The 230,686-nt window shown below is 38.7% G+C and carries 199 protein-coding genes (1 of these 199 cut by a window edge); 74 read left to right on the forward strand and 125 right to left on the reverse strand.

Annotation, left to right across the window (positions count from 1 at the left end):
- Positions 1 to 670: 670 nt before the first annotated feature.
- Positions 671 to 1,627 carry a lipid A deacylase LpxR family protein gene (locus tag LQ227_RS05300; RefSeq protein ID WP_230148577.1) on the forward strand — a complete coding sequence of 319 codons (957 nt, stop codon included), beginning with the start codon at positions 671 to 673 and terminating at the stop codon, positions 1,625 to 1,627.
- Positions 1,627 to 2,736 carry an acyloxyacyl hydrolase gene (locus LQ227_RS05305; protein WP_230148579.1) on the forward strand — a complete coding sequence of 370 codons (1,110 nt, stop codon included), beginning with the start codon at positions 1,627 to 1,629 and terminating at the stop codon, positions 2,734 to 2,736. The genes LQ227_RS05300 and LQ227_RS05305 overlap by 1 nt, the downstream gene beginning before the upstream one ends.
- On the opposite strand, the gene LQ227_RS05310 is transcribed toward LQ227_RS05305, so the two are convergent.
- From LQ227_RS05310 to LQ227_RS05320, 3 genes are read right to left on the reverse strand one after another with little or no spacing between them, the layout of a single operon-like run.
- Positions 2,733 to 3,092 carry a CoA-binding protein gene (locus tag LQ227_RS05310; RefSeq protein ID WP_230148581.1) on the reverse strand — a complete coding sequence of 120 codons (360 nt, stop codon included), beginning with the start codon at positions 3,090 to 3,092 and terminating at the stop codon, positions 2,733 to 2,735. The genes LQ227_RS05305 and LQ227_RS05310 overlap by 4 nt on opposite strands.
- Before the next feature lie 46 nt (positions 3,093 to 3,138).
- A complete protein-coding gene (locus LQ227_RS05315; RefSeq protein WP_230148583.1) occupies positions 3,139 to 3,606 on the reverse strand; it encodes a DinB family protein in 468 nt (155 codons plus the stop codon).
- 33 nt (positions 3,607 to 3,639) lie between these two features.
- Positions 3,640 to 5,181, reverse strand: coding sequence for an NAD(P)/FAD-dependent oxidoreductase (locus LQ227_RS05320; RefSeq protein WP_230148585.1), 1,542 nt, complete (start codon positions 5,179 to 5,181; stop codon positions 3,640 to 3,642).
- A 488-nt stretch (positions 5,182 to 5,669) separates the two neighbouring features.
- On the opposite strand from LQ227_RS05320, the gene LQ227_RS05325 reads away from it, so the two are divergent.
- From LQ227_RS05325 to LQ227_RS05345, 5 genes are all read left to right on the forward strand, one after another.
- Positions 5,670 to 6,251 carry a LemA family protein gene (locus LQ227_RS05325; protein ID WP_039480897.1) on the forward strand — a complete coding sequence of 194 codons (582 nt, stop codon included), beginning with the start codon at positions 5,670 to 5,672 and terminating at the stop codon, positions 6,249 to 6,251.
- A gap of 83 nt (positions 6,252 to 6,334) precedes the next feature.
- Complete coding sequence (locus LQ227_RS05330) at positions 6,335 to 6,778, forward strand: TPM domain-containing protein (protein ID WP_029275650.1); 444 nt, start codon at positions 6,335 to 6,337, stop codon at positions 6,776 to 6,778.
- Positions 6,779 to 6,781: 3 nt separating this feature from the next.
- Positions 6,782 to 7,561 (forward strand): YgcG family protein, encoded by a 780-nt coding sequence (locus LQ227_RS05335; RefSeq protein WP_230145982.1) that lies wholly within the window; start codon positions 6,782 to 6,784, stop codon positions 7,559 to 7,561.
- Positions 7,562 to 7,665: 104 nt separating this feature from the next.
- Complete coding sequence (locus LQ227_RS05340; protein ID WP_230145981.1) at positions 7,666 to 8,055, forward strand: hypothetical protein; 390 nt, start codon at positions 7,666 to 7,668, stop codon at positions 8,053 to 8,055.
- A 39-nt stretch (positions 8,056 to 8,094) separates the two neighbouring features.
- Complete coding sequence (locus LQ227_RS05345) at positions 8,095 to 8,643, forward strand: NUDIX hydrolase (RefSeq protein ID WP_230145980.1); 549 nt, start codon at positions 8,095 to 8,097, stop codon at positions 8,641 to 8,643.
- 132 nt (positions 8,644 to 8,775) lie between these two features.
- On the opposite strand, the gene dnaA is transcribed toward LQ227_RS05345, so the two are convergent.
- The 3 genes from dnaA to LQ227_RS05360 form a co-directional block, all read right to left on the reverse strand.
- Positions 8,776 to 10,206, reverse strand: a complete 1,431-nt coding sequence (gene dnaA / locus LQ227_RS05350; RefSeq protein WP_029275646.1) for a chromosomal replication initiator protein DnaA — start codon at positions 10,204 to 10,206, stop codon at positions 8,776 to 8,778.
- Positions 10,207 to 10,759: 553 nt separating this feature from the next.
- Positions 10,760 to 12,307 carry a methylmalonyl-CoA mutase gene (locus LQ227_RS05355; protein WP_230145979.1) on the reverse strand — a complete coding sequence of 516 codons (1,548 nt, stop codon included), beginning with the start codon at positions 12,305 to 12,307 and terminating at the stop codon, positions 10,760 to 10,762.
- 131 nt (positions 12,308 to 12,438) lie between these two features.
- Positions 12,439 to 12,969, reverse strand: coding sequence for a hypothetical protein (locus tag LQ227_RS05360; RefSeq protein ID WP_230145978.1), 531 nt, complete (start codon positions 12,967 to 12,969; stop codon positions 12,439 to 12,441).
- Between the two features lie 92 nt (positions 12,970 to 13,061).
- On the opposite strand from LQ227_RS05360, the gene LQ227_RS05365 reads away from it, so the two are divergent.
- Together LQ227_RS05365 and LQ227_RS05370 are read left to right on the forward strand one after the other, a co-directional pair.
- Positions 13,062 to 13,415, forward strand: coding sequence for an iron-sulfur cluster assembly accessory protein (locus tag LQ227_RS05365; protein WP_230148587.1), 354 nt, complete (start codon positions 13,062 to 13,064; stop codon positions 13,413 to 13,415).
- A gap of 101 nt (positions 13,416 to 13,516) precedes the next feature.
- Positions 13,517 to 14,746 (forward strand): ABC transporter permease, encoded by a 1,230-nt coding sequence (locus LQ227_RS05370; protein WP_230148589.1) that lies wholly within the window; start codon positions 13,517 to 13,519, stop codon positions 14,744 to 14,746.
- A 233-nt stretch (positions 14,747 to 14,979) separates the two neighbouring features.
- Here the strand turns inward: LQ227_RS05370 and LQ227_RS05375 are convergent, their stop codons facing one another.
- Genes LQ227_RS05375 through LQ227_RS05395 form a run of 5 tightly spaced genes read right to left on the reverse strand, consistent with a single transcriptional unit; the run spans position 14,980 to position 19,618 of the window.
- The gene (locus tag LQ227_RS05375) at positions 14,980 to 15,717 is read right to left on the reverse strand and encodes a tyrosine-protein phosphatase (RefSeq protein WP_230145976.1); all 738 of its coding nucleotides are present in this window, start codon (positions 15,715 to 15,717) and stop codon (positions 14,980 to 14,982) included.
- Between the two features lie 17 nt (positions 15,718 to 15,734).
- Positions 15,735 to 16,292: a hypothetical protein gene (locus tag LQ227_RS05380; protein ID WP_029275640.1), complete on the reverse strand. Its 558-nt coding sequence runs from the start codon at positions 16,290 to 16,292 to the stop codon at positions 15,735 to 15,737.
- The gene (galE, locus tag LQ227_RS05385; RefSeq protein WP_230145975.1) at positions 16,293 to 17,315 is read right to left on the reverse strand and encodes a UDP-glucose 4-epimerase GalE; all 1,023 of its coding nucleotides are present in this window, start codon (positions 17,313 to 17,315) and stop codon (positions 16,293 to 16,295) included.
- A 1-nt stretch (position 17,316) separates the two neighbouring features.
- A complete protein-coding gene (locus LQ227_RS05390; RefSeq protein WP_230145974.1) occupies positions 17,317 to 18,306 on the reverse strand; it encodes a UDP-glucuronic acid decarboxylase family protein in 990 nt (329 codons plus the stop codon).
- 1 nt (position 18,307) lies between these two features.
- Positions 18,308 to 19,618, reverse strand: coding sequence for a UDP-glucose/GDP-mannose dehydrogenase family protein (locus LQ227_RS05395; protein WP_230145973.1), 1,311 nt, complete (start codon positions 19,616 to 19,618; stop codon positions 18,308 to 18,310).
- Between the two features lie 180 nt (positions 19,619 to 19,798).
- Here LQ227_RS05395 and LQ227_RS05400 point away from each other — a divergent pair, with 180 nt between their 5' ends.
- Positions 19,799 to 21,058, forward strand: coding sequence for a 3-deoxy-D-manno-octulosonic acid transferase (locus tag LQ227_RS05400; RefSeq protein ID WP_371823065.1), 1,260 nt, complete (start codon positions 19,799 to 19,801; stop codon positions 21,056 to 21,058).
- Here the strand turns inward: LQ227_RS05400 and LQ227_RS05405 are convergent.
- The 7 genes from LQ227_RS05405 to LQ227_RS05435 form a co-directional block, all read right to left on the reverse strand.
- Positions 21,036 to 21,542 carry a gluconokinase gene (locus tag LQ227_RS05405; RefSeq protein ID WP_230145971.1) on the reverse strand — a complete coding sequence of 169 codons (507 nt, stop codon included), beginning with the start codon at positions 21,540 to 21,542 and terminating at the stop codon, positions 21,036 to 21,038. The two genes, LQ227_RS05400 and LQ227_RS05405, sit on opposite strands and share 23 nt — an antisense overlap.
- A gap of 7 nt (positions 21,543 to 21,549) precedes the next feature.
- Positions 21,550 to 22,560 (reverse strand): ferrochelatase, encoded by a 1,011-nt coding sequence (hemH, locus tag LQ227_RS05410; protein ID WP_230145970.1) that lies wholly within the window; start codon positions 22,558 to 22,560, stop codon positions 21,550 to 21,552.
- Between the two features lie 244 nt (positions 22,561 to 22,804).
- Positions 22,805 to 23,479 carry a fatty acid desaturase gene (locus LQ227_RS05415; protein ID WP_230148591.1) on the reverse strand — a complete coding sequence of 225 codons (675 nt, stop codon included), beginning with the start codon at positions 23,477 to 23,479 and terminating at the stop codon, positions 22,805 to 22,807.
- A 158-nt stretch (positions 23,480 to 23,637) separates the two neighbouring features.
- A complete protein-coding gene (locus LQ227_RS05420; protein WP_230148592.1) occupies positions 23,638 to 24,486 on the reverse strand; it encodes a 4-hydroxy-3-methylbut-2-enyl diphosphate reductase in 849 nt (282 codons plus the stop codon).
- A gap of 12 nt (positions 24,487 to 24,498) precedes the next feature.
- A complete protein-coding gene (locus LQ227_RS05425) occupies positions 24,499 to 25,173 on the reverse strand; it encodes a carotenoid biosynthesis protein (RefSeq protein WP_230148594.1) in 675 nt (224 codons plus the stop codon).
- The gene (locus LQ227_RS05430; protein ID WP_230148596.1) at positions 25,143 to 26,240 is read right to left on the reverse strand and encodes a glycosyltransferase family 2 protein; all 1,098 of its coding nucleotides are present in this window, start codon (positions 26,238 to 26,240) and stop codon (positions 25,143 to 25,145) included. Before LQ227_RS05430 ends, LQ227_RS05425 begins: the two co-directional genes overlap by 31 nt.
- Positions 26,237 to 26,908 carry a 1-acyl-sn-glycerol-3-phosphate acyltransferase gene (locus LQ227_RS05435; protein ID WP_230148598.1) on the reverse strand — a complete coding sequence of 224 codons (672 nt, stop codon included), beginning with the start codon at positions 26,906 to 26,908 and terminating at the stop codon, positions 26,237 to 26,239. Before LQ227_RS05435 ends, LQ227_RS05430 begins: the two co-directional genes overlap by 4 nt.
- Positions 26,909 to 27,352: 444 nt before the next feature.
- Here LQ227_RS05435 and LQ227_RS05440 point away from each other — a divergent pair, with 444 nt between their 5' ends.
- On the forward strand, positions 27,353 to 27,679 hold the full coding sequence (locus LQ227_RS05440; protein ID WP_230145964.1) for a hypothetical protein: 327 nt from the start codon (positions 27,353 to 27,355) through the stop codon (positions 27,677 to 27,679).
- 132 nt (positions 27,680 to 27,811) lie between these two features.
- On the opposite strand, the gene LQ227_RS05445 is transcribed toward LQ227_RS05440, so the two are convergent.
- Positions 27,812 to 28,318 (reverse strand): phosphoribosyltransferase family protein, encoded by a 507-nt coding sequence (locus LQ227_RS05445; RefSeq protein WP_029275623.1) that lies wholly within the window; start codon positions 28,316 to 28,318, stop codon positions 27,812 to 27,814.
- Between the two features lie 157 nt (positions 28,319 to 28,475).
- Here LQ227_RS05445 and LQ227_RS05450 point away from each other — a divergent pair, with 157 nt between their 5' ends.
- A complete protein-coding gene (locus tag LQ227_RS05450; protein ID WP_230148601.1) occupies positions 28,476 to 29,216 on the forward strand; it encodes a head GIN domain-containing protein in 741 nt (246 codons plus the stop codon).
- Positions 29,217 to 29,356: 140 nt separating this feature from the next.
- Here the strand turns inward: LQ227_RS05450 and LQ227_RS05455 are convergent, their stop codons facing one another.
- The 3 genes from LQ227_RS05455 to LQ227_RS05465 form a co-directional block, all read right to left on the reverse strand.
- Positions 29,357 to 29,764, reverse strand: a complete 408-nt coding sequence (locus LQ227_RS05455; protein WP_230145962.1) for a hypothetical protein — start codon at positions 29,762 to 29,764, stop codon at positions 29,357 to 29,359.
- Between the two features lie 100 nt (positions 29,765 to 29,864).
- Positions 29,865 to 31,274 carry a 23S rRNA (uracil(1939)-C(5))-methyltransferase RlmD gene (gene rlmD / locus LQ227_RS05460; RefSeq protein ID WP_230145961.1) on the reverse strand — a complete coding sequence of 470 codons (1,410 nt, stop codon included), beginning with the start codon at positions 31,272 to 31,274 and terminating at the stop codon, positions 29,865 to 29,867.
- A 216-nt stretch (positions 31,275 to 31,490) separates the two neighbouring features.
- On the reverse strand, positions 31,491 to 31,601 hold the full coding sequence (locus LQ227_RS05465) for a hypothetical protein (protein WP_029275619.1): 111 nt from the start codon (positions 31,599 to 31,601) through the stop codon (positions 31,491 to 31,493).
- Positions 31,602 to 31,814: 213 nt separating this feature from the next.
- Here LQ227_RS05465 and LQ227_RS05470 point away from each other — a divergent pair, with 213 nt between their 5' ends.
- The 3 genes from LQ227_RS05470 to crtD are packed head-to-tail and all read left to right on the forward strand — an operon-like array spanning position 31,815 to position 35,513.
- Positions 31,815 to 32,273 (forward strand): DoxX family protein, encoded by a 459-nt coding sequence (locus LQ227_RS05470; RefSeq protein ID WP_057931136.1) that lies wholly within the window; start codon positions 31,815 to 31,817, stop codon positions 32,271 to 32,273.
- Positions 32,274 to 32,317: 44 nt separating this feature from the next.
- Complete coding sequence (locus tag LQ227_RS05475) at positions 32,318 to 34,021, forward strand: M28 family peptidase (RefSeq protein ID WP_230148603.1); 1,704 nt, start codon at positions 32,318 to 32,320, stop codon at positions 34,019 to 34,021.
- A gap of 4 nt (positions 34,022 to 34,025) precedes the next feature.
- Entirely contained in the window at positions 34,026 to 35,513 is a 1,488-nt protein-coding gene (gene crtD / locus LQ227_RS05480) for a 1-hydroxycarotenoid 3,4-desaturase CrtD (RefSeq protein WP_230148605.1), read from the forward strand.
- A gap of 145 nt (positions 35,514 to 35,658) precedes the next feature.
- Here crtD and LQ227_RS05485 read toward each other — a convergent pair whose 3' ends face one another.
- From LQ227_RS05485 to LQ227_RS05505, 5 genes are read right to left on the reverse strand one after another with little or no spacing between them, the layout of a single operon-like run.
- A complete protein-coding gene (locus tag LQ227_RS05485) occupies positions 35,659 to 36,162 on the reverse strand; it encodes a shikimate kinase (protein WP_230145958.1) in 504 nt (167 codons plus the stop codon).
- A 25-nt stretch (positions 36,163 to 36,187) separates the two neighbouring features.
- The gene (locus LQ227_RS05490; RefSeq protein ID WP_230148607.1) at positions 36,188 to 36,634 is read right to left on the reverse strand and encodes a DinB family protein; all 447 of its coding nucleotides are present in this window, start codon (positions 36,632 to 36,634) and stop codon (positions 36,188 to 36,190) included.
- A 3-nt stretch (positions 36,635 to 36,637) separates the two neighbouring features.
- The gene (locus LQ227_RS05495; RefSeq protein WP_230148609.1) at positions 36,638 to 37,693 is read right to left on the reverse strand and encodes an ABC transporter permease; all 1,056 of its coding nucleotides are present in this window, start codon (positions 37,691 to 37,693) and stop codon (positions 36,638 to 36,640) included.
- A gap of 2 nt (positions 37,694 to 37,695) precedes the next feature.
- Complete coding sequence (locus LQ227_RS05500) at positions 37,696 to 38,847, reverse strand: BT_3928 family protein (RefSeq protein WP_230148611.1); 1,152 nt, start codon at positions 38,845 to 38,847, stop codon at positions 37,696 to 37,698.
- Between the two features lie 36 nt (positions 38,848 to 38,883).
- Positions 38,884 to 39,429 (reverse strand): DUF1599 domain-containing protein, encoded by a 546-nt coding sequence (locus LQ227_RS05505; protein ID WP_131032057.1) that lies wholly within the window; start codon positions 39,427 to 39,429, stop codon positions 38,884 to 38,886.
- 99 nt (positions 39,430 to 39,528) lie between these two features.
- On the opposite strand from LQ227_RS05505, the gene folP reads away from it, so the two are divergent.
- Both folP and cdaA read left to right on the forward strand, forming a co-directional pair.
- The gene (folP, locus tag LQ227_RS05510) at positions 39,529 to 40,380 is read left to right on the forward strand and encodes a dihydropteroate synthase (protein WP_230148612.1); all 852 of its coding nucleotides are present in this window, start codon (positions 39,529 to 39,531) and stop codon (positions 40,378 to 40,380) included.
- A gap of 113 nt (positions 40,381 to 40,493) precedes the next feature.
- Positions 40,494 to 41,285 carry a diadenylate cyclase CdaA gene (cdaA, locus tag LQ227_RS05515; RefSeq protein WP_230145952.1) on the forward strand — a complete coding sequence of 264 codons (792 nt, stop codon included), beginning with the start codon at positions 40,494 to 40,496 and terminating at the stop codon, positions 41,283 to 41,285.
- 312 nt (positions 41,286 to 41,597) lie between these two features.
- Here the strand turns inward: cdaA and LQ227_RS05520 are convergent, their stop codons facing one another.
- From LQ227_RS05520 to LQ227_RS05560, 10 genes are all read right to left on the reverse strand, one after another.
- Positions 41,598 to 42,008 carry a BrxA/BrxB family bacilliredoxin gene (locus tag LQ227_RS05520; RefSeq protein WP_029275606.1) on the reverse strand — a complete coding sequence of 137 codons (411 nt, stop codon included), beginning with the start codon at positions 42,006 to 42,008 and terminating at the stop codon, positions 41,598 to 41,600.
- A gap of 101 nt (positions 42,009 to 42,109) precedes the next feature.
- Entirely contained in the window at positions 42,110 to 42,598 is a 489-nt protein-coding gene (locus LQ227_RS05525; RefSeq protein WP_230145951.1) for a CCC motif membrane protein, read from the reverse strand.
- Between the two features lie 8 nt (positions 42,599 to 42,606).
- A complete protein-coding gene (locus tag LQ227_RS25620) occupies positions 42,607 to 42,927 on the reverse strand; it encodes a DUF2752 domain-containing protein (RefSeq protein WP_371824738.1) in 321 nt (106 codons plus the stop codon).
- Positions 42,908 to 43,342, reverse strand: coding sequence for a YkvA family protein (locus LQ227_RS05530; RefSeq protein ID WP_230145949.1), 435 nt, complete (start codon positions 43,340 to 43,342; stop codon positions 42,908 to 42,910). Before LQ227_RS05530 ends, LQ227_RS25620 begins: the two co-directional genes overlap by 20 nt.
- 18 nt (positions 43,343 to 43,360) lie before the next feature.
- On the reverse strand, positions 43,361 to 44,245 hold the full coding sequence (locus LQ227_RS05535; RefSeq protein WP_230148614.1) for a YARHG domain-containing protein: 885 nt from the start codon (positions 44,243 to 44,245) through the stop codon (positions 43,361 to 43,363).
- 20 nt (positions 44,246 to 44,265) lie between these two features.
- Positions 44,266 to 44,892 carry a DUF2306 domain-containing protein gene (locus LQ227_RS05540; RefSeq protein WP_230145947.1) on the reverse strand — a complete coding sequence of 209 codons (627 nt, stop codon included), beginning with the start codon at positions 44,890 to 44,892 and terminating at the stop codon, positions 44,266 to 44,268.
- Positions 44,893 to 45,063: 171 nt separating this feature from the next.
- Positions 45,064 to 46,581: a GH3 auxin-responsive promoter family protein gene (locus LQ227_RS05545; RefSeq protein WP_230145946.1), complete on the reverse strand. Its 1,518-nt coding sequence runs from the start codon at positions 46,579 to 46,581 to the stop codon at positions 45,064 to 45,066.
- Between the two features lie 158 nt (positions 46,582 to 46,739).
- A complete protein-coding gene (gene lptB / locus LQ227_RS05550; protein ID WP_057931148.1) occupies positions 46,740 to 47,480 on the reverse strand; it encodes an LPS export ABC transporter ATP-binding protein in 741 nt (246 codons plus the stop codon).
- Between the two features lie 89 nt (positions 47,481 to 47,569).
- The gene (gene recJ / locus LQ227_RS05555; RefSeq protein ID WP_230145945.1) at positions 47,570 to 49,270 is read right to left on the reverse strand and encodes a single-stranded-DNA-specific exonuclease RecJ; all 1,701 of its coding nucleotides are present in this window, start codon (positions 49,268 to 49,270) and stop codon (positions 47,570 to 47,572) included.
- A 102-nt stretch (positions 49,271 to 49,372) separates the two neighbouring features.
- The gene (locus LQ227_RS05560) at positions 49,373 to 50,698 is read right to left on the reverse strand and encodes a sulfatase-like hydrolase/transferase (RefSeq protein WP_230148616.1); all 1,326 of its coding nucleotides are present in this window, start codon (positions 50,696 to 50,698) and stop codon (positions 49,373 to 49,375) included.
- 112 nt (positions 50,699 to 50,810) lie between these two features.
- On the opposite strand from LQ227_RS05560, the gene LQ227_RS05565 reads away from it, so the two are divergent.
- Positions 50,811 to 51,578, forward strand: coding sequence for an MBL fold metallo-hydrolase (locus LQ227_RS05565; protein ID WP_230145943.1), 768 nt, complete (start codon positions 50,811 to 50,813; stop codon positions 51,576 to 51,578).
- A gap of 617 nt (positions 51,579 to 52,195) precedes the next feature.
- On the opposite strand, the gene LQ227_RS05570 is transcribed toward LQ227_RS05565, so the two are convergent.
- The gene (locus tag LQ227_RS05570; protein WP_230145942.1) at positions 52,196 to 52,783 is read right to left on the reverse strand and encodes a YceI family protein; all 588 of its coding nucleotides are present in this window, start codon (positions 52,781 to 52,783) and stop codon (positions 52,196 to 52,198) included.
- Between the two features lie 149 nt (positions 52,784 to 52,932).
- Positions 52,933 to 53,904, reverse strand: a complete 972-nt coding sequence (locus LQ227_RS05575) for a serine hydrolase (protein WP_230148618.1) — start codon at positions 53,902 to 53,904, stop codon at positions 52,933 to 52,935.
- 293 nt (positions 53,905 to 54,197) lie between these two features.
- On the opposite strand from LQ227_RS05575, the gene LQ227_RS05580 reads away from it, so the two are divergent.
- Entirely contained in the window at positions 54,198 to 54,335 is a 138-nt protein-coding gene (locus LQ227_RS05580; RefSeq protein ID WP_230145939.1) for a hypothetical protein, read from the forward strand.
- On the forward strand, positions 54,313 to 54,513 hold the full coding sequence (locus LQ227_RS05585; RefSeq protein WP_230148620.1) for a hypothetical protein: 201 nt from the start codon (positions 54,313 to 54,315) through the stop codon (positions 54,511 to 54,513). The genes LQ227_RS05580 and LQ227_RS05585 overlap by 23 nt, the downstream gene beginning before the upstream one ends.
- A gap of 554 nt (positions 54,514 to 55,067) precedes the next feature.
- Here the strand turns inward: LQ227_RS05585 and gcvP are convergent.
- Complete coding sequence (gene gcvP, locus LQ227_RS05590) at positions 55,068 to 57,944, reverse strand: aminomethyl-transferring glycine dehydrogenase (protein WP_230148622.1); 2,877 nt, start codon at positions 57,942 to 57,944, stop codon at positions 55,068 to 55,070.
- 342 nt (positions 57,945 to 58,286) lie between these two features.
- On the opposite strand from gcvP, the gene LQ227_RS05595 reads away from it, so the two are divergent.
- The gene (locus LQ227_RS05595) at positions 58,287 to 59,135 is read left to right on the forward strand and encodes a hypothetical protein (RefSeq protein ID WP_230148624.1); all 849 of its coding nucleotides are present in this window, start codon (positions 58,287 to 58,289) and stop codon (positions 59,133 to 59,135) included.
- Between the two features lie 236 nt (positions 59,136 to 59,371).
- Here the strand turns inward: LQ227_RS05595 and LQ227_RS05600 are convergent, their stop codons facing one another.
- The 3 genes from LQ227_RS05600 to LQ227_RS05610 all read right to left on the reverse strand — a co-directional run bounded on the left by LQ227_RS05600 (position 59,372) and on the right by LQ227_RS05610 (position 61,762).
- On the reverse strand, positions 59,372 to 59,935 hold the full coding sequence (locus LQ227_RS05600) for a hypothetical protein (protein WP_230148626.1): 564 nt from the start codon (positions 59,933 to 59,935) through the stop codon (positions 59,372 to 59,374).
- A gap of 116 nt (positions 59,936 to 60,051) precedes the next feature.
- Positions 60,052 to 60,948: a DMT family transporter gene (locus LQ227_RS05605; protein WP_230148628.1), complete on the reverse strand. Its 897-nt coding sequence runs from the start codon at positions 60,946 to 60,948 to the stop codon at positions 60,052 to 60,054.
- Between the two features lie 97 nt (positions 60,949 to 61,045).
- Positions 61,046 to 61,762 (reverse strand): pyridoxine 5'-phosphate synthase, encoded by a 717-nt coding sequence (locus tag LQ227_RS05610; RefSeq protein WP_230145929.1) that lies wholly within the window; start codon positions 61,760 to 61,762, stop codon positions 61,046 to 61,048.
- 83 nt (positions 61,763 to 61,845) lie between these two features.
- Between LQ227_RS05610 and LQ227_RS05615 the strand changes: the two genes are divergently transcribed.
- The 3 genes from LQ227_RS05615 (at position 61,846) to LQ227_RS05625 (ending at position 65,164) form a co-directional block, all read left to right on the forward strand.
- The gene (locus tag LQ227_RS05615; RefSeq protein ID WP_230148630.1) at positions 61,846 to 63,486 is read left to right on the forward strand and encodes a glycosyltransferase family 39 protein; all 1,641 of its coding nucleotides are present in this window, start codon (positions 61,846 to 61,848) and stop codon (positions 63,484 to 63,486) included.
- Between the two features lies 1 nt (position 63,487).
- Positions 63,488 to 63,868, forward strand: coding sequence for a GtrA family protein (locus LQ227_RS05620; RefSeq protein WP_029277767.1), 381 nt, complete (start codon positions 63,488 to 63,490; stop codon positions 63,866 to 63,868).
- 315 nt (positions 63,869 to 64,183) lie between these two features.
- Positions 64,184 to 65,164, forward strand: a complete 981-nt coding sequence (locus LQ227_RS05625) for a polysaccharide deacetylase (protein ID WP_230148632.1) — start codon at positions 64,184 to 64,186, stop codon at positions 65,162 to 65,164.
- A 268-nt stretch (positions 65,165 to 65,432) separates the two neighbouring features.
- On the opposite strand, the gene LQ227_RS05630 is transcribed toward LQ227_RS05625, so the two are convergent.
- Positions 65,433 to 65,774 (reverse strand): DUF6370 family protein, encoded by a 342-nt coding sequence (locus LQ227_RS05630; protein ID WP_230145923.1) that lies wholly within the window; start codon positions 65,772 to 65,774, stop codon positions 65,433 to 65,435.
- Positions 65,775 to 66,100: 326 nt separating this feature from the next.
- The gene (ahcY, locus tag LQ227_RS05635; protein ID WP_230145922.1) at positions 66,101 to 67,417 is read right to left on the reverse strand and encodes an adenosylhomocysteinase; all 1,317 of its coding nucleotides are present in this window, start codon (positions 67,415 to 67,417) and stop codon (positions 66,101 to 66,103) included.
- A 347-nt stretch (positions 67,418 to 67,764) separates the two neighbouring features.
- Between ahcY and LQ227_RS05640 the strand changes: the two genes are divergently transcribed.
- Positions 67,765 to 68,193 (forward strand): CBS domain-containing protein, encoded by a 429-nt coding sequence (locus LQ227_RS05640; protein ID WP_230145920.1) that lies wholly within the window; start codon positions 67,765 to 67,767, stop codon positions 68,191 to 68,193.
- 50 nt (positions 68,194 to 68,243) lie between these two features.
- On the opposite strand, the gene LQ227_RS05645 is transcribed toward LQ227_RS05640, so the two are convergent.
- From LQ227_RS05645 to LQ227_RS05665, 5 genes are all read right to left on the reverse strand, one after another.
- A complete protein-coding gene (locus LQ227_RS05645) occupies positions 68,244 to 68,633 on the reverse strand; it encodes a polymer-forming cytoskeletal protein (RefSeq protein ID WP_230148634.1) in 390 nt (129 codons plus the stop codon).
- Positions 68,634 to 68,638: 5 nt separating this feature from the next.
- On the reverse strand, positions 68,639 to 69,475 hold the full coding sequence (locus LQ227_RS05650; RefSeq protein ID WP_230148636.1) for a M23 family metallopeptidase: 837 nt from the start codon (positions 69,473 to 69,475) through the stop codon (positions 68,639 to 68,641).
- Between the two features lie 374 nt (positions 69,476 to 69,849).
- A complete protein-coding gene (locus LQ227_RS05655; protein WP_230148638.1) occupies positions 69,850 to 71,298 on the reverse strand; it encodes a M20/M25/M40 family metallo-hydrolase in 1,449 nt (482 codons plus the stop codon).
- 476 nt (positions 71,299 to 71,774) lie between these two features.
- Positions 71,775 to 72,830 (reverse strand): TerC family protein, encoded by a 1,056-nt coding sequence (locus LQ227_RS05660; protein WP_230148640.1) that lies wholly within the window; start codon positions 72,828 to 72,830, stop codon positions 71,775 to 71,777.
- Entirely contained in the window at positions 72,830 to 73,801 is a 972-nt protein-coding gene (locus LQ227_RS05665; RefSeq protein ID WP_230148643.1) for a polyprenyl synthetase family protein, read from the reverse strand. Before LQ227_RS05665 ends, LQ227_RS05660 begins: the two co-directional genes overlap by 1 nt.
- Positions 73,802 to 74,094: 293 nt before the next feature.
- Here LQ227_RS05665 and LQ227_RS05670 point away from each other — a divergent pair, with 293 nt between their 5' ends.
- On the forward strand, positions 74,095 to 75,087 hold the full coding sequence (locus LQ227_RS05670) for a carboxylesterase (RefSeq protein WP_230145909.1): 993 nt from the start codon (positions 74,095 to 74,097) through the stop codon (positions 75,085 to 75,087).
- 129 nt (positions 75,088 to 75,216) lie between these two features.
- The gene (locus LQ227_RS05675; protein WP_230145908.1) at positions 75,217 to 75,738 is read left to right on the forward strand and encodes a hypothetical protein; all 522 of its coding nucleotides are present in this window, start codon (positions 75,217 to 75,219) and stop codon (positions 75,736 to 75,738) included.
- A 96-nt stretch (positions 75,739 to 75,834) separates the two neighbouring features.
- Here LQ227_RS05675 and LQ227_RS05680 read toward each other — a convergent pair whose 3' ends face one another.
- The 5 genes from LQ227_RS05680 to uvrA form a co-directional block, all read right to left on the reverse strand.
- On the reverse strand, positions 75,835 to 76,803 hold the full coding sequence (locus tag LQ227_RS05680) for a YpdA family putative bacillithiol disulfide reductase (protein WP_230148645.1): 969 nt from the start codon (positions 76,801 to 76,803) through the stop codon (positions 75,835 to 75,837).
- Between the two features lie 160 nt (positions 76,804 to 76,963).
- Complete coding sequence (locus LQ227_RS05685) at positions 76,964 to 78,376, reverse strand: rhodanese-like domain-containing protein (protein WP_230148647.1); 1,413 nt, start codon at positions 78,374 to 78,376, stop codon at positions 76,964 to 76,966.
- 625 nt (positions 78,377 to 79,001) lie between these two features.
- Positions 79,002 to 80,021 carry an asparaginase gene (locus LQ227_RS05690; protein WP_230145903.1) on the reverse strand — a complete coding sequence of 340 codons (1,020 nt, stop codon included), beginning with the start codon at positions 80,019 to 80,021 and terminating at the stop codon, positions 79,002 to 79,004.
- A gap of 287 nt (positions 80,022 to 80,308) precedes the next feature.
- Entirely contained in the window at positions 80,309 to 81,076 is a 768-nt protein-coding gene (locus LQ227_RS05695; RefSeq protein ID WP_230145901.1) for a TatD family hydrolase, read from the reverse strand.
- Positions 81,077 to 81,312: 236 nt separating this feature from the next.
- Positions 81,313 to 84,210: an excinuclease ABC subunit UvrA gene (gene uvrA, locus LQ227_RS05700; RefSeq protein WP_230145900.1), complete on the reverse strand. Its 2,898-nt coding sequence runs from the start codon at positions 84,208 to 84,210 to the stop codon at positions 81,313 to 81,315.
- 265 nt (positions 84,211 to 84,475) lie between these two features.
- Here uvrA and LQ227_RS05705 point away from each other — a divergent pair, with 265 nt between their 5' ends.
- Positions 84,476 to 85,147, forward strand: coding sequence for a DUF1361 domain-containing protein (locus LQ227_RS05705; protein WP_230148649.1), 672 nt, complete (start codon positions 84,476 to 84,478; stop codon positions 85,145 to 85,147).
- Between the two features lie 158 nt (positions 85,148 to 85,305).
- Here the strand turns inward: LQ227_RS05705 and LQ227_RS05710 are convergent, their stop codons facing one another.
- A complete protein-coding gene (locus LQ227_RS05710; protein ID WP_230148651.1) occupies positions 85,306 to 86,352 on the reverse strand; it encodes a ferredoxin--NADP reductase in 1,047 nt (348 codons plus the stop codon).
- Positions 86,353 to 86,841: 489 nt separating this feature from the next.
- Positions 86,842 to 87,624, reverse strand: coding sequence for a lytic transglycosylase domain-containing protein (locus tag LQ227_RS05715; protein ID WP_230145895.1), 783 nt, complete (start codon positions 87,622 to 87,624; stop codon positions 86,842 to 86,844).
- Positions 87,625 to 87,887: 263 nt separating this feature from the next.
- Between LQ227_RS05715 and LQ227_RS05720 the strand changes: the two genes are divergently transcribed.
- From LQ227_RS05720 to LQ227_RS05735, 4 genes are all read left to right on the forward strand, one after another.
- On the forward strand, positions 87,888 to 89,477 hold the full coding sequence (locus LQ227_RS05720) for a pseudouridine synthase (RefSeq protein ID WP_230145893.1): 1,590 nt from the start codon (positions 87,888 to 87,890) through the stop codon (positions 89,475 to 89,477).
- 499 nt (positions 89,478 to 89,976) lie between these two features.
- A complete protein-coding gene (locus LQ227_RS05725; protein ID WP_230145891.1) occupies positions 89,977 to 91,086 on the forward strand; it encodes a lactonase family protein in 1,110 nt (369 codons plus the stop codon).
- 18 nt (positions 91,087 to 91,104) lie between these two features.
- Positions 91,105 to 91,599: an SRPBCC domain-containing protein gene (locus LQ227_RS05730; protein WP_230145889.1), complete on the forward strand. Its 495-nt coding sequence runs from the start codon at positions 91,105 to 91,107 to the stop codon at positions 91,597 to 91,599.
- A 4-nt stretch (positions 91,600 to 91,603) separates the two neighbouring features.
- Positions 91,604 to 92,335, forward strand: coding sequence for a phytanoyl-CoA dioxygenase family protein (locus LQ227_RS05735; RefSeq protein WP_230148654.1), 732 nt, complete (start codon positions 91,604 to 91,606; stop codon positions 92,333 to 92,335).
- A 339-nt stretch (positions 92,336 to 92,674) separates the two neighbouring features.
- Here the strand turns inward: LQ227_RS05735 and LQ227_RS05740 are convergent, their stop codons facing one another.
- From LQ227_RS05740 to tilS, 4 genes are all read right to left on the reverse strand, one after another.
- Entirely contained in the window at positions 92,675 to 93,121 is a 447-nt protein-coding gene (locus tag LQ227_RS05740) for a KTSC domain-containing protein (protein WP_029279950.1), read from the reverse strand.
- A 257-nt stretch (positions 93,122 to 93,378) separates the two neighbouring features.
- Positions 93,379 to 94,521, reverse strand: coding sequence for an N-acetyl-alpha-D-glucosaminyl L-malate synthase BshA (gene bshA, locus LQ227_RS05745; protein ID WP_131027844.1), 1,143 nt, complete (start codon positions 94,519 to 94,521; stop codon positions 93,379 to 93,381).
- A 132-nt stretch (positions 94,522 to 94,653) separates the two neighbouring features.
- Positions 94,654 to 95,145, reverse strand: a complete 492-nt coding sequence (locus LQ227_RS05750) for a hypothetical protein (protein WP_230145886.1) — start codon at positions 95,143 to 95,145, stop codon at positions 94,654 to 94,656.
- Positions 95,146 to 96,477 (reverse strand): tRNA lysidine(34) synthetase TilS, encoded by a 1,332-nt coding sequence (tilS, locus tag LQ227_RS05755; RefSeq protein ID WP_230148656.1) that lies wholly within the window; start codon positions 96,475 to 96,477, stop codon positions 95,146 to 95,148.
- Positions 96,478 to 96,542: 65 nt separating this feature from the next.
- On the opposite strand from tilS, the gene LQ227_RS05760 reads away from it, so the two are divergent.
- From LQ227_RS05760 to LQ227_RS05770, 3 genes are read left to right on the forward strand one after another with little or no spacing between them, the layout of a single operon-like run.
- Entirely contained in the window at positions 96,543 to 98,960 is a 2,418-nt protein-coding gene (locus LQ227_RS05760; protein WP_230148658.1) for an OstA-like protein, read from the forward strand.
- 38 nt (positions 98,961 to 98,998) lie between these two features.
- Complete coding sequence (locus tag LQ227_RS05765; protein ID WP_230145882.1) at positions 98,999 to 99,220, forward strand: hypothetical protein; 222 nt, start codon at positions 98,999 to 99,001, stop codon at positions 99,218 to 99,220.
- Positions 99,220 to 99,522: a type II toxin-antitoxin system RelE/ParE family toxin gene (locus LQ227_RS05770; protein ID WP_230145880.1), complete on the forward strand. Its 303-nt coding sequence runs from the start codon at positions 99,220 to 99,222 to the stop codon at positions 99,520 to 99,522. Before LQ227_RS05765 ends, LQ227_RS05770 begins: the two co-directional genes overlap by 1 nt.
- Here LQ227_RS05770 and LQ227_RS05775 read toward each other — a convergent pair.
- Both LQ227_RS05775 and LQ227_RS05780 read right to left on the reverse strand, forming a co-directional pair.
- On the reverse strand, positions 99,517 to 100,098 hold the full coding sequence (locus LQ227_RS05775; RefSeq protein ID WP_230148659.1) for a non-canonical purine NTP diphosphatase: 582 nt from the start codon (positions 100,096 to 100,098) through the stop codon (positions 99,517 to 99,519). The two genes, LQ227_RS05770 and LQ227_RS05775, sit on opposite strands and share 6 nt — an antisense overlap.
- A gap of 115 nt (positions 100,099 to 100,213) precedes the next feature.
- Positions 100,214 to 100,867 (reverse strand): hypothetical protein, encoded by a 654-nt coding sequence (locus LQ227_RS05780; protein WP_230148660.1) that lies wholly within the window; start codon positions 100,865 to 100,867, stop codon positions 100,214 to 100,216.
- Positions 100,868 to 100,971: 104 nt separating this feature from the next.
- Here LQ227_RS05780 and LQ227_RS05785 point away from each other — a divergent pair, with 104 nt between their 5' ends.
- From LQ227_RS05785 to LQ227_RS05830, 10 genes are all read left to right on the forward strand, one after another.
- Positions 100,972 to 101,559 carry a hypothetical protein gene (locus LQ227_RS05785; protein WP_230145877.1) on the forward strand — a complete coding sequence of 196 codons (588 nt, stop codon included), beginning with the start codon at positions 100,972 to 100,974 and terminating at the stop codon, positions 101,557 to 101,559.
- Between the two features lie 54 nt (positions 101,560 to 101,613).
- Positions 101,614 to 102,972: a peptidylprolyl isomerase gene (locus tag LQ227_RS05790; RefSeq protein WP_230145876.1), complete on the forward strand. Its 1,359-nt coding sequence runs from the start codon at positions 101,614 to 101,616 to the stop codon at positions 102,970 to 102,972.
- A 5-nt stretch (positions 102,973 to 102,977) separates the two neighbouring features.
- Positions 102,978 to 103,940, forward strand: a complete 963-nt coding sequence (locus tag LQ227_RS05795; protein WP_029279992.1) for a MoxR family ATPase — start codon at positions 102,978 to 102,980, stop codon at positions 103,938 to 103,940.
- A 142-nt stretch (positions 103,941 to 104,082) separates the two neighbouring features.
- Positions 104,083 to 104,700, forward strand: coding sequence for a hypothetical protein (locus LQ227_RS05800; RefSeq protein ID WP_230145875.1), 618 nt, complete (start codon positions 104,083 to 104,085; stop codon positions 104,698 to 104,700).
- A 121-nt stretch (positions 104,701 to 104,821) separates the two neighbouring features.
- Positions 104,822 to 105,211: an RDD family protein gene (locus LQ227_RS05805; protein ID WP_230148661.1), complete on the forward strand. Its 390-nt coding sequence runs from the start codon at positions 104,822 to 104,824 to the stop codon at positions 105,209 to 105,211.
- Between the two features lie 454 nt (positions 105,212 to 105,665).
- A complete protein-coding gene (locus LQ227_RS05810; protein ID WP_230145871.1) occupies positions 105,666 to 106,154 on the forward strand; it encodes a DinB family protein in 489 nt (162 codons plus the stop codon).
- 10 nt (positions 106,155 to 106,164) lie between these two features.
- A complete protein-coding gene (locus LQ227_RS05815) occupies positions 106,165 to 106,752 on the forward strand; it encodes a class I SAM-dependent methyltransferase (RefSeq protein ID WP_230145870.1) in 588 nt (195 codons plus the stop codon).
- The gene (locus tag LQ227_RS05820) at positions 106,749 to 107,252 is read left to right on the forward strand and encodes a hypothetical protein (protein ID WP_230145869.1); all 504 of its coding nucleotides are present in this window, start codon (positions 106,749 to 106,751) and stop codon (positions 107,250 to 107,252) included. The genes LQ227_RS05815 and LQ227_RS05820 overlap by 4 nt, the downstream gene beginning before the upstream one ends.
- A 260-nt stretch (positions 107,253 to 107,512) precedes the next feature.
- Entirely contained in the window at positions 107,513 to 108,034 is a 522-nt protein-coding gene (locus tag LQ227_RS05825; RefSeq protein ID WP_230145868.1) for a hypothetical protein, read from the forward strand.
- 140 nt (positions 108,035 to 108,174) lie between these two features.
- Positions 108,175 to 108,363, forward strand: a complete 189-nt coding sequence (locus LQ227_RS05830; protein ID WP_029280597.1) for a hypothetical protein — start codon at positions 108,175 to 108,177, stop codon at positions 108,361 to 108,363.
- Between the two features lie 226 nt (positions 108,364 to 108,589).
- On the opposite strand, the gene LQ227_RS05835 is transcribed toward LQ227_RS05830, so the two are convergent.
- From LQ227_RS05835 to cysS, 6 genes are all read right to left on the reverse strand, one after another.
- Entirely contained in the window at positions 108,590 to 109,474 is an 885-nt protein-coding gene (locus tag LQ227_RS05835; protein WP_230145867.1) for a glycerophosphodiester phosphodiesterase family protein, read from the reverse strand.
- A 191-nt stretch (positions 109,475 to 109,665) separates the two neighbouring features.
- Positions 109,666 to 110,523, reverse strand: a complete 858-nt coding sequence (locus LQ227_RS05840) for a nuclear transport factor 2 family protein (RefSeq protein WP_230145866.1) — start codon at positions 110,521 to 110,523, stop codon at positions 109,666 to 109,668.
- Between the two features lie 89 nt (positions 110,524 to 110,612).
- On the reverse strand, positions 110,613 to 111,596 hold the full coding sequence (locus LQ227_RS05845; protein WP_230148662.1) for a M28 family peptidase: 984 nt from the start codon (positions 111,594 to 111,596) through the stop codon (positions 110,613 to 110,615).
- A gap of 178 nt (positions 111,597 to 111,774) precedes the next feature.
- Complete coding sequence (locus tag LQ227_RS05850) at positions 111,775 to 112,164, reverse strand: endonuclease domain-containing protein (RefSeq protein ID WP_230145863.1); 390 nt, start codon at positions 112,162 to 112,164, stop codon at positions 111,775 to 111,777.
- A gap of 432 nt (positions 112,165 to 112,596) precedes the next feature.
- A complete protein-coding gene (locus tag LQ227_RS05855) occupies positions 112,597 to 113,277 on the reverse strand; it encodes an aspartate/glutamate racemase family protein (RefSeq protein WP_230145861.1) in 681 nt (226 codons plus the stop codon).
- A 44-nt stretch (positions 113,278 to 113,321) separates the two neighbouring features.
- Complete coding sequence (gene cysS / locus LQ227_RS05860) at positions 113,322 to 114,782, reverse strand: cysteine--tRNA ligase (RefSeq protein ID WP_029278504.1); 1,461 nt, start codon at positions 114,780 to 114,782, stop codon at positions 113,322 to 113,324.
- A gap of 441 nt (positions 114,783 to 115,223) precedes the next feature.
- Here cysS and LQ227_RS05865 point away from each other — a divergent pair, with 441 nt between their 5' ends.
- From LQ227_RS05865 to LQ227_RS05880, 4 genes are all read left to right on the forward strand, one after another.
- The gene (locus LQ227_RS05865) at positions 115,224 to 115,655 is read left to right on the forward strand and encodes a GNAT family N-acetyltransferase (RefSeq protein ID WP_230145860.1); all 432 of its coding nucleotides are present in this window, start codon (positions 115,224 to 115,226) and stop codon (positions 115,653 to 115,655) included.
- A gap of 194 nt (positions 115,656 to 115,849) precedes the next feature.
- Positions 115,850 to 116,743, forward strand: a complete 894-nt coding sequence (gene lipA / locus LQ227_RS05870; protein ID WP_230145858.1) for a lipoyl synthase — start codon at positions 115,850 to 115,852, stop codon at positions 116,741 to 116,743.
- 114 nt (positions 116,744 to 116,857) lie between these two features.
- Complete coding sequence (locus tag LQ227_RS05875) at positions 116,858 to 117,409, forward strand: RNA polymerase sigma factor (protein ID WP_131027860.1); 552 nt, start codon at positions 116,858 to 116,860, stop codon at positions 117,407 to 117,409.
- 2 nt (positions 117,410 to 117,411) lie between these two features.
- Complete coding sequence (locus tag LQ227_RS05880; protein WP_230145857.1) at positions 117,412 to 118,269, forward strand: anti-sigma factor domain-containing protein; 858 nt, start codon at positions 117,412 to 117,414, stop codon at positions 118,267 to 118,269.
- Positions 118,270 to 118,830: 561 nt separating this feature from the next.
- On the opposite strand, the gene LQ227_RS05885 is transcribed toward LQ227_RS05880, so the two are convergent.
- Positions 118,831 to 119,532 carry an AIM24 family protein gene (locus LQ227_RS05885; protein ID WP_230145856.1) on the reverse strand — a complete coding sequence of 234 codons (702 nt, stop codon included), beginning with the start codon at positions 119,530 to 119,532 and terminating at the stop codon, positions 118,831 to 118,833.
- Between the two features lie 130 nt (positions 119,533 to 119,662).
- The gene (locus LQ227_RS05890; protein WP_230148663.1) at positions 119,663 to 121,159 is read right to left on the reverse strand and encodes an NAD(P)H-hydrate dehydratase; all 1,497 of its coding nucleotides are present in this window, start codon (positions 121,157 to 121,159) and stop codon (positions 119,663 to 119,665) included.
- Positions 121,160 to 121,327: 168 nt separating this feature from the next.
- Here LQ227_RS05890 and yiaA point away from each other — a divergent pair, with 168 nt between their 5' ends.
- From yiaA to LQ227_RS05950, 12 genes are all read left to right on the forward strand, one after another.
- Positions 121,328 to 121,735, forward strand: coding sequence for an inner membrane protein YiaA (yiaA, locus tag LQ227_RS05895; RefSeq protein ID WP_116252319.1), 408 nt, complete (start codon positions 121,328 to 121,330; stop codon positions 121,733 to 121,735).
- Positions 121,736 to 121,928: 193 nt separating this feature from the next.
- Complete coding sequence (eat, locus tag LQ227_RS05900; protein ID WP_230145854.1) at positions 121,929 to 123,242, forward strand: ethanolamine permease; 1,314 nt, start codon at positions 121,929 to 121,931, stop codon at positions 123,240 to 123,242.
- Complete coding sequence (locus tag LQ227_RS05905) at positions 123,242 to 124,603, forward strand: glutamine synthetase family protein (protein ID WP_230145853.1); 1,362 nt, start codon at positions 123,242 to 123,244, stop codon at positions 124,601 to 124,603. Before eat ends, LQ227_RS05905 begins: the two co-directional genes overlap by 1 nt.
- Before the next feature lie 455 nt (positions 124,604 to 125,058).
- A complete protein-coding gene (locus LQ227_RS05910; protein WP_230145851.1) occupies positions 125,059 to 126,207 on the forward strand; it encodes an iron-containing alcohol dehydrogenase in 1,149 nt (382 codons plus the stop codon).
- Between the two features lie 143 nt (positions 126,208 to 126,350).
- The gene (locus LQ227_RS05915) at positions 126,351 to 127,064 is read left to right on the forward strand and encodes a gamma-glutamyl-gamma-aminobutyrate hydrolase family protein (protein ID WP_230145849.1); all 714 of its coding nucleotides are present in this window, start codon (positions 126,351 to 126,353) and stop codon (positions 127,062 to 127,064) included.
- 111 nt (positions 127,065 to 127,175) lie between these two features.
- Positions 127,176 to 128,540, forward strand: a complete 1,365-nt coding sequence (locus tag LQ227_RS05920; protein WP_230148665.1) for an aldehyde dehydrogenase family protein — start codon at positions 127,176 to 127,178, stop codon at positions 128,538 to 128,540.
- 3 nt (positions 128,541 to 128,543) lie between these two features.
- The gene (locus LQ227_RS05925; protein WP_230145846.1) at positions 128,544 to 128,933 is read left to right on the forward strand and encodes an STAS/SEC14 domain-containing protein; all 390 of its coding nucleotides are present in this window, start codon (positions 128,544 to 128,546) and stop codon (positions 128,931 to 128,933) included.
- Between the two features lie 363 nt (positions 128,934 to 129,296).
- Positions 129,297 to 131,246 carry a beta-N-acetylhexosaminidase gene (locus LQ227_RS05930; protein ID WP_230148667.1) on the forward strand — a complete coding sequence of 650 codons (1,950 nt, stop codon included), beginning with the start codon at positions 129,297 to 129,299 and terminating at the stop codon, positions 131,244 to 131,246.
- Between the two features lies 1 nt (position 131,247).
- Positions 131,248 to 131,640, forward strand: a complete 393-nt coding sequence (locus tag LQ227_RS05935; protein WP_256450259.1) for an ACT domain-containing protein — start codon at positions 131,248 to 131,250, stop codon at positions 131,638 to 131,640.
- Entirely contained in the window at positions 131,640 to 132,110 is a 471-nt protein-coding gene (locus tag LQ227_RS05940) for a CYTH domain-containing protein (RefSeq protein WP_230148671.1), read from the forward strand. The genes LQ227_RS05935 and LQ227_RS05940 overlap by 1 nt, the downstream gene beginning before the upstream one ends.
- Positions 132,111 to 132,317: 207 nt before the next feature.
- The gene (locus tag LQ227_RS05945) at positions 132,318 to 132,782 is read left to right on the forward strand and encodes a BON domain-containing protein (protein ID WP_230148674.1); all 465 of its coding nucleotides are present in this window, start codon (positions 132,318 to 132,320) and stop codon (positions 132,780 to 132,782) included.
- Between the two features lie 7 nt (positions 132,783 to 132,789).
- On the forward strand, positions 132,790 to 133,212 hold the full coding sequence (locus LQ227_RS05950) for an SH3 domain-containing protein (protein ID WP_230148676.1): 423 nt from the start codon (positions 132,790 to 132,792) through the stop codon (positions 133,210 to 133,212).
- Positions 133,213 to 133,263: 51 nt separating this feature from the next.
- Here LQ227_RS05950 and LQ227_RS05955 read toward each other — a convergent pair whose 3' ends face one another.
- The 4 genes from LQ227_RS05955 to LQ227_RS05970 form a co-directional block, all read right to left on the reverse strand.
- Positions 133,264 to 133,899 carry a response regulator transcription factor gene (locus tag LQ227_RS05955; protein ID WP_230148678.1) on the reverse strand — a complete coding sequence of 212 codons (636 nt, stop codon included), beginning with the start codon at positions 133,897 to 133,899 and terminating at the stop codon, positions 133,264 to 133,266.
- A 518-nt stretch (positions 133,900 to 134,417) separates the two neighbouring features.
- Positions 134,418 to 135,386 (reverse strand): FKBP-type peptidyl-prolyl cis-trans isomerase, encoded by a 969-nt coding sequence (locus tag LQ227_RS05960; protein WP_230145838.1) that lies wholly within the window; start codon positions 135,384 to 135,386, stop codon positions 134,418 to 134,420.
- Between the two features lie 199 nt (positions 135,387 to 135,585).
- Positions 135,586 to 136,581, reverse strand: a complete 996-nt coding sequence (locus tag LQ227_RS05965; protein WP_215125285.1) for an FKBP-type peptidyl-prolyl cis-trans isomerase — start codon at positions 136,579 to 136,581, stop codon at positions 135,586 to 135,588.
- 45 nt (positions 136,582 to 136,626) lie between these two features.
- Positions 136,627 to 137,637, reverse strand: a complete 1,011-nt coding sequence (locus LQ227_RS05970; protein WP_131027875.1) for a bifunctional oligoribonuclease/PAP phosphatase NrnA — start codon at positions 137,635 to 137,637, stop codon at positions 136,627 to 136,629.
- A 242-nt stretch (positions 137,638 to 137,879) separates the two neighbouring features.
- Between LQ227_RS05970 and LQ227_RS05975 the strand changes: the two genes are divergently transcribed.
- The 3 genes from LQ227_RS05975 (at position 137,880) to LQ227_RS05985 (ending at position 139,692) form a co-directional block, all read left to right on the forward strand.
- Positions 137,880 to 138,299, forward strand: a complete 420-nt coding sequence (locus tag LQ227_RS05975) for a nucleoside-diphosphate kinase (RefSeq protein WP_025144153.1) — start codon at positions 137,880 to 137,882, stop codon at positions 138,297 to 138,299.
- A gap of 135 nt (positions 138,300 to 138,434) precedes the next feature.
- Positions 138,435 to 139,208 (forward strand): FKBP-type peptidyl-prolyl cis-trans isomerase, encoded by a 774-nt coding sequence (locus tag LQ227_RS05980; protein ID WP_230148680.1) that lies wholly within the window; start codon positions 138,435 to 138,437, stop codon positions 139,206 to 139,208.
- A 310-nt stretch (positions 139,209 to 139,518) separates the two neighbouring features.
- Positions 139,519 to 139,692 carry a hypothetical protein gene (locus LQ227_RS05985; RefSeq protein WP_230145836.1) on the forward strand — a complete coding sequence of 58 codons (174 nt, stop codon included), beginning with the start codon at positions 139,519 to 139,521 and terminating at the stop codon, positions 139,690 to 139,692.
- Positions 139,693 to 139,795: 103 nt separating this feature from the next.
- Here LQ227_RS05985 and LQ227_RS05990 read toward each other — a convergent pair whose 3' ends face one another.
- Positions 139,796 to 140,086, reverse strand: a complete 291-nt coding sequence (locus tag LQ227_RS05990) for a DUF721 domain-containing protein (protein ID WP_230145835.1) — start codon at positions 140,084 to 140,086, stop codon at positions 139,796 to 139,798.
- Positions 140,079 to 141,182 (reverse strand): DNA replication/repair protein RecF, encoded by a 1,104-nt coding sequence (locus LQ227_RS05995; RefSeq protein WP_230148682.1) that lies wholly within the window; start codon positions 141,180 to 141,182, stop codon positions 140,079 to 140,081. The genes LQ227_RS05990 and LQ227_RS05995 overlap by 8 nt, the downstream gene beginning before the upstream one ends.
- 105 nt (positions 141,183 to 141,287) lie before the next feature.
- Here LQ227_RS05995 and LQ227_RS06000 point away from each other — a divergent pair, with 105 nt between their 5' ends.
- Together LQ227_RS06000 and LQ227_RS06005 are read left to right on the forward strand one after the other, a co-directional pair.
- Entirely contained in the window at positions 141,288 to 141,695 is a 408-nt protein-coding gene (locus LQ227_RS06000) for a hypothetical protein (RefSeq protein ID WP_230145833.1), read from the forward strand.
- A gap of 123 nt (positions 141,696 to 141,818) precedes the next feature.
- A complete protein-coding gene (locus LQ227_RS06005; RefSeq protein WP_230145832.1) occupies positions 141,819 to 142,484 on the forward strand; it encodes a tetratricopeptide repeat protein in 666 nt (221 codons plus the stop codon).
- An 868-nt stretch (positions 142,485 to 143,352) separates the two neighbouring features.
- On the opposite strand, the gene pth is transcribed toward LQ227_RS06005, so the two are convergent.
- From pth to LQ227_RS06020, 3 genes are all read right to left on the reverse strand, one after another.
- Complete coding sequence (pth, locus tag LQ227_RS06010) at positions 143,353 to 143,913, reverse strand: aminoacyl-tRNA hydrolase (RefSeq protein ID WP_230148685.1); 561 nt, start codon at positions 143,911 to 143,913, stop codon at positions 143,353 to 143,355.
- 225 nt (positions 143,914 to 144,138) lie between these two features.
- The gene (locus tag LQ227_RS06015) at positions 144,139 to 144,723 is read right to left on the reverse strand and encodes a 50S ribosomal protein L25/general stress protein Ctc (RefSeq protein WP_131027883.1); all 585 of its coding nucleotides are present in this window, start codon (positions 144,721 to 144,723) and stop codon (positions 144,139 to 144,141) included.
- A gap of 157 nt (positions 144,724 to 144,880) precedes the next feature.
- Positions 144,881 to 145,822, reverse strand: coding sequence for a ribose-phosphate pyrophosphokinase (locus LQ227_RS06020; protein ID WP_029278327.1), 942 nt, complete (start codon positions 145,820 to 145,822; stop codon positions 144,881 to 144,883).
- A gap of 370 nt (positions 145,823 to 146,192) precedes the next feature.
- Between LQ227_RS06020 and LQ227_RS06025 the strand changes: the two genes are divergently transcribed.
- The 3 genes from LQ227_RS06025 (at position 146,193) to LQ227_RS06035 (ending at position 153,402) form a co-directional block, all read left to right on the forward strand.
- Positions 146,193 to 149,219: a DUF2723 domain-containing protein gene (locus tag LQ227_RS06025; protein WP_230145831.1), complete on the forward strand. Its 3,027-nt coding sequence runs from the start codon at positions 146,193 to 146,195 to the stop codon at positions 149,217 to 149,219.
- Positions 149,220 to 149,435: 216 nt separating this feature from the next.
- Entirely contained in the window at positions 149,436 to 152,477 is a 3,042-nt protein-coding gene (locus tag LQ227_RS06030; RefSeq protein ID WP_230145830.1) for a DUF2723 domain-containing protein, read from the forward strand.
- A 370-nt stretch (positions 152,478 to 152,847) separates the two neighbouring features.
- Positions 152,848 to 153,402, forward strand: a complete 555-nt coding sequence (locus tag LQ227_RS06035) for a transposase (RefSeq protein ID WP_230148687.1) — start codon at positions 152,848 to 152,850, stop codon at positions 153,400 to 153,402.
- Between the two features lie 200 nt (positions 153,403 to 153,602).
- On the opposite strand, the gene LQ227_RS06040 is transcribed toward LQ227_RS06035, so the two are convergent.
- The 18 genes from LQ227_RS06040 to LQ227_RS06125 form a co-directional block, all read right to left on the reverse strand.
- Positions 153,603 to 154,565: an acetyl-CoA carboxylase carboxyltransferase subunit alpha gene (locus LQ227_RS06040; RefSeq protein ID WP_230148689.1), complete on the reverse strand. Its 963-nt coding sequence runs from the start codon at positions 154,563 to 154,565 to the stop codon at positions 153,603 to 153,605.
- 605 nt (positions 154,566 to 155,170) lie between these two features.
- Entirely contained in the window at positions 155,171 to 156,730 is a 1,560-nt protein-coding gene (locus LQ227_RS06045; protein ID WP_230145828.1) for a S10 family peptidase, read from the reverse strand.
- A gap of 157 nt (positions 156,731 to 156,887) precedes the next feature.
- On the reverse strand, positions 156,888 to 157,289 hold the full coding sequence (locus tag LQ227_RS06050) for a hypothetical protein (protein WP_230145827.1): 402 nt from the start codon (positions 157,287 to 157,289) through the stop codon (positions 156,888 to 156,890).
- Positions 157,290 to 157,724: 435 nt separating this feature from the next.
- The gene (locus tag LQ227_RS06055; protein WP_230148691.1) at positions 157,725 to 160,064 is read right to left on the reverse strand and encodes a family 20 glycosylhydrolase; all 2,340 of its coding nucleotides are present in this window, start codon (positions 160,062 to 160,064) and stop codon (positions 157,725 to 157,727) included.
- A 228-nt stretch (positions 160,065 to 160,292) separates the two neighbouring features.
- Positions 160,293 to 161,873 (reverse strand): SusD/RagB family nutrient-binding outer membrane lipoprotein, encoded by a 1,581-nt coding sequence (locus tag LQ227_RS06060; protein WP_230148694.1) that lies wholly within the window; start codon positions 161,871 to 161,873, stop codon positions 160,293 to 160,295.
- Positions 161,874 to 161,892: 19 nt separating this feature from the next.
- The gene (locus tag LQ227_RS06065) at positions 161,893 to 165,168 is read right to left on the reverse strand and encodes a SusC/RagA family TonB-linked outer membrane protein (RefSeq protein ID WP_230146695.1); all 3,276 of its coding nucleotides are present in this window, start codon (positions 165,166 to 165,168) and stop codon (positions 161,893 to 161,895) included.
- A 185-nt stretch (positions 165,169 to 165,353) separates the two neighbouring features.
- A complete protein-coding gene (locus LQ227_RS06070) occupies positions 165,354 to 166,421 on the reverse strand; it encodes a FecR family protein (RefSeq protein ID WP_230145823.1) in 1,068 nt (355 codons plus the stop codon).
- A gap of 816 nt (positions 166,422 to 167,237) precedes the next feature.
- The gene (locus LQ227_RS06075) at positions 167,238 to 167,792 is read right to left on the reverse strand and encodes an RNA polymerase sigma factor (protein WP_230145822.1); all 555 of its coding nucleotides are present in this window, start codon (positions 167,790 to 167,792) and stop codon (positions 167,238 to 167,240) included.
- Between the two features lie 207 nt (positions 167,793 to 167,999).
- A complete protein-coding gene (locus LQ227_RS06080; protein WP_230148697.1) occupies positions 168,000 to 169,934 on the reverse strand; it encodes an alpha-amylase family glycosyl hydrolase in 1,935 nt (644 codons plus the stop codon).
- Positions 169,935 to 170,108: 174 nt separating this feature from the next.
- On the reverse strand, positions 170,109 to 171,485 hold the full coding sequence (locus LQ227_RS06085) for an MFS transporter (protein ID WP_230145820.1): 1,377 nt from the start codon (positions 171,483 to 171,485) through the stop codon (positions 170,109 to 170,111).
- Positions 171,486 to 171,589: 104 nt separating this feature from the next.
- Positions 171,590 to 173,458, reverse strand: a complete 1,869-nt coding sequence (locus LQ227_RS06090; protein WP_230145819.1) for an alpha-amylase family protein — start codon at positions 173,456 to 173,458, stop codon at positions 171,590 to 171,592.
- On the reverse strand, positions 173,455 to 175,773 hold the full coding sequence (locus LQ227_RS06095; protein WP_230145818.1) for a glycoside hydrolase family 65 protein: 2,319 nt from the start codon (positions 175,771 to 175,773) through the stop codon (positions 173,455 to 173,457). Before LQ227_RS06095 ends, LQ227_RS06090 begins: the two co-directional genes overlap by 4 nt.
- A gap of 102 nt (positions 175,774 to 175,875) precedes the next feature.
- Positions 175,876 to 176,562: a beta-phosphoglucomutase gene (gene pgmB / locus LQ227_RS06100; RefSeq protein WP_230145817.1), complete on the reverse strand. Its 687-nt coding sequence runs from the start codon at positions 176,560 to 176,562 to the stop codon at positions 175,876 to 175,878.
- Positions 176,563 to 176,600: 38 nt separating this feature from the next.
- Positions 176,601 to 178,517: a glycoside hydrolase family 13 protein gene (locus LQ227_RS06105; protein ID WP_230145816.1), complete on the reverse strand. Its 1,917-nt coding sequence runs from the start codon at positions 178,515 to 178,517 to the stop codon at positions 176,601 to 176,603.
- A 63-nt stretch (positions 178,518 to 178,580) separates the two neighbouring features.
- A complete protein-coding gene (locus LQ227_RS06110; RefSeq protein WP_230145815.1) occupies positions 178,581 to 179,597 on the reverse strand; it encodes a SusE domain-containing protein in 1,017 nt (338 codons plus the stop codon).
- A gap of 20 nt (positions 179,598 to 179,617) precedes the next feature.
- Positions 179,618 to 181,207 carry a RagB/SusD family nutrient uptake outer membrane protein gene (locus LQ227_RS06115; RefSeq protein WP_230145814.1) on the reverse strand — a complete coding sequence of 530 codons (1,590 nt, stop codon included), beginning with the start codon at positions 181,205 to 181,207 and terminating at the stop codon, positions 179,618 to 179,620.
- A gap of 14 nt (positions 181,208 to 181,221) precedes the next feature.
- On the reverse strand, positions 181,222 to 184,197 hold the full coding sequence (locus tag LQ227_RS06120; RefSeq protein ID WP_230145813.1) for a TonB-dependent receptor: 2,976 nt from the start codon (positions 184,195 to 184,197) through the stop codon (positions 181,222 to 181,224).
- 434 nt (positions 184,198 to 184,631) lie between these two features.
- Positions 184,632 to 185,645 carry a LacI family DNA-binding transcriptional regulator gene (locus tag LQ227_RS06125; protein WP_230145812.1) on the reverse strand — a complete coding sequence of 338 codons (1,014 nt, stop codon included), beginning with the start codon at positions 185,643 to 185,645 and terminating at the stop codon, positions 184,632 to 184,634.
- Positions 185,646 to 185,938: 293 nt separating this feature from the next.
- Between LQ227_RS06125 and LQ227_RS06130 the strand changes: the two genes are divergently transcribed.
- Positions 185,939 to 186,298, forward strand: coding sequence for a PleD family two-component system response regulator (locus tag LQ227_RS06130; RefSeq protein WP_230145811.1), 360 nt, complete (start codon positions 185,939 to 185,941; stop codon positions 186,296 to 186,298).
- Between the two features lie 237 nt (positions 186,299 to 186,535).
- On the opposite strand, the gene LQ227_RS06135 is transcribed toward LQ227_RS06130, so the two are convergent.
- Positions 186,536 to 186,889, reverse strand: coding sequence for a DUF6717 family protein (locus LQ227_RS06135; RefSeq protein ID WP_230148699.1), 354 nt, complete (start codon positions 186,887 to 186,889; stop codon positions 186,536 to 186,538).
- Positions 186,890 to 186,954: 65 nt separating this feature from the next.
- On the opposite strand from LQ227_RS06135, the gene dinB reads away from it, so the two are divergent.
- A complete protein-coding gene (gene dinB, locus LQ227_RS06140; RefSeq protein WP_230145809.1) occupies positions 186,955 to 188,055 on the forward strand; it encodes a DNA polymerase IV in 1,101 nt (366 codons plus the stop codon).
- A 655-nt stretch (positions 188,056 to 188,710) separates the two neighbouring features.
- Here dinB and LQ227_RS06145 read toward each other — a convergent pair.
- From LQ227_RS06145 to LQ227_RS06210, 14 genes are all read right to left on the reverse strand, one after another.
- Positions 188,711 to 191,185, reverse strand: a complete 2,475-nt coding sequence (locus LQ227_RS06145; RefSeq protein WP_230148701.1) for a glutaminase family protein — start codon at positions 191,183 to 191,185, stop codon at positions 188,711 to 188,713.
- A 206-nt stretch (positions 191,186 to 191,391) separates the two neighbouring features.
- On the reverse strand, positions 191,392 to 192,219 hold the full coding sequence (locus tag LQ227_RS06150; protein ID WP_230148703.1) for a PKD domain-containing protein: 828 nt from the start codon (positions 192,217 to 192,219) through the stop codon (positions 191,392 to 191,394).
- Positions 192,220 to 192,243: 24 nt separating this feature from the next.
- Positions 192,244 to 193,686, reverse strand: coding sequence for a PA14 domain-containing protein (locus tag LQ227_RS06155; RefSeq protein WP_230148705.1), 1,443 nt, complete (start codon positions 193,684 to 193,686; stop codon positions 192,244 to 192,246).
- Between the two features lie 30 nt (positions 193,687 to 193,716).
- Positions 193,717 to 195,414: an alkaline phosphatase family protein gene (locus tag LQ227_RS06160; RefSeq protein ID WP_230148707.1), complete on the reverse strand. Its 1,698-nt coding sequence runs from the start codon at positions 195,412 to 195,414 to the stop codon at positions 193,717 to 193,719.
- A gap of 39 nt (positions 195,415 to 195,453) precedes the next feature.
- Positions 195,454 to 197,073 (reverse strand): DUF5008 domain-containing protein, encoded by a 1,620-nt coding sequence (locus LQ227_RS06165; RefSeq protein WP_230145804.1) that lies wholly within the window; start codon positions 197,071 to 197,073, stop codon positions 195,454 to 195,456.
- 31 nt (positions 197,074 to 197,104) lie between these two features.
- Positions 197,105 to 197,854: a hypothetical protein gene (locus LQ227_RS06170; protein WP_230148709.1), complete on the reverse strand. Its 750-nt coding sequence runs from the start codon at positions 197,852 to 197,854 to the stop codon at positions 197,105 to 197,107.
- 24 nt (positions 197,855 to 197,878) lie between these two features.
- Complete coding sequence (locus tag LQ227_RS06175) at positions 197,879 to 199,402, reverse strand: RagB/SusD family nutrient uptake outer membrane protein (protein WP_230145802.1); 1,524 nt, start codon at positions 199,400 to 199,402, stop codon at positions 197,879 to 197,881.
- An 11-nt stretch (positions 199,403 to 199,413) separates the two neighbouring features.
- Positions 199,414 to 202,563 (reverse strand): SusC/RagA family TonB-linked outer membrane protein, encoded by a 3,150-nt coding sequence (locus tag LQ227_RS06180; protein ID WP_230148711.1) that lies wholly within the window; start codon positions 202,561 to 202,563, stop codon positions 199,414 to 199,416.
- 21 nt (positions 202,564 to 202,584) lie between these two features.
- Positions 202,585 to 203,673 (reverse strand): DUF5007 domain-containing protein, encoded by a 1,089-nt coding sequence (locus LQ227_RS06185; protein ID WP_230148713.1) that lies wholly within the window; start codon positions 203,671 to 203,673, stop codon positions 202,585 to 202,587.
- A gap of 37 nt (positions 203,674 to 203,710) precedes the next feature.
- Positions 203,711 to 204,820 (reverse strand): fasciclin domain-containing protein, encoded by a 1,110-nt coding sequence (locus tag LQ227_RS06190; RefSeq protein ID WP_230148715.1) that lies wholly within the window; start codon positions 204,818 to 204,820, stop codon positions 203,711 to 203,713.
- 11 nt (positions 204,821 to 204,831) lie between these two features.
- Positions 204,832 to 206,346 carry a RagB/SusD family nutrient uptake outer membrane protein gene (locus LQ227_RS06195; RefSeq protein ID WP_230145798.1) on the reverse strand — a complete coding sequence of 505 codons (1,515 nt, stop codon included), beginning with the start codon at positions 206,344 to 206,346 and terminating at the stop codon, positions 204,832 to 204,834.
- 34 nt (positions 206,347 to 206,380) lie between these two features.
- Positions 206,381 to 209,254: a SusC/RagA family TonB-linked outer membrane protein gene (locus LQ227_RS06200; RefSeq protein ID WP_230148717.1), complete on the reverse strand. Its 2,874-nt coding sequence runs from the start codon at positions 209,252 to 209,254 to the stop codon at positions 206,381 to 206,383.
- 682 nt (positions 209,255 to 209,936) lie between these two features.
- A complete protein-coding gene (locus LQ227_RS06205) occupies positions 209,937 to 211,472 on the reverse strand; it encodes a SulP family inorganic anion transporter (protein ID WP_230149235.1) in 1,536 nt (511 codons plus the stop codon).
- A gap of 60 nt (positions 211,473 to 211,532) precedes the next feature.
- Positions 211,533 to 211,946, reverse strand: coding sequence for a helix-turn-helix domain-containing protein (locus LQ227_RS06210; protein WP_230148719.1), 414 nt, complete (start codon positions 211,944 to 211,946; stop codon positions 211,533 to 211,535).
- A 132-nt stretch (positions 211,947 to 212,078) separates the two neighbouring features.
- Here LQ227_RS06210 and LQ227_RS06215 point away from each other — a divergent pair, with 132 nt between their 5' ends.
- Positions 212,079 to 212,834, forward strand: a complete 756-nt coding sequence (locus LQ227_RS06215) for an SDR family oxidoreductase (protein ID WP_230148721.1) — start codon at positions 212,079 to 212,081, stop codon at positions 212,832 to 212,834.
- Positions 212,835 to 213,093: 259 nt separating this feature from the next.
- Here LQ227_RS06215 and LQ227_RS06220 read toward each other — a convergent pair whose 3' ends face one another.
- The 5 genes from LQ227_RS06220 to LQ227_RS06240 all read right to left on the reverse strand — a co-directional run bounded on the left by LQ227_RS06220 (position 213,094) and on the right by LQ227_RS06240 (position 218,794).
- On the reverse strand, positions 213,094 to 214,851 hold the full coding sequence (locus tag LQ227_RS06220) for a CocE/NonD family hydrolase (RefSeq protein ID WP_230148723.1): 1,758 nt from the start codon (positions 214,849 to 214,851) through the stop codon (positions 213,094 to 213,096).
- 17 nt (positions 214,852 to 214,868) lie between these two features.
- The gene (locus tag LQ227_RS06225) at positions 214,869 to 215,561 is read right to left on the reverse strand and encodes a LytTR family DNA-binding domain-containing protein (RefSeq protein ID WP_230148725.1); all 693 of its coding nucleotides are present in this window, start codon (positions 215,559 to 215,561) and stop codon (positions 214,869 to 214,871) included.
- Positions 215,558 to 216,619: a sensor histidine kinase gene (locus LQ227_RS06230; protein WP_230148727.1), complete on the reverse strand. Its 1,062-nt coding sequence runs from the start codon at positions 216,617 to 216,619 to the stop codon at positions 215,558 to 215,560. The genes LQ227_RS06225 and LQ227_RS06230 overlap by 4 nt, the downstream gene beginning before the upstream one ends.
- Before the next feature lie 390 nt (positions 216,620 to 217,009).
- Entirely contained in the window at positions 217,010 to 217,900 is an 891-nt protein-coding gene (locus tag LQ227_RS06235; RefSeq protein ID WP_230148728.1) for an AraC family transcriptional regulator, read from the reverse strand.
- Between the two features lie 75 nt (positions 217,901 to 217,975).
- Entirely contained in the window at positions 217,976 to 218,794 is an 819-nt protein-coding gene (locus LQ227_RS06240; protein WP_230148730.1) for an SDR family NAD(P)-dependent oxidoreductase, read from the reverse strand.
- A 209-nt stretch (positions 218,795 to 219,003) separates the two neighbouring features.
- Here LQ227_RS06240 and LQ227_RS06245 point away from each other — a divergent pair, with 209 nt between their 5' ends.
- Entirely contained in the window at positions 219,004 to 219,618 is a 615-nt protein-coding gene (locus tag LQ227_RS06245) for a hypothetical protein (protein ID WP_230148732.1), read from the forward strand.
- Positions 219,619 to 219,815: 197 nt separating this feature from the next.
- On the opposite strand, the gene LQ227_RS06250 is transcribed toward LQ227_RS06245, so the two are convergent.
- Both LQ227_RS06250 and LQ227_RS06255 read right to left on the reverse strand, forming a co-directional pair.
- Positions 219,816 to 220,154 carry an L-rhamnose mutarotase gene (locus LQ227_RS06250; protein ID WP_230145788.1) on the reverse strand — a complete coding sequence of 113 codons (339 nt, stop codon included), beginning with the start codon at positions 220,152 to 220,154 and terminating at the stop codon, positions 219,816 to 219,818.
- Between the two features lie 29 nt (positions 220,155 to 220,183).
- A complete protein-coding gene (locus LQ227_RS06255) occupies positions 220,184 to 221,701 on the reverse strand; it encodes an alpha-L-fucosidase (protein WP_230145787.1) in 1,518 nt (505 codons plus the stop codon).
- Between the two features lie 295 nt (positions 221,702 to 221,996).
- Between LQ227_RS06255 and LQ227_RS06260 the strand changes: the two genes are divergently transcribed.
- The gene (locus tag LQ227_RS06260; protein WP_215125234.1) at positions 221,997 to 222,410 is read left to right on the forward strand and encodes a VOC family protein; all 414 of its coding nucleotides are present in this window, start codon (positions 221,997 to 221,999) and stop codon (positions 222,408 to 222,410) included.
- Between the two features lie 231 nt (positions 222,411 to 222,641).
- Here the strand turns inward: LQ227_RS06260 and LQ227_RS06265 are convergent, their stop codons facing one another.
- The 5 genes from LQ227_RS06265 to LQ227_RS06285 all read right to left on the reverse strand — a co-directional run.
- A complete protein-coding gene (locus LQ227_RS06265; protein WP_230146692.1) occupies positions 222,642 to 222,959 on the reverse strand; it encodes an energy transducer TonB in 318 nt (105 codons plus the stop codon).
- Positions 222,960 to 223,126: 167 nt separating this feature from the next.
- Positions 223,127 to 223,507, reverse strand: a complete 381-nt coding sequence (locus LQ227_RS06270) for an energy transducer TonB (RefSeq protein ID WP_230145784.1) — start codon at positions 223,505 to 223,507, stop codon at positions 223,127 to 223,129.
- Positions 223,508 to 223,795: 288 nt separating this feature from the next.
- Positions 223,796 to 224,212 carry an energy transducer TonB gene (locus LQ227_RS06275; protein WP_230145782.1) on the reverse strand — a complete coding sequence of 139 codons (417 nt, stop codon included), beginning with the start codon at positions 224,210 to 224,212 and terminating at the stop codon, positions 223,796 to 223,798.
- 3 nt (positions 224,213 to 224,215) lie between these two features.
- Entirely contained in the window at positions 224,216 to 227,788 is a 3,573-nt protein-coding gene (locus LQ227_RS06280) for a DUF6443 domain-containing protein (protein ID WP_230148734.1), read from the reverse strand.
- A 65-nt stretch (positions 227,789 to 227,853) separates the two neighbouring features.
- Positions 227,854 to 230,686, reverse strand: the 3' portion of a protein-coding gene (locus LQ227_RS06285) for a DUF5977 domain-containing protein (protein ID WP_230145779.1). Its footprint extends 1,259 nt past the window's final position; only the last 2,833 of its 4,092 coding nucleotides appear in the window; its start codon lies beyond the right edge, outside the window; it ends in the stop codon at positions 227,854 to 227,856.

Raw genomic sequence — 230,686 nt, forward strand, 5'->3', positions numbered from 1 at the left:
ATCCGGGCTGCAAAGGTAGCAATCTTTTCCGCTCCCGCAATATTTATTTTAAAATAAATCATGCCCTCCATCTCGCTCTGCCATCTTTTCAATCAAACCCTTCCTCCGAAGCGGGATGCAAAAGTAGGAATTTTAATCGTAAGGGCAAATAAAATATACAGATTAGTGCACGGGCTAATGTAAGCATATGGTTTTCAACACGAAAAAGTTTTCCGCAAGGGCAAAACTTTTTACAGGAACAGCTGTTTCTACCACCCGCCCCAACAAACCTGTCAGGTTTTTAAACCCTGATAGGTTTAAATATGAAGCGCCCATTGCCTGAAACTTCCGAAGTTTTCCCTGCGCCCGGCCGTTTAAAACTTAGGAAACCCCTGCCAGCTAAACCCGACAGCAGCGGCAGCTCCCGATTCTTCATCGGGACTATAGCGTATGGCGGGAACAAACCTATATAGTAGCACAGAACCTGCTTTGCTAAAAAAAACAAAGGCACTCTTATACATAGTGTAGTAATAAAACCAGCGTGACCTGAATAAACTTCCGAAGTTATCCAACACCCATGCCTATTGAAACTTCGGAAGACTCGTGCGCAATTGGCAAGCATCGTATCGAATTTTTAAACAATAATTAATACTTTTATGGCTTTATTAAATCATCCATATAAATGAAGTTGATGCTCAAACTATACTTTTCTCTGCTATTTATCGGCATAGCGGAAATCAGTTATGCGCAAAATTATAAAAATGAGCTTGTTATTATCTCTGAGAACGATGCTTACATTGATATTACCAGCGACCGTTATTATACAAACGGTGCTTTTATTAAATATAGGCATGCCCTGAATGGGAAGAACCTAAAGGCAGGGAGAAGTAAAGAAATTATTGGGTTTGAGCTTGGCCAAAAAATATACAACCCTTATTACAGCTTTGTACCAAACCCCGCCCAACACGACCGCCCTTTTTCCGCATACCTGTATGGCGAGGCAAATTATAGTCGGTTTTACGCAAATAAACAGATGCTTAAGGTTTCTGCGCAGATTGGACTTACCGGGAAAGATGCTTTGGGAGAAGAATTTCAGAAAGCGTTTCATAAACTGGTTGGTCAAAATCAGATTGAAGGATGGGAATATGGTTTAAACAGCGAACCAACATTAAACTTAGGTGTAGAATACAACAAGTTTTTAATGAGCACAAATGATAAAATATTCGATATTACGGGAACAACTTCAGCAGCAGTTGGTAATGTGATTACAAAAGCAAATCTCGGCGCAATGTTCCGCCTGGGCAGATTTAACGATATGGATGCTTCATCGGCTTTTAATAGCTTGGTGAGCAATAACCATCCGAACAAAGCGCAGCGCAAATACGAACTTTTCCTTTCTGTTAGTCCGCAGTTACATGCTATTGCTTTCGATTCGAGTTTGCAGGGAGGCTTATTTTTGAATGATAAAGGGCCGATCACTTTTAAGCCTAAGCCAATTGTTTTTACCACACAGGTAGGTTTAACCTTCGCCATTGCACGTTGGACAGCCAATTATACCGCTACTTTTACTTCCAACGAAGTTAAAAACAGTGCCACTGGCTACCGTTATGCCTTTTATAGTCTTGCTTACCGTTTTAGTAAAAGCTAATGAAAAAACAACTACTCTCGTTTATTTGCGTTATTACGGGCTGCGCATTTGCTAAGGCTCAAATTGCTCCCGAAAATCATTCGATTATTATCAAGCCCATATTTGGCACACATATAAATAACGATCAGGGGCATCTGTTTCAGGACCAGATTGCGGGATTTGATGCAGCATATTTTAAAGACATCAGCCAGAACAGCGATAAATGGATTGGATTTGGTGGTGCCAAATCTTACGGGATCGGATTTGTTTTTAGAGACATAAGCAAGCTGAAAGGTACAAAGGATACTTCGGCCAATGCTTTTGGCCAGATATATGGCTTAGTGGCACAAATGGATTTTCAGCTATTCAAAATCGGAAAAGCTAAATTTAATTTTACACCAGGCGTTGGCTTGGGCTACACGAACAAGTATTACTTTAATAATACCAAAAACCGATTTTTGGGAAGTCCGATTAATGAAACCATTAAAGCAGATTTAGGAATGGAGCTGCCAATGAGTAAATATGCGGATCTGTTAGTGGGTTTCGGTTTTTTACACGTATCGAATGGTGGAGCTACCGTACCCAATGGGGGTTTGAACACCGGAAATGTTTACATCGGACTTAAATTAAACAATCCGAAAACATTAACCGCTGAGCGGAAAAGCACCTACACCACTTTACAACGTAATTCGATTGAGCTAAGTGCGGGTTTAGGAGCAAGAGGGGTATTTGGCGATAGAACAAAAAGTTTATACAAAAGCGGATTATATGCGGGTTATAATTTTTACCTAAATGATGTGATGTCGCTTAAGGCCGGTGCGGATGCCGTTTATTATTTTACCGTATTTGACCCGGATAATTATGGAGCAACCTTTCAGAACTATGGCACTTCGTATGATAAATGGCGTACCGGGATCAGTATTGGTGCTGATATCAACTTATGGCGCATAACCGTTGCGGCACAGATTGGGAAATACATTCACTACAATAGGTTGATGGATAAAGCGACCTGGTATTGGACATTCGGACCAACTTTTAATATTACGCCGCACATTGGCTTACAGGCAAAAACCTATATGCACTTTGCGCAGGCAGATTATGTAAACTGGGGCGTGGTATATAGATTTTAATACTGCCCTGTGCTTAACAATACCAAGGTACAGGCTTCAACTGGTTCGATATTGTGCTGATCCAATAATTTTTCCAGCTCATAATTTTCGGTTCCTGGGTTGAAAATTACCCGCTTGGGTTTTGTTGCCAGGATGTAATCGTGATATTGCGCCTGCAGAGCTGGGCCAATATATAAAGTTATGGTATCTATATCGGTGTGGATCTGATCCGGTTTTTCAATTTCTACGCCTCCAACCTCTCCTTTCTTTATGCCCACGTTAACAATTTCGTGATTGAAGCGCTTGAGCATATTGGCTGCCTTATAAGCATATCTGGATGGGTTTGGCGACGCGCCGATAATAAGTGTCTTCTTCATAAAGGTGATTCCAAAGGTTTATTGATTACACAGCTTAATTAAGCTATTAAAACTTAGAAAGCAAAGCAATTTGGCCAGAATGGTAGGCATGGTGCTGTGCTAAACCACTTAAAAGCTCTGCATTGGTTACGCCTGTTCCCAACGCCGGGTTCCGCTCACTCTTTACTTCATCATCCCATTGGTTATTTTTCATGCTTTCGCACAAGCGGATGAGTTCTTCATTAGCAATTTTAAAATTAAAGATAATGCGCTCCCAGGCCTTAGGCGTTCTACTTTCGGGCACTGGCCAATCGCCCATTGCGGGTTCTGCAGCAGGTTTTCCACTCAATCTTGAGGTAACTTCTTCTGTCCATGCAGTTAAGTGTAGGGCTATTTCGGCAATAGAATGCGCCCCCGGCACAAAATGGCTAAACGCACTTTCAGGATTAACATTATTTAAGGTTTGCATTACATGGTTACCATGCCAGGCATCGCCATTAAATGCCTTTTTAATTTCATTAGTAATATTAAACATACCCAAACAACAATTGGGGCAATATAAAGTTTGTTAAGATGCGTTTAATATTGCATTTGCACAGTTAATACCGTCTATTGCCGCAGATACAATTCCACCGGCATAACCCGCGCCTTCTGCGCAAGGATATAAACCTTTTACCTGAGGGTGCTGGTAAGTCTCTTTATCTCTCGGAATTCTAACCGGTGATGATGTTCTACTCTCTACCCCTACCAAAATGGCTTCATTTGTATAATAACCCTTAATCTTTTTCCCAAACAAGGGTAATGCTACTCGTAAGCTATCTGATACGAAATCGGGTAAAATATTGTCGAGCATCGAACTTTTGGTACCGGGAAGATAGGAGTTCTTTGGTAGATCAATCGATAATTTATTGTTCACAAAATCAACCATGCGCTGGGCCGGAGCAACCAGGTTTCCACCACCGGCCTCAAAAGCCATTTTCTCAATCTCCGATTGGAAATGCAACATTCTAAGCGGATCGTACCCCTGAACATCGTTTAAGGTAACCTGTACCACCGTTCCAGAATTGGCATAAGGATTATTCCGTTTAGACGGCGACCAGCCATTTACCACGATTTCATTTTCGCCTGTAGAACAAGGTGCAATAATGCCTCCAGGGCACATGCAAAAAGAAAACACCCCACGGGCACCAACCTGCTCCACCAAACTGTAGTACGCGGGAGGTAAAAACTCCGATCTAATATCGCAATGATACTGGGCTGAATCGATAATTTCCTGAGGATGCTCAATCCGTACGCCTAAAGCAAAGGGTTTAGCCTCAATCAGAATATTTTTACTGTTTAACAATTCGTACACGTCTCTTGCAGAATGACCAGTTGCCAAGATAATATCATCAGCGAACAACTTTTCTTCAAAATTTATCTCAATTCCTTTTACTTTTCCGAATTCGATCAAAATATCAGTCATACGACTATCGAACATCACCTCGCCCCCAGCATTCAGGATCGTATCTTTTATGGAAGTAATAATATGCGGAAGTTTGTTGGTACCTATATGTGGACGGGCATCGATAGCAATATCAGCTTCTGCCCCATGGTTTACAAAAACCTGGAGCACTTTATTAATATCGCCCCGTTTATTGGAACGGGTATACAGTTTACCATCCGAATAAGTTCCTGCCCCACCTTCACCATAACAATAATTAGATTCTGTATTCACCAAACCCTGCTTGTTTATGGCAGCTAAATCTCTCCGGCGCTGTTTTACATCCTTACCACGTTCGATAATAATGGGTTTTAATCCATTCTCAATACACTGCAAAGCTGCAAACAAGCCAGCCGGGCCAGCCCCGATAATAATCACAGGCTTCGCGTGGCTTACGTTTTTATAATTAATGGTGTATACTTCGGGAGTGGCTTCCTCATCTACAAAAACCTTTACCTGAAGTCTGAATATCACTTTTCGCGAGCGGGCATCTATCGATCTTTTCAGGATTTCATAGCCTTTAATTCTTGATCCAGGTAATTTTAGCGCTTCAGCCAGTTTCTGGTTAATCACCTCTGTTTGCTCTACCTCGTGCGGGAGCAGCGTAATTTCGATGTCTTTTTGCATATCATGTCAGGTTTTTATCCCGAACGCTACAAAGATAGGCAACTGATCGCATATTTGATGATTTCAGAATATGACTAAAAATTATCCGCAGACTAAAGTAATGCTTTTATGTTTTTTTTGGAAAGCCACCGCAGTATTCCATAGGCCACTTTCTTCCCGCTCTACCTCTTGCCCCGATGAAAAATCGGGGGCATCCGTTCGATCGGGTTTAGATGGCGGCTTTGTTGCGACTATGTAGGTTTTCCGTGCCACAACCCAAAGTTTTTAGCCCCGATCGGAGCGGACACGAAGTAGAGCGAAGAGCGGGAGCAAACATTAAAAAAAGCGAATGACCTTGCGCTTCAAAACAAAAACATCATTTTAAACATTACCCTAAGCTTGCCAACCTGGCAGATAATTATTGAAAGTGTAACAAAGGCATGCAATTTGATATCTAATTCGTAAATTGACCATAAATCAATTCTATTAAAAAGACAAAAACCATAAAAATGAAAAGATTAATATTTGGAATTTTAGCTGCAGTTATTGCAGTGAGCACTTTAAGTTCATGCGGATATAACAGCATGGTTAAACTTGATGAGAACGTTAAATCGAAATGGGGAACGGTGCAAACCCAATATCAAAGAAGAGCAGATTTAATTCCGAACCTGGTAGCTACTGTAAAGGGAGCGGCTAAATTTGAACAGGGTACTTTAACTGCCGTAACAGAAGCGCGTGCAAAAGCAACACAGATGACAGTTAAGGCTGATGAATTGACACCAGAAAACATCCAGAAATACCAGGCTGCTCAGGGGCAATTGAGCCAGGCTTTGGGTAAATTATTATCGATTACCGAAAATTACCCTGAACTAAGGGCTACACAGCAATTCAGTGATTTATCGGCGCAGTTAGAAAGCACCGAAAATAGGATTACCGTTGCCCGTAAAGATTTTAACGATGCTGTGCAAGAGTATAATGGCAAAATCAGATCGTTCCCAACCAATTTAACAGCTGGCATGTTCGGCTTTAAACCTAAAGGGTATTTCGAGGCCGATGCTACTGCAAAAGATGCACCTAAAGTAGAATTTTAATATTCCCAACACAATATATAAGGGTAGTGAATGTTTATTAACTAAACATTTATTACCCTTTTTACTTCATACAAAATAAGCACATGTCGTTATTTTCAGATATTGAACAAGAAAAAATAGCAAACGCGATCTCCGATGCAGAAAGAGCAACATCTGGAGAAATTAGGATTGCTATTGACAAACACTGCGCAGGTGATCCATACGAAAAAGCTATCGAGTATTTTACCAAGCTGGATATGGACAAAACAGCCAAAAGAAATGGTGTACTGATTTACCTGGCGCATGCCGATCATAAATTTGCCATTATTGGCGATGTAGGTATTAACCAGGTAGTGCCAGAAAATTTTTGGGAAACAGCCAAAATAGCGATGACTGCACACTTTGCAAAAGGCAATTTAGCTGATGGTATTATTGCGGGAGTAGCATTGGCCGGAGAAAAACTAGCCTTGTTCTTTCCGCCTCAAAAAGGCGACATTAATGAATTGCCGAATGATATCGTTTTTATGGACAATCTAGAGCAGAAATAAGCGATGAAGAAAATATTCCTTTTCTCGTTACTGAGTTTATTATTCACTTTCGGCTTTGCACAGGATTTTCCAGAGAAACCCAATACTTTGGTTAATGATTACGCTAATGTGTTATCAGCCGATCAAAAGCAGCAACTTGAAACTAAATTAGTGGCTTTTAATGATTCGTCATCAACACAGATTGCCATAGCGATATTAAAATCGGTAGGCGATTATGATATTAACGAATACGCCGTTGAGCTGGGCCGGAAATGGGGAGTTGGCCAAAGTGGCAAAAACAACGGTATTATGATCGTTGTGGCTGTTGGCGATCGAAAAATTTCTATCCAAACAGGTTATGGCCTGGAAGGCGCATTGCCCGATATTTATGCCAAGCGTATTATTGATAATGACATTAAACCCAATTTTAGAGCCGGAAATTATTACGCCGGCTTAGATGAAGGTACGACTTCGATTATAAAATATACCAAAGGCGAATATAAAAATGATAGTCCTAAAACTTCTTCAAAGAAAGGTGGCGGAGGTGGCAGTATTGTGATTATTATCATTATTGTAATCGTCATCATCATCATCATGAGAAAAGGTGGCGGGGGCGGTAGCGAAGTAATTGGCGGTCGGGGTGCATCTAACGCTTTGTTCTGGGCAATGCTTTTTGGAAGCGGTGGCGGTGGCGGCCGAAGCAGCGGTGGCTGGGGAGGCGGTTCTTCTGGTGGAGGCGGCGGTGGATTCGGTGGTTTTGGCGGAGGAAGCTTTGGCGGTGGTGGAAGCAGCGGAAGCTGGTAGTCCATAGTCCATAGTCCATAGTCCATAGTCCATAGTCCATAAGTGAGAATCTGTTCCTTTTTGAACGTTACAACTTTCCAACAGATTAAAACATTACAATAATAATGTACAGAAGAGATTTAATCACTGCAGAAATACAGAAACTTGCACAGGTTTTGGCCCGTATTATGGGCTTAAAGTTAGAAGGCAAGTTGGCCGAGGCCAATCAGCTTTTTGACGAAACCATAGAAGGCGGCTTTCAATTGCCAAAAGAAATTCTTGAAAATGAAGATCTTTCGGTTTTTGAAAATTGGTTAGCGGAGGGCAACCACCCGCCTGAAAAACTCGACTCCCTGAGCGAATTCTTATATTACGAATTAGGTACAAGTTCTGATAGAAACCAAATGATTGCGCCAAAGCTGAATTTAGTCTATCAATACCTGTCAGATCGGCACAAGATCGTACATTTGGTAAACTTGCACCGTCAAAAAACGATACAACAGTATTTGCGCTAAACGCCACGCGCATGGCACTAAACAAAACAATGTAAATAGATGATTATAGAAAAGTGGCAGAAAATTGCCTCTAGATATTTAGTAAGAGAAAAGTGGGCTACCTTAAGGGTAGACGAGGTTAAACTTCCTGATGGTATTATAAAAGACGACTACTATGTTTTAGAGTATCCAAACTGGGCAAATGCAATTGCATTAACAGAAGCAGGAAAAATAATCATGGTGCGCCAGTACCGCCATGCAGCCGATATTGTTTCACTCGAGGTTCCAGGTGGTGTAATTGATGGCGATGAAGCACCTGAGTTTGCAGTTAAACGTGAACTTTTAGAAGAAACAGGTTACAGTTTTAAAACCTGCAAACTTATCGCCGAGCTTTATCCTAATCCGGCAACATCAAACAACAGAACCTTCACCTACTTCTTAACAGGCGGTATTAAAACGCATGAACAGCATTTAGATGAACATGAAATATTAAATGTTGAAGAATATACTGTTGAGGAAGTAAAACAACTGATAAAAGACAATAAAATAGCCCAGGCATTGCATGTTGCGGCCTTATTATATGGCTTAGCTGAAGTGGAAAAACTTTAATTTTTTTCTTAAAAAACACATCAAAACAAAGGCCCGATAAAATATCGGGCCTTTGTTTTTTTTGCATAAACTTTTGAACATGAACGAAAGATTTTATTTAAACCCTTCTACCTTTCAGTTCCTGAACTTAGTTTAGCTCATTTTTAATTTCTTTTGGATATCGTGTACGTAAGCTTTAAACTTTTTATCGGTATCGATTAAATCTTCTACCGTTTGGCAAGCATAAATTACGGTACTGTGATCGCGGCCACCGAAGAAAGCACCAATCGTTTTTAACGATGATTTAGTATGGCTTTTAGAAAGGTACATCGAAATCTGACGCGCCTGAACAATTTCGCGTTTACGTGTTTGCGATTTAACCATATCAACCGGAACCTCGAAATACTCGCAAACCAATTTCTGGATGTATTCCATTGAAATTTCTTTAGAAGTATTTTTAATGAAGTTCTTCAGCATTTGCTTAGCAAGCGCTAAATCGATTTCTTTTTTATTCAATGTAGCCTGTGCCAAAAGAGATACCATAGCGCCCTCTAACTCACGCACATTGTTATCAATGTTGTGTGCCACATATTCTACCACCTCGCCTGGTAATTCAATACCATCAGCATACATTTTCTTTCTTAAAATGGCAATACGTGTTTCCAGATCAGGAATCTGTAGATCTGCAGATAAACCCCATTTAAAACGGCTTAACAAACGCTCTTCCAAACCAGCTAAATCTTTCGGTGCTTTATCAGATGTTAAGATTACCTGTTTGCCCGATTGGTGTAGGTGATTGAAAATATGGAAGAAGATATCCTGGGTTTTTTCTTTACCTGCAAAGTTGTGTACATCATCCATAATGATCACATCCATTGCCTGATAAAAGTTAACGAAATCGTTAATGGTGTTGTTTTTTAATGAATCTACAAACTGCTGGCAGAATTTCTCACAGCTTACATAGATCACCAACTTATCTGGCATGCTGCGCTTAATCTCGTTACCGATCGCTTGTGCCAGGTGTGTTTTACCCAAACCTACTCCTCCGTAAATCATTAGCGGGTTAAAAGATGTACCTCCTGGTTTAGCAGCTACAGCGTAACCTGCAGAACGCGCCAAGCGGTTGCAATCTCCCTCAATATAATTTTCGAAAGTATAGTTAGAGTTTAATTGTGGATCAACATTTAATTTTTTTAATCCAGGGATAATAAATGGGTTTTTAATATCCTTATTAATGGAAACCGGAATCGGCATCGATTGTACCTTTGCCTCCGCTCCATTTCCATTTGAGGGCATATTGGTAGTATAAGGATTACCGCTGTTTGATGATTTATCTACAACGATGTTATATTCCAACCTGCCATCCTCTCCAAGTTGTTTTTTTACAGTCTTGCGCAGCAAGCCTACATAATGTTCTTCAAGCCATTCGTAAAAGAACAAACTTGGCACCTGTATAGTTAAAACCTTACCTTCCAATTTAAGGGCTGTTATTGGCTCGAACCAAGTTTTGAAACTTTGGCTCGGAATGTTATCCTTAATAATTTGAAGACAGTTCTTCCATACTTCTGTACAAGTTTTTTCCATTGCGATTTCTATAATTTATTGGTTTACAGTGCCTATTCGAATTAAAGGGATGGTCCGTTTAGGGACTACGAATATTGAGAAAATTATCAACATTTTAAACAAAAATTTCAAATAAATCGTAACGTACTGATAAGGAATATAGTAGCCCGCTTAACCTCAATTTTTTATGTTGATAACTATTTATTAACACTGGTTATTCACATTAACCATAATTTAACATCAATACATCCCCATCACTTCGAATAGCTGTTGAAAAAGCAAAATCTAAGCCATTTTAGGCACTAGTTAAGCGTTTTAGCCTTTTTTAATCCCGAATAAACTGAGAATCAAAGCCATAAGATAAATAAATTAATATTAATTTAAGCAGATCGTTTAAATTAATATTAATTTATTTCATTTCGCCTCATTGTTGTATGAATTTTACGACAGCTTAACTCAATATTTTAGGATCAATGAACAAAATATTCGTTCATTTTATCAAGGTTTATTAAAAAGCAAAGTCCCTTTAATTTTATCCTGAAATAAAGCGCAAAAACTACGAACGTTAAGTTAATTAATAAACGCCAAAAGTCCGTCTAAACACATCTGCAATTTCGCCGAGTGTAGCATATTTTTCAACGGCATCTATAATCAACGGCATCAAATTTTTCTCGCCTTTAGCAGCTTCATCCAACTCTTGCAATGCTTTTTCTACAGCATCTCCATCGCGGGTTGCTTTTAAATATGCTAATTTTTCAGATTGCAGTTTGCGGATTGAATCATCAATATTAAAAACCTCTGTCAGGCCTTCTTCTTCTTGGGTAAATTTATTTACACCTACAGAGATCCTTTCGCCATTTTCGATTTCTTTTTGATACTGGTAAGATGCGTCAGCAATCTCATTTTGCATATAGTTGCTTTCAATGGCATTAACCGAGCCGCCCATTGCATCTATCCGATCGATATAAGCCCAGGCCGCAGCCTCAACTTCATCAGTTAAGCTCTCCACAAAGAACGATCCAGCCAGTGGATCTACGGTATCGGTAACGCCGCTCTCGAAGGCAATGATCTGTTGGGTACGTAAAGCAATTTTTGCAGCCGATTCGGTCGGAAGTGAAAGTGCTTCATCATAACCATTGGTATGTAAGGATTGGGTTCCGCCAAGAACTGCAGCCATAGCCTGATTGCTTACCCTGATTACATTATTTAATGGTTGCTGCGCCGTTAAGGTTGAGCCCCCGGTTTGGGTATGAAATCTTAACATCTGCGCTTTTTCATCTGTGGCACTCAAATCTTTGGTAATTTTCGCCCACATCCGCCTTGCGGCCCTAAATTTCGCTATTTCTTCAAAGAAATTATTGTGGCAATTGAAAAAGAACGATAACCGTTTCGCAAATACATTAATATCTAAACCTTTATCTAAAGCGGCTTTTAGATAGGTTTTGCCATTAGCCAGTGTAAAAGCAAGTTCTTGTACAGCGGTTGATCCAGCTTCACGAATGTGGTAGCCAGATATAGAAATGGTATTCCACTTTGGCACTTCTTTGCTACAGAACTCAAAAATATCGGTAATTAAACGCATCGATTGCTTTGGCGGATAGATATATGTGCCTCTTGCAGCATATTCTTTTAAGATGTCGTTCTGTATCGTCCCTGAAATCTGTTTTAAATCTGCACCTTGTTTTTTAGCCAGCGCAATATACATGGCCAATAAAATTGAAGCAGTAGCATTGATCGTCATCGAAGTTGTGATGTTTTTCAGCTCGATACCATCAAATAAAATTTCAATATCCTTTAACGAATCGATAGCCACCCCCACCTTGCCAACCTCTCCATCGGCCATTTCATGATCAGAGTCGTAACCGATTTGTGTTGGAAGATCAAAAGCAACAGATAAGCCCGTTGTTCCCTGAGCCAATAAATAATGATAACGTTTGTTTGATTCTTCAGCAGTTGAAAAACCAGCATACTGCCTCATCGTCCACAAGCGGCCGCGGTACATATCCTTCTGGATTCCCCTGGTAAAAGGAAATTCTCCAGGCAGCTCTTCCATTGGCTTCGCTTCGGTATACAGCGCTTTTATTTCAATACCTGAAGTGGTGGTGTACTTTTTTTCGCTCATAATTGGTTAGTTCATTAGTTCAATGGTCATTGATTTTAGTCCAGCAAAGCTGCATAACTGCTGAAACTGGTTAATTGGTTAACCCTGCGTATTTCGGTTAACTAATTTAAACGATTAACCAATTAACCTCATCAAAAAAGTTGGTGAATATCCTTTTTGATCAGTTCGATGGTTAAATCGTAAGGATTTTCATCAATACTGGCCATGTGCTGCAAAATTGCTTTACTCAACTCAATTCCATTTGCGTCAGCAGGCAAGCCTTGTACTGCATTGTTAATCATGGCAATGGTATCGTCTTTTAATTTACGAACGACACGCCAAGTTACACTATCTACATACAACTGCTGGGTAATATTATGTTGGTACTCCGAACGGATTTCATTTAAAATGCCAGCTTGTAAAGTTGCAATGGCAATTCCTTGCTGATGCAGGCGAACAAGTAAATTTGCAGGGTTAATACGATCGATAAATAGGATTAAACGCTCGTGAGCCTGTAAGCGCAAAGGCAAAATATGCGCCCGGCTTTCTTTGTTCAGCTCGATGGTTTTTAAGTTAAAGAAACGCTGGATATCGTTCTTTAAAATATAATAAACAGCCATTAATGCAATGAAAATGCCTGCAAATAAGATCACTATGTCAACTAAAATTTGTTGGGTATTCATAAGTATTGTTTAATTACGGTAATATTAACGGACCGTTAAAAGCAAAAATGTGCATTATTATTTATATTTGTAACAGATAAAATTTAAATAACATGAGCACAACAGTTGATACAGCATTTGCACCAGTTACTTTTTCTGAAGGAGCAGCTAAAGAGTTATATAAATTAAAGGATCAGCAGGAGATCAGTGAAGATTATGGTTTACGTATTGGCGTAGAAGGTGGCGGCTGTGCTGGCATGAATTACATTTTAGGTTTCGATCAGAGAAAAGAAGGCGATCAAGAGTATTTTATTGATGGTATTAAGGTTTTTATGAACAAAGCACATCAGATGTACTTAATGGGCATGATGATCGATTGGCAGGATGGATTAAATTCGCGTGGTTTCACCTTCGTTAATCCTAACGCAACCAGCACCTGCGGTTGTGGTACGAGTTTCTCGGCATAAATAAAATATTATTGTAACATATAGTACGGTCCCCTTGTCTAAACATCGGGACTTTTTTATTTTTACAAGCTTTGCCCGCCAAACGCTTATCGCAATACTAAATGAATTACAGAGAAAACATCAGACTGGCATTAGAATCTATTAAAGCGAACCGCTTGCGTACTATGCTTACCGCCTTAATTATTGCCATTGGTTTAATGGCTTTGGTTGGGATTTTAACCACTCTTGATGCTGTAAAGAAAAGTATGACCGATGCTTTTAGTAGCATGGGGGCCAACTCTTTTACCATCAGAAACCGCGGTACAGGAATTAGAATTGGAAATGGCAAACGCCCAAAACCTTTTAAGGCCATCCGCTACGAAGATGCCGTTAAATTTAAAGATAGCCTGAATACCCCTGCAACTGTTGCCGTAAGTGTTTTTGCCAGCGGTGGTTCTACTGTAAAATACGGGAGTTTAAAAACCAATCCCAACATCAATGTTCAGGGTATAGATGAAAATGGCTTAGCCTCTCAAGGATTAAATTTATCACAAGGAAGAAATTTTAGTGTTTCTGAAATACAGCTCGGAAGCAACGTTTGCATTGTTGGTGGCGAAGTGGTTGAAAAATTATTTAAAGACTCTGATCCGTTAGATAAACTGATCAATGTAGGTAATAACCGTTTTAAAATTGTTGGCATATTGGAGAAAAAAGGATCGAGTATGGGCTTTAGCGGTGATAGGGCTGTTTATGTGCCTTTGCTAAAAGCCAAACAGATTAATGCCAATGCCAATCCATCTTACACCATAACAGTAATGGTACCCAGTAATGAGATGCAGGAAAACATTATTGGTGAATCTACTGCGCTATTCAGAAATATTCGCAAGGTAAAGGTGAACGAAACCAATAATTTCGAGATTACCAAGAGTGATGCCATTGCTCAAACTTTATTCGAAAATCTGGCTTTTGTGGCTATTGGTGGTGTTGCCATTGGAGTTATTACCCTAATTGGAGCTTCAATCGGTTTAATGAATATCATGCTCGTTTCGGTTACTGAACGTACACGCGAAATTGGTATCCGTAAAGCCATCGGCGCAAACCCTAAGGTAATTCGGCGCCAGTTCTTGATCGAGGCCGTAGTAATCTGTTTAATGGGTGGTGCTTTAGGTATTTTTCTGGGAATAGTTTTAGGGAATCTCATCTCACTGGCCATGGGTGGCGCATTCTTAATCCCCTGGCTGTTTATTATTGGCGGTTTTATATTATGTGTACTTGTAGGAATCCTATCTGGATATTATCCTGCTAAAAAGGCATCGAAACTAGATCCTGTAGAAGCCTTGAGGTACGAATAGAGTTGGTTCACTGGTCATTGGTTCATTAGTCAATGGTTCATTAGTACATAGTTAATCGCTTGCTGGTTAATACATCTAATTGGTGATTTTTTTAAAATCGGTTAACTAGAAAGTTTAGCGGTTAGTCTATCTGGATTTACTCCGCTATAGATCTTAAACAAGTTCAGGATGACGAGACTTACAATTGGCTGCTTGCAAAACCAATGAACGAATGACAAATGAGCTAATGAACCTTAAAGCAATGCGTTATTCAATTGAGACTGGGTAAGCAGTTGTTGCATTAAGGGCGTACCAAGACTATCTTCGAGCGCCGCAGCATGTTTTAAATGGTGCATATCGCTGCCTACAAAATCGACCATGTGGTTTTCGACCATTTCTCCTGCTACTTTTTTTGCACCAGCGCCATAATAACCCGCTAAAGCAATACCGTTTACCTGCAACAGGCAGCCGGTTTCTCTGATCTGATGATAGCTTTCGAAAGAATTGTAGTAGTAAGGATAACGCTCAGGATGCGCCAGCACAGGTTTGTATCCGGCATCCTGCATCATTTTTATAAAATCGATCAGGTTTTGAGGGGCGTTTATATATGATAATTCAAACAAAAGATAATTATTACCAAAAGTTAAAACCTCTTTCTGTCTGATTTTTTTCTCTAAGGTTTCATCCAGATAATATTCGGCAGCGGCATCAACCTCCAGATCGAGTTCGATTTCCTGTAAACCTTTTCTTAACGTGTCCAATCCATGGTTAATGGTATCGGGCGTATTCCGAAAATAATCGGCCATGATGTGCGGAGTGGCGATTAGCTTCTTATAACCCAAATCTTTAAATTTTTTAGCCAAAAGAAGAGAATCTTTTAACGTTTGTGCGCCATCATCAATCCCTGGAATAATGTGCGAGTGCATATCTGTGCCGATACCAGAGAAATTAAATTCGGGTGCTATTTTTTTCTTTTTAAATAATCCGAACATACTGATAGATCATAGCTTTAACTTATCTCCTTTGGCAAATTACTTGCCTCTGCTGCACCAGCTAATTTAGAGGAATAGATTTTATCGAGCAAATTATTTAAGTCTTCACTTAAATCAAACTGCAAGTCTTCGTGCAGTTTTTTGAATTTGTTTATGGTTACCGCGACAGTTTTTAAGTAAAATATACTGAAAAGCATCATAAAATCGCGATAACCAAAAATTGATTTCTTATAATCAAAAGGGATGGCATTGAGGATAAATAGTTTCAATTCTACCTCCCCAACAGGATCTTTTGTCACTTTATAAAAATGATTAACCGAGGTGATCATCTTCCGAACCTTTACCAATGCCTCTTTGGCATTTAGTTTTTTCAGTTCCAGAACCTGTTCTTCTACATCGGCTTTAATCCTCTCCTTCCGATCTTCCAAATCGGTTTCATCTTCTAATAATTTATAATGAAGATGCTCTGTAAGCACTTTATCTTTGGCCACCAAACGCAGCAATAGCTTGTCTTTTTCTTTGACAGGCAATTCTGTTATAGCAGTTTTTAGATCTTTGTGCTCCGATAACTTCATTTAAAAAGGGTTAGCCTTGATATATTTTTCCCACTCCCATGCAGAGCGCATCATCTCATTGATATCAAGATTGGCTTTCCAGCCCAGTTCTTTATTCGATTTTTGAACGTCGCCATAAATCTGAACAATATCACCTGCCCTTCTTGGACCGATTTTATACTCAAGTTTCTCTCCGTTCACTTTTTCGAAAGCTGCAATAATTTCTAAAACTGAAGAGCCTTTACCGGTACCGATATTGAAAACATCGTAATTACCGTTAGGATTTCCTTCTTCCAGTTTCTTAATCGCTGCAACGTGTGCCTTTGCCAGATCAACCACATGAATATAATCGCGGATGGCAGAACCATCAGGCGTATTGTAATCGTCGCCATAAACAGTAATCGGACCACGTTTGCCAATAGCCGATTGCGTAATGAAAGGGACAAGATTGGCAGGAACACCATTTGGTAGTTCACCGATCAAAGCAGTTTCGTGTGCACCAACCGGGTTAAAATAACGTAAAGCAATTACATTTAAATCAGGTGTTACTGCAGCTGTTTCTGCTAATATTTCCTCGGCAATCTGCTTGGTATTTCCGTAAGGAGATTCAGCTTTCTGTACTGGTGCAGCCTCAGTTACGGGTAAAGTTTCTGGCTGACCATAAACGGTACAAGATGAAGAAAACACAAAATTAATCTTCCTGTTAAACGAAGTTAACAGGTTAATTAAACCGTAAAAATTGTTTTTATAATACTTTAAGGGTTGTTCTACCGATTCGCCAACAGCTTTTGATGCTGCGAAATGGATAATTCCATCAATATCGGTATGGTTTTCTGCAAATTCCTGAACTGCTCTATCATCCTGTAGATCGATTTCATGAAAATCGAACCATTTGCCAGTGATGGCATGAAGCTGGGTTAAAATTTTAATGTTCGAATTAGAAAGGTTATCTACAATTACGACTTCGTATCCTGCGTTGTGTAACTCTACTGCTGTGTGCGAACCTATGTATCCTGTTCCACCAGTAACTAGTATTTTTGCCATTTTAACGGTTAAATGTGGTAAAATCTTTATGATCTATCTTCTCCAAAGCCTCTGCAGGCAATGATTTAAAATATTCGTATGTAATCTTCAATCCTTCAGCACGGCCTACTTTTGGCTCCCATCCCAATATATCTCTCGCTTTGGTAATATCGGGTCTGCGCTGTTTAGGATCATCCTGCGGAAGTTCTTTATAAACAATTTTCTGCGTGGTGCCGGTAAGTTTGATAATTTCCTCACAGAACTGCTTGATGGTGATTTCATCCGGATTACCAATGTTTACCGGCTGCGCATAATCACTCATCAATAAACGATAAATTCCTTCAATCAGGTCATCAACATAACAGAAAGAACGTGTCTGACTTCCGTCGCCAAAGATAGTTAAATCTTCGCCTCTTAAAGCTTGCCCGATAAAAGCAGGTAAAACACGGCCATCATTCAGGCGCATTCTGGGCCCATAAGTGTTAAAGATCCTTACAATTCTGGTTTCTACACCATGAAAAGTATGGTAGGCCATGGTTATGGCTTCCTGAAAACGTTTGGCTTCATCGTAAACGCCACGTGGACCAACCGGATTTACGTTACCCCAATATTCCTCTGGCTGAGGATTCACATTTGGATCGCCATATACTTCTGAAGTTGATGCAATCAGCATCCTTGCATTTTTATTTCTGGCAAGACCTAAAAGATTATGGGTACCCAAAGAACCTACTTTAAGTGTCTGGATCGGGATTTTAAGATAATCGATCGGACTTGCAGGTGAAGCAAAGTGTAAAATGTAGTGAAGTTTACCTGGAATATGTACAAATTTGGAAACATCGTGGTTATAAAATTCGAAATTCTCCAGCTTGAACAGATGTTCGATATTTGCCATATCGCCTGTAATCAGGTTATCCATTCCGATAACGTGATAACCCTCTTTCACAAAACGATCACAAAGATGCGAACCTAAAAATCCGGCTGCACCTGTAATCAATATTCTCTTCTGACCCATTTTAATCTATTAGTTTTCTACCTATGCTGTTATAATAATAGCCAAGATCGATCATTTTTTGCAAATCGTACAAATTCCTGCCATCGAAAACCACTTTATTTTTTAAGATATTATCAATTTTTTCAAAATCAGGGTTACGGAAAACCGACCATTCTGTTGCAATCAACAGTGCGTCAGCACCTTCTAAAGCTTCGTATTGGTTTTTAGCATAGTTTACCTGATCGCCAATAATGTTTTTAACATTTGTCATTGCCTCTGGATCGAACACGGTAACGGTTGCGCCGTTCTTAACCAGCGCATCAATAATATATAAGGCCGGTGCCTCGCGGATATCGTCGGTTTCTGGTTTAAAAGCAAGGCCCCAAAGTGCAAAATGTTTGCCCTTTATGTCACCTTTATAATATTTAATCACTTTGTCAACCAGGATTGTTTTTTGTCTTTCATTAACCTCCATTACCGATTTCAGGATCTGAAAATCGTAGGCATAATCATCAGATGATTTTACCAGTGCCTGAACATCTTTAGGGAAACATGAACCGCCGTAACCTACTCCTGGAAAAAGGAAACGTTTACCGATACGGTCATCAGAACCTATGCCCCTTCTTACCGAATCAACATCAGCACCTACAAGTTCGCAAAGGTTGGCGACCTCGTTCATGAAGGTAATTTTGGTGGCAAGGAAAGAGTTTGCCGCATATTTAGTCAATTCAGAAGAACGCTCGTCCATAAAAAGAATTGGATTCCCCTGACGTACATAAGGACCGTATAATTCAGCCATCAGCTTTTTCGCTCTTTCGCTTTTAGTTCCTAAAACCACGCGGTCAGGTTTCATAAAATCATCAACTGCTACACCCTCCCTTAAAAACTCAGGATTGGATACCACATCTACTTCAATCGAAGTATTTTCGGCAAAAACAGCCTTTACCTTATCGGCCGTCCCAACCGGAACCGTTGATTTATTTACGATGACCTTATACTCGGTAATCAGTTTTGAAATATCCTTTGCAGCGCCTAAAATATAAGAAAGATCAGCAGCACCATCTCCACCCGGAGGCGTTGGCAAAGCCATAAAAATAATCTGCGCATCTTTTACAGCATCTGCAAGATTTGTTGTAAAAGTCAACCTTTCCTGTTCTATATTTCTATGGAACAAAAGATCTAAACCAGGCTCGTAAATCGGTACTTCGCCAGCCTGCATCTGCTTTACTTTCGCTTCATTAATGTCAACACATATTACATCATTTCCTGTTTCTGCTAAACAGGTTCCGGTAACTAAACCTACGTATCCGGTACCAATAACGGCTATCTTCATCTGTTATAATTTATTAAACAATATTAAATTGTTTCTTAACGGTTTTAATGAGCTCGTAAGCTCGGTTACTTTTCGCAACTTATGGAGTAATCACGACCTGTCTATTTATAGTATTGAACGATAGGCCAAATTGCGACGACTCCATATATTTTTAAGCTTTTTAAATATATTCGTTTTATCTTGGCACGAAGATATGAAATTACACTAATGCTTTTGCTTTACATAATCGGAATTCGGCTTTACACTTTGCTTATCAGGACATTTTCATTATTCGATCCTAAGGCTAAACTGTTTATAAATGGCCGTAAAAATAGCTATACAAAAATTGCTCAGAAAATTAATCCGAGCGAAAAACACATATGGTTTCATTTTGCTTCTTTAGGAGAATTTGAACAGGGCCGACCGGTTTTAGAAAAACTAAAATCGCTTTATCCAGCTAAAAAAATCGTAGTTACTTTTTTCTCCCCTTCGGGATACGAAATCCGGAAAAATTATGCCCTTGCAGATGTATTTTATCTTCCTATTGATACCGCAGCCAACGCCAAACGTTTTATAGCAAGCATTAATCCCGAAATGGCCATTTTTACCAAATACGAATTTTGGCATTTTTATTTTAAAGAATTAAAAGACCGCGAAATTCCTTTATATGTGATTTCTGGTATTTTTAGAGAAAGCCAGGCATTTTTTAAATGGTATGGTGGCTTTTACCGCAATATTTTAAAATCTGTTACTTACTTTTTTGTGCAAAACGAAGAAAGTAAAAATCTTTTAAAATCGATCGGATTAAATAATGTCACGATAAATGGCGATACCCGTTTCGACCGTGTTTACGAAAATGCGCAATCGCCCAAACAGCTTAGCCAAATCGAAAGTTTTATTGGCAACTCCCCCACATTGATTTGCGGAAGTACCTGGCCTGAAGATGAAAAAATATTATCGGCTTTACCTGAAAAATATCCCAGCTGGAAGTTTATTATCGCGCCACACGAGATCCACGAAAGCCATATTGAAAGTATCGAGAAACAGTTTTCAGTTGGCAGTGTGCGGTTTTCAATTTTCAACTCGTCTAATCAAACGCCAAACGCCGAACACCAAACGCTCATTATAGACAACATCGGCATGCTTTCTTCTCTCTATCAATACGGAAATGTAGCTTATATTGGTGGCGGTTTTGGAACAGGAATACACAACACTTTAGAAGCCGCAGCGTTTGGTTTGCCTGTAATTTTCGGCCCGAAATATGATAAATTTCAGGAAGCCAAAGATCTAATTGCTATAGGTGCAGCCAAAAGCATTTCTACTGTTGAGAAATTAATCGGTGCTTTTGAGGATTTTGCCAAAAATGAAGATGCCGCAGCGCAGGCCAAAAGATATGTTACAGATAAAAAAGGGGCAACCGATCAGATTATTTCGATGATTACGAAATCAGATCAGCCTTAGCAATTTCTTCCACAATCTGGGGAATATCCTGATCAATTGAAACCGTTATCACATCCTGTTCATCAGCCTGAGGCTCTTCCAATGTTTCAAACTGGCTTTTTAATAAACTAGAAGGCATGTACTGATGAGATCGCTTAGCAATCCGATCGTGGATTAAATCGAAATTTCCTTTCAAATAAACAAAGCGGATTGATGTATTATCTGTTCTTAGCAAATCGCGGTAAGATTTTTTCAATGCAGAACAGGCAATAATGCATGTCGATCCATGAGCAACATGTTCGCGACCAACCTTCGCAATCAATTGCAGCCAATCTAAACGATCAGCATCTGTTAACGGAATTCCGGCAGCCATTTTATCTACATTACGTTGCGAATGCAGGTTATCGCCATCTATAAATTCAGCATTTATTCTCGGGGCCAAAGCTTTACCAACTACTGTTTTACCACTTCCCGAAACACCCATTAAAATAATAAAGCTCGCCATATTTAAACTATTTAACCATTCCAGCCAAAGCCTCGATAAACACCGGACTATCGTTTAAACTTTCTACCAATTGAACATGTTCACCACCTAAAGCTTTAAATTCTTCGTGATATTCTACCGTGATTTCGTAAAGCGTTTCTAAACAATCTGCCACAAAAGCAGGGCTAAAAACCAAAAGACGTTTTTTGCCTTCGCCGGCTAATTTCTTCAGCACATCGGTAGTATAGGGTTGTACCCATGGCTCTTTTCCTAAGCGCGATTGGAAACAAACGGTATATTGATCTTTTGACAGATTTAATTCTTTGGCAATTAATCTGGCCGTATCATGTCCTTGTGCAGAATAACAGAATTTATTGGTATCGTTTAATGTCTGGCAGCAATCGGCGCTTTTCAAACAGTAACTTCCAGTATGATCGCATTTTAACAATTGACGTTCAGGTAAGCCATGGAAGCTGAACAATACGTGATCGTAGCTTTCTACATGATGTTTTTTGGCATTTTCTGCAAAAACTTTAATCATCAATTCGTTATCATGGAATGAATTAACAAATGATATTGGTGGAACCGTTGGCCATTTGCTCACCAGCTCCATTACCAGTTGCATTACCGACCCTGTGCTTGCAGAGGCATATTGAGGAAACATCGGAATAACCTGGATGCTCTCTACTAAACCTGCTTTTAAATTGGCTAACGCCGATGCAACAGATGGGCTTTGGTAGCGCATGGCCAGCTCTACATGATAATCGTCTCCCAATCTTTCCTGCAGCATTTCAGCCTGTAACCGGCTGTAATACAATAGCGGTGAACCATTTTCGTTCCAGATTTCTTTATACAATTTTGCTGTTTTAGGACTACGGAAAGGAACAATAATACCTTTTACCAATAATGTCCTGTTTAACTTAGGGATATCGATTACCCGCTCGTCCATTAAAAATTGATCTAAGTACTTTTTAACATCTGCCGTTGCCGGACTATCAGGTGTTCCTAAATTTACCAGTAAAATCCCCTTTTTGCTCATCTATAAAGAATATGTTTCGTGGCGCAAATATCGCCTTTTTATTGTTTTTTCCCTATGCTTAAAATGTGATTGCAAACATTTTTTAGTCAAAAAGTGTTATTTCATACTTCCACAAGCTATCGAGCAATAGCCTGTAAATTCATCAGTATGCTGTTTGATGTTACTATCTGGCAATTCGAACAAGTAAAATATTATTTGGATATTAATTAGTGTCGGATGGTAACATCTGACACCACGACCTCGACTATCGCTTCATTTTATGCAGTTGCCACCAAGGCATGCTTGGTTTTTGGTGATGTTCTAAATGATAGCCAAAAAAGTAACAGGTAATAAAGGCAACAAAATGATTTTTCTGTAAGGTAGAAGAATGATATTCATTATCGTGCTCCCCCTTATGCGGCAAATAGGTTCCGAAATAAAATAACTGAAAAGTGCTTAATAAGGATGGCAGTACCCAAAACAACAGCAGGTTTTTTTCATCAATCCAGATTTTCAACACATTATAAGTTATGGCCATAATTACCAATTGAATTATCGTGACATAATTTAGCATGAAACGGAAATACCATTTCCAAAAGCCATGCGGCGCAAAATCCGGATCGTTTTCGGTATGCACATGACGGTGGTGCTGGTGATGTTTCGAATACAAACGGTTATAAAAAAAACCTGCGTAGAGAAAAACAGAAATATAGCCAATAAAATTATTTGTTTTTTGGTTTGGCGATATCGTTCCGTGCATCGCATCGTGGGCGGTAATAAACAAACCTGTGTACAAATGCATCTGAACAACAATCATCAGATAAACAAAGGGATTGCTCCAGGCAAAATTCCATGTAAGCAAGAAATAAAGAGAAACAAACCAACAGACAATTACGGTTAACGCAACCAGGATTCCGATATGTAGGTTTATCTTTTTCAATTTATATTATATTAATAGATATGACCGTCATCTCGAGCGAAGTGTAACGAAGTCGAGATCTATCTAAGCAGATCTCTCCATTCCACTGCGTTCCCAGTCGAGATGACGATTCTACTATATAAATCCATCATTAATACCTATTCAGATCTTCTTACAAGCTAATACCGCTCTAACGCAGCCTTTACCTTTTCCATCAACCACATTGGTGTAGACGTAGCACCGCATATGCCAACTTTATCGTTTTCGTTAAACCAAGTTTGATCTAACTCTTCAACATTCGAAATGAAATAAGAATTATCGTTGTGTTTTTTACAAACATCGTACAGCACTTTTCCGTTAGAAGATTTCTTGCCTGATACGAAAACGATTTTATCATAATGGCTTACAAAATCTTCCAGTTCTTCGTAACGGTTAGATACTTGCCTGCAAATGGTATCGTTAGCCTTAACTTCATAACCACGGCTCAATAACTCATCTTTAATGTGATAGAATTTATCGGTGCTTTTAGTGGTTTGGCTATATAGCGTAAATTTAGCAGGCAATTCTACATTATCCAGTTCGGCTAGATCCTGAAAAACAATTGCCTTACCATCTGTTTGACCTTGTAATCCGATTACCTCGGCGTGCCCGTGCTTACCAAAAATAAGTACTTGCTCATCGTCATCATGTGAATTTTTAATCCTGTTCTGTAATTTCAGCACAACAGGACATGAAGCATCTATTAAAGTAAGGTTATTTTCTAAGGCCAGTTGATAGGTTGATGGCGCCTCGCCATGAGCCCTGATTAAAACCTTTTCGTCCCTTAAGTTTTTTAATACTTCGTGATCGATGATTTTTAATCCGCGATTGGTTAAACGCTCTACTTCTTCATCATTATGCACAATATCGCCAAGGCAATATAAATAACCTTCATTATCCAGAATATCTTCGGCCATTTCTATGGCATATACTACGCCAAAGCAAAAGCCTGATGATTTATCGATGTTGACCTGTAAGTTGTAACCCATTGCGATACAAAATTAAGCAAAAATATTTGTTCCGGTTGTCATGTATAAGACAACAAAAAAGATTAGCTGTGAAACGAACATTACAGTACCAATATATTTTTGTTGCTTTAAGCCCAAAGCATAGTAAAACTTTAACAATATTACCGAAACAATAAACCACGCTACATAATTCTGAACAGGGATTTCATGCCAGTCCCACTGCCAGTAGTTAAATTTCATGGCCACAGGTTCCAAAAAGAAATCGAAACCTACCAGTATAAAAGCGCCGAGAACTGAAGCCAGAATACTATGCCTGATTTTCATACTTTTCATCATTTGCCCAACACTGAAAATAAGGATTACCCAATTTACACCCATTAGTAATGGAACCGCAGCAACTTTGTAGCCCAATGTATCGCCGTAATAATAGCTGCCAAATATCTTTCCGGTATGAACGCCTAGTACCTCGACTAAAAAGCCACAGAGAAATACACCCGAAACCAGTAACAATAAACGTTTCACATCGGCATTGTACGAAAAAACAATTACGGCAAACATCAGCAACAAATGAAAGGGAACCAGTTTGATAAAATAAGGCTGGGCAACAGGAATTAAGAAGCCAAGCAAGCCAACCATATGAAAAACGACAATTATTGCAACTGCAATCCTTTTAACCTTTAAATCGTTTTGATCGTTCTGCCCTTCCATGTGCTCGTTTTAAAAATATGTTTTTTTATAGAAATGAATGAAATTATTAAGAAGAATAACATCTGTAAAGGATGTAAAATCAGATTTATCAAAACATTTTGCCCCGATAAATAGGAGATCATCATTCTAGTTAATACTATTAAAGTTAATGGTAATACAAGTAAAGCAATATTAAAGTTTAAGATTAAAATTACTGGTCCTACAGTTACCAAAAGCTGGTAAAGTAATAATATTATGATGTTATTACCAAAACCCGTCAGTAAATTTTTACTAAAACCGTTTAAGCTTTCGCCTAAATTTTTGTACATCCTACAATAGATCAGTCCGTTGGCTAAAAGGGCCTCTGCATTAAATTTTTCTTGTTTTACCAACTTCATAATCTCCACATCTTCCACAACCTGGTGTTTAACCCGCTCATGCCAATGGTTTTCTTTGTAATTATTGGCATTAAAAAACATGCACTGTCCACTTGCTGCTGAAAATGCTGGATTTTTCGAAAGTTTAACCAATCGCAAAGGCAATAAATTTAGCAGTATAAAATGCATTAAGGGCACTGTTAACCACTCGCCTATCGATTTTATAGTTTGGTTGGTAAAAACACTTAACAAAGCCAGCCCTCCGATTTCCATCCGGTTGATCAGGCTATTGATCAATCCTCTTTTTACTGATTCGTCTGCATCGATAAACAAAAGATATTTCCCTGTAGCCAATTCGCTAAGCTGGTGGCAGGCATAATTTTTCCCAAGCCAGTTTTGAGGTAACGCTTTACCGCTTACCACTTTAAATTGCGGGTTCGTAAGACAAAAATTTTCGACTACACCGAAAGTATTGTCATCGCTGTTATCATCCAAAACAATAACTTCATAATTGGTGTAGTCCTGGTTTTTTATCGAAACGAGCAATTCTAAAATATCCGCTGCTTCATTTCGTGCAGGAATTAAGATCGAAACCTTATCATGATAGTGTTTAACCACTCTCGGCAACTTAGGATTAGAAAGGAAATTGAAAACAGTAACCGAAAACCGGATCACCAGGAAAATTAAAACGGCGTAAATAAAAATTGTCATTCAATTAGCTGAGTTTGTTTAACAACAGACTGATCGTAATGTTTATTATAAGCGCTTTTTAGTAATTGTAAACTTACATATTCTTCATTCTCCCAATGCTGCAAGTAAGTATAAGCTGAGGGCTTTCTTTTGGAAAAATAATCAATAAAGGTGGCGGCAAAAATAATATTAATCTTTTTCTGACTGGCATTGATCATCTGCATCACTCCTTTTTCGAAACTGATATTTTTAAGATGGTTCGAATATAATTTGCCCTGGGGGAATACAAGTACCAAATTTGCGGGGTTATCTAACAGTTTGCCTGCATAATTAAGCGTTTCTAAAACATCTTTACCTTTATTTTCGGCCGCAAAAGCACCAAGATACCTTAGAAAACCAACTTTAGTATAGTTTTCGGCATTCACTAAAACATGAAATTGTTTCTTAAATACTTTTTTGTTGATGTAAAAGAGGAAAAAACCATCCCACCAGCTAAAATGATTGGCCAAAACCAAGATAGCCGCATCTTGTTTAATCTCCACCTCACCATACTTAAAAGCTGAAAAATCTTTTTTGATGATAAACTGGATGTACCAGGAGAAAAAGCTGAAGATCAAATTATTTTTTCTAGGCTGATACATTTCGGGAAATTGCAAAAAATTGAGGTTAATTGCAAATGTATTGTACATACACTCGTTATAGTCCTCGTTTGTAACGAGGATTAGCGAGGTCCACATTTGTAATGTGGCGTAATAGCTTAAACCGATTTAAGTATTAGCGATATAATCGCTATTCTCATTCATCCTCTCCACAAACGCGTACGATTAGCGCATTTATGTATAAAATAACTATATTCACTATAAATCTCCCAGATATTCTCTTTACTGAGAATATAATTTAATTAAAGATTTAATCTTATTTTATTATGGGAGGAAGCAGATATATAATTACTGATCAAAATCAGACTTATTTTATAACATGTACAATAGTTGGTTGGATAGACTTATAGAATATAAAAACATAATTGTCGATTCGTTAAACCACTGTATCGAGAATAAAGGATTAATATTAAATGGTTGGGTTCTGATGACGAATCACATTCATTTTATTGGAAGTGTAAAGAGCCAAATAAAATGTCTGATTTTTTGAGAGATTTTAAAAAATTCACTTCGAAGCAATTGGCTGTTACCATTAAAGAGATACCTGAAAGTAGGAAAGATTGGCTTTTAGACAAGTTTAGTTTCGAAACTAGAAAGACCAATCGGGCAGAAAGTCACAAAATCTGGCAAGACGACAATCACCCTATCGATTTACAAGAAATCGATGCTTTTCAAAAACTACATTATATCCATGATAATCCTGTTAAAGCTTGTATTGTTGAATTTCCCGAGCAATACATTTACAGTAGCGCTAAAGATTATGCTGGAATTAAAGGTTTGGTGAAAATTGAATTGATTTAAAAAAAGCGATAAAATCGCTATTCTCGTGCATCCTCGTTACAAACGAGGACGATAGCACAGATGAATTATAGTCCTCATTTGTAACGAGGATTCTTAAGATGCACATTTGGAATATGCCATTATCTCTATAACTTAGCTCAAATAAACCCGATCTTCTTCACCTTCCACATCCATTACTACATCTACATGTTCTTTTAAGATGGTAGCCAGTTCAAGCCCAACAAAATCGGTGGCAATAGGGAAAATTTTATGGCTTCGATCAACCAAAACTACTGTACGGATTTTTTTATGTGGCGTATTTAAGAAAACACCTAAACCATAAGCAAGGGTTTTACCGCTGTTCAATACATCATCAACAATAATGATCACCTTGTTTTTCCAATGGCTTTCATCCAGATCTGTCGAAGCAACCAATTTGCTACTTTCTTTCTGCAGGTCGATACGCAGTAAGGTTAGTTTAAAGCCCGAAATCTTTTTAAGCACTTTTTCTAATCTTAGCGCTAGTTTGTAGCCACGGTCCCAAATACCGGCAAGCACCACTTCTTTCTCATTCAGGTTATCTTCTAAAATCTGATAAGCGATACGATCTATTTTCTGCTGAATTTGTTTCTTGTTGAGAATAAGTAATTGCGATGCCATTGTATAAAAAGGATTGAATACAAAAAGAACGATTTTAAGGATGAAATTCAAACTATTTGAAAAATAATTTCGATTGTTTGCAACGTTTTCATCAGAGATGCGTCTAATCTATAACCAAAACACAAAATCGAAGCCATCGTTGCCTAAATGCTGCGTAATGATAGCTTCAGAATCATTTAACGAAAAAACGATTATGAAAACCCTTATCAAATCATCCGCCATTTTATTTATCGTGGTAACCAGCTACATGGCTAAAGCGCAGGATACTAAAAGCTTCACCGTTAAAAACTTTAATAGCATTGGAGTAAGCAGTGGCATAGATTTATACCTCACCCAGGGCGGTAGTGAAAGTGTGAGTATAAAATCTGATTCGGAAACATTAAAAGATATTGTTGTTGAGCAGAGCGGCAGTAATGTTACCATAAAGTTTAAAGATGGTATCAATTGGAGCGGTATGTTTAAAAACCGTACCATTAAAGCTTATGTAAGTTTTAAAACCCTAAATGCAATTGCAGCATCGGGAGGATCCGATGTTTTTACACAAAACCAAATTAAAACAGAAAAACTTGCTATTCGCTCTTCAGGAGGATCGGATTTAAAATTAACGGTTGTTTGCAACGATCTATCTATTCAATCAAGCGGTGGCAGTGATCTCGATTTAAAAGGCAAAGCAGAAAACATGACCATTCAATCTAGTGGAGGTAGCGATATCGATGCTTATGAATTAATTACAGATTATGCAAAGGTACAGGCTTCTGGGGGTTCTGATGTAAATCTTTATGTAAATAAAGGCTTAGAGGCCAGTGCAAGTGGTGGTGGCGATGTAAGTTATAAGGGAAATGCTTCACTCAAGAAAACATCAAGCTCAAAAAGTGGAGATGTACACCACGTAAATTAAAAGTTTAGTTTAGTTAATAATAACGCGCTGCTTTGTGGATACAAAGCGGCGTTTTTTATTCGGTAATTGCACAGATTAATAGATTACACAGATTCTGATCATTAAAGGCTTAGGGAGGGAATCATCAACCTTTCTATCCTCTACCTTTTTTTGTACGGATAGTAAATAAAGTTGGCGCCTTCAGGAACAATTACGAATACGCACATAAAATCTTCCGGTTTTTTATATACTTTTAAGAAGGGCTCTTTTTTTTCCTTGCTGATGATTCCTTTTTCTACAAATTCTTCTAACGTAGAGGCTTGTATGGTCCAATCGGTATTAAGTTCTTCTTTATTTAAGATAAGTTCGCCAATGTTCACCTCATGCTGATGTGCAATAAAAATTGGATGGGCAGAAATGCCTTCCACCATAATCTCGATTGCTACTTCTTTAATCGCATCAGCGTAAAATTCTAAGTCTTTTTCTAAACTTACCAGCGGACTTTCCTGCTTTTTTTGTGGTGTTCCGTTCTCTTCGGGCGTTGCGCCTAATAATTCTTCTCTATCCATACCTTAACTAATGATTGAATTTTGAATGAGTGAATAGTTGAATGTTAAAGGCAAATTGCCCCATTCTTTCATTCAATTTTTCTCTCATTCAATCATTTTATTACTTTAACCTTAACAATACTACATTTTCTACGTGTTGCGTGTGCGGAAACATATCTACAGGTTTAATGCGCACCACATCGTATTTTTCTTTCAATAATTCTAAATCTCTTGCCTGTGTGGCTGCATTACAGCTTACATAGACAATTTTTTCAGACTCCATTTCAAGCAATCTCTGTACTACATCTGTATGCATACCAGCCCGTGGCGGATCAGTAATGACCACATCTGGTTTACCATGTGCCAGGATAAATTCTGAAGTAAGAATATCTTTCATATCTCCGGCATAGAAAATTGTATTATCGATGCCATTTAGCGCTGAGTTAAACTTTGCATCTTCAATAGCGGTTGGTACATATTCTACCCCAACTACCTGCTTTACGTTTTTGGCAATAAAATTTGCAATCGTCCCGGCACCAGTGTATAAATCATAAACCAGTTCATCACCTTTAAATCCGGCAAAATCCCTGGTGATTTTATATAGCTCGAAGGCTTGTTCAGAATTGGTCTGATAAAAAGATTTCACCCCAATTTTAAAACGGATGCCATCCATTTCTTCGAAAATATGATCGGGACCTGAGAAAACCACCACATCCTGATCGAAAATAGTGTCATTCTTTTTTTGGTTAACGATATACAGCAAAGAGGTAATCTGTGGAAATTCATTTTTAAGGAAACCCATCAAGCCATCAACTTGTGTCTGTTCCGGATAAGCAAATACCACAGCAACCATCACCTCTCCTGTGCTAGAAGTACGGATAATCAGGTTACGCAAAACGCCTTCATGGTTACGCAGATCGTAAAACGACAGGTCATTTTCTAAGGCATATTTACGGACAGCGTTTCTGATCGAATTAGAAGGCTCATCTTGTAGATAACAATGCTCGATATCTAAAATTTTATCAAAACGCAATGGTACGTGAAAACCCAGTGCATTCATGTCAAAATCTTCATCGCGTTCTACATCGGTTTTTTCCAACCAACGTTTGTTCGAAAAAGTAAATTCTAATTTATTTCGGTAATACCTGTTTTTTTCTGAACCTAAAATAGGTTCTGTTCCTGAGGTATCTATTTTACCTAAACGCTGTAAAGCTGCCTCAACATTTTTCTGCTTAAATTTCAATTGAGCATCGTAACCCATATGCTGCCATTTGCAACCGCCGCAGGTTCCGAAATGAGGACAAAAAGGATCAGTACGCAACGCTGATTTTTCATGAAGCTGATCAATGATTGCTTCAGCAAAATTCTTTTTCTTTTTGGTCAACCGAACATCCACCACATCACCAGGAACGGCTTTATCAACAAAAATGACCAATTCGTCAGCCTTGCCAACACCTTTTCCCTCTTCAGCAATATCGATTATATGTACGTTTGGAACAATAGTTACCGTACCAGGTTTTCTTCTACTCATTATTTTGCAAAGATAAAGCTAAAAGCTGAAAGAGGAAAGACCAAAGGCTAAACAATAAAGCTGAAACACAAAAATCAGAATGAATATAAATAGCTGAAAAGCTAAAGACCAAAGTAGGATAAATGATCCAGATAGATAAATGGTTTACCAGAAAGATTAGGCAATATTTTTCCGCTCAGTCTAAAACGACTGATTTAGCATATTTTCGATTTAAAATTATTTTCCAAAAAATTTAAATGCCGCGCCCCAAAAGCCATCTAACCAATTAAATTTTAGGTCAAATTTTTCATCCACCAGTACAGAAAACTCTAATATTTCTTTGCTCATGATAAAAAACCTATCTATTTAAGCAATAATACTAAATTCATACCAAAAACCAAAACGGTATAAATTAATTTTTTGTTAATTTTACATCAAAAGGTTAAATCACTTCTTTTACAACAACCACAATCGTGATCTATTGATTTTCAGTTCCTTATTTGATAACCAAATAAAAATCCGTAACTTAAAGTATCATTCACATAAAAATGGAGGTTCATTATGAACGTTATCCGTAAAATTGAACATTGGGGAGATGTTCATCACTCAAAATGGCTGGATTATCTTCGGATTGTACTTGGCCTGATCATTTTTGGAAAAGGTGTTTCTTTTGTTAGCGACACTTCGGTTCTTCAGAACATGATCACACAAAACAACGTATTTGGTTTTTCAGGCATGCTCATCAGTGTCGCCATTCATGTTGTTGCATTTGCACATTTAGTTGGGGGTGTTTTAATTACTTTAGGCTTAGTTACCCGCTTTGCCGTTGTAATTCAGATTCCAATCTTATTGTTTGCGGTATTTTTTGTTAACCTTACACCGGGTTTCTCCACACCGAATTCGGAATTGTGGTTTTCGGTCTTGGTGCTGTTTCTTCTTATCATGTTTTGGGTAGTAGGTTCAGGCCCATTATCGGTTGACGAAGGGTTGAAACGCAAAACTGGCAAGCGGTACGCCTAAACAAGATTAAATATTCTTAGTATCTTTCGCTTTTACGAACGATAATGAAAACGAAGATACTTTTTGCACTGCTTTTTGCGGGATTGGGATGTTACGCACAAAATTCGACAGATGAATATTTCAAGCTAACGCGGGCTGGTTTCCTAGAAAAAAATGCCTATGAAACGACTGCTTTTGTAGAAAAATACTTCCGCGTACCCGGTAACACAGGCTTTAATGCCAGTATCCATTACGTAGAAAACATCCTTAAAAAAGCCGGTTTTGTTGAACAGAAGCAGAATGAATTTGAGGCTCCTTTAAGTTATCGCATCGAAAAAAGAGCGATGAAAAACAGCACCTGGGAGCCCGTTGATGCCAATATAGATATTGTTGGAGAAACAAAACCACTCATTTCTTACCAAACTAACCGCAACATGATTCCAATCAATTGCGGATCAACAGTTACAGAAGGTGTTAGAGCTAATGTGGTTTTTATAGAAAAAATAATTCCAGCTGAAATAGAGAAAATGGACCTTAAAGGAAAAATCCTATTTTCTGAGAACAGTCCGTCACGTTTGCTTCAAATAGCTACAAAAGCGGGAGCCATTGGTGTGCTTGGCTATTCGATGCCAAAGTATACCCAACCAGAGTTACACCAAACTTCTATCCAGTTTGGGAGCATGAAAGCCAATAGTGAGGTATGGACCTTGCTTTTATCTTATGCTGCTAAAGAAAAGTTAAAAGCGGCCTGCTTAAAAGGCGAGACTAAATTGAAAGTAAATATTCAGACTAAAATTTACCCCTCAGAAGAATTAACCATAGTAGCAAATGTTAAAGGCAGTGTAAATCCTAATGAACGTTTTGTGTTCAGTGCCCATGTTCAGGAGCCTGGTGCAAACGATAATGCAAGCGGCGTTGGTACATTAGCAGAAATGGCAAGATTAACAGCAGCATTATATCAGGCAAAAAAGATCAGTCCGAAGCGTAGCCTCACTTTTTTATGGGGCGACGAAATTGTATCAACAAGAAGATATATTACCGAAGATACCACCCGGGCCAAAGGCATTATGTGGGGAATGAGTTTGGATATGGTTGGCGAGGACACCAAAAAAACCGGCGGCTCATTCCTGATCGAAAAAATGCCTGATCCATCGGCCATTTGGACAAGAGGAACGGATAAACATACTGAATGGGGCGCTGGCGATGTTACTGAAAAAGATCTTTTCCCGCATTATTTTAACGATTTTATCTTCGATATCTGTAAAGCACAGGGCAAATTTGCCAACTGGACGGTTAACTACAATCCGTTTGAAGGTGGCAGCGACCACACACCATTCCTGCAAAATAAAATCCCAGGATTACTGATGTGGCACTTTACCGATGTATTTTACCATACAGATAACGACAGGATTGATAAAGTTTCGCCAACCGAAATGAAAAATGTTGGGATAAGTGGTTTAACTGCTGCCTATACTTTGATTTCTGCAGACGAAAATACCGCGATAACCACTGTTTCGCAAGTTAAAACCGATGCTTTAACCCGATTAAAAACTGAATTTGAACTGAGCAAAAAAGAAATTGCAAAAGGGAAAACCCCAGCTGATGAGAAACACATTATTGAAGTGTGGGCCAAATGGTATACTGATGCCTTGGCAACGGTAAACAAAATTCCTGTAAAATCCGAAACCACCAGGGTTGGTTCGGCCATTAAATTTGCCACCAACGAGATCGAAAAACAAACGAAGGTATATTTAGAGGAGTTGAAATAGATTGATGTCTAAACCAAAAGCAATAATTATCGGTGCCGGAATTGCGGGCATTGCATCGGCAATCCGCCTTTCCCTAAAGGGCTATGAGGTTGATGTTTTTGAAGCTAATTCAAAACCTGGAGGTAAGCTGACAGAAATAAAAATGAATGGTTTCAGGTTTGATGCCGGACCGAGCCTTTTTACCATGCCCCAGTACGTGGATGAACTCTTCAAACTGGCAGGTAAAAACCCTGAAGATTATTTTGAATATCTAAAATTAAAAGAAATTTGCCGTTATTTTTACGAAGATGGCTTAAGGTTAAACGCACGTGCAGATCTCGATGAATTTGCTAAGGAAATAGAAGAAAAAACAGATTCAACTGCAAAAGAGGTTGAGCGCTATTTAAACAAAAGCAAAACCATTTACGAGGTTACCCACCGTGTATTTTTGGAAAGAAGTCTGCATAAAATTAAAAGCTACCTGCACTGGGACACCTTAAAATCTATATTCCGTTTTGGCCAGATTGATGCTTTTAGAACACAGGCAAAAGCAAACCGATCGTTCTTTAAAGACGATAGAATAGCGCAGCTTTTTAACCGTTATGCCACATATAACGGTTCCGATCCCTATCAGGCACCGGCCACATTGAATATAATTCCACATTTCGAGTATCACTATGGAGCATTTCTTCCAACGAATGGGATGTACAGTATTGTTACTGCCCTGGTAAAATTAGCAGAAGAGTTAGGAATAAGGTTTCATTACAATCAAAAGGTGGAAGAAATCATATATTCCAATGGACTTAAACCCGAAGTACAGGGCGTAAAAGTTAATGATAAAAACTACAAGGCTGACGTGGTTGTTTCGAACCTCGACATCTGGTTTACTTATAAAAACCTACTAAAAAACATAGCCCAACCTAAAAAATTATTAAACCAGGAACGGAGTAGCTCTGCTCTGATTTTTTACTGGGGCATGGACGGGAATTACAGCGATATGGGCCTGCACAACATCTTTTTCGCTGAGGATTACCAAAAGGAGTTTAATGCCATATGGAAAGAGAAAACCATCAGCATCGACCCAACGGTGTACGTAAACATCAGCTGCAAACATATCAGGGCAGATGCACCTACAGACAGTGAGAACTGGTTTGTAATGATAAATGTTCCTGCCAATAATGGTCAGAACTGGGATGTGCTGATTAAAGAAGCCAGAACAAATATCATTAAAAAGATTAGCCGTATTTTAAACAGGAATATTGAAAAAGACATTATCTGTGAGCAGATTTTAGATCCCAGAAGCATAGAAAGCAAAACAGGTTCTTATCAAGGTTCTTTATATGGCAACAGCTCCAACAATCAGTTTTCTGCCTTTTTAAGGCATCCCAATTTCAGTTCGAAAGTTAAAAATTTATATTTCTGTGGGGGTAGTGTGCATCCTGGAGGGGGCATTCCGCTTGCGTTGTTATCGGCTAGGATAATTGATGATGGAATTAGTTCAGTGGTTCATTAGCCAATAGTTCATTTGTCAATAGTCTAATAATTCATAGCTTATCGGTTATTAGTTTGTTTGTAGGTGTATCACTATTAAGTTAATCAGTTAACTGTTTTAATCGATTAATTAACTCCAAACGCCCAACTCCAAGTTCCAAATTAATCTATCGATTCTTCACAATCGCTTCTTCCAACTTCTCCCCATCCAAGTCAAATGCATCTACAATCAGTTTTGCCTGAGTGTAAAAAGGATCACGTTCTTTGAGTTTCTCTTTAATAAATTCTAAAAGCTGCTCATCATCTAAATCTTTAATTAAGGGACGTTTTTGACGGTTATGTAAACGTGATACCAAAGCCGCCGGCTCCATTTGCAAATAAACGGTTTCGCCGTTAGCATTCATCCATTCCATGTTATCGAAAAAGCATGGCAATCCGCCTCCAGTAGCTACCACACAGGTTTCTGGATAATCGAAGGTTTTAAGCATTTTGCTTTCGTAATCCCTAAAGCCACTTTCTCCATATTCAGCAAAATATTCGGCAATGCTTTTACCTGTTTTTGAAACAATTTCGGCATCAAGATCAATCACAGGGCAATCTAAACGATGTGCCAGCTGTTTAGCTTTTGTACTTTTGCCGCAGCCCATGTATCCGATAAGGAAAATTTTCATGTATCTCTCTTTTTGCTTCGACCTCTTATAATAGATGGTCGCGTTTTAACATAATATAATCGGTTACAGGTGGTGTAAAACCTTCTTTTTTCAACAAAGTTACAACCTGTCCGCGATGATAAGTAGAATGATTAAATAAATGAAATAAAATTTCATCCAATCGGTTTTCGTACTCAACACCTTGTGTATTGCTGTACAAAATCATCTTATCTAAAGAACTCTCTTTCAATACTACCCTGATCAGCTTAAAATTTTCAATGGCAATACGCTCAAAGTTTTCCTTATGATGAATATCCCAAACACCATAAAGTGGTTTCTTGCCCGAAATCCGCTGTGCCCATATATGCTGCGCATTGAGTACGTGACTAAACAAGCGCTCTGCATCGGGCATTTCGACTGTTGCAAGCTTAAATATTTCGATGATGCGTTGATCGGCAAGCTCAGTATAATCTATAATTTCTTCTTCGCACATAACCTAACTTAATTTAACTCTTGGGTCAACATAAGCATATAAAATATCAACCAGAATATTAATGACTACAAATACGAAAGCAATAAAAAGAATGGAACCCATCACCACCGGAAAATCAGACATTTCTAAAGCGGTTACTGTTGTTCTGCCTAATCCGTTATACCCGAAAATGTACTCTACAAAAAAAGAACCTGCTAGCAATGAGGCAAACCATCCTGAAATAGCCGTAATTACCGGGTTCATCGCATTTTTTAAAGCGTGTTTATAAATAATGGCATTTCTACTTAAGCCTTTGGCTCTTGCCGTTCTGATATAATCCTGTGCCAAAACATCCAGCATTGCGCTTCTGGTTAACTGTACAATAATCGCCAAAGGTCTCAAACCAAGGGTAATCATTGGCAGCCATAGGTTTCTTAAGGTTAATACCTCACCATTAAAGGGATCGTAAGAATATAAGCTGCCGCTCATTTTTAGGCCTGTATAATTGCTAAGCACAAAACCGAAAAGCCAGGCAATAATAATCCCCGCAAAAAAAGAAGGTGCTGATATACCCAGAATGGCAAATGCATTGGCCGATTTATCAATCCACGAATCTTTATAAACTGCTGAAAGCACACCTAAAAACACACCGATTATGGTGGCAAAAATCATCGCTGTTAGCGCAAGAATGAAGGTATTCGGTACCGTTTCGGAAAGTATAGCCGTCACATCTCGCTTGGTCTGATAAGAACTGCGGAGATAAGGCCATTTTATCACCAGCGCCTTTTTATCAAAAGCCATCAGTTTTGCGTAATGATATTTCTGTTGGTTGGTACTATCGTTATCCAGAATACTAATTGGCGATAAATCATTAATGTATAAAACAAACTGAACAGGTTTGGACCGGTCTAAACCAAATTCTTTACGAACGGCTTCGAGCGATTGTACATCGGCCCTTTGCCCCATCGTCATCCGCGCAGGGTCGCCAGGCAAAATATTAAACAGCACAAAAACAACCAATATTACACCGCCCATTACCAGCAGCCCATACATCAGTTTTTTTAGTGCGTATCCGATCATATTTATTTATCGAAATATTTTCGACTGAGTTGGTCGAAAGTGGGTACGTTGTGAAAATGCCATTTATTGATTACCACGCCGTTCTTCATCAATAAAACCCCAGGGTTTGCCCTAACCATACTTTTTAAAGGTACGGCATCGGCATAAAAAACCTCCGAAAACAGGTTGTTCTTTTTGATAAAAGCCTGTGCATCCTGAGCCGAATTGGAAGTAAGCAAAACCGTACGGATATTAAATTGCTGCGTAGCGTTTAAAGCCAGGGCATTTAGTTTACCAATAGCGGCCTCGTTTGTAGCATGAAGATCGTAGGCTACAAAGATCAAATTATAATAAGGATTTTCGATAAGTTCCTTGGTATAATCGGTACCTGAAGCATCTGTTATGTTCAGGTCTTTGATTTTAGGTTCAAAACCTTTTTTAACCAGTCTTTTTGCCGGTTCACCGATAATTTCCCAATTGTTATCCTTCCAGATCTCTGTTTTAAGATAGGCTTTATCGCTCATATCTTTCTCTTCATTGGTTTTCTTGTTCTTTAAGTGATACATGATCTCAAATTCATCTGGTTTTTCTCCCGGAGGAATAACCATTAATGATGGAAGATGCGCACCAACCTTATAAGGCAGGAAATCGATAATCGGCAAAACATTATAAGTATATAAACCAAAACCTAAAGATATAACCGTTACTGCAATAGCGATATTTCTTTGAGTGGTTTCTTTTTTAAATAGAGGCTGGATCAGGTTCTTGTTTAAGAAAATAACAATGATTAGCGCTAAAAGGATCAAATCTTTACTGAACGACTGCCATGGGGTAAGCGGAATGGCATCGCCAAAACAGCCACAACTGGTAACTACTTTGAACGCTGCAGATATAAATGTGAGCAGGGTAAAAAAGATGATGAGAAGCAATAAACCCCATGCTACCTTTTTACTCCAGAAACCCAATAGCAATAAGGCACCGAGAACAATTTCTAAAGTACAAAGTAAAATAGCAATACCAGTGGCCATTCCACTCAGGAAATTCATGTGAAAAACTTCGAAATATTCCTGTAGTTTATAGCCAAAGCCAAGTGGATCGTTTGCTTTGATCAATCCTGAAAATATGAATAAGGCACCGACAAAAATCCTGGAGAATCTTAAAAGTATGTTTCGCATCTGTATGTATCTATTTTTTTAAAGGCTATACGCTATTTATTTAACGCCGAGTTTGATCAGTGCAAAAACCGAATAGTTCAACATATCCTGATAATTTGCATTAACACCCTCCGAAGCCAGGGTTTGCCCTTCGTTGTCTTCTATCTGTTTTACCCTAAAAATTTTCATCAAAATCAGATCGGTTAACGAGCTAATGCGCATATCGCGCCAAGCCTCACCATAATCGTGGTTTTTGGCAAACATTAAATCTTTGGTTTCCGTTACCTTTTCTTCAAACCGTTTTTCAACTTCGGCATAAGGCATTTCATTCGGGTCGCTTTCAGTCAGTTCGAGCTGCATCATGGCGATAATACAATAGTTTACAATCCCGATGTATTCAGATATAACACCCTCTCCTACCTTACTTACTTTTTTTTCTTCGAGGGTACGGATGCGTTGTGCTTTGATAAAAATCTGATCGGTTATCGAACTTGGTCTTAAAATCCGCCATGCAGTGCCATAATCTTTAGTCTTTTTTAAAAATAATGATCTGCAAACCGCAATCACTTCATCAAATTCGGTAGAGGTATTTGTTTGTGCCAAAGCCAATAATTATTTAGTTTTTAGTGTATTTTTGTCGTGAAAAAACAAAAGCTAAAGATACATTTTTAAAGCGAAACCCAAATCCCGAAAGGGTTTATTATGGCAGAAAAAAACTTTTTTGAGCCCAAGCAAAGCTTAAACATTAAAGGTAAGCTTATCGATTTAAGCCGCCCAAAAGTGATGGGCATTTTAAATATTACACCCGATTCTTTTTATAGCAATAGCCGCACAAAATCGATAGACGAAGCTTTAACCAAAGCAGCCCAGTTCCTTAATGAAGGTGCTACATTTATTGATATCGGCGGATACTCATCAAGGCCTGGCGCTAAAGATATTTCTACCAGTGAAGAGGTTGACCGTTTGGTGCCCGTAGTAGAAAGTTTAGTAAAAACATTTCCCGAGGCGATTATTTCCATTGATACGTTTAGGGCGAAAGTAGCAGCGGAAACGATTTCTGCCGGCGCGCATATCATTAATGATATTGCCGCTGGAGATATGGACGAACAGATGTTCGAAACAGTGGCTAAACTACAGATACCTTATATGATGATGCACATGAAGGGTACTCCTCAAAATATGCAGCAAAACCCTGTTTACGACAATGTGTTATTGGAAGTAATTGATTACCTGGCGAAAAAAGTTGCAGCTCTTAAGGCACTGCATGTTCACGACATAATTATTGACCCTGGTTTTGGCTTTGGAAAAACAATCGGACATAATTATGAGCTGCTTAATCAATTGGAAGCTTTTAAAATTTTTAAACTTCCCATTTTAGTGGGCTTCTCACGTAAAGGAATGATTTATAAAACACTTGGCACTTCGGCAGCGCAGGCCCTGAACGGAACCTCGGTACTCAATACCATTGCGCTACAAAAAGGAGTGGGCATTTTAAGGGTACATGATGTTAGGGAAGCGGCGGAGTGTGTGCGCTTAGTAGAGATGTTGGGTTAAGCGTTTAGTGTTGAGCGTTATCAATTCATCTGATCGAATTCATTCTATAAATAACCAGTTTAAACAGTTAACCCATCTTGTAAACTGAAAACCATTTTGCTATCTTGCCACAAATGAAAGGTTTTGATTTTGATTTCCTTAAAGTATCGCCAACTGATATCGTTGATATCATTTTAGTAGCCTTATTAATTTACTACGTTTATACGCTCATCCGCAATACCCTGGCTGTCAACCTACTTGTTGGGATGTTTATTATTACAGTTTTTTACTGGATAGTAAAGGCTTTGCATATGGAATTGTTAACTGCTATCATAGAGAAATTTATGAGTGTGGGGATTATTGCATTGATTGTAATTTTTCACCCAGAGATCAGGCGTTTTCTCTTACTCATCGGAAAAAATGCTTTTTTACAAAAGAATAAAGCCTGGTGGGGATATTTATTTGGCAGAAAAGAAATTGAAAGGAATAATTTAACCCGAATAAAACCAATAATTGATGCCTGTAAAAGCATGAAAAAAACCCGAACAGGTGCGTTAATGGTATTTGTTAAGTTTTACGACGAGCAATTTTTTGCCAATAGCTGTGAACTTGTTGACGCCAAAATATCGAAGCGTTTGCTGGAAAGTATCTTTCAGAAAAACAGTCCGCTGCATGATGGTGCTGTAGTTATTTCTGAAAACAAAATCAAAAGTGCGAGTTGTATTTTGCCTTTAACCGATAACGATCAGTTGCCTTCACAGTTTGGATTAAGACACCGTGCGGGTATTGGCGTTTCTGAAACGACCGATGCCGTTGCAGTAATTATATCAGAAGAAACCGGGGAAATATCATATGCCAAACAAGGTAGGGTAAGAATGAATGTTTCGTTTGGGGAGTTGGAGAAATTGCTGAATAAGGATTTTTAAGGCACCGATTAAGGTGATTTTTAGTGATTACACAGATAAGAGCATTGTCATTCTGAACGCAGTGAAGAATCTCTGGCTTATGAAAACTGAACTTTCAATCAACGGAACAAACATGTACAAGAGAGATCCTTCGACTACGCTCAGGATGACATAACGATGAATACTCCGTGTTTCTGTGCTTCCGTGGCAAAAATAAAACACTTAGTTTAGCAACTTCACAAACGCAAAATGGTGAATGTTCCCATTCACCATCTCGTTATCATTTAAATCACTTTCTTATCGGTCTAATCCAATAATCTGTGTAATCAATTTTTAGCAGTATTGTTCAAAAGCACCGATCAGGTTATCAGCGATCATTTGTGCCGGACGGCCTTCGATCTGGTGACGTTCGATCATGTGAACCAATTTACCATCTTTAAATAACGCCATTGCCGGAGAAGATGGAGGGAAAGGCATCATGTAATTTCTAGCCTGATCTACCGCTTCTTTTTCCATTCCTGCAAAAACAGTAACCAATTTATCAGGGTGTTTTTCGTGTGCTGCTGCTGCTCTGGCGGCCGGACGTGCATTTGCTGCTGCGCAACCGCAAACCGAATTTACTACTACCAACACAGTTCCTTCGCCTTTAATCGCTTGATCTACGTCTTCTGCGTTTTTTAATTCTTGAAAGCCTACGTTAGTTAATTCCTTACGCATTGGCTCTACTAAATATTCTGGATACATTATCTTAGTTTTTTATTTACAATTTCAATGCTACAAAAATAAGAAAATCGAATGGTATGCACCATTCGATTTATATTTTTAAGGTAAAATTAAAATGGCCCTTATTCTAAACCTTTTAAGATTTCTTGCATTTTATGTGGATCACTTAACATCCCCATGCCAAATATCACAATAATGGCAACATAATAAAGCAATGATAAAATATTAAGAACCAAACCTATAATTGCGCAAATTCTTCCAGCATTTAAATTTTTAAATGAACTTAAACTATAAATAGCAGGGTTAACTGCGTACAAAGCCTTATCTTTTTTACTTAAAACCAATGCAATGATTGCCGGAATCAGTCCCAGAATACCATAACAGCAGCAAAATGCAATGGAAAGAATTCCTAATACAAGTACAATTGTTGAGTTTGGTAAACTTTGTTGACCAAAACCTCCTCCAAACTGTCCAAATGGTGGCGGTTGCTGAAATGGTGGTGGGGTTACCGGACCATTGCCTAACGATTCAAATGGTGCAGGTTCTGGGTTTTTATCTTTTGAAAGATCAATCGGTTTATTTTCTTGAGGGGTTTCCTGTTCTTCTGACATAGTTATATTTAGATCAATTGGTGAGTGTATATTTTGTAAATGTAATTGATTAAAATAATTACTGCAACACTTGCAAAAACGATTTTGATCAGCTGTGCCCCAAACTTAAAATCCACCTTAAGATGAACAATGGTAAATATTATGACAAAAATGAGTGGAATTGTTGCGGGATAAAACTTAAATGATGCGATTAAATCGCCCCTAAATAAAGCCAAAACCGAACGCTGAAAGCCACAGCCTGGACAATCGAATCCAAAATGGGCTCTAAACGGACAAGTAAAAAGATGCTCGCCTATCCAATCGAGAAAACTATGTTGCGGTTGAGCCATCTATATCGCCAATAAATTTGATCTGTGCATCTTTCCATATTTGGTACTTCTCCAGATCTTTAAGCACTTGCCTATACACCAGGTTTAAGATATAAATATCATCAACAAAACCTAAAACCGGCACAAAATCAGGGATTACGTCTATTGGAGACAAAAAGTAAACCAAGCCACCCAAAATAGCAATGATAGATCTTTTCGGAATTTCAGTATAATCGCCGTTCACATAATCTTTAGATACGGCAAACAACAACACCAATTTCGACCAAACACCTTCCAGATCACCTTTATTGGTTACTGCCTTTCCCAATGCATCTTTAATCGTATTGCTGGCTTTGGTCTTATCACTTAAGATCACCGAAGCTTTGCTTTGCGATTTTTTAAAGAAACCCAGTATTTTCTCCCTATTCAATTTCATAGTTAACTGTATTACAAATTAACGGCCAAAAGCATCATAATTGTCTTCGGCATATTTAGTAAAGCGATCCAATAGTTTAATATTTTTGTTCTCGATAGCCGTTAAATCGTTATCAACATTGTTTTTAACAGGAACATACCATTCTACAGGATCGAAAAAATTTCTGAAAGTCTGTTTTTTAAAGGCATAACCATGTCTGGCAAAAATGGTGTTTTTGATAATCTGCAGATCAAGCTTTCTCAAATTCTTTACATCTTCTTCTTTAAGTGCAGTAGTTGAAGCATTTAATTTAAAAATCTGTTCGGATGCGCTTCTGTAAAAAGTATTGGCCCCTAACGAATCTATACTTCCATCTTCAAGGGTATCTAAACTTTCCACCATTTTATGATCGGTCCAATCTACATATTCCATTTCGGCTGGTAACATACGGCTGGCATTATATTCAAATGCTTTTTTTAACAACTTAAATTCTTTTCCTGGCCATTTCAGTTCTTTTTTATAAGCGTTCCATTTACCAATCAAGGTGTCGCCAACGAGGGTAATTTCAAATTTCCCATCGTATTTATCAGTACCAGGTTCATCCAGAACGAAGGTAATTTTACCACCATCTTCTGATATTTTACCCAATAGTGGGCGGCTATTGCCAGAAACCACGCTTTGTGCAATCACGGTATCTTTAGTTATTTTTTTTATGTTGATATTCAGTTTTTTGACAGCATCAGACATATCTCCTTCGTATTCCAACTCATCTGTTGTATAAAAATCGCCAACCCAAAAACCATAAAGTTCCTTATGAATTTCCTGCTGTGCAATGCCTGTTGCTTTTTCTTTCGGCGTTTTTTTGGTGTCTCTGCATGATAGCATCAAAAAGGGAATCAGAGCGAATAATAAGATTTTTTTCATCGATAGTATATATTTTAAGGTCAAATAAATTTCTTTTTGATCAGCCATTCGGCGATTAACAAATTCGGTATCCAGCCTAACCAGGCGATAATCTGGTAAACATCCATTGGTGCCGGATGAAATAAATATACTAAAATAACTTTCCATAGTCTTAAAGTTATCGCAGAGGTTGCCAAAGCAAAACTACGGTACATAAACTTTTTATGGGCTATTATTTTTCTTTTTAAAATAAACAGAATCGCTTTTAAGGTAAACCAGAACCACAAACTGCCTAAAATAATAAATGAGGTTTTTGCTATTAATCCCCCATTTGCAAACCAGCCGATAAAAATACCAGACGGCGCCGCAAGTAACAATACGAAGCCTGCATACAAGTAGCCCAACCATTTATGTATTTTAGGATATTTAGCTAAAATTTTAGGATTGAACTGCGTAAAACCAGCCAGTAGTACAAATATGGCACTGTAGACGTGGATGTAAAATATTGGAAGATAAGCTTTGATACCTGAAACTTCAGTCTGTTTAATCTGCAGAAAAGACACTTCACTATTCAGTGGGATATACCGTAAAGTAATCTGTACCATTAACACAAAGAAATAGGCGAAAAACAATAGCCAGGCCACACGTTTATAGCTGAAGCCTTTCATCTATTTTGTTAAACAGTAATAACTCATGATCCTAAGCGTAAAAAAGATGAGGATATTTTTCATTATTGAGCAGCGTTATCAAATATACTAAAGTCACATTGAGCTTATTGATTGCCTTTAGAAGGTCTTCGACAGGCTCAGACTGACATGCGTAAATGAGATTTATTAAATTTAAGAAGATTTCATCATCTCCAAAATATCATCAACATATTTTCGCTCATTGGCTAAACGCGGCACTTTATGCTGTCCACCCAGTTTATCTTTTGCCTTTAACCAATTATAGAAAGTATTTTCGGGGGCATTATGCACTTTGGGACGGGCTAAAGCCATATCCTTAAAACGTTTAGCATCGTAATCGGAATTCACCGCACGTAATGTATTGTCCATAATATCTACAAACTTTTCAAAATCGTTAGGTTGTTTATCGAATTCTATGATCCACTCGTGCCCACCAGCTTTTTCATCTTTAAAATAAATTGGTCCGGCGGTATAATCTTTAATTTCGGCACCGGTTTCCTGGCAAGCTTTGGTTAAGGCCTGTTCTGCATTGTCGATAATCACTTCTTCGCCAAAGGCATTAATGAAATGTTTGGTACGTCCGGTAATTTTAATGCGGTAAGGAGAAAGTGAGGTAAATTGAATGGTATCGCCGATCATATAACGCCATAAGCCACCATTTGTAGAAATTACGATGGCGTAATTTTTATGCAGTTCTACTTCACCCAACATCAATGCTTTAGGGTTTTCTTCACAGATATTCTCCATTGGCACAAACTCATAAAAAATACCATAATCCAACATCAGCAACATTTCTTCTGAGTTATCCTGATCCTGAATACCGAAAAATCCTTCTGACGCATTATAAGTTTCCAGATAATACATTTCGTCGGATGGGATAAGCTGTTTAAACTGTTCGCGATACGGGGCAAAGTTTACCGCACCATGGATATACAATTCAAGGTTTGGCCAAACTTCCAGTAAATTCTGCTTCCCGGTAAGTTCGAGTACCTTTTTGGCCAGTACGATGGTCCAGGTGGGTACGCCTGAAATGCTGGTTACATTTTCGTTGATGGTGGCTTCTGCCATTCTATCCATCTTAATTTCGTAATTATCCATCAATGCGATAGACATATCTGGCGTACGGTAATATTCGGCCCAGATTGGCAGGTTTTTGATCAGCACGGCAGATAAATCGCCATAAAAACAATCTTCATTTAACTGATTAACCTGATGGCTTCCTCCTAAAACCAAACCTTTCCCGGTAAACATCTGGTTATCCGGACGGTTATTGCAATAGATAGAGAGCATATCCTTTCCGCCCTTAAAGTGGCATTCTTCTAACGATTCTTGGGACACTGGGATAAACTTACTCCTATCACTTGTGGTACCCGATGATTTTGCAAACCACTTGATATCTGATGGCCAGAGAATATTTTGTTCTCCATTAAGCATGCGCTCAATATAAGGTTTTAAGGTATCGTAGTTTTGGATCGGAACACGTTCCTGATATTGTTGTGGAGTTAAGATTGATTTATAATCGTACAGTTTGCCCCATTCGGTATTTTCGGCACTATCAATCAAGTTATGGAACCACTCTTCCTGAACATCGTACGGATATTTCATAAAAAGCTCGATCTGGTGGATCCGCTTTTTCATTAACCAGGTAAAAATTGAATTTACAAGTGCCATATTAAAAAATAAACAGCTGATTTTTACCACAGATGTTGACAGATAAACACAGATCCTGTTGTTTTTGTTGCAACAATAATCCGTTCTTTTTACCTGAAATAATTTTAGCTGTGTTTATCATTTTCATTCCCGAAATCCGGAATAAGAATTGGTTAATATTAAACATCAAATTTCTTACGTTTCAGCACAAAGTTCGATCCAAGATAAACTTTTCTAACCATCTCGTTCTCAGCCAACACCTCTGGAACACCCTGTTCTAAAATTTTACCTTCAAAAAGCAGATATGCCCTATCGGTAATCGACAGTGTTTCCTGCACATTGTGATCGGTAATTAAAATGCCTATGTTTTTATGTTTCAGTTTAGCAACAATACTTTGGATTTCTTCTACCGCAATTGGGTCTACCCCTGCAAAAGGTTCATCCAATAAGATAAAATTAGGGTTAGCAGCTAAGGCACGTGCAATTTCGGTACGGCGGCGTTCACCTCCTGACAATAAATCGCCACGGTTTTTACGTACTTTGTGTAAACTGAACTCATTTATTAATTCTTCGAGTTTATCACGCTGTTCTTCCTTGGTCAATTTGCTCATTTCCAAAATGGCCAGGATATTATCTTCTACGGTAAGTTTTCTAAAAACAGATGCTTCCTGAGCTAAATAACCGATTCCTTTTTGCGCCCTGCGGTACATCGGATCTTCGGTAATATCTTCTTCTTCCAAGAAGATACGGCCTTCGTTTGGTTTAATTAAACCAACAATCATGTAAAAGGAAGTTGTTTTTCCGGCACCGTTCGGGCCTAATAGACCAACAATTTCCCCTTGACTTACATTAAAAGAAACATTGTTTACAACAGTACGCTGTTTATATTTTTTAACCAGATTTTCGGCTCTTAATATCATATATTGATTGCTCCGTCATCCTGAATTTAGTTCAGGATCTTTATAATTAGATGCTGAAACAAGTTCAGCATGACGAATTTATTTTATAGTTAATTAACTTTTATTCCTTTAATATTTAATTGCAAACGTTTCTTATCACGCCACACGTTTTCCTCTAACGTATAACAAACCGAAAACGGTACCTTTGGTTGTAAAAGATTTTGAAATTCTGCCAATCCAAATGCAATGCCTTCAAAAATAGGCGAATTTTGTTGTTTTATGTTAATTTTTAAATGATTTGCGCCAACAGCCATGGCTTGCTGTGCAAGATATACATTATGGGTAACAAATATAGGCGCCATATTTTCTGGCCCAAAGGGGCCCATCTGCGATAAAACACGATAGAATTTACCATCTATCTGCGCCAGCTCGATTTCGGCATCAATCCTGATCATCGGCGTAAGCAACTCCTCGGTAATACTGGCCGATACAATTTCTTCAAACTTATCGGCAAAGGCATCTACATTATGCTGTTGCATGGTTAAACCTGCAGCAAATTTATGCCCGCCATATTGATCCAATAAATCGGCACAACCGCTTAAAGCTTCGTACAGATCGAACCCAATTACCGATCGGCAGGAACCTGCCACATGTCCGTTAGATTTCGTTAACACAATTGTTGGGCGATAATATTTTTCAGTTAAACGTGAAGCAACAATTCCGATTACCCCTTTATGCCAGTTTTCGTTAAATACAACGGTTGTTTTTTTGTTGATCAGGATATCGCTTTCGCCAATTAAAGCCAAAGCTTCGCGGGTAATGTCCTGATCGTAGGTTTTACGCTCCGTGTTTTTAAGGTTAATCAGTTCACTCTGTTCTAACGCGTTTCCATCTACCTGGCAAAGCAACATGGCAACTGCATGTTTAGCATGGTCTATCCTTCCAGCGGCATTAATCCGTGGACCTAAGGTAAAAACCACATCGGTAATGCTATAGTTTTCGGTTTTGCCCGAAACTTCCATCAGGGCACGTAAACCTTCACATGGATTGGAGTTTAACTTTTTTAAGCCGTAATAAGCTAAAATCCTATTTTCGCCAACCACAGGAACAATATCGGCAGCTATGCTCACCATTACCAAATCTAAATATTGCAGATAAGTTTCTTTAGGAAGCTGATGTTTTTGCGCATATGCCTGTGCAAGTTTAAAGCCTATACCGCAACCGGCCAGTTCTTTAAAAGGGTACGCACAATCAGCACGTTTAGGATCTAAAACTGCAATAGCCTGAGGAAGTTCATCCCCAGGTAAATGGTGATCGCAGATAATGAAATCGACACCTAAAGTGTTGGCGTAATCAATTTTATCGATAGATTTTATTCCACAATCTAAGGCAATAATTAAAGAGAACCCATTTTCATTGGCATAATCAATCCCTGCGGTAGAAATGCCGTAACCTTCTAAATAGCGATCGGGAATATAATATTCGATGTTTTTAGTGAGCTGCGAAAAGAAACTGAAAGCCAGTGCAACCGAAGTTGTACCGTCTACATCATAATCGCCATAAATCAGTATTTTTTCATGGGTGGCCAATGCCGTTTCAATGCGGGCGATAGCAACATCCATATCCTTCATTAAAAAAGGATCATGAAGATGGTCAAGATCTGGCCTGAAGAAATCTTTGGCCTGATCGAAATCACAAATATTCCTTTGTACGAGTATTTGTGCAAGTGAGCGATCTATATTAAGTTGTTCTGCTATTTTTGTTATCGCAGCATCATTGCAATCTGATGCCAGTACCCATCTTTTTTCCATTTATTCTGTCTCCGAACAGTAAATATACATTTTAATTGGATATGATGGAGGCACTATCTAATGGGTTGACGAACAAAACCTTTAAAAACAAAAAGTTAAATTTTACTTGGAATTTCCGGGATAGGCCTCGTAAAGCTCCATCAAATGCGCTTTCCGATCGGCATATTTTGCATCATCAATTAAATTCACCCGTTCTGCCGGATCCCACGATAAATTGTAAAGTTCGATAAGTTCTTTATTGTCTTTTTTGGTAATCCTCAACTTCCAATCGCCATCTTTTACGCCTTCTAAAACATAATTGTGGTAATAAATCGGGCGGTGAGGTTTAGTGTTGTTTTTACTGGTTAGCAAGGCTGAAATAGATTCCCCGTCATACACTTTTTGAGGTAATTTACTTTTAGTCCATTCGGCCAGTGTAGGAAAAACATCCAGATTTGAAATGGGCTTGGTTAACTGAGAATTGTTAAGGGTATGGCCTTTCCAGTACACAATAAATGGAACACGGTGACCGCCTTCGTAAGAGATCCCTTTCGAACCCCTAAAAATTCCTGCGGAGCCAACATGGTAAAATTTGGTATAACCATCCTCATACATGCGCTGTGGTGCATTTATCCACGGACCATTATCGCTGGTGAAGATAAAAATGGTATTGTCTGCCTGTCCGGAAGCGACCACCTGTTTCCAGATTGCAGCTAAACCGGCGTCCATATCTTCGATCACATCGCCAAGTTCACCACCGGCAGAAGGTGTTTTTCTACTTTTTTGTGCCGCAAAAGCAACAGGCAAATGTGGCATATTTTGCGCCAGATAAAGAAAAAATGGTTTCTTAGCTGTAACACTTTGTTTAATGAATTTGATCGATTCGCGGGTGTAAGAACTCGTTAAAATGCTATCCTGCGGTTTATAGATTTCTGGTTTGGTATTTCTAAATATCTTGATCGTTGTATCGGTTTTAACATAAGGTGCTCTATAGTCGTGGCTGTATAAAAGGCCATAAAACTCATCAAAACCCTTTTTATTTGGTAACGAAACACCATGATCGCCCAAATGCCATTTGCCCACTAACGCGGTAGCATAACCTGATTGTTTAAGCATCTGTGCAATGGTAATTTCATCTTCAGGTATGCCACGTTTATCGCCCGGACCAATCGGCCATGGTAAATCCATCCTGCTACAGTATCTTCCGGTGAGCAACGATGCCCTCGACGGTGTACAGGTTGGTGAGGTGGTAACGAAATTGGTTGCTTTTACTCCTTTCGCAGCCATTCCATCCAAAAATGGTGTTTTGATCAGCGGACTTCCATAACATGAAATGTCAGCATAGCCCATATCATCAGCCAATACAATAATTACGTTTGGTTTTTGCTGTGCTTTTAACTGTATCGAAAAACTACAAGCCAGCAGAAAAATTAAGATTCGGAGATTCATGCCTGAAATTTAAGCATCATATTTTACAAAAAAAGGAAGTATCCAAGCTTTTACCAAAACAAATACTCAAATTTAGATTGTTACCTTTGTAGAAACATTAAAGATCTACATTTTGCAAGTTCACACCCTATTCGAAGGCACCTATTCTGTTGATGCAACAAAGAAATTTGTTCCTTTCGACCCCGCCATACATCATTTTAAAGACAGACCCGCATCGCTATTCATTAATGTTCAGCCTTTTTTGGTTGAGCTGAAAAACGACCTTGTACTTTTTGATACGGGTTTAGGATTTAGTGATGACCATGGCGAGCTTATTTTGCACAAAAACATCCGTAATGCTGGTTTCGACCCTACTGACGTAACTAAGGTGTTAATGTCGCACTTACACTACGACCATTCTGGAGGCATGATCCACAAACAGAGCAATGATAGAGTTGAACTGAGTTTCCCTGATGCTGAATATGTAATTAACCGTGGCGAGTGGGAAACGGCATTTAGCAGCACTTCATCTTCTTACCACACCGATATTTTCGATTTTGTACAACGCAATGCACAATTAAAATTTGTAGAGGGCGATGGCGCATTGGATGAAACCATTGCATTCGAATTTACAGGTGCACACTGTCCAAACCACCAGGTTTTCCTTTTAACAGAAGGGAAGCAAAAGATATTTTTTGGTGGCGATGTACTGCCTGAACCTGAAGAACTGGTTAAAAACTTTATTGCCAAATACGATTTTGATGGCCGTAAGGCAATGGAATTACGCAAGGAGTTTGGTAAAAGAGCAGCTGAAGAAAACTGGGAGTGTTTGTTCTATCATGGCAAAAGCACAGCAACTGGTTTTGTTGATGCTGTTGAAGGCGGATTTAGGATTAGATAAGCCCACGCGTTTTTTACCGCAAAGGACACAAAGAAGAAACGCAAAGCACGCAGAGTTCCTTTTTTTACCACAGAGGTCACAAAGAAAGGCACAAAGTGCACAGAGCTGGGTGCTTATAGCTATAGAATCTTTGTGTAAACTCAATCCACTCGTGGTAAAAACTTAGTCCCCCTTCACGTCAAGCTTAGCGCTCTTTGCGATTAAACAAAAATATCATCTTTTTTACCACAAAAGCCACGGAGAAAGACACAAAGTACACAGAGATGGGTACTTATAGCTACATAATCTCCGTATTCCTCTGTGTAAAACTCCGTGCACTCGGTGGTAAAAACTTCGTGCCCCCTTCGCGTCAAACTTAGCACTATTTGCGGTTAAACAAAATAGAGTCTTTTTTACCACAAAGGCCGCGGAGAAAGGCACAAAGTACACAGAGTTGGGTGCATACTTAGAATTCTGAATAGCTCAGTGTTCCTCTGTGTTAAACTCAGTGTACTCGGTGGTAAAACCTTAGCACTCTTTATTTTCCGTGCCTTCTGTGTTTCCGTGGCTAAAAATATAATCCACAAAAAAAAGCCCAGACTAATGCCTGAGCTTTAATTTTTCCGAGACGGAAATAATTATTTTTTAGCTACCAATTTAACAGCTAATTCAAAGTTATCATCAATTGCTTTGTCGCCAATGCTATCGAAGAATGATTTAGAACCGTATTTGATGTCATATTTAGTTCTATCAACAACGATTTTACCTGCTAAAGCCGAAGCTGTACCATCTGCATTAACCGTTACAGTTGCAGGGAAGCTTAATGGTTTAGTAATACCTTTGATGGTTAAATTACCTGATACCGTTACGTTTGCTCCTGAACCAGCAACTTTAGTAATTACGAAAGTTGAAGTTGGGAATTTAGCTGTACCGAAAAAATCGTCTGCTTTTAAGTGACCTTCTAATTTAGCACTTCCATCAGCATCTTTAATTGAAGCCATATCAATTACAAATGTACCACCAGTTACATTTTTACCGTTAACGGCTAAGGTACCTGATTGTAAAGCTACAGTTCCGTTGTGAGAACCTGTTACTTTTTTACCAACCCAAGTAATGGTTGATTTTGCTGCATCTACAGTATAAGTTACTGGTTTAGTAGGGTTTTTAAAAGCTGACAATGCTACAACTGCCACTAATAAAAAAATTGAGCTAATTTTTAATTTCATTTTCTGGTTTTTTATAATTTGATACAAATATAGATTAACTCCCGATCTCTTGTTATTGACCTATGTTAACTTTTTCAAAAATAATCGGATTTATTTAAAATCATTCTATTGACTACAGAATTATAGCAATGGTTTAATCTGTTTTTTTTTTATTCTTTATGTACCCCCAAAGCTAAAAATGCGATATCTCTGGTAACTTGCGTTGGAGAATTACAATCGCAATTACTTAATCCAATTGCTAAAATATCTTCTTTAGGAAAGTAAACACTCATGGTTTTAAATCCAAAAATACTCCCACCATGCTCCCTTACTGCAATTCCGTTAATTTCTTTTAAATGCCAGCCATAACCGTAGTCAATATTATCGCCATTAATTAATTTATATTTTTTAAAGGCTTTATTAAGAACAGCAGCATTGAGAATTAAATTTTGGTTTAGCGCATTTTGCCATTTTAGCATATCATCAACTGTAGACATTAGTGAACCCGCAGAAAAAGGAATATTAAAACTGATATTCTTTTTATTTTGGTATCCGAACTCTTTTTTTTGATAACCATAAGCCCGGTGCTTTATAATGGCAATATCGCTGGCATAGCGCGAACTACTCATACCTGCTTTTTCAAATATATTTTTGGTGATGAAATTTTCGTAAGAAAGTCCGGAAACCAGCTCAATAACATAACCTAGAATTACATATCCAGCATTATTATATTCAAATTTCTCTCCTGGTTTAGAGGTTCTTGGTTCATTCTTAAAGAAATCGACCACTTGTTTTGGAGTCAAATCCTGATGAGCAATTTGTGGGAGCGATTTCATCTTTGTAAAATCAGCTATACCAGAAGTATGTGTTAACAAATGATGAATGGTAATTTCATCACCAAAAGGGTAGTCTGGAATATATTTAGCAATAGGATCCGCTGTATTTAATTTCCCCTGTGCTTCTAAAAGTAAAATTGCTACAGCTGTAAATTGCTTGGTTAAAGAACCTAGCTGAAATACATTTTCAGGTGTCATATCAAAATTAAGTTCCAAATTGGCCTTTCCAAAGGCTTTCCGATAAATTGGCACCCCGCCTTTTGCTATCATAAAAACACCCCCCGGCCCATTTTTATCTTTAAACAAATTATTGAGCAAACTGTCTATTTTAGGTTCTGGATTTTGCGCAAGCACCGAAGTAGCTGCCAGGACGAATATTACTGTGAGTTTAAAAAAGATCTTCATTGTATATTTTGTTTAGGTTCTTAGACGCAGGGATTTCTTTTGTGGTTACACTGCATAAGCCTATACAAAACGATTATTTACCCCGGATTAAAAGCTATTGCGAGATCAGCTTAACAAATGATTGAGCAATTTAAATTGCTACTAAATAATTAATACTTATATTATTAATTACCTTACGCTAATTAATTTATACCATGGCAAAGAAAAATTTACCCGATAATTTAAAAAATGGCATTGAATCACTTTCGGGCATTTCGATGGATGGAGTGGCGGTACATTTGAATTCGGATACCTGCACAATTAAACGCTTTGTCCTATGCGAATGGTACTAATGTTCATTTAGCTGCTAATGAAGAAGCGCATTTACCGCATGAGGCATGGCATGTGGTACAGCAAAAACAAGGTAGAGTTAAACCAACAACACAATTAAATTCCGATATAACAATTAACGACGATCCTGGTTTAGAAAAAGAAGCCGATGAAATTGGATCAAAAGCAGCTGGTCTTTAAATTATAAATAAGGCACCCGCTTTTTATATTACTGCGTTTGGCTTTTATATTAATGCATCCGCTTTTTACAATAACGCACCCGCGATTTATATTAGCCCACCCGTGATTTATATTAACTTACCCGCGATTTATATTATTGCACCCACTAAGTTAAATACCACTCGCTCTGAATTGGTTTCCCACCCAGTACCCTCCTTTATAAACCTGACAGTAGCGAAAATCCTTTTTGTTTTTCCTCCGTCTTTAAAGATTGTCGCGTCGTTTCTCCTCGCAATGACGATAACAAGAGCAGAAACCACAAAAAGATTGAAGCGAATGGCAGGACTGCCGCTTCCGATGGAAAAGTGACATTCGTTTTCAAAAAAAATCTGCAAGCCTTATAAAATGAATTTATAAAACTTGCAGATGAATATGTTCGTGAGGACACGAACCTAGGCGTTTGATAATTTATCTAAATAGATTGCTTCGTCGCACTTCCTCGCAATGACGATCGGGAGTAATTAAGGGATGGAAAGGAAAACCTTAAACCCTCTACCTTCACGCCCTCTACCTTACTAAGGAACGATCTCTTCTAAATAACTCTCAATCGGCGGACAAGCACAGATTAATGCCCTATCACCATGGCTATCGTTAACACGACCAACTGATGGCCAAAACTTGCGTTCTAACACATAAGGAAGTGGAAACGCAGCTGTTTGACGGCTATAAGCATGATCCCACTCGTTAGCAGTAATTACCGAAACCGTATGAGGCGCATTTTTTAATGGGTTATCAACTTTATCTAAAGTGCCGTTTTCTACAGCGGTAATTTCGTTTTTAATTGCGATTAAGGCATCACAGAAACGGTCTAACTCATGTTTAGGCTCCGATTCAGTTGGCTCAACCATTAAAGTTCCTGCAACCGGGAAAGAAACTGTTGGTGCGTGGAAACCATAATCCATTAAACGTTTTGCAATATCGGTCACTTCGATTCCGAAAGCTTTGAACGAACGGCAATCTAAAATCATCTCGTGTGCACAACGGCCCTGAGCGCCTGAATAAAGTACAGGGTAGTGTTGCTCTAAACGCGCTTTCATATAGTTTGCGTTTAAAATAGCATATTTGGTAGCGTTGGTTAATCCTTTAGCTCCCATCATGGCAATATAAGCATGTGAGATAATCAGGATCGAAGCCGAACCCCATGGTGCAGATGAAACAGCCGAAATAGATTTTCCTTTATCAATATCAACCACGGCATGACCTGGAAGATAAGGAACCAGGTGTTTCGCCACACCAATTGGGCCCATACCAGGACCGCCACCACCGTGAGGAATACAGAAAGTTTTGTGTAAGTTTAAGTGACAAACATCGGCACCGATATTGGCCGGACTTGTTAAACCAACCTGTGCGTTCATGTTTGCACCATCCATATATACCTGTCCGCCATTAGCGTGAATGGTTTCGCAGATTTCAATAATGCTTTCTTCGAACACACCGTGAGTAGATGGATAAGTTACCATCAAACACGATAGGTTGTCTTTGTGTAATTCTGCTTTTGCTTTTAAATCTTCAACATCGATGTTACCGTTTTCTAAAGATTTTACTACAACAATTTTCATATCGGCCATTGCAGCAGAAGCAGGGTTTGTTCCGTGTGCCGAAGCAGGAATTAACGCTACGTTACGGTGGAAATCGCCTCTATCGTGGTGATAAGCGCGGATAACCATTAAACCTGCATATTCGCCCTGAGCACCAGCGTTTGGCTGTAAACTCATTGCGGCAAAACCGGTAATTTCACTTAACCATTTATCCAGTTCATTAAAAACCGAATAGTAACCCAATACCTGATCGGCAGGTGCAAACGGGTGGATACGGCCAAAGTGAGACCAGGTAACCGGAATCATCTCGGCCGTAGCGTTTAATTTCATGGTACAGCTACCCAGAGCAATCATCGAGTGGCAAAGCGATAAATCTTTTGCTTCTAATGATTTGATATAACGCAACATTTCATGTTCTGAATGGTGTGCATTAAAGATTGGGTGTGTTAAATAAGCTGAAGTACGTTGTAATGAAGCAGGGATAACCGTTTCTACATTTTCTACCACTTCAACCTGATCGGCTGCAATAGCTTTAACTTTAGCAAAGATTTTAGCAATTAAAGCTACATCTTCGAAAGTGCTGGTCTCGTCGAACGAAATAGTTACAACGTTACCAACATAATTTAAGTTGATTTCGTTATCGATACATCCTGAATGGATACCGCCCTTTAAATCGCCTAAATCGAAACGGATGGTATCGAAATAAGCAGAATTTAACTGCTCAAAGCCTAAGCCTTTTAAAGTAGATGCTAAGCTGATGGCCAAACCGTGTGTACGTTCTGCAATAGCTTTTAATCCTTTCGGACCGTGGTAAGCGGCATAAAAACCAGCCATAATAGCCAATAGCGCCTGTGCGGTACAGATGTTTGATGTTGCTTTATCTCTACGGATGTGCTGCTCGCGGGTTTGCAAAGCCATACGTAAAGCATAATCGCCATGGCTATCAATGGTTACACCGATAATACGACCAGGGATGTTACGTTTATATTCTTCTTTAGTTGCAAAAAATGCAGCGTGTGGTCCACCAAAACCCATTGGTACACCTAAACGTTGTGTAGTACCTACCACTACATCAGCTCCCCACTCGCCTGGAGGCGTTAATAAGGTTAAGCTTAAAATATCCGCAACTACCGTTAATTTAATATTTTGATTGTGCAATGCCGATGCAAAGTCTTTGTAGTCGAAAACTTCACCGTTTCCAGCAGGATACTGAACAATTGCACCGAAGAAATCTTCAGCAGCTACGAAATCTAAATGACTTCCGATCACAAGTTCAATACCGTAAGGATTAGCACGTGTTTTTAAAATATCGATCGTTTGAGGGAAAAGCAATTCCGAAACGAAGAACTTTTTAGCCGCCTGATTTTTACGCAAGCTATATTGCATAAACATCGCTTCAGCAGCAGCAGTACCTTCATCCAATAAAGATGCATTGGCAATCTCCATTCCGGTTAAATCGATAACCATCGTTTGGAAATTTAACAAAGCTTGCAAACGGCCTTGTGCAATTTCTGCCTGATATGGTGTATATTGTGTGTACCATCCTGGGTTTTCGAATACGTTACGTAAAATTACACCCGGGGTAATGGTATCATAATAACCCTGTCCGATAAAGCTTTTGAAAACTTTATTCAACAATGAAGTTTGTTTTAAAGCACCAAGATATTCAGTTTCTGATTTTGCTGCAGGCAAGTTTAAAGGCTGTTTTAACCTAATTGCCGTCGGAACAGTTTGTTCAATCAGCTCATCAATAGAATTTACGCCAACAGCTTGCAACATTTCGGCTGTATCTGCCTCATTTGGTGCAATATGACGATTTTGAAAATCTTCCTTGTAATGGATATTTAAGCTCATGCGGTATGAATAATAAATTTGCGTGCAAAGGTAGCAAAAACGAAGCTGTATTTTGCTATATATCAATGTAAAAAAGGAGTATTATTTGCGGTTAAAAGCGACAAAATAGGTAGATTTTATGCGCAAACAAGAAGACAAACGTTTGTTCATTTTTATTTGATTAACCCATTATTAGGAAAGCGATGGCTGTTCCGAAATTTAAGTTTATCGCCATGGTTAACTTCAATCTTTTTGCATCCTGTTGAGCCGAACCAATAAGCAGCTGCAACGTAAAATATCAGCTACCAAAGAAAAGAAAAAAAGCATTTTCGTAAATTTGAAACCACTTACCTGTGTTCTTTTATGTCAACTTGCAAAAATAACGTCGCACTTTTAGTTCATGCCTGCGATAGTTATGAATTTCTATATAAAGGTTTTGATTACGGTTTCTCAGAAAACTGGGATTTTAAAATCCCTTGCAATTATTATTTCGCTACAGAAGTAAAAAACGCTGATGTAAATGGCTTCACAAACATCAAATCGGGCAAAGGCGAATGGGCCGATCGCCTGGCAACGTTGTTAGGTAATATAGACGAAGAATATGTGCTCTATTTCCAGGAAGATATGTGGTTAAGCAAACCCGTAAATCCTAAGTTCTTTACAGCGCTGTTCGAACAGGCAATTGAAAACGATTGGCAACAGGTTAAACTCCATAGTTCTGGTGTTTACAACACTAAAGAAACTACTAATTTTATTGAGGGATTTAATATTGCGGAGATCGATAATGAGGCATCAGATTATTTAATGTCGCACCAGATTACCCTTTGGAAAAAAGATTTTCTGCTTGCCCAACTCTATAAAAAAGAACATCCATGGAGGAATGAACGCAAAGGTACCAAGAGATTGAAAAAATTAAACCCGCTTATTCTTCATGCCGATTACTTTGCAGAAAACGGCGCGGGGGAAAACAATAAAAATAAAAATCCCTCAGAACGAAGCGAGTACTATGCCGTTTCATTTAACAGCACCTTAAATCACAATGCCGTTCGGTTTATCGAGGTATTAAGGTCGGGTAGTCAACCTCAAAAAGACTATGCCAAAGAGCTGCAAAAGCATTACGACAACAATTTAACCCATAACGGTAAGGAAAGGCCTAAAAAAGAAGATTTTTTTAAGAAGCTAAAAACCTATCTACGGAAAAAGATTTCGTAATTAATTTTTGCATATCATATAGGTTTGAAAAGCAATGGCTGTGCTAAAATTCAAGCTTGTTCCCGCCATTCGCTGCAATCTTTTTGCTACTCTCTTGTCATACTGAAGGTTGCTGCAAACAAAAAGGATTTTCGCTGCTGTCGGGTTTAAAAACAATTGAACTGCAAGAAACAGAGATTGCAGGGCGCAATAGGTGTTACACTTTATCTTTGGTCTTTCAGCTTTAGTCTTTCAACCTATTTCTGCACCTTCCAGCCTTCATCTTTACTCAATTTTAATTTATAAGTTTTGGTAATGAAGTTGCTGTTTTTATTCGCGTCCTTATCAAAAGGTTCGAAATCTGTTGTTGTCATTTTAAGTGATACGGTAACCTTTGCCGTATTTGAGTTTACCTGTGCAAAATCGACTGGTTTTTCGTCTGATAAAACATATTCTACAACTTTTACAGTAGCCTTATCACCATCCTGTTTCAACACCAACGGACTTGCCTTATCGGTTAAAGTGATCTGATAAACGTAACTGCTATCTTTCGATAAGAATTTTTTCTTTGCTTCCTTTAAGCTTAATGAAACCAGACCTTTACTTGCTAAGGATTTATATTTCCCAAGTTCGAACATATCGTTTGTGCTGTTGAATTTGATCTCCCCAAAATTAAACTTGGCGGTTTTATATTCGGGATTGGCTTTTAAATAATCGGTTATTACCTCAGCAGCCTCATCTTGATTGATGGTGGTTTTGGTTTTACATGCGGCTAATCCGACGATGATAAAGGATAAAATATAAATAGTAAGTTTTTTCATGTGTATATGCGTTATGCTTTTTAAAGATATTTATTTTTTTTTGTAAGTCGGAGGTCAGGAGTCCGAAAGTCTGAAGATTATTCATCACAAACTTTAACCTTACGCCCTCAACCTTTCTACCCTCTACCTTTTTTTAGATATTTTAAATTTGGCAAAACCATCGCCGATAAAATTACCACAACGCCAAGCCATCTTAAAAACGATACCTGCTCTTGTAACACAAAACCCGCCATCATTACGGCAACGGGCAATTCTGCAGCACTTAATATCGAACTAAGGGCAGTCCCGATCCTGGGCACACCTTCTGCATAAAATAACGGCGGAATAACCGTACCGAAAACTGAGATAATCAACCCCCATTTCAATAAACTACCATTTAAAGCACCATTAAATAAGAATGTTGGCGGAAAAATAATGAAGATCAATATACAGGCACCGGTAATCATCAAGGCACTTTTTTGCAATGGAGCGTATTCATTTCCAATCCGGCCACTCAATAGCAAAAAGCCTGCATAAGAAATTGCAGCCAACAAACCGAAACCAATCCCTTTTAAATCCATGCTCTTGATACTTGTTTCTGCCATTCCACTGGCCAAAACAGTTCCAGCTAAGACCAATAGGATTGTCAGGAGCTGTAAGCCTGTGGGCTTCTTTTTAAAGATGAGGTATTCCATTAAAATACTCATCCAGATAAACTGCATTAACAAAATGATGGCTACCGAATTTGGTACAAGTTTTACGCATTGATAATAAAACACGCTCACTAATCCAGTACATGTTCCTGCCAGCACCATTTTCCACCGAGGGGTTTTAATGATAATTGTTTTAGCTTTATAACCAGCTGTTCTGCTTTGGAAGAAAAAAAACACCCATAAAATTACGGCACCGAAGAAAGCCTGAGCCCCTGTAACATCACCCAGCGTATAACCTTCGTGATAAGCCAGTTTAACAAAAGTAGAGAGGATACCAAAACTGCAGGCACCAAAAAAGACAAGGAGGATTCCTTTTAACATATTTACATTATCTAACCACAGAGAAAAAGAGTTTTTCACCGAGTACGCAGAGGCTCTGTTTCTCTGTGCACTTCTTAGTGTACTTTGTGGTTAAAAACTAAGCCAATTGTTGCAAATATTTCTGAATGGTAGTTTCCAAACCTAAATAAAGCGCATCACTAATGAGCGCATGACCTATTGAAACTTCTAATAAACCTGGGATGCTCTGTGCAAAATAATGTAGGTTGTGTAAGTCGAGATCATGGCCGGCGTTAATTCCCAGGCCTAATTTGTTGGCATGATGTGCCGCAGCAATATAACTTATAATGGCTTTTTCGCGATCGGCAAAATAATTATGCGCATAAGCCTCGGTATATAATTCAATCCGGTCTGTTCCGGTTTCTACCGCTCCTTCAACCATCTCTACCACCGGATCTACAAAAATAGAAACGCGGATGCCTTCCTTTTGGAAAACAGCAACCATTTCTTTCAGGTAGTCTTTATGTTTAACCGTATCCCAACCGTGGTTTGAAGTAATCTGACCTTCAGCATCAGGAACCAAAGTAACCTGAGCAGGTTTGTTGGCCAAAACCAGATCAACAAATTTATCTTCTCTGCAATTCCCTTCAATATTAAATTCTGTCGCAATAACAGCCTTTAAATCGTAAACATCCTGGTAACGGATATGGCGTTCATCAGGCCTTGGATGCACGGTAATTCCCTGTGCACCGAAACGTTCGCAATCTAATGCAACCTTAACCAGATCAGGATTATTACCTCCGCGACTGTTGCGAAGTGTAGCAATTTTATTGATATTAACCGATAACTTTGTCATGAAGCAAAGATAAGGCTTTGCCTTTGTTAATCTTAAACCTTAAAAAAATTTGACTTTTTTTTGCTCATATTTGCTTCTTGTAAATGAACTTAAAAGATACAACACTATATAAATTCCTGATCGTTTTACTTGCAATTGCGAGTATACCAGCACTTTTTGGCGGCGTAATGGAGCCCGATGGCGCATTGTACGCTTCCATGTCTAAAAACATCATCCTGTTTAAAGATTGGTTTAACCTTTATGGCCGTGGGGCCGACTGGCTGGACAAACCCCACCTCACTTTTTGGATTTCCGCAGCATCCTTTAAAATTTTCGGAATCTCATCCTTCGCCTATAAATTACCATCATTTCTGTTCGGTTTACTGGGCGCGTGGTATTTATACAAATTAGCCAAAGATATATACGATGAAAAAACCGCATTGATCAGTGCGGTAATTTTTCTAAGTGCCTTGCATATCATAACTTCTACATTTGATGTTAGGGCTGAAATTTATATTACCACCTTTACATTAGCATCTATTTACCATTATTATAAAGCACATCAAAATTCTTTCTGGCACATTGTAGCAGGTTCATTTTTTGCGGCCTGCGCGATATTGATCAAAGGAATTTTTGTATTGATTCCTGTGTTTGCCGGTTTTATTATCTACTGGTTGCTTACAAAACAGTCCCGTCAGCTTTTAAAACCAAAATGGTATATCGCCATTCTTTTGATTTTTATTTTTATTACCCCCGAGCTGTATTCGCTTTACACGCAATTCGATCTGCATCCCGAAAAAATTGTTTTTGAAAGGACTGGTGTTTCGGGCTTGAAATTTTTCTTTTGGGACAGTCAGTTCGGGCGTTTCTTTAACAACGGCCCAATTAAAGGCAAAGGGGATATTTCCTTTTTTCTACATACTACCCTTTGGGCATTTTTACCATGGTCTGTATTATTTTATACGGCCGTAGTAAATCTGTTTAAAAGAAAAAATAGAATCGCTTTAGCGCCCGAAAGCCTTATGATCTGGGCAAGTGCAGCGGTTACTTTTTTGATCTTTTCGCTTTCTAAATTTCAGTTACCGCATTATATCCTGATCATCTTTCCTCAGTTTTCGATCATAACAGCCTTGTACTTAAGGAAGCTTGGCGGCAAAGGTTTAAAAACCTTCTTCATTATACAGAACATCATTTTCATTTTGGTTATTGCCTTACTTTCTGCCTTAGCCTTTTTCTTTGGATTTGAAAGCCCATATTTAATTATCGGCATCCTGATTGTTGTTCTCGCCATCTCTTTCTTACTATTTAGAGGCATTTTATTGGAAACCATCATTGCCAGAAGTGCATTTTTATCTGTTGGTTTAATGATATTTCTCTTCATTTTTTTCTACCCTGCCCTTTTAAAATATCAATCGGGTATGCAGGCAGGTAATTGGTTAAAGCAAAATTATCCTACTGCTAAACCTGCAGTATTAAATTATATAGATGCATTTTCTTTTGATTTTTATGCCCCTGGCGAAGTAAAATATTTCCATAATTATACCGATCTCGACAAATCAAAGAACCTAAAAGACTTGGTTATATACATTCCGGAACAGGAATTGGCAAAACTAAAAAGCGAATATCATGCTGAAATTCTAAAATCGTTTGAATATTTTCATACCACCAAACTGACGGGTAAATTTTTAAACGCGAAAACACGCCCTCAGGTTTTAGAACGATTCTATTTGGTTAAAATACATTAACATGGATTTATTTTTCCGCATCTTAAAATTTGGATTAACGGGTTTCCTCGGAATGGCCATAGATTTCGGCGCCACCTGGTTGTGTAAGGAAAAGATTAAAATAAATAAATACATTTCCAATGCCATTGGCTTTACGCTTGCTGTAACCAATAATTATCTGATTAACCGGGTTTGGACTTTCGAAAGTACCAATACGCATTGGGGAACAGAATTCAGTAAATTTTTGGTAGTGAGTTTAATTGGGTTAGGGCTAAATACGTTTATCATTTACCTGTTCCACCAAAGGAAAAACGGCACCAATTTTTACGTAGCCAAATTCTTCGCTATTGTAATTGTTTTTGTGTGGAATTTCCTAGCGAATATGTTATTTACTTTTAGGTAGAAGCTTTGGATTAGGTATAAGCGATACATCTAGAATAGATCCTGAAACAAGTTCAGGATGACGGTCGGTTAAAGATTATTATGTAATTAGCATGGCCTAATGAACTAATGACCAGTGAACTAATGAACCAATTTAAGTAACGTTTTTGCCAATAAAATAGAACACAACGAGCCATATTAATCCTTTAATCAGGAAGAATAAAAAACCAACTAACCCTACCCGCTTAAACCATAATTTTACTTTTTCTTTGTTCATGGCGATGTTTGTAAAGATAATGGATTTGCCTTAAATTAGAAAGATTTTAAATAAGGAAATATGAAGTTATCTAAATCTTTGCGCCTCATTATTTTTTCCATTTGCTTTTTTAGTATTAAAGTTTTTGCACAAAATTTTGATGAGATTAAACGATACAAGGTGAACTTTGCTACCGCCGCCCGCGCTAATGAGAAGCTGATTGCAATTAGAAGTTTTTCTGCAAATAATCAAAAATATTTACTGTTGGTAAATCCAGAGACTTTAGATACCGAAATAGATTTGGCAAATAAGTATACTGTAAGTAGCTTACAATATTCGAACGTGCTGGCCATTTTTAAAAACACGGCCTACATTAAATCAATAGAAGCCGCCGCAGCTAAAGATCTACAGCTTCAAAATGCAGGTATTGATCATGCCATTCCGAACGAAAAGGGCATTACTTTAACCATCGATCTTTGTCCATCGCACAAGGCTTTAGACAGGATTATTTTTCAATCTGTTTTCGATGAATTTAAAAAGATCGAGCAGCCTGCCCCACTCGCGATTTCCATTTCTGGTAAATGGATGATGAAACATCAGGATGATTTGAACTGGCTTAAAAGTCTGGTAGAGAAAAAGGAACTGAATATCACCTGGGTAAACCATACCTACAACCACGAAGTAAATAAACTGCCATTAACCGAAAACTTTCTATTGGCCCCCGGAACCAATTTAGATGTGGAGGTGTTGGAGAATGAAAAACTGATGCTCAAAAATGGTTTAATACCATCTGTATTTTTCCGTTTCCCCGGTTTGGTATCGGATAAAACCATTGTAGAAAAGATCGAAGCCTACGGATTAATCCCAGTTGGAAGTGATGCCTGGCTGGCAAAAGGACAACAGCCAAATGCGGGCAGTATTGTATTGATTCACGGCAACGGGAATGAAGAAATCGGTGTGAAAGCTTTCATCCAGTTATTAAAAACAAGACAGGCTGATGTGAAAAGCAAACAATGGCTGCTTTTTGACTTAAGAGCGGGTTTGGAAAAGGAATTTGAATAGCCTGCTTTTTAACCGCAAAGGACGCAGAGGGAAGGCGCGGAGCAAGCAAAGCTGGGTTCAGATAGTTTTAAAAAGCTTTGCGTTCTTTGCGGCAAACTACTTCTTAACTGGCAACAACTTTATTTCTTTCGCCTTAAAACATCTAATGCATTTTTTAACCGCAAAGCGCACAGAAAAAAGGAACAAAGAACACAAAGCTAGGTTCAAATAGTTTTAAATCATCCTTAGCGCCTCTTTGCTAAAAACTTTGCCTTCTTTGCGGTAAAAACTATTTCTTAACCGGCAACAACTTTATTTCTTTCGCCTTAAAACGGTTATTTACAATTTCGCCTGTAACTTCTGCTTTGCTCACGGCATTGCAAAAACCATGTTCGCCATGGGCATCGCCAAAATCGTCAATCCCTTTTCCATCAACAAAATAAGATTTACCATCTATTTTTACTGCTAACTCGCAGTCTTTACCTTTCATTTTAAACTGGCATTCGCCACAGGCAATATCTACCGTTTGTTTGGTGATTACTTTTACTGATGCAGCTTTTTGAGGCGCGGTTTGGGCATTTACCGAAATAGTAAATACACCAAGAATTAACGCAAATATTAACTTTTTCATCATTTCTTCTTTTTTCAAATGTAAGTTTTCAAGGGCAAAAGAACCACAATTCTTTGTAAAATAAACCTGATGGAAACGGAAATACTTTTTGTTGTCATTCTGAGCGTAGTCGAAGAACAACAAAAAGATTGAAGTGTACAGCAGGACTGAAACCTCCGAAGAGAACAGGAACCAACGTTTTCAAAAAAATAGGAGGCTCGTCTAAACATTAGAAACACCCCACCTTGCAGACACCCCCTAGGCGAGGGGAATAAAAAAAGGGATATGCAATTTGCACATCCCTCTTATACCATATCGACTCCAGACTCTCGACTGAAGACTAAGGACTAGTACCTGTATGTATCTGCTTTGAAAGGACCTTCTACCGGTACACCGATATAATCAGCCTGGTGTTGATCCAAAACATCTAATTCTACACCGATTTTTTCTAAGTGTAAACGGGCAACTTTTTCGTCTAAATGCTTAGGCAAAGTATAAACTTTGTTTTCGTAAGCAGCAGTGTTGGTCCAAAGCTCCAATTGAGCTAAAGTTTGGTTGGTGAATGAATTACTCATTACAAAACTTGGGTGACCAGTTGCGCAACCTAAGTTAACCAAACGACCTTCGGCCAGAATGATTACATCTTTTCCATCAATGGTATATTTATCAACCTGAGGTTTAATCTCCACTTTGGTATGGCCATAAGCGCCGTTTAACCAAGCCATGTCGATTTCGTTGTCGAAGTGACCGATGTTACAAACAATCGCTTTATCTTTTAATGCTCTGAAGTGTTGCTCGCGAACGATATCACAGTTACCAGTAGTGGTTACCACGATATCAGCTTCTTTAATTGCAGTAGCTAATTTTTTAACTTCGTAACCTTCCATTGCAGCCTGTAAAGCACAGATCGGATCAATTTCAGTTACAATAACACGTACGCCTTGCGAGCTTAACGATTCTGCAGAACCTTTACCTACATCGCCATAACCACAAACAACAGCAACTTTACCAGCCATCATTACATCGGTAGCACGACGGATCGCATCAACCAATGACTCACGACATCCGTATTTGTTATCGAATTTAGATTTGGTAACCGAATCGTTAACGTTAATTGCAGGTAAGTGCAATGTTCCGTTTTTCATTCTTTCGTACAAACGGTGAACACCAGTTGTAGTTTCTTCTGATAAACCTTTAATAGCTGCAATCAGCTCAGGATATTTATCAAAAACCATATTGGTTAAATCGCCACCATCATCCAAAATCATGTTTAATGGTTGTTGCTCCGGACCGAAGTGTAAAGTTTGCTCAATACACCAATCGAATTCTTCTTCATTTAAACCTTTCCAGGCATAAACCTGAATACCAGCAGCAGCAATTGCAGCAGCAGCATGATCCTGAGTAGAAAAAATATTGCAAGATGACCAGGTAACTTCAGCACCCAGTGCAGTTAATGTTTCGATTAATACAGCCGTTTGGATGGTCATGTGCAGACAACCTGCAATACGCGCACCTTTTAACGGTTGTGTTGGACCGAATTCTTTACGTAAACTCATTAAACCTGGCATTTCTGCTTCGGCTAATTCGATTTCTTTACGGCCCCATTCTGCCAGTGAAATGTCCTTAACTTTGTAAGGGATATAAGAAGTCTCTACTGATGACATAATTATTTGTTTTAAATGAAATGCAAAGTTACGGCATAGCTTTGTCAAACCCAAATAATTAAAAGTACAAGCAGGTTTACAGATTGTAAAATAGTATTTCTATTTTCTCAGCACAAGCTCCAACACCTCATATTTTGCCTATTTTTTGAAAAGCAAGTCCTGGCGTTCTTTGTTCTGCTCTGGTCCTGCCATTCACTATAGTCCCAATTTTCAATTGGGAGCTGCCGTTCCTGTCAGGTTTAGGAAACATAAAACTGTGTGCTGTTTGTAAAGCAGTTAACAACCTAAAACAAAACTTTGATATTCAGCTAATTATTTCTTAAATTGTTATAACCAAATTAAGTTTTATGAAAAGCGTAAAACACTTGTTAGATACCAAACAGGTACGGATTATCTCGGTATCAGAAAATATTTCTGTTTTGGATGCTTTAAAAGTAATGACAGAAAAGAACATCAGCGCGGTATTGGTCATGGAAAACGATCGGCTACATGGCATTTTCACGGAGCGCGATTATGCCCGAAAAATCATCCTTCAGGGTAAATCATCAAAAGACACTTTGATTAAAGAAGCAATGACGGGCAGTCCGATCACTATTAATTTAAGCGACAGTATCGATTATTGCATGGAGCTGATGACCGATAAACACATCCGCCATTTACCCGTTGTAGAAAACGACGAAGTAAAAGGAATGGTTTCAATCGGTGATGTGGTAAAGTTTATCATTGCAGATCAAAAACAGACTATTTCGCAATTGGAAAGCTACATTAGTGGTTAAGGCTGAGTTAGATTATGTTGGTTGGTGAGACACCAACCAATAGATGAGGCCTACGCTTTCACAGCTGCCTTATCTTCTGTTTTGCCTGATTGGTGCATTTCGAGTTTTCCATTGTATTGTGCACCGAGTTCAATTTCGAGGGCTTCCGTTTTAATGTCGCCATTAACCCTGCCTGTTTTTTTTATTTCCAGGTTTTGGGCTTTCACATTTCCGTTAACCGTTCCATAAATAATGGCCGAAGCGGTTTGTATGTCGCCTTTAATCATCCCTTTTTCACCTAAAACAATGCCGCCTTCAACATTTACATTTCCGATTACAGTTCCGTCGATCCTTATAACTGCTTTTCCTTTTAGTTCGCCGGTAATGGTAAAGCCGAGGCCAATTAGCGTAGAAATTTCTTGTTGATTTAAGTCTTTAATCTGGTTGTTTTTCTTGAACATGTTTCTTATAAGGTTAAAAAGGATCTTGGATTTATAACTTTACCATTTTTATGCACTTCATAATGTAAATGTGGCCCGGTTGACCGCCCGGTTGAGCCAGCTTTGCCAATGTTGTTGCCCGCAATAACATCCTCATCTACCCTTACCAAAATTTTAGAAAGGTGACCATAGTAGGTTTCAAAACCATTACCGTGTTTAATTACGATACAATTGCCATAACCACCGCGTCTTCCTGCAAAAATCACCTTACCGTTCGCTGTACATTTAACAATGTCGCCATAATTGGCCCTGATATCGAGTCCTTTATGTGTCTCCACATTTTCACCACCAAAAGGATTTTCGCGATGCCCATACCCAGATGTGATTGTACCTAAATGTGGATAACCCATAGGCGTGTAGGCTACATTATAGGCAATTTTACTCAGGTAGTTGTCGTAAAACTCACCGATTTCTTCAGCCGATAGAATATCATCACTTTGCTCTCCGCCTGCATTGCCCGTTAAAATTGGCTTTAACCCTCTTGCTTTGAGGTATTTATTGATGGTAAGCAGCTTTTTATCTATTGATTGGTAATGCTTTTTTAGGGAAGAAGTATCGATAACGGATTGTTTGTCTTTACTTTTTAAAAGCGCCAGTTCAAGTTTACTCTTGGCTAATTCTACACTCGAATTACTGCGGATCAGGTAAAATATGCTGGATATAAGTACTAAGAATACTCCTAAAACGCCTAAAATATACTTTTTCCAGTGTACAATGTATCCTGTTGGAACTTGGATGGGCTTGCTTGAACTTTGATTATTATTTACAAAAATTACGGTTGTTTTGTTCCGTTTTCTGTTCATTTTTACTCAGATTTTTTGTTTGGGGCTAAAACAAATATATGATTAACAACCACACAGTCAAAAACAAAGCCCAGATTTAACACTTACAGGAATAAAAATCACAACACATGAACGTCGAATTAACCTTCAATCCATTGCTTACGCCCGCTAAAAGACAGGTGTGTAACATTTAAGTGGTTTTAGTTGTAAAGCTATTCTGATGTCTCGCAAAGATTTCTCCTCCGAAGGAGTTCCTTTGGAACACTACGGTCGAAATGACGAATTATCTTACGGGAATTAATCATATCTGTGCAATCCTAAAATCGGTGTAATCAACCCGTAGGCAACATCAGTGTAATCACCCCGTAAGGAAAGAGGCAAGAAAATCTATGAAATTATTTCCACCTCCACTCACCGGCAATACTCAAAGGCTCCTTTAGGTTCTGCGATTCTAAGAAAGCCCTTAGCTCCTCTTCGCCCTGAACACCAACAGGAATTTTCGGTGTATTGGCTAAAGCGTAAGTTAACATCGCGCTGTAACGCACCGTATTTTTAAGCTCCTGCTCATCAACCAGTTTAAAACTATCGCCATCTGAGTGATAAAATGGACCAGAATTGTTTGGCAATTTACCACCAAAACCACCGCCGGTAGGAATCCCCTCTAACATAAACGGTTGATGATCGCTATGCAAACCAGCGCCAGCATTAAACAGATTTTTGAAACCAGTATCAATTTTTACAATATCAGCTCCCCAGGCCGTAAACAAACTTTTCATTTCTGCTCTTGAAGTAGAAAAACCTTTCGGATCGTTGGTCATGTCGTAATTCAGCATAAACTTAACTTGGCTTAATGTTTTGTCTTTCTTAGCCTGATCGACGTATGCTTTAGACCCCAATAAACCTTGCTCCTCGCCCATAAACAGTACAAATTCTACGGTACGTTTGGTTTTTAAATTCAGTTTTTTAAAGGTACGTGCCATATCTATAATAGCAAAAGAACCAATTCCATTGTCGATTGCACCGGTTGCTAAGTCCCAGCTATCTAAATGCCCACCCACTACAACTTTATCCTTAGGCAACTCGGTTCCTTTAAAAGTAGCAACTACGTTTCTCGCTTTGATTAAACCAGAGAAATTCGTCATGGCGATATGTGCAATCTGTGGCTGTGATTTAATTTTTTCCTTTAAAGCTGTACCGTCTTCTAATCCAATACAAATAGCGGGAATAGGGATCAATTTACCCGTTACCGAAGCCGTTCCGGTTAAAAGCACGCCACCTTTTACCGTATTAATAATAATTACCCCAATTGCGCCGTATTTTGTGGCAATGGCCGTCTTTTCTGAGCGGTGTAATGACTTTGTCCCAGCCGGAGAGCCTGGTAATACACCCAAATAAATCAATGCAATTTTACCTTTAAACTTCTCAGGACTGGCTTGATAATCTGCCTCCAATCCATTACCTGCATCTACTATCTCACCAGTAACGTCTGCACTAACCGGCGAATGTGCTAAAGTAACAGCCTTCATTTTGGTCAAACTGTTTTTATCAGCACCTATTTCTACACTGATTGTTTTTCTTGCCCAGCTTTCTACTTCAAAAGGTTGAAACTTCACTTCACAGCCGTAAGATTTTAATAAATCGAAGGCATATTGCTCTGCTTTTGCGCCGTTTGTAGAACCCGTTAAACGATGACCGATAGTTTCGGTTTCATATTTAAGTGTTTGATAAGCTTTTGAATTTTGCTGTACGTCAGCATTGATTTTGGCAAAAACATCACCAAATTTATCCTGGGCATTTACAAATAAAGTGGTACAAAGAAGCGCTGCAGCGAAAAGATATTTCATTAGGAATAATAGTTTAGTTGCTGAAAGTACAAATTTTAGTCAGAGATTGCTAGCTGTAACGTATATTTTGCTTTAGTTTTCTTTACCACAAGAAAAGAATTAGCAATCTTTTCCCCATGCACAACCTTGCCTCGGCTCACCGCCGCCGATGGGCTCTTTCTTTTCTCTTGATAGAAAAGAAACAAAAGATCAAGGCTTGCATCCTTTCTTGTAAAAAACTACAAAAATCTCAATTGTGGCAGTCTGTAGGCTCTTTCCTAACCTCATTGCCACCACACTCGCTTAAACACTGCCTTGGTCTGTGGAAGTATGGGTAAAACTGCAAAGATTTTTGTGCTTTTTCCTACGAAAATCTGCTAGGCCGCACAGCAAAGTGCAGTTATGCCACTTAGCACTTTACACCACAAAAAGCTTAAATGTACTCAGGTGACTTAGGTGGTTAAAATAATTTTAGCAAAAATGTTTTAGATGATAAACTAAGGTTTTACATGCGCTTTTTTCTTCGGAAAAACCAAAGAAGCCACAATACTCATCACTAAGATACTCAGAATCACGATCAAAGAATGCTCGGTAGTGAAACCCCATTTCTCCAGATAAGTATGCCCCAGCATTTTAATCCCGATAAATGCCAGTAATACGGCTAATCCGGTTTTTAAATAGTGAAATTTATGGATGATATTCACCAACAGGAAGAACATGGAACGTAAACCCATGATGGCAAAAATATTTGAGAAAAATACAATATAAGGATCTTTTGTTACCGCAAAAATAGCTGGGATAGAATCGACAGCGAATAAAAGATCGGTAAACTCAACAATCAGCAGCACCAAAAATAAAGGTGTTACCAGCGTTTTATGGTTAATTTTTACGAAGAACTTTTTCCCCTCGTACTTTGGATGGATAGAAAATATTTTCGAAGCCCATTTAACTACCGGATGATTTTCCGGATCAATCTTATCATCTTCATCTTTACTAAAGAACATTTTTACCCCAGTAAAAACAAGGAAAGCGCCAAACAAATAGAGTATCCATGCAAATTTTGCAATTAATGCCGCACCAACAAAAATGAAGATGAAACGCATGATAATGGCACCCAAAATACCCCAGAACAATACACGGTGATAATATTTCTCTTCAACGGCAAAGGCAGAAAAAACGAGTACGATCACAAAGATATTATCGACAGAAAGTGCATACTCAATTACATAACCGGTTAAAAATTCTAAGCCAAGGTTTTGTTTATATACTGCTAAACTGCCTTCAAAATCATTGGGAATTAGTTTAATGTGATGCTGGTGTCGTGTTACAATTTCTTGCAGGTGTGCAAAATCCTTTATTCCATGGAGCTGGTGCCCTTCTGTTAACAGGATAAAGTAAAAGCCGATAGCCAAAGCCACCATGATCAAACTCATTACCCCAGCCTGTTTTAAGCTCACAACATGTTCTTTTCTGCTAAAAAGACCAAGATCTAAAGCAAGAATCAACGCAATAAAAAGAAGAAAACCTAAGCTAAAAAGTAATTCGTTACCCATTATTTTTTACGTTCAGTGGTGTACAGTACAAGTTGTTCTAAACCAGTTCGTGCTTCGCCTGCCTCAAAACTGTGCAAAATATCAAATGCTTCCTTCTGGTACTCCAGCATTTTCTGGTTCGCGTAATACACACCTTCGTGTGCATTTACGAAATCTATAATCTGCTGAATTTTAACCGGATCGTCCTGGTGGTTTTTCACCAGGTTAATTATTTTTTTACGTTCGGTTTTTTCGGCTTTATTCAGTGCATAAATTAAAGGCAGTGTTACTTTCTTCTCTTTAATATCAATACCCAAAGGTTTGCCTACATCATCAGTCCCGAAATCGAAGGTATCGTCTTTAATCTGAAAGGCAATTCCTACTTTTTCGCCAAACAGACGCATTTTTTCGATCGTATCATCATCAGCACCTGCCGAAGCAGCCCCCGCAGCGCAACAAGAAGCAATTAAAGAAGCGGTTTTTTGTCGGATCACATCAAAATATAAATCTTCCGAAATATCCATCCTCCGCACCTTTTCTACCTGCAATAATTCACCCTCACTCATCTGTTTCACCGCTTCCGATACAATCTGTAACAAACGGTGTTCGTTATTGTTTACCGAAAGTAATAATCCTTTGGCCAACAGGTAATCGCCGACCAGAACGGCAATCTTGTTTTTCCATAAAGCATTGATAGAGAAAAAACCACGGCGCTCATAAGCATTATCTACTACGTCATCATGCACCAAAGTAGCGGTATGTAAAAGCTCTACCAAGGCAGCTCCACGATGGGTTGATTCTGTAATTCCACCGCATAGTTTAGCCGCAAAAAATACGAACATCGGCCGCATTTGTTTGCCTTTTTGCTTTACAATATAATGGGTAATCCTATCCAGCAACGGTGCGTCGCTATGCATAGATTCTTTAAAGGTTTTTTCAAACGCTTTAATATCAGCAGCAATAGGTGTTTTTATCTGTTCGATTCCCGGCATTAAGTCGAAAAATTTTGATTGCAAACTTAAGCTAATTTCCCATAAAAAGGTAATGTGCAATCGTATTATTAAGGATTTGAAAAGCAATAACAATAATCTTTAACATCTTTTGCTCCTGCTATTGCCCATAGTCCTTGTCCTCATGCTTCGGGCTGTGGGCTATTTGGCGCCATCAGGTTTAACATTATGGGTTATTGCAAGCAATAGCCTCTCAGTATCATAACTAATTCATCAAAAAGATTAGCTTTATTTAATTTCAAATTTTACATTTAAACTAATATTTGGTGCCTCATATGAAAAAACGCTACAAAGTACTTATCGGCCTTTCGGCAATAATTGTTGCAGGCTACTTATTGGGGCCAAAACCCAAAAAGCCGGTTTATAACAAAGAACTCACACAGGTTCCCGATCTGGAAGATTTAGAGCGTTATGTGGCCAGCATAGAATCCATGCACAAAATAAAACCGGGCAACGAAGCCGAAATCATCTGGGCCGATCCCCTCCACAAGCAAACCGAGTATGCCATTGTTTACCTGCATGGTTTTTCAGCATCAAAAACAGAAGGTAACCCTGTTTACCTAAATTTAGCAAAAGAACTAAATGCCAATTTATATCTAGCGCGTTTGGCCGACCATGGCATTGATACACTTGCACCTATGCAGTATTTCACCGCCGACCGCCTTTGGGAAACCAGTAAACAGGCTTATGCCATCGGTAAAAAATTAGGCAAAAAAGTAATTTTAGTAGGTACTTCTACCGGTGGAACTGTTGCTTTAAAACTAGCAGCAACCTATCCTGAGATTAACAGCTTGATTTTATTGTCACCAAATGTGGCCATTAACGATAAAAATGCATGGCTTTTGAATAATCCATGGGGTTTACAGATTGCCCGAAAAGTAGTGGGTGGCGATGAACGTAAAGTAGACGATCGCACTGACGAATATAAAAAATACTGGTATACCAATTACCGCCTCGAATCTCTGGTAGAACTGGAAGAATTCATCGAAAGCAGTATGGTAAAGTCTACTTTTCAAAAGGTAAAACAACCTGTTTTAATGCTCTATTATTACAAAAATGAACTCGAACAAGATCCTGTAGTCCGTGTAGATGCTATGCTGAAAATGTTCGATGAATTGGGTACGCCGAATAATTTAAAAAGAAAAGTAGCTATCCCCAACGCAGGGAATCATGTAATGGGATCGTATATTACCTCGAAAGATTTGCCAAGTGTAAATGGGGCCATTGAGAGTTTTGTGGGAAGTACTTTGAAAGTACCGGTTCATTGATTTAGTTTTATCAAGAGGATCGTCACCCTGAATTTATTTCAGGGCCTATTTTGCAGGAAAGATGCTGAAGCAAGTTCAGCATGACGGCTAATATGTATATTTATTAAACAAATCTAAATCTCGCTCTTTATGAAAAACAAACCATTATTAGAGGAAGTTTTATGGCTCTTAGCTTGCATTGCAATTGCCATAATTATCGGCTTCTGCATATTTGGAAAAACCCTTTTTAGCAATTCCATTGACATCAATCTTCACGACACCTACTTCGTGATTAAAAAACAGCATTTATTGATATCCTTTTTTATTATTATTTCTTTTTCCGTTTACTACTTTAAAGAGTTTAAACACTCATTTCGCAGAAAAATTCAGCGCTCATTTATTTTCTTTTTAGGCTTTATTTTAATCCTGCTGGCGTCCATAGCAATAAAACTTTTGCCTTTCTTTAATCCATATCACAATATTAACAGCTGGACAATTTACCCGCCATTGTCTGCACAATCAGAAATCAATCAATACGAACAAAATTTCATTATTTTAACGATCGTATCTAAAGCTGTACTTATACTTCAAATTATAATAGTTTCTATGATGCTATCTGTAAGTTACAGATGGGGAAGATCAAAAAATAACCAACTAACTTCAGAGGTCTAAAAGCCTGCGCGCAGAAGATTTCGGAAGTTTTAACTTGGGTGTAAGACTTACGAAGTTATTCCATCGCTGATCCCCTGGCTAAACTTCGTAAGAAATTTAACTCAGAATATTCTTCACGATCATTTCGGCGTGCACCCTTGAGTTTTCGATAAAAAGTTTGTGGGTATCCAATCCGCCACAGACTACACCTGCCAAATACAAACCTTTCACATTGGTTTCCATCGTTTCTTCGTTATAAACCGGGCAAAGTGTTTCGGGCAGTTCGATGCCGAATTTCCTCAGCATTCCGAAATCCGGTTGGTAACCCGTCATCGCAATTACAAAATCGTTCGGTATTGTTTTTATTCCTTCGGGTGTTTTAATATCTACTTCACCTTCTCTTATTTCAATCAACTCGGAGTTAAAAAGTGCTTTAACTTCTCCCTCTTTAATCCTGTTCTGGATATCCGGACGTACCCAATATTTAACATGAGGACCAAGATCGTTACTACGAACAACCATGGTTACGTTTGCACCTTTCCGATACGTTTCTAAAGCAGCATCTACGCCAGAGTTATTGGCGCCAACCACTACCACATTTTGAAATGCATATAAATGCGGGTCTTTATAATAATGCGTTACTTTTGGTAAATCCTCTCCTGGAACATTCATCAACAATGGCACATCATAAAAACCTGTTGCTACAATTACATTATTTGCCGTATAATCGGTTTTGGAGGTATTGATTTCGAAAACATTTTGATCCTTTTTAACAACTTGTTTTACGCTTTCAAAAAGATGGATATTTAAATCAAATTTTTCGGCTACACGGCGGTAATATTCAACCGCTTCATTTCGGTTAGGTTTCGGACTGATGGTTACGAAAGGAACCCCTCCGATTTCTAACTTTTGAGAAGTAGAAAAGAAGGTCATAAACACAGGATAGTTAAACAAACTGTTTACCAAAGCACCTTTTTCTACAATTACATAGCTTAGATTTGCTTTTTGGGCTTCAATTGCACAAGCCATCCCTATCGGGCCAGCACCGATAATTAATACGTCGTAATGATTTTGATTTTCAAACATCCAGTTTTTATTTCGCTTAAAGAGTGGTCGTCATCTCGACTGCAGCACCGTCCCGACGTTAAATCGGGAGAGAGATCTGTTAGCATAGATTTAGCTTCGCTGAGCCTTCGGGTTCTAGACTGCACTGTGTTCCGCTCGAAATGGCGATCTCTTCTATTTATTAAACTTTCATCGCTTTGCTTGGGCAGGCGAAATCGGTTCTTTTTAAACCGGTATTTTTAATTGCGCCATAACCGCCTGCAACATCAATCACATTTTCTACTCCACGCGATTTTAAGATGGAAGCAGCAATCATCGATCGGTAGCCACCCGCACAGTGAATATAATAGGTGGATTTTGGATTAATCTCGCCAGTCCATTCGTTAATAAAATCTAGCGGACGGCTCAGTGTAAATTCCAGATGTTCTGATTCATATTCGCCCGGTTTACGCACATCAAGTGCTGTAATTTCTCCGTTAAGACTAGCTGTTTCAAATGCCTCGGCAGAGATTGATTCAATCGTATCGATTTCCTTGCCAGCATCTGTCCATCTTTCGAAACCACCATCTAAATAACCTATGGTACTATCGTATCCTACGCGGGTTAAGCGGGTAATGGTTTCTTCTTCTTTACCCTGATCGGTAATCAGTAAAATGGGTTGCTGTAAATCGGTAATTAAAGCACCTACCCAAGGTGCAAACTGTCCGTTAAGGCCAATATTGATCGAATTTGGAATAAAACCTTTTGCAAAAATCTGCGGATCGCGGGTATCGAGCATAATCGCCCCTGTTTGGTTTGCAGTATCTTCAAAAGCTTGCGGAGTTAAAGCGTTTAATCCTTTCTCGTAAACCTCATCAATACTTTCCACCCCGCCTTTATTAATGGCAGCATTTTTAGCAAAATATTGTGGTGGTGGTAAAATGCCATCTGTTACTTCAGCAATAAACTGCTCTTTCGTTTCGGCTTTTAAAGCGTAATTTACTTCTTTTTGGTGCCCTAAAGTATCGAAAGTTTCCTTACTCATGCTTTTACCACAGGCAGAACCTGCGCCATGTGCCGGGTAAACAATTACGTCATCAGCTAAAGGTTTTATTTTCTCATTTAACGAATCGTAAAGCATTCCGGCTAAATCTTCCATGGTTAAATGGCCCTTTTGCGCTAAATCAGGTCGACCAACATCGCCAATAAATAAGGTATCGCCACTAAAAATGCAGTAATTTTTCCCATTTTCATCTCTTAGCAGATAAGTAGTCGATTCTAAAGTATGTCCGGGAGTATGTAAAGCGGTAATGGTTACGTTTCCAATTTTAAACTGCTCACCATCTTTAGCAATGTGCGATTTAAACTCGGTTTTAGCGGTTGGGCCATAGATAATTTTGGCACCAGATTTCTCTGCCAGATCTACATGTCCGGAAACAAAATCGGCATGAAAATGCGTTTCAAAAATATATTTAATGGTGGCCCCTGCTTTTTCGGCTTTCTTTAAGTACGTTCCAACCTCTCTTAGCGGATCAATAATTGCAGCCTCACCATTACTTTCGATGTAATAAGCGGCTTCTGCCAGGCAACCTGTATATATTTGTTCTATTTTCATGTTTAATAAGTATCGAGTGTTTTGTATCAAGTATCAAGACATAACCTTATGCCTTAAACCTATACCTTATACCTCTTTACTAGCAAAAATAGCGCTAAATACTTATAACCGAAATGATGATGGTCATAATTGCAGAAGTTTTACTTATTTCGGTATAGACCTTGCAGGTTTGTGAAACCTGAAAGGTCTAGTAGAAGCCTGGAACCGAAAACTGTAAATTGCCAGTTGTAAACTGATTTGGGCGTTACCCAATCCCGAGAAATACGGGAAAGGGTCGGGCTTTTTCAGGGCTGCGCTTCGCTTCGGTACCGATGAAGACCTGTGAAACAAGCAAGCATACCGTAATTAAATAAAAACAGATGCTTAATCGGTACTGAACCCTTACAATCCCTAACGCGGATCTATTTCAATTTTAGAATTTATGCAACGACCCATGTTGCTAAACCTGATAAAGCGTAAGCCCGGAGCGAGGTATCCCGATTCATCGGGAAGGACTTGCAGCGGTAGCAGGACTAAGCCTGCCATTATAACAGAACCCATCATTTCCAAAACGATGAAAATAACCCTACACTTCAGGATTAAAAATCCTTAGTTCTGTAGACGGGATTACAAATCCCGTCTAATACTAATCTTTAGTCAATTCACCCCTTAGCGATTCTTCCATTAATTTACGACTTTCTTCTATTGACAAGCCTAAGCCCATTACAAACATTAGCTTTGTAACTGTAGCCTCGAAAGTTAAATCGTAGCCACTTAAAATACCCATTTTCAACAATTCTCTACTGGTTTCGTAACGTCCCAATTGTACAGAGCCTTTTTTACACTGAGAGATATCGATGATTATCTTTCCATTCAAAATAGCCTGACGCAAACTATCTAAAAACCATTGAGCAGTTGTGGTATTGCCCGAACCAAAAGTTTCTAAAATAATGGCATCTACCTTAGAATCTGTTATTGCCTGAACGGCCTGTGGTGTTATGCCAGGATATAATTTCAACACCCCGATGTTTGAATTAAAATTGGTATGTAATTTTAATTCTCCTTCGGTAGCTTTTAGGATATAGTTTCTGTAAAACTGCAGGTGAACCCCCGCTTCGGCAAGTATCGGGTAGTTTGGCGAACGAAAAGCCTCGAACTTTTCGCTGTTATATTTTATAGAGCGGTTGCCCCTAAATAACTGGGAATCAAAATATATACAAACCTCTGGAAAAAGTGCTTTTCCATCTTCTTTGGTCGCTGCAATCTCTAGAGCGGTAATTAAATTCTCTTTGGCGTCAGTCCTGATTTCGCCAATCGGCAGTTGCGAACCAGTTAAAACAACAGGCTTATTCAGGTTTTCGAGCATAAAACTCAATGCCGATGCGGTGAAGGCCATAGTATCAGATCCATGTAGGATGACAAAACCATCGTACTGATCGTATTTATGATAAACCAGTTCGGCTAATGTTTTCCATATTTCAGGATCCATGTTTGATGAATCCAATACTGGGTTGAAGGAATGCACATCTAAATCATAATCTAAACGGCTTAATTCAGGAACGTTTTCTTTTATCTGCTGAAAATCAAATGGAATTAACATCCCATTTATAGGATCGTTAACCATACCGATGGTACCGCCGGTATAAATTATAAGTATTTTGGTCATTTGGTTGGGTGAAGGTTGCTCACCGCAAAGAAACTAAAAATTTACAAATGATCGGACGATATTTTTAAATTAGCAACAAAAAGAGCTATAATAGCATTTTAATTACCAATTAAATAATTTAAACAGTAAATAATTACCAAATTAACAACTTAATTATTATGAAGTAGTTTCAAAATCAATTATTGAATCCTGCGAAACAGATTTCTCCATTACGTTGCACTTCAGTCGAAATGACGACCGACTTAAACCTGACTAATGACTTCAGACTGAGGACTTCCGGCTCAATCCTAAACCCCAAAAATTTTCTTCGAATTCTCTGTGGTTACATCCGCAATTTCATCAATAGGAGTACCATAAATATCGGCCAGTTTTTGGGCAACATAAATCAAATAACTGCTTTCATTAGGCTTTCCGCGGAAAGGAACTGGTGCCAGATAAGGCGAATCTGTTTCTAAAACTACATTAGCCAAAGGAATCTCTGATAATACCAGATCCAATCCAGCTTTTTTATAGGTGACTACTCCACCAATGCCTAAATAAAAATTTAAGTCGATGGCCTGTTTAGCCTGTGCTAAATTGCCCGTAAAACAATGGAATATTCCGCGAAGTTTTTCGTCCCTTTCACTTTCCAATAGCTCAAAAACCTCATCAAAAGCTTCGCGACAATGGATCACAATCGGCAAACCCAAATCTTTTGCCCAGCCAATCTGTTTACGAAAAGCATCCTGCTGAATGGCCAAGGTAGTTTTATCCCAATACAGATCGATCCCGATCTCACCAATGGCATAAATTTTCCGACCGGAAATGCTATTGTAAATTTCGTCCAATTGAGCAAGATAATCTTCCTTCACATCACAAGGATGTAAACCTGCCATTGCAAAACAATTTGCCGGATATTTCGCCACCAGATCATCTATCATGGCAATTGATTTTACATCAACATTAGGCAAAAACAAACGGTTAACGCTATTCTCGAAACAACGTTCCATTAACTGCGCTTGTTTCTCAGCATCCTGCTCGTAATATAAATGGGTATGGGTATCGGTAAAAAGCATGTTTATAATGTAAAATGGGTAATGGATGATAGGCTAGGTTATTTCATGAATGCATCATTCAAAGTCAATTTCTTCTCAAATCTGTCATGTTGAGGCTGTTGAAACACTTTACAACAAATTTTAAGCAAGTCCTTCGACAGGCTCAGGATGACAACGATTTATTATATATTCTCAGCCTATTCACACATAAAGCCCCTGAAACCAGTTCAGGTGACGAACAATGGACGAACCTCAAACTATTTCTTCTTCTTAGACGCTTTGACTTCGGATTTCGGACTATCGACCGCTGCCTCTAAAGCCATTTCCTTTTTCAAAAACTTTCCGGTTAAACTGATCGGGTTCTGGATCAAACCTTCTGGCGTACCTTCGAATAAAATCCTTCCGCCACCAGCACCGCCTTCTTCACCTAAATCGATCACCCAATCGGCAACTTTAACCACATCTAAATTATGTTCAATTACTAAAATCGTATTTCCTTTATCAACCAGCTCTTGCAATACACCTAAAAGCACATTAATATCTTCGAAGTGAAGTCCGGTGGTAGGCTCATCTAAAATATAGAAAGTTTTTCCGGTATCTTTTTTAGAAAGCTCTGTAGCTAATTTAACCCGCTGCGCCTCGCCACCTGATAAAGTAACCGAAGATTGACCTAAAGTAATATAACCTAAGCCAACATCTTTCAAGGTTTTAATCTTCCTATAAATGATCGGGATATTTTCGAAGAAATTACAGGCATCTTCGATACTCATATCCAGCACATCGCTGATCGATTTTCCCCGAAAACGAACTTCTAAGGTTTCTCTATTATATCTTTTTCCACCACATTCTTCACAAGGCACCTGTACATCAGGCAAGAAATTCATTTCAATCACCTTTAAACCAGCTCCCTGACAGGTTTCGCAACGGCCACCTTTTACATTAAAAGAGAAACGGCCGGGTTTGTACCCACGGATTTTTGCTTCAGGCAACTGTACAAACAGATTTCTGATATCAGAAAACACTCCGGTATAAGTAGATGGATTAGAACGAGGTGTTCTACCGATAGGTGCCTGATCAATTTCAATTACCTTATCAATTTCTTTCAATCCGTTAATTTTCTCGTAAGGCAAAGGTTGTTTTTTCGCCCTAAAGAAATGGTGATTTAAAATCGGATATAAAGTTTCGGTAATCAAACTCGATTTACCACTACCCGAAACTCCGGTTACGGCAATAAATTTACCCAAAGGAAAATCTACTGAAACTTCTTTTAAATTATGCCCGGTAGCTTTTATGATAGACAATTTATGCCCATTGCCTTTTCTGCGTACTTTTGGCGTTTCAATTTTCTTTTTGCCATTTAGATAATCGGCAGTTAAGGTATTCGACTTCAGGATCTGTTCGGCAGTTCCTTCTGCAACTACCGTTCCGCCGTGGATACCCGCTCCAGGACCAACATCAATCACCCAATCGGCCTCCAGAATCATATCCTTATCGTGTTCTACCACCAAAACGGTATTTCCAAGATCACGGAGATTTTTAAGCGCATTGATCAAACGTTCGTTATCGCGCTGGTGCAAACCGATACTTGGCTCATCGAGGATGTACATTACATTCATCAACTGCGAACCGATCTGCGTAGCCAATCGGATCCGTTGCGCCTCACCACCAGAAAGTGTGCGGGCTGTTCTATCTAGCGTTAAATAGGTTAAACCAACATCTGTTAAGAAACCGATCCTGGCTTTAATCTCTTTTAAAATTTCCTTTGCAATAATATTCTGACGATCGCTAAGGCGCTCATCTACTTTTTCGAACCAGGTGTTCAGGTTGAAAATATCCATTGACGACAGTTCGAAAATATTTTTGCCATCAACTTTAAAGTGTAGACTTTCTTTTTTCAAACGGGCACCATGACACTCCGGACAGGTTTTCAGTTTCCTGAATTCGTCCATATCATCTGATGCAGACTCACTTCTCTTTTCATTCTGCTCTTCGAGCATTTTAATAATACCATCAAAAGTGATATTATAATTTTGAACGTTCCATTTATTGTATTCTACCTCAACCTTGATCAGATCGTGCGTACCGTTTAAGATAATGTTTATTACTTCATCGCTTAACTTTTCGATCGGGGTTGAAAGTGAAAAACTATATTTTTTGGCTAATGCTTTTAACACCTGGAACATCCAGATATCACGGTATTCGCCCAATGGAGCCAAACCACCGTTTAAAATACTCAGCTTTGGGTTCGGAATCACCGATTCTTTATCCACCACGAAGATATAACCTAAACCATCGCAACGTTCGCAGGCACCGTAGGGCGAGTTGAACGAAAAACTGTTCGGTTGAGGTTCGTCGTAAGAAATACCAGTGGTTGGGCACATCAAAAACTTACTGAAATGCGCAACGTTATTATCTTTATCACTGATTTTGATCACGCCTTTACCCATTTTCATGGCAACCTGCAACGAATCTAGCAGGCGTTTTTTATCCTTCACATCAATGATCAACCGGTCGATCACCACTTCGATATCGTGAATTTTGTAACGGTCTACCTGCATTTTAGCAGAAATATCCTTTATTTCTCCATCCACACGAACCTTTACATAGCCTTGTTTACGGATCTGCTCGAAAAGCTCGCGGTAATGCCCCTTTCTACCTTTAACAACAGGTGCTAGAATATTTACTGCAACACCATCAAATTTATTGAAGATATTCTGTAGGATCTGGTCTTCACTCATGCGCTCCATCTTCTCGCCAGTATTGTACGAATAGGCATCAGCAACACGAGCATAAAGCAAACGCATAAAATCGTAAATCTCTGTAATGGTACCTACAGTAGAACGAGGGTTTTTGCTGGTGGTTTTTTGTTCAATGGCAATAACCGGGCTCAATCCCGAAACCTTATCTACATCAGGGCGTTCCATCCCCCCCATAAACTGGCGGCTATAGGCACTAAATGTTTCCATATAGCGCCGCTGTCCTTCCGCGTAAATGGTATCAAAAGCCAATGAAGATTTACCGCTCCCACTTAGCCCTGTTATTACAACAAGTTGGTTACGTGGAAAACTGACATCTATATTCTTTAAATTATGTACCCTCGCACCATATACTTCTACATCTTTTTGCTCGCCGAGGTCGATAGATTTATTGCTCATATTTTATTAAAAGTTGGAGGCAAAATTGAGCCTTTAAAAAGACAAAATTTCAATCCGCAAAAATGCTAAAAATTTTATCAAAATGAAAGTCTAATACAATCTTGATTAAGGATTAATTGTCATAATGTCGACTTCTATTTCGTAGGAAACCAGAGGCAAACAGAAGAGACCGATTAAAAGGTTAAAAAAAGTTTTCGCCATACTCCACAAACGCTGTAAATGATACAATGGTTTTGTATTTTTAGAAAAAATAGCCACTCATCTCATGGTACAAAAACTCAAAAACCTTGGAAGACTAAAGATTACCATTCTTTTAATTGCAATGACATCCTTCTGCGTCGCAATATCGGTAACAAGATCTTTAATTACAGACACAAAAGTATTCCTCTTTTTGAATTGGAATTTGTTTCTGGCTCTTATTCCATTTACAATAAGCACTTTAATGCTGGTTTATAATTTAAACAGAAAACTGCCAGTAATATTACTGACCATTACCTGGATATTATTTTTCCCCAACTCACCATACATCCTTACAGATTTGTTCCATTTACGACTGAATGGCTCGGCACCAATATGGTTCGACCTCGTGCTCATTCTATCATTCGCATGGACAGGATTGGTTTATGGATTAATCAGCTTAATGGATATTGAAAAGCACCTTATAACTTATTTAAATAAAAAGCTGGTGAATAGCTTAATTATCTCATTTCTATTCTTGGCGAGTTTTGGTATCTACCTGGGTCGTTATTTGCGATGGAATAGTTGGGATATCATCAGTAACCCCCTCGGACTAGCTAGCGACATTTTAGGTAGATTTTTAAATCCCTTAAGCCATCCTAGAACATGGGGAATGACTTTATTGATGGGTCTACTATTGAACATGATTTATTTTTCGATAAAATTTATAAAAGCTAAACCAGAATTGGCAAAGATTTAAACAAAACCCATATACACTTATGGAAATTTTGCTACAAAAAACTTACACCTTTTGATTAAGCAAATTTAAAAGATCTCTCGACTCCGTTGCTCTCCGCTCGAGATGACGACTCAACTACGCGCACCAATAAACCAATGACTAATGGCTAATGAACTAAACTACCACTCTATCGTTGTTCCATTCTCTGTCGGGTGTCCGGTACAAACCAAAACCCTGCCTCTTTCCAATTCATCATCAGTAAGCACCTCATTGTAATCCATCCTTACGCCACCTTTGGTGCAATTGGCTACACAGGTACTACATACTCCGCCACGGCAACTATATGGGAGTTTGATTTTATTTTCCAGCGCAACATCTAAAATTCTTTTTGGCCAGGGCACTTCGAGGGTATAAGTTTCCCCTCTAAAATTTAAAATTACCGAGTAAGTATTTTTATCGACAAGCTTTTCTGCCGAACCATCATCCTCATCCACCTCATCCTCTGGCAATACAAAGGTTTCTCTTTTAATCTGTTTGATATCGAAACCCATGCCCAGCAAGGTGATCCGGCATAAATCCATATAAATTATAGGCCCGCAGCTGTAAAACAGCGCATCATTCCGATCAAAATGCAAATGTTCTTTGAGTAGCTTTTCGATATAGAATTTGTTCAGGCGGGCCGTCATTAGGTTTTTGCTATTGCTAAAAACCCAAACAATTTTTAATCGTTCCGGATATTTCTTTTGCCATTCGTTCAGCTCATCATAAAATAATGCATCCTCCATTGATCGGTTACTGTATACCAAGGTAACCAACGATTTTTTCTCACGCACTAAGGCCGTTTTCAAAATCGAGAACAATGGAGTTATTCCTACTCCTGCAGCGAAAAGAAAAAGATCGCGTTCCAGGTTTTCTTCTGGCAAGTAACAGAACATCCCTTGAGGCTCTTGCGCCAGGAGAATATCATTTACCGAAGTTTTATGGTGTAAAAATCTTGAAATCTCTCCATTTTCTACCCTTTTTACCGTAATCGCCAAAGGCTCATCCACATCTGGTGAGCTATTAAAAGAATACGACCTTCTTATCTCCTTATGTTTCCCCTGAAAAACCAACGAAATAAACTGACCGGCTAAATACTTTGGGTATCGTTGATCTACTTCCTCAAATTGAAAAGTAATGTTATCGCCAGGTTGATTTATGATTTTATTGATGCGCAGTTTGAACATATACAAAGAAAAGGAATTGATTTATTAGTTCAATCGTTCATTAGTCATTAGTTAGTATAACATAGGTTTAGGGTTTAGGGTTTAGGGTTTAGGGTTTAGGGTTTAGGAGAAACACCGGTCAGCCAAGTTTGTGTTCGATAATATTAAAAAACACACGCACTTAAATGACCTTCTATTTCTTATATGGTAAAATTTTTCCGTGTTAATCTGTGCTTCCGTGCCTGAATGTTCATTGGTTCATTGCCATTAGTTCAGTAGTTTAGCATAACGCAGAAAATAATTCCGTGTTAATCTGTGCCTTCGTGGCTAAAAGTTCATTGGTTCATTTGCCATTTGTTTATTAGTTATCACCACGCAGAAAAAAACCTGAGTCTTTTGCAGATAAATCCTTGTAATCTAACAATCTGCGCAATTACCTTCAAAAAAAAAGCGTCCCGATTTAAAACCGGGACGCCTTACCAAATGCTTGTCTTTATCTTAATTATTATATTATTCGGCGTTGTAGGCCAATAATACTCTCGGTTTTTCGTAACCGTAACGTTTCGGGTGCTCCATAATCTGTTTCATAGAAATCACTTTATAAACATAGCCTCCCGTTTCGCGGTTCAGCTTCATTTTGTAGTAATTATCTTGATTTTGATTATTGATCTGCTTGCGCAGGCGTCCGTCGCCAACATTGTAAGCCGCAGCTACCAATGTCCAGCTTTCTAAACCTTTATACATTTCTTTAATGTATTTGCAGGCAGCAATGGTCGATTTACGCAGATTATAGCGTTCATCAACATTTCCGTTTACTCTTAATCCATAGGTACGGGCTGTGCCAGGCATAAACTGCCAGATTCCGGCTGCACCTTTTGGAGAAACTCCTTCCGCCATTCCAGATTCGACCAGGGCCAAATACTTAAAATCGTTAGGAATTCCGTACGCAGCTAGGATAGGCTCAATTACTGGAAACCATTTTGCTGCTTTTGCATGCAATTTATTGGTTTGTGTGTTCCCGTAAGTGTGTGCTGCAAGGATTTTTTTCATTTTGCGTTCTACCTTTTTATCGCCTAACGGCAAGGTTTCTTCGGCAAAATTTAACTGTGCCATTAAAGATAGCGGCTTTTCCGCGTTTTCAACTTTAAGGCTATCAGATTTGGGTATTGTAGTGTTTAATTTTTCTTCTTTTAAAAGACTTTTTTGTGCTAAGGGCATTTGGTAAGCGAACACTTTTGCCAAGATAAATAGTGTTGCCACTACCGCAAATGGTACGATGTGTTTCTTTAACATTTTCCTCCTTTTTTTGGTGAACTTATATAAAAACGTTGGCAAAGGTAAAAAATAATAAGCACATTATCAAATAGTTACAAAATTAACCCCAAAAAACAGCCCCTAAAGCGCTTTAAACGTGGATTTTAAATTTTGATTTTCAGCCAATTTTTTCTATTTTAGAGGCTATTTTTTTATCTAATTTTTCCACTCTTAAAATTGTTATGTTCATCAATTTTTCATAAATTTGCAACCCGCATTTTTAATGTGGTTAAAAGCGTATCATGATAAATAAAAACAACAGGAACAGTCGGGATGACAAGTCCAAACCAGGCAGTCGGAAAACAGAAGGCAGAAGTAGTTCGGCCGGGTCTGACAGAAGAAGATCAGACGATAAAGACAGCAAATTCAAAAAATCATCCGATTCTAAAGACGGCTTCAAACCTAGAAGCTCAGAGGGTAAAGATTTCAAATCAAAATCTTTCGGAGACAAAAAAGACTTCAGGCCAAGAACAGGAGACCGTAATTTTAAATCGAAAGATGGAGAATCAACAGGATTCAAATTTGGAGACCGCGAGTTTAAATCAAAAGATAACAACTCAAAATCAGAAGACCGCAGTTTCAAACCAAGAGAAGGAGGATCCAGAGATTACAAGCCAAGAACTGGAGATCGTGATTTCAAATCGAGAGAGGGAGGATCAAGAGACTACAAACCGAGAACAGGAGACAGAGATTTTAAACCAAGAGAAGGTGGTGCAAGAGATTATAAGCCAAGAACAGGAGAACGCGATTTCAAATCTAAGGATGGAGATTCGAGAGATTTTAAACCGAGAACTGGCGACCGCGACTTTAAATCGAAAGAAGGCGGATCAAGAGATTACAAGCCAAGAACTGGAGACCGTGATTTCAAGTCGAAAGATGGTGGATCAAGAGATTTCAAACCAAGAGAAGGTGGCTATAAAGATTACAAATCAAGAGGCAAATCTGATGATTTCAAGCCAAGTGCTGGAAGTTCAAGAGATGTAAAACCTAGAGAACCGAGGGAAGGCGACACCCGTCCGTTTAGAAAACGCGAGGATGCTCAGCCAAGAGATACAGAATTTAACCGCCCAGAGCGCACTGTAATTGCCCAAGGCCGCAAAACAAATGAAGAGAAAGGCTTAATTCGCCTTAACAGATATATTTCAAATGCAGGTATCTGCTCCCGCCGTAAAGCTGATGAGCTAATTGCTGCCGGCATTATCACCGTAAACGGAGAAGCCATTACCGAATTAGGACATAAAGTAGATCCAGCGAAAGATTTAGTACGTTATAACGGCGAGCTATTGAAACGCGAGAAAAAAGTTTACGTTTTATTAAACAAACCAAAAGATTACATCACCACTACCGACGATCCACAAGAACGCCGTACCGTAATGCAATTGGTTGACAAGGCGAGCCGCGAGCGTATTTATCCCGTTGGGCGTTTAGACCGTAACACAACAGGTTTATTGCTGATGACAAACGATGGTGATTTAGCAGATAAATTATCGCATCCAAAAAACGGTATCACCAAAATTTACAATATTGAGTTGGATAAAGCTTTATCACAAGGCGATTTAAACAAAATTGCTTTTGGTTTAGAACTGGAAGACGGATTGATTAAACCGGATAACATTTCTTACGTTGCGGGTGGAACCAAAAAAGAAATCGGCATCCAGATCCATAGCGGTAAAAACAGAATTGTTCGTCGTATTTTCGAACACCTGGGTTACAATGTAGAAAAATTAGACCGTGTAGTATATGGTAATCTGACTAAGAAAGATTTACCACGTGGCAGATGGCGCTATCTTGAAGATCATGAATTGATCCAGATTAAACATCTGATAAAATAATATGTAAAAAGGCAACCAATGGTTGCCTTTTTTGTTGCTTTACTAAAAAAGATGTTATCCTGAGCAATCAATTTTTTCAGAAAAATATTGGAGTGGATATGATGGGTGCCAGGTATCGTCATTCCCAACTCGATTGGGAACCACGGAGTACTCATCGAAGATAATCGTAATGCTTTGGAAGAGGCTGTAGGTTGCATTAAGATTCCCGCCTGCGCGGGAAAGACGACCTTTCTCTGGAATCCGTCATTGATTGGCATAGCCCAAGGATAATCTTTTCATATCTATCTCGTAACGTCTTCGACTACGCTGAGACTGACAAATTTGAGTATAGCTTAAGCATACTGCACCTTGTTGCCAATTTATATTTTTAAGATTCTGAAATAAATTAAGAACGACGAAAACGGTTTATCAAATAGAAATTAATTTCCGTGCTCTTCCGTGCCTCCGTGGCTAATTACATTTTAATTCCCCATATTTGTTAAAATCAATATCGTTTTTCATGAAAAAAATTAGTTCAGTATTTATACTTTCTATACTATCAACGCTAACATTTGCGCAAAAAACCAATTACAACCTCATTGTTGGCACCTATACCGCACCTGGAAAAAGCGAAGGAATCTATACTTACAACTTTAATACTTCAACCGCAGCTACAACGGTAAAAAGCATCACAAAAAACACGGCGAACCCGAGTTATCTGGCTGTTTCTCCAGATCAGAAATTTGTTTATGTAGTTAATGAAACCGGAGCCACCAGCACAGTTAGTGCTTTTAAATACAACGCAACAACAGGTGCTTTAACTTTTTTAAATAAGGTAGACAGCCACGGCGCCGATCCTTGTTTTATTACCGTTGATGCCAAAAATGTTATTGTTGCGAATTATAGCGGAGGCAGTTTAGCGGTATTCGCACGCAAGACTGATGGCGCCTTAACAGCAGCTTTGCAAGTGATTAAACATACCGGAAAAAGCATCGATCCTAAAGGCAGACAAGAAAGTGCACATGTGCATATGGTTAAATTTACGCCAGATCACAAATATTTAATTGTTAACGATCTGGGTGAAGATCAAACTTATATCTACAACTACAACCCTTCCTCAAAAGAAAAAATATTAACCGTTAAGTCGGTAATTAAAACCAATGCAGGCACTGGTCCCAGGCACATCACTTTTAGTCCAAATGGGAAATTTGCCTATTTAGCGCACGAATTTAATGGCAGCATAACGGTTTTCGCCTATTCGAATGGAAGTTTAACCAAAATTCAGGAAATTGGTACTACGCCAAAAGATTTTACCGGAAAAATTGATGGTGCCGACATCCATGTTTCGGCTGACGGAAAATTTCTTTACGAAACCAACCGTGGAGATGCCAATAGCATTTCTGCCTTTTCCATTCTACCGACCGGAAAATTGAAATTTATCGAAACAGTCAGTACACTCGGCAAAGGGCCAAGAAACTTTACGATTGATCCGACTGGAAAATTTCTATTGATAGGCCATCAATACACCAATAACATCGTTATTTTTAACCGAAATAAAACCACTGGCAAATTAACCGATAGCGGTAAACGCATTGATGTTGGCGCGCCAGTTTGTTTAGTTTTTAATTAATCACCTAAAATTAAGCCAATGGAAAACTTCGATTGGACCAGATTCACCATCAAGATTGCTGTTAAAGCTAAACTTGAGGATATGTACAATGCCTGGACAAAAGCCAGCGAAATTGAGAAATGGTTTTTAAGTGAGGCGGAATTTTCTGACGAAAACAACGTATTGCTCAACAAAACGCAAAACGCATTGAAAGGCGATAAATACAAATGGATCTGGTATCTGTATGATGATATTGAAAAAGGAAGCATAACTGAAGCCAATGGCAAAAATGAACTTCAATTTACTTTTGCAGGCGAATGTTTGGTCGACATTAAACTCAGAGAAGAGTTTGAGTATGTAGTTGTAGAGTTGACGCAAAAGAATATTCCTTTAGATGAAAATGCGAAAAGAAATATTCGCTTAGGTTGTCATAACGGTTGGAGTTTTTATTTGGTTAATTTAAAATCCGTTTACGAAGGTGGTTTGGACTTAAGAAATAAGGATAACCGCTTTAAACCCATGTTGAATAATTGAGGTGATGGATTTGGTGGTTAAGGAAAAAGAAACTCAGGAATTAGGTTTTTCGGTTGTAGATGATGTATTTACAGACCAGGAAGTTGAAGATATCCTTGCAGCGATTAACAGGACAGATTCTACAAAAGAAACCTTTAGAAAATCGGACGATCTTTTTGCGATACGTCAATTTTTAAAAGAAGTTCCAGAAACAATCCATCTTATTTTCAATCACAAACTCAAACACATCGTAAAAGAGGTTTTTGGTCAAGACTATTTTCTTGTCAAATCGATCTATTTCGACAAACCCGAAACTTCAAATTGGTTTGTTTCCTATCATCAGGATTTAACGATTTCAGTTAACCAGAAAGTAGAAATAGCTGGTTTTGGGCCTTACACTAATAAACATAATCAGTTTGCCGTTCAACCGCCACTTAATATCCTCGAAAACAATTTCACCATCCGCATTCATCTCGACGATACAAAAGAGGAGAACGGTGCATTAAAAGTAATTGCCAATTCGCATAGCAAAGGCATTTACCGCCCCGAAACCGTAAACTGGAACATCGAAAAAGAAATAAGTTGCAACGTAAAAAGAGGTGGTGTGATGATTATGAAACCACTGCTCCTGCACAGTTCGAGCAGAACAACAAACAATCAAAAAAGAAGGGTAATTCATCTTGAATTCAGCAATCAGACTTTGCCCAAAGAATTGCAATGGTCAGAACATCTTGATTTTGATCGCACGTCATCCTGAGCGTTCAGTTTTAGAAAAAAGCAAAGGACCTGGGATGACAGATTAAGATAAATCGTCATTTTGACCGCAGTGTTCCAAAGGAATCCCTTCGGAGGAGAACCCGAAGGCTCTGCGAAGCAAAATCTTTTAAATTAACTGGGTTCAAAGATCTCTCTCCCGAAAGTTCGGGATTGCACTCCAGTCGAGATGACGACCGTTCTACCTAAACCTGTCAATGGTAAGTTAGCTCAGCATCTTTATAGCACCAATCGATAGAAAACTAATATTATCCGCTATTAACGGAATAAAAAAAATGGCCCCGACTTTCATTGGGGCCATTTAATATTATATGGTCGCTTATTATGCAGGTTCTGCAACTCTGGCTACATTGCGATATGGGAATTCATTAAAGATATGTCTGCGGGCAAAACGGCCAGGAGAATCGGCGTTAACCAATTTCACGTAGATTGCTTTTGGTACATCGAAGTATTCGTAAGCACTTCCATCAAAAAACTGGATATTTAAAACCTGTTGTTTGTATTCGAAATCCTGAATATTCGATAATGTTGTCGTTTGCGTGTACGTTTCGATATTCTGTTCGCGTGTTTCTGGCGCAATACTTACCAAGAAATGGTAAGCTTCGATAATTTCTTTACTTCTAGCTTCTGCATCTAATTTCTCTTCTTCCTGCTGAAATTTATCGGGGTGACAATCTTTCATCAATGTGCGGTACACAGATTTAAGCTCTTTTAACTCAGCATTTTTATCTACGCTCAAAAGCTTTCTGTAATCAACTATTTTCTTCATTTGGGATAACCTCTTTTTTAATTTTGTCGAAATGATTTAGGGATCTTTATCTGCAAAACCGTTTCAAGCCGCAAAGATACGATTTATAATCATTTGATTTTGAGAAAGTTTACTTTTATTAAATATTGCTGATATGAATCATCAACTAACGAGTTCTCCCGTCTCTTACTTAAGTTTTTTAACAACAGATGCACACGGATTTATCATCTGTGTGCATCCTTTTATCCGTGGTTAAATATAACGTGAGACTTAATTTGTTAATATTTAGGCTGTAATGAGTTTTCGATTACTTCCTTATAATAGTTAACATAAACAGGAAGGATCTTTTTAAGGTCAAAATCTTGTGCCCTTGCAAAAGCATTTTCTTTGAAACGATTCAGCGTTTCATCATCCTTTAATATTTCAATGGCATGGGCCGCCATTGCATCTACATCTCCAACATTGCTCATGTAGCCACAAAATCCGTCAACGTTCAGCTCAGGCAAACCACCCGCATTTGTAGTAATTGCCGGCACTTTACAAGCCATTGCCTCTAATGCAGCTAAACCGAAGCTTTCAGATTCTGACGGCATTAAGAAAAGATCTGAAACCGATAAGATTTCTTCAACCGCATCTTGCTTACCTAAAAACCTTACATTCTCGCAAATATTCAACGATCTGCAAAGCTGCTCATCGTAAGCACGCTCAGGCCCATCGCCTACCATTAATAGTTTCGACGGAATAACCGCCTGTACTTTTTCGAAAATCCTAATCACATCAGCCGTACGTTTTACTTTCCTGAAATTACTGGTGTGGATTAAAATCCTTTCATTATTTGGTGCGATTGCTTTTTTGAAGTGACCTTTTGCCTGTAAACTGAAGCGCGAAAAATCTATAAAATTTGGGATTACCTTAATTTCTTTTGTAATCTCGAAATGGTTATAAGTATCTTCTTTTAAATCTTCTGATACTGTAGTTACACCATCGCTTTGATTAATAGAAAAGGTAACCACAGGTTTATAAGTTGGGTCTTTGCCCACCAAAGTAATATCGGTACCGTGCAAAGTAGTTACCACCGGAATATGAATACCATAACTTGCCAAAATCTGTTTCGCCATAAAAGCAGCAGAAGCATGTGGAATGGCATAATGAACGTGTAATACATCCAATTGTTCAAAACGGACAACATCTACCAGTTTGCTGGCCAGAGCAGATTCGTAAGGAGCATAATCAAAAAGTGGATAATCCCTTACCGAAACCTCATGATAAAACAGGTTGGCAGAAAAGAAATCGAGCCTGGCAGGCTGACTATAAGTAATAAAGTGAACCTGATGTCCCTCGTTAGCAAGTGCTTTACCAAGTTCTGTTGCAACTACTCCACTACCGCCAAAAGTGGGGTAGCAAACAATTCCTATCTTCATTGTACATGTATTGTTGTTATCGCAAATGTACCCGATTTTAATGTATAATGCGTGTCGGCTTATTGCAATAAAAAAGACGAGATATTGAGTAGAGATTTTATAAAAGACTGGAGGAAAATTATTGCACTCAAATTATGATTTGAGATTTCGCATTTCTTCTTTTATTACAAGGAAAAGTTCGTTAGGCCTTTGGGTACCAATAAAATATTCCAAGCCATCGCGATCGGTTAAAACAACCGCATCTTTACCTGATGAATAAAAACGGATCGTACCTTTTGTGTGCAGGTTGTAAACCGGATTATTGAAAAAATAACGGCTATAAGTTGCCTTACGAACATCAACAATACTGTTCAGGTCTATCTTAACACGTTTGGTTGTCCAAAGACCATCCAAAATCATACTGCCATTATCTACCACAATTTTGTACTGGATAAGGAAAAGTAAAAGCATAGAAACACCGATGATCCCGAAGCCTACAACAAGGAACAAATCTTGTGTATTGTCACGATCGCGCTCATAAACGTAGGCTGCAAAACAGAACGCAGCCATAATAAGCCTAATGAAAATACGAACATAATCACGGCCGATGTACTGTTTTTCGATATAGGCGTATTTGCTTTCCACTTATTTAATTTTGAGTTCGAATATAGCAACTTTTTTTGTTGCTGTAGTTAATTTATATCGGTTATCCTGCCGCATACCAGCAATCCAAACAATTTCACCATTGCCGTTAACCAAAATCGGCGTAACGCTTTTCAAATGTAGGGGAACTTTCTCGTCGATAAAATAATCGCTTACTTTTTTGGGATTACGCATACCCAATGGAATAAATTTATCTCCATTTTGCCAATTCCTTAACACTAAAGGAAAAATTAATTTATCAGCATTTACAAACGCTTTATTCGAGTTAATTTCGAATTTCACTTCATCTGTAAACCTCAACGAAATTTCATCATTAGCAAAAACAATGTTTTCAGTTGTTGGGTGGATAAACTGATTAGCAGTAACCGATGTGTTTTTTTCAACAATAACCAGATCATTTCTATTGATAATGGCCTGATGCGTGGCGCTAAAAAAATGTGTACCGCTTAAAGCCCTTAAACTGTCTAAAATTTCCTGCACTACATTTTCACCAAAATTAAATGGCTTAAGTAACTCGTAAAGCAAGAGCTTTTGCGGGTTCAATTTCGAAACCTCCTCCAAAGGAATATAAATGCCATCATTCCTTTTATTTAGGATTTTATTTGCAAGTTTCTGAACCTGGCTATTTAAAAAAGTCTCCAATTCAGCAAAGCGTGAGCTATTTTCGGCAAATGTTTTTTCGAGATTAGGGTTAATCTCCCGCAGATGCGGTACTACCTGTAATCTGATTTTATTCCGTGTATAATTTGTACTTGCGTTTGAGCTATCTTCTACAAAATCGATGTTATTAGTCCTTACAATTTCATCAATCTGCTGTCGGTTTAAAAAGAGCAAGGGTCTGATCAGTAAATCACGTTTAGGTAAAATACCATGCAATCCGCTTATGCCTGTGCCACGGGTAAGGTTAATGATTACGGTTTCTATCGCATCGTTTTGATGTTGGGCCAGGGCTACATAATCGTAACCTTCTTTACGCCTAATTTCTTCAAACCAGTTATAGCGGAGATCGCGTGCTGCCATCTGGGTAGAAATTTTATTTTCGGCTGCATATTTTTTGGTATCAAAATGCGTTATATAAAAAGGTAATCCTAAACTTTTGGCCAGTAGCGCAACAAAACTTTCATCACGTTGTGCCTCATCAGCCCGTAAATTAAAATTACAATGTGCCACACCAATATCAACGCCTATTGTTTTAAACAAATGCAACATTAATACTGAGTCTTTTCCCCCACTTACGGCCAAAAGGATTTTGTTAGCCCGAACAAACAGCTGGTGCTGTTCAATAAAATCCTGAAATTGTTTTACGGGTAACATCCATCAAAAATATTTAATTTTAACTGGTATTCCGAACGTTCGGAACAAAAAACTAACTTTGTAGTGTGCAAAAACTATTTGTCTTTTTATTTCTTTTAATCAGTCCAGTACTTTTATTCGGTCAGCGACCCGCTTCGAAGATTAAAATCGTATCGTTCACAAAAATAACAGGCGATCTTAAGAATAAGGTAAACTATCTACGAAACCCTGTTTTTCAACAAGATAACGCAACTTTAACTTGCGATAGTGCTGTATTTTATAGCGAGCGGAACTATTTCGAAGCTTTTAAAAATGTACATATCAACCAGCTTACCACTGATATTTATTCAGATCAATTGGAGTATGATGGAAATAAAAAACATGCGCATTTAACCGGAAATGTGGTGATGAAAGACCCAACATCCACCTTAACCACCAATATTTTAGATTACAATACCCTCAGCAAGATAGGCACTTATACCAGTGGAGGAAAAATTGTAAATCAAGAGGTGACAGTAACGAGTAAAAATGGCTATTATTTTAGTCAAAGGAACGTAGCCTACTTTAAATATGATGTGGTAGTAGTTACGCCTCAATCGGTCATAAAATCGGATACGATGAGCTATAATACTCAGGATAAATGGACCTACTTTTATGGCCCTACAAATATCAAAGGAAAAGACGATAATCTTTACACCGAAAATGGTCAGTATAATACGATGACTGAGGATGCTTTTTTTGGAAAGAAAAACCTTTATACCCAGGGTACGAGATCGTTAAAAGGTGATAGTTTGTATTATTTCGGGAAGAAAGGCATTGGTAAAGCAGTAAAAAACATTATTTTTTCCGATACGAAAGATAAGATGAAAATGTTCGGTGATTTGGGCTATTATTATAAACTGGATCAAAGGACATTGGTTACACGAAATGCATATCTTGGCATTGGCACGGAAGATTCTATAATGGTGAAGAATAAAAAAAGGCCAGATAGTTTATGGATGGGTGCCGATACTTTAGAAACGCAGATGGTGCTGCAAAAAACATTAAAGCTGATCCCTAAAATTTCGATTAAAGCCGACAATCAGGTTGGAGAAGATGATGAAGATACCGGTGAGAAAAAGGGAACCACAGAACCCAAGGAGAAACCTGAAACACAAAGCACACTAAAAGACGACCGAAATAAACGCAATACTGCAAAAATAAGTAGGGCTGATAGGAAGAAAAAGAATAAGGGTGAGGCGATAATAGAAGATCCGCTTAATCTGAAAGACAAAAGTATCGATAGCCTAAAATCGAAAGTAGATTCGCTTGGCAAAGATCTGCCCAAGCTTAACCTTGATAGTTTGCAGAAAAACAATCTTTTAAAGAACAAGGCTGATTCCATTATCAAAAACCTGCCTAAACTTAAAACCGATAGCCTGAAAAAGCTGGCTGATAAAGCCAATTCGATAGTAAAAGATGTACCGAAAACAAAAATCGATAGCTTACAAAAAAAGATCACCGATAAGGCTTCTCCAATTGTAAAGGATCTTTCAAAAACGAAAATTGATAGCCTGCAAAAAAAGATTACAAAAGCTGGCGCTAAAGATAGTTTAACAAAAGCGCTGGGAAACTTAAAAGCTGGTGCATTAAAGACTGATACGGCCAAATTTAACCCGGCTGATACCGTTCAAACCCGTATCATTAAGGCTTACCACGGTGTTAAGATTTTTAAAACTAATATACAGGCTAAAACCGACAGCCTTTTTTATACCAGTGCCGATTCTACGCTACGCTGCTACAGTAATCCGATTATCTGGTCAGAAGGTTCTCAACAGGTTGGCGATACCATCTTTGTTCAGTTCAAGAATAAAAAGCTAAATAATTTACAGGCATTTAGAAATGCATTTTTAGTCAATACACCAAAAGATTCGCTAAGGTTTAACCAAATAAAAGGAAGGTTAATGACTGGTTTCTTTACCAACGGAAAATTTAAGAACCTATATGTAGATGGCAATGCCGAAAGTATTTATTACACCCAGGATGACAGTACAAAGGTGTATAAAGAAATGAATCAAACCCTAAGCAGCAGGATAAAATTCATCTTCAAGGATAATGAAAATGCCATTGAGGAAATTGTTTATATCAAGGGAATAGAGGGAGCTTTGAATCCGGAAAACACCATTGCAAAAGATCATGTTTTAAAAGGGTTTTCATGGAAACCTACCGAACGCCCAAAATCAAAAAAAGATGCCATTGGCTCATCTGGAAAACCTAAACCCAAAGCAAAGGCCAAAACAGTTGCGGGCAAAACTGTGGCTGGTGCTAAAACAACAGCCCCTACAAATAAACCAGCAACAGCGGCACCTGCGGTTAAACCAAAAATCACATTGGGAAAAGACAGCTTAAATGTGGAGAAGAAATTGCCACAAACTAAACCAGCAGACACGGCCAATTTTGGCATTAAACCCATCCTACCGAAAAAGGATTCGGTGCAAGTTAAAAAGGTGGTTGGTAAAATGTAGTTTTTGCTATTGATCAAATTAATGGTTAAATTTATTTTATGGATTTACAATCAGAAAAACTAAGTGTACTTCAACAGATCATTAATTCGGATGATGAAAGTTTAATCAGAGATATTAAATCACTAATTACTGCGAGGGATTTTGACTGGTTTGATGGATTAAATAGCAACGAACAAAACGATATTCTGGAAGGCATAAACCAACTTGATCATGGCGAAAGTTTTAGCCACGAAGAGGCGAAAAAAAGGTTTAGCGCGTAATGGATATTATTTGGTCTAAAAAGGCTGGTGAAACTTTCCAAAAAAATATAGATTATCTAAAAGAAAACTGGACAGAAGTAGAAGTAAAAAAATTTATAGTAAGGGTTTTTAGTTATCTCGAAACACTATCTGAAGAACCATTAATCTCAAGAAAAACTTATAAAACAAAGAATACGCATATGGGTATGATCATACCGCACATTTCAGTTGTATACCGGATTAAACCAAAAAGCAACACTTTAGAGATCGTAACATTTATAGACAATCGACAAAGTGGCAAAAAGAAAAAAAGATTTTTATAGCTCAACCCCTTTCAAAAAATCCAACATCTTTTTTAGTGCAATAGCCCTGTGGCTAATTTTATTCTTCTCTGTCATATCCATTTCACCAAAAGTGATATCATAGCCGTTCGGCTGAAAAATAGGATCATAACCAAAGCCCTTCGAACCTGATAATTCTTTCCTGATGGTTCCCTCAATTAAACCTTCAAATATATGGTTCTTACCATCCTGCATTAAGGAGATTACCGTTTTAAACCTTGCTTTTCTGTTGAGGTTCACTTCAAGCTTAGCTAAAACCAATTGAATATTTTCTAAACTATCCCTGCTTCCAGAATATCGGGCAGAGTAAACTCCTGGTTCGTTATTCAAAGCATCTACCTCTAAACCGCTATCGTCGGCAAAACAATCTAAATTAAAATGCTCAACTACATAGCTGCTTTTTAAAGTAGCATTTCCTTCAAAGGTATCTGCAGTTTCAGGAATATCAACCAAACAACCAATATCTTCCAGATTCAGCACCTCGTATTTACCTTCAAGTGCAGCCCGTATTTCTTCTGTTTTATGTTGATTATTGGTCGCAAATACAAGTTTTTTCATTATAAAAAGGATAAAGGTTCAAGGTGTAGGGTTTAAGGTTTTTGGAGTCGAATTAAAATGCCATATCTCAGCACTTGATACTTGATTCTCAATACTTGATACGCTTGCGAGGCCGCTATTTAATTTTCTGAAGATGCGCCCAAAGTGTTTTCTTAGCAGTTAAATCCCTATCCAGATGATGGAGGTTAGGGGCAAATATAATTCTGGTGGTTTCGTGAACGATGATTTCATTCTGCCAGGTAAGGTTCAGTCTCAAGTCAGCAATCTCTACTCCAAAAGACAACATAATGGCAGGTTTAAAAAACCTATGCAGTTCTGCATAGTCAGTTCCGCCATAATTTGCATAATTTAAAATGGCAAAATCGGGTGTGCCCAAATCTACTGCCTTCACAATTTTCCGCAGCAGCTCCCTACCCTGCTCGGTGCTTACATCGTTCTGATTATCGTTTACCAAAATCAGAACCGATTTTTTATTTCCGCCTAAAAATTTAAACGTTTTTTCTGGTGCTGGTTCGGCCACAATATGCGGAATTTCAGGACCTTGCGTATAAACTTTAGGTGCATTTGTAGGATTAATCTCAGAAATTTGCGTTATTTCTGGTTTTAAAACAGGTTCTTTTTCTTCAATAACAGAAACATTTTCGACAGCCAAAACTGGCTCTGGATTACGTAAAGGCAGAATTTCTACGCTTTCATCCTTTACCAAAAAAACCTCTTCAGTAAAAAATAAACGTAAAGCATTCGCATTGTTGGTAACCTGGTTTTCCATTCGTATTTTTGCTGGATAATAATTTCTGTTAAAATTAGTTAAATATCTTATAATAGCGTCGCTAATTGTTACTTTTATCCCTTAAAATTTATAGAGTGCTCTGTGTGAGGAAAGCTTACTGCTTATTTGTTTTTAGCTTTATTTATAGCATTTCGTTTGCACAAAACGTGGCTGTGGTAAACGGAAAATCAATAAGTACCAAAGAATTTATGTGGGCATACAAAAAAAGCCATAACGGAAACGTTAGTGCAGCATACGATACCTTACAAGCATACTTAAACTTGTATATAAATTTTAAGCTTAAAGTTTTAGATGCCCGGGAAATGGGATTGGACAAAAATGCCAGTTACCAGGAAGAAATCAAAACTTATGAAGACGCATTAACCACACATAAAAAAATTGGGGTAAGTAACAAAGACCGCGATTTTTTATTGAACGAATACCGTGAAGGAGTTTTAATGTTCAATGTTTCGGAACAAAAAATATGGAACAAAGCACAGGAAGATGAGCAAGCGATAAATGATTTTTATAGTAAAAACCAACAAAAGTATAATAAACCCTTAAGCGAGGTTAGAGGAGAGGTAATTGCCGATTATCAACTAAGTTTAGAAGAAAATTGGCTAAAAAGCCTCAAACAAAAATATCAGATCAAAATTAACGAAAACGAGTTAAAAAAGCTTGCCAAGTTATAACCAACCTGATTTTTTTGACCATAAGTATTAAATTTGCAAAATATAACAAATAGAATGAAGAAAGTTTTTTTAGTAGCAACCGCTTTAATTTGCCTGTTTTTAAACAGTTTCGCTCAAAAGCATACTGTAGATAAAGTTGCTGCTGTTGTAGGAAATAATATTATCCTGCTATCAGATTTAAACCAACAATACACACAATATCTTTATCAGGGAAACCAGCCCAATGCTGAAATTAAATGTAAAATTTTACAACAAACCTTAACGCAAAAGCTGCTTAAACAACAGGCCGAGATCGATTCGGTAATGGTTGAAGATGGTGCGGTTGATGATGAGGTGAACAAACGTATGCGTTATAGCATGCAGCGTGCAGGTGGTCAGGAGCGTTTAGAGCAATTTTTAAATAAATCTGTTCTGCAGTATAAAGATGAGATCAGACCATCGGTAAAAGATGAGTTGATCGCACAAAAAATGCAACAAAAAATTACCGAGAACATCAACGTTACACCAATGGAGGTTGAAAAATACTTCAAAACTTTGGGCGACAGTGTTCCTCAATTTAATACAGAGGTAGAAGTTGGTGAAGTGATTTTAAATCCGCAGTTAACCAGAGCAGAAAAACAAAAATTCCGCGATAAAATTGAAGCCCTTCGTTTAAGGGTTAAAAGCGGCGAAGATATGGGTGTCTTAGCTAAAACCTATTCTGAAGATCCAGGTTCTGCTGCCGATGGTGGTGATTATGGTTTTATCGATAGAAATACCATGGTTAAAGAATTTACTGCCTGGGCATTTAAACTGAAAGCCGGAGAAATTTCACCAGTGTTCGAAACAGATTATGGCTTCCACTTTTTACAGGTTTTAGAGCGTAGAGGCGAGCAGGTACACGTTAGACATATTTTAATTATGCCTAAAACTACACCAGAAAGTTTAACCCGCTTAAAATTGCATGCAGATAGCATTTACAACAACATTATCGGTAAAAAATTAAGTTTCGCTGCTGCTGCAAACCTTTATTCAGATAATAAAGAGAGTAAATATAATGGTGGTATGATGCTTAATGCCGAAAATGTTCAGGCAAGAAGTACTTTTATCCCGGTTGATAAATTAGATCCGTCGGTGTTTTTGGTAATTGATAGCATGAAAATTGGTGGTATTTCTAAACCAGATTTATTTACAGCAGCTGATGGAAAACAAGGTTACCGCATTTTATATTTAAAATCTAAAATCCCACCGCACAAAGCAAACTTAACTCAAGATTTTCCAAAAATCAGAGATGCCGCACAAAGTGATAAAATTAATCGTACTTTAAGCGAATGGTTTGAAAAACGTCGCGAAAGCACTTACATTAAAATCGACGATGAATTTAACACCTGTGATGAATTAAAAATTTGGACTAAAACCACAGCCGCAAAATAACACCAATGCAGTATAAGAACGAAGTAGAAGCTGTTGATGCACTTCATCAATCTTTCAACAACATTAAAGCCGAAATAAGCAAAGTAGTAGTTGGACAAGATGACATCATAAAATCTGTTTTAATCGCCATATTTAGTAACGGACATTGTCTGTTGGTTGGCGTACCAGGATTAGCAAAAACTTTACTTGTACAAACGGTGGCTTCTGTTTTAGACCTCGATTTTAACCGCATTCAGTTTACCCCCGATTTAATGCCAAGTGATATTATTGGCGCCGAAATTTTAGGAGAAGACAGGCACTTTAAATTTATAAAAGGACCTGTTTTTTCTAATATTATCCTCGCTGATGAGATTAACCGTACACCGCCAAAAACCCAGGCTGCTTTATTAGAAGCCATGCAGGAGAAATCGGTTACCGCAGCTGGACAAACCCATATTTTACCAAAACCGTTTTTCGTTTTGGCCACACAAAATCCTATTGAGCAGGAAGGAACTTATCCACTACCCGAAGCTCAGTTAGATCGTTTCATGTTCAATATTCAATTAAACTACCCTGCCTTTGCAGATGAATTGAACATTGTAAAAAACACGACCAGCAATAAAACCGTTCAACTGCAGAAAATTATCCATGCAGATGATATTCAATATTTCCAGAAACTAATCCGCGATATTCCGATTACCGATAATGTTTTGGAATATGCCGTAAAACTGGCTGCCAAAACCCGTCCTAATAGCGAGTTTGCTACTGATGCAGTTAATAAATACATCAGTTGGGGTGCTGGTCCACGCGCCTCGCAGTTTTTAGTGTTGGGTGCAAAATGCCATGCCGCCGTAACGGGGAAATACTCGCCAGACATTGAAGATGTTAAAGCAGTTGCTGAGCCTATTTTACGTCACCGCATTGTGCGCAATTACCGTGCTGAAGCTGAAGGCTTATCAATCGAGAAAATCATTAAAGATTTATTGTAGTAGCATTAAGCTAGTCGGGATTTGCAGTCCCGCCTGATGAGCCAGAATTTTAACTTCTATTAGTGGATTACAAATCCACAATACAACTGGAAAAGTCATCTCCAATCCCTATCTTGTGTACCGATACTATTCGCAAAATCTCGTGCTAAAAGATACATTCATTAATCTCTTAACAAATTATACGGATAGTGACCGAATAATAGCCGAATTTTGGGCTGAGATTGAGAAAAACTACACTCATAAAAAAAGACATTATCATACACTTTCACATCTTGATAACTTGTTGACACAACTTAATGAAGTAAAAGTTAACATTGAAAGCTGGGATAGTATTCTATTTACGATGTTCTATCATGATATTATTTATAATGCGTTAAAATCGGATAATGAAGAGAAAAGTGCTGAACTTGCCCAGAAGAGAATGGCGCAGATTTCAGTTCCCAATCACATTATCAATAGCTGCAAAACTCAAATAATAGCCACTAAGAACCATTTTGCTTATCCTGAATCAGATACCAATTATTTTACTGATGCAGATCTTTCTATATTAGGCCAAAGCTTAGAAAACTATACTACTTATTCGCAAAACGTAAGAAAAGAATATTCAGTTTATCCAGATCTCATTTATAATCCAGGACGAAAAAAGGTTCTGGAACATTTTATAAAAATGGAACGGATTTTTAAAACAGATTATTTTAATCACAAATTTGAAAACCAAGCAAAATCGAATCTACAATTTGAACTAGAACAGCTCGGCTAGCCGGGATTGTAATCCCTTCTTATGAACTAAGGGTTTTTAATCCTTACATTGTGCATTGCAAATCCACAATAACGAAAAATATTATTATTTTTTTAATATCCTACAATAAATACGCACTCAAATGGAAGAAAAATACCCAAGTCTGGTAGAAAGATTACAATCTACATTTATAGACACCATAATTATCATCATTCTTATGGTATGTTTTTCAAACGTATTAGACAGCTTTAACAATGTACCAGAATGGGTACGGATCTTATTATTTGCATTTTTATTTGTGATTTACGAACCCCTCTTCATGACATTCGGCTGCACCATCGGTAACTACATTAAAAGGATCAGAGTAAGGAAACATGAGGACATTAACCAAAAACTCAATATCGGACAATCCATAATCAGGTACCCGATAAAGCTTGCTTTAGGCTGGATTTCGTTCCTAACCATCAATTCAAATCTACAGAAAAGGGCAATCCACGATCTGGCCTCCGGTAGTGTGATGATAAAGCTTTAATCCCTCATTTTAGCTTCCGCTAATCGTGGTTTACAATCCCAACTAACGAAAATAGGTTACCTTTTATAAAACAATGTATTAAGGTTTGTAAACTCGTACGTACAGACAAACATGATATTGGATTTTATCAAAAGGCGTTATATCGCACTTATTTCATTATTACCTTATTTTGCTCTTTGGGGTTTTTGCTTTAACTTTTTCCACATGGTTGCAGAGAGCCCAAAAAGCAGTTGTGGTGCTGCCAATGGTGGAATGCTAGTTATGATGTTGTTTGCCATGGCATCTACGACTGTAATATTCCTTATCTTTAGTCTTATCAGTAAAGGACAGAAACGTAGAGATTTTATAACAATACTTTTCATCACGTATTTACCTTTATTGATTGCTGTTATAGACCTAGCAACCTAAAAGTACAGGCCAATATAAATCCAGCAGAAACAATTATATTTGTTTTATGATGGGTGCCAATAAACTTACCGGTGCTATAGCCGCACTTATAGATGAATATAAAAAGGCGATTGACGAACTTATTGCGGTAATCGAACCAATTAGCCCACATCAACTGATTAAAACCATTGAGCCAGAAAGTTCAAATCCAGATTGCATTTCCATTCAAACCATCTTAACGCATGTAACTGCTTCGATGTTCAGTTATGCGGTGTATATCGAAAATTCTATTGGATTGCAAACAGTCAGGCCGGAACGATTGCACTTTGACCACATCACACCTTATATCTCAAGACTCCGCGAAGCAATTAAATATAACGAGGACTTTTTCACCAGAAATCCCGACATCACCATGGAAGAGTTCGACGAATCGAAAAAGATAAATACAGGGTGGGGGCAGCAATACGATGTAGAACAAATGTTAGAGCATGCCATCGTTCATATTTTAAGGCATAGACGGCAGATTAAAAATGCTTTAATTCAATTTAATTCTTAAAACTAAAAAATTGAGCGCTCAAACCAATTTTTATAACCGGTTTTCATTTTTATATCCACTGGTTGATGTTTTTCTTAAACCTCAAAAGAAAAAATTTTTCGATGAGATTAATCAACTGCCCTATGGAAACCTACTCGAAATCGGTGTTGGTAACGGATCTCATTTCGCGCTTTACAAAAACCACAAAATTACCGGGATAGAAATTTCTTCTTCGATGTTAAATGTGGCTAAAAAAAATGCAACAAATGAAATCGAATTATTCAAAATGAATGGCGAGCAACTCGAATTTGCAGAAAATAGTTTCGATTATGTCGTATTATCGCATGTTATTGCTGTTGCAGATCAACCTGAAAAATTACTGATGCAATGCCATAATGTTTTAAAACCAGGTGGAAAACTCCTAATTCTAAACCACTTTACACCAAATAATTGGCTAAAACACCTGGATAGGCTATTTAATTTTTGTTCTGGATGGTTCCATTTAAAATCTTTATTTTACATAGCGCATATTAAAGCGATCAATCAGTTTAAACTTGAAAAAGAAATCGCTTTAAAGCCATTCTCCTATTTTAAAATTCTAATTTTCACCAAACCTTGAAAAAGCACTATTGGTATATTTTCTTTGCCTTGATAATCAGCTTGTTCATATATGTATTTTACAGGACTGATAAAACCCTGGTGAATCAGATTATCATTCAGTTGATCTCTTTCAAAACCTACCAAAGCTTGAAACAGGCTGTCACAGCAAGCTTGCCACTAAACGAATACCTGATCTATTCACTTCCTGAGGGTTTATGGGTTTTCTGCATCACCTTAACCTCAAAAGAATTTTATTTTGATCTTTTCAAAAAACGCCTCAATTGTGTTTTCATTCCACTTTTATTCGTTATAGTACTCGAATTATTTCAATTATTCCATATCACCAATGGCCATTTCGACTTTTTCGATATTGGCGTCTCCTTGTTTTTTTGGTTTATAGCGGCTAAAATTATCGATACGCAGCAACGGTTAAAAAATCTGTTCCATTCGTTAAATTATAATAGTGCATTTTGTTTACTGAGTTATTGCATCATCTATCTCGCACACGTAATCCATTAGAAAACTTTATTTTAAAATTTGCAATTCACTGAAAATAAATATCTTTGCATCAAAATTTACAGAAATGCTACGTCAACTACATATCCAACAATTAAGCTTTAGCCCGTCTTGTGGCATAAAGGGCTTGGGTATTGGTTTAAATTTCCTTCCCAACCCTTAACGCGGTTTTAAGTTTCAACAAACAAAACCCACATTTAAAAATCAATTTATTACGCATTTGCTAAGCATTTAACCGCTTATCAAAATTAATTATATCCGTTATGGACATTTATACCACTGTAGAAGAAAAGTATCTACAGGCCATTGAAGAACTGCACTGGGGCGAATTACCTAAGGCACTTCAGTATTTTAATGAAATTATTGTTTTCGACCCTGATTATGCAAGAGCTTATTTTCAGTTGGGCGACATTTATCAGCATCATTTTAAAGATTATAAAACTGCAGGTTATTATTACAAACGATGCATTGAGCTAGATGCCGATTTCCCAGAGGTTTATAAACCCTATCTGGAACTTGTGATTACGCTTAAAATGCACAAATTGGTGAAACAGGTTGCAGAAAAGGCTTTACTTGTACCTGGTGTTTGCGAAGCACACATTTACGAATGTTTGGGCCTACATGCCGAGCAACAGCAAAATTTCGCAGAAGCGGCAAATTATTTCAAAAAAGCAGAACTGTTTAATGCCGTTCAGGATGAGCAAAGCACTTTACAGGAGCACCAAAACCGCATTAAAAGCAAAATGAACAGCACAAAAGCAATGATTTACGATTTACAAGGATAAAAGGCATTGCCTTTTATCCTTTTTAACTGGCCGATTAATCTTATAATACAATTCACCGAATTGCCCTTGTTATTTTAATTTTGTTACTATCTTTACCGCACAATTACAAAGCATAAATCTTTAAATCAAAAATATTCGATATGTCAGCTCACGATTCACACGCACCGGTTCAGCAAACAAAAGGCATTTGGGCTTTACCATTAACGGCATGGATTCTGGTTTTATTATTGGTTGTTTATTTCACCAGACCAATCTTTAACCACGAAGAAGCACCTGCTCATCATGAAAAAACTGAAGCAGCGCACGAAAAACCAGAAGCACACCACTAGGATTTTCCAGTTATAAAAGCATAAAAAAAGCGTTCGGATTTAAAATCTGAACGCTTTTTTTATGCCCATCTATTTTCTTGCTATTTATGTTAAATCTACTGGTTGGTGTCACACCAACCAGCTTGTTCCTATGTTCATTTCGGTCGGTGAGACACCAACCGATAGGTTAAAGCATAAAAAAGCGTACCCATTACATTAGGATGCTTTTTTATGCCGCTGATATTAATTATTTGAGCTGGCCCATAATGTTTGGAAAATCGGTAATGATGCCGTCTACCCCAAGGCTCATAAAATAATTCACTTCCTTTACCGTATTCACCGTCCAAGGGATAATTTTAATACCCATTTCATGGCAACGGTCTACCAAACCTTTACCAACCAAAACCGAGTAGGGGCTGTAAATAGTCGGTTTAAACCCTAATTTCTCGATATAATCTTCAAAGGGTTCCTTTTCATCAATCAATAATGAGGTTTGTACTTTTGGATATTTCTCGTGCAGGTATTGCAGCGTACGCATATCAAAAGATTCGATAATGACTCTTTTGGCAAGTTTTTTCGAATTAATTACATCCATAATCAGCTCTACAAATTCTGCAGGTTCGGGATGAAATTCGTTATCTCCTTTTTTAATCGTTTTCGTTTCGATGCTATATACAGGTTTGGCGAGCTTGTGTGCTTTAACATAAGCCTCAACCGCATCTATTGTTTCAGAAAGCAGCGGTTTGTAAGCTTTAAACTTCATCTGCCCGGGAAAGCGGTTATGGACTTTGCTGCCTACATCAAACTTTTTAACCTCCTCATAATCCATCTTGTAGATGTTATAATTCTTTTGGTCTTTTAGTGTAATCGGCTTACCGTTGGGTTGTAAAGAAATCTCGTTGTTAAAGTAAGGCTCTTGCGAAAGCACCACTTGTTTATCTTTCGAAATCACGGCATCCATTTCTAAAGTGGTAACGCCTAAATCGATCGCTTTTAACATCCCTTCAATGGTATTTTCGGGCATAATACCACGTGCACCGGCTTTGCCCTGTACATCGAATTTCTTCTTTTGGGCAGAAACGTTTAAGAAAAATAAAATGAGCGTGGAGAGTAAAAGTAATTTTTTATGCATGAATTTTAAACGTAAAATGGGTAGTTTTATTTGTGCGTTGACAACTTTAATAAACAACTTGAAAAGGAAAGTTATCAATGTTCTACCGAAGTATAAGCATTGAGCCAACCTAACTGCAGGTAAAGGCAAAATTATAGAATAAAAAAAGGGCTTCTTTTTATCGATAGCCCTCTTTAATTCACATTTGTTATTTATCTTTCTGCTGGTACAAAGGCCTGTACAATTAAATTCCAGCTTGCATCAGCTCCCTTTTCGTAAACGAAAACATAGTTAAAACTTTCACGTAAATCGGCTTTGTAATCGATAGTAGCAACACCATAGGTATAAGCCAAATCACTACCGATTGCTTTATCTACGCCTGTTGTTTTCAAGTTAATTTTGCTGATCATTCCGTTATAGAACGCAATAATCTTTCCTTTTCCGTCAATGGCTTCGTTGCCTGGGAAAAGCAAACGTGCATCGCTGGTCAAAAAACCTCCAAATGCCGCAATTCCATGCGTTTTTAACAAAGTATTTAAAGTTTTCTCGGTGGTTAAGATAATTTCTTTCCCAGCCTTGATTTCTTTTTCGTTTAAGAACTTTGGTGCAACATGATCTTTAGGTTCAATAAACTGTGGCGTAACTTTGGCCAAAGGTTTATTGCTTTCCGTTCCTAAATCAATAGCTAATTTCCATCTGCCATTTTCTGGTTTCCAGATCGATAAGTATTGACCGTATTTTTTCTCTGAAGTACCAACTTCATATGGTCCTGTAGTAAAACCTAAATCACCACTGCGCGATACTTTCGCCAGGTTTGGAGTCCAGGTTACATCGTTTTCAGCATTTGCCTTACCCGCGTAAAAAGTTTTGGCATTAACCGGATTTGGTCTGAACACTAAAGTACTTGTGGTTGAATAGTCTATAAAAGCTTCTTTATCTCCATTTTTGGCAATCGACTTAGCAAAATCCTTCTCAGCATTTACTAAAGATTTGGTTGTTCCGTCGCTTTTTTGGGCAAAAGCACCTATGGCTAAAAGCGAAGCTATTGCAGTTGAAAATAATTGTTTCATTATTAATTAAGATAATATTGTTTGGCGAATATAAAATTTTCTTTAATGTATGGCCTTAAAAGTAATTAACAATTACACATTAAGGCCACTTATTTTTCTCTGTAAATGGTCTCTAAAACAGTTTGCCCGGTGGCCTTCAACGTATTTTTATCAATATTGGCCAAGTTATCCAATTGCGTGTGCCAATTGATATAAAAACCACTGTTATCATTATAATGGATAATATCGATAGAAGGAATGCCTGCCTTGTTCATCCAAAAATGATCATCAACCAGTTTTCCGCTCGGAATTTTCGTAAAGTAAGAAGCATAACCAATTTCATTACCAATGTCCCAAACCTTGTTTACTACGTTTGGAGCAGCTTGACGAGAGATTTCATCCTGCGTAAACTGTGCGCTACCGCCACCAACCATGTCAAGATTAATGCCATACAAAGCTTTATATCCTGTTGCCATTGCTTTTTTAGCCCAGTATTGAGAGCCTAAACACCATGTAGTTTCATCGGGTGTTTCATCATTGGCCTTGCCATAATCTTCCAAATCCCACAATACAAAATCGACCCCAACATCTGGCTGTTTCTGCTGAATCTGACGTGCCATTTCCAAAATCACTGCCACCCCGCTCGCACCATCATTTGCCGCATCGAAAGGTTTCGCATGATTGGCGGGATCGGTATCCTGATCAGAAAACGGCCGGGCATCCCAGTGTGCCGTAATTAAAACCCGCTTTTTTTGACCTGGGTTAAAAGCGGCAACAATATTTTTCAGCTGAAAGCTTTTGCCATCATAAGTTTGTGTTTTCTCGCCCTGAACAGTTACATCAGCGCCGAACGATTTGAGTTTAGCCACTAAATAATCGGCACATTTTTGATGAGCCATGGTACCCGGAATCCTCGGGCCAAAATCTACCTGAGCTTTGGTATAGGCATAAGCACTATCGGCATTAAAATCAGGAGAAATTAAAGTAGCAGCTGTCTTTTCTCCATTTTCATCAGCATTTTGGTTTGTTTTATTCCTACAAGCCTGAAGTGCAACTAAAGCGAATAAAGGCAGTATTAAAAGTTTTTTATTCATTGTTTAATGTAACGGAAAATAGTTTGAAGTAGTGTAATTATCTCTCTCATCCCCCTGCCCCCTTCAAAGGGGGACGGACTCCTTGATAAATTCAAAATGCATTGGATTTATTTTTTCACGATTAACTCATCCCCTTTTTAAGGGGGCAGGGGGATGACCCTGCGAAAAATCTTTCCTTTCAAAGGATCCGGGGATGATCTTGCTCCCATTCTACAATATAATGCTGAATTGTCCTATCTACATTCTCGATATCGTTCATTACCTCATCATCGCTAAATCTCAGAATATGAAAACCCAATGCTTTTAAAATATCTTCTCGTGCTTTGTCTTTTTCAAATTGTCCCTCCCACTCATGGCTAAGGCCGTCAACCTCGATAACCAACTTTAAATCCTTTGAGAAAAAATCCGCAATATAATTCGCGATCGGTCGCTGTCTTAAGAAAGAATATCCGAGCATTTTTTTATTCCTCAACAATTCACACCACATTCTTATCTCTGCTTTTGTACTATCATTTCGATGGCCTCTAGCAAAAGTTTTTAATTTAGAATTATAGTGGTTGTTATCCATGATATCTTAAACCTTTTGTTAACAGTTAAAAGTCGAAAAATGAATATAGCAAACAATTTTCTGCTTTTATTCATCTTAAAATTAATATGATCGTCTTCATCCCCCTGCCCCCTTCAAAGGGGGACGGATTTCTTGATGAGCCTAAAAATCTATGAGACTTATTTTCCTACACTTAACTCTTTCCCTTTCAAAGACGACTGATTCCTTGATGAACTCAAAATGCAAAGGGTTTATTTTTTCACGATTAATTCCTCCCCCTTTGAAGGGGGCAGGGGGATGACCCTGCAAAAAATCTTTCATTTCAAAGGATCTGGGGATGATCTTGCTCCCATTCTACAATATAATGCTGAATTGTCCTATCTACATTCTCGATATCATTCATTACCTCATTATCGCTAAACCTCAGAATATGAAAACCCAATACTTTGTTAGTTACGAAAGCATATAGTCCACAATCGCCTGGCAATGAATTTTGGTAGTATCAAAAACGGGAATCTCAAAATCATCCTGACTGATCAGCATGGGAATTTCGGTACACCCCAGAATTATCCCCTCAGCTCCTTCCTTAATCAGATCATTAATTATCTGGATATATTGTGTCCTGGTTTCTTCCAATATCACACCCCTACCTAATTCTTCTTTAAGGGTAAACTGTATATAATCGCGGGTTTCTTTCTTTGATGGTACTAAAACACGTAACCCATGGTCTTCGAGCTTTTTTATATAAAAGTCTTTTTCCATGGTAAATACGGTCCCTAGGAGTCCTATATTTTTAATTCCATTAGCAGTTATGGCTTTAGCGGTTTCGGTACCGATATGGATAATTGGCAAAGCTGTTTTTTCTTGTAACTGATCGGCAAAAAGATGCGCGGTATTGGCGCAGAGTACAATTGCTTCTGCTCCACTTCGTTTTAAACTTTCGCAAGCATTGAGCAAAAGATCAAACGATCCTTCCCAGGTTTTATTCTGAACATCGCCAAAATTAAGGGAGTAAATTAAACATTCAGCGAAATTTAACCCACCCAAACGCTCATTTACACCCTCATTTATAAAACGGTAGTAATCTATAGTAGATACCCAGCTAATGCCGCCTACTAAACCAATTTTTCTCATTGTTAAAATCGACTTGTGACTTTAGACTGCAGACTCAGGACTAACTACGCTTTACTCCAAGTCGTTCCCTCTTTGCCGTCTTTAAGCTGGATTCCCAACTCTTGCAAGCCAATACGGATACGATCGGAAGTGGCATAATCTTTATTCGCTTTCGCTTCTGTTCTTAAGTTAATCACCATATCCAGAACGCCATTTAAGTCGTTACCTCCGGCATCTTCATCTTTCAGTCCTAATATATCGAATACGAAATCGTTAACCAGTTGTTTTAACTTTTCTAATGCTTCTGCAGAGATTTTGCCCTTACCATCGTAAACGGTATTGATAATCCTTACCGCTTCAAACAGTTCGGCAATCAAAATCGGACTGTTAAAATCGTCATTCATCGCGTGGATGCATTTCTCTTTCAATGCATCGATATCGAAATCGTTCTGTTCAGAAACCGTTAACTTATCTAACAAACCAATAGCAGCCATTAAGCGGCGGAATCCTTTTTCCGAAGCATCTAAAGCTTCATTCGAGAAATCTAAGGTACTGCGGTAGTGTGCCTGCAACATAAAAAACTTAACCGTCATCGGGCTAAAGCCTTTTTTCAATAAAGCGTGATCACCTGTAAATAACTCTAAAGGAAGAAAACCATTGCCGGCCGATTTAGACATCCGCGTACCATTTACGGTAAGCATATTGGTGTGCATCCAATAACGTGCAGGTTGTTTATGACTGCAAGCCTCAGATTGTGCAATTTCATTGGTATGGTGTGTTGCTGCCAAATCCATTCCACCACCATGAATATCAAACTCAGCGCCCAAATATTTAGCACTCATAGCCGAACATTCGATATGCCAGCCCGGAAAACCCATGCCCCATGGCGATTGCCATTGCATCAGGGTTTCTGGTTTCGCTTTTATCCAAAGCGCAAAGTCTAACCTTCCACGTTTCTCATCCTGTCCACCCAGTTCGCGGGTATTGTTCAGCATATCTTCCAGATTGCGGTTGGTTAAAATGGTATAATTATATTCCTTGCTATATTTTTCTACATCAAAGTACACATTGCCATCAATCTCATAACCGTAACCGTTAGCTATAATTACTTTAATCATTTCGATCTGCTCAATAATGTGCCCTGTAGCGGTAGGTTCGATACTTGGCGGCAACGTGTTGAACATGCGCATTACATCATGGAAACCTAAAGTGTACTTCTGTACAATTTCCATCGGCTCAAGCTGCTCTAATTTTGCACGTTTTGCAAACTTATCGTCGCCCTCGTCCCTATCGCCCTCTAAGTGACCTGCATCTGTAATATTACGTACATAACGCACCTTATAACCAGCATATTTAAGGTATCTGAAAATTAAATCGAAAGATATAAACGTGCGGCAATTGCCCAAGTGCACATCACTATAAACAGTAGGACCGCAAACATACATCCCAACATTGGGTGCATTTAAGGGTTGGAAAAGTTCTTTTTTGCGCGAAAGCGTATTATAAAGCTGTAAGCCAGTATTCATATTGCAAATGTAAGATTAAGTTAGAAAGTTAAAACGTTAAAAGTTGCAATGTTAAGGTTATGATTTTTAAGTAACATTTATAAGTGGTATCCGTGCTGTCAGACGTTACCATCTGACAGTAAAACAAAATTTATTTATAGTGTTGATTTTTCTCAAACACTAGAAAAAGGTGCATTACTGCTTATCGGGTACAGCAGTCCCTCTTTCTGCTGTAGCTTCGTCGAAGGGGCTCAGGCTGCCGCTTCAATAGGGTTTAATTTGGTTATTCATCTGCTTTTGGCTTAAAAAAACCGACACTAACTTACGAAGTCTATCCAGCCTCTGGCCTTGTGAGACTTCGCAAATTGGCCTGGCACGCGGTGTGCTGTCAGATGTTACCATCTGGCGGTAAAAACAAAATCTAATCTTTAATTTTAGCTTCATCTATCAAAACATCAATAAATGGTTCAGATCAGAGAAATTTCGGAAAAAGATGCCGAAAGCGTAGCCACACTTTCTACTCAATTGGGTTACGAAAGTGACATCAAGCAAACGTCAGCCAGAATTAAACGCATTAATAACAGTAATGAAAACTGCGCATTTGTTGCTTTAGTTGATGGCAAAGTAGTAGGCTGGATTCACGGTTTTTATACTTTAAGGTTAGAATCTGATCCATTTATCGAAATTGGGGGCCTAATAGTAGACGAAAATTACCGAAACCTAAAAATCGGGAAGCAGTTGATCGAAAATGTAAACCTTTGGGCGAAAAAGCATCAAGTAAAAAAACTAAAAGTAAGGTGTAACATCAAACGCACTGAAAGCCACAAATTTTACGAGCGGCTTGGCTTTAAGGAAAATAAACGACAGATCGCGTTTGAAATGAATGTGATTTAATTATTTCAATAATGTCAGATAGAAATATCTGACAACCACAGGCAGTCCTTGCTAAACTTGCGAAGTCTAGCTCCGGCCCTGCCCAGCCAGACTTCGCAAGTTAGCCAACCCGCAATTAACAATCACCCCAATTATTACAACCTTCAAACATTTCTGCATTGTAACATTTCAATCCTATTCATTAACTTTGTACCATGATTGATTTACCGGTAGTACCTGCTGTAACTGAAGTAAAACGTAAACCAGATTGGTTGCGTGTAAAATTACCCGTTGGTAAAGAATATGCACAAGTTCGCAGTTTAGTAGACACGCACAAGCTCCATACCATCTGCGAAAGCGGAAATTGTCCTAATATGGGCGAATGTTGGGGTGCAGGCACGGCAACATTCATGATTTTGGGTAACATTTGTACCCGTAGTTGCTCTTTCTGTGCAGTTGCAACCGGACGTCCCTTGGCTGTTGATGTTGATGAGCCTAACCGCATTGCCGATTCGGTAAGATTAATGGGTGTTAAACATTGTGTAATTACTTCGGTAGATCGTGATGATTTAAAAGATGGCGGCTCAATCATCTGGGCAGAAACCTTACAGGCTATACGCAGAGAAAGTCCAGTTACTACTTTAGAAACCTTAATCCCCGATTTTAAGGGTCAGTGGGATAATTTATACCGCGTATTGGAAGAAAGGCCAGAGGTGGTTTCGCACAATATGGAAACGGTTAAGCGTTTAACCAAACAAGTGCGCATTCAGGCTAAATACGACAGAAGTTTAGAAGCTTTAAAAAGAATTTCTGAATTTGGTTTAAGAACAAAAACAGGCATTATGCTCGGCTTAGGCGAAACCGAAGAAGATATTTTCGAAGCCATGGACGATTTAGTTGCAAATGGTGTGCATATCTTAACTTTAGGGCAATACTTACAACCTACACGCAACCACCATCCTGTTGTAGACTGGATCCATCCGGATACTTTCGCGATGTATAAAGAGGCTGGTTTAGCAAAAGGTTTAAAGTATGTAGAAAGCGGCCCGCTGGTACGCTCATCTTATCATGCAGAAAAACACCTTTTTCCAATTGAGGGGATTGCATAATTCACTTATATAAGTAGGGATTTAAAATATTTTATAATCGTACTCCCTGGCGGAATGCATTTACAAAACATTTTTTTGCTTTTACTGTTCTGTATTGTATCTTAGTAACCAATAGTGACTGCATTAAAAAAATTAACCCTAACTGAGCCTGAACTTGTTCAAGCACTGCAATCGAAAGATCCCGCGGTTCTAAAAACACTGTACAGCATGTATTCGTCAGCGCTTTATGGCGTTATTTCGCGCATTATTACCCACACAGAGCTTGCTGAGGATGTACTACAAGAAACTTTTGTAAAAATCTGGCAGTCTGCTGCACACTATGACAATACCAAAGGACGTTTGTTTACGTGGATGATGAACATTGCCCGCAATTTATCAATCGACAAACTACGTTCTAAAGACTTTAAGAATTCACTCAAAAACCAAGATATAGAAAATAACGTAAGTTTCGTTGATGAACAAAACAAGGTAACGTTTAATCCTGATATTCTTGGAGTTAAGCAACTTGTGGAGAACCTTAAACCGGATCTACAAGCAGTTCTTGATTTAGTTTATTACAAGGGTTTCACTCATGTGGAAGCCGCAGAAAAGTTAGATCTGCCATTAGGTACGGTGAAAACCCGGATCCGGTTGGCTATTATTGAATTGAGAAGGAATTTTAATTGAGCGTGGAAAATTTAAAAGCATATATCGAATCTGGAGTACTTGAGCTGTACGTTTTAGGTGATTTATCACCTGAAGAAGCGTTGCAGGTTGAGGAAATGGCATCTCAACACCCTGAGGTAAGAGATGAAATAGCTGCCATTGAGCAAGCTATGGAGCAATATGCTATGCAAAATGCTGTAGAACCATCTGCAGATGTAGAAACAAGATTATTCGAAAAGTTGGGGTTAAGTGAAGTTGAAGAGCATGTGAATGTTCAACCCGAACCAATTTATACAGAAGAACCAAGAATTATACGTTTAGATGGAAGCGATGCCAAAGTAAGAACTTTGCGTTATGCCTTAGTTGCTTGTATAGCTTTATTGGTAGTAAGTACAGCGGCATTGTTTATTACCTATAACAAGCTAAATGCTGCACACGACCAAATTGCAAGTTTGAATCTGGATAAACAAAAATTTGCTGGCGTAGTAAGCAAATTAGAGTTCGAAAACCAGGGTTTAGATAATATGGCTGCAATGGCCGACAGCAAAGAATGGGCAACCATCAGAATGGCTGGCCAAGCTTTTAGCCCGAGCTCGAAAATGAAAGTTTACTGGAACAAAAAAGATAAAAGTGTGCTAATTAACTATGTAGCAATGGATTTACCAAAAACCGATGCAGCACATCAATATCAGTTATGGGCTTTGGTAAACGGGAAACCGGTAAGTTTAGGCGTATTCGGCAAAACGGATTCAACTAATAACGAAGCATTGGTAAAAATGCAGACCATTCAGGAAGCACAGGCTTTTGCGGTAACTATAGAGCCTATGGGCGGAAGTGTTAATCCAACAATGGATAAATTAACCGTAATGGGCGGTGTTTAAAAAGAGATTATTTAGTTAAAATATTAAATCCCAGCATTTTATCAATGCTGGGATTTTTAGTTTTTTTACAAGCATTACGCCGTCATTCCCGCGCAGGCGGGAATCTTAAAGCCTATTTCATTACGATTATTCATAGGCTTTCTTCTTTTCAAAGGCATTCATGAGCACTGCGTGGTTCCCAATCAAGTTGGGAATGACGATGCTACTATATTAAGATTTCACTACGTATTTCACCTCTTCATAAGGCTGTACCAATACCCTCTTGCAAATAAGAGAATAGCCTATTAAGCCATAGGTTTTGCTCTATGCAACCTTAAATATGATGAATGGCCGCGCCGCCTAAACCTGACAACAGCGAACACCAAACGCAGAGCGGTAAAGCGAATGGCAGGACTATCGTTGCCTAAATGCTTCTGCATGTGCTTTCCAAAAAAGTGGATAAATATTTCTGCTAAACGAAGCTCAACACCTGATTAACACATGCAGAGAGACCTTGTCTTAAAGATCTCTCCTCTAAAGGAGTTCCTTTGGAACACTGCGGTCGAGATGACGATTCGATGATTAAGATTTCGCTGCGTATTTCACCTCTTCGTAGGGCTGTACCAAAACCCATCCCTCGCCAAAAAATTCTAATTGGAAAGATTCGCCACTTCCTCTTCCGATAAAAGACCCGAAAGTTAAATTGGTTTTAATATTTGGTGTTAAGTTTTCAGACCAGGCTACTGTAGCATTAGGATCAGTGTACACAGGCTGATTGCTGGTAACCCTTAATAAATTCGGTTCGCCATGTGTGGTAATGGCAATATAGCCACTGCCCGATAACTTAACCTGAAATAAACCACCGCTCATCATCCCTGCAATGCTTTTTAGCATTTTTATTTCGTTTTTAATATTGTCTTCTAAAGCCAATACATCATTACCATTTACAAAAACCGCTTCATTTTGAAGTTTGATGATCTTTACTTTCTTGCCCTCATCGGCCAGATATAATTTACCTGTTCCAGTGGCGTGCATCAGCGAAGTACCTTCGCCAGATATGGCTTTCTTTAACAAACCACCCAAACCTTTGCTCAATAGTCCTTCTCTTTTAAAATCGATATTCCCAATGTAAGCAACCATCGAACCTGCTTTTGCCAATATTTTTTGATTTTTTAGATTTACCTCCAGCATGGCAGGTTTCTCTAATTCGAAAAAATCGTTTTCATTTGGATTCTCTGCCGATTCCTGAATTAATTCATTCAGCGTGTACTCTTTTTGTGCCATAATAATTTGTTTTCCGTAAGATATCTGTTATTTTAAATACTCCCTTAAACTATAAATTATAAACTAGAAGCATAGTAGATTAATACCAGTTTTTCTCCACAATTGTGGCTAACTACACGCAACGAACAAACTAATTGGATATGAGCACTTTAATTTCATTAGACACCCTCGTTGCAACCTGAGAGGCGGTAACCACAAAGTGTTCGTGCGCTAAAGCATCGCCTGCTTTTCCATGAATGTAACACGCTAAAATAGCGGCATCTGCTGCCGAATATTGCTGTGCGACAAAGCCTGCAATAATACCGGTAAGAATATCCCCCATTCCCCCTTGCGCCATTGCCGCATTGCCCGTAGGATTGATGAGTACCTTACCTGTAGGCAGGCAGATAAAAGTATACTGGTTTTTAAGCACGATAACGATCTTCTTTTGCATGGCCTGTTCTATAGCCTTTTGCACCCTGTCCCACCAGTTATCATGTTCGCCGAATAACCGATCGAATTCCTTCATGTGTGGGGTAAGAATGGTATTTGCGGCAAGTTTATTGATTAGATCGGGTCTTTCGCCCAGAATATTTAAAGCATCGGCATCAATAATCATTGCCTGGTTGGCCATAATCAAGCTTTCGAGCAGTTTTTCATTCTCAGCCTCAGTACCTAAACCTGGGCCAATAGCAATTGCCTGATATTTCTTGGGATTCTCTATCCTCGTGTATTCGTCCCTTGGTAGCGCCATTGCTTCTGGTAAGGTTATATTTAAGGCGGTTAATCCGCTCTGTGGGATACAGGCTGTGGTTAATCCCGCCCCTGTGTGTAAACAGGCCATCGAAGACAATAAAGCCGCACCCATGGTATTGCTATTTCCCGCGATTATCAGTGCGTGGCCGTAAGTACCTTTATGGCTGAACAATTTTCGGGGCTTCAGGATCTTTTCAATATCACTTTCTTCCACCAAATAAAAATCTGCCTCTTGTTTTTGGATAAAAGCCTCATCCAGATCAATATCAACCACCTCATATTTTTCAGTTGCCATGGCCGACTCTGGGAAGAAAAAGTTAATCTTCGGCCGTTGAAAACAAACTGTTTTATAGGCTTTTATACCGTTGTAATCTTTAGGCAGCTTGCCTTCCGCAAAAAAACCAGTGGGTACATCAACTGCATACACTTTTTTATTCAGCTTGTTAATGACCTGAACCAGCTGTTCATATTCTCCGCTTAAAGGTTTATTTAAACCGGAGCCTAAAATGGCGTCGATAATTAAATCGGCTTTCAGGTTCTTTAAGTCATAAACCTGGTTGATGATCGTTTTTTTGCATCTCGTTTCTTCAATCCGCTGTAGGTTGATGGCAAAATCGTCGCTTTGTTTTTTACTGAAATTGATGATGTAAACTTTTATATTCTCGTATCCGTTAGCGATAAGCAAATGGGCAATGGCTAATCCATCTCCCCCGTTATTTCCCTTACCACAGCATATAGCAACGCTTTTATTGGTATCAAACTCGTCTCTTAAAAAAGTTTGAACAAAAGCCCTTGCAGCCTTTTCCATCAGATCGATTGATGCTATTGGTTTATTCGCAATCGTAAACTGATCGGCATTACGCATTTGGGCAGAAGTAAGCAATGTTCGCATATAACTAAGATAAGGTTATACAGCTATAATGCAAAAGATGGGATTTTGTTTGATTTTTTATCCCCAAGGTGCTGATATTCCAAAATAATTTAAGGTACTGTCTTTTAATTTTTATACCTTTTGCCAATCTTTAGCGTTGTCTATTGAATTAAATTAAATCTCAAAACAATGAATCAAAAACCATCGAATGCGTTCGTGGCAGCTGCCTGGATTGCATTAGGTATCGGAATGATCGGCTTTATTGTAGGCCTATGGCGTTCTGATATGCTTCTTAATGAAAAAGGATATTATTTTACCGTATTGATGTTTGGCCTTTTCGCCGTAATCTCTTTACAAAAAGCTGTTCGCGATAAATTGGAAGGAATTCCGGTTACTGAAATTTATTACGGTATCAGTTGGTTTTCTACGCTCTTAACCATTACTTTATTGGTAATCGGTTTATGGAATGCTACTTTGCTGCCCAGCGAAAAAGGGTTTTATGCCTTTGCCTTTTTACTCTCGCTATTTGGCGCCATTACAGTGCAGAAAAATACGAGAGACAGCCAGATCGTGAATAAAAACCGTGATTTGGAATAGCCAAAACAGCTTATCTTAACGAATTTTATTGAAACCAATGCTTAAGCATTGGTTTTTTATTTTTAACCAAAAACAAATATATTATCTCCTTAACTAAAAAATAATTACTACTTTAAACACCAGATACCGAGGTTAATAGTTTATCATTTCCGGGCAATTAATATAAACCTATTTAAATCTTATCATCCTGTCAATGGAACAAAAAGATAGTTTAAAGAAAACCCTTACGCCCTTTATGCTGTGGGGGCTTGGTGTAGGATATGTGATTTCGGGGATGTATTTCGGTTGGAACTTAGGTCTTGAAAAAGGCGGCACACTGGGTATGGCCATCGCTACGGTTGCCATTATGGTAATGTATGTTACCTTTAGTTTCAGCTATGCCGAACTGGCCTGTGCGATACCAAAAGCCGGTGGTGTTTTCGATTATGCCAATACCGCACTGGGTAAAAACATCGGTTTTATTGCAGGTATTGCCCAAATGGTCGAATTTATATTTGCACCACCTGCCATTGCCTTTGCCATTGGTGCTTATTTTAATGCTTTCTTTCCACAGGTCCCCATCCTCACCAGTGCAATTGCAGTTTATTTTATTTTCACCGCCCTAAATGTATATGGCGTAAAAGCCGCGGCTTCGTTCGAAGTGATTATTACCGTTTTGGCCGTTGGCGAACTGTTATTGTTCTCAGGCATTACATTGCCTAAATTTCATGCAGAAAACCTGGTCCATAACAATTTCCCAAATGGTTGGAGCGGTGTTTTTGCTGCTATCCCTTTTGCCATCTGGTTTTTCCTGGGTATTGAAGGCGTTGCAAATGTAGCCGAAGAAACCAAGAACCCACAGCGAGATATCGGCAAGGGCTTTGGCTGGGGCATATTTACATTGGTTGTTTTATGTGTGCTTGTTTTTATCTCCACCATTGGCATTGGCGGCTGGGAAGCCATTGTGTATAAAAACGGAAAATCGGGCGAAACCTCTGATTCGCCTTTACCACTCGCCCTTTCGATGATCACAGGCGATAACCACCTGATGTATCATTTACTCATCACGGTTGGGTTATTTGGCCTGGTAGCCTCCTTTCATGGATTAGTTTTGGCAGCCGGCCGTTCTACTTACGAGATGGGCCGTGTAAAAAGTATCCCGGCTATCCTCGGAAAAATTTCTCCTAAATTCCAAACACCCGCAAATGCATTAATTGGCAATATGGTGATTGGTATCATCGCACTTTTATCAGGTAAAACTGCCGAAATTATTATCATTTCTGTATTTGGCGCATTAACTTTATATATCATCTCGATGATTTCGGTAATGGTACTGAGGAAAAACAAACCAGAAATGGTAAGACCTTTCAAAACACCAATTTATCCGTTATTTCCCATTATTGCATTAATTATTTCCTGCGTTTCTTTCATCGCAATGCTGATTTATAATCTTAAATTGGGTTTAATTTATTCGGGTATTATTTTGGGCATATTTCTTCTATATAAAATATTTAAAAAGGCAGATTAATGAATACGAGCAAGGAAATTCTGGATTATGTTAAAAATCATCCCTCTGGAAAAGTAAAATTAGCCGTTGCCGATATCGACGGTATTTTAAGGGGGAAATATGTAGCTGCCGAAAAATTCGCATCCCTGGTTGAAGGCCGATTGGGTTTCTGTGATGTTACCTTTGGTTGGGATGCAGGTGATGTGGCTTATGAAAATGGAAAATATACAGGTTGGCATACCGGCTATCCCGATGCACAAGTTAAAATCGACTTGAGTACCTTTCGGAAAATTCCCTGGGAAAATGACGTGCCGTTCTTTTTGGGCGATTTTATTGACGATCAGGATCAGGCAAGTTTTGTCTGTCCGAGGCAGTTGCTAAAGAAAGTGATTGCAGAATGTGAAAGTGAAGGATTTTCGCCGCTCTTTGCACAGGAATTTGAATGGTTCAATTTTTCAGAAACGCCAGAGACGATACAAGAGAAAGGTTTCGTTAATTTAAAACCTTTAAGTCCAGGCATGTTTGGTTATTCCATTTTGAGGAGCACTTACCGAAATGAGTTTATGAGCGATCTGTTCGAACTGCTAAATAAATTCGATATCCCGATTGAAGGTTTGCATACCGAAACCGGACCAGGGGTTTACGAAGCGGCCATCAAATATGCTCCTGCTTTGCAAGCTGCCGACCAGGCCATATTATTTAAAACAGCCGTAAAGGAAATCGCCTATAAACATGGTATCCTCGCCACATTTATGGCCAAAATAAGCGAAAACTTACCGGGATGCAGTGGCCATGTGCACCAAAGCCTCTGGGACGCAGACAAGAAGATCAATTTGTTCTACGATGAAAAAGATGCAGCTAAAATGAGCGAAATAATGAAAAGTTATATCGCTGGTCAGTTGTATTGCCTTCCATACCTTTTACCATTGATTGCCCCTACCATAAACAGTTACAAACGTTTAGTTGAAGGCGCATGGGCGCCAACTACGGTAACCTGGGGAATCGATAACCGTACAACTGCATTGCGCGCATTACCTGGAAGCAAAAAGGCTTCGCGTTTAGAAACCCGCATAGTGGGTTCGGATACCAATCCTTATTTAGCACTTTCGGCCTGTTTGGCAGCAGGAATGTACGGTGTTAAAAATAAATTAAAACTCGAACAACCGGCCACCAAAGGAAACGGATATACCGATTTATCGAACGGCATACTATCGCGTAATCTATTTGAAGCAACACAAAAGATGAAAAATTCTGATCTGGCCAAAACATTATTGGGCGGAGATTTCGTTGATCATTTTACCATGACCCGCGAATGGGAATGCAAGCAATATGCTAAAGTAGTAACCGATTGGGAATTGAAAAGGTATTTAGAAATTATTTAGCCTAAAGTGTTCATGCTAAAAATCAAATTTTTAAAAAAACAATGACTAAATATGAGAGAATACGGGTCATCGTCATTCCCAACTTGATTGGGAACCACGGAGTGCTCATGAATGCCGTTGAATTAACGAAAACTTATGAATAATCCTAATGCCTTGGCAGGGTTTATAGGTTGCATTAAGATTCCCGCCTGCGCGGGAATGACGACCGTTTTTTTAAAATCTGTGATTGGTAACTTGGTTCAGAATCTTGATATTAACACCCAACCTTATGTGACCTCAGGTGCCTAAGGTGGTAAAAAAATAAAAACAAAGTAAAATGTTGACCATCTAAGTCACCTTAGAACACCTTAGCTAACTGTATATTAGTTAGGTTTTTAATAAACAGTAAAATAACAACTCATCCTTAGTTGCACTCAAACACCTAAGGTGGTTAAATAAAAGAAAAATTAGTTGTCATGATATTTGATAAAATCCATCAGTTTAATTTCCCTACAACCATTCGTTTTGGTGCTGGCGCAGTAAAAGAGTTGCCCGCCTACTTAAGCAAAAACAATTTAAAGGCCCCATTAATTGTAACCGACCCCACCATTGCGCAACTTCACTTTTTTAAAACCATTGTTGAAGATTTAAAAGCAAAGGGTATTGCTGTCGAGGTTTTTAGCGACGTCCACAAAAACCCGGTAAAAAGTGATGTTTATAAAGGTACTGATGTTTGGGATGCTACAAATCGCGACAGTATAGTTGGTATTGGTGGTGGTGCAGCTTTAGATGTTGCCCGTGCAATTGTACTCCGTGTTAATCACCGCGAGGATTTATTCAAGTATGATGATTTAATCGGCGGCGATGTCTACGTAACGAACGATGTTCCACATTTTATCACCATCCCAACCACATCAGGTACAGGAAGTGAGGTTGGCCGCAGCGCAATTATTGCCGACGATGAAACCCACCAGAAAAAAATCCTGTTCTCGCCAAAATTAATGGCGCAGATCGTATTTGCAGACCCCGAGTTAACCATGGATTTGCCGCCCTTTATCACTGCCGCAACAGGTATGGACGCATTGACACATAATATGGAAGCTTATCTGGCTAAAAATTTCCACCCGATGTGTGATGGAATCGCGCTGGAGGGAATTTCATTGATCAAAGATGCACTGGAACGGGCAACCAACAATCCCGATTTAGAAAGCCGTAGCAAAATGTTAATGGCTTCGATGATGGGCGCAATTGCTTTTCAAAAAGGCTTGGGTGTAGTGCATTCACTTGCGCATCCGCTTTCTTCTTTGTTAGATACCCATCACGGATTGGCTAATGCAGTGAATATTCCTTACGGTATGCAGTTCAATGTTGCTGGCTTTGAAGATCGTTTTAAAAAAATTGCCCGTACGCTGGATCTCAAAGATGAAAATGGTGAGGCTGTTGTAAAATATCTGTTCGATTTAAATACGAAAGTGAATATTCCGCATAAATTGAGTGATATTGGCGTTAAAAATGAACATATAGAAACACTTGCCGATTTAGCCTTTGCAGATTTTGCACATCCAAACAATCCTAAACCGGTAAGCAGGGAAGATTTTAAACAATTGTACTTAAATGCGTTATAGATTAGAATTAAAAGATTACGTGATTTTAGGATTACTAAACCATTAAAATCAGTGTAATCTAAAAATCGGTGTAATCATCCCCGAAGGAAAAATAGGTGTAATCATCCCGAAGGAAAAAAGATAAATCAGTGGAATTAATTAATATGTCTGATAAAATAATAATTGGTGTTACCGACTGTAGCAAATTCAACATCTATCGGGATTGGGTTTTATCCTACAACAAAAATGTGGAGGTAATCCAGCTCGGGTACAAGCTCAACAATTTCGACGAGATCAGAAAATGTGATGGGATCGTTTTAACTGGAGGAGAAGACGTTCATCCCCGTTTTTATAATCAGCCCGAATACTATCCTTACTGTTATGATGATGATATTGACGAAAAACGTGACGAGTTTGAATTTAAGGTTTTAACCTATACCGAAGCCAATTCTGTCCCTGTTTTGGGCATTTGTAGAGGCATGCAGGTGGGTAACGTATTTTTTGGCGGAACTTTGATTCCTGATATCCCAACCTGGGGAAAATTCGATCATTCAAAAATGCACGATAAATCTGACCGATATCACGAAATTATCATCAATCCTTCCTCGTGGCTGAACCAGATTGTGAATACCGATAAAGGCCTAGTGAACAGTAACCATCACCAAAGCACCGATAAAACAGGGAAAAGTTTGGTGGTGAGTGCAATATCACCAGATGGCGTTACAGAAGCCATGGAGCGGGTGGAACCGGAAGGAAAATCCTTTTTGTTATTTGTACAATGGCACCCTGAACGATTAAAAGACCAGCAAGGCCCTTTTAGCAAAAACTTACACGAGGCTTTTATTAATGCGATAAAATTAAATATCAACCACAGATAAAAAGGATAAACACAGATTGTAAGTATTAAGCTAATTTAGGATGTTAGTCCTAAACCCTTTTTAAAAATCTGTGCTCATCTGTGAAAAATCCGTGGTAAAAAAATGAATAACATGCAGATCATCAACCCGGCAACAGCAGAAATTATTACAAGTTTAGCGGAAGATAACTCATCTACGCTCCAAACTAAATTAGATACTTTAAAAAAAGCTCAACCACAATGGACCAACAAAACCCTTAGCGAAAGGATTTCGGTTATTGCTCGGTTTAGTGATTTAATGGAGGCTGAAATAGAAGAATTGTCATCGGTATTAACCAGCGAAGTAGGCAAACCACTCCAACAATCGCGCAACGAAATTAATGGTGCAAGAGCCCGCATCAAATGGATGTTGATCAATGCCGAAAAATACCTGGCCAATGAAATAATGACCGATGAACCAGGACTCAAAGAAATCATTAAATACGAACCCCTGGGTGTAGTTTGTAATATCTCCGCCTGGAATTACCCTTATCTTGTTGGGGTAAATGTATTTATCCCAGCTTTATTGAGTGGCAATGCCGTAATGTACAAACCCTCAGAATATGCCACCTTAACCGGAATCGAGATTGAAAAAATGTTAAAAAAAGCTGGGGTACCCGATGATGTTTTCCATATCGCTGTTGGTGCAAAAGAAACGGGAGCGGCATTATTAGAAATGGGTTTTGATGGTTATTTTTTTACTGGCTCCTATAAAACGGGGAAATTCATCTACGAAAAAGTAGCAGCAAAAATGGTTCCCTGCCAATTGGAATTAGGCGGAAAAGATCCGTTGTATATTGCCGAAGATGTAACCGATGTTGCTTCTGCTGCGGTTGGTACCGCTGATGGTGCTTTTTACAATAACGGACAAAGTTGTTGTTCAGTTGAGCGCATTTATGTGCATGAGAAAAATTACGAAAATTACTTAAATGCCTTTGTTACCGAAGTTAAAAGCTGGAAAATGGGCCAACCAACAACCGATGGCGTATATATTGGTGCTTTAACACGGAAAGAGCAGATTTTGGTATTGGAAAACCAAATTAAGGATGCCTTAAGTAAAGGTGCAACATTATTAACTGGCGGAAAGGCCATTGAGGGAAAGGGCTATTATTTTGAACCAACAGTGCTAACAGATGTTACCAATAATATGCTGGTAATGCAGGAAGAAAGTTTTGGACCGATTATCGGAATTATGAAGGTGAAAGACGATGCAGAGGCCTTAAATATGATGAAAGATACAGATTATGGCTTAACGGCATCGGTTTATACGGCCGATCAGGCAAGGGCTGAAAAAATACTATCTCAGCTTGACGCGGGTTCGGGTTATTGGAATTGCTGCGACAGAGTGAGTGCAGCATTGCCATGGAGTGGAAGAAAATATTCGGGCATTGGGGCTACATTATCGCATCAGGGATTAAGAGCTTTTACTAAACCAAAAGGCTATCATTTAAGGGGATAATAAATGGAAAACGATAGCGACAAACAACTTATTGAAGGCGAAATTGCCGATTATTTGTTAACAGATGATGGAATACTCATTTCGTACAGTAAAAGCATTTTACGTACAGTAGAAAATATTGCGGCCAATGTTGAACTGGTGAAGAAAATTACGGGGAATAAGAAAGTTCCATTGTTGATTTACTTAAAAAGCTCTCCTGTTCCAGACAAAGAAACACGAAAGTTTTCTACGGAGCAATTGCCTCAAATTTATACGGCGATGGCGATGGTTTCGAAACCCGGTTTAGCCCAATTGATTATGAAAATCCTGTTTAAGTTTCAAACCCCTCCTATTCCAATTAAATCATTTACCGATGATGAGAAAGCTATGGAATGGTTGAAAAGGTTTTTGTAGTTTACGAGAAATCGTCATTGCGAGAAGGCTTTTTCAGCCGACGAAGCAATCTTACGATCGCTTCCAGCGTGCGCTTTAGATTGCTTCGTGCCTCGCAATGACGACCGATCTTTAAAATCCGTCATTGGTAATGAAATGAAGTTTCCTGAGTAGACAGATTTTGCCATTAAGTCTTCGACTCTGCTCAGGCTGACAAATCTCTAATAATGCCATAAATTCAATAACGATTTTATCCAAACCAAACGTTATGTGCTCCGCGCTTTGCTTCTTGAACATTTCCTTCCACACAAATACCTCCGATTAAAATCTTTTTTAATAAATTGCGGATTATACTTATTCGGTTAACCCGCTTTAATTATTTTAATGAAAAAATTATTCCTGATTATCTCCTGCTGTTTTTTTGCAGCCAATACCTTCGCTCAGTCTATAGTTACAGAAACTGAAATCGGCGATTCCGAAAGCGCAGTTGTGCAAACACCAATTGCCATCATCCCCGAACCTGTATCCTTAATGAAAAAGGCAGGTACTTTTACGTTGCCAGAAAATGTAACCATCCAGACTGTTAAAAGTGGAGAATTAAAACAATCTATCGCTTACCTTTCTGACCGGATTACTACTGCTACAGGCAAATTTGTAAGCACAGTAAGTAATTCAAGTCACCCGACTATTAAACTGATCTTAAACACCCAGGAAGATACTCAACTCGGTAAAGAGGGCTACAAATTAAATGTTAACCCTACCCAGGTGGTCATCACAGCAAATCAGCCTGCAGGTATTTTTTATGGAGTCCAATCGCTTCTTCAACTTTTTCCGGCCGAAATAGAAAGCAAGGAACTAGTAAATAATATCAAATGGAAGGCGCCTTGTGTTGATGTGGTAGATTATCCGAAATTAGGATGGAGAGGTTTAATGTTCGATGTAGCCCGTCACTTTTTCACCAAACAGGAGGTAAAGCAGTTTATTGATGATATGGTACGCTATAAATTTAACCTCTTGCATTTACACCTCGTAGATGATGAAGGTTGGAGAATTGAAATTAAAGGCTTGCCTAAATTAACTGAAATAGGTGCTTGGAGCGTTAAAAAAACCGGAACTTTCGGCGATTTCATCCCACCTACCGCTGATGAACCTCGCACCTACGGCGGTTTTTATACACAGGATGATATTAAAGAGCTTGTTCAGTATGCACAAGAACGTTTTGTAAACATATTACCAGAAATCGATGTTCCGGGGCATAGTTTAGCTGCCATTGCCTCATACCCAGAATTATCATGCACACCAGATGCAGTTAATTATAAAGTTCGCTCAGGCGAGAAAATAATGGATTGGAGCCGTGGTGCTCCACCAACAGCTTTGGTTGATAATACGCTTTGCCCGGCAAACGAAAAAGTTTATGTGTTCTTAGATTCGGTACTTACCCAGGTAGCTAAACTTTTTCCTTTCGAGTACATCCACATGGGTGGCGATGAAGCCCCTCATAATTTCTGGGAAAAGAACGATCAGGTTAAAGCCTTAATGCAACGAGAAGGTTTAAAAACCATTCCACAGGTTCAGGCATATTTTGAAAAACGTGTAGAACAGATCGTAATTTCGAAAGGTAAAAAGTTTATGGGCTGGGACGAAATTTTAGAAGGTGGTGTATCGCCAACAGCAGCCGTAATGAGCTGGAGAGGAATGAAATATGGTATCCAGGCCGCGAACGAAAAACACAATGTGGTAATGAGCCCTACTGATTTTGCATATCTGGATTATATGCAGGCGGATCAGATTACCGAACCAAAAGTTTATGCCTCGTTAAGGTTAAATAAAGCCTATCAGTTTAACCCCGTTCCAGCGGGTGTAAATGCACAATATGTGATTGGTGCACAGGCTAACCTTTGGACAGAACAGGTATTTACTTTCCGCCAGGTAGAATATATGGTTTGGCCACGTGCATTTGCCATTTCAGAATCGATCTGGAGTCCGATTGAAAAGAAAAACTGGGCAAATTTCGTTGATCGTACACAACAGCATTTCAAACGATTAGATTTCTCAGAGATTAAATACTCACCTGCTATTTACGATCCGATTTTTACAGTTAAACGCAGTGCAGATAAACAGTTAATGATCGAATTGACGCCAGAAATAGATGGTCTGGACATCTATTATAGCTTCGACAACTCTACTCCCGATCGCTTTTACCCGAAATACACAGCCGCATTACAGGTGCCAAAAGATGCCAGTATGTTACGTGTAATTACCTATCGTGGTAAACAACCCATTGGAAGATTGATCAGTATGCCTATTGCTGACCTGCAGAAAAGAGCAAGATAAAATGACAGGGGAAAAAAGTTTAGCAAAACTGCTTAAAACAATGAAACCGGTGCATAACCCTGGCGAATTTGTATTTTGTAGGGTTGAACATCCAAACACAATAGATATTAACCTGGCGATTTGTTTATTCAAAGAGCAGGAGGCAACCACGGTGGTCTTAAAAAAAGAAATTGCAGATCATTTGGGTCTTGAGTATACTTTTATCGCTTCCTGGATCACATTAACCGTACACTCTTCTTTAGAAGCCGTAGGTTTAACAGCAGCATTTTCAGCTGCACTGGCCGAAAAAGGCATAAGCTGCAATGTAATCGCGGGCTATTATCACGACCATATATTTGTGAATGTGAAAGATAAGGAGGCAGCGATGAATATTTTAGAACAACTCTCCAAATAATGGGAAAAGAAATAGAACGGAAATTTTTAATCGATCATCAAAGATGGGTCAACCTGAGCAAACCAGAGGGAAAGCTTTTTAGGCAAGGCTATCTGCTTACGGATAAAAATAAAACCATACGTGTAAGGGTAACAGAAACCAAAGGCTTTTTAACCATAAAAGGTCAAACAATAGGGGCCACGCGGATGGAATATGAATATGAGATCCCTGTTGCTGAAGCCACAGAATTATTGGATAATTTCTCTTTATCTGAGCTTTCGAAAGTCCGTTACGAAATCCCGTTTAGCGGCAAACTATGGGAAGTAGATGTATTTTTAGGCGATAATAAAGGCCTGATTGTTGCTGAAATTGAACTTGACAGTGAAGACGAAATATTTACTTTGCCAGATTGGGTAAGCAGAGAAGTTACCGAAGAAGAAAAATATTATAATTCCAATCTAACTGTAAAGCCATTTAAAGACTGGATTTAGCATAACCTATAGACCTTGCAAGTTTGAAAACTTGTGAGGTCTTTTTATATACAGCGTTTTTTTATATAAATAATTAATAGATTTTACTTTCTAGTTAAACGCATTTCATATATTAGCTTTATCGAAGTCATCCCACCGATTAAAAAGGAAATTACTTTAATTTCTAAGCATTGTATTGTCAAATAATATCAATATAAAACCAAAAGGATGAAAACAACTAAATTATTAATGAGCATGGTTATTGCAACTACACTATTCTTTGTAGGCTGCAAACCAAATGATGCGGCCATCCAAGCTGCAATTCAAGCCAAAGAAGCGGCAGGTATTAAGGTGGCCGTTGCCAAAGGCGAAGTAACTTTAACTGGTGAAGTTGATGATGAAGCCACAAAGGCCAAAGCAGAAGAAATTGCAAAGGCAGAAAAAGGAGTGAAAGCTGTAATCAACAATTTAACAGTTAAACCAGCAGATGTACCAGTGGTAATTGCCGAAAACTCTGCTTTAATTAAAAATGTTGCTGATGCGACCAAAGATTTCCCAACGGTGAAAGCTGAGGTTAAAGACGGTGTAATTCTCTTAACCGGGGAGATTAAAAAAGCCTCTCTAATAACTTTAATGCAACATTTGAGTGCATTAAAACCTAAAAAAATCGACAATAAATTAACCATTAAATAACCCCACCATGGCATTAGCAGATAAATATAAAGCACTAACTGACGCAGCAACTGCGGCAGGCATAGCAGATTTAGCAGTAAGGGAGCAGGATGGGATTTTATACATAGATGGAACCGCTGCCGATGGCGCGACTAAAGACCACCTTTGGGAAGTTTACAATCAGATTGATCCAAATTTTACTTCAGGTGATCTGGTTCTGAATGTAAACGTGGCCATTGATGCAGCCGTTACGCACGCAAAAGTTATCACAGAGAGCAGTAATCTAAATATCCGTAAAGGTCCGGGAACCGATCAACCAATTGTAGGTAAGGCTGCGCATGGCGAAGTAATTACCCTTGTAAACAGAAGCAACGATTTATGGTGGTTGGTAAGAACTAACGATGGAGAAGAAGGCTATTGTTATGCGCAATATTTAGAAGCGCAGGCTTAAAAATGCGAACAGACCTCACAGGTTCTGAAACCTGTGGGTTCTGTTTTAAAATTAAATCAGCTGATGCTCATGCGCAAAATTCAGCAAACCAACAATCGATTTAACGCCAGTTTTACGCCATATATTTTTACGATGGGTTTCTACTGTATGTTCCGAAATAAATAACATCCTGCCAATATCTGCAGACGTATATTCTTTGGCAATCAACCTAATAATTTCAACTTCTCGGGGTGACAAAACATTCGCTTCTTCTGTATGGTTTTCACGCTGGTAACCATTAATAAATTTAGCCGTAATGGAATTTTGTATATAGGTTTCGCCGAGCATAACCTTATTAATTGCTTTATGCAGTTCGTGAAACTTTACATTTTTTAAAAGATAGCCATTTGCTCCAGACTTGATCATTTTCGAGATATTGATAAAATCATCCTGCATAGAAAGTACAATAACTTTAATTTTGGGGAATTCTCTTTTAATCAATTTAGTTAAATCAGCTCCGACCTTCTCGCTAACACTAACATCGGCAAGCACAATATCTGGCGTTTTAGTCCTGATCAATTGTACGGCAAGTGCAGCAGAATTGGCCTCGCCAACAACAACAATGCTTTCTGAATCACTTAGAATGGATTCAACATTATCCATTAATGCATCATAATCGTGAATTAAAAAGACCTTGATCTTCTCCATAAAGTTTAGTTTAAACGTTAACCACTTTCACCAGAAGATCAGGCAAACAGGTTGAAAAAGATTTTAAAACAAAAAATTTAACATCTTTAAAACCTACCAAATATTCTATCAACAGCTTTAAATCTTATGTTTTTAACTAAGGTAGATAGCAACTTCTTTTGGGTAGCCTCAAATAAATCATTAACCTGCCTTTCCATGGTGGTTAAATAAGGCCATTGGGAGGTATTGGGGTTATTTTTGCATGTAGGGCCACGATGAGAAGCCATTACATGCCTGCAATATCCATCCTTTATAAACAGATTGAAAAATATGCTAAACAGCATCAATTTCAGGTCCAGAAACGTAATAGTCCTGTTTGAGCACATAATGAAAAAAAAAGAATAAAAATTTGTTTTGTTAGTCTAATTTAAACAAAAATTTTATTTTGTCGCCCATAATTATCAATTTCTTAACACAAAAAAGCGCAAAGCCAGTATTAAATTTTACTGATCCTTGCGCTTTTATGTTATGCTAAGTATTTACTTGCTTAGTGGTGTTGCTGCATTTGGTTTAATAATACCTTTCAGTTCTACATCGAATACCAATGGCGTAAACGGATTAATTGGTCCGCCACCATTTTCTCCGAAACCCAATCTCGATGGCAAAATCATTTTGATCTTACCGCCCACACCAATAAGTTGGATCCCCTGAATAACGCCTTGCGGCAATTGTCCTAATGGTAGGCTGCGCGGCACATATTGTACACTTTCTGAGAAGATTCCAGCTTCTTTTGCGATTTTAGCATTCGAAGTATCAAAAACATTTAATGTTCCATTCGATTTTTTATTGGTAAACTGACCTGTGTAGTCCATTAATACCGTATCGGTTAAAGTTGCTCTTTCAGAATTACCCGGAGCAGAAATTACATATTGTAATCCAGATGGCGCAGTAGTTACCTTTAAATCATTCTCAGCCACGTATTTTGCAATTTTAGCAGGCTCTACCACTTTATTTTTTTCATTTAGCGCTTTGTATTCCGATTCAAAGAAAAGTCGTTTCTTCGCTTCGAAAATAGAATCGGGATCTTTTCCTTTATGCAATACTTTCTCAATTTTAATGGTGAAAGAAGCAATGTTCGATTTTAGTCCTTTTGGCTTAGGCTGGCCTGAATATTTCTCCATAGAATCTAGGTTCAATTTAAAAACTGCACTGTCTCCTTCACCAAGCAGTTTCAATCCTGAAGCTAAATCGCCTTTAAACATCGATTTGCTAATGGCAAAGAAAGCCGGACGCTCATTATCGTAAGTATTTACCATTACCGAATCGGGATTGGTATTGGTTTCTACCGTTTGAACACCATTTAACTTTACATAATCGCCATCCTGAATTTTCGGCTTACCGTCACTTTTATAGATCTTGTAAGTCATATCTCCTTCACCTTTTTCGAATTTGTTACATGCAGACAGGCCTAGGGCCGCCGCCAAGAGAATAATAATTCCGTTCCTCATTTAAATTTTATTTATTAAAAAACAGTAGTTATATCTTTTTCAAAATGCCCACTATTTTATTAGATCACTACAAAGATAGGTTATAATAAGTTTTTATAAATCTTTGAAACGTTTTATTTCTTGGCTCAGTATTAAAAAATAATAAACAAAAAAAATCCTGCTTAAATAATAAGCAGGATTTTAAAATATTTTTAAGAAATTATTTTTTAACTACTGGAGCAGGCATTTGAACTGGAGCTGCTGCAGCTGGTTTTCCTTTGATAATATCTTTGATTTCTAAATCGAAAGCAATTGGGCTGAAAGGCATGATGCCTACCTGAGGTGCACCTTGCTCGCCATAACCTAAGTTAGAAGGGATGATCACTTTAATTTTACCACCTTTACCAATTAACTGTAAAGCTTCAGTAAATCCTGGGATTGTACCGCCAACTGGCATTTTTTGAGGACCGTAAGGTTTACCTGGTTTAAATTCGTTTTCTGCTTTAGCCAATTTCTCATCACTTGTATCGAAGATTTTGTATTTACCATCTTTACCTTTTTTAGTTACTCTACCAGTATAATCAATTAATACAGTATCGCCTAAAGCTGGTTTTTCTGCACTGCCTGGTTTTTCTATAATGTAGTGTAATCCACTTGCGGTAGTTTTGGTTTCTAATTTAGTATCTTCTAAATAGCTTTTTAATTTAGCAGGTTCAGCAGCTTTCTTTTTTTCTGAAGTAGCCTTGTAATCAGCCTGGAAAAACTCCTGTGCCCTTTTGTTAAAAGTAGAATCAGCTTCGCCAGTTTTTTTCTTGAATACTTTTTCGATTTTCACCGTAAAAGTGATGTACTTATCATTTTTGAACTGCTCTGGTTTAGGTTGTTTACTATGAAGTGCCATAGTATCTAAGTTTACTTTAAAAGTAGCGCTATCGCCTTCTCCAAACAATGTTAAAACATCGTTCATATCACCAGCGTACATTTTTTTCTGTGCAGGAAATACTGCAGGAGTTTCGCTATCGAAAGTGCTTGATAAAACTGAATCTTTATCATTTTTCTGAATAAAATTCATTTTAACGATATCGCCTTCTTTGATTTTCTCGTTACCTGCCGAGTGGTGAATGGTATACAATAACCCACCGGCTCCCTTTTTCTCTTTGTTACATGCCGCTAAACCTAAGGTGGCTGCTGCTAGAATAATAATTCCTTTTTTCATTTATTTAATTTGACTTTTTTAAGTTTATTGTTTTATTTCTTGTGTTTAAGCAATCAATTGTTCTTTATATTCTGCTAATATCGTTTTAAATTCGTTTACTACATCAGCTAAAGGTTTTTCTGCTGCGCCACCTGCTGCATTTCTATGCCCACCACCGTTAAAATACTTTTTACAGATTTCGTTGGCCGGAAAATCGCCTGTAGACCTAACAGATAGTTTAACTTTATCCGGACGCTCAATAATTAATGCGGCTAAACGGATGCCGTTAATCGATAATGCATAGTTTACCACGCCCTCCGTATCGCCAGTTGCGCTATGGTATTGTGCCAGTTCTTCTTTTGTAACCGAAATAATGGCGGTATTGTATTCCCTTATAACTTCTAACTTGTTTGACAGGCAATAACCCAAAAAGCGCAAACGGTTTTCGCTCGCATTATCGTATACCAATTGATGAATTTTCCAATGCTCTGCACCAAGATCTATCAGATCAGCTGCGATACGGTAAACATCGGCTGTAGCTGATGGGAAACGGAAAGATCCAGAATCGGTCATGATACCAGTGTACAAACAGGCGGCAACATCTTTATTGATGCCAGCTTTATCCTCCAATTGGTTAACAATAAAATCGTAAACCAACTGGGCAGCAGCACAGGCGTTAATATCCCAATGGCGGTAATCATCAAAATCCTCAGGTTCGAGGTGATGATCGATCATGATTTTTTTTGCTCCTGCTGCTCTAACCAATTCGCCCAATTCATTAATCCGGCTTAGGGTGTTAAAATCTAGGCAAAATATGAGTGAAGCTTCATCCACTAACTTGGCCGCCTTTTCTTGCTCTTCTGTAAAAATAATTACATCGCCATTATTTGGCATCCAATGCAGAAAGGTAGGATAATCTGTTGGTGTGATTACCTTAACATGATGGCCTTTTTGAATTAAATATCCATATAACCCCAGAGATGAACCCATCGCATCGCCATCGGGTTTGTGATGCGTGGTGATCACAATTCGTTGTGGCGTAGCCAATAATGTTTTTAATTCAGTTAGTGTAAGCATATATTTTTTGCGCTGCAAAGCTAAGTAAATTTAGATTAGGATTAAAGGATTTTAGGATTAGTAGGATCATAGTTTTAAAAGAGATGGGGATTAACAGGATTATACAACTTAAAAAAAGCTCAGTTAGCCATTTGAAGCCTAATTACCCACTACTAATCTCGATTCGCGACCGAAAAACAATGTTTATTGATTATTCATCAATTAAAACGTATTTTTGCAAAAAAATTGATATCAAAAGCACAATGAGCACTAACAGAACTTTTACCATGATCAAGCCTGATGCAGTAGCAAACGGCCATATCGGATCGATCATTAACGACATTACAAATGCTGGTTTTAAAATCATCGCATTAAAATATACTAAACTTACAGATGAAACTGCTGGTCAGTTCTATGCTGTTCACGCTGAGCGTCCTTTTTACAAAGATCTAGTAAGCTTTATGTCTTCAGGACCTATTGTTGCTGCTATTTTAGAAAAAGACAACGCCATTGAAGATTTCAGAAAATTGATCGGTGCTACCAACCCAGCTGAGGCTGCAGAAGGAACTATCCGTCAGAAATATGCAAAATCAATCGATGCTAACGCGGTTCATGGTTCAGATTCTGATGAGAATGCAGAAATTGAAGGTAACTTCTTCTTCAAAGCAGACGAACGTTTCTAGTTTCCAACACAAAAAACTTACAATAAAACCCCGAACATTCGGGGTTTTATTGTTTTATCTATTTTGTATCTTTCGGCCTTAAAATACAATCCACCATTTTAAACCTGTTGGAATTAATTACACATAAAATAATCAATGAAAAGAATTTTTTTAGCGGTATGTCTATCCGGTATCGCTGCAGCATCTTATGCACAAACCAAAACAGCAGCAAAGAAACCTGGTGCCAAAAAACCAACCACAGCCGCAAGTAAAACATCAACCTTTACAGCTGGTTTAAAATCTACTTTAGATTCTACCAGTTATGCTTTCGGTACTTCTATCGGCGCGGGATTAAAAACAACTGGCCTTTCTACCTTAAATTACGAAGTACTGTTAAAAGGACTAAAAGATGCTTTTACAGGAGGCAAGGTTATTTTAACTCAGCAGCAGGCACAACAATGTATTAATGAGGCATTAGCCAAGGCATCATCAGTAAAAAACAAAGCTGAAGAAGCAGCAAATAAAATTAAATATGCACCAATTATGAAAGAAGGACAAGATTTCTTAGAACAGAACAAAAAACGTGCAGGTGTACAAACAACTGCAAGCGGCTTACAATACGAAGTTTTAACTGCTGGTACCGGCGTTAAACCACAGGCTACCGATTCGGTACTGGTTCATTATAAAGGAACATTATTGAACGGAAAACAATTTGACAGCTCTTATGATAGAGGCGAACCAATTTCTTTCCCATTAAACCAGGTAATTAAAGGCTGGACAGAAGGTGTACAATTGATGCCTGCCGGTTCGAAATACAAATTTTTCATTCCATATGATTTAGCTTACGGAGCGCGTGGTGCAGGACAGGATATCCCTCCTTATAGCACTTTAATCTTCGAGGTTGAATTGTTAAAAGTGAACGGGAAATAAAAATTTCTATTTGTGCAGTCGGATGTTACCATCTGACTGGTAATGAAATTAAATGACGATTTTTAAAGAAAAATATGCAGCCAGATGTTATCACCTGGCTGTTTTTTTTGAACTGAAATTGAAACAGTTCTTTCAAAAAGCATGTTGAATACCGTGTCAGATGGTAACATCTGACACCACAAAAAAGCAGATTTGGCTATTGTGAAAGATGGTAACATCTTACACGGCGACCAGAACGATTCCAGGCAAATAAGTCGTTTACTAAAACTTTCTCCCGTATTCAATGTTAGCTATTACAAATAACATGAATATGAAAAAAGCATTCCCTTTAGTACTAATCGCATTTTTATGCACTACCTTAAGCAGTTGTGAACTAGTAGAAGGTATATTTAAAGCCGGCGTTTGGGTGGGCGTAATTGTAGTTGTAGTAGTGGTTGCACTGCTGATCTGGATTTTATCGAAGATATTTGGAGGAAGGGGCTAGTTTTTCAGTCCAAAGTCTTGAGTCGGGAGTCTAAAGTCGGGAGTCTTAATCCTAATTAAAATATTAAGGGTATAAGTGAAAACCTTAAGCCCTTTTATTACGTCTATAAAAAGATCATATCGGTAATTACCTCGGCGCCAGCGTGTTCATTCAGTTTTTGGATAATGCCCTGGCGTACCATAACCAATTCATTTTTGATTACCGAAGATTCGATGCGTAGGAACAATTTCTTATCGTGAATGTAGATCTGCTTGGTCCTGTTGGCTATGGCAGTGCCCATAATCTCTGGCCAGATAGACAAGATCGAAGTTTCGTCGAATTTACGGCGCAAACGGTATACATCCAGCATTTTGCTGATGGCATCTTTTACTGTAACATCATTGGGTTTACGCATTTTGTATAGTTCCGTTATCTACTTCGAACAAAGTTACATCAACTTCTATTTTTTCAAAAATTGATTTTACCCTTTCTCTTCCTGTATCTGTAATAAATATCTGCCCAAAATCATGGTGGGAAACCATTTGCATCAATTTTTGAACGCGGTTATCATCCAGCTTATCAAAAATATCATCCAACAAAAGCAAAGGTTTAAATCCTTTGTTTTTGGCGAGGTAAGCATACTGGGCAATCTTCAAAGCAATTAAGAAAGACTTTTGCTGACCTTGTGAGCCAAACTTCTTTAAAGGCATTCCGCTGATCACAAAAGCCAGTTCATCTTTATGTATACCAGTTGTGGTACGCTCCAGTACACGGTCTTTCTCTACCGATTTCCTTAACAGCTCTTCGAAAGTAGCCTCATTCAATTGCGATTGATAATTCAGTTCTACAATTTCTCTGTTTTCGGTAAGGTAGGTATAATATTGGTTAAACAGCGGAATAAACTCATCCATAAATGCCTTACGGATAGTGAATATCTTATTGCCGGCTATAATCAATTGTTCATCCAAAATTTCAAGCAGCGTAGGATCGTACTTTCTGGTAATCGCAATTTGTTTTAGCAAAGCATTCCGGTTTAACAAAATGCGGTTATAGGTAATCAGTTGATCCAGATAATGTGCGTCAGTTTGCGAAATAACATTATCAATAAACTTTCTCCGCTCCTCGCTGCCTTCCATAATCAGGTTTACATCATAAGGAGAAACCATTACTACCGGAAAAAGGCCAACATGATCAGCAAGTTTATCGTATTCTTTTTTATTGCGTTTAAACTGTTTTTTTTGGTTGCGTTTTACCCCGCAGGAAATTTTTTCGTTTTTTTCGTTACGATCAAAATCACCCTGGATCATGAAAACCTCTTCATTGGTTTTGATCTGCTGGCTATCGATGGGATTAAAGTAACTTTTACATAGACAGAGGTAGTGAATGGCATCGAGCATATTCGTTTTGCCAGAGCCATTATTACCCGTAAAAACGTTTACCGTTTCCGAGAAATGGAGATCTGCATCGGTATAGTTCTTGAAATTTAGAAGGGTAATATTTTTTAACCACATAAATATGTCACAAATTTACCGTTTTTTAGCCTCTTAACACCCATTGTTTAAAATAAACGTTAATAACACTTAAAAAAATTGTACTTTCATAGCAAGGAAAATTAGATGGTTGCACAAAAAATGTTAGAAGGGAATGTTCTATGGTCTTACGATCATGAACTAACCAATGAAGAAAGTTCGAGCTGGGTTAAAAAAATCGCAGGCTTATTTTCGTTTTTAAAGCCAATTCACAATCACGAAGGCAATATCCTATTGGCCTCGAATGGTCTTTTCATCACCGGAGATGAACAATTGGAACTCCCATTGTCACATATAGAAGAAGTTTACATGGGCTTCGACGATTTATTTCCAGCTTCATCGGCAAAAAACTTCGGCGCATTCTGGCAACCCATCAGAATTAGATCTACGGTGAGCCGCTCTGAAAGTCAAACGGTGTACCTGGTGATTAACCACACTGGTATTTTTAGCGACAACCAAACCTGGTTTAACACACTGATTAGCTTGTTACGCTAATTATCGCGATGATTTTATAATCTGTATGCCTAAATAACTAATGTTTAATCAAATACTTCAAAATAAAGATTGATACTTTGATTGAAAAATGTATTTTTGCAATCTTAAATTTTTTAAACAAACATGTCTACAACAGATAACCAGACAATTCAACCAACTAAAAAAGGTTCATTTTTACAAGAGAATAATAAGAGCTTACTGTTTATTGCAGGTGCTGTAGTTTTATTAGTTTTAATATATCTTTGGTATCAAGGCGTGTATTTAAAAGGTCGTGCTGAAGAAGCCGCTAGCAAAATGTACAAAGCAGAACAATTTGTTGGTGTAGATTCATTATCAAACAAAGCTGTTAAAGGCGAAGGTGGTTACCCGGGCTTAGAGCAGATTGCTAAAGAATATGATAACACAAAATCGGCAAACTTAGCTAACCTTTACTTAGGTGGGATTTACTTGCGTAAAGGCGAATACAAACAAGCTATAGAGGCATTAAGCAAATATAGCGCTACCGGCAGCCCAGTTGCAGATCCACTGGCTTTAGGCTTATTAGGTGATGCTTACAGCGAACTGAAAGACTTTAAACAAGCGGCTACTTACTATAAAAAAGCGGCAGATAAAGCAAGCAAATTTACTTCACCAATGTTTTTGAAGAAATTAGGATTGGTTAACGAAAACCAAAATGATTTTAAAGGTGCTGTTGATGCTTATACTAAAGTAAAAACACAATACCCTGAGAGTGCAGAAGCGCAATTAATTGATGCTTACATTGCAAGAGCTCAAGAAAAAGTTAAATAATCATTAACTAAAACATATTTATGAAAAGATCATCGAAAGATGGTCTTTTTTTTTGTTTAAAAGTTTTTCGTAATTGCGATCGTTGGTCCTTCGACCAAGTTATTAATAACAGATGCCTATAGAAAGATCGTCATTGCGAGGAGGAACGACGAAGCAATCTTTCATGCTAGCAATCCTTGCTATAAAGATTGCTTCGTCGGCTGAAAAAGCCTTCTCGCAATGACGATAATCTTAGGGGATTTATTTCCCTTAAATTCTTCTGTCATTTATATTGATTTTTATAGAATAAATTAGCCATCAGGATGACACTCACCTATTCCGTGTTTGGTGGCCCACCAAACAATAGACATCCTCATCCACTAAATCATTATTTTTTTTCTGGAAATCAGCTGCAGAGGCTTTTAGGCTTGTGCAATCCCGCTCTATGTTTTTTCCGATGCGATTTAGTTTTAAAACCAATTTGTTGGTAAAGCATCGGAACCACTTCGATCGGGTTTAGGTGGCACAGCCAGCAATACTATTTGGGGTTGCATGGCGCAGAAAAAGCAATTGCCTTTATCGACCTGTTTCACATCAGAGGGTACGTGAGGACACACGCTGGACTAGGAAAAGAAAATTTATATAAAACTACGCTATTCTACCCTCAATAGCAGCATAGACACTGCCTTTTAGACCTGATTGAAATGGAAAGCCCGCAAGCGAGGTACGAGTGCGGACTTGCAATGAAAAGCAGGACGAACATTAAAAAGAACTACTGCAATTGCTCTTCAAATGATCTTTTTTGGACTATATTACATTGAGATTTAAATTATAAAAGATCCTTCGCTGCGCTCAGGATGACAGCATGGGCAGCTAACCAATTAACTACCTATTTATTAAAAGCCGTCATGGTGTGTGCCGGCCCAACCGTTACATAACTTTTAATCAGCTCTACGCTTTTATCAATCAACGCAGGGAGTTCTAATTGCTCATTTTTATCAAATAAACCCAAAACAAAATCAACTTGCCTACCTTTCGGATAATCGCTGCCGATACCGAAGCGCAAGCGTACATAATTTTGTCCGCCACAAACCTCTTCGATGCTTTTTAAGCCGTTATGACCAGCGCTAGAGCCCTGTAGCTTTAACCTTAACTTACCGAGAGGCAGTGCAAGGTCGTCAACAATCACCAAAACATTTTCTGGGGCTATTTTTAACTCCTTCATCCAATAGTTTACGGCTTTACCACTTAAGTTCATAAAAGTAGTCGGTTTAATTACATGGAGTTTGCGCCCTTTAAAACTTACTTCTGAATAATAAGCCAAACGGATATTCTCGAAACTTCCATCTAAATTTTTAACCAGTTCATCGGCGATATCAAAACCAATGTTATGCCTGGTATGTGCATAATCCGGTCCGATATTCCCTAAGCCAACTATAAGATATTTCATGGGAGCAAAGGTAGAAGCTTAAAGCGAAAAGACCAAAGACTAAAGCGAAAAGTCGGGAGTCCATGCCGCAAATTTAACTCCATTCATTTTCAAACAGTTTTTTAATGAATGGATGGGCGGTTAGCGTTGGGCGATTAGCGGATTAATCTTGATGTAAATAAAAAAAGCGTTCCGACCTAAATCGAAACGCTTCATCTTGAAATCAAGAAATCCTAAGAATCCTGATTATTTTTTACCTTTAGCAGCTTCAGTTTCTGCTTGTTTTAATGCTCTAGACATTGCAACAGAAACGATAGTATCTTCAGGAGTGTTAGTGATTACGTATTTCTCGCCTTTAAGATCGCGAACACGGAATAAACTACCTACTTCTAATTTCTCTAAGCTTACTTCTACGTTTTGTGGCATATCAGCTGGTAATGCTTTAACACGTAGTTTACGTAATTTCTGGATTAATTTACCCCCCATTTTAACACCTGGAGAAGTTCCTGTTAATTTAACCGGGATCTCCATAACGATTTCTTTCTCGTCAAACAACTGAAGAAAATCGATGTGCATTAATACGTCGGTAAGTGGGTGAAATTGAGTGTCTTTTACGATAGCTTTAGTTTTAGTACCGTTAACATCAATCTCCACAAAGTTTACATCCGGGGTATAAATAACATCTCTTAAGTCAGCAATAACTACAGCAAAGTGTTGTTGCTCTTTTCCACCATACAATACCGCCGGAACTTTACCTTCGTAACGAAGTTCCTTGGCATCGCGTTTCCCTACGTTCTCTCTTGGAGAACCGCTAATTGCGATTGTTTTCATTTTATTTTTATTTTATATTTATTAGTAGCAAGTATTAAGTATCGAGTATCAAGACCTTAAGCCTTCAACCCGCTACCTTCAACCTTATTTAAACTCTTTTTTATTGTTTGGCGATCTGCGGCTGGCGTTTTAAGCGCTCATCGCAATACGCTCAACGTTATACTCTAAACAGATCACTAATTGAGCCGTGCTCGTTTACATTGGCAATTGCCCTTGCAAATAAACTGGCTGTGCTTAGTACCCTAATTTTCGGACTTTCCTGTTTCAACGGGATGGTGTCCGTAACGATTAACTCGGTTAATACCGAATTTTCTACCGTTTCTATTGCTTTGCCTGATAATACTGCGTGTGTACAAACCGCTCTAACACTTGCGGCACCGTTTTCCATAATCAAAGCCGCAGCTTTTGATAAGGTTCCTGCAGTATCGCAAATATCATCTATCAATACTACATCCTGTCCGGTCACATCACCAATAATCGACATCGATTCGATTTCATTGGCACGTTTACGGCGTTTATCGCAAATAATTACCTCAGCATTAAAAAACTTGGCAAAAGTACGTGCCCTGTACGAACCGCCCATATCTGGCGATGCGATAGTTAAGTTTTTTAAGCCTAAGCTTTTGATATAAGGTACAAAGATTACCGATCCATCTAAGTGATCAACCGGGATATCGAAGAAACCCTGTATCTGTGCAGCATGCAAATCCATCGTCATGATGCGGTGGATACCTGCTGATTTTAATAAGTTAGCCACCAATTTGGCACCGATTGCTACACGAGGTTTATCTTTTCTATCCTGACGGGCCAAACCATAATAAGGAACAACTGCGGTAATATAATGTGCCGATGCTCTTTTAGCCGCATCAACCATCAGCAAAAGTTCCATTAAATTATCACTTGGCTGATAAGTAGACTGAATTAGAAAAACATCACTACCACGGATTGACTCATCAAAAGAAGGTTGAAACTCTCCATCACTGAATTTGTGAATGGTTACGCTACCAAGTGGCTTGCCGTAATGTTCGGCAATCTTAAGTGATAATCCCTTAGAACCTGTTCCGGAAAAAAGCTTTACCGGGTTAAACTGCAATGGCATGGGTTCGTGTAGTTTACGGTTAAAAAAAATCGGATCATGTCCATTTAAAACATGATCCGACATTAAATTTTAGTTGTCCGACCTGGATTCGAACCAAGACAAACGGTACCAAAAACCGTTGTACTACCCTTATACTATCGGACAAAAACTTATCAAGGATATTCTCCTCGAAAGGGAATGCAAATGTAGGAACCTTATTTTAAATATGCAAGAGTGATTTTAAAATATTTTTAATTTCTTTCCTGCTGTTCCTGTTTGCGATGCAAAGATAAAAAAATCATCATATAGCGTGCAACATTTTCTTTTTTTATGCGACTTTTTTTACTACGAACCACTTAAATCATTTATTATCAAAGACTAAAATTAAACTATGAATTACTCAAGGATCAACACCATTGGAGGCTGGCTCTGTTTTATCGTTGCCGCGCTCACCTATATCTTAACTTTAGATCAATCTGTAAGTTTCTGGGATTGTGGCGAATTTATTTCTTCGGCTTTCCGAATGGAGGTCGTTCACCAGCCCGGTGCTCCAATAGTTTCCATGATCCAAAGATTGTTTTCGGCACTCGCTTTTGGTGATAAAACCAAAGTAGCTTATTTTATGAATGTGGCTTCGGCTCTGGCAAGTGCAGGTACCATCCTCTTTTTGTTTTGGACAATTACCGCGCTGGCCAAGAAAACGGTCATTAAAAAAGGTGAAGAAATCACCAACCAAAAAATCATCGGCATTATGGGTGCAGGTTTTGTTGGGGCTTTGGCTTATGCCTTTTCTGATAGTTTTTGGTTTTCGGCGGTGGAAGCAGAGGTTTACGCCATGTCGTCGCTTTGTAGCGCTATTGTATTTTGGGGCATATTAAAATGGGAATCGCAGGCTGATGAACCAAAATCAGACCGGTGGCTGCTTTTTGTGGCATACATCATGGGCATCTCTATCGGTGTACACATCTTAAACTTGCTAACCATCCCTGCATTGATATTTGTTTATTATTTTAAAAAGAACCCCTCGCCCAATTGGCAAAGCGTGTTAAAAGTATTTCTTATTTCAATCGCTGTATTGGCAGTGGTACAGTTCGGCATCATTCAGTACGTGGTATCTTTTGCGGCAAATTTCGATTACTTTTTCGTGAATACAATGGGCCTGGGTTTTGGAACGGGCATATTATTTTTTGCCATTTTAGTGATTGGAAGCCTGACTTATGGCATCCGCTATTCCATCCTCAAACATAAAAGGGTATTAAACCTGGCCATGTTGTTCACTGTTTTGCTTCTATTTGGATACAGTTCTTTCGCCTTACTCATTATCAGGGCACAGGCCAAACCAAATTTAAACAATACCGATCCAGAGAATGCTTTTAATTTTCTGAGTTATGTAAACCGTTCGCAATACGGAGACAGGCCTTTGTTATATGGCGAAAATTATAATTCAGAAAAGATCGACATTAAAGAAAGCGGAAAACTTTACAGAAAAGGAGAAACAAAATATGAATCAGCAGGAACAAAATCTGACTATGTTTTTGGAGATAAAACTTTAGCTCCACGCATGTACAGTGACAAACCCGAACACATTAGGTTTTACAAAAGTTACATGGGTTTTGATGATGAGCATAAACCAACCTTGATGGACAACTTAAAATATATGCTCTCTTTCCAAACGGGACAGATGTACATGCGTTATTTTATGTGGAATTTTGTGGGCAGGCAAGACAATGAAGACGGGCAATTTGGCGGGAAAGATGGCAATTGGCTCAGCGGCATTAAACCTTTGGATGCAATCAGGCTTGGTGATCAGAAAAACCTTCCGCCATCCATTGTAGAAAACAAAGCGTATAACAGGTTTTTCTTTTTGCCGCTGATTATCGGTTTGATCGGCGCGGTTTGGCACTTTAAACGTAACCAGAAGGATGCGGGCGTTATCGGTTTATTATTCGTTTTCACTGGAATTGCCATTGTAGTTTATCTGAACTCAGTTCCGATTGAGCCACGCGAAAGGGATTACGCCTATGTGGGTTCGTTTTATGCTTTTGCGATCTGGATCGGTTTAGGTGTATTTGGATTAAAAGACTTTATCTTCAAAAAACTAACGCCCGTGCGGGCGAGTATTTTTGCTTCGATTATTGCCTTATTCGGTGCTCCGATTATTATGGCCAACCAGGGATGGGACGATCACGACCGTTCTGATAGCCATGTAGCTAGAGATATGTCTGTCAATTACCTAAAATCGTGTGCGCCCAATGCCATTTTGTTCACTTATGGCGACAATGATACCTACCCGGTTTGGTACGCGCAGGAAGTAGAAAACATCCGTCCGGATGTGCGTGTGGTAAACCTAAGTTTATTTACTGCCGATTGGTACATAGACGGTATGAAAAGAAAGCAAAATCAATCAGCGCCGCTTCCTTTAACGATTAATCGCAATCAATATGTTGCTGGTACACGCGATATTATGTATTATCAGGATTATAAAATTGCCCAGCATATCGAATTACAGGAAATTTTAGACGTACTTCTATCCGATCATGATGAAGATAAAGTAACCATGAACGATGGTTCTAAATACAATGTGCTACCAACCAAAAACCTTAAACTGGCGGTAAGTCCGCAACAGGTTTTAGATACCGGAACCGTGCCCAAAGAAGATGCAGGCAAAATTGCTAGCAGTATGGAATGGACTTTTACTCAAAATTATGTTACAAAAGGGACATTGGCCTTATTTGATATTTTAGTGCACAATAATTGGGAGCGACCGATTTATTTTACTGGGGCAATGCCAGATGAGCAATACGTTGGGCTAAACAAATACCTGTATGTGGAAGGATTGAATAAAAGGTTATTGCCTTTGAAACCAGATACTGCAATTACACAAGATTTTGACCGCGTAAACCTGAAACCGATGTACAACAATATGATGAATGTATATGGTTTTGGCAATATTAAATACGCCAACCATTTAGATAGGCAATCTGCTGATGATGTAACCATGTTCTCGAACATGTTTAACGGTTTATTAACCGGCTTGATAAACGAAGGTAAAATTACTGAAAGCAAAAAAGTGGCTAATAAATATTTTGAGGTAATTCCTGCTAAATTCTACAGTATGCGCCAGGTAATGAGCACTTATTATTTCACTGAAAACCTTTATCGTTTAAATGATTTAAACCGTGCAAATGCGATGATCAAAAAAACTGCCGATTACGTGAACAGGGAATTAACCCATTTTGCTGATGTTTCAGAAAGCAAAAACCAGCTATCATCTGAGCAGGATGTACGTTTCTACCTTGGCTATTTAGGACAAATGGTAAAATTAACCGAGGTTTTTAAACAAGCTGGGCTAAGCAAAAGCCTTGAAAAAAAATATAATGATCTGATTGTAAGGTTTACCCCATTTGCAGCGGGTTAAGCTAAAAACATTCTAAATTTTAACCCATAAGCAGATTTCACCTTTCTGCTTATGGGTTTTTGTTTCTCAAATAAATTAAAATCCTTTATGTTAAAGGCCTTAAGCCGTTAAAAATTGTTAAATCAATCCAAAAATTTACCTGTTTTATCGACTAGAATAGTTAATTTCGGCAGCATTTTTATGTGAAAACAATTTTTAATATCATTAAACAAACCAATGAATTATTCAAAAGTTAATAATATAGTAGGCTGGATCTGCTTTTTAATTGCTACACTAACTTACGTTTTAACCTTAGAGCCTTCTGCCAGTTTTTGGGATTGCGGTGAATTTATCGCATCGGCATTTAGAATGCAGGTTGTTCACCAACCTGGTGCGCCTTTGTTCTTAATGATCCAACGTTTCTTCTCTATTTTTGCAGCTGGAGATTTAACCAAAATCGCTTACTGGATGAATGTTGGTTCGGCTGTATCGAGCGGGGCAACTATCTTATTCTTATTTTGGACCATCACCGCATTGGCTAAAAAAACGGTATTAAAAGCCGGTGAAGAACTAACAACTGGTAAATTGATCAGCATTATGGGTGCAGGTGCCGTTGGTGCTTTGGCTTATACTTTCTCTGATAGCTTTTGGTTTTCGGCAGTAGAATCAGAAGTTTATGCACAATCATCGTTATTCACAGCAATTGTATTCTGGGCTATCCTTAAATGGGAAGCGCATGCCGATGAGCCACGTGCCGATCGTTGGTTATTGTTTATTGCCTATATTATGGGTTTATCAATCGGTATCCACTTGTTAAACCTGTTAACCATCCCAGCACTTGCTTTTATTTATTATTTCAAAAGAACAGATAAAGCAACAACATCGGGAATTATTAAAACCCTTATTGTTGGTATTTTAATCTTAGCGGTAATCCAATATGGTATTATCCAATACCTGGTTTCGTTCGGTGCTTATTTCGATTTATTCTTTGTTAACACATTAGGTCTGGGTTTTGGAACAGGCGTTTTATTCTTCGCTATTTTATTAATCGGCGCCCTGGTTTGGGGAATTCGTTATTCTATCCAACACCAAAAGAAATTATTAAACCTAGGCTTAATCTCTACCGTATTAATCATTTTCGGTTATGCATCATTCTCGATGATTATCATCAGGGCAAAGGCAGATCCGAACTTAAATAACAGTGCGCCGAAAGATGCTTTCTCTTTCTTAAGTTACCTAAACCGTGAGCAATATGGCGACAGGCCATTGGGTTATGGCCCTAACTATAACTCTGAAAGAGTTGGTGTAACCGAAGGAAAAACCATCTGGAGAAAAGGAAAAGAAAAATATGAGGTAGCGGGTAAAAAAACCGATTACGAATATAACAACAACACCTTATTGCCACGTATGTATAGCGATGACCCTAAACATGCGGCTTTTTATAAAGAATGGATGCGCTTAGATGATACTAAAAACCCTACTTTGGTAGATAACGTTGGTTTCTTGTTCAGCTATCAGATTGGCTATATGTACATGCGTTATTTCATGTGGAATTTTGCTGGCCGCCAGAATGACGAGCAAGGTCAGGGTAGCGGACATGAAGGTACCTGGATTAGCGGCATTAAACCAATTGATGCTATGTTGAGAGGCAATCAAAGCAATCTGCCACCATCAACCGTTGATAATAAAGCGTATAACCGTTTCTTCTTTTTACCATTAATTTTAGGCGTTATTGGTGCACTTTGGCATTTTAAACGTAACCAAAAAGATGCGGGCGTTGTCGCATTACTATTCTTCTTTACCGGTATTGCCATTGTATTATACTTAAATCAAAAACCATTAGAACCCCGCGAAAGGGATTATGCTTATGTAGGATCGTTCTATGCCTTTGCAATATGGATCGGGCTCGGGGCACTCGCCATTAAAGAGTGGTTGTTTAAAAAACTAACGCCAACTGCCGGTGCCATTGGTGCAACCGTGATTGGATTACTGGCTGCACCGGTAATTATGGCCGAGCAGGGATGGGATGATCATGACCGTTCTACGAAAATGGTTCCGCATGATATTGCCTTGGATTACCTACAATCCTGTGCGCCAAATGCCATCTTATTTACTTATGGCGATAATGATACCTACCCACTTTGGTATATCCAGGAGGTAGAAAATGTTCGTCCTGATGTGCGTATTGTAAACTTAAGTTTATTCGATACAGATTGGTACATTAACGGTTTAAGACAAAAACAAAACGAATCAGCGCCTTTGCCAATCACGATGAAACCTGAGCAATATGTACAGGGAGAAAGAGATGTAATGCCATACGATGATTACAAAATTGCAGGTAGTATTGAGCTTAAAAACGTAGTTGATTTATTGCTATCAAACGATGAGAGCGATAAAGTACCAATGCAGGATGGATCAAAATCTAACTTTTTACCAACTAAAAACCTTAAAATCACGGTAGACCCGCAGCAAGTAATCAGTACAGGAACAGTACCTGCAGCCGATGCTGCAAAAATTACTACTACAATGGATTGGAAGTTTAATAAAGGTTATGTTACTAAAGGAACTTTGGCCATGTTCGATATCCTGGCACATAACAACTGGAAACGTCCGATTTATTTCGCTTCTACCGTGCCTTCTGAGCAATATAACGGCTTAGATAAGTATTTATACAGCGAAGGTTTAGCCATGCGTTTATTACCGCTTAAAGCTGATACGACAGCATCTGAAGATAGGCCAGAGCAATTAAATACGCCTGTATTGTACAATAATGTGATGACTAAATTTAAGTGGGGAAATATGAAAACCGCTAAATATTTAGATCCACAGTCATCAGATGATACTTTCATTTTCACCAATCTCTTCAGTAGCTTAACCAACAGCTTAATTAAAGAAGGTAAAACTGCTGATGCCAAAAAAGTAGTAGATAAATATTTTGCAGTAATGCCTGATAAATTCTTCGGCATCCGTACGGTTGTTGTGAAATTCTACATGGCTGAAAACTTATATAAATTAGGTGAAACGGCCAAAGCGAATGATATTTTAGACAAATCAGGCGATTATATCAGTAAAGAATTAAACTACCTTGCTGATATTTCACAATCAAAAGGTTTAACCGGATCGCAGAACATTCAAACAGGATTATATTACCTGGACAGAATGATTAAAACGAGTAAAGCTGCAGGTCAGGACAAATTGAGCGATAAGCTGCAGAAAACGTTTAACAGTTTAGAAGGCCGTTTATCGATGTTTTTCCCACAACAGGGGCCACAACAGTAAACGGATCTGAAAATAGCTTACAAAGCAGCTGCATTAATTTGTAGCTGCTTTTTTTGTTACCGCTTGCGCTCGTTTTTAACGAGTGCAAAATTGCTTTACGATTCCATCGTAAAGGATGATATAAATCTAAATTTCTGATAGGTCGTAAACACGACCAGCTATCTACACACTCGTTGGAAACGAGCGTGAGCAATCACGAAATGCTTGCGCTCGTTTCTAACCAGTGCAAAATGGCTTTACGATTCCATCGTAAAGAATGATATAAGTCTAGATTTCGGATAGGTCGTAAACACGACCAGCTATCTACACGCTCGTTAGAAACGAGCGTGAGCAATTATGATTTTTCTGAATTAATAAATATTTTTATTAAATGTCAGATCAATATCAAGCCAGAGATCCGGAAGGCATCTATTTTTTAACTTTTACGATTGTAGATTGGGTCGATATATTCACTCGTTCAACTTATAAAGAAATTATTGTAGATTCATTAAAGTATTGCCAGTCTAACAAGGGCCTTATTCTGTATGCTTATTGCCTGATGACCAACCATTTACACCTCATTTCATCTGCGAATGGATGTGTAAAGCTTTTTGAAATAATTAGAGATTTTAAGAAGTTTACAAATAGGGCTATTATTGAAGAGATTAATTCAGGAAATGAAAGCAGGAAAAACTGGTTGCTGAATAAATTTGAATTTGCAGGAAAATACCTTACAAGAATTGAGAATTACAAGGTTTGGCAAGATGGCTACCATGCTGTTGAATTAATCAGTTCAGATTTTACATTTCAAAAGCTAAATTACATCCATCAAAATCCAGTTAGAGCTGGAATTGTATCAGAGCCTGAACATTATATTTACAGTTCCGCAACTAATTATCATGGGCTTAGCGGACTAATAGAAATTGAGTTACTAGACATTGATTAATATTTATTGAACGCTTGCGCTCGTTTCTAACGAGTGCAGCAGTAGCTTTACGATTATATCCTAAAAATCAAACCAAATATATAAATAACTAACACCGTAAAATACGGTAACCTATTTACACGCTCGTTAGAAACGAGCGTGAGCACAAAAAAATCCTGTTCAGCATTGCCAAACAGGATTCAAGTTTATTTTTTTAATGATTATTCGTTTACAACACCCATTGCACAGAATTTATCAATCCGCTGTTCGATCAGTTTATCAGTTTTTAGTTTACCTAAAGCAGCTAAATCTTTAATGATGTAATCTTTTAAAGTTCTGCCCATTAACTCGGGATCCTGATGCGCACCTCCAAGTGGTTCTGGAATAATACCATCGATTAATTTGTTGCCAAACATGTCATCAGAAGTTAATTTTAAACATTCAGCAGCTTTCTCTTTAAAATCCCAGCTTCTCCATAAAATAGATGAGCAGGATTCAGGTGAGATTACCGAGTACCAGGTATGCTCTAACATATAAACTTTATCACCAATACCAATACCTAAAGCACCTCCTGATGCACCTTCGCCCACAACAATGCAGATAATCGGCACACGAAGAATAGACATTTCCAATAAGTTTCTGGCAATAGCCTCACCTTGTCCACGTTCCTCGGCCTCTAAACCAGGGTAAGCACCCATAGTATCGATAAAAGAAACAACCGGTTTATTAAATTTTTCAGCCAAACGCATTAAACGCAAAGCTTTACGGTAACCTTCTGGGTTGGCCATACCGAAATTACGAAACTGACGCTCTTTGGTGTTTTTACCTTTCTGATGACCAATAACCATTACCGTTTGACCATTTATGGTGGCAAAACCGCCAATAATCGCTTTATCATCTTTAACTGTTCTATCGCCGTGCATTTCAATAAAATCATCGCAGATCATATTGATGTAATCGAGTGTTTGCGGGCGATCGGGATGACGGCTCATCTGAACCTTGTTCCAACCGGTTAAATTTTTATATAAGTTATTGGTAGTTTCATCTAATTTACCATCAAGCTCGTCTAAAGTGGCAGACATATCTACCTTAGTTTTTTCGGCAACTTGCTTAACCTTTTCTATCTGCTGAACTAAATCGGCAATAGGTTTTTCAAAATCGAATGATGTTTTTATTTGCTGCATAATTGAACCACAAAAATAAGTAATTATTTTTAGTTTGCAGTGAACAGTTTTTTGTTTGCTTTTTTGAGGAGATAAATCTGTTTAAGAGTTGACAACTTTATCATCATTGTGCCCATGAAAGTTGTCAACTCTAGAATCTCAAATTAGAATTTATTGATGTTTTATTATCAGTCTTTATAATTTGAAAAGCAATTGCAGTAATTCTTTTTTAAAAGCAGTCCTGCCATTTGCTTTAGCCCAGATGAAACCTGTGAAATAAGCAAGCACACCGTAAAAACAAAATAGACAGTGCTTAAATCTGGGGCTGTCGCAGCTGTCAGGTTTAGATTACGCCTGCCTGTGCTACTATGAGGGGTTTCCCTGCCACCGTCCTAACCCAACTAGCCCTGATTGAAGCGGAGATCTTTTTTTTCACCCTGAGCGGAGTCGAAGGGCAAAAAAGATCGGAGCGTAAAGCAGGACGAACGATAATTATTGCACCACAACTGCGCTCCAAATAAAACCCGAAGAATTATCTCTATAAGAGTTGACAAACCATCCCTTGCCCCTTCAAGAGAGGAAACATACACTTTATTCTTAAAATCCTTAAATCCTCTAAATCCTGGCTAGAACTTAGCAGCCTCGCCTGCTTTTGGTAATGCTTTTTTAATAAACTCACGGATATGGTTATTGGCCGTTTTCAGATCATCTTTACGTAAATACATCATGTGCCCACTGCGGTAACCTTCCCAGCTCATTCGGTCTTGCAGTTTACCTGCAGCATCTAACTGCCACATGCTGTATTTCGCATTGAAATAATCGCAGGCACCATCGTAATAACCTGATTGCACTAATAAATGGAGGTATGGATTCTGTGCCATGGCCTGGCGGAGGTTATCGCCTGTCTGATCGCCAGTTTTATCCCATGGGTAAACGGAACCGAACATATTGTACTTTAAATCGGTTTTATAATTCAGCTCGTTGCGGATGTACATATTGATGGCTGGTGTAAAAGAATGCAACCAAGAGGTTAGCTCTGCATTATAATCGGGTCCTTCGCCAGCACTCATTTTATCGATACCACGATAGCGGGAATCTAATCTACCAACAGTAAAACCTTTATCTCTCAGCAGTTCTTTCCAAAAGAAATCAGTTGGTACATTAAGGTTGTAATCTAATATCACTTTTTCTGAAAGGCCGGAATAACGCGCCATTTTTGTGGCAATGGCTTTCTTTTTATCGGCACTCAACATCCCGCCCTGCGAAATAGCTGGGATTAATTCATTAATGGTAAAATTTTCAACCTCAGGAAGCATGGCTGTTAAATCTTTGCCCTGTAAATCGGCCGCAAGCGCCTTATGATACCAGGCTGTAGCTGCAAAATAGGGTAAACGCAAAGCCGCATCAACAGGGCCACTACGCTCAATACCAAGTTCTGTTGGCGAAACCAAAACCACACCGTTTAAATACATCCATTGGCTGTTTTGCAGCTCTAAAGCCAAACCCGAAACGCGTGTGGTACCATAACTCTCGCCAATTAAAAATTTTGGAGAGGCCCATCGGTTATTGCGGGTTACAAAAGTATTGATCCACTCGGCCAGGTATTTGATATCGGCACGTACTCCAAAGAACTTATTTGTTGGAATATCTTTACTCACCGCTCTCGAATAGCCAGTATTGACCGGATCGACGTAAATAATATCGGCAACATCTAAAATAGAATATGAATTCTCTTTATAACCATAAGGCTGCACAGGATAACCTTCGTCATCAATATTTAAAACCACAGGACCTGTATAGGCGATGTGCATCCAAACTGAAGCTGAACCCGGACCGCCGTTAAAAGAGATTACTAAAGGTCGTTTATCGCGATTTTGCACATCACTGCGTTCGTAATAAGTATAAAACAAACCTGCAATTGGTTTTCCGTCTTCATCCCAAACCGGCAAGGTACCTGTTGTGGCCTTATAAGGAACCGATTTACCATCGATATTTACAGTGTGATTGGTAACAACAGAACTTTCTACCTTAATGGCCCTTTCGTTTGCTGAAGATTTAGGTTCATCTTTAACGGTAACCTGGGTAGTGGTTACGGTTTCTTTAGATTGGCTTTTTCTTGGTTCTTGTTGTGCATATGCAAAAATGCCCATGCTTAAAAATGTAGCGAGTATAAATCTGAATTTCATTGTTTTGGTTTGGTTTCTAAATATCAAACTATTGTAGCGTTAATCAAAAAGCGCATTAGAAATGTTACCATAAAAAAACCAGCATTGCTTTTGGCAATGCCGGTTCTGCAAAAAACTGCTGCAATGAAGCAGTAGACTCTTTATTTAGGCTGGCAATTTAAATCACCACCGCTTCGGCGCTTGTATCTGAAATTTGCCAGCCAATAGTCGGGTTTCCAGTTACCAATACATCTACAAAATATTCATAATAAGATCCGGCCTTATAACCTTCAAAAGTATCGGCGTAAATTGGGCCTGAGGAATGGGACACCGAAGTCAGCGGAACGTTGCCCTCTCCTTCTATGCTTACTGTAATGCTCGAATAAACCTGCCCGGTGGTATACTGTAGTGTTGCCACCGCAGCCAGGCCATTACTGGTCGTGAAATTTTTTGTAACCGTAACTACCCCACGGCGCATAACCTTTTTAGGGGAAAGGGCAACTTTTTCGGGCGTAAAACTACTAAACAGACAAACTGTAAAAGCTAAAGAAGCTACGAGTAAAGCAATTGTTTTTTTCATTTTCTTTGGTTTAATGGGTTAAATTTTAAAATATTAATTAAAAATCATTTGTGTACAGCGCCAGAAAATACAGCTACAATCTTACGCAATAGTAAAAGTGAATAACCATTAAATTACAGGTGAGATTACAATAGCTTGTTGATTAAATATAGTGCTTTATTGAGGAGATATTTTCCCAAAATAACGCACAAACGTTTGATTAACAATCTAATACTAAATCATAAAAAACAATCAAATCAAAGCGCTACGCCTGTTTAATATTACAGCTTAAATCTACTTTAAGCATTAGAAAACAAAGTCTAAAACCGACACAGCACAAACGTTTGCTTAAAATATTATCAAAATACGGGAGACAAAAAAGCCGATACCACATTTGCGGTATCGGCTGGTAAAAACTGATTTAATCGAGACGGGTTATTGTTTAATCCTTTTTTATCACTTTAAGGCCAGAATCTCTTCGTCTGACAATACCTTGTTCCAAACTTGTAATTCATCTAACTTTCCTTTAAATCCACCAACTGTTTGAAGTGGGAAAAACAAAGTTTCTGATTTACGCACTTTCGTTTTGTCTTTATCTGTAAATGTAATCCAGTTATCGTACAATCGTTTTTCAAGTTTACCATTCACATAAAGATTGGTGCCTTTATTGGTTCCGGTTATGATCACGTGTGTCCAGCTATTTTCGGGCACAGCATATCCAAAATCGATATCATAACCTTCCCTTGAAAACCCAAGTTTGCCCGTACCTGTCTGTTTTAGTTTTACAGTAGCGTTAGGCGATTTGAATAACAGCGCACCGTCCAAATTGTTATTGGCAGGGTTTACCCAAAAAGAAACCGTATAATTATAACCTATTTCAGCGTATGGTAACCTGGCATAACTATCTTTTCCTGAAAATGATAAAGCGTTCTTTAAATATCCTTCTGTATAAGTTGCACCAGTAGTTTTAATTTGTTTGTCCTTTTTATCGAAATTAAACTGGGCTGTAAATGGCGCATCGTTTTTAGATAGCTTTCCATTTATGTTTAATGACGGGCCTTCTCCTATCTTCTTGCTCAAAACGTTAAAATCCTCGAACGTTAAAGTTGTATTATTTCCTCCCCACATCTTTTGTCCTAATACCTGCATGGCGGGAAATACCCTATCATGTACATCTTTTTCTGTAATTCCGTTGCCTACAATATCATTCCACACGGCAAAAGAGCCACCTAATATAGTAGGATCGCCAGGTGTAAACTGAATATTTCCAATCATAGAAGGGGTCCATTTGTTATAAAGATTTTTAATGTTCAGGTAATCATAATAGTAGCCTGCTGCAGGTACAATATATAGCCATCCATCGGGCGTACTGATTTGCTTATAGCCCAGTTTCTTCATTTCAACAGGGTTGGCATAACCATTGTACCAGGTGTTCATCACCACATTTTCTACTTTTACAGGAGTGGTACCTTTTGCGTGTGTTAATGCTCCCCACAGCCTAACATCCTTCCCAAAACCTTCTACATATTTAATCATGTGATCGGTAAAAGCCCTAAAAACTTCTGCATCTTTTTTAGCATATTCATCTGTACCAATGTGAACCGCTTTACCCGAAAACACGGGTGTGCTACCAGAAATATATTCTTTAAATACATTTTCCATAACCGTATAACTAAGTGGGTTATGGAGATCAAGGTGATCCATACCATATGCTTTACTGCCAATTTCGGGAACTACCTTGGTAAAAGCCAGCGCATGTGCCGGTGCATCAATTTCTGGAATAATACGGACCGCATAATTATCGGCTAACTGTTGTAGCGCCATAAATTCCTTTTTGGTATAAGAACCATCTTTTGCTGTCAGCCCAGGGTAGGTTGCATTTTCTAAGCGGAAAGACGAATAGGTATCAGCCCAATTATCATTGAAGTATTTTTTAAAGCCATTGTCATTTAAGTGGATCTGAAAATCGTTCAATTTGTAATAAGACATGAATTTCACATAATCTCTTAAAAACTGTAAACTAAAGAACTTACGGCCAACATCGAGCACAAATCCGCGTACTTTAAACGCTGGATAATCTCTTGCCAATCCTTTTGGAATGGAATTTTTCTGCTCCAGTAGCTGCAATAAAGTTCTTGTTCCCCAGAATAGTCCCTGATATTTTACTGCGCTAATGGTAATATGTTCATCTGCATTAAAGTAGTATCCTTCTTCGCCGATGCTTTTGTCTGTTGTACTTAAGGATAAAAAAATATCGCCTTTTTTAGCCTTACCTTTCACAATTAACAGGTTAAACCCCAACTGATCTTTCAACTCTTGTTTTAAAATACTTGCAGCGTTCTGCAGCTGTTTCTCATTCGCTGTATTTAAAACAATTCTGCTAGTGGCAGTTAAAGAGAAATTGCCTTTACCACCATGCCATTCTCGTAGAGCAGGAATTACAAAAGGCTGCGGGTTAATACCACCGTCCGAAAATTTCCCTGGCACAACAACCTGTTTAGATACATCATACTTTATCGAATCGCTTACCTGACTAATCAGTTCGAAATACAAGTTGACATTTGTTGCAACCAGTGGCGTGGTAATATCGCCAGATGAATTTACTATTGGTTCGCGATTACTTCCCTTGAATACCAGAGAATAACCTTTTGGGCTTTCGGGAAAAATAACTTTCTTGTCGCCAGTCTTTATTGCTTTAATGTTGGGTACTGATTGAATAACCGTGCTGTCGGTTTGACCGAATAAAAGACCTTGAGTGACAATAACGAAACCAAGAGTAAATAGAATGCTTTTCATGTGTAAATGATGAATTATTATAATTAGCGTTTAGCGTATTCCGTTAAACACATTACAGTTTTAATACTGAAAATGATGTACTTATGAGTTAAAGATAAACTAAACTTCTTTATACGCTCATGTAAGTTTTGCGCAAACGTTTGATGAAAATGCAATGGAAAACACTAGAATAAAAAAGCCGACACTGCATAAGCAATGTCGGCTAGTAAAAAACCGGGATGATATAAATTATTTATCCCACCAAACTTTTCCTACCAGCTTATCGCCTCCTGGAACAGCAGCAGATGCAGCTTTATAATTTACCGCATTAGTAACGCCTTCAAAAAGTGGATAAGGGAACCGACGTGGAATTGAACCACCTGTATTGGTATTTGGATATACAATAGGCACTAGCGCAGGAATACCTGTTCTTCTCCAGTTCGACCAGGCCTCGTAAAAATCGAGCATGGTAATGGTATGTGCCCAATATTGGGTACCAATCATTTCTAAACCATTGGCCGCCACATATGGATGGGCGGTTAAATAAGCCGCAGCATCCGTTCCGCTTACCGCCATTGATGGATCATATTGAGAAAGATAAGTCATTGCAGAAATTACACCGGCATTGTAATGTGTAGCTGCCGAACCTCCAATACCGTAACGTTGTGCCGCCTCTGCCCAAAGCAATTCCGTTTCGGCATAGGTAAGGATAAAAGTATTACCATCTCTTTTTAACATACCCGGATTTGGAGATGAATAATCGGTAAAATCAGTATAAGAGGGGTCCTGACGAACATCTCTTCCTGCAATACCACTTAGATCTTTACCATTTGGCATCCCTTTTTGTACTGCAGGATTAGTCACGAAAGCAGGATTTTGATCTTTGGTTCCATCCGTTAAATATAATTTGGTTACTGCTACCCTGCCCAAACGAGGGTCGTTATTCGTTTTTAAATAATTGATGAAGGTACTGCTCCACCTGGTGTAAAAATTCTCCTGACCGCCATCACCTAACAAAACCTGTGCGTTTCTGTTCTGCGTTACACGGGCGCCGTTGGTATCGTGTTTAAAGAACGCATTGTCCGAATCGCCTGTCATGGTTTTACCAACTGCTTTGTTAATGTAAGTCTGAGCTAAAGTGGCATCAGCTTTGGTTAACCTCATGGCCATTCGCAACATTAAACTATTTCCAAAACGTTTCCATTTTGCAATGTCGCCAGCAAAAACAAGATCGCCGGTTACTTTATCGCCACTTGCATTTAAGGCAGTGCTCGCTTCATCAACCTCTTTTAACAAATCGGTATAAATAGCCTGCTGTGCATCATATTTGGGATATAAATTTGCAGTATAATAACCTCTTCCGGCATCAAAATAGGGTATATCGCCATATAAATCTGTTAATCGCTCAAAAATCAGGGCTTTCCAAATTCTACCCATCTGATAAACGTTATTATACTGGCTTTTCCCTTTGGTAAACTCAACTAAATCGGCAGCGTACTTAACCTGATCGGGATAAGCTTTTTCCCAATAAGCTGCTGTATAACCTTCATTAAGCATGTATTTATCACCTGCCCAATAACCAATTACGGATGACATGCCCTGCATCATGGTAGAAGCATAGATTAAATTACCCCTCCAGGTCTCGTAGGCAAAGTCGATGCTTCCGGTATAATTTAACTGGGCGGTAGATAAAAGAAAGTTTGGGTTATATTGCTCTTGTCCAACTGATGTTGGATCTGTATTAATTTTTTCAAAGTCTTTTGTACAACCAGCTATCAGGGCTAATCCAGATAATAAAAGTGGTACGTATAATTTTATGATCGTTTTCATTTTCAATTCGTTTAAAGGATTATAACTTAACACTTAAATTTAAACCGTAGGTACGCACTGGCGGCACTCCGCCGAGCTCCATACCCGGAATGGTTGCATTATAGCTCGACTCGGGATCGATGTTGTCTGTTTTCTTCATCAGGATGAATAAATTACGCCCAACAAAACTCACATTTAAACCTTTAATCTTATTATTGAACATTTTTCCAGGGAAGTTATAACCCAGAATAACTTGTCTGAATTTGATAAAACTTGCATCCTGCACAAACTGCTTTGATACGTTATTGGCAAAAGTGCTGTAATAATTTGCTGCATTTATGCCTAACGCATCACGGTTTTCTAAAGTAGCCTGATGCAAACCAAACACATAACCATAATAATCAGTGGCAGAGAAAATTTTGCCGCCCCATTTACCATCAATCAGGAATGAAAAGTTAACACCTTTGTAGTTAAACTCGTTGTTCCAACCAGCAGTCCACTTATTGTAGGCTGAACCATAAGGTTTCAGCTCTCCTCTTTCTGGAATACCATTGGTATCTTTTATAATATTACCATTAGCATCGTATTTATAATCGTAAGCCATTACCTGTGCAATAGCCAATCCTTCTAGATTCTGTAAAAAGCCCACATTACTCCTTGACGTTGCCAAAGGTTGCGAAGCTGTACCAGGTGCAAGCGTTAATACTTTGTTATCATTATACGATCCGTTTAAAGTTGATGTCCAGCTGAAATCTTTATTTTTTAAAACAACGCCCGATACTAAAGCTTCAACACCGCGGTTTTGCAACTTGCCAATATTTAAAAATGCCCCGTTATAGCCAGTTGTGGTTGAAGTAGGAACAGCAAGGATCTCATCTTTCGATTTTTTGTTGTACCAGGTAAAATCAACACTAAGGCGATCGCCAAAGAACCTCATTTCTGTACCAACTTCAAGTTCACTTGCGCTAGATGCCTTTAATGTAGCATTCGGGATTGCAGCATTTACAATATTTCCAAGCGAACTGCCATTAATGGTTTCACTACGTAAATTATAATAAAGCTGTGTTTGGAAAGGCGTGGTTGCCTGACCAACATTGGCAAAACCCGCTCTTAATTTACCAAAACTCAAGAAAGATGGCTTCCATAATTCTGTAAAAACAAATGAACCGCTGATAGATGGATAAATGGTATTTAATTTATTATCTCTGCCGGGCGTGGCCAAGGTAGAAAACCAATCGTTACGTGCACTTCCTGTTAAATATAAAATATCTTTATAAGTTACTTCTAACGTTCCATAAACAGATTGGGTTTCCTGATCAGTCTGGTAAACGGCTACCGCCTTCCCTCCTGTATTGGATAAATTATAAACACCAAAAATCTGGAAAGATCCGCCTGTATTTGTGGTTCCGGCACCTTTGGTACGGCGGTAACTTGCACCAAAATTTGGGGTAATTGAAAAATCGTCTATTTTAAAAGATTTACCAATCAACGCATCCACATTAATATCAGAGAATTTACTGATCTGTTCGGTGTAACCTCCGTCGGCATCATAAGCCGTACCGGATGGGGTAACCGCAACGTAATTGTCGTTATAGGAATCTCTACCTGCACGTGCCTGTAAAAACAATCCGTTATCAAAGGTATATTTTGCACTAATAGAACTTAATAAACGTTCTCTTTTGGTATTGTGAATAAAATCATAAGCAGCAAACCAAGGGTTAGTAGCATAGGTATTACCTGTATTATACGAAAGCTCAGTTTCATCAGGTTTTTTACCAGGCTTTAGCGTTTCAATATTTACACTGGTTGGTAAAAATGCTGCATTATAATTGGCGTTACCTGCACCATCAGAAACCATTGGCCTATTTTTGGCTTGTTCTAAAATATAGTTAAAACGTGCATCAATCACTAGGTTCTTTATTGGATCGAAAGTACCGGAAAGGGTAAAATTTTGTCTGTTTAAACCAGAGTTAGGTACAACCGATCTATTGGTTAAATCGCTTGCAGATAAGCGCATTACGCCACCGGTAAAAGATTTGTTTAATGCCAGGGTATTAGTAAACGTTCCTCCTGTTCTGTAAAAATCTTCAATATTATTCTCCTGAGCAGAATAAGGCCTGCTCACACCATCAAACTGAACTACGTTAGAACCATCTAATCTGGCCCCCCAGCTCGAGCTTCCTGTAGAAGCTGCTGCCAATTGCGTAGCGGGTTTCTGACCATTTACACCTTGTCCGTATATATATTGCCAGTTGGTTCTATCCATCACCTGCTCGGCAACATAATTACTGCTAAACTCAATATTGTTCCCCTTGCCACTTTTAGTAGTGATCAGGATTACGCCTGCTTTAGCTCTGTTACCATACAGTGCTGAAGCTGCAGCACCTTTCAAAACAGAAATGCTTTCAATATCATCAGGGTTTAAGTTGCTGATCGCATCTCCTAAATCTGGTGCATTATCATATTGACCGCCATTATTACCAATACCAATAGTGCTCCCAAAACCAACCGGTGCACTTTCCATTGGAATACCATTAACAACATACAGTGGCTGACTTGACGGACCTAAGCTAGATACACCACGGATGGTAACGTTGGTGGCCGCACCAGCACCTCCGGATGTACCGGCAATATCTAAACCTGCTACTTTACCCACTAAAGAGTTGGTAATATTATTTTCACGAGCCTGGGTTAGCGTTTCGCCGCCAACCTGCGTAACCGAGTAACCTAAGGCCCTTCTTTCTTTTTTGATACCCAAAGCAGTAACCACCACATCGGTAAGCTGTTTGGTATCTTCTGATAGTACGATATCAATATTGGCCTGCGAACCGATGGCAATTTCCCTGGTTTGAAAACCAGCATAAGAAATTACCAGAATAGCATTTTCAGGCGCATTTAATGCAAATTTACCGTTCACATCGGTAGAAGTACCAATGCCTGTTCCTTTAACCCTAACACTTGCACCAGGCAAAACCCCTCCAAGGGCATCTTTAACGGTTCCCGAAATCGGGACTTCTTTATTTTTGCTAATTACAATCAAGCCACCATCCGAAACAGAATATTTCAGGTTGGTTCTGTTTAAAATGGCTGCCAATACATCAGTAACCAAAGTATTGGTTACAGTAATGCTTACATCCTTGTTTACCGGAACGTAAGAAGAGCTGTAAACAAAATGGTAACTGCTTTGCTGCTCAATAATCTGTAATACCCTGGCCAGCTTTGTTTTCTTAACATCCAAAGAAATTTTTTCCTGAGAAAAAACCGATGCCGAAACATTAAGACAGGTAATGAAAACCATAATACAGGCTAGTTTCATTAGCATAATGAATTTTAGAAGCGCTTTATATTTTGGGCGCCCTTGCAGTAAGTAATAATAAATCATATTTTTGTTTTTTTGGTTGCATAAAGTTCTTGGCAGCAATCTGTTTGCGCATAAACTGCCATTAATTAATCAAAAGAGAAATTACAAGGGCGGTGCTCCAACACCGTCCTTTTTTCTTTCTATTTCGAGATGGTTACCTGTTTTCCTTTTATCTCATATTTAAAATTATTTTCAGTGTCTTTTAAAGCTTGTAAAACCTGTTCGATACTTTCGTTTGTTATGGTGGCTGTGAAGCGGTATTTTTCTATTGAAGGATCTGTAAATCTGATCTCTACGTTGTACCATTTTTCTAAAACATTTCTAATCTCATCAAAATCCTGATCGTATATTTCGATCCGGTTCTGCGTCCAGGCGGTTTCTACAATGGTGCTGTCTTTAATCTTTGTGTAATGGTTAATGGTAATTTCGGGCTGTAAAGCAGTAGGTTTAAGCAATTTGCTTTTTTGTTGCGGCGCAACGCTCTTATAAAAAGTAACTTTCTGACTTGGTTTTAAAGTAATGGTTCCGCCATTTCCATTTACGGCTTCCATGGTAATTAACCCGCGGATTAAAGTTGCTTCTGAAGTTGTTTCATCAGGATATGCTTTCACATTAAAAGCAGTACCCAGTACATTGATGTTAAAATCGGCTGTGTGCACTTTAAAAGGTTTATTTTTATCGTGAGCCACATCAAAAAAAGCTTCGCCTGTTAGGGTAACCTCTCTGAATTGATCGTTAAAACCTTTGGTTACAGATAAAGAACTTTTTGCGTTTAATAGCACCGATGTTCCATCCTGAAGTTTAATTTTTTTACGCTCACCACTTTTTGTGGTAAAGGTGTAAACCTCCGCTACAGCATTTTTTGTATTGTTATACTTAAAGTATGTGTTATAAACCAATACTGCGCCAAGCACTAAAACTAATGCTGCAGCCATTTTAAGCCATAAATAATGGTTCAGTTTAACTACTTTTTCTGCTGGAAACATACTTTCCTTCAGGCTCTCTGTCTGTTTATTTAATGGGCGTTTATTCCCGCTCAAGATCACATAAAGTTTTTTTGCTTCTGCAATTACTGCAGCCTGCTCAGGGTGGGCATTAATGTACTTCTCCCAATATCCAACGCAAAGCTTATCGGTTCCAGCACAATACTGCTGAAAAGTACTATCGACAAGAAAATCTTCTGCATTGAATTTACTTCTATCAACCATTCTAATTTGCCTTTTATATATCAGTGCCCGAAAGCTTTACTTTTTCCTAAGGAAATTTTAACTTTTTTTTAACATAGCGGAATATGTGCTCTGAATGTAGGCAGGATGAAGAAATTTAATTTGCAGGAATGCTACTTTTAAAGTTTATAAAGGGTCTGGTAAATATTTATTGTTTAAATAATCTCTTTTTTCTGGGAAAGCCATTATTGAAGTTCTTCGGTAAATATTTGCCCTGCCATCCGCTTTACCTCTCTGCGTTCGGTGCCCGCTCCTGTTAGGTTTAGGTGGCTCAGGCTGTTTTACTATTGAAGGCTGCATGGAGCAGAAGGATTAAACACCCAAGAACCACATACTTCATTGCCTAAACCCGGTAGCAACGGAAATCCTTTTTATTGCTTAACGACAATATTTAACTATAACGTTTATTTGCAATAAAAAGATTGAAGTGCATAACGGGGCTACAGCACCCACGGAGACAGTAATGTTCGTTTTCAAAACATGAAACTCACAACTATCCAAAGCTGGCAGACCATGGAAATAGAATGACTCCAAAGGTTTTAAGTTTAGATTAAGTGTTGTTTATTTTTTGGCGTTTTAACACGCTATCCGCTGTATCTTTTGGCTTTCCTTCGACGGACTCAGGATGACACCAAAAGGATGCCGCTCCTATCGTTAACGCAGGTTTTCTGCCCAAATGAGAAGTTTATAAAGAATTGAGCGCCGGAGAAACTTCGAAAGTTTTAAGATGAATTGAACTAACTGCAAAAGATCTCTCTATTCCGCTGCGCTGCAATCGAGATGACGAAATGCGGAGATTTACGCGTTAAATTCTTTCCTTAGGATTTTAAGGGCGTCGTAAATGGTATTATAGGCTGTTTTTATGGTTTGGTTGCTCTGCTCGGCAATCTGCTCGTAACTTAATCCATCAAAAAACTTCAGATGGATGAGCTGTTTTTGGCGGAAGGTCAGTTTTTCTAATGCATTTTTGAGCTGATGCTGCACCAGTTCGTCGCTTTGTACCTTAACAATAAACTCTTCGTAGCTCATTTCCATCCAATCGCCATCGGCCCCTGCATTAAAAAGTGCATCGTTAATTTTACGCTTTCTTTCTAATATTCTGAGCAGTTTACGTTTAAGGAAGGTACGCAGATAGGCTTCAACATGATCAACACGGGTTAGGCTTTCGTGTTTCTCCCAAATGGTGGTAAAAACAAGGTCGGTAGCTTCACTAGCAGTATCGGCATCGGCACAAACCCTGATCCCGAAATTTACGAGCGGGTAATAAAGTGCTGAATAAAGGTCAAAAAACGCATCTTTATCGCCAACCCGTAACCGTTCCCATAATAAGTGATGCGCTAGTTTACTGTTCATTAACCTGTTAGTTGTTATCGCAATATTAACTAAAAACAACAAGATTATTACTTAGAGATTGGGAATAAATCTATTAATGTGCCTGAGATTTGCGAAACACCAGAAGCCTTTAGCCAATTTTTAAACCGCTAAAAAGACTACCGGCAGAGATGAAAAGTTAAGTCTAGACCTCGCAGGTTTTAAAAACCTCCGAGGTCTGTAATTAGATTACTTTAAAGCTGTTTTACTGAAAATGTGATATTCTCCAGGTGCCAAACTTCTGTTATAGCTATTTGATGAAAGATTTATGCTGCTTCCAACCGCATCGACCCAGGTTCCTGATGAACCAAAATCAATATTGGCCGTCTGGGTCACTACATCAAAATTCCCAACCACTACAACCGTATTCGCACCTTCTGTTAATTTAATGTATTTGATTCCTCCAGTAAGACCATAGGTTGAGTTTGTTGAATTAAAAATACTGTTGTTCTTTTTCAGCCTGATAAATTTAGCATAAGCATCATATAGCGCTTTACGGTTCGGATCGGTATAATAATCCCATTTAATCGGTTTTTCGCCTGTTCTTCCATTAAAATCGATACTGATATCATAACCCAATTCTCCAAATTGCCAGATCATTTTTGGCCCAGGGATACTAAACAAAAATGCGGCTATTAATTCTTCTCTTTTTAATGATGTGGCTAAATTTCCTTTAATTACATAACTACCTGAAGCATTTCCATAGGTGATATTCTTAAAGTTTAACCGCTCTTCGTCGTGACTTTCGCTATATCCAACCAAGTTCTCTGATTTGGCAAACCCATGATTGGCATAAAAACCCCACTGAAAATTAGAATTATCTAACCAGCCCATGGTTGCTTCATTCATGTTGTAATTCATGTTGTTCCAAAGCATCATTCCATCATCGGCCAAAACTTTTTCTTCAGATTCTTCAGCAAAATGTTCCAAGATCACGTAAAAATTCGGATCTATAGTTTCGATATAGCCATTATAATCTTTCCAAGTAGCAATCCGTCCGGCATCGTATAACCTAAACTGTGCATCATCGGTTGACGATTTTTGTGTAAATCCTTTCGACAGATCGAAACGGAAACCATCAATTTTATACTGCTGCATCCAAAATTTCATCACATCTTTCGAAAATTTCTTGGTGGCCTGGCTTTCGTGGTTAAAATCATAACCTACGTTAAATGGATGTTTGGCATCAACATTAAACCAAGGGCTATTTGTTGTTGGCTTTGTGCCATCAAAATACAATTGAACCATAGGCGATTGACCGAAGGAATGATTCAACACCATATCCACAATCACGGCTATTCCACGGCCATGGCATTCATCGATAAAGTTTTGTAAAGCCGTTTTTGTACCGTAATATTTATCAGGTGCAAAATAAAATGACGGATTGTAGCCCCAGCTTAAATTCCCCTCAAATTCGTTTACCGGCATTAACTCAATTGCGTTTATGCCCAAACCAATTAAATAATCAAGTTTGGCCAATGTTGATGCATAATTATGATCAGTAGTAAAATCGCGGACCAGCAATTCGCAAATTACGAGGTTATCTTTAGCCGGGCGGGAAAAAGTGGTGTTTTTCCAGGTATAAGTTGGCTGATTAGCCTGCATTACACTTACAATGCCTGTTGTTTTACCGGTTGGATAGGCTTTTAAATTTGGATACGTGGCTGCAGTAATGTATTGATCATTATCCGGATCGAGTATTTTCTCGCAATAAGGATCGGCAACTTTTAAGTTTCCATCTACAAAAAACTGGTAGGCATATTCTGTATTGGGGTTTAAATTATCTACCTGAATCCACCAATAATTTCCATCTGGTGTATTTTTCATGGCTAGCGCTGTGGTAGACCAATCGTTAAACTCGCCAATTAGCGAAACTGATTTTTTACCTGGTGCATAAAGCGCTACAATAGCCGATGTTCCGTTGTTGATAAATACTATGCCATCTGTGGCCCCGGCAGGTAAAGCTGCTGTTTGATTTGTTGTCGTTGGCTCTATGATACCATCTGTTGATGCTTTTTTACAGGCACTATTAAGCGCTGTTATCAATAGAAACAGATAGAGGATGTTTTTTGCTTTTTTCGTTTCGTGCAGACACGAACCGAGGCGGTAAATAATATTTTTCATTTGGTTAGCTTATTATTGATTTTACCACAGAGAACGCCGAGTTTTCCACCCAGAAGATAATATCTCATGCCACTCTGTGCCCTCTGTGCATTTTCTATCGGTCTGTGTCTCACAGACCGAAATTCTTGCTGGTGGTCTGTGGGGACACAGACCATGGAATAAACCATGGATTTATTACACCGATCTATTTTCTTCTAACCCAAGTTTAGAAGCCAAGACTTCGTCAGTTTTCTTTGGTTCGCGGATAAACACATAACAGATTATAGCAGCGAGAATCATCAAACCACCACCCAATTGAACAGCTAAAAGTCTATCGTTATTTAACACATTCCGCATTAGCCAACCGAAGCCTAGGGAGGCAATAATTTCTGGTAAAACAATAAAAAAGTTGAAAATACCCATGTAAATCCCGATTTTATCTTTGGGTAAAGAGCCACTCAACATGGCATAAGGCATTGAGAGAATACTTGCCCAGGCAATCCCCACACCAGTCATGCATAAATAAAGCATATTTTTATCGTGCACCCAGGCTACGCTGATTAAACCAATGGCTCCACAGATCAAACAAAGGGCATGTGTAGTTTTACGGCCCAGTGCATCGGCAATTTTTGGAAGCACCAGTGCGAAAAGAAAAGTAATAACGCTGTAATAAGCGAGTGTTAAACTTCCAAAATCTGCACCATGCGCATAAACCGGATCGGCAGCATCTTTTCCACCAAAAACATTCACGGCAACGGCTGTGGTATAATAAAACCACATTAAAAACAAACCTGGCCAGGTAAAAAACTGCACCAAAGAAACAATTTGCATCCTTTTAGGCATATTCTTTAAGGCATGAAAAATTTCTCTTGCACCACCACCAAAACCTTTATTGCTTTCTTTTACTTTTTCTTTAAAATCTACATCCTGAGGTGGGTATTCTTTGGTGGTAAAAACCGTCCACAATACAGCAGCAAAAAAGAAAAAAGCACCGATATAAAAAGAGAATTTTACATTTTCTGGAATACTGCCCTGTTCTGCAGTATTGGTTAGATGGAATACATTGTTCATAAGCCACGGCAATGCTGATGCTACACTACCTCCTAAACCGATCATCATGCTCTGCATAATGAACCCGCGGTTAACCTGACTATCGGGTAATTTATCGGTAACAAAAGCACGGAAAGGTTCCATTGCAATGTTTCCAAAAACATCCAGAATCCAAAGTAAACCAGCGGCCATCCACAGCACACTGCTGTGCGGCATAAAAATTAATGCAATACTGCTTACAATAGCTCCGATCAAAAAATAAGGTCTTCTTCTACCCCATTTTGGGTGCCAGGTACGGTCGCTCAGGTAACCAATAATAGGTTGTACCAATAAGCCGGTTAAGGGCGCGGCCAAAAACAATAATGGAACCTGATCGGGATTGGCTCCAAGGTTTTCGTAAATACGGCCCATGTTTGCACGCTGTAAATCCCAACCGAACTGAATCCCAAAAAAACCAACGCTCATGTTGATGATCTGTACAAGTGTTAATTTCGGGTTCTCGAATACTGTTTTTAAGCTCATTTTGCTTTATTTAAGCGCTAAGCGCAGGGCGCATGGCGTTATATATTTTGATTATACAATTAGTTCAATCGCTAACCGCACGCCGCTTGACGCACCGCTAGTGGTTAAAATGCTATCACCTGTGCGCTAACAGGCGTAAGGGTTACGGGTATGCTTGTTCCTGCCGGGATATTTAATTTTCTGTCTGTTAACAGATCTGTAACCGGAGATGAATGTTTAACTTTTAAAATCTGATCAGGAATTTCGATATTGGCGGTTAAGGTTTGTGTCCGATCGAAATTGGCCACTATCAATAAACGCTGTTTGCCCGAGTAACGGATAAAAGCATACATGCGGTTATTCATGTTACCAGTAACAGGCACCTCATAAATCTCACCATTTATTACAGCATCGCTGGTTGAAGTAACTTTTAATAACTGTTGGTAGTAAGCGCGTAATTTCTGCTCGTTTTCACTTAATTGTTTACCATCAAAAGCGCCATTATTCATCCATTTCTGGTGGCTTGGAACCCCCCAATAATCGAAAATAGTGGTCCGGTTATCGTCGCCGCCAAATCCTTCCTGCCCTTTTCCGAGTTCACCAACTTCCTGACCGAAATAAAGCATCACAGGGCCCGAGCCTAATGTTGCCGAAACAACCATTGCAGGTAAAGCGAGTTCGGCTTTCCCTGCAAATCCTGCTGATGCAATGCGTTCTTCATCGTGGTTTTCTAAAAAGCGCAACATGTGTTTGCCAAAACCAGCACTTTCTACCTGCCATACGTGTTTAATCGCAGCAACATCTGCAGTTGGTTCATTTCTGATCAGTTTTTTAAGTCCATCGTACAAACCCACTTTATCATACAGGTAGTCGAATTTACCTTCGTCTAAATATTGTTTGTAAACTTTTGGATTGTAGGCTTCTCCGAGAAAAATCAAATCAGGATTCACTTTTTTAACCTGTGGAATTACCCAGTTCCAGAAAGCAATAGGCACCATTTCGGCCATATCGCACCTAAAACCATCCACCCCTTTATTGGTCCAATAAGTTAAAATATCACGCATTTTTAGCCAAACCGGCGGAATGGGGTCGAAATACTGCTTTTCGTCGTTCTGATAATCTACGCCGTAATTCAGTTTAATGGTTTCGTACCAATCGTCGTATTTAGGCTGTGCAGAAAATACATTGTTACCGGTAGCTTTTGCAGGGTTTTCATCAAACTTACCATCCTGTAAATTAGAAATAGGTGTTTGCTTTGCACCACTTGTTGGCACTGCAAATGGCTGACCTGGGTTATAATAAAAATCGTTTCTGGCACTAAATGCTTTGGTTACATCATCCTGGGCACCAAAATCGATTACATTTTTTGGTTTTGCATATGAGTGGTAACTTCTTGCTACGTGATTGGGCACAAAATCGATCAGCACTTTTAAGTTTTTGGCGTGTGTTCTTTTCACCAGCGCTTCAAACTCCTTCATTCTATTTTTAACATCAACAGCCAGATCGGGATCTACATCGTAATAATCGCGGATGGCATAAGGCGAGCCCGCTCTACCCTTTACCACATCGGCATCATCAGGTTTAATCCCATAGGCAGCATAATCGGTTAAACTTGCATGGGCAAGTACACCGGTATACCAAACATAATTTACGCTGAGTTCTTTTATACCATCTAAGGCTTTATCAGTAATATCGTTAAACTTACCTGAACCATTTTCCTCGATGGTTCCATAAGGCGTATTGGTAGTGTTTTTATTCCCAAATAAGCGGGGCAATAATTGATAAATAACGATCTGTTTATCGTTCATTTTTGTACGCTGTTTTTGTGCAAAGGATAGTGTAGCGGGTATTATAAAGATAGAAAAAAGCGTCAACATCCTCCCCCTGCCCCCTCCAAAGGGGGACAAGAATAGGGCGATAAAATTTCTCTTATGAATTGAAGGCTGTGGGTTTTCGCCTCTTCCTTCAACCTTTAAGCCCTCTATCTTTCTCATACCAACGCTGCGTTATTTACTTCAATTTCGGTATTTCCGGCCAATTTATAAAACTGGTTTCTGATACCGATTTCTAAATCAACGGCTGCATTGTTTTTGATGCTGATACCATTCTCGGTAATATTGATCTTTAAGGTAGCCCCTCTAAAGCCGATGGTAAACGAAAAAGATTTCCATTTGCCTGGCAAGAAAGGATTAAACTGCAATTTACCATCACGCACACGCATGCCTGCAAAACCTTCTACCACACTCATCCAGGTTCCTGCCATCGAAGTGATGTGCAAACCATCTTCGGTATCGTTGTTATAATCATCCAGATCTAAACGGGCGGTACGCAAGTAGAATTCGTATGCACGTGATTCGTCGTTTAATTTTGCCGCTAAAATACTGTGCACACAAGGCGACAATGAGCTTTCGTGTACGGTACGTGGCTCATAAAAATCGAAGTTGTGTTTCAATGTATCCAGATCGTAATCTTCTTCAAAGAAATATAATCCCTGTAAAACGTCGGCTTGTTTAATGAAACACGAGCGTAAAATCCTGTCCCAGCTCCACTTTTGATTAATTGGACGTTCGCTGGCAGGAAGATCTTTCACCAAAGTTTGCTCTTTATCTAAATATCCATCCTGTTGTAAGAAAATGCCCAATTTTTCATCTTGTGGATAATACATTTTCTCGATGATATCGGCCCAATCGGTAAATTCCTTTTGATCGAAATTTAAGCTTTTTAACAGACTGTTGTATTTTTCAGGCTGCTGTGTTTTCACGATTTCGGCAGCTTCGGTGGCATATTTCATACACCAGGTAGCCAAAACATTGGTGTACCAGTTGTTATTTACATTGTTTTCATATTCGTTTGGTCCGGTTACCCCAAGCATTACATATTGCTGTTTATCATTGCTCCAGTTAACGCGTTGTTTCCAGAAACGGGCAATACCGATCAGTACTTCTAAACCAAAATCAGACAGGTAGCTTTCATCACCAGTATAGCGGATGTAATTGAAAATGGCAAAAGCGATGGCACCATTACGGTGAATTTCTTCGAAGGTAATTTCCCATTCGTTGTGGCATTCCTCGCCGTTCATCGTTACCATAGGATACAATGCTGCACCGTCTTTAAAACCTAATTTTGCTGCATTTTCAATCGCTTTACCCAATTGTTTATGGCGATACACCAACAGGTTTTTGCTCACTTCCTGTGGAGCGGTTGCCAGATAAAACGGCACACAATAAGCCTCTGTGTCCCAATAGGTTGAACCTCCATATTTTTCGCCTGTAAAACCCTTCGGACCAATGTTCAACCGGTCATCTTTACCGGTATAAGTTTGAAAAAGCTGAAAAATATTGAAACGAATGGCCTGTTGAGCCGAAACATCGCCTTCGATAATAATGTCGCTTTCTTCCCACTTATTTGCCCAGGCTTCGGTTTGTTCTTTTAACAAGGTATCGAATCCTTTAGCGGATGCTTTGGCAATTACCGATTTTGTTTCCTTTAAAAGTGATTCTTTTGGATAATTTTCTGAAGATAAATTCGCCGCAATTTTAACCAAAGTGATCTCTTCATTTGCTTTAACATCAAGAGAGATAGTTTGTCCCACAAATTTCTCTTTGCGAACAGCCTCAGGGTTGATATCTAATTTCTCTGCATTTTTATACAGTTCGATATTACTCCCGGTACAAACCTCAAATTCAGTTTTCTTAGTTCTTAATTTAATGTAAGCTTCTGTTCCAGAAATTTCGTCAGCTACCTTATCCCAGAATTTTTCGTCATAGTTGCTGTCCTGATTTTTAACGTCGCCATCAATAAAAGGCATTAGTGTTAATTTACCATCGAAATTTAATGCCGTAATGCTATAACGGATGGCGCCAACTTCATCATCGGCAATGCTGCAAAAACGGGTCGATTTAACTTTTAAGGTTTTACCGCTTTTTAATTTTGCCGTGAAGGTGCGCTCCAGATATCCCGCATGCATGTTTAGCACACGTTTAAAATCGCTTACCTCAGCTGTTGCCAGATTAAGGATTTCATCATCTATTTTTACTTCAATACCTACCCAGTTAGCCGCGTTCAATACTTTTGCAAAATATTCCGGATATCCGTTTTTCCACCATCCCACACGGGTTTTATCTGGATAATAAACACCTGCAACATAATTCCCAGGTAAAGTATCTCCGGTATAAGTTTCTTCAAAGTTGGCGCGCTGGCCCATACGGCCATTACCCAAACTGAAAATACTTTCCGAAATTTTATTTAAATGTGGATCAAAGCCTTCTTCGATAATATTCCACTCATCTGCTTTAATGTAATTTTTCATAATCTAGTATCAAGTAGCGAGTAACTAGTATCAAGTAATTAGTATCGTGTATCAAGATAAATTCACTACTTGATACTCACTACTTAATACTTGCTACTCCCTTTACAACGCCTCTAAATCTTTAACTGTTAATTTGTCTAATCCGCTTACTACCACATCTGCCTGGCTAAGCACGCTTTTTTCGCCGATACCGATGGCTTTCATTCCGCCTCTTTTTGCGGCTTCTACACCCGCAACGGCATCTTCAAAAACCACACATTCATCAGGTGCAAAACCTAAAAGTTCGGCTCCTTTTAAAAATACTTCCGGATCAGGTTTTGATTTGGTGACCATGTTTCCATCAACTATTTCATCGAAGAAATGAGCAAGGTCTGTTTTCTCTAAAATAATTCCTGAGTTTTTACTTGCCGAGCCCAAGGCTAATTTGTAACCGGCTTTGTGAATCGCTGTTAAGAAATCAACCGTTCCGGGCAAAACTTCGGCCGGTGTCATTTTAGTAATCATATCTACATACCAGCTGTTTTTTAAACTGGCGAGTTCTTCTTTTTCGGTATCGGTTTTATCTACACCACCCCAAACGAGAATCTTATTTAAACTTTCTACGCGGCTTACGCCTTTCAACTGTTCGTTCTGCTCTTCTGTAAAATCGAAACCCATGGTATTAGCCAAACGTTTCCAGGCTTTATAATGGTAAACTGCAGTATCTACAAGTACGCCATCAAGATCAAAAAGACAAGCCTTGATTTTAGTCGGAAGTCCGGAGTCCGAAGTCGGGAGTATTTCTAGCATATTTTTTATCTGTAGCCGTCGACTTAAGTCGACGGAAATTAATTTAATACTAAAACCAATGTTGTTTTAGCGGGCACTTTTATATTTTGAAAATTGATGTTTTCGCCGGTGATTACATTTTTGGCAGTTGTAATTCCTGCTGTTCTTTCGGCAAAGCGATCGGTATTTAAAGTTTTTTCTTTTTCAGTGTTGTTTACAATAACCATTACTGTCCCTTTTGGTTCTGCATTGTAGCGGAAATAAACATAAATATCATCTTGCGGAACAAACTGCATCAATTTACCGGTTTGTAGTGCTGCGCTGTTTTTGCGGAAATTGGCCAATGTTTTAACAAAATTGAAAGCTTCATTTTCTTTGCCTGTACGGCCATCGGCTATAAATTTGTCCTTTTTATCACCTTCCCAGCCGCCAGGAAAATCGGAACGGATCAGTCCATCGGGATTGGAAAAGTTTTTCATTAAAATTTCTGTTCCGTAATACATCTCGGGAATGCCCCGCATGGTTAAGAGAATGCTCATTCCCATTTTGTATTTATCGAAATCTTCGCCAACCATCGAATAGAAGCGGCTCATATCGTGATTATCTAAAAAGATGCAGTTGGTATTTGGGTTTTTATAAAGAAAATCGTGTGCTAAGGTGGCATACAAACGGTTAATCCCGTCTACCCAACCGTTTTTGCCGTTTATTCCTTCGTAAATTGCATCTTTTAAAGTGGCATCGGTAATGCCTTGCAAATGGGTATCAAAACCGCGGTTAACCGTATTGCCGCCAGTAAAAAAGGCCTGGTTCGCCACAGCAGTTACCAGTGTTTCGCCAAAAACAGATAAATGCGGGAATTCTACCTGAACTTTTAAAGCCCAATCGGCCATATAAACGGGATCATTATATCCATAAGTATCCAAACGTAAACCATCAACACCAGCATATTCGATCCACCAGATGTGGTTTTGAGTCAGGTAATTCTGTACATAAGGATTGGTCTGGTTTAAATCGGGCATTGAAGGTACAAACCAACCATCTAACATCTGTTTACGATCTGCGGCAGAGGCGTGTACATCCATCACAGTTTGATCGCGGTAACTCGTTTGCGTATACTTTGGCCATTGGTTTAACCAGCTTTTCATCGGTAAATCTTTATAAAACCAATGTTGGGTGCCAATGTGGTTATGTACAATATCTTTAATCACTTTTAATCCTTTGGCATGCGCAATCTCTACATACTTTTTGTAAAGTGCATTTGTTCCATAACGTGGATCTATTTTATAATGATCGGTTACTGCGTAGCCGTGGTAAGAAGCTTGTGGCATATCGTTTTCTACCTCTGGTGTCATCCAAACGGTAGTTACACCTAAATCTTTCAGGTAATCGAGGTGGTTGATTACCCCTTGTATATCGCCGCCATGGCGGTAGTACATGCTATCGCGGTTTAATGCAGTTTCGGTTAAAACCTGAATCACATCGTTGCTTTTATCGCCGTTCGAAAAACGATCGGGCATAAGCAGGTAAATAAAATCTTTGTTGGTTACACCCTGAATCCTTCCCGCACTTTTATCGCGGTTTTTTAATTCGTAGGTGTAAGTAAATATTTTCTTTCCGTTAATGGCAAAGTTAATCGGGAATTTGCCGGCTTTGGCCGATGGAGCAATTGTTAAATCGAGAAATAAATAATTCGGGTTTTCTACTTTATTTACCTTTACGAGCTTAACCCCTGGATAGGTTAAGGACACGGTGGTGTTGGCAATATTATCGCCGTGCACCAGCAGTTGTAATTTAGGGTTGTGCATGCCTGTAAACCAGAACATTGGTTCTACCCGTTCCAGCTTTTGGGCAAATAGATTGTTTGTTAGAAAAACAACCAGTAGGATAAAAATGGTTGTTATCCTTTTAAAAAAGGAAGTATTAGTATGAGTATGAATTGGAAACGGATAATTTGGATGGGTATGAAATCTGTTCATGCTAAAACTTTAAAGATTTTAAAAAAGCCCCGCAGTTTGTTACTGCAGGGCAGATAATAAGGATTAGTTTTTAACCATTGTAGCTTTTTTAGCAGCTACATCTAAAGTAATGGTATAAGTTCCGGGAATGGTTACGGCAATGTTATCGCCTCCATTGGTCAAAGCAGTTAGGCTACCACCGAGATTAACTGTCCAATCGTGTTTGAACCTGAATTTCAATGCACCAGCGGTTAAGGTTGTTTTAACGGAGTAATTATTTGATTTTCCATCATTTACAACCTTCATGTCGGTATCATTGTTCCAGCCACCCAAAGTTGCGTCTCCAATAATCGACCATTCGTTCGGTGTTGAAAAAACTATGGTTTTGGCATTTAAATCAACTGTTACCTGTTTCACCACGGCATCTGGCGATTTTAAGTTATCGCCTGCACTACTGCTGATTTTACCCGAACCGGCATCGCCATAGGCAACATCCCATTTTTTAGCAGGTGTGATTTTAAACTCCAGATTTCCGGCAGTATAGGCTATCATTCCAGTATAAATACCGTTGCTTGATAGCGAAATTAAACTGTCAGCAGTAGTAGGATCCCATCCTTGATAAGCCCCTGGAACATAAATCCATGCTGAAGCCAAATAAGGTGTAGCTGTTAAAGTGATCACGTTTGAGTAAGTTAAATCGTTTACGGCCGCTCCCGATTTCAACCTCACTTCAACCTGGGCGGCAACGCCAACTTTTCCACCTAAAGCTAAAATCATGTTGTTGATTTCGGTTACGGTTGGTGCATAAGTTTTTGCGGTAACCACTACTTCTTTTGGAGCAGCAAAGTTAGTGCCCTTTAACGCGAACTGTAAGGTTGAGTTTACCGGCACCACATAACCTGATGACATAGCCAGTGGATAGCTTAATGTTAATGCGGCCTGCGCACCATTTGACTGTACCAAACTCAATGTAGTGGTAGAAGCGGTAAGTGTGCCTGCTGCTCCAACAATTGAAACCGTTTGCGTTTCATCTTTTTTACACGACCAAAGCGATAGAGCTACAAAGCACAAGGCCAAGGTTTTGAAAAATATTGATTTCATATCTTATTAAAATATTAAGATTAATAACCTGTGTTTTGAACCAGATTCGGATTGGCAATTAAATCTGCCGCTGGAATCGGATAAATGTTGCGGTAGGCAGGAATAGATGTTCCGGCTTTAACTCCGCCTTTAAATGGCCATAAGTAAGTACCACCGGTAAATTTACCATAGCGCACTAAATCGGTACGGCGGTGACCTTCCCAATATAATTCGCGGGCACGCTCATCCAAATAAAAATCAACTGTTAATGTTGCCGGAAGCACATTACCTGATGCGTTGCCATAAGCACGTTGACGTAATGCATTAACATAGTCGAGCGCTTTACCAGCATCGCCACCTGCACCGCCGCGGGCAATTGCTTCTCCATAAATTAAATACTGTTCGGCCAAGCGGAAAATTGCAAAATCCAAAGAGCTGAATGTTCCGTTTAATGATGGAGGTATGGTGCTTGTACCAATGATATTTTTAAACTTTGTAACCCGCAATCCATCTGTAAATACGCCAATTTCATCAACTGTATTTTTTGCACCGAAGAAAGTACCGCGTTTATCTAAAGTTCCATTTGCATCTGGAAATAATGCGGGCAAATTCTGACGGGTCCTGTTACCGCCCCAACCACCATTAGGTACGCCGTAAGACGCTGTACCCATATCGGCATTAATACCTGCATTGATCAAAAATGTGGTGCCTCCGTAATTGGTACCTGTTACTCCATCGTAATTAATGGTTAAAATATTCTCGGTATTGTTAATGTTATTATCCGCTTTAAAAAGATCCATATAATTGGATTTTAAGCTATAACCAGCAGCAATCACCTTGCTCGAGTAAGTAATGGCTTCTGTATATTTTGCAGTTCCGGTATACACCTGTGCATTTAAATATAACCTGGCCAATAAAGCCCAATCAGCACCTTTATCTGCACGGCCATATTCGTTGCTACGCGCATTGGCTAAATCGCCCTCAATTGCTTTCAGTTCTGATTCGATATAGCTAAAAAGAGCCGCTCTCTGAATTTGTTTTGGGGCTACTTTACCAATTTCATCATTTTCGGTAACAAAAGGAGGGTTACCAAAGGCATCCAAAAGCACCCAATATTGATAAGCACGTAAAAAACGGGCTTCTGCACGGTATCTGGTAATATCTGCAGCGTCGGCACCTGTAATGTTGCGTGAAGCCAATTTATCGGCTGTACTTTCGCGAAGAAATTCGTTACAAACCGTAATCTGTAAAATACTTCTCGAGTATAATCCCCTTAAAAATTGGTTATCCACACTTGGTGTACCATAATCTAATTCCGGAATACCGGTATCTCCCCAGGCACAGATCGCCTCATCGGTTACCAGCTCTTGTGAAGTCCAGAATAAACGCAGGAAATCTGCAAAACCCGAGTTCAATCCACCGATATCACTATTATCCGATCCTGTAGAACTGGTTAATGCATAAGCCGCATATAATTTAACCAAACCTTGTTTATAACCTGCCGGAGTAGCATAAACGGTTGCCGCAGTAACATCATTGGTGGGCAATACGTTTAAATCTCCTTTTTTGCATGAATTTAATGACAACAATAAAACACCTGATGCCAATATTATTTTAAATGAGTTTTTCATTTTTTGTCTCCTTATTAAAAACCAACATTAAAACCTAAAGTATACGTGCGCGGACGCGGATATAGGTTATAATCAATACCACCGCTCAACTCAGGATCTATACCATTGTACTTGGTTACGGTAAAAACATTTTGGCAGTTTGCCGATATCCTTAACGAGGCTGTTCCGGTTTTAGATAACTTGCCGGCGTTGTAAGAAATACCCGCATTATCCATTTTCAGGAATGAAGCGTTTTTAATATAGTAATCGCTCAAGAACTGGTTGTTCTGGAAATTGGTTGCCAGAAAATCTGTTGATGCATTGTTGATTACACCTGCCGGACTTAAGATATTCGCTCTGACACCAAAGTTTGATGAAACGTTATCATATATATAGTTACCAAAGTTAGCCCTAAGCGAGGTAGTAAAACTCCATTTCTTGTACGAAAAGGAAGTATTGAAACCCAGGGTAATATTTGGATCAGGTGATTTATAAAAATACTGATCGCTGGTATTGATCACGCCATCTTTGTTCAGGTCTTCATAAACACCTTCTAAAGGTTTTCCATCTGCGTTATATACTTGTTTGTACACGAAAAAAGATCCGGGGATTTGGTTAACGGCATTGTATTTTAAGGTAACACCGGTACCACCTGTAATATCGCCTGCACCAACTTTCGAAGCGGGATCGGGATTTAAGGTTAAATTGGTTACTTTTCTTTTGTTGTATGCAATGTTTACTCCAAAATCCCAGCTGGTGTTTTCGGTTTTGATTGCCGAGAAGTTTAAACTTCCCTCAACACCTTTAACATCCATATTACCCACATTCGTTGTTAACTCGTTGTTAAAGTTCGTACCTACTGGAATATTGATTTTGCTTAAAAGATCAGAAGTCTTTTTGTAATACACATCGATACTTCCGTATAAACGGCCTTTCATAAAACCATAATCCAAGCCTGCATTATAGGTGGTAGTAGTTTCCCATTTCAGATCAGGATCGTAAGCTGCCGGAGTATAATAGTTGTAAAAAGTATTACCAATCTGGTATTGGCCGGTATTGCTATTGGCATAATATTTAGATAGGTAGTCGTAATAGCCAATACCATCTTTATTACCTGTTTGACCGTAACTTAAACGGAGTTTTAAATCAGAAACCGATGAGCTGTTTTTCAAGAAATTCTCGTTTGAAATTCTCCAGGTAAAAGCAGCTGAAGGAAAATAGCCCCAACGGTTTTGCGCTGCAAATTTGGAAGAAGCATCAGCCCTTAATGTTCCGGATAAAATATATTTATCAGCCAAAGTATAAATGAACCTTCCGTAGTAAGAAAGCAATTTATCGCGATCGGTAGAAAAAGGGAAAACAGGCGTTACCAATGCTTCGCCAGTACCTTTGTAAGAAGTAAAGTTGAAACCGGTTTTTGAGTTATCGTAATATCCGTAACCTGCAGTTACATCAAAACGGCTTTTAATACTCTCTACAGTGTGTGCGTAGTTTAAGTAAAACTCAGAAAGTTTGTTGGTTTCTGTATTCAAAGAATGGGTATATGATCCTGAAGTTGAAATGCTTTGTGCAGCATAAACCGGAATACGAACATCACCATAACCTTTAGACAGATCGTAACCTAAATTTAAATTAGCGTGCAATTCTGGTAAAAAGTGGAAAGAGTAATCGAAACGTGCGTTACCAAAACTTCTTTCGGCATTACCATTGTTATCGTTCAATCTGATTAAACCTACCGGGTTGCGCGGTGCATTCGGATTTACCGTACCATCGCTTCTTAACCATTCGAAATAGTTACCAAAGCTATTTTTTGCGTTTACTGATTGTGTTGGATCGAACTGGATAGCAGCCCCAACAGCACCGGCATTAGCAAAATGCGACTGGGTTAACGCACCTTTTAAGTTTAAATCGATTTTTAAATGATCCTGGAATAATTTTGGCGAAATACTGATTGCACCGGTCCCACGAGAAAAATGATCGGTAATCAAAAGGCCTTGCTGATCTAAATAACCAGCAGAAACACGGTAAGGAACCCCTTTAAAAGAACCTGCAATGCTTAAACTATTGTCGGTAGAAAATGCGTTCTGATAAATTTCATCCTGCCAATCGGTATTTGAACTGCCCAGTAACGAAGTAAATTTTTTACCATCGTCATAACTTGCATTGGGGTTCGCATTTACAAAATCGCGGATCTGGCCTGAAGAAAGGATATCCACCTTTTTAGCAACCGTAGCGATAGAATTGTTGGTGCTAAAATTAAACACCGGTGCACCTGATGCACCTTTTTTGGTCGTAATTAAAATTACCCCGTTCGATGCCCTCGAACCATAAATGGCTGTTGCATTTGCATCCTTTAAAACAGTAAAGGTTTCAATATCGTTCGGGTTGACCAATGATAATGGGCTTGGCGCATTACCGATAGCGTTACCACTGAAGGGAACCCCGTCAATTACGATAAGAGGATCGTTACTTGCATTTAATGATGCCCCACCACGGATACGGATCTGGCTACCTACTCCAGGTTGACCACTATTAGAGATAATGTTCACCCCTGCTACCTTACCCTGAATTAATTGTTCAGGGGTAGTAATGGTACCTTTCTGAAAATCTTTCGAGTTTACTGTAGTAATAGATCCGGTTAGGTTTTTCTTTTCTGCAGTACCATAACCGATTACCACAACTTCATTCAGTTTTTGTGCATCGGGTGCCAATTGAAAATTAACAGTAGCATTTGCTGAAATGCTTACAGCTTTATCAAGGGTTTGATAACCGATAAAACTTGCAGATAGCGTTACCGAACCATTCGATAAACCTGCTAGTTTATAATTACCATTGGCATCTGTTGATGTACTTCTTGTTGTTCCTTTTACAACTACAGAAGCGCCAGGTAATGGCAGACCGGTTTCATCAAGCACTTTACCAGATACCGATCCGGTTTGTGCTTTTACCATTAATGCTGAAAAAACTAACAGCACCAAAAGCCCCTGTTTTAACAGGTAAAATACTCTCATATTTGAAGCTCGTTTAAGTATAAAAATTTGGTTAAATATTATAGTGATTTACACATAGGCCTAATTTACAGCAGTTAATGATATTTCAAAATTTATTTAAAAAATATATTTCGCGCCAAAATATCAACAAGAAAATCAGCGCAAAAATTAGCTTTTCGCTACAATAAAAAATTCACATTAAATAATTTTTAAATTTTCAACACATTGATAACCAACAAATTAAAAATGTTAACTTTTAATTTAAAGTGTAACTATTACACTAAGTCATTTTTGATACTTTTTTCGGGAACGTTCCCGAAAAAATTGAATCAAAATTCGGTCATCTTTCGGGAACGTTCCCGAAAATTGATCAGAATTCTGCGTATTTTACACTAAGTGACAAAAATTTTTGGAAATTTTAAGCTGAAAATCACCCCGTTTTTAAGGGCTTTTTTTTACCCGTTTACGGTCGAATTCCGTTTGACAATTTTAGACTCTAAAACCACCTCGTTTGGCAGGTTCTTATCGGCATGATCATCTAAAATAGTAAACAGTAATTTAGCCGCTTCCTCTCCTATTTCGGTAGCGGGTTGAGTGATTGTAGTGAGTGAGGGATTTAACAAAGGAGCAATTTCCAAACTGGAGAAACTGATCACCTTTAAATCTTTGGGAATGTTGATATTGAGATCGTAACAAGCATAGTAAGTAGCAAAGGCCAAACGTTCTACTGAGGTAAAAACACCATCGGGTTTCAATTGCGTTAAAGCCTGTTTAATGATAATGCTATTTTCTTCGTAACTGTTACTGCAATCAACGATCAGATTTTCTTCGAAAGGAATCTGATGTTTAGCCAATGCATCGAGATAGCCCTGCATACGTGTTTTACCTATCGATAAACTTTTATTCACCACCAGGTAGGCAATTCTACTGCAGCCCTGCTCTATTAAATGCTCAGTTGCCAGAAAGCTGCTATTATAATCATTTGTAATTACCCTCGGGGTATCAATATCTTCGTAAATCCGATCGAAAAACACCAAAGGCAGCCTTTTACTTCCAAATTTATTGAGGTAATTATGATCGTTAGCTTCTCCCGAAACCGACATTACAATACCATCGGCCCTACCATTGTGCAAATGGCGGATAAAAGTTACTTCTTTTTTATAATCATCATCAGTTACATAAATCAGAATATGGTAGCCATTTTCTCTGGCTACACGTTCAATACCGTGAATGGCCTGTGAGAAATAATTATTGGCCAATTCGGGTACAATAACGGCAATGGTTTTACTTTTTTGCTCCCTTAAATTACTGGCGTAGTGGTTGGGCTGATAGTTTAATTCTTTTGCTTTGGCTAATATACGCGCTTTGGTAGCCGCATTAATGTCACTATTATCCCTAAAAGCCCTCGAAATTGTAGAAGTAGATAAATTTAAAGCTTCTGCTAACTTCTTAATATTAATACTATCCATTTTTGGCCATTGAACCCAATTAATTTGAATTAATGCTGTAAATATAAACTTTAAATATCCGAAATATTTTATAAGCTTTAAAATTATACATTTTGTGTTCAATTTATATGGCCAGATAATCGGCTGTGAAATTCAGCTTCGAAAATGTTCGGTCGGCCAATTCAAAATTCTTTAAATAAATATTCATTTTTTTTAAAACAAAAAGCATCTTTACCGCTTTAATAATTATGCGCTTTTAATCATCATCTCATTTACCGGTTGCAAAACAAAACGATATGAAATAAAATTACAAAATGGGAAATAAGAAAATACTCATTGCCGATGACGATGAAGGAATTGTTGATGCTGTGACGATGATTTTAGAAGTGATGGGTTATGATGTTGAATTTACATATGATGGCGGGGCGGTAATAGAGGCGGCAAAAAATAAGCCAGATCTGATTATGCTTGATATCTGGATGAGCGGACATGATGGCAGGGATATATGCAAACAGCTTAAAAACGACCCTCAGTTTAAGGAAATCCCGATTTTAATGATCTCGGCCAGTAGAGACATCAGACAATCTGCACTCGATGCCGGTGCAAATGATTTTATGGAAAAACCATTTGAGATGGACTCGCTACTGAATAAAGTAGAGGTTTTGTTGGATTAGCTTGATACTAGCCAGAACCACCGTCACCCTGACCTGTAGCGAAGCGGAAAGCTACGGAGTAAACCGAGCTCACAGAAGGTAATTTATTTCAGGGTATTTTGCACGATGATCCTATTTGGAAAATTAATTATGATGAATCAATATTAAAAGAATTGCAGTTAAATGGATCCTGAAACAAGTTCAGGATGACGAACGCAATGATAAAAATCCAATATCCTTATTTCTTAATGATCACACTTAATTAATCTCCTTAAAATAAATCCGTTCAGGCAATTGCTTAAAAACAAATTCCGTTACCTGGCAAAGCCAAAGTTTATGGTTCTTAAATTCTCCTTTAAATTTTTCTAACAGATAGTCGCCACCACCGCCCAAATTCTCTTCGCGGACATAAACAAGATCTAAAATTTCGGCATTTTCAATAGGCGCATCAGCCATCAGTAATTTGCATTCATCCCCGGCAATCGCTATCCAGTTCAATAATTCATCGGCACCCTCTACCATTTGCAGATCGGCTATATCTCCGCCCCATTCCGGTATATCGGCATACCATTCGTGCTTTGCATTTTTATAAAAACGAATTGCTCTCTCCATATTTTGTAAAGAAAAAAAATCTAGATCAATAATCCTGATAAAAATCACGAAATTTAGATCATTGCATGTCTGATTCAACTCTACCGGTTTTAAGAAAAATAATTCATATCGATATGGATGCTTTTTATGCATCTGTAGAGCAACGCGATTTTCCTGAATACCGGGGAAAGCCCTTAGTAGTTGGTGGCAAGCCCGATAGCCGAGGCGTAGTTTCTACAGCCAGTTACGAAGCGCGGCAATATGGAATCCGCTCTGCAATGTCGAGCAGTAAAGCTTACCAGCTTTGCCCGACAGCAATTTTCGTATACCCCCGTTTTGATGCCTATACCGCGGTTTCGAAAGCGCTTAGGGAAATTTTTAGTCGGTACACTGATAGTATAGAACCCCTTTCGCTGGATGAAGCTTACCTTGATGTAACGGAAGACAAGCTCGGAATCGGATCGGCTATTGATATTGCTCAATCCATTAAAGATGCGATTAAAAATGAGTTAAACTTAACCGCTTCGGCAGGCGTATCGATCAATAAATTTGTGGCCAAAGTAGCTTCAGATATGAACAAACCAGATGGTTTAACTTTTATTGGTCCATCGAAGATTGAGGCTTTTATGGAAAAACTCCCGGTTGAAAAATTCTTTGGGGTAGGCAAAGTTACCGGCGCCAAAATGAAAGCCATGCAGATTAATACAGGTGCAGATTTAAAAAAATTAACTGAAGCCCAGCTTGTTGCCCAATTTGGGAAATCGGGAAGATTTTATTATAAAATTGTTCGTGGTATTGATGAACGCCCCGTTCAGTCGAATCGCGAAACCAAATCAGTTGGTGCAGAAGATACCTTTTCGGAAGATACCAATGAAGATTCGGTGATGCACGATCTGTTAAAACAGATCAGTGAAACCGTGGCCAAACGTTTGGAAAAATATCAACTAAGCGGAAAAACGGTAACCCTAAAAATCAAGTTCGCCGATTTTAAACTGATTACGCGCAGCCGGTCTTTTGCTCAACCGATAAACAAAGCAGAGGTAATTTATGCTGAAGCGATTAAACTTTTGGAGGAGGCCGCTATCGGCCTAACACAGGTGAGGCTTTTGGGCATTACCTTATCGCGTTTTTATGATGATGTAGAAATCGAAAAGCCAGAAAGTAATCAGCTGGAGTTTGAGTTTTGATCAGATAAATCATCATTGCGATGAGCTATTTCAGCCGAAGAAGTAACCTTACAACAAACGCAATGATTTTATTTCGGCCGGTGAGACACCAACCGATAGGATAATTTCCTAGTTTAAAAACACCAATTTTCATTTGGAGCGCAAGGCTGGTACAAACCAATAAATTCCTTCCCGTTTTACACTTATACGCTTCGCTTCCTCGTACCTCGTTGCTGCAGGGTAACGCTGCAACCGGGGCTATTGGGCCAAAACAGCATTTCATTTTCGGGGTTGTTGGGTGCAGAAACCCTTGTTTTTAAACCCGACAGCAGCGGCAGTCCCGATTTTCTTCATCGGGGCTACAGCAAATGGCGGGGCTGAAAACCTCCAAGAACCACAAGCCACTCATTTCCTAATTCTAATAGCTACTCAAATAGTATACATAAGCTGTTTATTCGGTTTGTGAGAACACAGACTAAGGAATAGATTGCCATGGCCAACCCTACATTAAGTTTATGCATTTTTCCATTCGTGCCGTCACCCTGAATTCATTTCAGGGTCTTTATAGCGGGAAAGATGCTGAAATAAATTCAGCATGACGATCGCGCTCTTATCAAACATAAAAAAGGCCCTACAAAAATGCAGAGCCTTTAATTGTTATTTTAAGGGGTAAAATTTATTTGCCAGCTAATTTATCGGCAAGCATTTTCATGTAAAAACCGCCTACTACACTCCGGGCTTTAAAATTATCGCGGATACCGGTATTTGAATCATAAAAATCGTTCAAGGGTACTCTCGACTCGGTTTCGATAGCGTGTTTGTAAACCGGGTGAACCAAAGCTTCGAATTCTCTTTGTGTTGGTGCAAAAGTAGCGGTCCACAAGATCCAGTCATTTTTAGTATAGGCCTTTCTGCTGTCCAATGGAATACCGTATCTATTTTGTTTAGTCAGGTAATATTTGGTTTCGGTTTCGTATATCTTTTGCGGAAACAGGTTTAACTTCAGCACCTTATCCCAAACCAGGTTATACTTCTGGCTCCATGTATTTTTATTATCAAAAGTTAAGGCGTAGTGATCGCCAGCATCGGCCATTTCTATCCATTTTGGCACCATACTTTCGGCAATAGCCCTATATTTTTGGGCTACATCATCATAACCTAATGTTTGGGCCATCTGCGCATAACAGGCTATACCTACAATCGCTTTTACCGATAAGTTGGCATTACGGGCCAGGTGACCGGCAAAATCATCGGTACATAACTGCGTTTTCGGATCTAAGCCCTCTTTGGTTAAATAATCAACCCAGGTGGTTAAGGTTTTCCAATGCGCTTTGGCATAATTGGCATTCCCCTGTGCTTTGACAATTGCTGCAGTTAAAATAATCATGTTGCCCGATTCTTCTACAGGCATTGGCTCCCCATAAGTTTGTCCGTTTGCTAACGGATAGGTTCCCAGATCGTGAGCTGCCCAAGGGTGAGGATATTTTCCGCTTTCGCTGAAGTAGAAAATACCATTCAACATGCCCTGTAGCAGCTCAGGATTATAAATCAGGTACAATGGTGCCGAAGGGTAAGTTACATCAACCGTATTGATAAAACCACCACTGTTGTTTTCCTTAGATAACCATAAAATTTCACCCTGCGGGCTCTTTACCAAAGTATGTGCAGCAATGCTCTGGCGATAACCTAAAACACATAAATCGGCATACTCTTTACCACCTGATTTTAAGGCATCGGCATACAAAGTTTTGTTAAAAGCTTCACACTTCTGAATCACGTTTTTATACTCGTCTGCAGCCGCGGTTAGTTGTGCTTCGATGGTTTCTTTACCTGAGGTATTCCACCATGGCCTTAAATTTTTATTGAAGTATTGAACAGCATAAATTTCATCATAGCCCAGTTCAACATATTTTTCTACCGCAGCTTTACCCACTGTTCCAAACGGGATAACAGTATTTAATGCGAGCATTTTGCCCTGCTTAGCGGTTGAAGCTGAATTTCCTTTTCTAAAAGCATCGGCAGCATCTTTTTCGGCGGTTACAAACTGGATGGCGTTGCTGGTTTTTGGTGCAGCTACGTAAAAGTAACCCCAATCGATCCGCATATCGTCACTTGCTTTTTGAAGAACCGGCTGCTCAACCGTTCCCGTTTTTAATACCGATAATTTAGCCGTGCTGTATTTGCTTGCTGTAACTTCTTGCGTAGGACGATAAACCGCAATGTTTGACGATGCACTGAGGTATACTTTTACCTGGTGGGTTTTACCATCATTTGCTTTTACCTGATAGGAAACATAAGAAACCGGACGTGCAAACAACCCCAAATCTTTCATTAACAAGGGAGAGGTAAAAGTTAATTTTAAATCGATCTTACCACAGGTAAAGTTATAAATGGTTTGTGTGGCATTAATATCAACGCTTTTTTGTTTGGCTATCTGTACTTTTTCTGCATTGTCTTTTAGCTTTTCTACTAAACCAAAATCGAGAAAACGGCCACCTGCAGTATTAATGAGGTGGATGGCGATTACATTCGGTCCAGATTTTAAAGCACTTTTATCACTATTACTTAAGGCAATATATTGGAAATTATTGGTCCAGCCTTCTTTGGTATAGATTTTCTTCCCATTTAGGTAAACCTCAATATTATCATCGTGGTTTATCTTTAAAAACAGTTCGTTTATTGATGCGGGATTAGCTACGTTAAAGGTTCTTCTTACCCAGATATCATGCGATTTCCATAATGTTTTCACATTTTTAGCATCATCTCCTATTGGTGCATTACCTGTTTGCCAGTTGCCTGCCGCATAGTTTGCAGCTTTCCAATCGCCCTGAGGCTCGGTTTCTGTATAGTTAACTTCGAACCCTTTCTCATCAGAAGTAGGCACAACTGTTTTATAACTGGTACTCTCTTTACCTAAAAAACGATAGATACCACCATCAACATTAATCAAACCCAGTAGCGAATGGTCGGCACCCGTCCAATGTTGGGTAGCAGATTCGTTTAATTTATCGGTGTTAGACCAGATGCTAAAATAGGTATTGTGCGTAATTAAGGGATAAGCCGGGGCTTTCCGCTCCTGTGCCTTTAGCAAACCGCCTACAAACATGCAGCCCAGTATGCCTAAGAATTTTAAAATGTTGGTTTTGTTCATAATTGTGTGTGTTGAAATCTGATCGTATATTTTGGTTAGATTTAACGTTAGTTAAACGTTTTACTAAAGTATAAAATATAATTTACTTTTTGCAAGAGAAGCCGATTTTTTAATTGTCTAAGTGACATTTAAAATCGATCCTCAAAAAAATACATGAAGTGATTAGCTCCATGTATTTTTCAAATTGTGCATAAACCTATATTAAATTAAGGCTGTTTTTTGTTGATGGTCCACTCGGCCAATTGAAACACACGGCTTCCCCTGTTCGATTTGATGTAAAGGCGATAGAACTTATAAGCAATGTAATTATCAAAGTGAAAAAGTTTAGTCTGTTTTCTGCTGCTGTCATTATTCTCCCATGGGCATACCGTAACCGTATGCAAATCGGTATACTGGATACCATCTAACGAACCCTGCAAAATCCAGAATCTTGGATCGCGGTCTGGAGCATCATTACCCGATGTTAGCGTATAAGCGCCCACCACCTGCGGCGTCTTTAGTTCGAAAGTACATTTTTGCGTACCATCAAAACCTGCCTGTAAGAATTTCGTATTTATATCCTGATCAACCAATTTTTTGGAACCTTCGCCAGAATCGGCCCCAGCACCTGCTTCAAGGTTAACCGAAAATATACCCCCAATAGTTTTCATGTAATTCTCGCCATATTTGGTTGGGTCAAAATTCGGATCGACTACTTTTAAGTTAATCTCTTTTGTTGCCGAATAACCTTGTCCGTTCCTAATGGTTAAAACCACGCGGTATGTTCCCGGGAAACGGTAAACATGTTTTGGCGAAACTTCTACGGAGGTACTATCGTCTCCAAACTGCCACAATAATGATTTATAATTTTGTGGGGTAGCTGTAAACTGAACTTCCTGGTATTTTAACGGATTTGGAATGGCATAGTCAAATGTAACCAATGGTTTTGGTTCTTCCACTTCGGGAATAATCTCTACGGTTTCGTCCTTTTTACATTTTACCGTTAACACAACGATAAGTAGTAAAAGCGAGCATACACCTAATAATCTTTTCATGTTACTTTTCATATCTATTCATGTTTAAGGAGTTGGAAATAATTGTGTTCTTGGTACGGCACGTTTACCTGTTATACCTGCCGATGGAACTTCATATTCGAGATAGGCCTGCTGTCCACCAACATTTTCACGGTGATGTGCTTCAATTTTATATCGGATACCGCGTTCTAAACGAATGGTTGCTTTTCGCTCTGGTTTATCCCACTGTGTGGTATAATCATCTATAATGGCTTTTCCATTAATAAATAGTCTTGATCCATCATCCCAACGGGTTTGATAGAAAATGTAATCACCCCTCACTGGCGCCAAAAATTCTCCAACCCATTTGGTAGCGAAATTATCTCTGCTCAAAGAAGTACCAGCGGTATTTTTTACATTATCTGGCCAACCATCGCCCGAGAATTCGATCGTACCATCTACACGGGTTGCAAAAGGCTCACGGCCGTCGTCTGGCGACAATTGCGTATTGGTATAATATTTGGCAATTAAACCTGTTCCTTTTCCAATAATTGGAGAGTTGTTATCTAAGTTTACATTGGGATCAATCACTACGATTACTTTTCCTTTAGTAGGATGGATAACGTGATTGGTATTATCGCTCAGGCTTAAGGCAAAGGCAAATTTTTTGTTGGCCACAATATTTGCATCGAACACCGGCCATGGAATCGATAACCTTACTGTAGCACTGGTCGCGCCAGTATTAAACCTGACCAAGGTATCGATGGTAAAATCTTTTGCAGCGAGATGGATCGCATTAGTGAGCGTTCCTGCCGACAATAAAGTTGCAATGGTATCTATATTATCCTTAATTTTTACGTTGAAGGCTGTAGAAGGAGCATTATCCAGGCTGATAATCAATGGAATGGTAACCCCAGCAGGCCCTACCTGGTAAGTAGACCCCTGAGTTACGCTATAGATGCCTCCGCCCTGAAAACTTAAAAAATGGATGTCGGTAGATTTTAACAATTCTTCGGTATTGATAATGACCAGGATATTTGATTTGCCATTGGCAATTTTATTGCCTTTACCAGGCGCTGAAAGTTTTAAGGCAAAAACCACCTTCTTACCAAAATAACGTTCCAATACCGACCGGCGAACGATGGCTATTCCTTCTGCATTGTCTGTTCCATAAGCAACATTAATTACGTTAGGATACTCTACAGCAGCTGAGGGCATGAGTATAGCATTGGTTAAACCACCATTATTAATTAATTGCGCTACCGTATCGTTATTTAGGGTTAATCCTACCTGAAAAGCTTCTTCAGCTGCCCCCGAGAGCGAAATTTTGAAAGGAACTTTAACAAACTGATTATCTATTGATACATTTCCCACAACAATGCCTTCGCCAGTAATACTTCTGCTTGCCGAAGGTGGTAGATCCAAATCGTCTATTTGAGATTCTTTACAAGAATAGGCAACAATCATGATTGTTAAGCCCATTAATACTGTGTATATAATTTTTTTCATTTTCGATATTTAAATTATCAATATTCTTGTTTATTGGTCTAACCAAACCCTGCCATCAAGCGCCCACTGCTGGTTATTGGCAATTTTTAACCAGTTAACCATTTGCGCCGGTATATCAGTTGTTTGCGGAACAAGGAGCGCCAAGGAACTGGTTGAAGGCGGACAGATTAAATCGTTGAAATTTTCCCAAACGTATGGCCCCTGTAATTTAAAATCGCGGGCCTGTGAAGAAAGATCGATCATCTTATCGCCATTTCCATCGGTAGCTGGCCAGTAACCCACTAAAAAGTTGTAAGATGGGTGGCTCTGATCGATGGATGTTTCGCAAGAATAGTCTTCAATTACACCATCTGGTACGGCTAGTTTAAAGAAACGGATATCGGTTACGTAATAATCTGGTTCTCCATGCCCCTGACCATTTAAATAACCCAGTTTCAGTGCATTAGAATTGGCTAAAGAACCAGACCCCGTGATTTCTAACTCGCTGTTAAATTTTCCGTTGGTATAAGTTCTGATAAACCTTTGGTTACCGCGTTGTTCTAATTTAACCGAAAGGTTTTCCCATCTACCCTGAACAATATCGCCGCCCCTGCATTGGCGGTAATCGCCATCTTTTGTACCTCTCCATTCAAAATACCAGTAACGGTCTTCTAAATAAATAACCCAGCCTACACTAGGGTGACCGCTTGACCATTCGTTCCGCTTACCTAAAACACTTGGATAAAAAAGCTTTTCCTGGTTCTTTTTAACTTTAAGCTCGATAGTCATTTTAGTGGTATCGTCTATGTTGTAAACGCCTGCATCTTCGCCAGCCACTTCAGCCCTTATTTGGGTACCAGTCATTTTAACGGTTTTACCTAAATACCTGTTACCTGTAAAAGGCTTTACCAGGATCCGTTTATTATAAGCAGCACTATAGTAAATAACAAAAGCATTGTTTGCCGGTTTACTAAAAATGGTTTGATCATCGGTATTGGGCGGGAGGGTAAATGCACCACCATCACTCGAAGCGATAATAACCAGCCAATCTTCGTTAATATAATTAGGGCGTTTCTTTAATGCAGCCATAATCTCACCTACGCCAGTATCGAATTTTTCTATTGCCGATTTATAGTTCGGGAATGAATTATCGTAACCATATTGTGCGCCGGCTTTATCTACATCGGTAAAGTGGCCTAAAATTACGGAGGCAGTATCGGTATTTAAATCGTTAATTACCGCAGCTTTAACCAGATCATCGCTGCTTACCAGTGTGCTAATATCTGCACCTGTTGTTAGCGATTTAAAAACTGTAGACGAGGTATGTGCCACAATTTTGGTCTGTGGCCTGCTCTCTTTAATCCTTTTAAATATTACAGGGTAATTCTGCAGGTTGTTATTGGTCAGGTTATCATCATTTACAAGGTGTTTTGCCTTTTTTACGCCAGTTAACATGCTTGCCCAGTTACTGGCATTCTGTGTAGCTTCGGGTTCATTTAAGCTCACCCAACTATAAACTGAATGTGGTAAAAGGGCCGTAATATTTGGAATATTAGCTGCCGCTACCGATTGCCCTCTTGCACCATCAACCACCAGGTATAAGATCTTACGGCTTCCGTATCTTACTTTTGTGGTATCGGTACCGTCTTTATCTGTAAGTTTTCTATCGAAATCCTTATTGCAGGAAAATATGGCTGTTGTAATTACGGTGGCCATTAAACCCAGCAGTAATTTATATTTTTTCGTCATGCTCATCTTAATTTATATTTAATTGGCTTCTGGTTATTATTATTCGATAGTTACCCTAACGATGTTATAGAAAGGCTGGTTATCAAAGCGGTTGAAACCTCCGATCAATAACAGTGCTTTTTTACCGTCTGCAGATTTTGTCTCAATCACATCAGAAAGGCCGCCCGAAAAAGGTCCGGTTGCATTATAGCCGGGAGCTAGCAGTCCTGCTGGAGTAAGTACCATAAAACCGTTTCTGGTTACGTTATTGTACTTTTTAAAGCCACCGCTCACTACAATCAACCCATTCGAAAGCTGGCGTGCAAAATAAGGATAACCGCCCTCAAAGAATTTAGCTGTAAAAGATTCATCCAGGCTGCCATCTTCATTAATTAATGCCATCCCGTATACAGGTTTACCGTTGTATTTTGTAAATGCTCCTGTAATCAGGTATTTTCTGGTAGTGGCATTGTAGGTAAGTGATGTTATTCCATTATCTACCCCACTGCCCGGGTTAAAACTTGGATCTTTAGTGCCATCGGCATTTAACCTTAAAATACGTACCGCAGGCTGGTCATCGAAGGTGCTGAAGTTCCCAAATACCATTAATTTTTCGAGGTTCGCCGCATCGGTATGCATATAGGTATCAATAGGCCCATTTGCACTTACATTACCTTTATTGGTTGCAGTATTAAAACGATAGGTTTTATCTAAAGAACCATCTAAATTGAACCTTAAAATCTGGCGGATTTCGGTACTATCCAGAATTACAGTATCTCTGGTAAAATCGTAATTGTCTTTATCGTAAGTTCTTTTTACGTAATACCTAAAATTACCAGTTGCTAGTATTTTACCCTGGTGTGGATAAATGCGGTTAATGTATTCGTTGGTACCGCCATTAAATTTAGGAAACCATTTTTGGGTAACCGTATCGGTTAAAGTTGGCTTCCGCTTGGTTTGGATTTTAATGGTATCAATAGCGCCATTAGGATATAAACTGGTTATATTGCTGATATTTTCTGTACGCTGGTTGTAGCCGCTAAATCCACCGGCGATGATAAAACGCCCGCCAATTTCAATCACTCTCGATAGTGAGCCATTTGCGCCTCTACCCGTTCTAAAAGTACGGTCGTAATCGCCATCTAAAGAAGTTCTTACAATTCTATTATTCGGTGTAATGAATCCATTATTATTGTAATTGTTAAAACCGCCGAGTACAAGTGCCCTTCCATCAATCATTTCGTAGAACTGACTTACGTAGCCATTTGTTCCGGCTGTTGCCTTAAAAGTGATATCGTTTTTGATCAGGCCCGACACAATAAACTGCGGACCTAAAATCAGCTGATCGCCAATAGCAATAGAGGTGATTCCTGTACTTCCGGCTTCGGGCACCTTAACTACAATAGTAGATTCGGTAACGCTAAGCACTTCTGCTTTTTCGCCGTTAAACAAAAAGGTTAACTTATCTTTAAAGGGCATTAAGCCTTTGGCCTGTACGGTTACAGTAGTACCTACAATCCCTTCTGATGGAACAGGTGGTAAAGTTTGGCTGATGGTTATGCCTAGTGGTGCTTTACCGTCTGCATATGGGTCTTCGCCTAATTCTTCTTCCTTCTTACATCCCTGTATAACTAAGGAGCATAGAAAAAACACGATTAGCATGTATTTTATTTTTTTCATGATTCTATTCTTTAAAATTATAACAGGCTAATTATTTATTACTTGGTGTTAAACCAGTGTTATATACATCATTAAAAAACTCATATAAATTGAACCCCAGGTATGCACCCTGGTACCTTAACGAGTGCACCATTCCGTTGGTTGGCTTAATATCAGATGATGCGACATAACTTGGGTACCAGTTATCGTTCGGTTTTGATACATCGGGGATATAAGAGAGCACAAGCTGCCTGTAACCGATATATTTAATTCCGTTGGCATCGTAAAAAACGACCCCAATATTGGCTACATCGTTGTTATAATCGTAGTGAAGGGCGCCGGGATAAATACTTCTGAGGTTAAGATCGATCTGCGGATAATCTTTTAACATGTTTACACTTTTAAACATATAACGTTGCAGGTATTTCCGCCAAATGGCCGGACTGATCTGATCGAGGGTTTTTACCGTATCTCTTCCCGCTTCATAAAGTAATTGATTTAAGGATTCGAATTTTGGGTTTCTATCTTTTTCGTTGGTGTGAATATTGCCGATCGTTTTCCGCACCACATCATCATCAAAAGCAAAAAAGGTGAAATTCTCTGAACTGAACTGTTGCTCCATACCGGCCAGTTTTACAATTTGCGCAACGGTGTCAAAAGGAACCTTTTTGGCTTGTAGGTACTGCATCATATTCCCATCATACTCTGCCTTTACCTTACCTCCATCTATATAGTACTCATCACGCTTACAGGCATTTAAAACAAGTAAAAGTGCCGCACATGCAATAATTAGCTTTTTCATATCTTGTATAATTTCTATTTAAAATTAATTACCACCATTAACCCAATAATCGTTTAACCGCATAAACGGATTGTTATTTAAGGCATTACCACTTATTGGCCAGGTCCATGCGCCACGGCTAAATTTATCTGAAGTAAGTACATTGTACGACCATTGGCTGCTTAAAATCCTCTTGGTGCGCACCAAATCGAAATAATGGTGTCCTTCGCCTATTAATTCTCTGGATCTTTCGTAAAAAATAAAATCCTTCAGGGTAGAGCCTCCGCCACCAGCATATCTTGATGCTTGTGCCCTATCTCTCACCATATTTACCAGCTTAATTGCTTCGGCATCTTCTCCTAAATCGGCAAGTGCTTCTGCGGCCAGTAAAATTTCGCCACCATACCTAAAAATCATAAACGTATTATCAGGATTGGCATCTTCTTCGCCTGTAGAGAAAGAATTCTGTGCAAATTTTAACATCATAAATTTTCCGTTATCGGCAAAAATATCTTCGTTAAACCAACTGGTAATTCTCTTATCGCTACCATCCTGAAAAAGTTTTTGCATGTACTCACCCCTGAAATAAGCAAAACTTACACGGTGGGTATATTCTGGCCTTTTATATGGGTAATGCAAAAACATATCAGCCACTGGTGCCGTATTGGTATTTTGATCACCATAGTTTATACTGCGGTAAAATTCGAATAAGCTCTCGTCTGATCTTCCTTTAATTACAGTAGCCCATTCTGTAATTGGCAATAACCGGTATGCACCACTGGCAATCATTTCGCGCCCTAAATCAGCAGTTTCCTGGTAATATTTCTTCGAATTATTTGCATCAAAACCGGCATTCCACATGTTCATTTCCATAATTAAGGCAATAATGCTTCCACGGCTGGCCCTAACTCCTTTTAAGGATGGATCGGTATAAGTCCATGGGATCTGATTTTTATAGGTTTTAAGATCAGCTATACATTTGTTTAATACGGAAACAAAGTTTTCGCGTGGCAAAGCTGTTGAATGGAATGCATCGGTATAATACACTACATCGCCATATAACCTTACCATAACAAAATAGCTTAACGCACGGATAAATGCAGCTTCGGCTTTATACTGGTTTTTCTGCACATCGGTAAGCCCGGGTACACCTTCGTCTAGCTTCGCCATTAAAATGTTGGCACCTTGTATGGCACGGTAATAATCGGTCCAATCGGTAATTCTATTGAAATTGTAAAAATCCCATGGGCGATTGCCCGACAGTAAACCTAACAGGTTGTTTTTACCTAAAATCTCGACAAACTCGCGGGCTGGTGCTAAATCAGACTGACTTTCGTAAAGTACCTCGCCAGAGCGGTATTCGCCCGTTGCACCTATAAAATGTGTTTCGTTAAATTTACCGAACACAATACGTGATAAATCGTAAATATTAGCTTCTACATCTTCTTTAGATTTAAAGAAGTTATTTCCTGATAACTTATCTAAAGGTTGAATATCCAGAAACTTTTTACAAGCAGGCAATGAAAATGTTGCTGCTAAAATCAAAGAATAAATGATAAACTTTTTCATAATAATATCTATTAATTGCCTGTATTAAGTTCTAACTGTACGCCAATATTATAAGTACGTGGTACAGGGTATCCTGTAGAAATATCGCGGCCCAATGTGGTTACGTTTTCAGGGTTCGGCCCGGTGTACTTAGAAAAAGTAATCAGGTTATCTGTAGAGGCGTAAATTCTTAAACTGCTCATTCCAAAACGTGAGATAAACTTTTTATCGAACATGTAAGAAAGGGTTACGTTACTCACTTTTAAATAGGTTCCGCTTTCTTGCCAAAGTGTTTGATCGGCCCTCAAAGGTTGAATCTGACCAAATCTCTTATAATCATAGGGATATGGGTATTTTGCCACATCACCTGGTTTTTTCCAGATATTAAGATCGTTTAACGGAACCACCGATGTGAGTGAATATGGATCGCGCATAATGGCTATCCTATCGGCCAACGCATTGTTCAGGATGGTTCTGTCGGCCGTGTAAGTGGCATAAACATTTAAACCCCATTTTTTATACCTGATATTGGTAGATAATCCACCAGTCATTAACGGTTGTGAGTTACCTGTTACTTCATAATCACGGCCATCTAAAATATAATCGCCGTTTACATCTTTCATAATCGGATCTCCACCAAAGAAAAATGCCCCGTTAGATTGATATCTTTTACCAGTAACAGGATCGGTAGGTACATCTGCATCTGTTCTGTAAACGCCCTGGTTTATCCTTAAATAGTTTGACAATGTATTTCTGCCAACACGATAAACGTTATGTTGTAAGTAACCAGAGCCATCAAATTTAATGTATTGACCATTGTACTCAGCCGGAAGTTTTAACAGCACATCGCGGTTAAGTGCACCGTTTACCGAAACCGTAAGGTCAAAATCTTTACTAACCACAGGTCTTACGGTGATCATTATTTCAGATCCATAATTGGCAATACCTAAATCGTTACTCGCCAGCTTATTAAATCCGGTGGTATTGGATAAAAACCTATCAAAAAGCAAATTATCAACCTTTTTAAAATAGGTATCAAAGTTTACAGAGATTTTATCGTTAAATAAACCCAGATCAAAACCTAAATTATACTGGCTAGTTGTAGTTGGTTTTAAGTTAGGGTTTGGAACAATGTCATAATCGATACCGATTGTTGGGTTGTTATTAAAGTTACCGTTTAAGTTAAAAACGCCATAAATACTCTGTAGGTTACCTGTAGGCACAATATTTTGGCCCCATGTTAACCTTAAACTACCATACGTTAACCATTTCATGTCGGCCAGCCAGTTCTCTTTATTAAAGTTCCACCTTAAACCGATAGAAGGGTTTTTAGAATATGGATTTTCCAGACCGCTTGATGATGTACCATCCAAACGGTAAGAAAATTCTGCTACGTATTTCTTATCATAATCATATGATACCGAACCTGCAAATGAAGCAATGGTTGCATTTTTATAATTGGACAATACTCCCCCGCCACGTGAGTAGTATGCATCGTAACCTATTGGGCCCTGTAACTGATCGTTTGGTGTTCTTTCCTGGCGGGTAATGCTAGCTTGTGCACCCTGTTTATAAATTTCATTAAAGGTGTTTACAAAAAGATTATGTTTTTCGCCAAAGCTTTTGGCATAGGTAATACCATTTCTATTATACAACTGGAAATTTCTTCCTACATAATCATACACTTTGGCAAACTGTCCATTTGCTGCTGCTGGTGTAAAGGTCGATTCTGTATCTGATGTATAATCGTAACTCAAAGTAGATGATGCGGCCAAACCTGGAATAAACTCATAACGTGCTTCAATATTGGTTCTCAGGTTTCTTGAGTTGTTATCGTTTAAAGTTTGCAATGCCGATAAAACCCCACCTGATGCCTGATAGAATGATGGTGGTGGCAGTAAGGTAGATACCTGCCCGTTTGCGGCCACACCCGATTGTAAAAGGCCTACACCATTACCCTTATTCTGCTTTCCTACTGAACCATTAATGAAACCAAAAAACCTAAATTTATCGTTTGGTTTAAATTCCATGTTCATGTTTAAATTGTAACGGTTATAGCCAGTATTCTTGATTACTCCTTTTTCTGTGTAGTAACCCAGGTTCGCCTTATAGTTAAACTTAGGATCGCCACCATCTAAAGCGAGGTTATGACTTTGATTGTAAGTATTCTGATAAAACACGTCCTGCCAATCGGTTGAGTTGTTCCAATACGCATTTAAACTGTCGGCAAGAAATGAAGTGTTGGAAATTCTTCTGATATCATCAACATTTTGTGCATTTAAGATAATCTGTTGGATTTTTAACGATCTCTCTGAATTACCTCCCAAAGTTTCGCGGAGTTTTGGTGGGGTTTTAACAAAGAAATTGGTTACATACCTAATTCTTGGAACTTTAGAGTTACCTCTTTTTGTTGTGATGATAATTACACCATATGCACCTCTTGAACCGTACATAGAGGTAGCTTGCGCATCTTTTAAAATCTGGATGTTCTCAATATCTTCCTGTGGGATTAATGAAAGCGGACTCACACCAGGACCTTGGCTCTGAAAACCAAACTCTGCCGCTTTATCTGCATCCAATGGAACACCATCAATAATATATAAAGGCGAGGTTGGCTGTAGAAATGATTCGTTACCACTGCCCGAGATACTTAAACTCGACAATCCACGAACCTGCACCGAGCCTCTAAAACCCGGGGCACCGGTGTTGTTCTGAATATTTAATCCGGGTACTTTACCTTGTAAAAGCTGTTCGACGTTAGAAACCGGTATATCCTGAACTTCTTTAGCCTGAATTAATACAGAAGATCCGGTTGTGGTTTGCTTAGATCTGCTTTGGTAGGCCACAATAACCACTTGATCAAGCTCTTTATTATCTTCAGTAATGGTTACAGTTATATTGTTTTGATTGGTAATTTTTACACGTTGTGTGTTGTAACCTAGAAACTTAAATATTAAGGTAGCGCCCACCGGTACATTAACCGAAAATTTTCCGCTACCGTTGGTTTGGGTTAAACCTTTATTGGTGCTTTCTAAAATAATAGATACACCCGGAACGCCTTGTTTTGTTTCTTTATCAACAACGGTACCATTCACAAGGTTAAATTTCTCTTGCGAAAAAGCACCGGTGCCAAGCATTATACACACTACAAGTAATGTATAAAAAAGTATATTTCTTTTCATAATATTAGCTTTAAATGTTGCTTATTCGTTGATAAACTTTGGATTGTCTGTTTTGAAGTGGAATACAATTTCCCAATCTCCAGCCTGATAAATGGCAAAATCCACCCCGAAATTGGCAATGATACGCCCCCCACCGAAAGCGCCTCTCGAATAACTCAACTGTGCTTTGGCTCTTGAACCTCCAGGTGCGTAAAATGTTGGGATTTCTACCAATGGAATCGGATAGGCTACATCATACTGAACATATTTATCCGTTTTCTGCATGTTAAAACCATGTATCATTTTGTCCCAAACGGTTTCGTTAAAGGACGATGGATTAATTTCAACCGAATCTTTATTTAATGCTTTAATACGGAGTGAATGACCATTGCCGCCTGTAAACGGACGGATATATACCACTACATCTTTTTGATCGTTGTTACTGATCAGGTTTTTGTTGCTTGTAGCGCCAATTACGTTGTTTAAGTATGGGCGGATATAATCCCTCAGCTTTTTATCTAAAGGAAATTTAGGATCGGGAGCAGGCAAACCGGTATAAGCATTAAAGTCGTTAGAAGGCTCATAAGGTCTTTCTCTAAAAGGTCTGATCTGCAGGTCTCTGATCAAACGTTCACCACCGGTATTTTTGATCTTTACATCAAAAAAACGGGTATCCTGAGAGAAGTTTGTACTGTCGGTCGGCCTAGGTTTGATTAATTGGTTGGTAGACGACCCCCACAGTATAAACTCTCCCGACGAACGTACTTCAAATAATGAATGTAGCTCTATTTTTCTTTTAGCCTCTATTTCTGACAGACTTTTTTCTAAGCCTGTATATGGAGCAGTAAACACGTAAGTAGGCACTTTCTGAAAAATATCGGTAACCGGTTTACCATCCCCAAAACGTGCATTCACAATTTCGAAAGTTATCGGCTGTGTAGAGTTATCGCCATTAAAACCACCCATTAGGTTAGTTCTGCCGATAATCGGCTCAAATACTTTATTGCTAAAGTTTACATTATTACTCAGGTAATCTTTTTCTTCTGGCAGGTTGTACAGTTTTTTGCATCCGCTAAAAGCGATCAATGCAAACAGAACCACAACCATTTCTATTTTTACGATTGACTTCATAAGTTTCGTTATTTTATTTTTTCTATGTCCCATCACCCTATTTCGATTTGTTTATAGTCCATTCTGCAAGCTGGAAGGTACCCCCGCTTCTGAGCTCGGTAATATTTACGCGGTAATAGAGGTACGCTGTGGTATTGGTACATCTAAAAACTTTTTGCTGATACCTTTCTTCAAAAAAGAAATTAGTTACCCGGTGCAGCTCGGTCCAGTTAATACCATCCTGTGAGCCTTCGTAAGTCCAGGCTTTCGGATCTCTTTCTACCGCATCGTTTGCCGAGGTTAAGGTATAAACCGACGATACTTCTGGCGTTTTCAGTTTAAACTGCATGGTTAAAAAGCCTTGCAAATCGCATAAAAACTTGGTGTGGTCGTCGCCATCGATAACTTTTTTAGAGTTTTCTCCACTGGTTGGCCCGCCGCCATTTTCTCTGTTGGCAGAGAAAGTACCACCCACTGTAACCATTAAATTTGGCGGAGGAGGAATAAAAGTTAAGCGGGTAACAAAGCCATCGAAACCGAAAATATGATCGGGACTGATGACGTGCACAATACCATTTTTGGTTTTGATATTGTTTGATGCGGTTGTACTTGTAGACCAATTTCTGATAAATTTGCTCTTTTTGGTATTGCTAAACTGAATCACTTCCGGACCGGCACCTACCTCGCCTGAGGCAGAGCCCCGCACCGATTTAGCATGCATGGGATAGGCTACTTTAACACTGGTTAAATTAAGTCCATCCTGCAGTTTTAAAGAATCAGACGGTTTTACGCCTCTGATGATGTAGTAAGAAACCATAGTGTCTAACTGTATTCCATCAATATTCGATAAAAACAAGGGGTCTTTATCTGATTGTTTTCTTAAAGTGTTTAAGTTTCTTAAGGCCAGCTGAAAACTAGGGTTGGTAACCGCAAAAAGCGTTACATTACTATCGGTCAGGGTTTTCTTCAAACCCATTCTATCAACTGCCACAATTAACGAGTCGTAAACCCCTGGCTTACTTTTTAAGTATTCGTAAATGTTTCCATTATAGGGTACCGCGCTATCTTCTACATCGTAATAGCCTCCATTTTTTTTACAAGCCGAATAAATGATAGTGAATAACAAGAGTATTGTTAGCACACCAATATATTTTATAAAATTTTTCATATCAATATTATTTAGCGCCAGTAAGGATTCTGAGTTAATAAACTGTTTTGAGAGATCAGCTTTCGTGATATTGGCCAATAGATCCCTCCGGAATTGATGAGGTTCATAAACCTGGCATCGTTCTGCTTAATTTTATTGTATCTGATTAAGTCGTACCACCTATGTCCTTCTCCCAATAATTCGCGGTGCCTTTCTTCGAATATCATTTTGATAATATCATCTTTACTGAAATCGAATTTTATTTCAGTATCAGTGGGTAAGCGTCTGCTCATTACTTGCTTCAACTCATCTGTAGCACCCTGTTGATCGCCCAAGACAGATAGTGCTTCGGCCCTTAACAATACGATATCTTCTAAACGGGTAAAAATTAACGCGCTGGTAAAATACCTGAAGTTTGGATCTGTACCGCCACCTTGAATAACCTTGATTTTACTGAAAATTGGATATTTACCATTTAAATTGGTGAAATACCTGTCGAATTTCGATTGACCCAATGTATCGATAGAGAATCTTTCATCTTTCGCTAAATTGAAATATTTTAGGATCGAATCTTTTGGCAGATAGATATCAGGAACAGACTTGGTAATGATGGGCTCTGCAAGGGTTAACTCTTCAATATGCCCGGTTGATGAACCATCAATATGACCATAATCTGAATTAAAGCCAAACATCTGTCGGTTATTTTTATTGTAGAAGAAACCGTTTGAATTGCTTAAATCGGTAGTAGAAGTAAAACCACCGCCACTTCTGCCATAATTATCTTCAACAAATTTGGTGTATTTGGCAACGTTAGCATAATCTGCATTCCAGGCAGCAACGTGCGATAGCACCGCATAAGCGGTAACTTTAGTGGCCAAAGCCCCCCCCCACCTTCCGCCGCCTTCGTTATAATAGTCGCCTGGTTGCTGAATATCGTTTCCGCTGTAAATATATGGCAGATCGGCCGCAGCCCTTAATATTTCCGATTCTACCCAGGCTAAAACCTTAGCTTGTTTTTCTCTGGCTTTATTCTCAAAAGCACCTTCATTTGACGAGATAATAAAAGGAACATCACCCCAGATGCGCACCATGTAGAAATAAGCAAAAGCCCTTAAAAACCTGGCCTGGGCAATATCTACTGTCATGTTATTATCTGAATAGCGTTTATCGGTTGCTTTAACGTGTGCAATATTTTCCAGAAAAACATTAGCACCATTAACAATAGCATAAAACCTGGTCCAATCAGAAAGTGACTCTACCACAGGATAAGATGCATTTAAGTTGTTGCTGATAACCGCTTTTAAATCCTGTCTTTTCGGGCTCGTAAACTCGCCCGGTCTTACATCACCATAAATCCAGTGGCTGTTGTTATCAGAAAGTGCAGCTCTGGTTAAGGCATAAACCCCCAAAATTCCGGCACGGGCATCCTCTACCGTATTCCACATATTTTTTTCGCCCACCACCCTGCTCGAGTCGGTTTCCAGTGCTTTATTGCAGCTGGCTAAAGCCACCACAGCAAGCAGAAATGCGTATAATATATTTTTCATCGTAATTGATGTATTTTTAGTAGCTATTTCCATATTATAATTCCATTTTAACTCCTAAAGTGTATGTTCTTGGTATCGGTTGTCCGTAGCCGGTATCTACGCCATCATAGCTTACCAGCTCTGGATCTTGCCCGGTGTACGGCGTGATGACAAATACATTGCTTACTGCGCCGTAAACGAAGAATTTATTAATCTTTATATTTCTCTTTTTCAACAGGTTGCCAAGTTCATAACCTACAGATACCGATCTCAATTTCAAGAACGACGCGTTTTCTAAGAAAAGGTCCTGATCTACACGGTAAGGAATAACGGTGCTCCATGGATTGTATAGCGGGTATTTGCTATAATCGCCACGTTTCTCCCAAAAAGTAATTTCTTTCACCGAGCTTACATCAGTATTACCTTCGCGGTTTACAAAATCGAAGCGGCTGGCCATTTCCTGGTTAATCAGCTTTCTGCCCAAATTGAAATATAAATTGGTGCTCAAACTCCAGTTGCCATAGGTAAAAGCGTTATCAAAACCACCAGAAAGTGTTGGCAATGAGTGCCCTTTTAGTACTTTGTCTTTTTCGTCGATTACATGATCACCGTTTTGGTCTTTCCATCTCGGATCTCCAGCCTTTAATGCCTGTCCGTTATATTTTAACGGCTGACCATTTACTACCGGAACTTGTGCAGTAGAAGTGTAGATACCTTCATTTTCCAACAACCAATATTGATCTACCGGTTCGCCCACTCTTAATAACCTGTTTCCGATTATAATTTCATTTAAGCCTCGTGGCAATGCTTTTAAGGTATTGCTATTGTGGTTAAAATTTAATGAAGAATTCCACAAGAATTTATTTTTAGCCATTACCAATGCGTGGATGGATAAATCGACACCAGTATTGCTCACATCCATTCCGCTTTCTATTGATTGTTTGTAGCCATATTCTGCGTACGATGGAATGCCGATCAACTGGTTTTTATCGGCCTTGATGTAAAAATCGACCGAAACATGCAGGCGGTTTTTTAACATGGCTATATCAGCACCCATATTTAGCTGATCTGAATAGGCCCATGGCACGCCATAACCCACCCAACCAAAAGAATAGGGCCTGGTTAATACACCGAAAGCATTGTATCCTGGCACGGTTAAATTGCCTGTATAACCAACAGATGCAGTATATTGTGGCCCCTGGGCATAATTATCATAGGTAAATGTTCTGCCTAAACGGCCAACACTTGCCCTTAAAACTAAATCATCAACTGATCTGATATCTTTTAATAATTCGTTTTTAACATTCCATGCACCTGAAATTACCGGAGAATAAAACCAGCGTTTTGTAGGTTGTGCATTAGATGATCCATCTAAGCGCAATGTTCCGGATAAGAAGTACTTATCATTATACGAGTAGTTTACTTTACCATAAAATGATAACAGGTTATCCGCTGTTTTATCTAAAAAGCGATAGGTAAGTTCTCTTGGAAATGCTCTTGGCGTCAGATAATCCGGATTATCACCGCCGTTAGGCAATTTTGGATCAGAATTCAGTAAGTTAATTTTGATATAATCATTCGCACCTTTATACGCATAGGCATAGTTATACTTATAAATATCCCACATCATCGATTGGCCTAGCTCTACATGAAAATCATGTGCGGTATTAAGCTTGAAATCGTAAGCTGCTTTATTATCAATCATTAACCGCTGGTTAAAACCATAATAGTTTGAGGCGTAGCTATTGCCCTGCAACAAGGTTCTGGCATAAAATATATCGCGATAACCTTCATTATAATCTACATTAAAAGCCGATGATAATTTAACCTTGCCCAGTGTAGCCACCAATTTGGCATAACCCTGGATCAGGTTGGTTTTATTATCATCAAAACCTTTCTTGTATTCATTTAAATAAGTACTATAATAATCTTTATTGGGCGCAGGTGGAGCGCTCAGATCGGGAAAGTAATTAATCTGCGCAAACCGATCCCTAAGTGTTCTGTTCCGGTCGCGGTTTAACCTGTTCCCGTTAATCATGGCAGAGAAAAGCAACCATTTAACCGGGCGCATGTTGATGTTGAACATGGCACTGTAGCGGTCTAAGCCTGTACCATCGGCAACACTCTGGCTTTTGGCATTACCTAACGAAAATCTAAAATTCGCACGGTCCGACCCTCCGGTTAAGCCAAAATTTATGCCGTATATCAGTGCATTTTTATAGTATAGATCAGTCCAGTTCGATTTACCACTATATACATTATTAAGCGAATCGCTTAAATAAACAGGATATTCTTCATCATCCGAATATCTGCCATTGGTGGTATAAATATCATAGAACCTTTGCCTGAATTCATTTTCATATTTACCATTAATGGTATTAACCGTTGGTTTTTGCACCATACCGATATATGAATTAAAGCTAATGCTCCTCGAATTGCCCGAAGCCGCTTTTGAGGTTAACACGATAACACCATTTACTCCTCTGGGGCCATAAATAGATGATCCTGCCAAATCGCTCAATACCTCTACAGATGCAATGTTATTGAGATCAATTCCGGCAAGGAGATTAGTAGCTGGACCAATTCTGTTAAAATCGTACTGTTGAATATCGAAGGCAAAAGGATGCTCTCCGATTAACGGGATTCCATCCAATACCACCAATGGCTGTATGGCATATACATCCTTCTTTGAAAGCAGTGGTGTAGCAGCACCCCTGATGATCATATTTTGGATAGCGCCGGGTTCGCCTGATGGTTCTTGTACGTACAAACCCGCATAATTTCCTTTCAGGTTTTGCTGTAAGGAAATGGCGGGAAACAGCGAAAGATCTTTAACATCTTTCTGTACACCTCCCGACAATTTACGGTAAATTGTTTTGAGTTTAATTTGTTCTAAACTGTCTTTCCTCAGAGAGTCTTTTGGCGACACATACTTAATTTTAGTTGTATCCTGCAGAACAAAAAGATTGGTTGTTAGGCCTTTATAAACTTTTTTGCCCGCCGAAAAAACAGGTAAAACGTTTAATGTAAACGCGGCAAAAAAGACAAGGCACGCCCATAAGTATCGCATAGTTAATGGATCTTTTAATTGGTAAAAAAATGATTTCTAAAACTTATTTTTTCGGAAACGGCATAGTATGTCCTAGGTTAAAGAGACAGGTACTTCGGTAGTAATAGTTAAGGGTTCTCATAAAATTTAGCATTTGGTTAACTCAAATATATACTATACTAAAACGTTTTAATAACAAATTGTCATTTTTATGAAATTTTTATAAAACACCACAATAATATTTAATTCTATTAAAATAACTGTCAGTCAGACAGGTAAAAAAATAAATATTATCAGAATATCTTAAAAAATTAACATCCTATAAAACAGTCTATAAGGACATTTTTAGCCAGCAATAACAATAAATCGAACAATTTTATGTTGCTATTTTCTTAAAGTACTTAAACGTTTTAGTAAAAACATAAAATACAGATCAAGAAGTAAAGATGAAACCGACAATAATTGTTTAGGGATGAGGATAGCCCTTTACCATATTATATATTATAACATTAGCTTCGATATAGTGGTACCTTATATCATAAAACAGAAAGGTTAAAATCGATTATTTTTCTGTGGCCACCCGATAAGTAGGATCTTCTATAATGTTTACGGCTATAATCTGATCTGCATTTTTCAGCAAGCGCTTACAGTCGTTACTCAGGTGCTTTAATTGGAGTTTTTTATCAGCCGAACGGTAACGTTCGGTTAGTTTATTCAGCGCGTCAATACCCGACATATCAAAAACACGGCTATGCTTAAAATCAATTACGATATGCTGAGGATCATGAGCCACATCAAACAGCTCATTAAAATTGGCAATAGATCCAAAAAACAAGGGGCCAAATATTTCGTAGGTTTTTACACCACTGGTATCGATATGTTTAGTGGCACGTATCCGTTTAGAACTTTCCCAGGCGAAAACAAGTGCCGAAATAATTACACCTATTAACACCGCAAGCGCCAGGTTATGCAGCCAAACTGTAATTACAGCCACCAGTATGCCGATGATAATATCCTGCGAAGGCATTTTATTTATCACTTTAAAGCTCATCCATTCAAAAGTGCCAATGGCTACCATCATCATTACACCAACCAAGGCCGCCATGGGTACACGATCTATTACCGGAGCGCCAACCAAAATAATAACCAATATAGTTAAGGCAGCAATAATGCCCGATAACCTTGCCCTTGCACCTGCAGAAAGGTTAACCAACGTTTGGGCAATCATTGGGCAGCCGCCCATGCCCGTAAAAAAGCCGTTTGCAATATTGGCAATTCCTTGAGCAATACTCTCTCTGTTCCTATCGCCTTTGGTTTCTGTAATTTCATCAACCAGATTCAAGGTAAGCAGGCCCTCCGTTAAACCCACACCTGCCATAATGAGCGAATAAGGAAAAATGATCTTCAGCATATCCAGATTCAACGGCACTTTCGGAATATGAAATGGAGGGAACCCACCATTTACTGAAGCAATATGTTTAACCAGTTTGGTATCAATTCCAAAACATAAAACGATAAGAAAAACCACAATAATAGCCACCAATGATGATGGAATGGCTTTGGTTATTTTAGGGAGAATGATCACTATTGCAATGGTGAGTAATACCAAAGCCAACATGATATATAAAGGAGTACCGCTCAACCATTCTACTCTGCCGTTAACAAGGGTTTTGAACTGTTCCAGCTGCGACATGAAAATAATAACCGCCAAACCGTTAACAAAGCCAAACATTACGGGCTGCGGAACCAGCCTGACAAATTTCCCAAGCCTAAACAGTCCCACTACAATCTGGATTACACCTGCTAATGCAACTGCCGCAAAAACATATTCTATACCTTGGGTTTTCATTAAGGCAATGAGCACAATCACTGTTGCACCTGCCCCACCCGAAACCAAACCTGGCCTGCCCCCTAAAACAGCCGTAACCAATCCCATAATGAAGGCGGCGTATAAACCTGTTAAAGGAGGAAAACCTGCAAGAATAGCAAATGATAACGATTCGGGGATCATCGTCATGGCCACCGTTAAACCCGCAAGAATTTCAGTTTTATAATTTATTTTCTTAGAAAAATCGAAAAGTTGCAGGTAAGGCTTCATCATTTAAATTATTAGCAGTTGCAAATATCTAAATTATGGGAACATTAGTGCTATAATAAACTAGGTGCGCTCAATAAGTTCTGTAAGTTGCGATTCATCTTTGAAAGAATAACAGTTTTTATCATGATCTGCATTCCCCAGAGTTGGATTGATGCGGTATTGGAAGTTACTGCCCCAGATTTCTAAAGCCTTAAAAACATCAGTCAGCTTTTTTCCCGATTCGGTAAAAGAGTATTCTACCTTGGGTGGAACAACAGGATAGATTTTTCGCTCAACGATCTGGTCTTCTTCCAGCTCCCTTAACTGCTGTGTGAGCATCTTTTCGGTTATACCTGCAACACTACGATGAAGTTCACCATACCTTTTCGGACCAGACAAAAGCCTGTTCAAAATAGTCAATTTCCATTTACCTCCTATTACATTTAGCGCCGCTTCCATCGAACAGGTATACTCGGCTTGTCTTTTTTTTGTCATATAAAAAATTGATGCGGGGATTTAAAGAATCTGGGGTCATATCGTACAAAAAAGTGCGTACCGAACCAAAAAGTACATACTTGATGAGCAATGTAATTAGCCGTCTCTTTGATGTATTAAAACATAAAGATAATGAAAAAATTAGAAGGAAAAACCGCAATCGTTACAGGCGGAAACAGCGGTATAGGTTTTGCAACAGCGCAAGAATTTTTAGCTCAGGGCGCCAAAGTGATTATTACCGGAAGAAATGAACAATCGGTAAAAGATGCGATTGCCCAACTTGGCGAAAATGCATATGGAATTATTTCGGACAGCGCTTATATGGAAGAAATTACAAAACTGGCCGATCAGGTAAAAACCATTAGTCCAACTTTAGATATTGTAGTGATTAATGCTGGTATTGGAAAATTTAATACGTTAGCGCATATGACTGAAGAGATGTTTGATGAGATTATGAACATCAACTTTAAAGGCGCCTATTTTAGTTTACAGCAATTGCTGCCACTAGTTAATCAAGGTGGATCAATTATTTTAAATACTTCGATAAATGCACACATCGGAATGGCAGGTGCAACAGTCTACGCAGCAAGTAAAGCCGCCTTGTTAACTTTGGCCAAAAATCTTTCTGCTGAACTAACATCAAGAAAAATAAGGGTAAATGCTGTTAGCCCCGGTCCTGTTGGCACACCATTGCACAGTTCGGAAAAATTGGGCTTAAGCGACGAGGATTTACAGCAAATGGGCGAAAGCCTGGTGAAACAGATACCAGTTGGCAGATTCGGACAGGCCGAAGAAATTGCTAAAACAATCGCTTTCTTTGCTTCGGATGACTCATCGTTCATTTTAGGATCAGAACTTATTGCCGATGGTGGTATGTATAATTTATAATCTTAAACCTTAAACCAGAGCGCCGCAAACCGCTTTGGTTTAAATTTAGGTTAGATGATGGATTAGTCTGTAGTCTATTGTTCAAAAAAAATGTCTTTGTGCGCTTCGTGCCTTGGTGGTTAGAGGATGGAAAATGTAAGTTGGATGATGGAATTAATTCTTCGCTCATCTTCTACATCTGCCGGACAAATAAATAACTAAAAAACAGATTGCAAATCCATAGTACTTGGGTCTGGATTGCAAATCCAGACCCGCTACATTATTTAAACAAACTTTTTGCATCTACCGAAAAACCAAGCTCAATAAAACTCCGTGTAGACCATTTAATTTTGAGTGGAGTACCTGCATCTTTTACCGTTTCTTTACTCACATCCTTACCGGTTCCATAATTGATCTGTGCAAAAGGATTTTTATCAATGTTGAGCACTAAAAGCAATCTGCTCCCTTTTTGCAGCTGCTTACTGAATACTCTCGATCTATAAAAAGGTATGGATTCTAATTTCCCAGGTTTAAGCAAGTTTCTTTTACTCATATCGTATGCGTAACTGGCTCTTCCTAAATAATAAGAAAGCTGAAAATATTCGCCTGAGGGCGTAACTTCATAAAGAACCAGGCCTACATCCATATCCTTTTTGTTTATGATGGCTTTAAGCTGTCCCTCTAGTGCACCTGATACTGAAATGGCTTGACTAAATGGCTCCGTGATAAAAAACAGTCCATTGGATCTGTCGATCTCTTTTTTGATGATCGGATCAGGGTAATAATCATTATAGAATGTGGTTCTGTCTGCCAGATCGACCTGCTGATGCATAAAAACTTGTTCAGCTGGCTTTTGCTGCGATAACAGCATCGTTCCGTTTATACTATCTAAATAAAATCGGATACGGTGATCTTCCATTTTTACCAATGAAGCAGCATGTTTCCACTTATTTGCGCCCATTACCTCATAATTGATCTTATCTTTTAACAGTATAGGTTTCTTTCCGCCTTTAAGAATATAATCAAGCCATTGGAAAGTTATTTCACGGGTATTGATTAGTGCTACTGAATCTACCTTATAGTCCCTCAGCTTGGCTACTCCACCTATCTGCGATCCAAAATGATCATAAGGGCCTATAATTAAATAATGTTCGGCCGAGGGATTATACTTATAATGTTCGCGGAGGTATTCCAATGCCGAAACCTGTCCATCATCATAATAGCCGGTAATACTAAGTACTGGAATATTAATGTGTTTAAAATCTTTACCATAAGGCACCATCGACTGCCAGTAGGCATCGTAATCGGGGTGACTAAGCCACTTCTGTAACAATGGATTTGGTGTACCGTCAATGCTGTCGATCTTATTGTAAGCAGCCCCACTTTCCCACCAGTTATTCCGCATCCTGTGCCAACGGGCATTATCGTTATTCACAGCATCATCCGTGTATTTGTTATTGGTGATGTAAAATGCCCATTGATAATTGGCTGCTAAAAAAACATTATTTTCCATGGGTAAGCCAAGCCCTGGAATTGCAGCTACATAAGGTACAAGGGTTTTAAGCGCCGGATGCAGGTGCTTGGTGGCGGCCCATTGTGCAAAACCAGAATAACTTCCTCCATACATGCCAACCCTGCCATCACTCCATGATTGATTGGTGATCCAATCGATAACCGCGTTCACATCCTGTGCTTCATGCTCATAAGGTTCGGGCCTATCGGGACTGAGCCGTTTCCCTCTGGCATCAGCAACAATGCCTACATAACCATGATCGGCAGCGTATTTGGCTTCCATCAAACTTCTATTGGTGTTGGAATAGATAAAATAAAAGAGTGCGGCCGGTAATTTCTGTCGCACACCTTTTTTCCTCACCACTACAGCAGATAAAGTAATGCCGTATTTTGTTTTAATCATCACGCTATCGTTAATGATATAATTAGTGGTATCTGGTAAGGTTAGTTTTTGCTGTGCAAAGGTTTCAATGCCCATTACGAGGCATAGCGCAGCCATACCTAGTTTTACTAAGTTTATTTTCATGATCAAAAAATTATAATTTATGTTTTAATGAGGCTCCGTAATTTAACAGCCTGCCGTTCTGATATTCTGATTAAATTTCCCGTTTTAAGTTCTACAAACATCCCGTCATCATCTTTTTTTACCGAACTGATGTAGTCGAGGTTAAATAATATACTTCTGCCGGCTCTAAAAAATCTTTCACAATCGGGGTTTTCTTCGAGTTTGTTTAAGGAGGTTTTGAGCAATACCTGCTCTTGCCCGAAAAAGAGGCGGGCGTAATTCTCTGCCGACTCGATCAGATGCACATCTTTCCATTTAATGAGGTGGTGTTTGCTCCTATCCTTTATAAAAACAGCTGCTCCATCATTCGCACCGATCTTTTCTATGGCTTTATCCATTGCACTTTTAAAGCGTTCCTCCCGTATGGGCTTCATCAGGTAGTCCATAGCACTTACTTCAAAAGCCTGCACCGCGTAACTGTCGAATGCCGTTACAAAAATCACCTGCGGCACATGTACCAAATTCTCCAACAGGTCGAAACCCGAACGGCCAGGCATCTGTATATCCAAAAAAATCAGGTCGGGCTTTAAAAGCCCGACAAGTTGCTCGGCTTCATCGGCATTAGCAGCCTCACCCAATACCGTAACCTGCGGATAGCTTTTTAACATCCTTATCACTTCCTGTCTTGCGCCACGTTCATCGTCAATAATCAGTGTTCTAATGTTGCTCATCTGATTGGGATTTTAATTTCGGCGCAAACCTTTTGCTCCATTTCATACAGGCTGAAAGATGCATGGTGCTGGTAACTGAGATCGAGCCGTTCTTTCAGGTTCTGCAGTCCTATGCCTGCCACCGTTTTATTTGGTTCCAACTTGCCAGGGTTTAAAACACGGATGCTTACCAATCCATTCTTTTCGTTAATTATTACCTCAATCTTCCCACCCTGCTTTTCTAGTGCAACTCCATGTTTTACCGCATTCTCTACCAATGTTTGAATGCATAAGCGTGGCACCATCAGCGCAGAGAGCGAAATATCGATATCCAAATCGTATTGTAATCTTTCTTCCATCCTCAAACCTTCTAACTCCAGGTAATCTCTCACCAGGTCTATTTCTTCATTTAACCTGATCAGCATGGCGCTGCCTTTATACAATCCACTGCGCAACAGTTCGCTTAGCAGATCGATTGCCCTACCCGCTGCATCGGGCCGGGTATATACCAAAGATTTTATGTTATTGAGTGCATTGAACAAAAAATGGGGATTTAACTGAGCAGAAAGATTATCCAGTTGCGACTGTTTAAAGCTAAGCTCCAATCTGGCATTTTCTACTGATAACCGCATTTCCCGTTTTGCGTAGTGGTAAAGGTGGTAGGCTAAAAGCCATATGGCCATTAAGCGGATACCAGCAACAAAAATACCTACTGCATTTAAACTAAAAAAACCAGCAAACGACTGGTGTGGGTGGCTTAGAAACAGTAATCTCACCAGGTACAACTTACTAACCGTAATTATGGCATAAAAAACACCCATTACTGGAATAACGATCAACATCCGCCAGATCAGTTTCTGAAGCGCCAGGTCATGCCAATGGTTTTTATTTGCAAAATTACGGTACAAATGGGTAATCAAAATGTACATGATCACATCCGAAACAAACTGTACAACAGCCATATCGAATCTGAAATTACCAGCTGCAGACCAACCTTGACATGCCCAATACAAAGCGGCCACAGACCAGCCAATTAGCTGACATTTCCAATAAAGCGATATGTAGGTTTTTTTTTCCAAAAATTTTCTGTTCCAAACAAAGCAACGAAAACTAATTTTAAGAAAAAAGATAAAGTACAGGAGCGTAGGGTTTTCGGGGATGAGTGGTTCTTTTAGTCATGAGTCTAGAGTCCAGAGTCTATCGTGCAAAGAAACAAATATGCCTTTGTACGCCCTGTGCCTTAGTGGTTATAGGAAAGAAAATATAGAATGGAGATGAGGCTAGTTGGGAGTCAGAGGTCCGGAGTCTATTGCGCCAAAGAAACAAAACATGCCTTGGTGCCCTCTGCGTTAATCTTCTAAATCTGCGGGACAAATAAATAGCTAAAAAACGGATTGCAAATCCTCACCAACAGAAGCCTATGCCTAACTTTGTGGTCGTTGTGTATTCTGTGGTTAAAATCGAAAACATCAATTTACCAACTGCTTTTTAAACGTATTTGGACTAATACCAACCTCTTTTTTAAATAAACGCGAGAAATAAGAAAGGTTCTCAAACCCCAATGCATAAGCAATCTCCGAAACCGACCTGTTTTCACCGATCAAACGGTTTTTTGCTTCAGATATCAGGTAAATATGGATATGTTCTAAAGCTGTTTTTCCACTTTCCTGTTTTAAAACATCTGTTAAATAACCTGCCGAAATGTTTAAACGCGCTGCCATATCATGCACTGATGGCAAACCTTTAGTAGCCAATAATCCATTAGCAACGTATTTATTTATTTCTTCATTAAACCGGGTTACTGTTTTGCCCGAAATTTCTGTGCGGTTAAGAAATTGCCTTTTGTAAAAACGTTGACTGTACTTAAGCAAAGTATCTACATTAGCCAAAATCAATTCACGACTATATTCATCCTGGTTGTTTCGGTATTCGGTTTCAATTTTATGATACAGCTCCCATACTGTGCTTTCTTCACTGGGCGAGAGATGCAGGGCTTCGTTGGTTTCGTAATCGAAGTAGTGGTATTTTTTGATGGTATCATGCAACATATGTCCATTTAAAAAATCTTCATGAATAAAAATCAAAAAACCATCTTCTTCCATCTCCAGGTTTTTTATTTCTATTACCTGATTGGGCTTAAAGAACATCATCGAACCACTTTCGTGGTCGTATTTTGTACGGCCATAAAGGATTTGTCCTGCAATAATTTTTTTAAAACCGATCATATAGAAATCGCTCGTAAATTCCCGGTCGCCGATGGTACACCTATTGTCACACTTGTAAATGCTAAACAATGGGTTCTCGGGCGGTGGAAATGCATTTTCTCTGTGTAATTCGGCTAAATTTTTATAGTGTTTCATCCCTTTGAATAATAATTAACTACAAGCTACACAATTACCCCGTACAGCTTGTAGTTAAAGGTTTTAAATGATTTATTAATGACCGTGTGCATTGGCCGCTACCTCAGCCCATTCGTCAAATTCAGCTAAACGTTCTGCATAAACCTGTTTAACAACTGGTAGAGCCACTTTACCCAACAAGAAGTGTAAAGGAGGTTTAGGGCTGTCGATCAATGCCAATACAGCGGGTACTGTCGCTTCTGGTTTGCCCCAACCATCGGGTGTTGAAGCATCAAAAAATGCTTTTTTAACTGGAGCATATGCTTCTAGCGGTGCTGTTTGGAAAGCTGAAGCACCCGACCAATCGGTAGAAAAACCATTAGGTTCGATTAAACTTACATTAATGCCAAAACCTTTTACTTCCGTAGCCAAGGTTTCACTTAAGCCGTTAACCGCATATTTTGAGGCATTGTATAAACCCAGCACGGGCAAACTCACCAAGCCCAGGAAGCTAGAAACCTGGATAATGTGTCCGGCTTTTTGTTCGCGCATTACCGGAACAATTGCTTGTGTTACCCACAGCAGACCAAAAAAATTGGTTTCCATTTGTGCACGGGCCTGTTGTTCAGTCGTTTCTTCTATGGCGCCAAACAAACCAAATCCTGCATTATTGATCAATACATCAACGCGGCCAAAATGCTGCTTAACTTTTTCAGCTACGGCAAAACAGGCATCTCTATCGTTTACATCCAATTGAAGCGGCAACACGGCATCGCCATAAGCTTCTACCAAATCATTTAAATCTGCTATATTTCTTGCGGTTGCAGCTACTTTATCGCCACGCTCTAAAAGGGCCTTTGCCCAGATTTTACCAAAGCCACGTGAAGCACCGGTAATTAAAATTATTTTCGACATTTTTTTCTTTGTTAAATATTGATAACAAAGGTATTATAGCGAGCTAAGACAAATTTGCACAAAACACGGGAGTACTAGCACATTTTAAGGTTTAGCTAAATTATCAGTTTGAATATTTAACAATAACCCGAAAGATTATCAATCTGTTGTAGCGCTTAGGGGTGTTTTTACGTTTTATAAAGAACCATTAATCTAAAAACCACTCACCTATGAAAAACCTACTTTTTCTTTTTGTTGCCTTTGCACTTGTTTCTTGTAAAAAATCAGAAAGATATGGTCCGCTGAACTTAAAAAATGGGCAGGAAGTTGAACTGCTGGTAAGCCCTCGTTATGCTGCAGATAATGATGTGCTTTTAAAGCTGCCAGGCAATGTAGATGCTGGTGCTTCGTTATGGGGTTTTGATCAAAGAGAACCTGGTTATTCTTACCGTGTTAAAGCCAGATTCAACCGCGATAAAGAGCCTCTTCAAGACGGACCTGAATACTACTTTATTTTCGAAAAGATAATTAGCAAAGCGCAATACAAAGGAACTGAATCATTTCCTGTTCAGCTAATTACCTCATATGTACCTGGCGGACCAGTAATAAGACTAAGCAAAACAGGAAATAATTATTATATGGTTCCAGATAAGTTACAGCTCACTTATGAAAACAGTACCGTACAGAACGAACTTGAAGAAATCTGGCTAAATGCACAGGAAATCCGTGCAAACTGGCAACAAGGACAACGGCCAAAATGGAAAGCCATTAAAGCAACAGTGGTACACGATCCGCAGAAGTTTGGAAAGGCCTACTTGGTACAACAGATACAATTCATTGATTAACAGAAAATACAAAAGGAGAATGTTCTAAGAGCATTCTCCTTTTGCTTTCAAGTAAAAACCAAGATATTATTTAATACTGTAATTAAATAATTCAGTTTCGATTAACCCACGGTGCTGCATTTTTTCAGTCCAAAATTGCGAGGCCAGCTGGAGATCAAATATATCCGGTGTGCATGTTCCCGTTCGGTTTTTTCATATCACAATTCGTTTAACTTAAATATATTTTTCATCAGTAGCCACTTTTCTCCAGGCTTTGCCAAGGGTAATGCCTGCTGATATTTCCACATCAGTTCTTCCCACTCTTTCACCTTAGGGTTAGCAATATCCATAGCTGTTTTTTTTTCAAAACTGAAATCATCTTCCGTTTCCATAATCATGAACAAACGGTTCGAAATGCGGTATATTTCCATTTCCAAAACCCCCGACTCGATAATACTCTGCTTAATTTCAGGCCAACCGTTAAGGTGATAAGCTTCATACTCCGCTATGAGTTTTGGATCATCAACGAGGTCCAGTGCTAAACAATATCTTTTCATTTTTCACTTTAAAATGTGAGCGGCTCTCCTTATTTTTTGAATTCTATTTTGAAACCTGTTACCGACCAGGCCGGATAATCTGCGGGTTTGCTAATTACAAGGGCATCATCTTCCTGCACCCACTTTAATTTACCCTTACCGCCCAGTAGCGTAACCGAAGTGATGGGCTTCTCCAGGTATTTCGATTTGCGCCCAAGTAAGGTCATCCTGATGCTTTCATTTGGCACATTCAAACAGAAAGCAAAAAGATTACCCTCCTTTGTGGTATACCTGATATCCGTAGATTGATATTCACCTGAGTCGGTTAAGCCACCAAAGTGGCCCTTTTTCTGGTTTGATTTAATGGTAGATGGGCCTTCTCCATATACTTTCCATGGTCTCGATGCATAAATACCTTCTCCATTCAATTTGGTCCAGTCGCCAATTTCCGTAACAATTTTAACAACATCCGGTTCCAGGTCTCCCTCTGGAGTCTGTACAACATTGATCAAAAGATTTCCGTTTTTACTTACAATGTCGATCAAAAGCTGGGCGATTTCATTCGCACTTTTATATTTTTGCCCGGTTCTATAATACCAATCTCCTATTGAAGTATCGGTTTGCCACGGAAACGGGCTGATCGAATCTAATACTCCGCGTTCTACATCTTGTGCCCATTTACCTTCAGATGGCTCTTTTGGCGTATATACTGCCTCTAGTTTGCCTTTATTTTTGGCCATATCCTGATTGTAATAGTGCGCAACCATTGTACGCCCTATATCTTTAAAAGGAAGTTTACTATCCGAATAAAGTAGGTCGGGGTGATAATTATCGACTAGTTCGTTAACATTTTCCAACCATTGTTTATGCCAGCCCGGATTATTGGTCAGCCACTCTTTCATATCAGCCGAATCTGCAGGTAGATGATAAAGATCAGCATATTTCGGATCATGCCCATCGTAGGCAATTCCTGCAAATTGCCCTGTTTTGTCTGCACCATGACTTGGCTGAAACCAGTTAAAACTAGCAGCAAGGTGCTCGGAAACGCCAAAACGGAGTCCTTCTTTTTTAGCCGCTTTTTGCCATAAACCCACTACATCTTTGTGTGGCCCCATATTTACCGAATTCCATTTATGGATTTTGGAGTTCCATAGGAAGAAATTATCATGATGCGAGCCCATGGTTACAAAATATTTGGCACCGGCCTTTTTATATAAGGCCATCAACTGCTCAGGGTTCCATTTCTCTGCTTTCCATAAAGCGATAATATCTTTGTATCCAAATTTAGATGGCGTACCATAAGTTGCCACGTGGTACTTATTCTGCGCACTGCCCTGAACATACATATTCTTGGCATACCAATCACCCTGTCTGGGAACTGCCTGAGGGCCCCAATGCGACCAGATTCCAAACTTGGCATCTCTGAACCAATCTGGATATTTATACTGTTTTAAGGATTCATCAGTAGGTTTAAAAATCCCTTGTTCTATCTTATCCGTTTTTTGTTGGGCCTTGAGGTTTAAGCCCAGGGAACAAGCCATAAGGCCAACTAATACTAATTTTTTCATTTCCTTATATTTGGTTTTATCAAAAATAGGTAACTCATCCGCTCAATTCTTGGAATAAATAGACTATTTGTTGTAAAAATCCGACATTTAGGCATGATCGAAAAAGCATCACAGAACACCTTTTTCTTACTGAACGTAGATTATAAACTCAGCCCAGGCATTCCGTTGACACTTCAGTTAGATGACGATTTTATATTTCGTGCAAGTCGCGTTTAACCCCTTAACTTGTCGTTTTTGCACATTAATACCTACCTGGTTTTGTTATACTTTTGAATATACAAAATCAGAAAACAATATGGCAACTCAAATTTTTGTGAACCTATCCGTTAGCGACCTTAACAAGTCGGTGGAGTTTTTCACCAAACTTGGTTATACTTTTAACCCGCAGTTTACCGACGAGAAAGCAACCTGCATGATCATCAGCGATACCATTTATGTAATGCTGCTGACCAGAACCTTTTTCCAAACTTTTACCCAAAAAGAAATCATCGATGCCCACAAAGCAATAGAAACTTCTATTGCCATATCGGCCGATAGTAAAGATGCCGTAAACGAAATGGTAGATAAAGCAGTAGCTGCTGGTGCCACAATACCGAATCCGGCTACCGATTATGGTTTTATGTACCAACATAGTTTTGATGATCTTGATGGCCACCATTGGGAATATGTATGGATGGATCCAAATGGCATGCCTGAGCACCAAGGGTAGTTAGGAGAAAGTTATTGATAAAAAAGGGCAACAACGGATTTTCTTTGTTTGCCCTTTTTTGTTTGGGATTTACTTGAATGTGGTTAACCTGATATTGATCCGTAGTAGGGTTATTTTGCTTTTATGAAAGAATATGGGAATATGATCTTAGCAAGATGCTAAGACGAGTTAGATCAGTACGAATAGTTCTTTTTATACCCTCTTTAAATTAAGGATTATAAATACTCTATCCTATTGTGGAGTTATACTAAAAGTAGTACTGAATTTAAAGGGTACTACTTTCCCATTACACTTGGCTGGTTTCCATTTAGGCATTTTTTTCGCAGCGCAAATGTACTCCAAATCTAACTTCGAATATTCTTCTGTTTTCTTATTATCTATACCTGCATTTATTATACAACCTTTTTCATCGATTACGAAAGTGAGGTCTACTTTATGTTGCCAACCGCTGTTGTTATAACTTCCCTCATATTTAACCTTATCAAAAAATGAGGAAAGCTTACGCATACCCCCTGGACAACGGGGCATTTCATCGACACTTGTGAACACATTACGTTTTAGGGAATGATCATAATAACTCTGACACTGAAAAAAAGTTTCGACATTTTTATCCTTCTTCACGTTCAAGCTTAAAAAACATAAAATCAGAATTAAATATTTCATGATAAAGTAAAGCCCTTTTCTTGATCAATTAACTATAAAGTATGTTATAGCAGTTAAAAATTTATGGTGTAGAATACTCGAACAGCAACTTTCTTACCATTACATCTTCCTGGCTTCCATTTAGGCATCAATCGTGCAACCCTGATAAATTCTTTGTCTAAAGAGGTATAATCCTTTTCTGATCTGTCCTCAATTCTATAGCCTGTAGAGGAGCCACTTTTGGTAATTATAAAACTTCCCCTAATAACTCCTTCAAAATTCTCTCCTGCTTGTTCCTGTGGATAACTCATCAGTTTATAAAAAAAACGGTGCTGTTCTCTTCCTCCTCCCGGAAATTCTGGTAATTCATCACTATCTTTGTATACCTGAAGTCCAGTGGACCTGTCGAACGCAGAGGAACAGCTAAAGATTAAAATCAACAAAAAATATTTCATACAGTGTACTCTAAACAACTTTACTTTATTAGATTTTAACGATGATAGAAATTATGTCATACTCAAAAGTATCCATTAGCTAGAGTGGCTTAAGACCTCTTACCGATACAAATTATAAACAATGGGGTATTACAATTGTATTTACCAGCTTTAAATAACTACTCCGCCTGAATTAAGTCCTTAAATATCTATCCTAAAATTCCATCTGTTAATAATGATGGCCGTTTAGGAGTAATTCATTTATTAGGAATAATTATATCTCTTATCTTTAAGTGTCCATCTAATTCATCAAAAACGGATTGGAGCTATTACCCTTGTTGCTACATTTTTCCCATTACATTTCGCTGGCCTCCACTTGGGCATCAGCAGAGAAACTCTAATAAATTCAAGATCCAAAGGCGTATAATCTTCTTCTTTCTTTCCTTCAATCCTGGGAGAAATTATAGCTCCATCCTTGTCGACTATAAAACTTCCCTTTATTGATCCTTGAAAATTATCTTGATCTGGATATTTCATTCTTTTTGCAAAAAAAAGATACTCTTTGCCAAATCCTTCTGGAAATTCTGCTCGTTCATCCACATTATGGAAAATCTTTATTTTAAGTTTTTTATCGTAATACGACTGACAAGCGCCTGACTGGATCTTTCCACGTTCCTGAAATGAAGAACAACCAAAAAGAAAGAATAATATGATATAATTCTTCATGACCTATTTTTTAATTACTGGAGTTCCAGGGAAATTATTCCAATACTGCTCATAATCAGCGCGGATCGTACCCATTCCCTGTTGTTGAAGCCCAATTTCCCTATAGATAAACTCAATCTGCTGGGGAGTGAGTTCTAAGGTTTTAATATCTTTCCATAGATCACCTAGTCGTTTCCCGTCAATTGAAAGCATTGGATAGTTCATTATATTGTAATCTATCCTTGGATCTGTTTCGGGGGTGCTTGAGTAATTGTTTTTGCCAGAAGCAATGTTTAGTTTGGTATCAGCAGTCTGTGTATTTTCAAATGGATGATCAAGTCTTAAGGTGTGAAGGATTTCATGGACCACATCCCACGCTAGCTGAGTAGGTGTCTTTATTGTACCATTTTTATTATATAAGTTTACATTAGCTACCCCAGGCCCTTGCAATCCATATATGCTCGTTTTTTCATTAGGATCAAGCTTTTCTGCATAAATGCTTAAGAGAGGCACAAAAACTCCTAGTGCTTTTTCATTCCCGCCCTCAAAACTCATAAGTCCATGCACTTTACCTTTTGTAGAAGTCTGAAACATCAAGTCAAAGGCACTATTCATAGCACTCTGATAATCTTTCGTAGTGAGACCATCAGGCAAAAGCCCAGATTCATCGAAAGAAAAATTTGTATTAACCTTAATGTAAGAGTTTCCTTGCTTGTCGACAGTTGCTAACCATTCCAACCCATCTAGGTCTATACCGTTAACCGGCCTATTTTCTGCATAATCATAAGGACTTTTATAAGTATAGCTACTTGCGAGTCTATCGATTCCAGAAAACCTACCAATTAATGGATCATAATATCTGGAACTAAAATCCAACTGCCCTGCACCAAATTCAGAAAGTTCTTCTTTCCCATTAAATTTAAACTGATTAACAGGGCTTGGCGTAACGGTATTGTTCGCATTCATATTAAGCCCAAATGGATAATAGTCCTGAACCTGAAGAATACTGCCATCCTGTCCCACCGTTGATCTGGTATTTCCAAGGTGATCCTTCAAGAAATATTGATAAATATATGGAGTACCTGGAATTGCTCTTCCTTCTTCTGTCATAATAAAATCGATATTATTACCATTATACTGTATTCCATCAACGTAATCAGTAATCTGACTTCCTAAGCTTTTTCTTAGCCTTTTCCCTTCGGCATCATACATCATAGTTAAAACTTCACCAGTTGCCCCCCGGGTTATCGCTTGTGGTAAATTTAAATAATTATAAGCAATATCTGTAACACCAATACGTGAATTAAGGGTTTGATTACCATTTACATCATAGTTATAATTGCTACCCTGGGCTGCAGTTCCATTATCAACTACTCCCCATAACCGATTTCCGGGCTGCCCATTGGCTCTATAATTAAAAACCATATCGTTTATATACGAGCTGGCAGAATTTCCGTTACGCCTCAACGTTACAATATTACCCATAACATCATAGCCGATTTCCTCATTGAAAAAATCATTTTTCCCTGTAGACACGTAGCTTCCTTTTGTTAATCGGTTTAACTTATCATATTGATAATTAAAACCTTGTATACCATCATTTAAAGAATATCCCGGCGGCACCTGTGTTCTCCAAGTTAAAGATGCAATATTTCCATTATAAGTATCAGCATTAGCGGCATAGGTAATGGCCATTCCAAAAACCCTTGAAGGATCTAGCTGTGTTGGATCATTAATACCAGTAATCCAGCCTCTCTCATTGTATGCATAATCTATTTGCTGTACGAAAGTGGTACCGTCAACACTGTGCAGTTTTTTTCTTAATAGTTGTCCGATATCGTTATATTCCATTTTATTCAAGAATAATTCATCCTGACCATTGATGCTCTTTTTCGTTGCAAGTACCCTCCCCATATGATCAAACTCAGTTTTAGTCTTAATCTTTGTTTGCACTCCATGACCATTATGGGTTCTTAATGTTTCTATAAGTTCGTTGTTAAAATTCCAGTTTTTATCAACAATATCATCTCCGATTTGATTTTGCTTTTTGATCTGAACCACCCTACCATCTAAATCATAATAATTCACACTCAATAGCATTGACGTAGACCCAATAATAGAAAGCTTCTGTGCGGTAAGTAAGGTTTTTATAAATACACCATCTGCCTGGCCATCGGTTGCTCCGCCATAAATATTTCCTGGAAAACTGTAGTCATCATAATATTTAATGGAAAGATAATTTGCGGTGTTCTGTGGATAGGCATTATTACTATACCCCTGATCGGAGTTAATTCTGGATTCCCAAAGCACAGACTGGTTATTCACCGTGTTTTGCATAGCTACCCTGAGCTGAGAACTACTTAGTATACCAGAAACAACTTCCCTACCAAAAACATCATATTTAAAATATGTCCATTCAGCCAGGCTACGCTGTTTTTCATCTTGCGAAAGTACCAGCTGGTCTTTTTTGTTATAAACCATATGCTCCCAACCCTTTCCCGGAATCGCTTTTTCAACCAAGCGATTTTGATCATCGTAGTGGCTTGCATAAATATAGTTTTGGAAAACATCATCATTCTCGTTAAATGAATAAGTATTCGCTGTTTCCAGGAGGCCGTTTTCATTTACAGCTGGTGGAAGTACATACCTCAATTTTCCAAGCTCGTCGTAAACATAATAGGTAGAAAGGCTTTCTGTATCAGATTCCCAAACACGCCTTAAAACAATCTGTCCTTCAAAATCGGAAAATTCTTCAATAACTCCTTTATTTCCTGAAACCCAGTTCTCATCCTTACTTATTTTTTTTGATAGGGCTCCTGCGGGATAAAAACCAATCGATGAGGCGCTATTTAAAAGACTCGTTGTTGTCCATTTTCTTACCTCCTGATCTGTATTAAAACCGTATTCATTTTTGTATGTATGTCCTGAAGAACTATTTGGAATAGGCTGCCAGTCAACTCCCTGAGCACCAACCTCAACTGTACGTCCAAGGGGATTCTGTTCGAAAACACTAACGGAAAATGGAGCAGCCGAGTTTTTGACCCCCGTTGGAGGATTAATATAATAATTTTTAAGCCCCGCACCATCCGTAAGGGCGTCACTTCTATAGCTTCCATTTATACCACCGGCAGTATACATCTGGTAACTGATATTTGTCCTTCCCATCGCATCATAACTAAATGGTTGGATCAGATCTGACAAATTAGGGCTCCCTTGTACACTAACAGACTGGATTACACGACCCAGGCCATCAATGTACTGAATGGTTTGGTTTTCATCGCATATCAAACGGTTACTATTTAAGTTACTGTTGGTTACACCTGGTTTTTTAAACGTACGGGTTAAGATGTAATTCTGATTATTGCTTACCGAAGCACTCAGAGGAACACAATTCACATAGCTTAAACCAGTTGTGAACACTCTCAAAGTGCTTCCCAAAGGGGCATGAAAGCCATTGGATAAAGTTACACTAACAGGCGCACTAATTTCTGATTCACCGTTGTAGCTGGGTACATTCTTTTGAGAAAAAGCCACATATGGAAACAGCAATGCTATTAAACATAAAAACTTCTTAAATATCGAGGCACATTTCATCATCGTTAATTTTATAATGGTAAAATAGTTGTGTTAAATTTAGATTGGAGAACGTTTAAGCCATCTCATTAATGCGGAGGATCCGGAAGCTCACACCAGTTTGAAAATAAAACCTTTCCATTTTTTAGATAATAAAATTTTTCACCCGTATGCATCGGATCTTGCTCATGTAATGTATAGTAACCGTCAGGCGCTAAAGCAGACTGGTTATTATCTGTATAATACACAGCAATTGGAGAACCTATCACCTGGGGCGCATTAAAGCTCCCACCTGTTGAATATAGGTCGACTGAAAATTTAGCCAGGAAAGGATCACACATAGAAGTCCTATCAGATGAATATGCTGCGGTGAACATCTCTGTGGCGGGCTCTAGGTCAGGCTCAAAGGGCGGGTGATAAAGGAAAATACCATTCGCTACCTCCTGGCAGCTCTGGATTCCATAAACAACACCTTGACTGACTATAATGTAAATTTTATTACCATCATAATAATAGCCTGAGCTTGCTTTTATATTAAGCATGGGTGTTTTATAAAGTGTTGTCCCAACCACAACCGTAGCATCGCTATAATAATAAAGATTATAGTTATCTGACTGGCATATACCTACAATACTCTGATCTTGTCGGGTCATATTGGCAGAATTATAATTAGGCGTTACTACGACGGCACATGATTCTTCCGCTGTGATAATACCAGAAACAACAGTATACTTCATTCCATCCTTTAGGTAATATCCATCTTCAATGAGGCTAAAAGGCAAAGAAAGAGTAGCGCCCACATAAAGTAACTGATAAGGATCGCTGACGTAAGCGTAACGGTGGATCAATCCTGACCCACAGTCTGTAACAGGACTTCCGGCAGGTGAAAAACTAAATTGTAAGGGATCTTCCTGACCGCAGGTATTGGTAAATTTCACATATCCGTCCTCTACAAACTGATAAGTAACCGGAATGTTGGTGCTTCCCTGAACCACATAGTAGCCTGTAGGTACGGGAAAAGTCAAATATTCATCACCATATATCCTTGTATCATATATAGGATCATTAATGAGCATTTGCCTTACATATCCCTGTATGAATTGGATCGCTATGGGGCTGCTCATAAAATTGCAGATTTCATGCTTCATTGATGAATAGGAATAATTCACCATATCGCTAGGTGGACGACAACGGCCTATCAGATTGGCATTCTCCTGACCTTTTAAATTCAGTTCTGCAAGAGCTAATGCATTGGCCTCCTGTTTTGAATTTATAGAAAACACGGTATTTGCCTGAACCATAAAAGGTACATTTTCAGCAATGTAATTTATCGGACAACCCTGTTTTGTAAAAGAACCAAACTGTGCATCGTTATAAACATAAGGGGGATGATAATGATAGGAAAAATTCTTTTTGATATTTCCCTCACGATCTTTTACATTCATTAATCTATTGAATTCATCATATTCATAACTTATTGCGAGCCCTTTAGCATCAACCTGAGCAGTCATGCCAATTAAAGGATCATATACAATGGTGGATACCTGAGCTTCTGGCAGATTTAACCTTAATTTATTAAGCTCATTTTGATTTTGTACATCAGTATAATTATAAGCTTGATCAATCTGGTTCAAATTTACCCACTGCAGCGCTTGAGCATAACCAGAATTAATGATCTTTGCAACCAAAAACTCTTTATCATATCCCCATATATATGATTCTTTTACACCATGAGGCATCTCACTCTCTAACAAGTTCCCTTTATCATCATAACTGTTAAAGATTATTTTTGTAGCTAGTGGTGCTGAACCAAAAGCTTGTTTATTGAGGGACGGAGCTGTTATCCCAGATGGCCAAAAAGCAAATTCTTTTGATTCTCTCCCTTTCAGGACTCCATTCATATATTTTTCATGGCCGATAGGCTCTAAAATGCGGTTTTTAGAAACCATATCTGAGAAAACCGGATTTGCCATCTGGTCAAAGGGATATGAAAAAGTTTCCAAGATTGTATTTCCCGCTACATCAGTAACAGTTTTTGAAAGCAATAGATTTTTTGCAAAGGATGTATAAGTAAATGACTCGGAGATACTGGAACGTTCAACCCCATTGACAAAACTTTTTTCTGTTTTCCCGATAAGTTTATAATCCCGGTTTGCATAAATATATTTCCCGAAATTATATATCTTTTCGCTGTTGATAAACCCTTGAGCAAAAGCTTTTATTCCTATAATCGGATCTGTAGCAGCAGTAAGACTATAATTGTAAACAACTTCTTTAATCTTGACTCCAAGGGGGTCTATCAGCTGTTCATTTTTGATCTTTCCTCTCGCGAAAGAAAAAGAGGTTGCGGGGAATTGAGGACGTATGTTAAAATTAAAGTTACTATTGGAATTTTCTTGATCAATCGCAGTTTCGTATTTCCTTTGATCATAAATATCAGGGTTATCAGAATAATTAGAAAAATTATATATCGTAGTTCCATTCTGTCTTTTAATACTCACATAAGAATATCCTACTGCTGTTTCGTTGACATCGAAAAGTGAAATCAAAGGTTCCGAATAGGTATAATGATTTTTGAATACGCAAACCCAAAATGCTCCGCCAAAGCTAAAGATTGTCGCCATTTCTGTAACAAGCTCCCTGTTATTCTGGCTCACAAATTGCTGGCCACTTGAATTGGTACTACCGGGATTTTTATAATTGTATTCTTCATTAAGTAAATCTGGCAACTGTTGGTTATCACTTGTTCTTTCATACTTTTTCTTCACCCTTAAACCACCTCCAGGTTGGTTAGCACCATTTTTATAATAGTCATTTAGTTCATATTCGAAATATAGCGTCCCACCAGTTTTGTTATTTACCTTGGTTAATACGCAGGCCATTGTATTCTCATAATCTGAACCTTTAAAACCATTTTCATGC

The organism is Pedobacter sp. Bi27 (genome assembly GCF_918698255.1).
In the GTDB taxonomy this organism is placed as follows: domain Bacteria; phylum Bacteroidota; class Bacteroidia; order Sphingobacteriales; family Sphingobacteriaceae; genus Pedobacter.

What these genes read in the sequence shown, in the direction of transcription:
- LQ227_RS05865 (WP_230145860.1), top strand. Translation starts at nt 115,224, where the DNA reads ATGGTTCAGATCAGAGAAATTTCGGAAAAAGATGCCGAAAGCGTAGCC.
- LQ227_RS05850 (WP_230145863.1), bottom strand. Translation starts at nt 112,164, where the DNA reads ATGGATAACAACCACTATAATTCTAAATTAAAAACTTTTGCTAGAGGC.
- LQ227_RS05300 (WP_230148577.1), top strand. Translation starts at nt 671, where the DNA reads ATGCTCAAACTATACTTTTCTCTGCTATTTATCGGCATAGCGGAAATC.
- LQ227_RS05540 (WP_230145947.1), bottom strand. Translation starts at nt 44,892, where the DNA reads ATGAAAGGCTTCAGCTATAAACGTGTGGCCTGGCTATTGTTTTTCGCC.
- LQ227_RS05995 (WP_230148682.1), bottom strand. Translation starts at nt 141,182, where the DNA reads ATGTGGTTAAAAAATATTACCCTTCTAAATTTCAAGAACTATACCGAT.
- LQ227_RS05835 (WP_230145867.1), bottom strand. Translation starts at nt 109,474, where the DNA reads ATGCATAAAAAATTACTTTTACTCTCCACGCTCATTTTATTTTTCTTA.
- LQ227_RS06090 (WP_230145819.1), bottom strand. Translation starts at nt 173,458, where the DNA reads ATGAGAAAGATAGAGGGCTTAAAGGTTGAAGGAAGAGGCGAAAACCCA.
- pgmB (WP_230145817.1), bottom strand. Translation starts at nt 176,562, where the DNA reads ATGCTAGAAATACTCCCGACTTCGGACTCCGGACTTCCGACTAAAATC.
- LQ227_RS05340 (WP_230145981.1), top strand. Translation starts at nt 7,666, where the DNA reads ATGTACAGAAGAGATTTAATCACTGCAGAAATACAGAAACTTGCACAG.
- folP (WP_230148612.1), top strand. Translation starts at nt 39,529, where the DNA reads ATGGCAGAAAAAAACTTTTTTGAGCCCAAGCAAAGCTTAAACATTAAA.
- LQ227_RS06125 (WP_230145812.1), bottom strand. Translation starts at nt 185,645, where the DNA reads ATGGATAGTATTAATATTAAGAAGTTAGCAGAAGCTTTAAATTTATCT.
- LQ227_RS05705 (WP_230148649.1), top strand. Translation starts at nt 84,476, where the DNA reads ATGGTACAAAAACTCAAAAACCTTGGAAGACTAAAGATTACCATTCTT.
- eat (WP_230145854.1), top strand. Translation starts at nt 121,929, where the DNA reads ATGGAACAAAAAGATAGTTTAAAGAAAACCCTTACGCCCTTTATGCTG.
- ahcY (WP_230145922.1), bottom strand. Translation starts at nt 67,417, where the DNA reads ATGTCATCAGTAGAGACTTCTTATATCCCTTACAAAGTTAAGGACATT.
- LQ227_RS05935 (WP_256450259.1), top strand. Translation starts at nt 131,248, where the DNA reads ATGACAGGGGAAAAAAGTTTAGCAAAACTGCTTAAAACAATGAAACCG.
- LQ227_RS05325 (WP_039480897.1), top strand. Translation starts at nt 5,670, where the DNA reads ATGAAAAGATTAATATTTGGAATTTTAGCTGCAGTTATTGCAGTGAGC.
- LQ227_RS06110 (WP_230145815.1), bottom strand. Translation starts at nt 179,597, where the DNA reads ATGAAATCAATATTTTTCAAAACCTTGGCCTTGTGCTTTGTAGCTCTA.
- pth (WP_230148685.1), bottom strand. Translation starts at nt 143,913, where the DNA reads ATGAAATATCTTATAGTTGGCTTAGGGAATATCGGACCGGATTATGCA.
- LQ227_RS05790 (WP_230145876.1), top strand. Translation starts at nt 101,614, where the DNA reads ATGAAGAAAGTTTTTTTAGTAGCAACCGCTTTAATTTGCCTGTTTTTA.
- LQ227_RS05315 (WP_230148583.1), bottom strand. Translation starts at nt 3,606, where the DNA reads ATGTTTAATATTACTAATGAAATTAAAAAGGCATTTAATGGCGATGCC.
- LQ227_RS05335 (WP_230145982.1), top strand. Translation starts at nt 6,782, where the DNA reads ATGAAGAAAATATTCCTTTTCTCGTTACTGAGTTTATTATTCACTTTC.
- LQ227_RS06115 (WP_230145814.1), bottom strand. Translation starts at nt 181,207, where the DNA reads ATGAAAAACTCATTTAAAATAATATTGGCATCAGGTGTTTTATTGTTG.
- LQ227_RS05805 (WP_230148661.1), top strand. Translation starts at nt 104,822, where the DNA reads ATGGAAGAAAAATACCCAAGTCTGGTAGAAAGATTACAATCTACATTT.
- LQ227_RS05425 (WP_230148594.1), bottom strand. Translation starts at nt 25,173, where the DNA reads ATGGAAGGGCAGAACGATCAAAACGATTTAAAGGTTAAAAGGATTGCA.
- LQ227_RS05645 (WP_230148634.1), bottom strand. Translation starts at nt 68,633, where the DNA reads ATGTTCAAGAAAAACAACCAGATTAAAGACTTAAATCAACAAGAAATT.
- LQ227_RS05655 (WP_230148638.1), bottom strand. Translation starts at nt 71,298, where the DNA reads ATGAAATATCTTTTCGCTGCAGCGCTTCTTTGTACCACTTTATTTGTA.
- LQ227_RS06135 (WP_230148699.1), bottom strand. Translation starts at nt 186,889, where the DNA reads ATGGAGAGAGCAATTCGTTTTTATAAAAATGCAAAGCACGAATGGTAT.
- LQ227_RS06045 (WP_230145828.1), bottom strand. Translation starts at nt 156,730, where the DNA reads ATGAAATTCAGATTTATACTCGCTACATTTTTAAGCATGGGCATTTTT.
- LQ227_RS05450 (WP_230148601.1), top strand. Translation starts at nt 28,476, where the DNA reads ATGATAGCTTCAGAATCATTTAACGAAAAAACGATTATGAAAACCCTT.
- LQ227_RS05975 (WP_025144153.1), top strand. Translation starts at nt 137,880, where the DNA reads ATGAGCACTAACAGAACTTTTACCATGATCAAGCCTGATGCAGTAGCA.
- LQ227_RS06275 (WP_230145782.1), bottom strand. Translation starts at nt 224,212, where the DNA reads ATGAAGAATTATATCATATTATTCTTTCTTTTTGGTTGTTCTTCATTT.
- recJ (WP_230145945.1), bottom strand. Translation starts at nt 49,270, where the DNA reads ATGGAAAAAAGATGGGTACTGGCATCAGATTGCAATGATGCTGCGATA.
- LQ227_RS05940 (WP_230148671.1), top strand. Translation starts at nt 131,640, where the DNA reads ATGGGAAAAGAAATAGAACGGAAATTTTTAATCGATCATCAAAGATGG.
- LQ227_RS05620 (WP_029277767.1), top strand. Translation starts at nt 63,488, where the DNA reads ATGGATTTATTTTTCCGCATCTTAAAATTTGGATTAACGGGTTTCCTC.
- LQ227_RS05960 (WP_230145838.1), bottom strand. Translation starts at nt 135,386, where the DNA reads ATGAGGAACGGAATTATTATTCTCTTGGCGGCGGCCCTAGGCCTGTCT.
- LQ227_RS06260 (WP_215125234.1), top strand. Translation starts at nt 221,997, where the DNA reads ATGGCAACTCAAATTTTTGTGAACCTATCCGTTAGCGACCTTAACAAG.
- LQ227_RS05605 (WP_230148628.1), bottom strand. Translation starts at nt 60,948, where the DNA reads ATGTTAAAAGGAATCCTCCTTGTCTTTTTTGGTGCCTGCAGTTTTGGT.
- LQ227_RS05715 (WP_230145895.1), bottom strand. Translation starts at nt 87,624, where the DNA reads ATGTTAAAGAAACACATCGTACCATTTGCGGTAGTGGCAACACTATTT.
- LQ227_RS06130 (WP_230145811.1), top strand. Translation starts at nt 185,939, where the DNA reads ATGGGAAATAAGAAAATACTCATTGCCGATGACGATGAAGGAATTGTT.
- LQ227_RS05305 (WP_230148579.1), top strand. Translation starts at nt 1,627, where the DNA reads ATGAAAAAACAACTACTCTCGTTTATTTGCGTTATTACGGGCTGCGCA.
- LQ227_RS06255 (WP_230145787.1), bottom strand. Translation starts at nt 221,701, where the DNA reads ATGAAAAAATTAGTATTAGTTGGCCTTATGGCTTGTTCCCTGGGCTTA.
- LQ227_RS05435 (WP_230148598.1), bottom strand. Translation starts at nt 26,908, where the DNA reads ATGTACAATACATTTGCAATTAACCTCAATTTTTTGCAATTTCCCGAA.
- LQ227_RS06220 (WP_230148723.1), bottom strand. Translation starts at nt 214,851, where the DNA reads ATGAAAATAAACTTAGTAAAACTAGGTATGGCTGCGCTATGCCTCGTA.
- LQ227_RS05950 (WP_230148676.1), top strand. Translation starts at nt 132,790, where the DNA reads ATGGCATTAGCAGATAAATATAAAGCACTAACTGACGCAGCAACTGCG.
- LQ227_RS05615 (WP_230148630.1), top strand. Translation starts at nt 61,846, where the DNA reads ATGAACTTAAAAGATACAACACTATATAAATTCCTGATCGTTTTACTT.
- LQ227_RS06065 (WP_230146695.1), bottom strand. Translation starts at nt 165,168, where the DNA reads ATGAAACTAGCCTGTATTATGGTTTTCATTACCTGTCTTAATGTTTCG.
- LQ227_RS05690 (WP_230145903.1), bottom strand. Translation starts at nt 80,021, where the DNA reads ATGACCAAAATACTTATAATTTATACCGGCGGTACCATCGGTATGGTT.
- LQ227_RS06195 (WP_230145798.1), bottom strand. Translation starts at nt 206,346, where the DNA reads ATGAAAAATATATTATACGCATTTCTGCTTGCTGTGGTGGCTTTAGCC.
- LQ227_RS05810 (WP_230145871.1), top strand. Translation starts at nt 105,666, where the DNA reads ATGATGGGTGCCAATAAACTTACCGGTGCTATAGCCGCACTTATAGAT.
- LQ227_RS05475 (WP_230148603.1), top strand. Translation starts at nt 32,318, where the DNA reads ATGAAAACGAAGATACTTTTTGCACTGCTTTTTGCGGGATTGGGATGT.
- LQ227_RS05440 (WP_230145964.1), top strand. Translation starts at nt 27,353, where the DNA reads ATGTCTGATTTTTTGAGAGATTTTAAAAAATTCACTTCGAAGCAATTG.
- LQ227_RS06020 (WP_029278327.1), bottom strand. Translation starts at nt 145,822, where the DNA reads ATGCCATTGCAGTTTAACCCGGTAAAGCTTTTTTCCGGAACAGGTTCT.
- LQ227_RS05595 (WP_230148624.1), top strand. Translation starts at nt 58,287, where the DNA reads ATGTCAACTTGCAAAAATAACGTCGCACTTTTAGTTCATGCCTGCGAT.
- LQ227_RS06075 (WP_230145822.1), bottom strand. Translation starts at nt 167,792, where the DNA reads ATGAACAGTAAACTAGCGCATCACTTATTATGGGAACGGTTACGGGTT.
- LQ227_RS06040 (WP_230148689.1), bottom strand. Translation starts at nt 154,565, where the DNA reads ATGCAGCAAATAAAAACATCATTCGATTTTGAAAAACCTATTGCCGAT.
- LQ227_RS05965 (WP_215125285.1), bottom strand. Translation starts at nt 136,581, where the DNA reads ATGAAAAAAGGAATTATTATTCTAGCAGCAGCCACCTTAGGTTTAGCG.
- LQ227_RS05375 (WP_230145976.1), bottom strand. Translation starts at nt 15,717, where the DNA reads ATGTTCGGATTATTTAAAAAGAAAAAAATAGCACCCGAATTTAATTTC.
- LQ227_RS06095 (WP_230145818.1), bottom strand. Translation starts at nt 175,773, where the DNA reads ATGAAAAATTACATTAAAGCAGATGAGTGGAATATTATCGAAGAAGGC.
- LQ227_RS06000 (WP_230145833.1), top strand. Translation starts at nt 141,288, where the DNA reads ATGGTTGCACAAAAAATGTTAGAAGGGAATGTTCTATGGTCTTACGAT.
- LQ227_RS05500 (WP_230148611.1), bottom strand. Translation starts at nt 38,847, where the DNA reads ATGCGAAACATACTTTTAAGATTCTCCAGGATTTTTGTCGGTGCCTTA.
- LQ227_RS06145 (WP_230148701.1), bottom strand. Translation starts at nt 191,185, where the DNA reads ATGAACAAAACCAACATTTTAAAATTCTTAGGCATACTGGGCTGCATG.
- LQ227_RS05365 (WP_230148587.1), top strand. Translation starts at nt 13,062, where the DNA reads ATGAGCACAACAGTTGATACAGCATTTGCACCAGTTACTTTTTCTGAA.
- LQ227_RS05775 (WP_230148659.1), bottom strand. Translation starts at nt 100,098, where the DNA reads ATGAAAAAACTTGTATTTGCGACCAATAATCAACATAAAACAGAAGAA.
- LQ227_RS06175 (WP_230145802.1), bottom strand. Translation starts at nt 199,402, where the DNA reads ATGAAAAAGTTTATCATTTATTCTTTGATTTTAGCAGCAACATTTTCA.
- LQ227_RS05360 (WP_230145978.1), bottom strand. Translation starts at nt 12,969, where the DNA reads ATGAATACCCAACAAATTTTAGTTGACATAGTGATCTTATTTGCAGGC.
- LQ227_RS05770 (WP_230145880.1), top strand. Translation starts at nt 99,220, where the DNA reads ATGGATATTATTTGGTCTAAAAAGGCTGGTGAAACTTTCCAAAAAAAT.
- LQ227_RS05685 (WP_230148647.1), bottom strand. Translation starts at nt 78,376, where the DNA reads ATGAAAATAGAACAAATATATACAGGTTGCCTGGCAGAAGCCGCTTAT.
- uvrA (WP_230145900.1), bottom strand. Translation starts at nt 84,210, where the DNA reads ATGAGCAATAAATCTATCGACCTCGGCGAGCAAAAAGATGTAGAAGTA.
- LQ227_RS05980 (WP_230148680.1), top strand. Translation starts at nt 138,435, where the DNA reads ATGAAAAGAATTTTTTTAGCGGTATGTCTATCCGGTATCGCTGCAGCA.
- LQ227_RS05890 (WP_230148663.1), bottom strand. Translation starts at nt 121,159, where the DNA reads ATGCGAACATTGCTTACTTCTGCCCAAATGCGTAATGCCGATCAGTTT.
- LQ227_RS06165 (WP_230145804.1), bottom strand. Translation starts at nt 197,073, where the DNA reads ATGAAAAAAATAAAATACATGCTAATCGTGTTTTTTCTATGCTCCTTA.
- LQ227_RS05600 (WP_230148626.1), bottom strand. Translation starts at nt 59,935, where the DNA reads ATGAAAAAACTTACTATTTATATTTTATCCTTTATCATCGTCGGATTA.
- LQ227_RS06180 (WP_230148711.1), bottom strand. Translation starts at nt 202,563, where the DNA reads ATGAAAAGAAATATACTTTTTTATACATTACTTGTAGTGTGTATAATG.
- LQ227_RS05985 (WP_230145836.1), top strand. Translation starts at nt 139,519, where the DNA reads ATGAAAAAAGCATTCCCTTTAGTACTAATCGCATTTTTATGCACTACC.
- LQ227_RS05490 (WP_230148607.1), bottom strand. Translation starts at nt 36,634, where the DNA reads ATGTGCGAAGAAGAAATTATAGATTATACTGAGCTTGCCGATCAACGC.
- LQ227_RS05330 (WP_029275650.1), top strand. Translation starts at nt 6,335, where the DNA reads ATGTCGTTATTTTCAGATATTGAACAAGAAAAAATAGCAAACGCGATC.
- LQ227_RS05830 (WP_029280597.1), top strand. Translation starts at nt 108,175, where the DNA reads ATGTCAGCTCACGATTCACACGCACCGGTTCAGCAAACAAAAGGCATT.
- LQ227_RS05390 (WP_230145974.1), bottom strand. Translation starts at nt 18,306, where the DNA reads ATGGGTCAGAAGAGAATATTGATTACAGGTGCAGCCGGATTTTTAGGT.
- LQ227_RS05420 (WP_230148592.1), bottom strand. Translation starts at nt 24,486, where the DNA reads ATGGGTTACAACTTACAGGTCAACATCGATAAATCATCAGGCTTTTGC.
- LQ227_RS05680 (WP_230148645.1), bottom strand. Translation starts at nt 76,803, where the DNA reads ATGTTTGAAAATCAAAATCATTACGACGTATTAATTATCGGTGCTGGC.
- LQ227_RS06205 (WP_230149235.1), bottom strand. Translation starts at nt 211,472, where the DNA reads ATGAAGCCTTACCTGCAACTTTTCGATTTTTCTAAGAAAATAAATTAT.
- LQ227_RS05990 (WP_230145835.1), bottom strand. Translation starts at nt 140,086, where the DNA reads ATGCGTAAACCCAATGATGTTACAGTAAAAGATGCCATCAGCAAAATG.
- LQ227_RS05395 (WP_230145973.1), bottom strand. Translation starts at nt 19,618, where the DNA reads ATGAAGATAGCCGTTATTGGTACCGGATACGTAGGTTTAGTTACCGGA.
- LQ227_RS05580 (WP_230145939.1), top strand. Translation starts at nt 54,198, where the DNA reads ATGGCAAAGAAAAATTTACCCGATAATTTAAAAAATGGCATTGAATCA.
- LQ227_RS06280 (WP_230148734.1), bottom strand. Translation starts at nt 227,788, where the DNA reads ATGATGAAATGTGCCTCGATATTTAAGAAGTTTTTATGTTTAATAGCA.
- LQ227_RS05795 (WP_029279992.1), top strand. Translation starts at nt 102,978, where the DNA reads ATGCAGTATAAGAACGAAGTAGAAGCTGTTGATGCACTTCATCAATCT.
- LQ227_RS05570 (WP_230145942.1), bottom strand. Translation starts at nt 52,783, where the DNA reads ATGAAATTAAAAATTAGCTCAATTTTTTTATTAGTGGCAGTTGTAGCA.
- galE (WP_230145975.1), bottom strand. Translation starts at nt 17,315, where the DNA reads ATGGCAAAAATACTAGTTACTGGTGGAACAGGATACATAGGTTCGCAC.
- LQ227_RS05660 (WP_230148640.1), bottom strand. Translation starts at nt 72,830, where the DNA reads ATGGGTAACGAATTACTTTTTAGCTTAGGTTTTCTTCTTTTTATTGCG.
- LQ227_RS06235 (WP_230148728.1), bottom strand. Translation starts at nt 217,900, where the DNA reads ATGAAACACTATAAAAATTTAGCCGAATTACACAGAGAAAATGCATTT.
- LQ227_RS06270 (WP_230145784.1), bottom strand. Translation starts at nt 223,507, where the DNA reads ATGAAATATTTTTTGTTGATTTTAATCTTTAGCTGTTCCTCTGCGTTC.
- dinB (WP_230145809.1), top strand. Translation starts at nt 186,955, where the DNA reads ATGTCTGATTCAACTCTACCGGTTTTAAGAAAAATAATTCATATCGAT.
- LQ227_RS05845 (WP_230148662.1), bottom strand. Translation starts at nt 111,596, where the DNA reads ATGAATAAAAAACTTTTAATACTGCCTTTATTCGCTTTAGTTGCACTT.
- LQ227_RS06185 (WP_230148713.1), bottom strand. Translation starts at nt 203,673, where the DNA reads ATGAAGTCAATCGTAAAAATAGAAATGGTTGTGGTTCTGTTTGCATTG.
- LQ227_RS05825 (WP_230145868.1), top strand. Translation starts at nt 107,513, where the DNA reads ATGGACATTTATACCACTGTAGAAGAAAAGTATCTACAGGCCATTGAA.
- tilS (WP_230148656.1), bottom strand. Translation starts at nt 96,477, where the DNA reads ATGTTACCCGTAAAACAATTTCAGGATTTTATTGAACAGCACCAGCTG.
- LQ227_RS05725 (WP_230145891.1), top strand. Translation starts at nt 89,977, where the DNA reads ATGAAAAAAATTAGTTCAGTATTTATACTTTCTATACTATCAACGCTA.
- LQ227_RS05855 (WP_230145861.1), bottom strand. Translation starts at nt 113,277, where the DNA reads ATGAGAAAAATTGGTTTAGTAGGCGGCATTAGCTGGGTATCTACTATA.
- LQ227_RS05455 (WP_230145962.1), bottom strand. Translation starts at nt 29,764, where the DNA reads ATGGATAGAGAAGAATTATTAGGCGCAACGCCCGAAGAGAACGGAACA.
- LQ227_RS06160 (WP_230148707.1), bottom strand. Translation starts at nt 195,414, where the DNA reads ATGACGAAAAAATATAAATTACTGCTGGGTTTAATGGCCACCGTAATT.
- LQ227_RS06150 (WP_230148703.1), bottom strand. Translation starts at nt 192,219, where the DNA reads ATGAAAAGATTATTAGGTGTATGCTCGCTTTTACTACTTATCGTTGTG.
- LQ227_RS05310 (WP_230148581.1), bottom strand. Translation starts at nt 3,092, where the DNA reads ATGAAGAAGACACTTATTATCGGCGCGTCGCCAAACCCATCCAGATAT.
- LQ227_RS06035 (WP_230148687.1), top strand. Translation starts at nt 152,848, where the DNA reads ATGTCAGATCAATATCAAGCCAGAGATCCGGAAGGCATCTATTTTTTA.
- LQ227_RS05485 (WP_230145958.1), bottom strand. Translation starts at nt 36,162, where the DNA reads ATGAAAATTTTCCTTATCGGATACATGGGCTGCGGCAAAAGTACAAAA.
- LQ227_RS06250 (WP_230145788.1), bottom strand. Translation starts at nt 220,154, where the DNA reads ATGAAAAGATATTGTTTAGCACTGGACCTCGTTGATGATCCAAAACTC.
- rlmD (WP_230145961.1), bottom strand. Translation starts at nt 31,274, where the DNA reads ATGAGTAGAAGAAAACCTGGTACGGTAACTATTGTTCCAAACGTACAT.
- LQ227_RS06225 (WP_230148725.1), bottom strand. Translation starts at nt 215,561, where the DNA reads ATGAGCAACATTAGAACACTGATTATTGACGATGAACGTGGCGCAAGA.
- LQ227_RS05430 (WP_230148596.1), bottom strand. Translation starts at nt 26,240, where the DNA reads ATGACAATTTTTATTTACGCCGTTTTAATTTTCCTGGTGATCCGGTTT.
- LQ227_RS06120 (WP_230145813.1), bottom strand. Translation starts at nt 184,197, where the DNA reads ATGAGAGTATTTTACCTGTTAAAACAGGGGCTTTTGGTGCTGTTAGTT.
- LQ227_RS05405 (WP_230145971.1), bottom strand. Translation starts at nt 21,542, where the DNA reads ATGGCGAGCTTTATTATTTTAATGGGTGTTTCGGGAAGTGGTAAAACA.
- LQ227_RS05630 (WP_230145923.1), bottom strand. Translation starts at nt 65,774, where the DNA reads ATGAAAAAGTTAATATTTGCGTTAATTCTTGGTGTATTTACTATTTCG.
- LQ227_RS05495 (WP_230148609.1), bottom strand. Translation starts at nt 37,693, where the DNA reads ATGATCGGATACGCACTAAAAAAACTGATGTATGGGCTGCTGGTAATG.
- LQ227_RS05930 (WP_230148667.1), top strand. Translation starts at nt 129,297, where the DNA reads ATGAAAAAATTATTCCTGATTATCTCCTGCTGTTTTTTTGCAGCCAAT.
- LQ227_RS05945 (WP_230148674.1), top strand. Translation starts at nt 132,318, where the DNA reads ATGAAAACAACTAAATTATTAATGAGCATGGTTATTGCAACTACACTA.
- LQ227_RS05735 (WP_230148654.1), top strand. Translation starts at nt 91,604, where the DNA reads ATGGATTTGGTGGTTAAGGAAAAAGAAACTCAGGAATTAGGTTTTTCG.
- LQ227_RS05730 (WP_230145889.1), top strand. Translation starts at nt 91,105, where the DNA reads ATGGAAAACTTCGATTGGACCAGATTCACCATCAAGATTGCTGTTAAA.
- LQ227_RS06070 (WP_230145823.1), bottom strand. Translation starts at nt 166,421, where the DNA reads ATGGTTGATAGAAGTAAATTCAATGCAGAAGATTTTCTTGTCGATAGT.
- lptB (WP_057931148.1), bottom strand. Translation starts at nt 47,480, where the DNA reads ATGATATTAAGAGCCGAAAATCTGGTTAAAAAATATAAACAGCGTACT.
- LQ227_RS06025 (WP_230145831.1), top strand. Translation starts at nt 146,193, where the DNA reads ATGAATTACTCAAGGATCAACACCATTGGAGGCTGGCTCTGTTTTATC.
- LQ227_RS05720 (WP_230145893.1), top strand. Translation starts at nt 87,888, where the DNA reads ATGATAAATAAAAACAACAGGAACAGTCGGGATGACAAGTCCAAACCA.
- LQ227_RS05520 (WP_029275606.1), bottom strand. Translation starts at nt 42,008, where the DNA reads ATGTATCCAGAATATTTAGTAGAGCCAATGCGTAAGGAATTAACTAAC.
- LQ227_RS05525 (WP_230145951.1), bottom strand. Translation starts at nt 42,598, where the DNA reads ATGTCAGAAGAACAGGAAACCCCTCAAGAAAATAAACCGATTGATCTT.
- LQ227_RS05545 (WP_230145946.1), bottom strand. Translation starts at nt 46,581, where the DNA reads ATGGCACTTGTAAATTCAATTTTTACCTGGTTAATGAAAAAGCGGATC.
- LQ227_RS05345 (WP_230145980.1), top strand. Translation starts at nt 8,095, where the DNA reads ATGATTATAGAAAAGTGGCAGAAAATTGCCTCTAGATATTTAGTAAGA.
- LQ227_RS05530 (WP_230145949.1), bottom strand. Translation starts at nt 43,342, where the DNA reads ATGAAATTGAATAGGGAGAAAATACTGGGTTTCTTTAAAAAATCGCAA.
- LQ227_RS05905 (WP_230145853.1), top strand. Translation starts at nt 123,242, where the DNA reads ATGAATACGAGCAAGGAAATTCTGGATTATGTTAAAAATCATCCCTCT.
- LQ227_RS06085 (WP_230145820.1), bottom strand. Translation starts at nt 171,485, where the DNA reads ATGAGCTTAAAAACAGTATTCGAGAACCCGAAATTAACACTTGTACAG.
- LQ227_RS05640 (WP_230145920.1), top strand. Translation starts at nt 67,765, where the DNA reads ATGAAAAGCGTAAAACACTTGTTAGATACCAAACAGGTACGGATTATC.
- LQ227_RS06155 (WP_230148705.1), bottom strand. Translation starts at nt 193,686, where the DNA reads ATGAAAAAAATTATATACACAGTATTAATGGGCTTAACAATCATGATT.
- LQ227_RS05955 (WP_230148678.1), bottom strand. Translation starts at nt 133,899, where the DNA reads ATGGAGAAGATCAAGGTCTTTTTAATTCACGATTATGATGCATTAATG.
- LQ227_RS05710 (WP_230148651.1), bottom strand. Translation starts at nt 86,352, where the DNA reads ATGTTCAAACTGCGCATCAATAAAATCATAAATCAACCTGGCGATAAC.
- LQ227_RS25620 (WP_371824738.1), bottom strand. Translation starts at nt 42,927, where the DNA reads ATGGCTCAACCGCAACATAGTTTTCTCGATTGGATAGGCGAGCATCTT.
- LQ227_RS05320 (WP_230148585.1), bottom strand. Translation starts at nt 5,181, where the DNA reads ATGCAAAAAGACATCGAAATTACGCTGCTCCCGCACGAGGTAGAGCAA.
- LQ227_RS06240 (WP_230148730.1), bottom strand. Translation starts at nt 218,794, where the DNA reads ATGTCGAAAATAATTTTAATTACCGGTGCTTCACGTGGCTTTGGTAAA.
- LQ227_RS05355 (WP_230145979.1), bottom strand. Translation starts at nt 12,307, where the DNA reads ATGAGCGAAAAAAAGTACACCACCACTTCAGGTATTGAAATAAAAGCG.
- LQ227_RS05465 (WP_029275619.1), bottom strand. Translation starts at nt 31,601, where the DNA reads ATGAGCAAAGAAATATTAGAGTTTTCTGTACTGGTGGATGAAAAATTT.
- LQ227_RS05625 (WP_230148632.1), top strand. Translation starts at nt 64,184, where the DNA reads ATGAAGTTATCTAAATCTTTGCGCCTCATTATTTTTTCCATTTGCTTT.
- LQ227_RS06060 (WP_230148694.1), bottom strand. Translation starts at nt 161,873, where the DNA reads ATGAAAACGATCATAAAATTATACGTACCACTTTTATTATCTGGATTA.
- LQ227_RS05370 (WP_230148589.1), top strand. Translation starts at nt 13,517, where the DNA reads ATGAATTACAGAGAAAACATCAGACTGGCATTAGAATCTATTAAAGCG.
- yiaA (WP_116252319.1), top strand. Translation starts at nt 121,328, where the DNA reads ATGAATCAAAAACCATCGAATGCGTTCGTGGCAGCTGCCTGGATTGCA.
- LQ227_RS05920 (WP_230148665.1), top strand. Translation starts at nt 127,176, where the DNA reads ATGCAGATCATCAACCCGGCAACAGCAGAAATTATTACAAGTTTAGCG.
- cysS (WP_029278504.1), bottom strand. Translation starts at nt 114,782, where the DNA reads ATGAATACTGGCTTACAGCTTTATAATACGCTTTCGCGCAAAAAAGAA.
- LQ227_RS05970 (WP_131027875.1), bottom strand. Translation starts at nt 137,637, where the DNA reads ATGCTTACACTAACTGAATTAAAAACATTATTGGCTACGCCACAACGA.
- LQ227_RS05560 (WP_230148616.1), bottom strand. Translation starts at nt 50,698, where the DNA reads ATGAATCTCCGAATCTTAATTTTTCTGCTGGCTTGTAGTTTTTCGATA.
- LQ227_RS06030 (WP_230145830.1), top strand. Translation starts at nt 149,436, where the DNA reads ATGAATTATTCAAAAGTTAATAATATAGTAGGCTGGATCTGCTTTTTA.
- LQ227_RS06005 (WP_230145832.1), top strand. Translation starts at nt 141,819, where the DNA reads ATGTCTACAACAGATAACCAGACAATTCAACCAACTAAAAAAGGTTCA.
- LQ227_RS05925 (WP_230145846.1), top strand. Translation starts at nt 128,544, where the DNA reads ATGGAAAACGATAGCGACAAACAACTTATTGAAGGCGAAATTGCCGAT.
- LQ227_RS06170 (WP_230148709.1), bottom strand. Translation starts at nt 197,854, where the DNA reads ATGAAAAAGCTAATTATTGCATGTGCGGCACTTTTACTTGTTTTAAAT.
- LQ227_RS05840 (WP_230145866.1), bottom strand. Translation starts at nt 110,523, where the DNA reads ATGAAACAATTATTTTCAACTGCAATAGCTTCGCTTTTAGCCATAGGT.
- crtD (WP_230148605.1), top strand. Translation starts at nt 34,026, where the DNA reads ATGTCTAAACCAAAAGCAATAATTATCGGTGCCGGAATTGCGGGCATT.
- hemH (WP_230145970.1), bottom strand. Translation starts at nt 22,560, where the DNA reads ATGAGCAAAAAGGGGATTTTACTGGTAAATTTAGGAACACCTGATAGT.
- LQ227_RS05740 (WP_029279950.1), bottom strand. Translation starts at nt 93,121, where the DNA reads ATGAAGAAAATAGTTGATTACAGAAAGCTTTTGAGCGTAGATAAAAAT.
- LQ227_RS05445 (WP_029275623.1), bottom strand. Translation starts at nt 28,318, where the DNA reads ATGGCATCGCAATTACTTATTCTCAACAAGAAACAAATTCAGCAGAAA.
- LQ227_RS05695 (WP_230145901.1), bottom strand. Translation starts at nt 81,076, where the DNA reads ATGCTTTTTACCGATACCCATACCCATTTATATTACGAGCAGGATGCT.
- LQ227_RS05380 (WP_029275640.1), bottom strand. Translation starts at nt 16,292, where the DNA reads ATGAAGTTATCGGAGCACAAAGATCTAAAAACTGCTATAACAGAATTG.
- LQ227_RS06245 (WP_230148732.1), top strand. Translation starts at nt 219,004, where the DNA reads ATGAAAAACCTACTTTTTCTTTTTGTTGCCTTTGCACTTGTTTCTTGT.
- dnaA (WP_029275646.1), bottom strand. Translation starts at nt 10,206, where the DNA reads ATGGAAAAAACTTGTACAGAAGTATGGAAGAACTGTCTTCAAATTATT.
- LQ227_RS05535 (WP_230148614.1), bottom strand. Translation starts at nt 44,245, where the DNA reads ATGAAAAAAATCTTATTATTCGCTCTGATTCCCTTTTTGATGCTATCA.
- LQ227_RS05675 (WP_230145908.1), top strand. Translation starts at nt 75,217, where the DNA reads ATGAAAAACAAACCATTATTAGAGGAAGTTTTATGGCTCTTAGCTTGC.
- LQ227_RS06215 (WP_230148721.1), top strand. Translation starts at nt 212,079, where the DNA reads ATGAAAAAATTAGAAGGAAAAACCGCAATCGTTACAGGCGGAAACAGC.
- LQ227_RS06190 (WP_230148715.1), bottom strand. Translation starts at nt 204,820, where the DNA reads ATGAAAAATTTTATAAAATATATTGGTGTGCTAACAATACTCTTGTTA.
- LQ227_RS05665 (WP_230148643.1), bottom strand. Translation starts at nt 73,801, where the DNA reads ATGCCGGGAATCGAACAGATAAAAACACCTATTGCTGCTGATATTAAA.
- LQ227_RS06055 (WP_230148691.1), bottom strand. Translation starts at nt 160,064, where the DNA reads ATGAAAAGCATTCTATTTACTCTTGGTTTCGTTATTGTCACTCAAGGT.
- LQ227_RS05470 (WP_057931136.1), top strand. Translation starts at nt 31,815, where the DNA reads ATGAACGTTATCCGTAAAATTGAACATTGGGGAGATGTTCATCACTCA.
- LQ227_RS05765 (WP_230145882.1), top strand. Translation starts at nt 98,999, where the DNA reads ATGGATTTACAATCAGAAAAACTAAGTGTACTTCAACAGATCATTAAT.
- LQ227_RS05610 (WP_230145929.1), bottom strand. Translation starts at nt 61,762, where the DNA reads ATGACAAAGTTATCGGTTAATATCAATAAAATTGCTACACTTCGCAAC.
- LQ227_RS05670 (WP_230145909.1), top strand. Translation starts at nt 74,095, where the DNA reads ATGAAAAAACGCTACAAAGTACTTATCGGCCTTTCGGCAATAATTGTT.
- LQ227_RS05780 (WP_230148660.1), bottom strand. Translation starts at nt 100,867, where the DNA reads ATGGAAAACCAGGTTACCAACAATGCGAATGCTTTACGTTTATTTTTT.
- LQ227_RS06105 (WP_230145816.1), bottom strand. Translation starts at nt 178,517, where the DNA reads ATGAACAGATTTCATACCCATCCAAATTATCCGTTTCCAATTCATACT.
- LQ227_RS06210 (WP_230148719.1), bottom strand. Translation starts at nt 211,946, where the DNA reads ATGACAAAAAAAAGACAAGCCGAGTATACCTGTTCGATGGAAGCGGCG.
- LQ227_RS05885 (WP_230145856.1), bottom strand. Translation starts at nt 119,532, where the DNA reads ATGGCACAAAAAGAGTACACGCTGAATGAATTAATTCAGGAATCGGCA.
- LQ227_RS05910 (WP_230145851.1), top strand. Translation starts at nt 125,059, where the DNA reads ATGATATTTGATAAAATCCATCAGTTTAATTTCCCTACAACCATTCGT.
- LQ227_RS06080 (WP_230148697.1), bottom strand. Translation starts at nt 169,934, where the DNA reads ATGAAAAATATTATTTACCGCCTCGGTTCGTGTCTGCACGAAACGAAA.
- LQ227_RS05650 (WP_230148636.1), bottom strand. Translation starts at nt 69,475, where the DNA reads ATGAACAGAAAACGGAACAAAACAACCGTAATTTTTGTAAATAATAAT.
- cdaA (WP_230145952.1), top strand. Translation starts at nt 40,494, where the DNA reads ATGAAAGGTTTTGATTTTGATTTCCTTAAAGTATCGCCAACTGATATC.
- lipA (WP_230145858.1), top strand. Translation starts at nt 115,850, where the DNA reads ATGATTGATTTACCGGTAGTACCTGCTGTAACTGAAGTAAAACGTAAA.
- gcvP (WP_230148622.1), bottom strand. Translation starts at nt 57,944, where the DNA reads ATGAGCTTAAATATCCATTACAAGGAAGATTTTCAAAATCGTCATATT.
- LQ227_RS05915 (WP_230145849.1), top strand. Translation starts at nt 126,351, where the DNA reads ATGTCTGATAAAATAATAATTGGTGTTACCGACTGTAGCAAATTCAAC.
- LQ227_RS06050 (WP_230145827.1), bottom strand. Translation starts at nt 157,289, where the DNA reads ATGAAAAAAACAATTGCTTTACTCGTAGCTTCTTTAGCTTTTACAGTT.
- bshA (WP_131027844.1), bottom strand. Translation starts at nt 94,521, where the DNA reads ATGAAGATAGGAATTGTTTGCTACCCCACTTTTGGCGGTAGTGGAGTA.
- LQ227_RS06015 (WP_131027883.1), bottom strand. Translation starts at nt 144,723, where the DNA reads ATGAAAACAATCGCAATTAGCGGTTCTCCAAGAGAGAACGTAGGGAAA.